The sequence below is a fragment of the Prevotella sp. E13-27 genome (genome assembly GCF_023217965.1).
Taxonomy (GTDB): domain Bacteria; phylum Bacteroidota; class Bacteroidia; order Bacteroidales; family Bacteroidaceae; genus Prevotella.
The window spans coordinates 1384119-1614804 of the sequence record NZ_JALPSC010000001.1; the positions used below are offsets into that span (position 1 = coordinate 1384119).

At 46.9% G+C, this 230686-nt stretch carries 165 protein-coding genes, 2 tRNA genes, 3 rRNA genes and 5 pseudogenes (1 of these 175 running past the window's edge); 74 read left to right on the top strand and 101 right to left on the bottom strand.

The window, feature by feature from the left end; translation table 11 throughout:
• Positions 1-44: 44 nt before the first annotated feature.
• The 18 genes from M1L52_RS05675 to M1L52_RS05760 form a co-directional block, all read right to left on the bottom strand.
• Positions 45-1244, bottom strand: coding sequence for a hypothetical protein (locus M1L52_RS05675; protein WP_248613969.1), 1200 nt, complete (start codon positions 1242-1244; stop codon positions 45-47).
• A complete protein-coding gene (locus M1L52_RS05680; protein ID WP_248613970.1) occupies positions 1241-2623 on the bottom strand; it encodes a DUF3575 domain-containing protein in 1383 nt (460 codons plus the stop codon). The genes M1L52_RS05675 and M1L52_RS05680 overlap by 4 nt, the downstream gene beginning before the upstream one ends.
• A 122-nt stretch (positions 2624-2745) precedes the next feature.
• On the bottom strand, positions 2746-5916 hold the full coding sequence (locus tag M1L52_RS05685) for a C10 family peptidase (RefSeq protein ID WP_248613971.1): 3171 nt from the start codon (positions 5914-5916) through the stop codon (positions 2746-2748).
• 68 nt (positions 5917-5984) lie between these two features.
• Complete coding sequence (locus M1L52_RS05690) at positions 5985-6995, bottom strand: fimbrillin family protein (RefSeq protein ID WP_248613972.1); 1011 nt, start codon at positions 6993-6995, stop codon at positions 5985-5987.
• Between the two features lie 181 nt (positions 6996-7176).
• On the bottom strand, positions 7177-8649 hold the full coding sequence (locus tag M1L52_RS05695; protein ID WP_248613973.1) for a UDP-N-acetylmuramoyl-tripeptide--D-alanyl-D-alanine ligase: 1473 nt from the start codon (positions 8647-8649) through the stop codon (positions 7177-7179).
• A 32-nt stretch (positions 8650-8681) separates the two neighbouring features.
• Entirely contained in the window at positions 8682-10007 is a 1326-nt protein-coding gene (gene ftsZ / locus M1L52_RS05700; RefSeq protein ID WP_248613975.1) for a cell division protein FtsZ, read from the bottom strand.
• Between the two features lie 71 nt (positions 10008-10078).
• Positions 10079-11554, bottom strand: coding sequence for a cell division protein FtsA (ftsA, locus tag M1L52_RS05705; protein WP_248614578.1), 1476 nt, complete (start codon positions 11552-11554; stop codon positions 10079-10081).
• 7 nt (positions 11555-11561) lie between these two features.
• Positions 11562-12302, bottom strand: a complete 741-nt coding sequence (locus M1L52_RS05710) for a cell division protein FtsQ/DivIB (protein ID WP_248613977.1) — start codon at positions 12300-12302, stop codon at positions 11562-11564.
• Positions 12303-12306: 4 nt separating this feature from the next.
• Positions 12307-13686, bottom strand: a complete 1380-nt coding sequence (gene murC, locus M1L52_RS05715) for a UDP-N-acetylmuramate--L-alanine ligase (RefSeq protein ID WP_248613978.1) — start codon at positions 13684-13686, stop codon at positions 12307-12309.
• On the bottom strand, positions 13676-14803 hold the full coding sequence (gene murG, locus M1L52_RS05720; protein ID WP_248613979.1) for an undecaprenyldiphospho-muramoylpentapeptide beta-N-acetylglucosaminyltransferase: 1128 nt from the start codon (positions 14801-14803) through the stop codon (positions 13676-13678). Before murG ends, murC begins: the two co-directional genes overlap by 11 nt.
• 19 nt (positions 14804-14822) lie before the next feature.
• Entirely contained in the window at positions 14823-16076 is a 1254-nt protein-coding gene (locus M1L52_RS05725) for an FtsW/RodA/SpoVE family cell cycle protein (protein WP_248613980.1), read from the bottom strand.
• Positions 16077-16177: 101 nt separating this feature from the next.
• The gene (gene murD, locus M1L52_RS05730; protein WP_248613981.1) at positions 16178-17569 is read right to left on the bottom strand and encodes a UDP-N-acetylmuramoyl-L-alanine--D-glutamate ligase; all 1392 of its coding nucleotides are present in this window, start codon (positions 17567-17569) and stop codon (positions 16178-16180) included.
• A gap of 128 nt (positions 17570-17697) precedes the next feature.
• Positions 17698-18969 (bottom strand): phospho-N-acetylmuramoyl-pentapeptide-transferase, encoded by a 1272-nt coding sequence (gene mraY, locus M1L52_RS05735; protein WP_248613982.1) that lies wholly within the window; start codon positions 18967-18969, stop codon positions 17698-17700.
• An 80-nt stretch (positions 18970-19049) separates the two neighbouring features.
• Positions 19050-20510 carry a UDP-N-acetylmuramoyl-L-alanyl-D-glutamate--2,6-diaminopimelate ligase gene (locus M1L52_RS05740; RefSeq protein WP_248614579.1) on the bottom strand — a complete coding sequence of 487 codons (1461 nt, stop codon included), beginning with the start codon at positions 20508-20510 and terminating at the stop codon, positions 19050-19052.
• Between the two features lie 44 nt (positions 20511-20554).
• Positions 20555-22765, bottom strand: coding sequence for a penicillin-binding protein (locus tag M1L52_RS05745; RefSeq protein ID WP_248613983.1), 2211 nt, complete (start codon positions 22763-22765; stop codon positions 20555-20557).
• Positions 22766-22798: 33 nt separating this feature from the next.
• Positions 22799-23290 carry an FtsL-like putative cell division protein gene (locus M1L52_RS05750; RefSeq protein ID WP_248613984.1) on the bottom strand — a complete coding sequence of 164 codons (492 nt, stop codon included), beginning with the start codon at positions 23288-23290 and terminating at the stop codon, positions 22799-22801.
• Positions 23291-23341: 51 nt separating this feature from the next.
• Positions 23342-24256: a 16S rRNA (cytosine(1402)-N(4))-methyltransferase RsmH gene (rsmH, locus tag M1L52_RS05755; protein WP_248613985.1), complete on the bottom strand. Its 915-nt coding sequence runs from the start codon at positions 24254-24256 to the stop codon at positions 23342-23344.
• Between the two features lie 7 nt (positions 24257-24263).
• Positions 24264-24713, bottom strand: coding sequence for a division/cell wall cluster transcriptional repressor MraZ (locus M1L52_RS05760; protein WP_248613986.1), 450 nt, complete (start codon positions 24711-24713; stop codon positions 24264-24266).
• A 597-nt stretch (positions 24714-25310) separates the two neighbouring features.
• Here M1L52_RS05760 and M1L52_RS05765 point away from each other — a divergent pair.
• Together M1L52_RS05765 and M1L52_RS05770 are read left to right on the top strand one after the other, a co-directional pair.
• Positions 25311-26138: a 1-acyl-sn-glycerol-3-phosphate acyltransferase gene (locus M1L52_RS05765; RefSeq protein ID WP_248613987.1), complete on the top strand. Its 828-nt coding sequence runs from the start codon at positions 25311-25313 to the stop codon at positions 26136-26138.
• 28 nt (positions 26139-26166) lie between these two features.
• A complete protein-coding gene (locus M1L52_RS05770; protein WP_248613988.1) occupies positions 26167-27156 on the top strand; it encodes a GNAT family N-acetyltransferase in 990 nt (329 codons plus the stop codon).
• A gap of 102 nt (positions 27157-27258) precedes the next feature.
• On the opposite strand, the gene M1L52_RS05775 is transcribed toward M1L52_RS05770, so the two are convergent.
• The 3 genes from M1L52_RS05775 to M1L52_RS05785 form a co-directional block, all read right to left on the bottom strand.
• Positions 27259-33936, bottom strand: coding sequence for a fibronectin type III domain-containing protein (locus M1L52_RS05775; protein WP_248613990.1), 6678 nt, complete (start codon positions 33934-33936; stop codon positions 27259-27261).
• A gap of 36 nt (positions 33937-33972) precedes the next feature.
• Positions 33973-36288 (bottom strand): PKD domain-containing protein, encoded by a 2316-nt coding sequence (locus M1L52_RS05780; protein ID WP_248613991.1) that lies wholly within the window; start codon positions 36286-36288, stop codon positions 33973-33975.
• Positions 36289-36453: 165 nt separating this feature from the next.
• Positions 36454-37836 carry a hypothetical protein gene (locus tag M1L52_RS05785; RefSeq protein WP_248613992.1) on the bottom strand — a complete coding sequence of 461 codons (1383 nt, stop codon included), beginning with the start codon at positions 37834-37836 and terminating at the stop codon, positions 36454-36456.
• Between the two features lie 337 nt (positions 37837-38173).
• On the opposite strand from M1L52_RS05785, the gene M1L52_RS05790 reads away from it, so the two are divergent.
• The 5 genes from M1L52_RS05790 (at position 38174) to M1L52_RS05810 (ending at position 42959) form a co-directional block, all read left to right on the top strand.
• Positions 38174-38827, top strand: a complete 654-nt coding sequence (locus M1L52_RS05790; protein ID WP_248613993.1) for a PASTA domain-containing protein — start codon at positions 38174-38176, stop codon at positions 38825-38827.
• Between the two features lie 79 nt (positions 38828-38906).
• Complete coding sequence (locus M1L52_RS05795; protein ID WP_248614580.1) at positions 38907-39971, top strand: RluA family pseudouridine synthase; 1065 nt, start codon at positions 38907-38909, stop codon at positions 39969-39971.
• Positions 39972-40069: 98 nt separating this feature from the next.
• A complete protein-coding gene (locus M1L52_RS05800; protein WP_248613994.1) occupies positions 40070-41059 on the top strand; it encodes a D-alanine--D-alanine ligase in 990 nt (329 codons plus the stop codon).
• Positions 41060-41103: 44 nt separating this feature from the next.
• Positions 41104-42294 carry a 1-acyl-sn-glycerol-3-phosphate acyltransferase gene (locus M1L52_RS05805; RefSeq protein ID WP_248613996.1) on the top strand — a complete coding sequence of 397 codons (1191 nt, stop codon included), beginning with the start codon at positions 41104-41106 and terminating at the stop codon, positions 42292-42294.
• Positions 42291-42959, top strand: coding sequence for a hypothetical protein (locus tag M1L52_RS05810; protein ID WP_248613997.1), 669 nt, complete (start codon positions 42291-42293; stop codon positions 42957-42959). The genes M1L52_RS05805 and M1L52_RS05810 overlap by 4 nt, the downstream gene beginning before the upstream one ends.
• Before the next feature lie 30 nt (positions 42960-42989).
• Here the strand turns inward: M1L52_RS05810 and M1L52_RS05815 are convergent, their stop codons facing one another.
• From M1L52_RS05815 to M1L52_RS05825, 3 genes are all read right to left on the bottom strand, one after another.
• Positions 42990-43637 (bottom strand): DUF3109 family protein, encoded by a 648-nt coding sequence (locus M1L52_RS05815; RefSeq protein WP_248613998.1) that lies wholly within the window; start codon positions 43635-43637, stop codon positions 42990-42992.
• Positions 43638-43774: 137 nt separating this feature from the next.
• Positions 43775-44443, bottom strand: coding sequence for a uracil-DNA glycosylase (ung, locus tag M1L52_RS05820; protein ID WP_248613999.1), 669 nt, complete (start codon positions 44441-44443; stop codon positions 43775-43777).
• Positions 44444-44633: 190 nt separating this feature from the next.
• Positions 44634-50039 (bottom strand): hypothetical protein, encoded by a 5406-nt coding sequence (locus M1L52_RS05825; protein WP_248614000.1) that lies wholly within the window; start codon positions 50037-50039, stop codon positions 44634-44636.
• A 1064-nt stretch (positions 50040-51103) separates the two neighbouring features.
• On the opposite strand from M1L52_RS05825, the gene M1L52_RS05830 reads away from it, so the two are divergent.
• From M1L52_RS05830 to rrf, 4 genes are all read left to right on the top strand, one after another.
• A 16S ribosomal RNA gene (locus M1L52_RS05830) occupies positions 51104-52633 on the top strand.
• 160 nt (positions 52634-52793) lie between these two features.
• A tRNA-Ala gene (locus M1L52_RS05835) sits at positions 52794-52867 on the top strand.
• A gap of 183 nt (positions 52868-53050) precedes the next feature.
• Positions 53051-55948: ribosomal RNA gene (locus M1L52_RS05840) — 23S ribosomal RNA — on the top strand.
• An 80-nt stretch (positions 55949-56028) separates the two neighbouring features.
• Positions 56029-56141, top strand: a 5S ribosomal RNA gene (rrf, locus tag M1L52_RS05845).
• The 16S, 23S and 5S rRNA genes sit together here with 1 tRNA gene alongside, the layout of an rRNA operon.
• Positions 56142-56351: 210 nt before the next feature.
• Here the strand turns inward: rrf and M1L52_RS05850 are convergent.
• Both M1L52_RS05850 and M1L52_RS05855 read right to left on the bottom strand, forming a co-directional pair.
• On the bottom strand, positions 56352-56921 hold the full coding sequence (locus M1L52_RS05850; RefSeq protein ID WP_248614001.1) for a phosphoribosylglycinamide formyltransferase: 570 nt from the start codon (positions 56919-56921) through the stop codon (positions 56352-56354).
• A gap of 56 nt (positions 56922-56977) precedes the next feature.
• Positions 56978-58081, bottom strand: coding sequence for an AraC family transcriptional regulator (locus tag M1L52_RS05855; protein WP_248614002.1), 1104 nt, complete (start codon positions 58079-58081; stop codon positions 56978-56980).
• A 186-nt stretch (positions 58082-58267) separates the two neighbouring features.
• Between M1L52_RS05855 and M1L52_RS05860 the strand changes: the two genes are divergently transcribed.
• The 11 genes from M1L52_RS05860 to M1L52_RS05905 all read left to right on the top strand — a co-directional run bounded on the left by M1L52_RS05860 (position 58268) and on the right by M1L52_RS05905 (position 65733).
• Positions 58268-58600, top strand: coding sequence for a hypothetical protein (locus M1L52_RS05860; protein ID WP_248614003.1), 333 nt, complete (start codon positions 58268-58270; stop codon positions 58598-58600).
• A gap of 69 nt (positions 58601-58669) precedes the next feature.
• On the top strand, positions 58670-59191 hold the full coding sequence (locus tag M1L52_RS05865; protein ID WP_248614004.1) for a hypothetical protein: 522 nt from the start codon (positions 58670-58672) through the stop codon (positions 59189-59191).
• Positions 59192-59239: 48 nt separating this feature from the next.
• Positions 59240-59803 carry a cob(I)yrinic acid a,c-diamide adenosyltransferase gene (locus M1L52_RS05870; protein WP_248614005.1) on the top strand — a complete coding sequence of 188 codons (564 nt, stop codon included), beginning with the start codon at positions 59240-59242 and terminating at the stop codon, positions 59801-59803.
• A 60-nt stretch (positions 59804-59863) separates the two neighbouring features.
• A complete protein-coding gene (locus M1L52_RS05875; RefSeq protein WP_021852076.1) occupies positions 59864-60085 on the top strand; it encodes a DUF2795 domain-containing protein in 222 nt (73 codons plus the stop codon).
• A gap of 330 nt (positions 60086-60415) precedes the next feature.
• Entirely contained in the window at positions 60416-60958 is a 543-nt protein-coding gene (locus tag M1L52_RS05880; RefSeq protein WP_248614006.1) for a PP2C family protein-serine/threonine phosphatase, read from the top strand.
• A gap of 103 nt (positions 60959-61061) precedes the next feature.
• A complete protein-coding gene (locus M1L52_RS16365; protein ID WP_262917943.1) occupies positions 61062-61190 on the top strand; it encodes a hypothetical protein in 129 nt (42 codons plus the stop codon).
• A 58-nt stretch (positions 61191-61248) separates the two neighbouring features.
• On the top strand, positions 61249-61749 hold the full coding sequence (locus tag M1L52_RS05885; RefSeq protein ID WP_248614007.1) for an RNA 2'-phosphotransferase: 501 nt from the start codon (positions 61249-61251) through the stop codon (positions 61747-61749).
• 116 nt (positions 61750-61865) lie between these two features.
• Complete coding sequence (locus tag M1L52_RS05890; protein WP_248614008.1) at positions 61866-62075, top strand: hypothetical protein; 210 nt, start codon at positions 61866-61868, stop codon at positions 62073-62075.
• Positions 62076-62540: 465 nt separating this feature from the next.
• On the top strand, positions 62541-63551 hold the full coding sequence (trpS, locus tag M1L52_RS05895) for a tryptophan--tRNA ligase (protein WP_248614009.1): 1011 nt from the start codon (positions 62541-62543) through the stop codon (positions 63549-63551).
• Positions 63552-63557: 6 nt separating this feature from the next.
• Positions 63558-64565 (top strand): radical SAM protein, encoded by a 1008-nt coding sequence (locus M1L52_RS05900; RefSeq protein ID WP_248614010.1) that lies wholly within the window; start codon positions 63558-63560, stop codon positions 64563-64565.
• On the top strand, positions 64558-65733 hold the full coding sequence (locus M1L52_RS05905) for a radical SAM protein (protein ID WP_248614011.1): 1176 nt from the start codon (positions 64558-64560) through the stop codon (positions 65731-65733). Before M1L52_RS05900 ends, M1L52_RS05905 begins: the two co-directional genes overlap by 8 nt.
• Positions 65734-65735: 2 nt before the next feature.
• Here M1L52_RS05905 and M1L52_RS05910 read toward each other — a convergent pair whose 3' ends face one another.
• Genes M1L52_RS05910 through M1L52_RS05925 form a run of 4 tightly spaced genes read right to left on the bottom strand, consistent with a single transcriptional unit; the run spans position 65736 to position 69283 of the window.
• On the bottom strand, positions 65736-66422 hold the full coding sequence (locus M1L52_RS05910; RefSeq protein WP_248614012.1) for an SDR family oxidoreductase: 687 nt from the start codon (positions 66420-66422) through the stop codon (positions 65736-65738).
• A complete protein-coding gene (locus M1L52_RS05915; protein WP_248614013.1) occupies positions 66419-67612 on the bottom strand; it encodes a hypothetical protein in 1194 nt (397 codons plus the stop codon). The genes M1L52_RS05910 and M1L52_RS05915 overlap by 4 nt, the downstream gene beginning before the upstream one ends.
• A gap of 19 nt (positions 67613-67631) precedes the next feature.
• On the bottom strand, positions 67632-68540 hold the full coding sequence (locus M1L52_RS05920; RefSeq protein ID WP_248614014.1) for a radical SAM/SPASM domain-containing protein: 909 nt from the start codon (positions 68538-68540) through the stop codon (positions 67632-67634).
• A complete protein-coding gene (locus M1L52_RS05925) occupies positions 68537-69283 on the bottom strand; it encodes a hypothetical protein (protein WP_248614015.1) in 747 nt (248 codons plus the stop codon). Before M1L52_RS05925 ends, M1L52_RS05920 begins: the two co-directional genes overlap by 4 nt.
• Positions 69284-69510: 227 nt before the next feature.
• Here M1L52_RS05925 and M1L52_RS05930 point away from each other — a divergent pair.
• From M1L52_RS05930 to M1L52_RS06035, 23 genes and pseudogenes are all read left to right on the top strand, one after another.
• A pseudogene (locus M1L52_RS05930) lies at positions 69511-70645 on the top strand (IS110 family transposase).
• A gap of 1784 nt (positions 70646-72429) precedes the next feature.
• Positions 72430-73368 carry a hypothetical protein gene (locus tag M1L52_RS05935; RefSeq protein WP_248614016.1) on the top strand — a complete coding sequence of 313 codons (939 nt, stop codon included), beginning with the start codon at positions 72430-72432 and terminating at the stop codon, positions 73366-73368.
• 96 nt (positions 73369-73464) lie between these two features.
• Positions 73465-74568, top strand: coding sequence for a hypothetical protein (locus M1L52_RS05940; RefSeq protein ID WP_248614017.1), 1104 nt, complete (start codon positions 73465-73467; stop codon positions 74566-74568).
• Complete coding sequence (locus M1L52_RS05945; RefSeq protein ID WP_248614018.1) at positions 74546-75886, top strand: radical SAM/SPASM domain-containing protein; 1341 nt, start codon at positions 74546-74548, stop codon at positions 75884-75886. The genes M1L52_RS05940 and M1L52_RS05945 overlap by 23 nt, the downstream gene beginning before the upstream one ends.
• Before the next feature lie 315 nt (positions 75887-76201).
• The gene (locus tag M1L52_RS05950) at positions 76202-77011 is read left to right on the top strand and encodes a hypothetical protein (protein WP_248614019.1); all 810 of its coding nucleotides are present in this window, start codon (positions 76202-76204) and stop codon (positions 77009-77011) included.
• Positions 77012-77041: 30 nt separating this feature from the next.
• The gene (locus tag M1L52_RS05955; protein ID WP_248614020.1) at positions 77042-78544 is read left to right on the top strand and encodes an ATP-binding protein; all 1503 of its coding nucleotides are present in this window, start codon (positions 77042-77044) and stop codon (positions 78542-78544) included.
• A 58-nt stretch (positions 78545-78602) separates the two neighbouring features.
• A complete protein-coding gene (locus M1L52_RS05960; RefSeq protein ID WP_248614021.1) occupies positions 78603-79340 on the top strand; it encodes a hypothetical protein in 738 nt (245 codons plus the stop codon).
• 33 nt (positions 79341-79373) lie between these two features.
• The gene (locus tag M1L52_RS05965; RefSeq protein ID WP_248614022.1) at positions 79374-80849 is read left to right on the top strand and encodes a hypothetical protein; all 1476 of its coding nucleotides are present in this window, start codon (positions 79374-79376) and stop codon (positions 80847-80849) included.
• Positions 80850-81041: 192 nt separating this feature from the next.
• A complete protein-coding gene (locus M1L52_RS05970; RefSeq protein ID WP_248614023.1) occupies positions 81042-81848 on the top strand; it encodes an ADP-ribosylglycohydrolase family protein in 807 nt (268 codons plus the stop codon).
• A gap of 191 nt (positions 81849-82039) precedes the next feature.
• Complete coding sequence (locus M1L52_RS05975; RefSeq protein ID WP_248614581.1) at positions 82040-82870, top strand: Abi family protein; 831 nt, start codon at positions 82040-82042, stop codon at positions 82868-82870.
• Positions 82871-83148: 278 nt separating this feature from the next.
• Positions 83149-83331, top strand: a pseudogene (locus tag M1L52_RS05980) (recombinase); the annotation flags it as partial.
• Between the two features lie 51 nt (positions 83332-83382).
• The gene (locus M1L52_RS05985; RefSeq protein ID WP_410896768.1) at positions 83383-84303 is read left to right on the top strand and encodes a virulence RhuM family protein; all 921 of its coding nucleotides are present in this window, start codon (positions 83383-83385) and stop codon (positions 84301-84303) included.
• Between the two features lie 291 nt (positions 84304-84594).
• Positions 84595-84897 (top strand): PH domain-containing protein, encoded by a 303-nt coding sequence (locus M1L52_RS05990; RefSeq protein ID WP_248614024.1) that lies wholly within the window; start codon positions 84595-84597, stop codon positions 84895-84897.
• 14 nt (positions 84898-84911) lie between these two features.
• The gene (locus tag M1L52_RS16525; protein ID WP_410896776.1) at positions 84912-85109 is read left to right on the top strand and encodes a PH domain-containing protein; all 198 of its coding nucleotides are present in this window, start codon (positions 84912-84914) and stop codon (positions 85107-85109) included.
• On the top strand, positions 85106-85447 hold the full coding sequence (locus M1L52_RS05995) for a helix-turn-helix domain-containing protein (RefSeq protein WP_248614025.1): 342 nt from the start codon (positions 85106-85108) through the stop codon (positions 85445-85447). The genes M1L52_RS16525 and M1L52_RS05995 overlap by 4 nt, the downstream gene beginning before the upstream one ends.
• Before the next feature lie 571 nt (positions 85448-86018).
• Positions 86019-88265 carry a S8 family serine peptidase gene (locus M1L52_RS06000; protein ID WP_248614026.1) on the top strand — a complete coding sequence of 749 codons (2247 nt, stop codon included), beginning with the start codon at positions 86019-86021 and terminating at the stop codon, positions 88263-88265.
• Between the two features lie 9 nt (positions 88266-88274).
• The gene (locus M1L52_RS06005) at positions 88275-89861 is read left to right on the top strand and encodes a clostripain-related cysteine peptidase (protein ID WP_248614027.1); all 1587 of its coding nucleotides are present in this window, start codon (positions 88275-88277) and stop codon (positions 89859-89861) included.
• Positions 89862-89870: 9 nt separating this feature from the next.
• The gene (locus M1L52_RS06010; RefSeq protein ID WP_248614028.1) at positions 89871-91733 is read left to right on the top strand and encodes a hypothetical protein; all 1863 of its coding nucleotides are present in this window, start codon (positions 89871-89873) and stop codon (positions 91731-91733) included.
• 61 nt (positions 91734-91794) lie between these two features.
• A complete protein-coding gene (locus tag M1L52_RS06015) occupies positions 91795-92436 on the top strand; it encodes an ATP-binding protein (RefSeq protein ID WP_248614029.1) in 642 nt (213 codons plus the stop codon).
• Positions 92437-93224: 788 nt separating this feature from the next.
• Entirely contained in the window at positions 93225-93719 is a 495-nt protein-coding gene (locus M1L52_RS06020; RefSeq protein ID WP_248614030.1) for an alpha/beta hydrolase-fold protein, read from the top strand.
• Complete coding sequence (locus M1L52_RS06025) at positions 93701-94030, top strand: hypothetical protein (RefSeq protein ID WP_248614031.1); 330 nt, start codon at positions 93701-93703, stop codon at positions 94028-94030. Before M1L52_RS06020 ends, M1L52_RS06025 begins: the two co-directional genes overlap by 19 nt.
• On the top strand, positions 94023-94259 hold the full coding sequence (locus M1L52_RS06030) for a hypothetical protein (RefSeq protein ID WP_248614032.1): 237 nt from the start codon (positions 94023-94025) through the stop codon (positions 94257-94259). Before M1L52_RS06025 ends, M1L52_RS06030 begins: the two co-directional genes overlap by 8 nt.
• Before the next feature lie 212 nt (positions 94260-94471).
• Positions 94472-94921 (top strand): GatB/YqeY domain-containing protein, encoded by a 450-nt coding sequence (locus tag M1L52_RS06035; protein ID WP_248614033.1) that lies wholly within the window; start codon positions 94472-94474, stop codon positions 94919-94921.
• 186 nt (positions 94922-95107) lie between these two features.
• On the opposite strand, the gene M1L52_RS06040 is transcribed toward M1L52_RS06035, so the two are convergent.
• From M1L52_RS06040 to M1L52_RS06055, 3 genes and pseudogenes are all read right to left on the bottom strand, one after another.
• On the bottom strand, positions 95108-95524 hold the full coding sequence (locus M1L52_RS06040) for a DUF2442 domain-containing protein (protein WP_248614034.1): 417 nt from the start codon (positions 95522-95524) through the stop codon (positions 95108-95110).
• A 529-nt stretch (positions 95525-96053) separates the two neighbouring features.
• A complete protein-coding gene (locus M1L52_RS06050; protein ID WP_410896777.1) occupies positions 96054-96317 on the bottom strand; it encodes a winged helix-turn-helix domain-containing protein in 264 nt (87 codons plus the stop codon).
• 24 nt (positions 96318-96341) lie between these two features.
• Positions 96342-98012: pseudogene (locus M1L52_RS06055) on the bottom strand (Na/Pi cotransporter family protein); the annotation flags it as partial.
• A gap of 217 nt (positions 98013-98229) precedes the next feature.
• Between M1L52_RS06055 and M1L52_RS06060 the strand changes: the two are divergent.
• The 4 genes from M1L52_RS06060 (at position 98230) to M1L52_RS06075 (ending at position 101441) form a co-directional block, all read left to right on the top strand.
• Positions 98230-98544, top strand: coding sequence for a nucleotidyltransferase domain-containing protein (locus tag M1L52_RS06060; RefSeq protein WP_248614036.1), 315 nt, complete (start codon positions 98230-98232; stop codon positions 98542-98544).
• A gap of 35 nt (positions 98545-98579) precedes the next feature.
• Positions 98580-100496 (top strand): leucine-rich repeat domain-containing protein, encoded by a 1917-nt coding sequence (locus tag M1L52_RS06065; protein WP_248614037.1) that lies wholly within the window; start codon positions 98580-98582, stop codon positions 100494-100496.
• A 264-nt stretch (positions 100497-100760) separates the two neighbouring features.
• On the top strand, positions 100761-101084 hold the full coding sequence (locus tag M1L52_RS06070; protein ID WP_248614038.1) for a type II toxin-antitoxin system RelE/ParE family toxin: 324 nt from the start codon (positions 100761-100763) through the stop codon (positions 101082-101084).
• 12 nt (positions 101085-101096) lie between these two features.
• On the top strand, positions 101097-101441 hold the full coding sequence (locus tag M1L52_RS06075) for a HigA family addiction module antitoxin (protein ID WP_248614039.1): 345 nt from the start codon (positions 101097-101099) through the stop codon (positions 101439-101441).
• Between the two features lie 270 nt (positions 101442-101711).
• On the opposite strand, the gene M1L52_RS06080 is transcribed toward M1L52_RS06075, so the two are convergent.
• The gene (locus M1L52_RS06080; protein ID WP_248614040.1) at positions 101712-102698 is read right to left on the bottom strand and encodes a malate dehydrogenase; all 987 of its coding nucleotides are present in this window, start codon (positions 102696-102698) and stop codon (positions 101712-101714) included.
• A 153-nt stretch (positions 102699-102851) separates the two neighbouring features.
• On the opposite strand from M1L52_RS06080, the gene M1L52_RS06085 reads away from it, so the two are divergent.
• Complete coding sequence (locus M1L52_RS06085; protein WP_248614041.1) at positions 102852-104672, top strand: aminopeptidase P family protein; 1821 nt, start codon at positions 102852-102854, stop codon at positions 104670-104672.
• A 9-nt stretch (positions 104673-104681) separates the two neighbouring features.
• On the opposite strand, the gene M1L52_RS06090 is transcribed toward M1L52_RS06085, so the two are convergent.
• From M1L52_RS06090 to M1L52_RS06105, 5 genes are all read right to left on the bottom strand, one after another.
• On the bottom strand, positions 104682-105188 hold the full coding sequence (locus tag M1L52_RS06090) for a gamma carbonic anhydrase family protein (RefSeq protein WP_248614042.1): 507 nt from the start codon (positions 105186-105188) through the stop codon (positions 104682-104684).
• Between the two features lie 321 nt (positions 105189-105509).
• Positions 105510-106442: a hypothetical protein gene (locus M1L52_RS06095; protein ID WP_248614043.1), complete on the bottom strand. Its 933-nt coding sequence runs from the start codon at positions 106440-106442 to the stop codon at positions 105510-105512.
• A 25-nt stretch (positions 106443-106467) separates the two neighbouring features.
• Complete coding sequence (locus M1L52_RS16370; RefSeq protein ID WP_262917944.1) at positions 106468-106602, bottom strand: hypothetical protein; 135 nt, start codon at positions 106600-106602, stop codon at positions 106468-106470.
• A 30-nt stretch (positions 106603-106632) separates the two neighbouring features.
• A complete protein-coding gene (locus tag M1L52_RS06100; RefSeq protein WP_248614044.1) occupies positions 106633-106890 on the bottom strand; it encodes a hypothetical protein in 258 nt (85 codons plus the stop codon).
• Positions 106891-107022: 132 nt separating this feature from the next.
• Complete coding sequence (locus tag M1L52_RS06105) at positions 107023-107457, bottom strand: hypothetical protein (RefSeq protein WP_248614045.1); 435 nt, start codon at positions 107455-107457, stop codon at positions 107023-107025.
• Positions 107458-107658: 201 nt separating this feature from the next.
• On the opposite strand from M1L52_RS06105, the gene M1L52_RS06110 reads away from it, so the two are divergent.
• The 3 genes from M1L52_RS06110 (at position 107659) to M1L52_RS06120 (ending at position 115331) form a co-directional block, all read left to right on the top strand.
• Positions 107659-109041 carry an NAD(P)-dependent oxidoreductase gene (locus M1L52_RS06110; RefSeq protein WP_248614046.1) on the top strand — a complete coding sequence of 461 codons (1383 nt, stop codon included), beginning with the start codon at positions 107659-107661 and terminating at the stop codon, positions 109039-109041.
• Between the two features lie 475 nt (positions 109042-109516).
• The gene (locus M1L52_RS16455) at positions 109517-110263 is read left to right on the top strand and encodes a helix-turn-helix transcriptional regulator (protein WP_248614047.1); all 747 of its coding nucleotides are present in this window, start codon (positions 109517-109519) and stop codon (positions 110261-110263) included.
• Between the two features lie 151 nt (positions 110264-110414).
• The gene (locus tag M1L52_RS06120) at positions 110415-115331 is read left to right on the top strand and encodes a right-handed parallel beta-helix repeat-containing protein (protein ID WP_248614048.1); all 4917 of its coding nucleotides are present in this window, start codon (positions 110415-110417) and stop codon (positions 115329-115331) included.
• A gap of 156 nt (positions 115332-115487) precedes the next feature.
• Here the strand turns inward: M1L52_RS06120 and M1L52_RS06125 are convergent, their stop codons facing one another.
• The 4 genes from M1L52_RS06125 to M1L52_RS06140 all read right to left on the bottom strand — a co-directional run bounded on the left by M1L52_RS06125 (position 115488) and on the right by M1L52_RS06140 (position 120048).
• On the bottom strand, positions 115488-116972 hold the full coding sequence (locus M1L52_RS06125; protein WP_248614049.1) for a CCA tRNA nucleotidyltransferase: 1485 nt from the start codon (positions 116970-116972) through the stop codon (positions 115488-115490).
• A gap of 105 nt (positions 116973-117077) precedes the next feature.
• On the bottom strand, positions 117078-118019 hold the full coding sequence (locus tag M1L52_RS06130; RefSeq protein WP_248614050.1) for a transporter: 942 nt from the start codon (positions 118017-118019) through the stop codon (positions 117078-117080).
• Positions 118020-118054: 35 nt separating this feature from the next.
• A complete protein-coding gene (locus M1L52_RS06135) occupies positions 118055-118612 on the bottom strand; it encodes a 4'-phosphopantetheinyl transferase family protein (protein ID WP_248614051.1) in 558 nt (185 codons plus the stop codon).
• A complete protein-coding gene (locus M1L52_RS06140) occupies positions 118609-120048 on the bottom strand; it encodes an ATP-dependent RecD-like DNA helicase (protein WP_248614052.1) in 1440 nt (479 codons plus the stop codon). Before M1L52_RS06140 ends, M1L52_RS06135 begins: the two co-directional genes overlap by 4 nt.
• Before the next feature lie 171 nt (positions 120049-120219).
• Here M1L52_RS06140 and M1L52_RS06145 point away from each other — a divergent pair, with 171 nt between their 5' ends.
• Positions 120220-121050 (top strand): DUF3822 family protein, encoded by an 831-nt coding sequence (locus M1L52_RS06145; protein ID WP_262917945.1) that lies wholly within the window; start codon positions 120220-120222, stop codon positions 121048-121050.
• A gap of 40 nt (positions 121051-121090) precedes the next feature.
• On the top strand, positions 121091-121651 hold the full coding sequence (locus M1L52_RS06150; RefSeq protein WP_248614054.1) for an RsmD family RNA methyltransferase: 561 nt from the start codon (positions 121091-121093) through the stop codon (positions 121649-121651).
• A 31-nt stretch (positions 121652-121682) separates the two neighbouring features.
• Here the strand turns inward: M1L52_RS06150 and cls are convergent, their stop codons facing one another.
• From cls to M1L52_RS06195, 9 genes are all read right to left on the bottom strand, one after another.
• A complete protein-coding gene (gene cls, locus M1L52_RS06155) occupies positions 121683-123113 on the bottom strand; it encodes a cardiolipin synthase (protein WP_248614055.1) in 1431 nt (476 codons plus the stop codon).
• A 4-nt stretch (positions 123114-123117) separates the two neighbouring features.
• Complete coding sequence (locus M1L52_RS06160) at positions 123118-123720, bottom strand: 7-carboxy-7-deazaguanine synthase QueE (RefSeq protein ID WP_248614056.1); 603 nt, start codon at positions 123718-123720, stop codon at positions 123118-123120.
• Between the two features lie 6 nt (positions 123721-123726).
• Complete coding sequence (locus M1L52_RS06165; protein ID WP_248614057.1) at positions 123727-124062, bottom strand: 6-pyruvoyl trahydropterin synthase family protein; 336 nt, start codon at positions 124060-124062, stop codon at positions 123727-123729.
• Positions 124063-124090: 28 nt separating this feature from the next.
• Positions 124091-126052: a DNA primase gene (gene dnaG / locus M1L52_RS06170; protein ID WP_248614058.1), complete on the bottom strand. Its 1962-nt coding sequence runs from the start codon at positions 126050-126052 to the stop codon at positions 124091-124093.
• A gap of 70 nt (positions 126053-126122) precedes the next feature.
• A complete protein-coding gene (locus M1L52_RS06175; RefSeq protein WP_248614059.1) occupies positions 126123-129038 on the bottom strand; it encodes a DUF4450 domain-containing protein in 2916 nt (971 codons plus the stop codon).
• Positions 129039-129118: 80 nt separating this feature from the next.
• A complete protein-coding gene (gene lpxA / locus M1L52_RS06180) occupies positions 129119-129895 on the bottom strand; it encodes an acyl-ACP--UDP-N-acetylglucosamine O-acyltransferase (RefSeq protein ID WP_248614060.1) in 777 nt (258 codons plus the stop codon).
• 140 nt (positions 129896-130035) lie between these two features.
• Positions 130036-131499, bottom strand: a complete 1464-nt coding sequence (locus M1L52_RS06185) for an efflux transporter outer membrane subunit (protein WP_248614061.1) — start codon at positions 131497-131499, stop codon at positions 130036-130038.
• Between the two features lie 70 nt (positions 131500-131569).
• Entirely contained in the window at positions 131570-134827 is a 3258-nt protein-coding gene (locus tag M1L52_RS06190) for an efflux RND transporter permease subunit (RefSeq protein WP_248614062.1), read from the bottom strand.
• Between the two features lie 61 nt (positions 134828-134888).
• Positions 134889-136064, bottom strand: a complete 1176-nt coding sequence (locus M1L52_RS06195; RefSeq protein WP_248614063.1) for an efflux RND transporter periplasmic adaptor subunit — start codon at positions 136062-136064, stop codon at positions 134889-134891.
• A 254-nt stretch (positions 136065-136318) separates the two neighbouring features.
• Between M1L52_RS06195 and fucP the strand changes: the two genes are divergently transcribed.
• Entirely contained in the window at positions 136319-137656 is a 1338-nt protein-coding gene (fucP, locus tag M1L52_RS06200; RefSeq protein ID WP_248614064.1) for an L-fucose:H+ symporter permease, read from the top strand.
• Here the strand turns inward: fucP and M1L52_RS06205 are convergent.
• Positions 137646-140153 (bottom strand): YfhO family protein, encoded by a 2508-nt coding sequence (locus M1L52_RS06205; protein ID WP_248614065.1) that lies wholly within the window; start codon positions 140151-140153, stop codon positions 137646-137648. The two genes, fucP and M1L52_RS06205, sit on opposite strands and share 11 nt — an antisense overlap.
• Positions 140154-140257: 104 nt before the next feature.
• On the opposite strand from M1L52_RS06205, the gene mtnN reads away from it, so the two are divergent.
• The gene (gene mtnN, locus M1L52_RS06210; protein WP_248614066.1) at positions 140258-140899 is read left to right on the top strand and encodes a 5'-methylthioadenosine/S-adenosylhomocysteine nucleosidase; all 642 of its coding nucleotides are present in this window, start codon (positions 140258-140260) and stop codon (positions 140897-140899) included.
• Positions 140900-140938: 39 nt separating this feature from the next.
• Here the strand turns inward: mtnN and M1L52_RS06215 are convergent, their stop codons facing one another.
• The 21 genes from M1L52_RS06215 to M1L52_RS06315 all read right to left on the bottom strand — a co-directional run bounded on the left by M1L52_RS06215 (position 140939) and on the right by M1L52_RS06315 (position 164534).
• Positions 140939-141997, bottom strand: coding sequence for a S41 family peptidase (locus M1L52_RS06215; RefSeq protein ID WP_248614067.1), 1059 nt, complete (start codon positions 141995-141997; stop codon positions 140939-140941).
• A gap of 9 nt (positions 141998-142006) precedes the next feature.
• Positions 142007-143044 (bottom strand): hypothetical protein, encoded by a 1038-nt coding sequence (locus M1L52_RS06220; RefSeq protein ID WP_248614068.1) that lies wholly within the window; start codon positions 143042-143044, stop codon positions 142007-142009.
• A gap of 29 nt (positions 143045-143073) precedes the next feature.
• Positions 143074-143736 carry a porin family protein gene (locus M1L52_RS06225; protein WP_248614069.1) on the bottom strand — a complete coding sequence of 221 codons (663 nt, stop codon included), beginning with the start codon at positions 143734-143736 and terminating at the stop codon, positions 143074-143076.
• A 42-nt stretch (positions 143737-143778) separates the two neighbouring features.
• Positions 143779-145332 (bottom strand): WG repeat-containing protein, encoded by a 1554-nt coding sequence (locus M1L52_RS06230; RefSeq protein ID WP_248614070.1) that lies wholly within the window; start codon positions 145330-145332, stop codon positions 143779-143781.
• Between the two features lie 27 nt (positions 145333-145359).
• Positions 145360-146880 (bottom strand): serine/threonine-protein kinase, encoded by a 1521-nt coding sequence (locus M1L52_RS06235; protein ID WP_248614071.1) that lies wholly within the window; start codon positions 146878-146880, stop codon positions 145360-145362.
• A gap of 31 nt (positions 146881-146911) precedes the next feature.
• Positions 146912-148354, bottom strand: coding sequence for a PP2C family protein-serine/threonine phosphatase (locus M1L52_RS06240; protein WP_248614072.1), 1443 nt, complete (start codon positions 148352-148354; stop codon positions 146912-146914).
• A gap of 23 nt (positions 148355-148377) precedes the next feature.
• Positions 148378-148989: an FHA domain-containing protein gene (locus M1L52_RS06245; RefSeq protein WP_248614073.1), complete on the bottom strand. Its 612-nt coding sequence runs from the start codon at positions 148987-148989 to the stop codon at positions 148378-148380.
• 20 nt (positions 148990-149009) lie between these two features.
• Positions 149010-150251: a hypothetical protein gene (locus M1L52_RS06250; RefSeq protein WP_248614074.1), complete on the bottom strand. Its 1242-nt coding sequence runs from the start codon at positions 150249-150251 to the stop codon at positions 149010-149012.
• Positions 150252-150253: 2 nt separating this feature from the next.
• Positions 150254-151867: an FHA domain-containing protein gene (locus tag M1L52_RS06255; protein ID WP_248614075.1), complete on the bottom strand. Its 1614-nt coding sequence runs from the start codon at positions 151865-151867 to the stop codon at positions 150254-150256.
• A gap of 38 nt (positions 151868-151905) precedes the next feature.
• Positions 151906-152514 carry an FHA domain-containing protein gene (locus M1L52_RS06260; protein WP_248614076.1) on the bottom strand — a complete coding sequence of 203 codons (609 nt, stop codon included), beginning with the start codon at positions 152512-152514 and terminating at the stop codon, positions 151906-151908.
• Positions 152511-153530, bottom strand: coding sequence for a PP2C family protein-serine/threonine phosphatase (locus tag M1L52_RS06265; protein ID WP_248614077.1), 1020 nt, complete (start codon positions 153528-153530; stop codon positions 152511-152513). The genes M1L52_RS06260 and M1L52_RS06265 overlap by 4 nt, the downstream gene beginning before the upstream one ends.
• Positions 153531-153543: 13 nt before the next feature.
• Entirely contained in the window at positions 153544-154533 is a 990-nt protein-coding gene (locus M1L52_RS06270) for a serine/threonine-protein kinase (RefSeq protein ID WP_248614078.1), read from the bottom strand.
• A gap of 30 nt (positions 154534-154563) precedes the next feature.
• Positions 154564-155325: an FHA domain-containing protein gene (locus M1L52_RS06275; protein ID WP_248614079.1), complete on the bottom strand. Its 762-nt coding sequence runs from the start codon at positions 155323-155325 to the stop codon at positions 154564-154566.
• Positions 155326-155938: 613 nt separating this feature from the next.
• A complete protein-coding gene (locus tag M1L52_RS06280; RefSeq protein ID WP_248614080.1) occupies positions 155939-156433 on the bottom strand; it encodes an S-ribosylhomocysteine lyase in 495 nt (164 codons plus the stop codon).
• Positions 156434-156436: 3 nt separating this feature from the next.
• The gene (gene typA, locus M1L52_RS06285; protein WP_248614081.1) at positions 156437-158239 is read right to left on the bottom strand and encodes a translational GTPase TypA; all 1803 of its coding nucleotides are present in this window, start codon (positions 158237-158239) and stop codon (positions 156437-156439) included.
• Positions 158240-158316: 77 nt separating this feature from the next.
• Positions 158317-158586 (bottom strand): 30S ribosomal protein S15, encoded by a 270-nt coding sequence (rpsO, locus tag M1L52_RS06290; protein ID WP_248614082.1) that lies wholly within the window; start codon positions 158584-158586, stop codon positions 158317-158319.
• Positions 158587-158801: 215 nt separating this feature from the next.
• Positions 158802-160769, bottom strand: a complete 1968-nt coding sequence (gyrB, locus tag M1L52_RS06295) for a DNA topoisomerase (ATP-hydrolyzing) subunit B (protein ID WP_248614083.1) — start codon at positions 160767-160769, stop codon at positions 158802-158804.
• A 114-nt stretch (positions 160770-160883) separates the two neighbouring features.
• Positions 160884-163010, bottom strand: coding sequence for a leucine-rich repeat domain-containing protein (locus tag M1L52_RS06300; RefSeq protein WP_248614084.1), 2127 nt, complete (start codon positions 163008-163010; stop codon positions 160884-160886).
• Between the two features lie 95 nt (positions 163011-163105).
• Positions 163106-163897 carry a TrmH family RNA methyltransferase gene (locus M1L52_RS06305; protein WP_248614085.1) on the bottom strand — a complete coding sequence of 264 codons (792 nt, stop codon included), beginning with the start codon at positions 163895-163897 and terminating at the stop codon, positions 163106-163108.
• Between the two features lie 140 nt (positions 163898-164037).
• Entirely contained in the window at positions 164038-164292 is a 255-nt protein-coding gene (rpsT, locus tag M1L52_RS06310) for a 30S ribosomal protein S20 (protein WP_248614086.1), read from the bottom strand.
• Between the two features lie 170 nt (positions 164293-164462).
• Positions 164463-164534 (bottom strand) — tRNA-Glu (locus M1L52_RS06315).
• A 106-nt stretch (positions 164535-164640) separates the two neighbouring features.
• On the opposite strand from M1L52_RS06315, the gene recO reads away from it, so the two are divergent.
• Positions 164641-165408, top strand: a complete 768-nt coding sequence (gene recO / locus M1L52_RS06320) for a DNA repair protein RecO (RefSeq protein ID WP_248614087.1) — start codon at positions 164641-164643, stop codon at positions 165406-165408.
• Here recO and M1L52_RS06325 read toward each other — a convergent pair.
• The 14 genes and pseudogenes from M1L52_RS06325 to M1L52_RS06385 all read right to left on the bottom strand — a co-directional run bounded on the left by M1L52_RS06325 (position 165348) and on the right by M1L52_RS06385 (position 184000).
• The gene (locus M1L52_RS06325) at positions 165348-166283 is read right to left on the bottom strand and encodes an ion transporter (RefSeq protein ID WP_248614088.1); all 936 of its coding nucleotides are present in this window, start codon (positions 166281-166283) and stop codon (positions 165348-165350) included. The genes recO and M1L52_RS06325 overlap by 61 nt on opposite strands.
• 908 nt (positions 166284-167191) lie before the next feature.
• Entirely contained in the window at positions 167192-167377 is a 186-nt protein-coding gene (locus M1L52_RS06330) for a hypothetical protein (protein WP_248614089.1), read from the bottom strand.
• Positions 167378-167533: 156 nt separating this feature from the next.
• Positions 167534-167719, bottom strand: a complete 186-nt coding sequence (locus tag M1L52_RS06335; protein WP_248614090.1) for a hypothetical protein — start codon at positions 167717-167719, stop codon at positions 167534-167536.
• 20 nt (positions 167720-167739) lie between these two features.
• Positions 167740-169665: a fibronectin type III domain-containing protein gene (locus M1L52_RS06340; RefSeq protein WP_248614585.1), complete on the bottom strand. Its 1926-nt coding sequence runs from the start codon at positions 169663-169665 to the stop codon at positions 167740-167742.
• Positions 169666-169673: 8 nt separating this feature from the next.
• Positions 169674-170213, bottom strand: a pseudogene (locus M1L52_RS16530) (hypothetical protein); the annotation flags it as partial.
• 280 nt (positions 170214-170493) lie between these two features.
• Positions 170494-170895, bottom strand: a complete 402-nt coding sequence (locus M1L52_RS06345; protein ID WP_248614091.1) for a DUF2442 domain-containing protein — start codon at positions 170893-170895, stop codon at positions 170494-170496.
• Between the two features lie 15 nt (positions 170896-170910).
• Positions 170911-171150 carry a DUF4160 domain-containing protein gene (locus M1L52_RS06350; RefSeq protein WP_248614092.1) on the bottom strand — a complete coding sequence of 80 codons (240 nt, stop codon included), beginning with the start codon at positions 171148-171150 and terminating at the stop codon, positions 170911-170913.
• Between the two features lie 351 nt (positions 171151-171501).
• The gene (locus tag M1L52_RS06355; protein ID WP_248614093.1) at positions 171502-173010 is read right to left on the bottom strand and encodes a hypothetical protein; all 1509 of its coding nucleotides are present in this window, start codon (positions 173008-173010) and stop codon (positions 171502-171504) included.
• Positions 173011-173236: 226 nt separating this feature from the next.
• Positions 173237-174550 carry a DUF4302 domain-containing protein gene (locus M1L52_RS06360; RefSeq protein WP_248614094.1) on the bottom strand — a complete coding sequence of 438 codons (1314 nt, stop codon included), beginning with the start codon at positions 174548-174550 and terminating at the stop codon, positions 173237-173239.
• 120 nt (positions 174551-174670) lie between these two features.
• Positions 174671-175570: a putative zinc-binding metallopeptidase gene (locus M1L52_RS06365; RefSeq protein ID WP_248614095.1), complete on the bottom strand. Its 900-nt coding sequence runs from the start codon at positions 175568-175570 to the stop codon at positions 174671-174673.
• Between the two features lie 67 nt (positions 175571-175637).
• On the bottom strand, positions 175638-177260 hold the full coding sequence (locus M1L52_RS06370) for a RagB/SusD family nutrient uptake outer membrane protein (protein WP_248614096.1): 1623 nt from the start codon (positions 177258-177260) through the stop codon (positions 175638-175640).
• A gap of 64 nt (positions 177261-177324) precedes the next feature.
• Positions 177325-180657 carry a SusC/RagA family TonB-linked outer membrane protein gene (locus M1L52_RS06375; RefSeq protein ID WP_248614097.1) on the bottom strand — a complete coding sequence of 1111 codons (3333 nt, stop codon included), beginning with the start codon at positions 180655-180657 and terminating at the stop codon, positions 177325-177327.
• Between the two features lie 91 nt (positions 180658-180748).
• Complete coding sequence (locus tag M1L52_RS06380; RefSeq protein WP_248614098.1) at positions 180749-181675, bottom strand: hypothetical protein; 927 nt, start codon at positions 181673-181675, stop codon at positions 180749-180751.
• 48 nt (positions 181676-181723) lie between these two features.
• Positions 181724-184000: a hypothetical protein gene (locus M1L52_RS06385; RefSeq protein ID WP_248614099.1), complete on the bottom strand. Its 2277-nt coding sequence runs from the start codon at positions 183998-184000 to the stop codon at positions 181724-181726.
• A 298-nt stretch (positions 184001-184298) separates the two neighbouring features.
• On the opposite strand from M1L52_RS06385, the gene M1L52_RS06390 reads away from it, so the two are divergent.
• Positions 184299-185297 (top strand): TerC family protein, encoded by a 999-nt coding sequence (locus M1L52_RS06390; protein ID WP_248614100.1) that lies wholly within the window; start codon positions 184299-184301, stop codon positions 185295-185297.
• 136 nt (positions 185298-185433) lie between these two features.
• Here M1L52_RS06390 and M1L52_RS06395 read toward each other — a convergent pair whose 3' ends face one another.
• Positions 185434-187983, bottom strand: a complete 2550-nt coding sequence (locus M1L52_RS06395; RefSeq protein WP_248614101.1) for a bifunctional UDP-N-acetylmuramoyl-tripeptide:D-alanyl-D-alanine ligase/alanine racemase — start codon at positions 187981-187983, stop codon at positions 185434-185436.
• 135 nt (positions 187984-188118) lie between these two features.
• Positions 188119-189732 carry a phosphoenolpyruvate carboxykinase (ATP) gene (gene pckA / locus M1L52_RS06400; protein WP_248614102.1) on the bottom strand — a complete coding sequence of 538 codons (1614 nt, stop codon included), beginning with the start codon at positions 189730-189732 and terminating at the stop codon, positions 188119-188121.
• A gap of 297 nt (positions 189733-190029) precedes the next feature.
• Between pckA and upp the strand changes: the two genes are divergently transcribed.
• Entirely contained in the window at positions 190030-190686 is a 657-nt protein-coding gene (upp, locus tag M1L52_RS06405) for a uracil phosphoribosyltransferase (RefSeq protein ID WP_248614103.1), read from the top strand.
• Positions 190687-190738: 52 nt separating this feature from the next.
• Positions 190739-192220, top strand: a complete 1482-nt coding sequence (locus tag M1L52_RS06410; protein WP_248614104.1) for a hypothetical protein — start codon at positions 190739-190741, stop codon at positions 192218-192220.
• A 56-nt stretch (positions 192221-192276) separates the two neighbouring features.
• Here the strand turns inward: M1L52_RS06410 and M1L52_RS06415 are convergent, their stop codons facing one another.
• From M1L52_RS06415 to M1L52_RS06430, 5 genes and pseudogenes are all read right to left on the bottom strand, one after another.
• Complete coding sequence (locus tag M1L52_RS06415; protein WP_248614105.1) at positions 192277-194130, bottom strand: hypothetical protein; 1854 nt, start codon at positions 194128-194130, stop codon at positions 192277-192279.
• A gap of 32 nt (positions 194131-194162) precedes the next feature.
• The gene (locus tag M1L52_RS06420) at positions 194163-202988 is read right to left on the bottom strand and encodes a chitobiase/beta-hexosaminidase C-terminal domain-containing protein (protein ID WP_248614106.1); all 8826 of its coding nucleotides are present in this window, start codon (positions 202986-202988) and stop codon (positions 194163-194165) included.
• A gap of 228 nt (positions 202989-203216) precedes the next feature.
• Positions 203217-207263, bottom strand: a pseudogene (locus M1L52_RS16535) (leucine-rich repeat protein); the annotation flags it as partial.
• Between the two features lie 19 nt (positions 207264-207282).
• Positions 207283-208524, bottom strand: coding sequence for a BACON domain-containing protein (locus tag M1L52_RS06425; RefSeq protein ID WP_248614107.1), 1242 nt, complete (start codon positions 208522-208524; stop codon positions 207283-207285).
• A 25-nt stretch (positions 208525-208549) separates the two neighbouring features.
• Positions 208550-210016: a hypothetical protein gene (locus tag M1L52_RS06430; RefSeq protein ID WP_248614108.1), complete on the bottom strand. Its 1467-nt coding sequence runs from the start codon at positions 210014-210016 to the stop codon at positions 208550-208552.
• Between the two features lie 258 nt (positions 210017-210274).
• On the opposite strand from M1L52_RS06430, the gene M1L52_RS06435 reads away from it, so the two are divergent.
• Both M1L52_RS06435 and M1L52_RS06440 read left to right on the top strand, forming a co-directional pair.
• Positions 210275-210904, top strand: coding sequence for a hypothetical protein (locus M1L52_RS06435; RefSeq protein WP_248614109.1), 630 nt, complete (start codon positions 210275-210277; stop codon positions 210902-210904).
• A 27-nt stretch (positions 210905-210931) separates the two neighbouring features.
• Complete coding sequence (locus M1L52_RS06440) at positions 210932-212401, top strand: hypothetical protein (protein WP_248614110.1); 1470 nt, start codon at positions 210932-210934, stop codon at positions 212399-212401.
• A 151-nt stretch (positions 212402-212552) separates the two neighbouring features.
• On the opposite strand, the gene M1L52_RS06445 is transcribed toward M1L52_RS06440, so the two are convergent.
• The 6 genes from M1L52_RS06445 to M1L52_RS06470 form a co-directional block, all read right to left on the bottom strand.
• Complete coding sequence (locus M1L52_RS06445; RefSeq protein ID WP_248614586.1) at positions 212553-213560, bottom strand: 2-oxoacid:ferredoxin oxidoreductase subunit beta; 1008 nt, start codon at positions 213558-213560, stop codon at positions 212553-212555.
• Positions 213561-213635: 75 nt separating this feature from the next.
• Complete coding sequence (locus M1L52_RS06450; protein WP_248614111.1) at positions 213636-214046, bottom strand: GxxExxY protein; 411 nt, start codon at positions 214044-214046, stop codon at positions 213636-213638.
• A gap of 93 nt (positions 214047-214139) precedes the next feature.
• The gene (locus M1L52_RS06455) at positions 214140-215987 is read right to left on the bottom strand and encodes a 2-oxoacid:acceptor oxidoreductase subunit alpha (protein ID WP_248614112.1); all 1848 of its coding nucleotides are present in this window, start codon (positions 215985-215987) and stop codon (positions 214140-214142) included.
• 277 nt (positions 215988-216264) lie between these two features.
• Entirely contained in the window at positions 216265-217455 is a 1191-nt protein-coding gene (locus tag M1L52_RS06460) for an acetate/propionate family kinase (RefSeq protein WP_248614113.1), read from the bottom strand.
• A gap of 134 nt (positions 217456-217589) precedes the next feature.
• The gene (pta, locus tag M1L52_RS06465) at positions 217590-218600 is read right to left on the bottom strand and encodes a phosphate acetyltransferase (protein ID WP_248614114.1); all 1011 of its coding nucleotides are present in this window, start codon (positions 218598-218600) and stop codon (positions 217590-217592) included.
• A gap of 214 nt (positions 218601-218814) precedes the next feature.
• Positions 218815-219354: a C-GCAxxG-C-C family protein gene (locus M1L52_RS06470; RefSeq protein WP_248614115.1), complete on the bottom strand. Its 540-nt coding sequence runs from the start codon at positions 219352-219354 to the stop codon at positions 218815-218817.
• 726 nt (positions 219355-220080) lie between these two features.
• Here M1L52_RS06470 and M1L52_RS06475 point away from each other — a divergent pair.
• The 11 genes from M1L52_RS06475 to M1L52_RS06525 all read left to right on the top strand — a co-directional run.
• The gene (locus tag M1L52_RS06475) at positions 220081-221475 is read left to right on the top strand and encodes an exopolysaccharide biosynthesis polyprenyl glycosylphosphotransferase (protein WP_248614116.1); all 1395 of its coding nucleotides are present in this window, start codon (positions 220081-220083) and stop codon (positions 221473-221475) included.
• 82 nt (positions 221476-221557) lie between these two features.
• On the top strand, positions 221558-222424 hold the full coding sequence (locus M1L52_RS06480; protein WP_248614117.1) for a YjbH domain-containing protein: 867 nt from the start codon (positions 221558-221560) through the stop codon (positions 222422-222424).
• Positions 222421-223170, top strand: a complete 750-nt coding sequence (locus M1L52_RS06485; protein ID WP_248614118.1) for a YjbH domain-containing protein — start codon at positions 222421-222423, stop codon at positions 223168-223170. The genes M1L52_RS06480 and M1L52_RS06485 overlap by 4 nt, the downstream gene beginning before the upstream one ends.
• Positions 223171-223325: 155 nt before the next feature.
• Positions 223326-224552: a hypothetical protein gene (locus M1L52_RS06490; protein ID WP_248614119.1), complete on the top strand. Its 1227-nt coding sequence runs from the start codon at positions 223326-223328 to the stop codon at positions 224550-224552.
• Positions 224553-224576: 24 nt separating this feature from the next.
• A complete protein-coding gene (locus M1L52_RS06495; protein ID WP_248614120.1) occupies positions 224577-225989 on the top strand; it encodes a radical SAM protein in 1413 nt (470 codons plus the stop codon).
• Between the two features lie 124 nt (positions 225990-226113).
• Positions 226114-227235, top strand: coding sequence for a hypothetical protein (locus tag M1L52_RS06500; RefSeq protein WP_248614121.1), 1122 nt, complete (start codon positions 226114-226116; stop codon positions 227233-227235).
• Entirely contained in the window at positions 227232-227951 is a 720-nt protein-coding gene (locus tag M1L52_RS06505; protein WP_248614122.1) for a WbqC family protein, read from the top strand. Before M1L52_RS06500 ends, M1L52_RS06505 begins: the two co-directional genes overlap by 4 nt.
• Positions 227952-227971: 20 nt before the next feature.
• Complete coding sequence (locus M1L52_RS06510; RefSeq protein ID WP_248614123.1) at positions 227972-229105, top strand: DegT/DnrJ/EryC1/StrS family aminotransferase; 1134 nt, start codon at positions 227972-227974, stop codon at positions 229103-229105.
• A gap of 12 nt (positions 229106-229117) precedes the next feature.
• A complete protein-coding gene (locus M1L52_RS06515; RefSeq protein ID WP_248614124.1) occupies positions 229118-229585 on the top strand; it encodes a hypothetical protein in 468 nt (155 codons plus the stop codon).
• Positions 229516-230289 carry a sugar-transfer associated ATP-grasp domain-containing protein gene (locus M1L52_RS06520; RefSeq protein ID WP_248614125.1) on the top strand — a complete coding sequence of 258 codons (774 nt, stop codon included), beginning with the start codon at positions 229516-229518 and terminating at the stop codon, positions 230287-230289. The genes M1L52_RS06515 and M1L52_RS06520 overlap by 70 nt, the downstream gene beginning before the upstream one ends.
• Positions 230290-230348: 59 nt before the next feature.
• Positions 230349-230686 carry the beginning of a hypothetical protein gene (locus M1L52_RS06525; protein ID WP_248614126.1) on the top strand. It continues 610 nt past the right edge of the window, so only the first 338 of its 948 coding nucleotides appear in the window; it begins with the start codon at positions 230349-230351; the stop codon falls past the right edge of the window.

Genomic DNA, 230686 nt, shown 5'->3' on the forward strand with positions numbered 1-230686 from the left:
TCATCGTCGTTGGGACGGTTGACGGTTTCTATATCGATTATGTACTATATATGATATGGGTTCACTGATATACTGTCCATGCGCCATACATCGATACCGCCCTTGTCGTCTGTTGACTCCATGATACTCTCGCCGTTGACCTTCATGTCGGCCTTAATATCAAGCTTCAGCGACGGCTTTGTCTTCTTGGCGTGCTTGTTGTCTTCAGCAACATCAAGGGATGGGGTTGCAGCCAGAGTGTTAAAGAGGTTAATCTTTCCTTGTATCTTTTTACCCCTTCGCTCTTTAGTGCCATCAGGATTAATTTTCCCATCAGGATCCTCGACACTACAGAATATCATTACCTGCATGATACCAGCTCCCATATAGATGGTTGGTAAACGGCTGGGCAGAATGCCGGGGATGTGAATCTCGGCATGGCAGCGCACCGACTTGGCCTTCTCATCGTCATTAATTTTGTCGGTGGGGAACATCATCTTATTGGTCTTCTCAAGTTCAACATATCCTGTGGCGATGTTGAAGGCGCTGGGAATGCCCGATATCTCGCCGAACACTGAATCTACTGTGAAATATTGGAGTGTATTGTTCTTGGTCTTAAACTCCTTGGCGATATTGAAGTAGATGTCTATCTTCTGCGTGAGATCGTGTGGACGGAAACGCAGGGCGTATGTTTTACCCTCATCAATCTCCATGTTTGACAGTGAATCGAAGTAGATTGGTGACGTGGCATATTGGATGTACTCTGAGTAGTAGTTGTGGTCTGTCCAGCTTGGAATGCGGAACTTCAGTAGCGTGTCGTTGCGCTCGTAGGTGCGGTAGTGAATGATAATGTCCTCCTTGGGCATCTCTGGCTTCTCTACGTATTCTCGCACACTGCTGTTAATCAATTCATCGTTCTCCATATTGAACGTGAAGAACTTATATGTGCCTTTAGGAATCCAGAAACTGTCCATCAAAGAGTCAGCAGGGGTGAATGCGGGCGTGCCAGCGGGGTTTGGGGCTACGAAATAGCCTTTGCCGTTGTATGAGTTGACGGATATCGGTGTCTTCTTCATGTTGACGATACGGTTGGCAATGACTAGCATATTGTTCGGTATTGATGCTTTGGTGCCTCCCCAGTCATACTTGAAAGACACGCCAACCGTGTGTGGATGCTCGTCTCTGTCGCATAGCTCCACGTCAGTCTGACAGGCAATGACCAGCAGCAGGCATGAGAATAAGAATAGTGATGTGAAACGCTTCATTCGTCACCTCCTTTCTCCTCGCCTTCTGTGGCAGGGGTCTCTGTCGGCTGCTCCTCAGGGGATTCCTTTGTTTCCTCAGGAGCTTCGGGGTCAGTGGGGGTGACGGGTTCAGTGGGCTCAGTAGACTCAGCTGGGTCTATGGGCTTATTGGGTTCAGTGGATTCTATGGGGGTAGTGGGCTCAGTGGGAGTGGGGGGGGCAAGATTGGTTGGTGTTGCACCCTCTGAGGTTTCTGCGCCTTTTCCCTTTTTAGCCGCTTTCTTGGCAGCTGCCTTTTGCTTTTTCTGCTCTTTCTCTTGCTGAGCCTTCAGCTTTTCCTCTTCTTTGGCTTTCAGCTTGCTTGCTTGCTCTGCCTCAGCTTTCTTCCTTGCCTTCTCGTCTTCGGCGGCCTTCTTCTCCTGGCTCTGCTTCAGGAACTCAGGATATACCTTTTGGAATACCTTGTCGAAGTAATTCTGGATAGAGTCTATACGTTCCTGCTCCTTGCGGACATCCTCTGCCTTTTCTTCCCAGCTCTTAAGGCTGTCGTCAAGAGCTTCACGATACTTCTTATCGACATCGTAGCGCCAGCGATAGCGTTCAGGCAGCTGGTGCTTAGCGTCCTTGGTGAAGCGATAGACAAGTGCGAGGCGCAATTCGTTGATCATTGGTATTGGAGACAGATGCCATGAGCCCGTTGAAAGGCGATGGTAACAATTGCTCTCGCGGTTGTGTTCAAATTTGTCGTAGCGGGTGAAGTAGAGACCTCCGCTGATGCCGAGATCCATGTCAAGAGCATTGCCGTTCTTGAACTGATAAAGAGGTTTCACTATGCCATAGAGGAAGCCTGCACCAACAGACGAACCCTGCTTGCCCTCTTTTGCGAGGAGCAGAGAGAAGTTGTTGTATGCCACGTATGCACCCCTATAATAAGTGGTGTTGGGATGCTTTAACGTGTCTCTTCTACATGAAAATAGCTTCTTCAATATGTTGGTGTTCTTAGGAAAAGGAAGATATTGCTTCCTGTTCGGTTCCTCTTTTTTCTTTTGGGCGTCCTCTTTGCTATATAAGCGCGTGCGCCAATAATAGCGCACCTCGCCACGGATCTCCGAGAAGTTATAGACCATTGATGGCTTATAGGTGTGAGAGTTTTGCCAGTTTCCTCTGACTTTCAGTCCAACCGACCAACGGTTCCATGTAACGCTCGACAGGTCGTACTCCACGCTAATGTTTGGCAGCAATAGCGTCCAGTCTACCACGTTGGTGCTCACCGATAAGCGCTCCAACACGCCTAACGTGTCGGGCTTGTCGAGAACTTCGTGGTTTATCTGCGCCTTTGCGTGATTAGCAGTAAGGAGCATGACTATGATGAAAGCTATATGCTTTATGTACTGTCTCACGAGAATCGTTGTCTATATTTCTCAAATCAAAGTGCGAAATTAGTCAAATTTGTTTTTTTTGCCAAAACCGCACTTCTTTTAATATTAATATTTATTTTCTTTAACTAACAGGTGGAAAATGGTTAAGGAGTGTTATGCTCTATAAACTTCTTCCCATCTCTTATATATAGTGTGCCCTTGGTGGGCGTTGATACTTTCTGTCCCTTGAGATTGTATATGGCTGTCGCGTTGCCGGCAGTGGGCTGTAGTTCATTTATGCCGGTGACTTGAGTCCATTGATGTATGGCCAGCTGGCGTGAAGGAGCAATATTTCCGCCATTGCTCTCTATGTAAGCGCGGAAAGCTGGTTTGGTTACTAACGTTGTGTTCAGTTCGAAGGTTATACCCTCATCGTTAAGCATGTAAATATTGCTGTGCTCCTCTCTGTAGGTGGATCCCATGAGATTGTATTCCGTACCATTATCGGCGAAAGGACTGCTGCTTTGGAACGTGGTGGGCGTGCCTACGAAAGTGATATACTTACCAGTGAGATCCCAAGCACTGCCCCATCTGTTTCCGGGAACTGCCACTATATAAGGCTTGTTGGCGCGTATTTCATTAGCGTAGTCGAAATAGAGGGTGTTGTTATAGTCGCCCTCGAAGCTCTTCACCCAGAAATCCTTACCACTGTCTGTAGCAGATGTGAACCACTGTATGTGGTTGCCTTCACACTCTACGTAGTCCACGTCGAAAGGCACGAAGAGCGTGCTCCATCCACCGGTACCATCAGCGCCGGTATGGAAGACGCGTGTATATCTAACTGCGTTGGCATTGAAGGTTAGCGGACTTACGAAATCATAACCATCGATTAGCTCAAGGGATTCGCAGACTCCATTGCGGATGATATTGCAATACTCCAATCCTGTGGGGAGTTCTGTGTCGGGGTTGACGATATAGAGGGTGTTGGGATTAATGTTTGGCGTGACGCTGGTGAATTCGAAACCACTCAAATCTACCGCAGTTACCTCATCGGTTACGGTGATATGGTCAGAGGCATCGACGACCTCAGAAGTGCCGTCAGCATGATAGAGCGTAATAGTACGGTCGGGTATAGCGACTGTATAGTCATAGAAGGCCTCGTAGTCGTGATCTCTGTCGTATGTTCCCTCATTCTTGTAAAAGACAATGAACCAGTAATTACCATTGGTGAGGTCAGGCACGTCAACATCTACTGTCTTAGTCTCGCCTGCAAAGACACGAATATTGGCGAAGTAACTATCCTTGTAATACCAACTTTTCTTTAAATTGTCAACCGGGTTCAGCGTGTACACTAGTAACTGGTCGAGGTAGTCGTTGGCGCCGTTGTTGGTTACGGTGAGACGTAGATGAGCTGTACCGCTGTGGATAACCTTGTTGGCATCGGCATTGGTGATAACACCGCTAATGGCGAGATCGTACGCCTTTGGAGACTCAATGGTGATGTTCTTCTCAGCTATGACTAACTCTTTCACTACGCGCAGGCCATTTTCGAAAGAATAATAGCGGTGTACAAGAGAGAGGGTCTTGCTTCCGGCAGACTCCGGCTGATAGTACATACTCAGCGTCTGACTCGAACCGGCATTACTCTCATAGACACGAGCACCAACATCCTCACCGTTCTCTCTGAGGTATAATGTTCCATTGAAGAAGGGACCATTGTTCTGAATCCAGCTGATAACTTCCACATTGCCGCCCACCTCAAGATTGCCGGTAACCTCAATAAAGCCTGTGAGATTGACAGTTGGCGACGTGAGCGTCATCTTGTTGTCTGCTATGACGGCATCGATATAATAACGGTCATAACCATGGTTGAGCATCCACTCACCATTGTCGGACTCGCGACTGATGTTGTAGATGGTGTAATGACCATCAGGCAACGTCAAATTGTAGCTAAGATGCCTGACTGCATAGCCCCAACCGGATTTAATATTATCCTGACCATAGTTCACGATAACACTGTTCTCGCCATCGTGGCTCTTGTCATCAACATAGATTCCTATGTTGAATTTATGATCACTACCCGTCTGGTTGTAAATGCTAGTGTAATAACTTAGAAGATAGCTGTCGCCACTCTTCTCAACGACCGACTGCTCGGCTTCCATGGCAACAGTACTGAGTGCGAAAGACTCTGTTGCTATTTCGCCAGTATTGGGCTGCATGCCTATGATTGCTGCTTGTCCGAAACTGTAGCCGTCGGTGCTGGAGCTGGCACCTATGCCGCTGTTGCTTTGTGGATCGAGAATTGAGAGGAGGAAATAGTTGTTGCAACTGCCACCCCATCCCCAGTTGACGTGGAAGAGACCGTCGTGGCCGTATCCGTCTATGACGAAGGCATGACCACCGCCAGTGCTGCTTCCGCTGTAGAAGACCGGGCGATTGGCGGCCAGTTCTTGGTAGATAATAGCATCCCAGTTGCCCGCAGTGTAGTCATCACGATTGGCCAATACAGTGGCATCATCATAGTCAAAGAAAAGCTTGGCTGCCGAAACAACATCGTCGGAGTATGCACCACTCTCATTTGGAGTGTAGTCCATCATCACGGAGGCACCGCATAGCTTCATGAGTGTAGCTACGGCGTTCTTCTCCGCTGCACTCTCACTGCCGTTGTAGCTGTCTTTCATGTTTGCCCAGTCAATAGAGGTCGGCACGATGGAATCGACGTTTATACCGAGTTTCCGGGTCGTGTAGCCTGGAATAGTTGCGGTAGTGCTGGCAGGATAGCGATGATAATATAGCACCTGTGCCATGGCGGTAGCCACACAACCTGTTACGGAACGCTTGTCGTTATAAATGGGACACAAGTCGTTATAGGGCGAACCTTGATTCCATGTGCATGTAAGCAGCGGCGCAATGGAGGCAAGGGTGACCTTTTTCTTCACGGCACGAGCGTTGGGATGGCGCTCCAAAAAGGTCAGCTGTCGGTCATACTCCTTCAGCCATTGCCGCATATTAGAAGGCATGTTGTCTTCGTCGAAAGAACCGCCGTCGGCATAGCCGAGAATAGACGGCGTCTCGTCGTTGCCACTGACGATGACAAAGCCCTCTTCACTGCCGATATTGAAGACATAGTAGTTTGCATAAGCATCAATACCCGGCTGCGATGGTTGCTGTGGAGCATGCTTGCGTGGTGCAAGGCGGACGGCAGCCTGACGGCTCAAGCCTTTCTGTGCGGCAAACTCAGTAGCTTTCTGCTGAGCCTGACGCATGCTCACGGGGCCGGCAAAGGTTACCGCGCATACGAGTAATAATATGTATAGCAATATATTGCGTTTCATGTTCATATCGACCAATCTCATAAAGTCATTATCCAAAGTGGCAGAGTTGCATCATCGATAGCAGCTCATTACTCCTCTTCAAAGCGAAGAATGCAGCTGCGGGTGTCGCTGATGTTGGGATCCTGCTGGTCCCCACCGACGATGGCACCATCATTACTGAACGTAGCTTGGCATATGTAACGATGTCCTTGTTGGAGGGTTATGGAGTTCTTGAGTTTCAGTGTATAGTTCTTGTCGCCTTTCTTTACCACGCCAAGGGGTACTGACGACGAGAGAGTCTGCGCTGGGATGATGACACGGCAGATGCGTCTATCTGCGTAGTAGAAGTTCTCGTTGTAGCATACAACAGAATCGGCTTCGTCAGTTGTAATAGCTCTTACTTGGTCGGCGCTGTTGAGATTGATACTTACACCACGATGGATATTCTTCAGTGTCGTTTTAAGTTCCGTCAGTAATGAAGTGCCTGTACCACGATTAAAGATAATGATTATCTCACTCATCTTGTGGTAGAACTTCAGATTTACAATGGTGGAGTCGTTGATGGAGTCGGCGATAGCAAAATCGCTGAAGTAAAAATCGCTCTGGCTGCTCTGATCCGCCTTTACATAAAAGGTGCCTCCATCTGCCTGCAAACCGGAAATATAGGGATAGACTGCTGTGTAGCGATAGCTCTGGCGCGTGGTAGGCTTTTTGTACTGATATACAATGTTACCGTCGATAGAGATTAGCTCGTTGCTGTTGTTGAACTGATAGTGGTTGTTATAGGCTGCGCTGACCGATGTGGAGAGTGTGCCGTCCGGTACAGTATTTGTGTTGGTGACAAACAAACCTATCTCGTCGTTCTCGATGAAAGCAGTCTTGTCACTACCTGCACGAGTCTGCTGTGACTTCCATCCTCGTGCAGACTGTTCTTCTACATCGACAGCAATGTTATATCCGAAAAATCTTACTGGCACCATTTCCAGCTTGCCATCACCGTTTTCTCCAAGGTCATTGGCAGCCGACGAAAGACTAACATCGTCGGTAGTACAAGAGAGAAGTAGCAAGAAAGCAAAAAGTGATAGTATATTAGCCTTCATATAGTTGTTCTGTCCTTTTTTTTAGTCATTTAATCTATACTGGCGTGCAAAATTAGACAAAAAAGTTTACATAGAGTCGAGAAATGTATGTGTAGTAACATTCTTTAAAATAATTTACGATATATGTTAATAAATAAAAACGGCCGCCTTTGCGAGGCGGCTGTTTGTGTTTACAAGAATGTCAGAGTAGTTCTGGCAACTGGTATAGTCGTGTGCCGTTGGACCCTTTTATGAGTATGGTGTTGCCTGACGGCTGTTCGGCAGCAATGGCTGCCTTTACCTGTTCTACATCAGTGAACTTGCGATAGGAGGCGGGGCAAGTCGTGGAGCCGAACTCCTCTCCTACGAGCCACACAGTGTCAACACCAGTGTTTGCTATGAGGTCAACGATATGCTGGTGCTCCTCATGGCTTGTGGGACCAAGCTCGCGCATGTCGCCAAGTATTACCATCTTGCGTTGTGCCTCTACGAGGCGGAAGTTCTCAAGGGCAGCCTCCATGCTTGACGGGTTGGCATTGTAAGCATCTACGATGAGACGGTTATGTGCTGTTTCCATGAGCTGTGAGCGCTTGTTGGTAGGTTCATAGTTCTCAAGGGCGTGGCAGATGGCTTTACGGTCAACGCCGAAGTTGATGCCTACGGCGATGGCTGCCAGTAGGTTGTCAATGTTGTAGGCTCCTATGAGATGGGTCTGCACCTTGTGCCACTTCTGTGATGCTCCTTCCTCCTCAAGCTCCATGACGGGCTTGCGCCAACGGAACTTTAGCAGTGGGTCGCAGGCAACGACCTCGCCTGAGATGCATGTATATTGCTTCTCGGGGTCGGTAGAGTAGGGGGTGACCCACAGTGAGTCTTCGTCCTCTAACTGATCTACAAGGTTGTCGTTGTCGGCATCAAGGAAAATGTGACCATCCTTTTGTGTGCGCAGGAAGTCATAGAGCTCACATTTGGTCTTGACTACTCCTTCAAAAGAGCCGAAACCCTGCAGGTGAGCGCGTCCTACATTGGTGATGAGTCCACAGGTGGGCTCTGCTGTCTCTGCCAGTGTCTTTATGTCGCCAGGATGGCTGGCTCCCATCTCTATGATAGCTATCTCATGACTGCTGTTCAGACGGAACAGAGTCTTGGGCACACCAACATCGTTATTGAAGTTGCCTTCGGTAGCGAGGACATTGTATTTCTCTGAGAGCACGGCACGTATGAGCTCCTTCGTTGTGGTCTTGCCGTTGGTGCCTGTTATGGCTATGACGGGGATGTTGAACTGACGGCGGTGCTCGCGGGCAAGGTCTTTGTAGGTCTGAAGACAGTCGTCGACTAGTATGAGACCTCCCCCGGCCTCTCCGAGGGAGGGGAGTTCCTTGCGGATTAAGGAAGAATCGTCACTTGCAGAAGAGGGATAATTTTTATCACTGACGTTGTTGCGGAGGTCGTAGACTTGGTAGCCGTTAGGCCACTCCCCTCCTTCGGGGGGGCAGGTGGGGGTATCCACTATTGCATAGGAGCAGCCTTTCTCCAGTGCCTGAAGGGCATAGTCGTTGCCGTTGAACGACGCGCCTTTCAGCGCCAGGAAGATGCTACCCTTGGGACAGTCGCGGCTGTCAGTGGTTATACATGGGTGCTGCTGGTAGAGTTGATAGAGTTCTTTGATGGTCATGGGTCTAACTAAAGCTGATGTTGAGAGACGGTCTATACGAAGCTGATGGTACCCGGTGTTACTTCCTGTGATGCAGCGTCGGCAGCATAGCTATTGTCCTGTCTTGTCTCTGACTGACCTATGCTCTCAAGAATCTCACGAGTGCGCTTATAGGTAGGAGTTGACTCTACGGCAGAGATGATGTCATCATTGTCAAGGTCCTCAGGACGGAAGATATAGATGTTGGGACGACGCTTCACACGGCGGCTGGTGTTGTCGCCACCGTAGAACTTCTCACGACGATCCATGTTGCGTGCCTCGCGCTCTTGTTCCTCAGCGAGCTTCGTAGCATCTTCGCGCGAGAACTTCGTCATACGCTCCTGCATACCATCGACATTGCTTATTCCGAAGCCTGTTGCGAGGATGGTCACCTTAACCTTCTTACCGAGCTCGGGGTCGTTGGCAACACCCCACTTGATTTCGAAGTCGCCGAAGTTGGCGAGGAAGTCATGAACATAGTTTATCTCGTCCATCATGAAGTTGTCCTTCGAATCTTTCTGATCGCAGAACGAGATGTTGAGCAGAATCTTCTTTGAGTTGAAGATGTCGTTGTCGTTGAGCAGAGGTGAGTTGAGGGCATCGTCGATAGCCTTCTTAACACGCTCCTCGCCTTCACCATAGCCTGTTGACATGATGGCGACGCCACCATTCTCGAGTACGGTCTTAACATCATTGAAGTCGAGGTTCATAACTCCGTGAACAGTGATGATTTCTGCTATTGACTTTGCTGCTATTGACAGAGTGTCGTCAGCCTTTCCGAAGGCTGCCATGAACGACAGGTCGGGATAGATGCTGCGCAGGCGCTCGTTGTTGATGACGAGCAGAGCATCGACATGCTTTGACATCTCTTCCACACCGTCAAGAGCCTGGTCAATCTTGCGGTTGCCCTCAAAACGGAACGGAATGGTGACGATACCCACGGTGAGGATACCCATCTCCTTGGATACCTGAGCGATGACAGGAGCAGCACCAGTGCCGGTGCCTCCACCCATGCCAGCGGTGATGAACGCCATGCGTGTGCCGTCGCTGAGCATGCGCTTGATGTCTTCTATGCTCTCTTCAGCAGCAGCCTTAGCCTTGGCAGGACGGTTACCTGCACCCAGGCCCTCGTGACCGAGCTGGAGCTTGATGGGTACAGGCGAGTCGTTTAGCGCCTGATTGTCGGTGTTACAAACTACGAAGGTTACGTCGTGTATGCCTTCGCGATACATGTGGTTTACTGCATTGCCGCCACCGCCACCTACGCCGATGACCTTTATTATGCTGTGTTTCTCTTCGGGAACGCCGAAATCGAGAATATCGTTATTGAAGTCTGACATTGCTTTTCTTTTTTTATTGAATGAGTAATTAGTAATGAGTAATTAGTAATTATGATTACTTTTGTTATTCATTATTCATCGCTTACCATCTTTTCTCCGAAGTCGGTGAGACCTCTGCGTAGCTTGTTCCACCAGCTGTTCTCCTTACGCTTGCGTTCGGCTTCTTCGCGCTCTAAGCGTTCTGCTTTTTCACGCTCCAAGCGTTCTTGCTCTTCCTGGCGCTCTTGTTCCTCACGTTTGCGGCGAGCTTCCTCTTCGGCAAGTTTCTCTTCCTGCTCGGTGAGTATGACGCCTGGGCCTACTTCATGTGCCTGACGAGGTGTGCGCTCAGTCTGACCATTAGCCTGATAGACGTTGTTGTCATCTTCGAAGAGGTCGCGGTTTGGATCAATCTCGTTACCGGCACAGTTGATGTATCCCTTGGCCAGAAGTCCGAGCAAGGTGTTCATCATGCCATTATGGTTCTTGATGAGTTCGTTGTTTGAGCTGATGCTAAGAGTGACGAACTTCGCAATGCGAATCTTATCGAAGTGAGTGTGGATGGCAAAGGCACGCTCAATGTTCTTCAGGTTAGAACCGCCGCCAGTGAGGATTATGCCGCCAAGGAGTTTGTCGCAGTATTCATTGGGAATCTGTTCGCGAACATTGAGGATAATCTCCTCAAGGCGGCCTTCAACGATGTCGATGAACTTGCGGCTTTCCACCTGGCGCTCCTGGTCGATGGAGTACTTCAGAGTGTCGTCAATCTCATTGTTGTCAGTATAGGCAGAGGCATATTTGAGTTTCATCTTCTCAGCCTCGCTCTCCTCCATCTGAAGTGGCTGAGCTATATCCTTAGTGATGTTGTTGGCACCGAGGGGTATGACAGCCAGATGACGGAGAACGTTTCTGTAGAAGACGCTGACGGTGGTTGTGTCGGCACCGAGGTCTATGAGGGCACATCCTGAACGTTTCTCAGCTTCGGTAAGCACAGCGTTGGCAAGTGCCAGTGGGGCAAGATACATCTCCACAACTTTTATGCCTGCTGTTTCAAAGCATTTGTTCAGGTTCTGGAAGAACGACTTGCGCTCAAGAATGTTCAGGTAGTTGCCTTCAAGGTGAGAGGCGCGTATGCCTACAGGGTCGAGCTGCATGACGGTATCAACCTTGTATTCTTGTTCTGCCACATCCAGGATCTTCTGGTCAGGATAATCCAAGTTGCGGTTCTCTTCCATGAGTTCTGCCACCATCTCCTGAGTGATGATGGTGTCATCGGGCATGTCTTTTGCAACGACATTACGCACACCGCGTATTGACTGACCTCCCACACCCACGAACACCTGAGTGATGCGGGTCTTGAGCTGTGTTTCCATCTTCTTGATGATGTTGGTAAGACACTGGGCTGTCTTGTCAATGTTGTACACTACACCCTTGCGGATGAACTGAGAAGAATCTTCTTTCACCAGCGCCAGAACGTTGATGCTGCCATCGGGCTTCTTCTGTCCTGCGATGCCCGTCACTTTCGATGAACCGAGCTCAATCGCTACAATAAACTCTTTTTCTGCCATCATGTTATTATTTCTTTTTTTTACATATTATCTGATTTTCAAACTCAACGCTGATGCGTGAATAACGGTTCCACCCAGCCTTGGTGAGACCGTATCTGTAGAACTTCCGCAGTCGGTCGAGCTTCTCGGAGATATGGGTGGGTTGTCCGAGATAAGCTATGTGGTCGCCAACACGCGGTACTATCTCTATGGAACAGTCGTTGAGCACGTTGAGCTGCACTATCTGGTTCTTCCAGAATGGGCTCTCGTTAATCTCGCAAACCGTTGGTGCCAGCACCTTCGAGGCGAACTGTTTGCTGATATAGCCTGTTGCCACAAGCAGATTACAGCTGTAGTTGTTGTGCGGCATGATGATGCCGTGGTTATCTACATAATAGTCCTCACCTGTCATGGAGATGACTCTCACTACTGGCGTGCGCTGGCTTATCTTAATGCAGAGTAGTCCGTTAATGGACTTGTAGCACTCAACGTTATCAATGAGATCGTTGCCTTCAAGCAGTTCTTCTATCTGGCGCGTGTTAATGTTCCTCATCGGTCTTGAGATGAGGGATATGCCCGACTTGCGCAGCAGATGCTCTATGTCAGGAACGCTAAGAAATCCCTCGGCGGTGTCCTGCGTGATGCTGATACTCACGTCATGGCACGTGTTGTCAGCATCGTCGGGCTTGTTGAAAGCCGTAACGGCTAAAATAAGGTAGCCACCGATGACGATGTCGAGAGCAATAAGGGATATTTTCTTCCAGTCCATAGGTCTATTTTATTCTTTCTTCCAGTATCTTGGTAATCTGAGGAACCTGATTGTCCAGATCGCCTGCTCCAAGGATGATGAGCACGTCGAAGTCGCGACTCTTTACGAGCGAAAGGACGTCGGCCTTGTTGATCATCTGTTTCTTTACGCCATCTTTCAGGTTGTCATAGATGAGTTGTGACGTTACGCCTTCAATGGGCAGCTCACGTGCTGGGTATATCTCAGTGAGAATAACCTCATCGACCTGACTAAGCGCGTCGGCGAAGTCCTTGTAGAAGTCGCGCGTGCGAGTATAGAGATGAGGCTGGAATATTGCCGTGATGTGACGGTCGTGATATAGTTCGCGAATGCTCTTCGCACTCTGATAGATCTCTTTCGGATGGTGGGCATAGTCGCTGAGGAAGACCAGCTTGTCGCTCTTTATCTTAAAGTCGAAACGGCGATCCACACCTCCGTAAGTCTTCATGCCATAGCGAAGCTCTTCGGCTGTGCAGCCTGCCAGCTGAGCCATAGCCATAGCAGCTATACCGTTTTCTATATTAATGGGCACAGGCTGTCCGAGCTCAATGTTCTTAACACTTTCAATAGGTGATATGAAGTCGAACGTGATGCCACCGTTCTCTATGCGTATGTTCTCTGCATGGAAATCGCCCTCGTCGCGACTGTAGTCATAACGGCGCACGTCATCCTGCAGATTCTCTTTCATCTCGAGGTCGCGGTGTATGATGAGTGCACCACCGGGGAGTATGAGCTCTGAGTAGTGTCGGAAGCTTTCCAGATAGGCCTCTTTTGTTCCATAGATGTCAAGATGGTCTGGGTCTGTAGATGTGATGACTGTCATCCATGGTGATAGCCAATGGAACGAACGGTCGAACTCGTCAGCTTCAATGACTACATAGTCTGACTGACTGAGTATATAGTTGGTGCCATAGTTCTTTGATATGCCGCCAAGGAAAGCGTTGCAGTCAAGATGACTTTGGTGCATGATGTGGGCACACATGGTAGATGTGGTGGTCTTGCCGTGGGTACCAGCAACGCATAGACCTTTCATGTGGCGTGTCAGAGTGCCGAGCACCTGTGCACGCTTCTGTATCTCAAATCCGTTCTGTTGGAAGAACAGCAGCTCCTTGTGGTCGGCAGGGATGGCAGGAGTGTAAATGACAAGACATGAATTCTTCTGTTTGCAGGCGAAAGGAATCTCCTCAAGATTCTCCTCATAGTGAATCATCATACCCTCTTTTTCAAGACGGCGTGTAAGCTCCGAAGGGGTTTTGTCGTAGCCTGCAACAACAAGCCCACGGCGTATGAAGTAGCGTGCTATGGCACTCATTCCTATGCCACCGGCACCTATGAAGTAAACGGCTTTTAAGTCTTTAATTTCCATTATATGCTAATTTTATCACTTCTTTTGCAATTATCTCGGCAGAGTTAGGTAGTGCCATCTTAAGGGCATTCTCGCTGAGCGATTTCAGTTTTTCCTCGTCGTCAACAGTGGCTATGGCAAGGCTGATGAGCTTCTCTGGAGCATCGGCGTCGCTGACGAAGAGTGCTGCGCCGCGGTTCACGAGTGCCATGGCATTTTTCGTCTGGTGATCTTCAGCCACGTTGGGGCTTGGCACCAAGATAACAGGCTTGCCGATGAGGCAGAACTCAGATATGCTACTTGCTCCGGCACGGCTGATGACGAGGTCGGCAGCTTTATATGCAGCTCCCATGTCGCTTACGAAATCGGTGACAACAATATTTTGGGGTTGTCCAAGTTCCTGGAGCTTCTTGGCAATCTCGGCACTGTAGTATTTTCCTGTCTGCCAGATGAACTGCAGGTCTGTTGTCTCGATTTCTTTCAGATGGCTTAGTACGCTCTCGTTGATGGTGCGCGCTCCAAGACTTCCTCCAACGAGAAGCACTGTCTTACGTGTTGGATCCAAGCCGAACGATTTCAATGCTTCTTCCTTAGTGATTGTTGTCTCAAGCAGGGCCTGGCGCACTGGGTTGCCCGTCAGCATAATCTTCTCAGCGGGGAAGAATCGTTCCATGCCTTCATAGGCAACACATATCTTCTGAGCCTTCTTTGCCAAAAGTTTGTTTGTCACACCAGCGTATGAGTTCTGCTCTTGAATGAGACACGGAATACCCATTGAGGCTGCCTTGTTCAGCGTAGGGCCGCTGGCATAGCCGCCTACTCCCACTACAGCCATGGGCTTGAACTCTTTTATTATCTTGGCTGCCATGCGCTGGCTTTTCCATATCTTGTAGAGAACGATGATGTTTTTCAGAAGATTCTTACGGTCGAAGCCACAGATGGGCAGACCTTTTATCTCGTAGCCAGCAGCAGGTACTCGTTGCATCTCCATGCGTCCCTCAGCGCCGACAAACAGAATCTCTGCTTCTGGATGTTCGGCCTTTATCGCGTTGGCGATGGAAATGGCAGGGAAGATGTGACCGCCAGTGCCGCCGCCGCTGACGATAATACGTAAACCGTTGTTCTCTTTGTTATTCATAGCAGTAATTTATTGTGTTTTATTCTTTTTTCGGTTCAGTGGCAAGGGTCGTAGTCTTTGCACTCCTGCTTACACTGAGTATGGCACCAATGTAAGCACAGTTGATGATGGTCGATGTTCCGCCTTTTGATATCAACGGCAGTGGCTGTCCTGTTACGGGCATAAGACCTACGGCTACCATCATGTTGATGGTTGCCTGTATGACAAGCAGCAATGCCAGTCCCATGACGAGGAACGCCGGGAAATTATTTTCACAGCGGTTGGCAATCTTTGCGGCACGGATAAGAAGTATGATATATAGGAACACCACCACGGCAGCACCTATGAAGCCTGTCTCTTCTATGATGATGGCATAGATGAAGTCACTGAAAGCCTGTGGCAGGTAATCGCGCTCAGTGGAGTTGCCCGGTCCTTTGCCAATACCGCCCGATGATGCGATGGCAATATTAGCGTGTCCCACTTGGAAGTTCTTGTTTATGTCGTAGTCCTCTGGACGCACGTCATCGTCTTCTGAATGTTTCAGTATTCGGTTACGCCATGTGGCAAAGCGGTGGAAGATACCGCCTCCGGAAATCTCATCTTTGCTACCATGGGTGGCTGCAGCGGTAGGCGCTTGGTCTTCATCAACCTTCTCTATGCTTCCAAGCGTGAGCACCAGTGTAAGGAAAACGCCAACAAGAAGCGCTCCGGCACCCATAAGCTTGCCCATTTGAATCATTGGCACACGTGCAAGATACATCATCAGGAAGATGACCATGAACAGCAGACAGGCCGTTGACAGGTTCTCAATGCCGATAAGTGCTACGCAGGGTACCACCAGTATCAGCACGTATTTCATAGCATTGTCGTCGGCTCCCTTGCCGTCGGGGCGTTGCATTGCGCTGAGAATCTGTGCTGTAGCCAGCACCATAGTACCTTTGGCTATCTCTGAAGGCTGGAAAGTGAAACCGGCAATACCAATCACACGGTTGGCGCCATTGATACTCTCTCCTCCGACAAGCACCCACAGCAGCGTGATAAACGTGATGACGAGCAACATGGGTGTCATAATCTTGAAATAACGGCATGGGATGTTCAGCGTGACAATTGCCACGAACACACCGAAGATAATCATGCCGGTGTGATAGATGAGCGGGCTCAGATAGTTCTGTGACTTGTAGGTCAGCGTGCTTGAGGCAGAGAAGACCTCGACCACGCTAATCAGACAAAGAAACAGAAAGACCATCCAGATGCCTTTGTCGCCTTTGAAGAGATTGCCAATTTTATGGTTCATTTTTTGACTTCAGATGTTTTTGAATTTAGACTATAGCTTTTTTGACTTCAGACTATAGACTTTAGACTACAGATTATAGGGTTTTGACTTTAGACTACAGATTATAGGTTTCTGACAAGTTCCTTGAACTGTTCGCCACGGTCCTCCATGTTCTTGAAGAGGTCGAAGGATGCACAGCAGGGGCTCAAGAGTACTGTTTCGCCTGGCTGAGCCAGCTCGTAGCATGCAGCAACACACTCTTTCATTGAGTGGGTGTCGCGTACAGGGATGCCGAGAGAGTCGAAATTATCGTGTAGCTTCTTATTGTCGGCACCAAGATAGACGAGTGCTGAGCACTTCTCCTTAATGAGAGGCTTGATAGGCTCGTAGTCGTTGCCTTTATCTTTGCCACCAACGATGAGTACCACCTTGGTCTTCATGGAGTCGAGGGCATACCAGCATGCATCGACATTGGTAGCCTTGGAGTCGTTGACATAGTTGACGCCACGAACTGTGGTTACTTTCTCCAAACGGTGTTCCACTCCAGGGAAGTCGCTAAGTGACTGACGTATAACATCTTTCTTGATTCCTGCGATGTTACCTGCTATACCAGCAGCGAGCGAGTTGTAGATGTTGTGGCGTCCGGTGAGGCTGAGCTGTTCCTGCTCCATGTTGAATGGCTCAGGCTTCTCAATGACATACTTGCCTTCCTCAATATAACCTATGCTGCCTTTCTCGCGAAGCTCAGAGAACGGATACTGCACAGCCTTGATGTCATACTTCTCCAGTTCACGCTTCACTACAGGATCGTCGTTCCAATAGATGAAAGCATCGTCAGCGGTCTGGTTCTGCAGAATTCGCATCTTCGAGTCAACATAGTTCTGCATCTCAAAGTTATAACGGTCGAGATGGTCGGGGGTGATGTTGAGTAGGATGGCAATGTTTGCACGGAAGTCATACATATTGTCCAACTGGAACGAACTGAGCTCAATGATGTAGTATTCATGTGGCTCCTCTGCAACTTGCAGCGCCAGTGAGTTGCCGATGTTGCCAGCAAGTCCGCAGTCGTAGCCTGCTTCCTTGAAGATGTGATAGATGAGGCTGGTTGTGGTGGTCTTGCCGTTAGAACCAGTGATGCATATCATCTTTGAGTTGGTATAGCGTCCGGCGAACTCTATTTCACTGATGATGTGTATGCCCTTGGCAATGGCTTTCTGAACCATGGGTGCTGTCTCGGGAATGCCTGGGCTCTTGATGATTTCATCGGCATTGAGGATCTTCTCCTCTGTATGCTGTCCCTCTTCCCATGCTATCTTGTGCTTGTCAAGCATCTCCTTATAGCGTGGGGCAATCTTAGACATGTCGGAAACGAACACATCGAAACCTTCTTTCTTTGCCAGTACGGCAGCACCTGTACCGCTCTCACCGGCACCGAGGATAACTATGGACCTACCTCCAGCCCCTCCCGAGGGGAGGGATGTCTGAATAGTCCCGTCATTTGATATTTTATTCATATTCTTATTATTCTAATTTCTTTTCCTTTTTATTTCTATCTTAACTCCCCTTCACCTCCTTGTTTTATTTCTATCTAAATTCCCCTCCCCTCGGGAGGGGTTGGGGGTGGGTTTCTGGGGTTGGTCTTTTATCTCATCTTTAGTGTTATAATTGTTATCGCCGCCAGAATGATCGTTGTAATCCAAAAGCGGACGGTTATCTTTGACTCATGGAATGGACGACGTGGCCATCCTTTCAGAATATATGTCGATGTCTGGTCGAGCTGATTGTCAAGCTTACGGAAGTTGTCGTGAATAGGTGTTGCACGGAACACACGAACGCGACGGCCCTTGCGCTTCTGGAACTTGAACCATTGTGTCTGTATGATGACGCTGAGGCTCTCAACGAAGAAGATGCCGCAGAGTATTGGGAGAAGCAGTTCCTTGTGGATGATGACTGCACAGACGCCAATTATACCGCCGATGGTCAGCGAGCCAGTGTCGCCCATGAAGATCTGTGCAGGATAGGCGTTGTACCACAGGAAACCAATCATTGCACCCACGAAAGCACAGAGGAACACTACCAACTCCTCAGAGTGAGGTATGTACATGATGTCGAAATAGCTGGCATAGCCTATGTGTGACGACACATAGGCAAGTATGCCCAGCGCCACACCTATTATGGCTGAGTTGCCGGCACACATGCCGTCCATGCCATCGTTGAGGTTTGCTCCATTTGACACGGCTGTTACTACTATGATTGTCATGATGACAAACAGCACCCATCCTGCTGCAACCTTGTTCTTGCCCATGAAGCTCATAACCTCTGAATAGTTGAGGTTGTGGTTCTTTATGAATGGGATGGTGGTATGCAGCGATTTTACTGCCGTTTTATTATGCTTCACTACAATCTCGTTGTTGGGCTGTACCACGTTGACGTTCTCGCGAACGACTGCATCGGGGCTGAGCCAGATGGTGAGACCAACGATAAAACCGATGGAAACCTGTCCGATAATCTTATATTTGCCTTTCAGACCTTCTTTGTTCTGGCGGAAAATCTTGATGTAGTCGTCCATGAAGCCGAGGAATCCCAGCCACAGTGTAGTAACGATCATCAGTATAAGATAGATGTTACGCAGACGGCCGAAGAGCAGGATAGGCACGAGGATAGCTACGATGATGATGACACCACCCATGGTGGGAACACCCTTCTTTTCTACTCCGAATGGGTCGATAGCCGGGTCGCGCTCGGTCTCGAAGATCTTGCGACGCTTCATCCATTTGATGAAGTACTCACCGAACCATGCTGATATGCACAATGACAGGATGAGTGCCAGCAGTGAGCGGAACGAGATGTAGCTCCACATGTGTGAACCAGGGATATTCAGGTTCTCAAGAAGACGGAAGATATAGTATAGCATTGCTTTGTTGTTGTTTCGTTATTTTGCTTTTTCGTTTTAACGTTAACGTTATAACGTTTTAACGATGTTTCGATTTTCCTTTATTTTGCTACTCCGAAGATTTCGCGAACAACTTCGCGGTCGTCGAAGTGATGTTTCACACCTTTTACTTCCTGATAGTCTTCGTGACCTTTGCCGGCTATGAGGATGACATCACCCTTCTCAGCCAGCATACAAGCAGTCTTGATGGCTTCACGACGGTCAATGATGCTTACCACCTTCTTCATCTGTTTCTGGTCGAGACCGCTGAGCATATCGTTGATAATGTCCTGTGGCTCCTCGAAGCGGGGGTTGTCGCTGGTTATGATTACGCGGTCGCTCTGCTTGACAGCTTCCTGAGCCATGAGAGGACGCTTGCCTTTGTCGCGGTTGCCGCCTGCGCCACATACGGTGATGACTTTTCCATCGGTTCCATCGAGCACCTCGTGTATGGCTTTCAGTACGTTGTCCAGTGCGTCGGGGGTGTGGGCATAGTCCACGACTGCTGTCACGCCTTCTTCAGAACGAATTGGTTCCAAACGGCCGGCAACGCTCTTCAGTGTGCTCATAACAACGAGTATGTCCTCTGGCTGCTTGCCGAGCATGATGGCTGCGCCATATACGGCAAGGAGATTGCTGACATTGAACTTTCCAATGAACTGTACACCTACTTCATGTCCATCAATCTCAAGGTACATGCCCTCAAAATGACACTCTACAATACGCGCACGGAAGTCGGCCATGGCGCGAGTGGAATAGGTCTTGACGGTAGCTTTGGTGTTCTGTACCATGTACATGCCGTTTTTGTCATCGATGTTGATGATGGCAAAGGCATCTTTTGGAAGCATGTCGAAGAATGCCTTCTTGGCGTTGCGATAGTTCTCTACTGTCTTGTGGTAATCGAGGTGGTCGCGGGTGAGGTTGGTGAAGATTCCGCCAGCGAACTTCAGACCGCCGATGCGCTTCTGTGCTATAGCGTGGCTTGAGCATTCCATGAATACATATTCACAACCAGCGTCAACCATGCGGCGCAGCAGGCGGTTCAGCTCTATAGGGTCGGGCGTGGTATGATCGGCAGGTATGGCTTCGCCCTCAATATAGTTGCAGACTGTTGAAAGCAGACCGCACTTGTGACCCATGGCACGGAACATGTTGTAGAGCAGTGTGGCAATAGTCGTCTTACCGTTGGTGCCTGTGACTCCTACCAGCTTCAGCTTCGTTGATGGGTTACCCTGGAATGTAGTGGCGATGATGCCTGTCACGTCTTCTGTTGATGGCACTTGAACGTATGTGACACCATCAGCAAGTGACTCTGGCATGTCTTCGCACACAATGGCTGTTGCACCCAGTTCTATTGCTTTACCTATGTATTTATGACCATCGGTCTGTGTGCCTTTGATGGCAAGGAACAGATGGCCCTTGGCTATGCGGCGTGAGTCAATGTTTACATCGGCAATGTCAATGTCAGTATTGCCTACAACTGACACAGTCTTGATGTTCTTCAGTAGTTCAGAAAGTTTCATCATATCGCGTACCTTATATTATATATATGTTGTTTTGTGAATTGTTATTCTAATACCAGACTGCATGTCATGCCATTGTGAACCATTGCTCCATAAGGAACACTTTGGCTCTTGACACGTCCGATGCCTTTAATCTGTACCTTCATGCCGTTTGATTCAAGAAGATATACGGCATCACTGGCTCCCATTCCTGTCACGTCGGGCATGGTCTTGTAGCTTTGCTTCTCTTCAGCGAGCTTTACTTCTTTGTCGTCACTTGATGCCTTGCCCCAGATAGGGTCACCAGCGCTGTATGTTCCGCCCCATCCTCCTGTCGTCTTGACACCAAGCTGGCGCAGTACATAGTCGGCTGCGAGAACATTGCCGTTCTTTACGTCGGGCACGAATACTGAGGAGGCATCGCGGGCATCATCGACACGTGTCTTCAGATACTTGGACATGACACCTTCTGAGATCTTGTGGAATACAGCACCGGCCATACCACCGCCAGATGCAGGAAGACCAGGCTTCTTCAGGCATACTATGCATGAGTATTTGGGACTGTCGGCAGGGAAGAATCCTACGAACGACAGCCAGTACCACATAGTTCCGTTCTTATAGCCGGCTCCACCTTGTGACACCTGAGCCGTTCCTGTCTTGCCTGCCACTTTGAATGAGCGTGAGCCCGCCTTCTTTCCCAAGCCTTGGCTGACGACATGTTCCAAAATCGTCTGCATGGTCTTTATCGTCTGTGGCTTTGCTATCTGGTCTTTGATAACTTCGGGCTGTGTCTCATATACCACCTCACCGTTGCGCATAATCTGCTTAACGAAACGTGGACGCATCATCTTGCCGTCGTTGGCAATGGCGTTGTAGAACGTTACAGTATTGATTGGCGCAATCTGTGTCTCATAGCCGATAGACATCCAGGGAAGGGTGGTCTTACTCCAGTATTCAGCCTTGTTGGTTGTCTTGGTGTTCGGCATGCGGATCTTTGGAGGCAGATAGCCAACGATGGGCAGTTCAAGGTCTGCACCAATGCCTACGCGATACAAGCCTTTGACATAGCGTTCAGGATGTTCGTGGTAGAACTTGTCTATGACGTAGCTCACACCGATGTTTGAACTGACCTCAAGTGTGCGTGCCACGTTGATGTCGCCATATCCGCCACGATACCAGTTGTGGTCCTTCATGTTGCTGCCGTGCATGTTCATGATGCCGTTGCCAGTATGTATGATATAGCTGGTGTCGCCAGGTATGACGCCATCGTCGAGCGCCACGAGGAACGAGGCTGTCTTGAACACTGAGCCAGGCTCACAGCGGTAGCTTATGGCATGGTTCACAGTCTCGTAGTATTCGCCATCATCACATCTTGTCAGGTTGACAATGGCTTTCACGTCACCCGTCTTCACTTCCATGAGTATTGCAACACCCATTGTGGCATTGTCTTTTTTCAGCTCGTCTCTGAGAGCACGTTCGGCAAGGTCTTGCATGCCTACGTCGATGGTTGTGACAATATCTGAACCGTTGACGGGTGGGGCGACGGTAATCTTAAGCTGTTTGTCACGCACCTTCTGCTTATAGTAAAAGCCGTTGGTGCCGCGAAGTATGGAGTCGTAGGATAGCTCGATGCCGCACTTTGCTGAGTCGAGAGCTCCGAACATCTCGCCTACTGTGCGCTGCGCCAACGAACCGAATGGGCGCTGACGTGCGTTCTTGTTTGCTTCTGCATGGAAACCGCCGCGACCTTGCGACATACATAGAATGGGCAGAGTAGCCACTTCGCGGAACGTGCCATAATCTACTCGGCGCGGCCACAGAGGCCAGTGACGGTGGCCCAAAGAGCCGTCTGACAGTTTCTTATTCTTTCCTTCGAGAATCTTCTTTTTGAAGTCTTCAGCTGAACGCTCTGGGAAAATACGGTGTAGTCCATTGCAGATGGTGTCTATGTTTTCTGTCCACAGCGTGTCGAGCTTGTGCATCTTGGCGGTGTCAACAGGCTGGTCTTTCATACGTCCAGGCTGGAAGTCGATGAACAGCTTGTATTCGGGTATGCTTGATGCCATGAGCTGACCGTCGCAGCTGAGGATATTGCCACGTGCCGGCTGCTCTATGATGCTGTCTTTCTTTGCCTGCTTGGCTACAGCATCCCAGAAGTCTTTCTTGGCAGTCATAATGTAGCCTGCCTTTCCTAAGATGGAAAGGCCGATGAGTGTGAGGACTATTGCGATACTCCAATAGCGCGGAAGAACTTTCTTGCTTTCAAACTTGCTCATGTCTTGTGGCTACTTTTTAACTGTCTGTCTTTTTTATTTTTCTTCTGGAATGTAAACTTTATATGGCGGCTGGACGCTTGGGTGGATGCCTTTCACCCGTTCCAGACTGTCCATGTTTTGCTGGAGAGCTTTCAGTAGCTTACTTTCGCGGCAACGCTCGGTGAGTTGACTCGAACTTGAGAGTGCCTTGTACTTCGCATCGGTAAGGTCTTTCTCAAGTTGTGCAATGTCGATCATATCCTGCTGGCACTGGTAACGGAAAGCTACGTAGAATGTGAGGAACAGAGCTATGAGAAGACACAGCCACACCTGTCGGATGACGCCTCTTCTTGAAAGGACGTCGCCACCGAGAATCTTCATTAGCGACAGCGATGAAGCCGGTGCGTCATCGTCTTCGGTGACGCTGTCTTTCAGTTGCTGCAGAGTAGATTGTACGTCTTCTTCTTTCTTGGTCTGAAGATTGTCTTCTGCTGCCTGCTTCAGCGTTTCCTGTATGTCGAGAGCCTCGTCAGTATCTTTTTTCATGCTAATGTCTGTCTCTTTTTGTTTTCCTTGTAATGTCTGTTCTCACATTGATTAGAGCTTCTCTGCAATCCTGAGCTTTGCGCTTCTGCTGCGAGGGTTTCGATCTATCTCTTCGTCGGAAGGTACTATAACCTTGTTGTTGACGACCTTCAACGGTGCATTGGAGCGTCCGAAGAAGTCCTGTTCGACCTTACCTTCTATGTTGCCAGAGCGCATCATGTTCTTTACCATGCGGTCTTCAAGCGAGTGATAGGTGATGACGCTCAGACGTCCACCCTTGGCGAGCAGTTCCTGTGCTCCGTAAAGCATCTCCTGTAGGGCCTGCATCTCGTGGTTCACTTCTATTCGCAGTGCTTGGAACATCTGTGCCTGCTCTTTCTTCTCGTGTTTGGGAGAGAAAAGCTTTGCGGTGGCATTAATCAGGTCCTGTGTCGTCTGCAATGGTTGCTGCTGGCGGGCTTTCACAATGGCTGCTGCCATGCGGCGTGCCTGTTTCAGTTCACCATAGAGGTAGAAGATGTCCGACAGCTGCTCTTCGCTGTAGCTATTGAGTATGTCGGCTGCTGTGGTGTCGGCGCGTCGGTTCATCCTCATGTCGAGAGGAGCATCGAAACGGAACGAGAATCCGCGTGTCTCGTCGTCGAAATGGTGACTGGATACACCCAAGTCTGCAAGCAGTCCGTTGATCTCCTCTATGCCATAGTAGCGCATCCAGTTCTTCAGGTATCGGAAGTTGCTGCGCACGAATGTGAAACGGCTGTCACTGACGATGTTTTTCTCTGCATCAGCATCCTGATCGAAGCTGAAAAGATGACCTTTCGGACCCAGACGACGAAGGATTTCGCGTGAATGGCCGCCTCCGCCAAAGGTTACGTCAACATAAACACCGTCGGGCTGGATGTCCAGCCCGTCGACGCTCTCCTGTAAAAGCACAGGAATATGATATGTCTCTGCAGTCTTTATCATCGTCGTGCTATTGTTGTTTACCCATTATGGCTTTCAGTCGGGATGCAAACTCTTCCTGTGGCAGGAACGGCTTCTCGGTCTTTTCAGCTGCCCATATCTCTATAGTGTCTTTTATGCCTATGAATCTAACAGCTTGCTCTATGCCCGCTGCTTGGAGCAGTCGTTTTGATATTAGGAAGCGCCCGTTACCGTCAAGGGTCAGCATCTCTGCCTCTGCCATGAATTCCCTGAGCACCATCTGCTCGTCTTCATCCCATTCAGATACTTTTGCAGAAATCTCGTCCAGTCGGCGGTTCCATGCACTCTCCGGGTAGAGAACCAGACACTTCCCGTGTATGTCGGTGCGGAGAATAAGCTGCTCCTCGCCAGCAACCTGCAGTTGCTTGCGGAAAGTGGCGGGAAGGAACACGCGTCCCTTGGCGTCAGTTCTGGCTTCTATGTTACCTAAAAATCGCATGCGTACTTATATAAAAATCCACGCGTGGGGACTTCGGTGCAAAAGTAGTAATTTTCCTCCACAATTCCCCACAATTCCCCACATTTTTTTTGTTAAAACGGAAAAAAATATTTTTGTGGCTTTTCGGGGTGCCTTTTTTTACACAAATCTTGAATTTTGTGCATTAATTTAACTGTCGTAATGCGTAGATAAGTATTCTGTTTTGAGTTGAAATTGTTGATTGCTCATACAGACAAAGAAACCAAAACTGTTGCAAAAAGAAATAAAAACAGACTGAAATATTTAAATCTGCGACACAGATTTAATAAACTGCGTCGTGGATTATATAATCTGCGTCACAGATTTAATAATCTGCGTCACAGATTTAATAATTTCCGTCAGTTCTGCTCTCTTTATATGACAGAACAGCCAGGCATTTCCGCCGTATTAGTATTGTATTCCTGTTTGGTGCGCTAACTGATATATGATGTAAGCATAGTGGATATGGAAAAAAACATTAAATGAAGCCTTGTTTTTGCACATTTTATTTAGAAAAAGTGCAAAAATTAAAAGAATTGTTGTAATTTTGCCAATTCAAAGCGCAATATGTAAGCAAATATGGAACCTGATTTCGAAAAGACAGTTGATATTGAAAAGGTGCTTCAGAGTAAGATGGGAGCGAAGGCAAAATGGGTGCCTGGCTTCATGGTCAAATGGCTGAAGCACATTATTCATGAAGATGAGATGAATGGTTTCCTATGGAGGTCGCGTGAACTGCGTGGCACACCATGGCTTGAGGCTTGCGTTGAATATCTGGAATGTAAGATAGAGGTAGAGGGAATGGAGAATCTTCCGTCGAAAGACGACGGACGCCTTTATACCTTTGTGTCAAACCATCCGATGGGTGGGATTGACGGAGTGGCACTTGGCTCGGTGATAGGCCGTCACTATGACGACCGCTTCCGTTATCTGGTCAACGACCTGTTGATGAACCTTCCCGGACTGGCTCCGCTCTGCATACCTATTAACAAGACTGGACATCAGGGAAGAAACTTCCCACAGATGGTAGAAGACGGATTCCGCAGCGACTATCACATGCTTATGTTTCCTGCAGGTCTGTGCTCGCGTCGTCGCAATGGCGTGATACGCGATTTGCCATGGAAAAAGACGTTTATCGTGAAGAGCGTGGAGTACCAGCGCGACGTGGTGCCCATCTTCTTCGGAGGACGCAACAGCGATTTCTTCTACCGCCTGTCGAATATCAGCGACCGTTATGTCAAGAAAGTTAACATAGCGATGCTCTTCCTTGTTGACGAGATGTACAAGAACGTGGGCAAGACCTTCCACGTGAAGATTGGTAAGCCCATACCCTGGCAGACATTCGATAAGTCGAAGACGCCGGCAGAGTGGGCAGAGTATGTAAAGGAGCAAGTGTATTTATTATAGGAACAGATTGATTCATTATATAGAGAACATGGAACAACCTATCATTCAGCCAGTTTCGCGCGAACTGCTTAAGAGTGAACTGACACTCGACAAGCAACTGCGAATGACTAACAGGAGTAACAACGAGATATACATCATTACAGCGCATAACGCGCCAAACGCGATGCTCGAGATTGGACGTCTGCGTGAGATTGCTTTCCGCGAAGCTGGTGGAGGAACAGGAAAAGAAGCTGATATTGACGAGTTCGATACATGCGAGAACTGCTACAAGCAGCTCATAGTGTGGAATCCGGAAGAGGAGGAGATTATCGGTGGCTACCGTTATCTCGAAGGAACGAAATGGGAGATGGATGCTCACGGACAGCCAAAGCTGGCAACGAGCCACATGTTTCATTTCTCAGAGAAGTTCCTGAGGGAATACATGCCTTATACCATTGAGCTGGGCCGCTCATTCGTCTCGCTGCCTTACCAGTCATCGAAGATGGGCGCAAAGAGCCTCTTTGCCCTCGATAATCTGTGGGATGGTCTGGGCGCACTGACTGTCATCATGCCCAACGTGCGTTATTTCTTTGGAAAGATGACCATGTATCCGAGCTATATTCGCGAGGGACGCGACATGATTCTCTATTTCCTGAAGAAACATTTCGATGACAAGGATAAGCTTGTCATACCGATGAAACCGCTTAAGATTGAAACCGACGAGAAAGAACTGGCAAAGCTGTTCTGTGAGGAAGACTTCCGCGAAGACTACCGCATACTGAACCGCGAGATACGTAAGCTGGGCTATAACATTCCTCCGTTGGTGAATGCATACATGAACCTGTCGCCAACTATGAAGCTCTTCGGCACAGCCATCAACTATGGCTTCGGCGATGTGGAAGAGACTGGCATACTTATCGCTATGGACGAGGTCCTTGAGGAGAAGCGTGTGCGTCATATCGACTCCTTCATTAAGGAACATCCTGAGGCTCTTAAGATTACAAGCGGAGCCAACAAGATTATCTATCGCGATAAATAGTTATTGCTGGTAAGCTAAAAGTCGGAAAATAAAAATTGATAATAAAAAATTCGGGCGTGTCATTGCGACACGCCCGAGTTTTATGTTTGGGATAACTTGTCTTTATTTGGCGAGTTTCTTCTTGCCATCAATGATGTAAAGGTTACCCTTCTTCATTGTCTCAACACGCTGACCCTTCAGGTTGTAAGCCTTGCCAGAAACCTTGTCGGCATTGAGGCTGCTGATGCTTGTCACCTGACCGTTTGCATTGGTGAAGGTCAGATAGCTAACCTGCTCCTCGCCTTCTGCCACCTCGAAGAATGCACGGAAGCCATTGAGAGAAACGCCCTCTGTTGCCTCGTTGAGATAGCCACCAGCGTTCATCCACAGCTTGCCGTTCAGCTCTTCGCTGTTCATAGGAGCGAATGTTCCCTGGAACTTAGCGCTGTTATTAACAGATGTGTTCTGGTTATTATACGCGTCATTCTTTGCAGTAGCCGTGATTTCAACATTCTGCTTATAAAGCTTGTTGTTGGTTGGCGCAGTGGTATAGACAATGTAAGGATATCCTTTATAGAACGTTGTGGCAGGTCCGAAGTTCAGAGCTCTGTTCTTATAGCTCTTGAACTCGTATGCCTCGTAGTTCGGACCAAAGATTTCCTTCATATCATCGTCGGTGAGAGCGAATGGCATGCAGATGGTATTGTAGCCATTGTGAGCAGTATATGTCACCACAACTGAAGCGTAGGTGCCGTCTGTGAGCTCAGGAGCCTCGGTCTCGGCAAGCTGTGTGGCAGCGCTGATCACTACTGCCTGCTTCTCTGAGCTGAGGTTTATCTCTGTACCTGTGATGGTGAAGAATGCGTCACCGCTTACTGCCTCGGTTGGTGTGAACTCAACGGTGAACACCTTGGTGCCGTTAGCACTTACGGTCTCAACTACATCCTCGCCAAACTGTGTCTCGCCAATGAAGAACTTAGCAGTCACCTCCTCTTCCTTGCCAAGAAGCTCCTTAACGGTGACAGTAGCTGTGTACTTCACATACTGTGCACCGGTAGCAGGAATTCTCTTTTCAGTGATGTTAACATCGTGTTGTGGCAAGTTGAGTTTGAAGCCTTCGAGGTTGTCAAGGTAGGTATAGTAACCTGTGAAGCGCAGATAGTAGTTACCATCGGCAGGAGCGGTGAACTCCTTAACACCGGCATCGGTATAGTTGTCGATGAGCGTCCATTCTGACTTGTCGTTAGAATACTCAGCCTTCATGAAGTAGGTCTCGCTCTCGGCATATACATAATACTTAAGAACCTGTCCTTCAGTAGCCTGCAGGCGTGGCGTGATGAGCGTTGCAGTCTTAGAAGATGATGGACCTGCCATCTTGGTTCCGTTGCCACCCATGTAAGATGTGGGCTGAGAAACAGACCATCCGTTGTTAGTCCAGAATGCTGGCATGCCGTTCTCGAAGTCTTCCTCCCAAATGTTAGGATCCTTCGTTGTGGCAGATGCGTTGATGACGATATCCTCAAGACCCTCGTTAGTTGGGTGGATAGTCACAACTGATGCCTTCTCACCATAGTTCTCGTCGAAGACAAGAGCGAGGTCGAAGTTGAGAGTCTCGTCCTGAGCCAGAGAGAACTCAGCCTGTGAAACGGTGAAGTGTGCAGGAACAGAAGAAGTGATAGTACCTGTCAGAGTGCCAGTACCTGTATTCTTAATAGTATAGGTATGGCTCATAGCCTCCTTCACCTTCAGACCGAAGTTGTCGTTATAGCCTGTTGTAATGATTGTACCAGCAGCCAGCGTTACACCGAGTGCAGGAGCCTCCTGGTTGTAGCTGTAGCCGTTGATGACGCTGATGTTCACATTGTCAGCTTCAAACTTCAGGATGTAGTCACCTGCAGGAATATTATCAACAATTAATGCTGCATAGTCGGTGGTATTCTTGCGAAGCTCTGTGGTGAAATTCTTTGCAGTTGTCCAGGTCTCGCCGTTGTCAGCAGAGTACTTCACTGTGATGGCAGCATTTGCGGTAGCACGTGAGCGAGCATATACCAACAGTGACTGACCTTCTGCAACGGTAATCGCTGGTGAGGTGAGAGTACCTCCGAAGCCTTGGACGTAGATTTCGTTGTTAACGATGTACATGTTGCTCTTTGTCCATCCGTCAGGCAGTTTGTTGCCTGCGAAGTCAACGAGCATTGCGTCGTTGTCAAGTACATAGCCGCTGACGTTGAACTCAACAGGATCGATACCGTCAGCACTGATAGTAATCTTGCCTGTCTGTCCGCCCTTCGCGTCGGCCTTCATTGTAACAGTGAATGTAGCCTGACTCTTTGCCGCAATAGTTGTTGCATTGTCAGCCACAGCAACAATGAAGTTCTCGTTGTCAGAGGTAATGCTCAGACCAGTCATCTCTGCACGACCAGTATTCTTAACTGTGAAGGCTGTAGAAGTGCTGTCGGCAGCGATAACGCCAAAGCTGAAGCTTCCGGGGTTCTCAAATGCCATTACAGGAATCTGTGCAATCTGTCCGCCATAGATGTCATCGATGGCAACACCACAGCCTACGAAGCGTACACGCTTAGCTGTTGCAGGAATAGTTGCAGAGCCGTCCTGCCACTCGCTTGTAAATGATGTGTTGGTGATGGCATCCTCTGCTGTCTGTGTCCAAGTGCTGCCGTCAGTAGTATATTCTACACGCAGATTAGAGAGATAACTTGCATATTGAGTCTCTTTCTTATACTTGAAGGTAAGCTGCTCTCCTTCAGTGAAGGTCATGTAAGGAGTTACGAGTGAGTGCTCGTAGTTTGTCAGAGAAGCAGTAGTGCTGCCTGATTGCTTATAGCTTGCAAATCCTTCGGTGAATGTCCACTTATATGACGAGCTGTATGAACCTGTAGTGTAGCTACCTACACCGGCAGTCTCCCAATCCTCTGGCAGAGCGTTGCCAGCAAAGTTCTCAAACATCTTGTTTGCATCGAGAACTGTACCGCTAACTGCTATTTCTGCATTTGTCTGACCATCGGCGCTTACGGTGATGGTACCGCTGTAGTTGCCTGGAGTCTCGGTGTTAATGGTTACAGTAACAGTGATGTCATCGCCGTTAGCAGCTATAGTAGCGTTCTCAACGGCGCTTGTGCTGAATGCATCATCGCCAGTGTAGCTCACGTTGATGTTTGTAAGATTTGCCTTACCCTTATTCTTAATGGTAAAGGTCTGCTGCTTAGCCTCGTCAGAGAATGAAGGATGAACCTTTCCGAAGTTGATGCTTTCGGTAGATACGGCCATCTTTGCGGCATCAGAGACAGGCTCATACTCGAACGAAATCTTTGGCAGGAACTTATAGCGTGTCACTGTAGTATTATAACCACCCAGTGAAGCGTAGCCTTCAGTTTCTACTCCATAGAAGCTCGAACTCTTGTAGGTGCCCTTCGTCTTAAGATTGATACCGAACAGAAGATTGCCACCTTCGTAAGTGATAGGTTCAGACAGTTGGATAACCATCTTGTTGTCGACAATAGCCAATTTGCCACTGTAAATCTGTGTCATTGACTCCCAATCAACGAGTGTAGCGCTCTCAAATGTCGTATTTTCCACTTTACTCATATAAACATCGAATACGGCATTACCCCAGTTTACAGATGCGTTGGTAGCGTGGAAAATGATATTCTGAATCTCTGAGTTCTCTAATCCTGTTAGTGAAGCAGCAGGAATGATGAACTGGCTCTTAGTAGAGGTGTCAACATAATATCCGTAGATTGGTACGTACTGGTTCGTCTCAGTTCCGTTGTTGACAGTGAAAATACCAGGTGTGAACTCGCATACTTCGCTCCACTGGCTCTTGTCGGTGTCGCTGCACTTTGCGCGTACATATACATAATAGGTAGTCTTTGGAGTAAGGTTCTCCAGCAGATAGGACTTTGAGTTAACGGTTACAATGTTACCGTCGTTAGGAGCACCGCTTGTGGTGCTGTAGCTCAGTTCCCATGTATCCTGCTCTTCTACATCGTCAGTCCAGATTATTGTTGCATTATTGTAGCCAACAGCAGCCATAACGTTAGTCGGCTTGATGCAAGAGGGTTCGGTTGTGAAGTTTGCACCTGCCCATTCTGACCTGTTGCTGCCGCTTACAGAGCGTACCCAAACGTAGTATTTGGTCTCACCAACCAGGTTCGTGAATGTATAAGAGTTTGTGGTAATGTCGCCGGCAGTTACTGTCACGTCGGCAGCAGGAACCTCTGAACTTGTAGAGCAATAAACCTCCCATGTGATATTTTCAGCATTTGCCCATGTCAGTGTTGCTGTGTGGGCAGTGATGTCTGAAACGGCAAGTTCGGTAGGTGTAGGACATGCCAGGATAGCTACTTTGAAGTTGTCGATAGCTGCTGCAGGGTTCTCACCATACATATTGTCGTTGCGCCAGATGAATACTACGTTATAGTCACCTTCGGTGAGAGCTATCTCGGCAGTATGGTGCTGCCAGCTGTCCTTTAAGTTGAGCTTACCACCTCCGTCGAGTGCAATCCAACCCTCGGGGAGAGCAGATGCTGAGAAGCCAGATGGTACAGACTCGGTGCTAAGGTTTGCTGTGGTAGGAACCAAGGCAACTCTCATGTAGTCGAATGCTCCTTCACCATAGCCCTTCCAGTCGAATGAGAATCCATAGGTCTTTTCCTCGAAGCTGAACAGTTTCTTTGCATAGGCAATGGTTGTAGAAGAGTTGGCGTATTCGTTTGTTGTGCCGCCATCGTTAGAGATGTAAATGCCTTTTTCGCCACCATTGCTTGCACCGTTGCCCCATGCCCATGCGTTGGTCTGTCCGCCATTTACGAACACCCAGTTGCATGCAGTCTCGAAGTCATCGGTATAGTCCTCAGCACTTACAGGAACCTGTAGAGTGGTGAAACTGATGGCGTTGCTCCACTTACTGAAGTCGCCGCCACCGCAGTTAGCGCGTACACGTGCATAGTATGTGGTAGCTGAGGTGAGCTCTGTCAGTGTCTTTGTGGCATTCTCCGTAACATCGAGAATTGTTGGACTGTCAGCATCAACGTCGAAGTTCGCCTTTGTGCTGTAGGCAATCTGCCATGCATCTTGACCTTCGGCTGGTGTCCAAGTGAGTGTTGCTGCGCTTGATGTTATCTCAGAAGCGGCAAAAGCTGTTGGTACATGGCATGAGATGCCTGTGGTGAAGTTTGTACCAGCCCATTCAGATTTGTCGCTTCCGTTGATGGCACGAACCCATGCATAGTACTTTGTCTCACTGTTAAGACCAGTGAAGGTATAAGAATTCGTAGCAATGTCGCTTGCTGTGACGGTTACGTCAGCAGCGGGTGCCTCTTCGCTTGTAGAGATATAAACTTCCCATGTGTTGCTGCTTGTAGCCCATGTCAGTGTTGCAGTATGAGCTGTGATGTCACTAATCTCCAGTCCGGCAGGACGTGGGCATGCCTGTGCTGCAATGCTAATGTTGTCTATTGCTCCTGCAGGATTGGTGCCTGTAGAGTTGTCATTTCGCCACATGGCAACAAGATAGTAGTTGCCAGCGGGAACAGCAGCGTCAGTGGACATGTGTTGCCACTCTGTGACGTTGCATAGTCCGCTTCCATTGTCCAGGGCAATCCATCCAGTCGGGAGAGCTGTCTCGGTAAGACCGTTAGGAAGAGCTGTAGCAGCATTTAGTTCTGTGGATGAGGGTACTAAGAAGACTCGCAGGAAGTCATACATCTTTGAACTGTTACCCTCACCTTTGCATAGCCAGTCGTATGCTACTGTATATGTACCTCCCTCGAATGAGAGGAGTTTGGTGGCATAGATCGTTGATGGCGAAGATGGGAAATAAGCATTTGTTGTACCATTGTCATTAGTGACATAAAGGCTCTTCTCTCCGCCATTGGCAGTGGCTGTGCCCCATGCCCACTTATTGTTCATAGTGCCATTGATGATTGTCCATGTGAAATCACCTTCAAAGTCTTCGGTAAACCCATCAGCCGCTACCGGAACTTGTGTCGTAGAGAAGCTAACGGTGTTTGTCGGTATACTGATGTCGCCCCCACCGCAGTTGGTGAGAACGCGAACCTCATAGCTTGAACTTGCAGAGAGTCCTGTAAGTGTGTATGGATTGGTAGTAACGTTCTCTACTGTAGTCCATTCGCTTTCCGATGCCTTTTTGTACTGTACATTCCAGGCATCAGCATCTGAAGTCCATGACAGTGTAACTTGACTTTCTGTTGGGTCTGTAGCTGTCAAACCTGTAGGCTTGATACAAGTAGGCGTAGATTCTATTGCGAAATTGTCTATGTATAGATAATACTGGTCATTTGCAGTATATGCAATACATACGTACTTTGTTCCTGCAGGTAAAGTGACATTATAATCAGTCCAGGAAGAGACTTTCGTCTTTATCTCGTCTCCCCATGTGAACGATTCAATAGAATTGTCTGTTGTAGAGTAGCCAACCTTGAATGACTCTTCATATGTGCCACCGGCCATGTATTTGAAAGACACATCAACGGTTTTGTTTGATGTACTGAATTCAGGAGATACCAAATACTGGGGAGGCGCGGTGTTATAACGAAAACGGAATATAAAACTACCTTCATATGAGCTTGTTGAGCCAATCTGATAGTTGTTTGTCATAGAATGACAGTTTTGCATTGTCCACCCCTCATCTGCGAGTGCGGTTTCGAATCCATACTCGTAGGGTAGGGCTTTCTGTGCCCATGCAGGACTTGCTCCTGTCAAGAGGGCGAGCAGTACTAATAGCGATAGCCTGCTTTTCCATAGGTTAAAATGATTTCTCATAAGCAATTGCTTTTAGTTAATATAATATGTGAGTTATTATCTCTTCATTACTTTGCGAACAGTGTTGCCACGGCGCTCGAGATAGATGCCACGAGCCTGACGGGCATTCTCTATGCGACGGCCTTGCATGTCGAAACGCTCAACAGTGGCGCTCTTCGTCTCTACAGGAAGGAGTTGTATGGCATCAACAACGCTGCGGTCTTGACGAACAACGAGGTTCAGCGTCTGAATGCTGTCGGTAACAGAGATGACAGCCTCGCGCCACTGAACACCTGCTGGCAGCTCATCGAACTCTACGCTGACTGAGTCAACGGTATATTCGCCTGGCTTACCAGTGACCCGGCACCAGTCGGCATCTGAACCTAAATACTTATATATGCCTTGGTTGGCAAATACAAGGATGTTGCGCTTGCCAGCTGTGGCAGGAACGAGTGTCGTGTCGTTGGCCATGGTGATGCCGCCCTTTTCGTCAACCTTTGCAGGGATGAGCACGGAGTGAGAGAAGTAGGGAATCACAGCGAGTGATGTCTGACCGCCAGGAGCTGGCTGGAAGTAGCCGGTGAACGGACGCCACTGACCTTTGTTCAGCATGAATGCAGTGTTGCCGTAGTTGCGCATAGGTGCCATGGCGATAGCACACTCCATAGAGTCGTTCTTCTCGGGAATGCCATCGATGACGAGGAATACCTCCTTGTCAATGACAACTCGGCGACCAAGCTCGATGGTCACCACACCATTGTTGGTGTTCATGGCATAGTTGAGCTCGCTGAGGTTCCATGAATCGAGAAGCTCGATGGGCTGTCCAGGGAGACCGTTTTCGCTGGTATAGAGAGTAAACGATACTGGCGATATCTGGTCGGTAAGAGCCGCAGCAGACGCTTTGGTGAAGTTTACATACATTGCTTCGAGCACTACTGGCACAGATGGCTTTGATATGCGCTCTGCCCAAGCAGTGATACCCATCTTGTTGGCACCAGGAAGGGTGAGGTCGCCATCAACGAAGTTTGTCTGATAGCCGTCCTTTGGCTGGAAGTTTGACACAAAGCCTGCAAACTGCACTTGTACAGAGTCGTCAACGAAGTCATAGCCTTCAGCATTCTGGGCGATATGCATGACATAGGTCTTATCCAACTTGTTGTGGCAATAGGTCACGTCTTTTGTAGTATAGATGGTGTCTGGCTGGAACAGGAAACTGCCTGATTGCTTTGCAAGGTCGTATGGAGTGTAGAGTGCCCAAGAAAAACTTGTTGGGAAACCTGTAGAGTCGTCTCCGTAATTTACTGGTGCCAGAGGTGCAACCATGCGCATGCGGGGCTGTGCTAAAGTGCGGAAGTCAGCAGGGAATTGCACACCTGCAACAGGTGCTTCACCCTCTACCTCTACAAACGCTGTCTTAACGACTTCATCGCTGCCCTCTGCATCGAAGGCCTTCAGCACAACGTCGTAGAGACCGCTCTGCTCGTAATATACTACAGGGTTCTGCTCGTTTGATGTCTCAGGTGTTCCGCCAGGGAACTGCCACTGCCATCTTGTTGGCTGCTTGCCAGTGGTAAGGTCAACGAACTGTATTGGGTCGCCAGCCTTTACTTTTATCTGGTCAACATTGCCGACACCTGTTATGGACAGACCGTCAACGCAGAAGTCGCCCATGTATCCACCTGTATTGAAGGTGTCGTTAGTGCCGGGCCCCCAGTAGATGCGAATCTTTATCTGTTTGCCTGCATAGGCTGAGAGGTCAGCAGTAATGGGCACCCACTGTGCTTTTCCTTCAGTTACGGTCTTGCTGTTCCATACCTCTTCCGTAGTAGTGAAGTCGTCAGCAGAAATCTGAAGAGCCAGTGTCACATAGCTGTTCCATGTGGGGTTCATCTTTATGTATGCATGCAGCTGTCCGTTTGCAGGAACACTTATTGCTGTGCTTGTGGCTGAGGCTTTGGTTCGCTTGAACGCCTGGTAAGGTCCTTCAATAAAGAGAGAATAAACGTCGTTCTCATCAATGGTGTTGAAAGTGTCCTGCTTCTTTTTGAAAGTGATGGCATCGCCTTCACCCTTGTCAATTGTCCATCCTGTGATTATCAAGTTACCTTTTGCGTCTTTGTCATCGCTGTCGAAATTCTCATTCCATACAGTCACGTAGGCAGACTCTGTCTGCACACTGAAGTTGGCTGTAAGTCCGTTGGCTGCAGCACGGCGAATAGTACCTGGCAGGCGAAGAGAGCCTTTGGTTGCCTGATAACTCATAGCAGTTGGCTTAGTGGGCTTTGACTTAGCCACACGCTGCACTTTTACTATGTCACGAGCAGTGGCATTGAGAGCAAAAAAAGTAAGAAGAGAGAGTAAAAGAATCTTCATTTTATTGTTTTTGATTAAATAGGTTTTATGGTATTTATTATGAGTGTATTTTTGCCTTTTAATGTAAGATTCATTAAAACGATTTTGCCAAAAGCCGCCTAAGCAGCTTTTGGCATCTTTCGTGTTTTATAATTATACTATATATGTAATCGCATGAATACTGTTTTACATCATTACCTTGCGTGTCTTGTCACCATCCTTCACTATATAGAGACCGTGACCCTTGCTCTTCACCTGCTGTCCCTGCAAGTTGTAGATAGCCTTGCTACCTGTAGCCTGCTGAGCCTTGGTTTTGTCTATGCCGAGAGCAACAAAGCCTGAGCCGTCGCTGGGGTCATCGCCGTCAACCCATAAAGCTGAGAAAATCCAGCGGTCGCTAATCTTCGACAGGCGAGTAGCCTTACCTGTTGTGATATCTACCTGATAGAGAGCAGTGTCATATTTTCCGTTTGTCTTCCATGACTTTGTGCGTCCACCGTCTTCGCTGTCGGGGAGTGTTGTCCAAGAACCGCCTGCGCCAATGCCCTTACCACTGTTGTAGTAGCCGTTCCAGTACATTATGTTAGGATTGCTCTTTGAGAAGCAAGCGCTCTGACGGCGATACTGTGAGCTGTAGCCTGTAGCACCTACAGGGTACTTGTAGGCTGTGTAGGGCTGACTTGCCTCGTCATAAGCTGTATATGGAGTCATAATCATCTTACCCGTCTCAAGGTCAAACTCGCAAAGCTGAGCACCGGTGAGCTTGTTGTCTATGTCATACTGACGACCGTCTTCTGCCACAGGTGCGCTGCTGCCACCACTGGTAAGTGCAAAAGCACGACCCTCGCTGTTGATAGCGAATGTGATGAAGTTATGATAGTACAGACCCTTTGTTATAGGAGTTACCTTGAATGTGTTCAGGTCAATCGTGCAGATAGCATAGCCAGCATCCTGACCTTCGCGGTCAAAGTCCTTGTCGTCCTCGTCGGTGAAGTACTCTGGATCTTCAGTTATCTCTTTTGGAAGAGCCGACTCAGAGATGTAGAAAAGTCCATACACCTTACCGTCCTTTGGGTTATATGACATACCGGCAGACTCAAGGAACATGTTCTTTGGTAAAGTGTATGTTGCAAGCATGTTGCCTGTCTTGGCATCCCACAGGCGAACGTTGAACAACTCTTCGTCAACTGTTGACTGCTCGTCGCGCGACATTACGGTTACAAGAAGACCGTCAACATACACAGCACCTGAGTTTCCATACATGAGATTGAAGTTGTTTGCCCAAAGAGCCTTCTCATCGCTGCTCAGTACTTCCGACTTAATGACTTTTGGGTCTCTTGTAGGAGTAGTGAGCTCCATGCCGTCCCATGTCATTTTGTAAATACCATTTTCTACAAGGAAAATAGCTTTTTGTAACTGAGTGTTCCATCCAAGATATTCTGAGGTCATCTGTTCGCCATCGTCGTGGCGGTTGTTATGACCAATACCTTTTAGGTTGAGCTCTTGAGCACTTGTTGGAAGGCACAATAGTACCATCAAACCGAAAATCGTGAGTAGTGATTTCTTCATAAAATATTTTTTTAATTTGTTTTTTTGTTCTTTGACCAAATTTTCCGTATTTTTGACGAATTGTTATGCAAAGGTCTATAAAAATTAAAGAATATGCAAATATTTATCGTTAAAAGCACCTTTTTATTTATAAATCTTAACTAAAAAGGGAGGTTTCTGTTATAATTTGTTCGTTTCTGCTTGTAAATGCAATAAATTGAAAGTTCAATATGCGAACAATTTCACTTGTCCATTATTCCCTTTTAACACATATTAAACTGCAATAATAAAAAGAACTGTGCTTTGGTTTGTGAAAAATTATTACCTTTGTACCAATTTATACGAAATAATACTTACGATGAGTATAAAAGAGTTTTTTAGTAAGTTTGTAAGCCGCTTCGTAATGTGGCATCTCTTAGCCATGGTGTTGGTGATAGTCGCACTGTGTTTTGGCGTCAGCTATTCGCTTCAGGTATATACGCATCATGGAGAAGGAATAGAAATTCCCGATCTTTATGGAATGGATTGTGACGATGCAGCCGACATGTTGAAGAAGCAAGGTATATTAGTTGTCATTAATGATACAGGCTATAACAAGAAGATGGATGCCGACTGTATCCTTGCCCAGACACCGGGCGCTGGTACTAAGGTTAAGGAAGGTCGTACAGTCTATTTGACTATTAATTCCACATCATCGCCAAGGGTGAAGATTCCTGATATTATTGATAACAGCAGCTACCGCGAAGCACAGGCACGTCTGTCTGCCATTGGTTTCACTCTCGTTGAGCCAAAGGTTATTGATGGCGAGCGTGACTGGGTATATGGCGTTATGGCAGGTGCAAAGAATCTTCAGTCAGGCGACATGGTGTCTATAGAGACTCCGCTTATGCTGGTCATCGGCAATGGCAAGGCTGTAATCGAGAATAGCGAAGATGCCTTGCTTGATACTCTTGACACAACGGATGGCGGTGTCGAAAAGGATGAGTTTGAGGAAATAGTTGGTGTAGAGTGATAGGATGATTCAAGACGATATCTATTTCGGACAAGACGAGCAAGATGTCCTGATTGAACAGGAAGAACAGAATGCGCTTATGGACTCTTTGGAACAGGGCGGTTCTGAAGAGCTCTACGAACATTTCCGTATGGAGGTGGATCGTGGCCAGGTGCCATTGCGCATTGACAAGTATCTTTCTGAGCACATGCAGCATCAGACGCGCAACCGCATTCAAGCCGCAGCCGAAGCTGGTTTCATACATGTGTGTTCTGCCGATGATGCCCGTCAGGGGAAGAGCGGACATCCTGTTAAGAGCAACTACAAGGTTCGTCCGGGCGACATTATCACTCTTATGCTTGACCGTCCGCATTTCGACACAACCATAGAGCCTGAGGATATTCCACTTGATGTACGCTATGAGGACGATGCCCTGATGATAGTATATAAGCCCGCAGGAATGGTGGTGCATCCTGGATGTGGTAACTTCCACGGAACTCTTGTGCATGCAATAGCCTGGCACCTGCGTAATCTTCCTACTTATGACCCTAATGACCCACAGGTGGGACTCGTCCATCGTATAGACAAAGACACCAGCGGACTGCTTGTCGTTGCAAAGACACCCGAGGCGAAGTCGCATCTTGGAAAGCAGTTCTTCCATCATGATACTCATCGGAGCTATGTGGCTCTTGTGTGGGGAAACTTCGTTGAAGACGAAGGACGCATTGAGGGAAACATCGGCCGTGATGTTCGTGACCGTCTGCGCATGGATGTTTTCCCGCCTGACTCAGGCATAGGCAAGCCTGCCGTTACTCATTACCGTGTTCTGGAGCGCTATGGCTATACCACTCTCGTGGAATGTAGGCTTGAGACAGGACGAACACACCAGATACGTGCCCACATGAAGCATATAGGCCATCCGCTCTTTGCTGATGAACGCTATGGCGGATGTGAAATCCTTCGCGGAGAGCGTAGCGCCTCTTATAAGGCATATATACAAAACTGTTTCAAGCTCTGTCCCCGACAGGTGCTCCATGCCAAGACACTTGGCTTCATACATCCTGTTACTGGCGAGCAGATGGATTTCACCAGTGAACTGCCCGAAGACATGCAGGCACTCATAGAGAAGTGGCGCAATTATACTCGAAATATCGAGGAATCGTGATGTCGTTTTATCGTTTAACCGATTTAACGAATAATCGAAAACATCGAAAAATCGAGATATCGTAACATCGAAACATCGAATTAAAAATAAAATAAAAAATGAAACAACAAAAGAGAACCATTGCCATCGTCTGTGGTGGCGACTCATCAGAGCACGACGTGTCTTTGCGCTCGGCTCAGGGAATCTATTCGTTCATCGACAAGGAACGTTACAATGTCTATGTGGTAGATATGCGTGGCACCGACTGGAACGTACAGTTGCCTGACGGAACTGCTGCACCAATCAACATGAACGATTTCTCGTTCAAGGAGAATGGTAAGACCGTGTTCTTTGACTATGCCTATATCACCATACACGGCACCCCAGGCGAGAACGGCATCCTTCAGGGATACTTTGATCTTATCCGTCTGCCTTATTCTACAAGCAATGTGCTCGTTGAGGCTATGACATTCGATAAGTTCGTGCTCAATAACTACCTTCGCGGTTATGGTGTGCGTGTGGCAGAGAGTGTGCTCGTGCGTTGTGGTCAGGAGAATAAGGTGAGCAAGAAAGACATCATCGATAAGGTAGGCATGCCCTGCTTCGTGAAGCCTGCCAACGATGGTTCAAGCTTCGGCGTGTCAAAGGTTAACAAGCCCGACCAGCTCGCTGCTGCTCTTCGCGTAGCAATGATGGAGAGCGACGAGGTTATGATTGAGTCGTTCCTTGCCGGCACAGAGATCACCGTTGGCTGCTATAAGACGAAGGACAAGCAGGTAGTGTTCCCTGTTACTGAGGTTGTAACAAAGAATGAGTTCTTCGACTACGATGCAAAATACAACGGTCAGGTTGAGGAGATTACTCCTGCACGTATTCCTGCAGAACAGGCTGAGCGTGCCCAGAAGCTTACTTCTGCCATCTATGACATCCTTCATTGCAATGGCATCATCCGAATAGACTATATCATTTCTCCTGAGGGTGACATCACAATGCTTGAGATCAATACAACTCCAGGAATGACAGCTACCAGCTTCATTCCTCAGCAGGTGCGTGCTGCAGGACTGTCTATGACCGACGTGCTGACCGACATCATTGAAAACCAATTCTGAGTTAGTTGAGAGTGTAGAGTTTAGAGTTACAGTTTGCTGCCACTATGGAAAAGTTTGACGAGATAAGACCTTATGAGGCTGGTGAGATGAAAGAGGCGTTCGAAGCGTTGCTTTCCGACCGTCAGTTCAATGCTATAATGAAAGGCTTTGCACCATGGCTTCCGAAAGGAATACGCAATGGCTTGCTAAAGCTAGCGTTCATTGGCATTAACACCCCTCTCGATTTTCAGAAGCGTTTCATGAAGCCAGTGGTGAACTACATCATCCGTAAGCATACCGATGGCTGCACTTTCGATGATGAAGCCTTGAGGGTAACTAATCATACCTCTCACCTCTCACCTCTCACCTCTCAGTCAGAGCGTTTCACTTTTGTCTCTAACCATCGTGACATCGTGCTCGACTCTGCCTTTCTCGACGTAATGCTCTTCAATAGTGGTTATCATACAACCGTTGAGATAGGCATTGGCGACAATCTTCTCATCTATCCTTGGATAAAGCGCCTTGTGCGTATGAACAAGGCGTTCACCGTTCATCGTGGACTCACAGCCCATGAGATGATGCGCTCTTCGCAACTCATGAGTGAGTATATTCATTATGCTGTGACGCAAAAGCATGAGAATATATGGATTGCACAGCGCGAAGGACGTGCCAAGGATAGCGATGACCGCACTCAGGAGTCGGTGTTGAAGATGCTGGCCATGGGCGGCACAGGCGATAACTTCGTAGATAAGCTTAAAGATCTAAACATCGTGCCGCTAACCATCAGCTATGAGTTTGATCCTTGCGACTACCTCAAGGCGCAGGAGTTCCAGCAGAAACGTGACAATCCATCGTTCAAGAAGAGTAAGCAGGATGACCTCGACAACATGAAAACGGGCATCTTCGGATATAAGGGACGTGTCATCTACCGCTGCGGAAAGCCTGTTAATAACTGGATAGAAGAACTGAGAGACCTGCCCAAGAACGAGTTCTTCAAGGAGATGGCCAGCCGTATGGATAAGGAGATTCATGCTGGCTATGAGCCTATGTATCTCAATTATGTCGCTCTTGACATGCTGAACGGCAATCAGAACTATGCTGACAAGTATTCTGCCGAAGAGAAGAAAAGGTTCATGGACTATATTGAAAGCCAGCTCTCAAAGATTCAGCTTCCTAACAAGGATGAGGCTTTCCTTCGCGAACGTATCCTTACAATGTATGCTAATCCATTAAAGAATTATCTGGCTGCACAATGAAGAAAGGTCTTTTGTTCTTACTACTGTCTATAGCTGTTGTGGCTTGCACCATTGAGACCTATGAGAAGGGCGATGGTGAAAATTCCTATCTGCAAGCTGACTTCGTTGATGCCCATGCCGACGCCAACCTGAAGATTGACTATGTGGATACCGATGGCGGTGAGCGCCTCAACATCTCAGTGCCTTTCACGAAGTCGTTTGTAAAGAAGGCTGAGTCTTCCTATCGTGGCATCCTCTATTATAATAAGAAAGGTGACAACGTGGCTGAGATGGTTAGCTTCGCTGAGGTCGGCGTGGCAGGCATCACGCCTATTGACTCCTTGACTAAGAAAACGTCTATGAAGACCGACCCTCTAACGCTTGAAGGCTTGTGGGTTAGTAAGAACAAACGCTATCTTAACGCAACATTATATGTTAAGATTGGCTCTACCGATGATAATTCAGCCATGCATCGTCTCGCTGTAATCAGCGACACCCTTATGAGTCATACCGATGGAAAGAAGACACTCCACCTGCGTCTTTATCACGATCAGGGTGGCATGCCTGAGTACTATTCCCAGCGTACCTATTTCAGTATCCCCATTCAAAAGTTAGGTGTTGACAGCATTCAGTTCACCATCAACACCTATAAAGGTCTTGTCACAAAGACATTGTCTCTAAAGTAATCTCACCTCTCACCTCTAACCTCTAACCTCTCATCTCTCAATATATCCTTGCTCTCTCAGTTCGTGAGCCATGTCGCAGAGCTCGTCATACCACTCCTGTCCGAAGCGTCTCACCAGTGGCCCCTCAAGGAACTTATATACAGGTAGCGACAGCTCACGTCCTTTCTTCACGGCATCTTTGCATACATCCCATCGGTGGTAGTTCAGTGCCACCGTGCCGTCGCTGAAGCGTTTCTCACGGATAGGGTAGAGGGCACAGCTTATGGGTTTGCAGAATCTAGATTTCCCTGCACGGAAAGCCTTCTCCAATGCACAGAGACAGCATCCTTTTATCGGTTCGTGAGTGTTGAAGTCCTCAATGTCGTCGTAATAAGTGAACACACAGTCCTTGCCGTTCACTATGCTTGTTACTAGGTCACCCTCCTGGTCTGTGTATGCCACACCCTGCTTGTCTATCACGGCCTGAGCTGTTGCTGATAGGTCGCTCCATGTCTCGTCGAGCGCATCTTCTATTTCCTCGATTTCATCGAGCGTCACAGGTGCTCCTGCGTCGCCCTCTATGCAGCACTGTCCCTTACAGGCGCTGAGGTCGCAACAGAACATCTCCGTCAGTATGTCCGACGATATAAGTATGTCTCCTATCTGAAGTATTGGCGGTATCTGTTTCTTATTATCCATTCTATTTCATTCTACATATTATCTAATTCAACCTTCTCGTTTTTTAAAACCACGAATTTAGCGAATTAAACGAATTTTCTTTACAAAACAGCATTTTCGTTAAATTCGTATAATTCGTGGTTTCTTTCACCTCCAACCTACCATTCTATAGGTTCTTCTCCTACGCTTTCGAGGTAGGCGTTTGCTTTCGAGAACTGATGTTGTCCGAACCATCCGCCGCGGTTTGCCGACAGTGGTGATGGGTGTACCGACTCCAGCACGAGGTTCCTCTGCCTGTCAATCATTGACGCCTTGCTTCTTGCGAAACCGCCCCATAGCATATATACTATATGTTCGCGCTCGCGTGCGAGAGCCTGTATGGCGGCATCGGTGAAGTACTGCCATCCCAGTGAAGCATGGCTGTTTGCCACATGGGCACGCACAGTCAGCGTGGCGTTGAGCAGCAGCACACCTTGTCTTGCCCATCGTGAGAGGTCTCCGTTCTGTGGCATAGGCGTGCCCAGATCGTCGCTTATCTCCTTGAAGATGTTCTGCAACGACGGTGGAAAGACTGTTCCTTCTTTTACTGAGAAACTCAGCCCGTGGGCTTGTCCTGGCTCATGATATGGGTCTTGTCCTATTATCACCACCTTCACTTTGTCAAAAGGACACAGGTTGAAGGCGTTAAAAATCTCTTTACCTGGCGGATAGCATGCCCCAGCCATATATTCCTGTCTCACTCGTTCTGTGAGTTGTGCGAAGTAAGGTTTTTCAAACTCACCGCTCAGTCTCTCCTTCCATGAAGGCTCTATCTGAATCTCTCTCATCGTTTCTCTTATTTTCTGCAAAGGTAACTACTATCTTCAAATTAGCGAAATAAAATCCCATAAAACACAAATGTTAAAGACTAAAAAGAGTCCCGCCGCATTGTTGCAGCAGGACTCCTTGTTTTTTTCTAATCCATCTCCCCTCCCCTCGGGAGGGGTAGGGGGTGGGTCTTAGGGTAGGGGGTGGGTCTTACTTAACTACCACCTTCTTGCCATTTACGATGTAGAGGCCACGCTGTGCCTTCTCCACCTTCTGACCATTCAGGTTGTAAACAGTGCCGTCGAGCTTGTTCTCGCTCTTCACGTTAGTGATACCAACGGTCTCACTGAGACGTGTGTACTTAACGTTCTTGAACGACAGCCAGCTGATAGTGTTGTCAGCAGCTATGTTGAACTTGAACTTCAAGTCGTCACCTGCGAATACATCACCAACTGCGGTGAACTCCTTGGCGTATAATGGAGAAGTACCAATCTGGTCACCAGCGCAAACGTCAACAGCAGTTTCATCGTTAACGCTCATTGTGATGCCTGCAGGAGCCTCAGCACCGTTCTTCATGCGAACGCGTACCCAAGCCTTAACCTCGTAGTTACCTGCCTCAAGACCAGTCAATGTAGCGGTAATGGTGTTAGCAGCAAGGCTGTTGCCATCGCCAGTCCAATACTCGTAGAATGGAACCTTGAACTCTGAACCATCGTTGTCACCTTCAACAGACCAGGTGTTGATGTAAGGAGTTCCTTCAACATCTGAAGTGTAAGCAGAGAGCAGCAGAGTTGGCAGCAAACCTTCCAGACGTGAGCCATAGTTGAATGCAGCAGCATCAGCATCGCCCATTGTGCCTTCGTCATATCCCTTCTGTGCAGTTGCTATGCTCTCGTCGAATGTAGCCTTTGCAGCAGCAGTGTACATGTTAGTCTTTGCTACTTCCTCAGCAATGAAGTCAAGTACGCTCTTCATCTTGGCGTAAGCCTCTATGCTGGCCTTAGCAGCTGCGATAGCCTTCTGAGCAGCCTCGTAATTGTCGAGATTGATTTCCTGACGCAGAGTAGCGATAGCATTATCAGCAGCAGTCTTGATTTCTGCATTCATCTTGCCCTCAGGCATAGTAGCAGCGAGTCCGTTAACAGCAGCTTCGTCGATGGCAGCACCTACGTAAGCCACACGGCAATTCTTGAAGGCCATCCAGTTGAAGTTTGCTTCAGCCGATATCTTGATGCCGAAACGGAACACGCCGTCTTCGCCAACCTCAGCAGACATTGCGTAGTTGTCGTAGATACCCTTCATATTGTTATACTCAAAGCTCTTGCCTGTAGCAAACTCCTTCTCGCGATCCTGTGCGAAGAGTGATGCACCGGTAGGAGCATTACCTGATTCACTATAAGCGCGGATAAGAGCTGTGAATGAATAAATACCAGGATCAAGGCCAGGTAATGTGTAGTAGATCTCACCTGTACCAAGTACGTTGTCACGATATACCCAGTTCTCGATGAACGGAGTGGTCATGTTTGAACCATCGCTGTTGCCTTCGCCAGACCATGTGTTGATATGGAATGTGTTCGTGTTCGTGCAAGTCCAGCCTTCAAGGCTATTGTCAGGAATGATGCCTGTCTCCAGAATCTTGTAGCTATTGATACTTGCTTTAGCGTTAGCGAGGGCTTCTTTGAGCGTATTCAGCTTTTCATCGTTAGCCTCAGCCTTATAAGCTTCGTATGCAGTTTCGAGTGCATTCTTGGTCTTCACCGACTGTTTAGCAGCCAGAGCTGCGTCTATTTCTGCATAGAAAGCAGCTGCCTTAACCTGCTCAATAGTACACTCTGTACCATAGTAGGTCAGAGAGATGTTGTCGATACCCATCCAGTTGGCAGTAGCAGTGGTCTGCTCCAGACCGAACTCCATGGTGTTGTTCTCAACCTTAGTGTAAACCTCATACATAGTGGGTTCACCTGTGGTGAGGAACTCCTTGTCGTTGTTAGCATATACATACTGACTCTCGTTGGGGGTAGCCAGAGTGTTCACAAAGGCAGCGATGTTCAGTTTGTAGATACCGTTGGGGATGCACTCAGCAATCTGATACATCTTGTTGGCCTTGGGGTCGGGATTCCAGTTCTCCCAGAATTTGCCTGTGAAGGCACCTGCCTGGTTGGTTGCAGTACCCCTGTTCTGGAATTCACCTGTAGAAGTCCAACCATTGGTGTCCTCATCGAATGTACCGTTTACTACGAATGGAGCAGCAACGGGATTCTCAAGGCTTGCACCAGCAACAAGAGCTTCGTTGGCAGCAATCTCATTGACCTTGGTGAATGCTTTCACTGCTGCAATCAGGTTGGTGATAGCAGTATTGATAGCGCTGAAATCAGAATCCTCGGCAGCCAGTGCCAGCTCAGCAGCATTAATAGCTGTGTTCAGGTCTTCAACACCTTCTTTGCCTTCAGTAGGAATTGCCTTGACTTTTGTAACATAAGCTTTTGCAGCAGCAATCAGCTTAGCATACAGAGCCTTGGCAGTGGTAATCATAGTGATATAGTTGCCACCTCTCAGGACTGCCTGTGCTTCAGTCACATCTTCCTCGAATCCATCGTAGTTCTGGGCATATCCGACTAATTGTGTCAAGATGTTAGTAGCAAGCGGTGTAGCAGCTTCTCTTACAGCTGTCATTGTAGCGATGATCTTCGATACATTGCCTTCATTGATAGCTACCAGAGCGCTGTCAACGAGTGCAGCAGTTCCTTCCTGACCATATTTCAGAGCATATGCGCGAAGGTTCTGTAAGTGAGCAGGAGCCACAGCCTTTGCAGCTACGATAATCTTCTGCATGGCAGCACCCAGCTCCTCTGGAGTAATGCTTTCCTTAGCAAGTAATGTATCGGCTTCTGCATATGCTACATTCAGTGTGCTGTCATTGAGTCCCTCAGCGATGATGGCAAGTTTTGGTAGATAGTCCTTAGCAGCAGCAATCAGGTGATTGAAGAGTGCCTTGGCAACAGTAATCATGGTGACATAGTTGTCACTTTCCAGAGCTGCTTGTGCCTGAGCGGCCTGCTCTGTTAAGCCAAATGCCTTAACATATTCAATGATTCCGCCTAATACCTGCTTGGCAAGCGGTGTAGCTGCTTCTTTTACAGCTGCCATAGTAGCAATAATCTTAGCAACATTGCCTTCATTGATAGCTACCAGAGCGCTATCCACGAGTGCAACAGCTTGTTCAGCACCGTATTTTACAGCATATCCTTTAAGGTTATTCAAGTGCTCAGGAGCCACGGCCTGTGCAACAACAATGATCTTCTGCATGGCAGCGGCAAGCTCCTGTGGGGTTACATCCTCTTTGGCAAGTGCAGCCTGAGCATCTGCGTATGCAGCATTCAAAGTACTGTCATTGAGGCCTCCAACGATAGCGCCAAGTCTTGGCAATACAGCTTCAAAGTAAGACTTTATTGCTGTTTCCAATGCTTGAGTAGCCTGGATTATTTGCTGGAGAGTGGCATCCTCATTTGTCAGAACAGCCTGGGCTGCTGCAATAGCTTCAGCAAGTCCCTCTGGATTAATGTTGCTTGCAATAGCAATTGCTGTTTGCAGGGCTTCCTTAGCTGCAGCAATTGCTGCTGGGTCAACAGCACCCTCAACGAGTTCAACCTTCTTCAGTGTGAGGTTATTATAAACGAACTTCAATGAACCAGCCTCTGCGATAGCTGCGAGGTCTTCATTGTCAAGAGCGATGTCCAGCTTTGATTCGCCAACAGGAATGTTTGCTGCTTCGTAGATTGGGTTCATACCAGCAAATACAGACAGATTGCCTGTAGCAATGATGCGAGCAGGACCGGCTGCGCGAGCAGGAGCTGCAACCACCACTGTAGCGCGGATGGTATCATTGGCCTTTGCAAAATTGTTGAAGTAAGCAGCAGCTATCTCAGCGTTAGTGTTCTCGTTCTCATCGGTAGTGGTCTCACCATTCTCCCAGATTGTGCCGTAAGCAGGAGTGATAATTTCTTCCTTTTTTATAAGACTATAGCCATCAAAACCATAGAGATAGTCCATCTCATTAGCGGAAGGCTTGATAAGAGCAAACTCAGCATTGCCGTCGGCATCAATAGTGTAGGCGTGTTTAGTGCCGAAACTATACTTTTCAGCATAGGTGGCGTTCACGGCTTCGGCGGGGGCAAATGTTGCATCGACAACTACAATGTTACCAGCCTTGGTATCCTTGACAAGGATCCATGAGTTAGCCGTGTTGCTATTGATGTACCAGTTTCCACTGGCACGAAGACCCCATGCGCCGTTAGTTTGGAAGAGAATACTCTCGCTCCATGCAGCCCCGTCGAGCAGCAGGGTGGCGTATGTGCGTTCCGAGGCGGTGATGGTATCGCTGAAAGCGTTTGCCGACCATCCATTGGTTGCGGCAGCAGCGCTGAAGAGTGAGCTCGCGTTCTCTGGGAACAGAGCTACGGCGCGAGTAGCATCTGCAGATTTTGCGTAGCCATCAGCCTCAGCATAGGCAGTGATAGTGGCATCGGCAGCCACAGTCAGTTCCTTAGAGCCTGTGAATGAACCATTCTCCTCACCGTATGTGTAATAAATTGTAGCAGTAGGAGAGAGTAGCAGCTTGCTTTGGTCGGCAGAGATGGTAACGGTGCCGTTGGCATTGCGTACGATTACAGGAGCATTGAGTACAATCTCTACGCCAGCCTCAGCTGCAAAAGTCAAAACGTCAGACTCAGACGAGCCCTTAACAGCTTTGAAATAGACATTGCCGCTTGTGCTGACGGTCACGCTGGCACCTTCAGTCCAGTTCTCGTTGTCGAGAGAATAGTAGAGTGTAGCACCCTCGGTGTCACAAGTAGCGGTGATAGTGCGATTGATGCCATCCACCTTTGTGTAGGCTGCCATTGGGGTCTGGATGACCTCACCTGCCACATAGTAGGTCAGCGACAGCTCGTCAATGCCGATGGCACCTCCGCAGCAAGGCTCGATAACCAAACCAGTGGGGTTGACATTCGTTTCCGACAGAACCATATCGGTCACGATGGCAGTGCCAGTGCTGGAGTTGGTGATGGTCAGCTTTACACCATCACTGCTACCAGTGACAACGATGTGATGCCAGTAGGCGGTTGTATTCATTTGGTCACCGGTATTGGCTGTGAAACGTTTGTTCTTGTCGCAGCCTGGCACGGGGAGTGTTGTTCCCGTGGCAGCACCTGCGACGCTCAGCGTAACAGTTGTGTTCCAGTTGGAATTACCGCTAAGGTCAAAGAGGTTCGTGTCGCCTGCCTTCAGCGTGGTATGGTCAGCCTTACTGTTACAGCCGCCAACGGCAGCCCATTCAAAAGATAGCGTCCATGTCTCTGCCGACAAGTCGGTGCTTCCCAATGAGATCGTTGAAGATGCTGGGTCGCCGTTGGTATTATTCCAGGCATTGAGGAACTTAGTGCTTGTAATGACCGATGTCCTCGTGTAGTCGAGAGAGACTCGGTTACCAGCGGTCACTTCAGGTGATGAGGCGTCGTCAAAGCTGTATTTCACTACAGTTTTGTCACCTGCCCAAGCACTTCCGCTCACCATGACCATAAGGGCCACGAGCATAGACTTTAGTAAGTTCTTTTTCATTTGATTACTTTATTAGTAGTTGATTATTGCGCCTTCTGGTCCGTTAGCGCATGTTGTTTTGATTTTAGGGTTTTGGTGGTTGTGCCTGTCTGCGGACCTCTTCAGCTTCCCAGTCTTAGTGGTGAAGTCAGACGTGACACTTCTTTGTACTGTTTAGTGCTTAGTTTTTTTAGATTACTTGTTTTAAAGAGTTTGTAAATAAGTTATTATTGTTTTAAGTTTTGCTATTTTATAATTAGGTGTATATAGCAACTGCAAAAATAATAAAAAAATTCGAACGACAATGAATATTAGCGCCTATTTATCATTTTTTTGCATTTATGCTGTGCTCTTGTTCTGTCTGTTTTGCATTGTGGCTTAGAATATCTTGTGTTCCTGTTCTTACAGTCTTGATGACCAAACTCGTCGACTTTGGTCACCAAACTCGTCGACTTTGGTCACCAAACTCGTCGAGTTTGTAAAAATGTTTATTAAGAACACCATCAGAGTTCTTACTAAACGCTGCTGCCGTTCTGCCTAAACACTATTGCGAATCTTACTGGATGAGGTTTAACTTTGCTCACAAAGAAGTTAAACATCTCTCTGAGTAAAGTTAAACTTCTCTCCGAGTAAAGTTAAACATCTCTCCCTGCAAAGTTAAACTTCTCGCTCGCGTGTATATAATATAATGTGTAAAAATCCCACATGCTTGACAAACATCAAGAGTGGGGTAAAAATTGCACTTTTTCTTTAATTTTTTCTTGAAAAGTTTTGGCGGTTTGGGAAAAAGTAGTACCTTTGCATCCGCTAACGAGGAAACAACCTCTGAAGCGCTGAAGAAAGAGTTCTTTGAAAGATTTACATAGACAGTGAAGTAGTACAAGAAGCGCGGTGCTTTTATTATTTTATAGTATTAGCGCCGTGGGTAATATGAAGTCAGCCGTCAATGCTGTCCTTCGGGACGGTTTTTGAGAATGAGAAGCTTTACCAGAGATACTATTCGGATATGGCGTCCTTGAGTACAGAACAATCAGCATGGTTCGCTGCGTTTTTGCAGTGTCCTTGCTATTAAAGAAATAACTTTTACAGTGAAGAGTTTGATCCTGGCTCAGGATGAACGCTAGCTACAGGCTTAACACATGCAAGTCGAGGGGCAGCATGATCTTAGCTTGCTAAGATTGATGGCGACCGGCGCACGGGTGAGTAACGCGTATCCAACCTTCCCCTTAGTAGGGCATAGCCCGGCGAAAGTCGAATTAATACCCTATGTTTTCCTTGGATGGCATCTGATGAGGAACAAAGATTTATCGCTAAGGGATGGGGATGCGTCTGATTAGGCAGTCGGCGGGGTAACGGCCCACCGAGCCAACGATCAGTAGGGGTTCTGAGAGGAAGGTCCCCCACATTGGAACTGAGACACGGTCCAAACTCCTACGGGAGGCAGCAGTGAGGAATATTGGTCAATGGACGAGAGTCTGAACCAGCCAAGTAGCGTGCAGGATGACGGCCCTATGGGTTGTAAACTGCTTTTGTCGGGGAATAAAGTTCACTACGTGTAGTGTTTTGTATGTACCCGAAGAATAAGGACCGGCTAATTCCGTGCCAGCAGCCGCGGTAATACGGAAGGTCCGGGCGTTATCCGGATTTATTGGGTTTAAAGGGAGCGCAGGCTGTTTTTTAAGCGTGACGTGAAATGTAGGGGCTCAACCTGTGCAGTGCGTCGCGAACTGGAGAACTTGAGTGCACTCGAGGAAGGCGGAATTTGTGGTGTAGCGGTGAAATGCTTAGATATCACGAAGAACTCCGATTGCGAAGGCAGCCTTCCAGCGTGTAACTGACGCTAAAGCTCGAAAGTGCGGGTATCGAACAGGATTAGATACCCTGGTAGTCCGCACGGTAAACGATGGATGCCCGCTGTTGGCGATACAATGTCAGCGGCCAAGCGAAAGCGTTAAGCATCCCACCTGGGGAGTACGCCGGCAACGGTGAAACTCAAAGGAATTGACGGGGGCCCGCACAAGCGGAGGAACATGTGGTTTAATTCGATGATACGCGAGGAACCTTACCCGGGCTTGAACTGCAGGAGAACGATTCAGAGATGATGAGGTCCTTCGGGACTCCTGTGGAGGTGCTGCATGGTTGTCGTCAGCTCGTGCCGTGAGGTGTCGGCTTAAGTGCCATAACGAGCGCAACCCTTTCTGGTAGTTGCCATCAGGTAATGCTGGGCACTCTGCCAGTACTGCCACCGTAAGGTGTGAGGAAGGTGGGGATGACGTCAAATCAGCACGGCCCTTACGTCCGGGGCTACACACGTGTTACAATGGGTGGTACAGAGAGTTGGTTGCAGGCAATTGCGATCTAATCCTTAAAGCCATCCTCAGTTCGGATTGGGGTCTGCAACCCGACCCCATGAAGCTGGATTCGCTAGTAATCGCGCATCAGCCATGGCGCGGTGAATACGTTCCCGGGCCTTGTACACACCGCCCGTCAAGCCATGAAAGCCGGGGGCACCTGAAGTCCGTGACCGCAAGGGTCGGCCTAGGGTGAAACTGGTAATTGGGGCTAAGTCGTAACAAGGTAGCCGTACCGGAAGGTGCGGCTGGAACACCTCCTTTCTGGAGTGTGTGGACGAGACGCAAGTCAAGTCAACACGCTAATAAAGAGGACGCTGAATAGTTAGGTAAGCAAGGTTGATTGTCAACCCTTCAGCTTTCTTGTATACTTCTTCTGTTTATTTAGAGAATAAATGATCTGAGCATAGGTATATCTTTGAAAGGGGGATTAGCTCAGTTGGCTAGAGCGCTTGCATGGCATGCAAGAGGTCATCGGTTCGACCCCGATATTCTCCACTAAGCCCCTTGGGGCAAGAGATCTTTGACATATTGAGACACAAGACTGTAAGTAAAGACTTTTTATTAAGTCAGACTGAAGATTAGATAATAAATCTCAACAATTTACAGCTGAAAGTATGAGCATTCTCTCTGTGGTAGCTATGGTTTATATAGTTACTATAGATTAAAAGAGAAGTTATGGCGAAAGAAAGTTAGGGCGTCTGGTGGATGCCTTGGCTCTCGGAGGCGATGAAGGACGTGATAAGCTGCGATAAGCCGTGTGTAGGTGCAAATGACCTTTGATGCGCGGATTTCCGAATGGGACAACCCAGCTGTCTGAAGGACAGTTATCACCATCTCTGATATGGTGAGGCGAACGCGGGGAACTGAAACATCTTAGTACCCGCAGGAAGAGAAAATAACAATGATTCCCCCAGTAGTGGCGAGCGACCGGGGAAGAGCCTAAACCGTCTGTGTAGCAATGCACAGCCGGGGTTGTAGGACCACGCCGTGGATTACTTGTTGTGAGGAGAACGTTCTGGAAAGAACGATCGTAGAAGGTGACAATCCTGTATCCGAAGCGACCTTAGTCCTAGTGGTATCCTGAGTAACGCGGAGCACGAGTAATTCTGCGCGAATCCGCCGGGCCCATCCGGCAAGGCTAAATACTCCCGAGAGACCGATAGTGTACCAGTACCGTGAGGGAAAGGTGAAAAGCACCCCTAGCAGGGGAGTGAAATAGTACCTGAAACCAGTCGCCTACAAGCGGTCGGAGCTGCTTTTGCAGTGACGGCGTGCCTTTTGCATAATGAACCTACGAGTTACCATCACCGGCGAGGTTAAGTCACTCTGTGACGCAACCGCAGTGAAAGCGAGGCTGAATAGGCCGTTTAGTCGGTGGGGGTAGACGCGAAACCGAGTGATCTACACATGTCCAGGATGAAGTCCCGGTAACACGGGATGGAGGTCCGCACTGATAAGCGTTGAAAAGCTTCCGGATGAGGTGTGTGTAGGAGTGAAAGGCCAATCAAACTCGGAGATAGCTCGTACTCCCCGAAAGGCATTTAGGTGCCGCGTGTGGTTATCAGCATGAGAGGTAGAGCGACCGATAGGTCAAGAGGGCTTCACCGCCTATCGAGACCTGACGAACTCCGAATGCTCATGCTCCGCAGCCATGCAGTAAGGGGGCGGGTGCTAAGGTCCGTCCCCGAGAGGAGAAGAATCCAGACCGCCGTCTAAGGTCCCGGAATCCTGTCTGAGTTAGTCTAACGAAGTCTGGCCTCGATGACAGCTAGGATGTTGGCTTGGAAGCAGCCATTCATTCAAAGAGTGCGTAACAGCTCACTAGTCGAGAGGCCGGGCGTGGATAATAATCGGGTATAAGACAGGTACCGAAGGCGCGGGATAGCAATAATAAAAGTATCGGTAGGGGAGCATTCCAGTTGCCTTGAAGGTGTGTTGACGATGCACGCTGGAGCGTCTGGAAAAGCAAATGTAGGTATAAGTAACGATAAGAGGGGTGAGATTCCCCTCCGCCGTAAGACTAAGGTTTCCCGGGCTATGTCATTCAGCCCGGGGTTAGTCGGGTCCTAAGTCTCAGCCGAACGGCGATGGCGATGGCCGACACGGTTAATATTCCGTGACTTCCCTTTGGAGCGATTGTGGAGACGGAGGAGTGACACTGCCGCGCACCGACGGATGTGTGCGTTGACGGCATTAGGCAATGAGACTGGCAGGCAAATCCACCAGTTGAGCTGAGTGCCTAGAGTACGGCGGCCCTTTCGGGGGCAGCCGAGTGCAGGTAACCCTACTCCCTAGAAAATCCGCTAAGCTTATCCACTGGGAACCCGTACCGCAAACGGACACACGTAGTCGGGTAGAACATACTAAGGCGTTGAGAGAGTCGTGGCTAAGGAACTAGGCAAACTGACCCTGTAACTTCGGGATAAAGGGTCCTCACTTTGGTGAGGCGCAGAGAATAGGTCCAGGCAACTGTTTAACAAAAACACAGGGCTGTGCAAACTCGCAAGATGAGGTATACAGCCTGACACCTGCCCGGTGCTGGAAGGTTAAGAGGAGAAGTCAACCTTTTTGGCGAAGCTTTGAATTGAAGCCCCAGTAAACGGCGGCCGTAACTATAACGGTCCTAAGGTAGCGAAATTCCTTGTCGGGTAAGTTCCGACCTGCACGAATGGTGTAATGATCCGGACGCTGTCTCGGCCACGATCTCAGTGAAATTGTAGTATCGGTGAAGATGCCGATTACCCGCGATGGGACGAAAAGACCCCGTGAACCTTTACTACAGCTTAGCACTGACCTTGGTCATCGGATGTGTAGGATAGGCCGGAGGCTTTGAATCGGGTGCGCCAGCATTCGTGGAGCCATCCTTGAAATACGGCCCTTCTGCTGCCTGAGGTCTAACGGGTTGATATCCGGACACTGCTTGGTGGGTAGTTTGACTGGGGTGGTCGCCTCCAAAAGCGTAACGGAGGCTTCCAAAGGTGCCCTCGGGCCGATTGGTAACCGGCCTTACAGAGTGCAATGGCATAAGGGCGCTTGACTGGGAGGCAGACATGCCGAGCAGGCAGGAAACTGGGGCATAGTGATCCGGCGGAGCCGTGTGGAAGGTCCGTCGCTCAAAGGATAAAAGGTACTCCGGGGATAACAGGCTGATCCCCCCCAAGAGCTCATATCGACGGGGTGGTTTGGCACCTCGATGTCGGCTCGTCACATCCTGGGGCTGGAGAAGGTCCCAAGGGTTGGGCTGTTCGCCCATTAAAGTGGCACGCGAGCTGGGTTCAGAACGTCGTGAGACAGTTCGGTCTCTATCTATCGTGGGCGCAGGAGTCTTGAGTGGATCGGTCACTAGTACGAGAGGACCGTGATTGACCGACCTCCGGTCTGCCAGTTGTACCGCCAGGTGCACCGCTGGGTATCCGCGTCGGGTTCGGATAAGCGCTGAAAGCATCTAAGTGCGAAGCCGGCCACAAGATTAGGGCTCCATTGAGGGTCGTCGTAGACTACGACGTTGATAGGGTGCAGGTGTAAAGACAGTGATGTCAAAGCCGAGCACTACTAATTGCCCGAGATCTTTCGCCTCTGGCGCATATTTTCTGCTGTAAGTCAGTCGCGCTTTAGCGCTGCTTATTGTTCTTGTGTTGATATGTCAACCCCTATTTTCAGGTGGTTATTGCGGCGGGGTCCCACCTCTTCCCATTCCGAACAGAGAAGTTAAGCCCGCTTGCGCCGATGGTACTGCAATGCAATGCGGGAGAGTAGGAAGCCGCCATCTTTTTCCAGAGAGACTATAGTCACAGCGACTGTAGTCTCTCTTTTTTGTTTCCGACTGTAGAGGGTGTAAGACTATAGACTTTAGACTTCAGAATTTGGACTAAAGACTATAGACTATAGTATTTAAAGACAACTGAGACAACTATAACAACTTATATAAAGTGTTGTCTTTGTTGTTAAAGTTGTCTTTTAAAACATCAAGAGGTTGTCTTTAAAGACTCTTGATGATGGTCTCTATAACTTGTGGGAAGTGTTGCATCTCGAGTTGATGCTCCTTGGAGGCGATGTCGTCAACGGTGTCGTTGGGAGATAGCGCTACGCTGAACTGGGCAATGATCTCGCCAGAGTCGCATACTGGCGTGACCCAATGGACTGTCATGCCTGTTTCTGTCTCTCCTGCGGCTTTTACTGCCTCGTGGACATGATGGCCCCACATGCCCTTGCCGCCATACTTTGGTAACAGGGCGGGATGGAGGTTCACTATGCGGCGCGGAAAGGCGTTTATGAGGAATTCTGGAATGAGTGGCAGGAAACCGGCAAGAACGATGAAATCGATATTTTTTAGCAATTCTAGCATCACAGAGGCATCGTTAAGTTCTGCCTTTGTTATGACTGCTGAAGGCACGTTTAAGCGCTTGGCGCGTTCGAGAACGTAGGCATCAGGCTTGTTACTCACCACAAGGCTTACGTTGACAAGCGATGATCCACTGAAGTAACGTATGATGTTCTCGCAGTTGCTGCCACTGCCAGAAGCAAAGATTGCTATGTTAATCTGTTTCATGTCTTTAGTCGTTGTCGTTAGTTGAGTCGTTGTGTTTAAGTTTTTTGATTTGCTCTTTAGCTTTTATCTTTCATGCGCTCGCGTACCTTATAATAAGATTGGTAGCTGGTGAAGCCTGATTCTTGAGCTGCTGCCTCCTTAGTGATGTTAGGATGGAGCTTTACATATTCATTATAGTGGTTCAAGCGCTGGCAGTTTACATAATTGAAGAATCCACCGAAGCGCTCTTTGAATACTGCTGAGACGTATGTGCGGTTATAGCCACATTCGTTGACCACCTGCTCTATTCTGAGGTGTGGGTTTAGATAGCCTTTTTCCTTTTCGATGAAGATCTCTATACGTTCAGCTATCTGCCTCAAACGTTCCTCCTTCACGCTTGGTTCTTCGTTTTGGTCTTCATTGCTCAGACATTCTTTTTCCTCTTCCTCTGCGTCGGCAAGTATGGCAGCGCGTCGCCATGCCGGCAGTACGTTGATGAGCAGCACAATATTAAGTATGGCCTGTATGATGTTCATCCATGCCATGATGTCGGGGCTGTCGAAAATGAGGGCAGGCCATAGTATAGGTGTAAAGATGATGGGTGCCAGCCACACTCGCCGTGCGTAGGCGATAGGAAAATCATCGGGGTTTGAGTAGTTGTCATCGCGAGCCTCGTTCATCCAGCGGTGAACCTGCCACATGGCATAAGCTGAATAGAACATCATGACTATTCCAGTTGCTGCTGCCGCTTTTGTGAGAATGTCTGTCTGTTCTGTGGTGAGTATTCCGCCAGGTATCCACGCGTTAATAACAAGTGGTGACATTATTATTGCAGTTATGGCTGCAGCGGTGCGACTTACTATGACACGTTTTTCATATTGTTTCACCGTTCCGAAGAAACATAGCAACAATATGCCGCAATAAGTGTAGTATGTGGCAGGGAAATATGTTTTCTCGAGAATCCATGCTGCTTCGCTGTTAGGATTAAGAATGTATGGCAGCAGGAGGGTGGCATGTGTATAAATAACGCACTGTAGCTTGCGGTCTGGCCATATATATGCCTGTCTCTCCCTCGGCGTGCGACAGGTATGAAACCATCGTATCGCAGAGAAACACAGGCATGTTACCATATAGACGGTTGCTGCCAGTCCGTACCAATAGAAGTTTTCTGTTTGTATCATAATTATGTGATGCAAAATTACGAAAACTATTCATTATTGCAAATTTTACAATCTGTTTTTTATATTTTTACACACCCAGTTGTATGTTTTACACTCGTTTTGTGTCGTTTATACACTAAGAAATTGTAACTTCTTTTACCTTTGCAACAGAAAAATAGAGAGCAACCATAATATCAACCATTATATATGAGTAAATTAATCAACCATTCAAACCTTAATTTTCGACTGCTTTCAGTCTGCATGCTACTGCTATGTGTATGCATGCAGACGAAAGCTTGGGATTCAGAAGCCGATGAATCCGGCAAATTTGACGATTATTATGATCGTCCTACCTATTTCCCTGATTTTGTTCAGCCTACACAGTGGGCAAATGCCGAGTACTATCTTGTTAAAGTTGTGGGCGGCGAAGGTGGTCCTGTGCCAGCAGGTCTTAAGTCTTATATTCCTAACTATCCTATTGGCAATCCGAAATATGCCTATACTCTGTCTGGCTGCCGTGTTTTGTCGAGAGCAGAATAATGTTTTCGGAGACTTTTTATTTGCTATTATTTTTTCGTTTGTCGTTTTTTGTTTATCTTTGCGCTTGCTATGATGAACAGATTGCGCCATGTCTTCGTATGGCTCAGCCGCATAAACTGCTGCAGGGGCTTCGGCATACAGTCGCCTACGGACTATGCCTTCGTTCGTTATGTCATTAACGAGCATTGGCCTTACTATGCCTACGAGACCATGGGACGCGGCGACAGCTGGCTGAAGCGTAAGCTGGGGCGACTCTATTTCCGCATGGCAAACTCGCGTCAGGCAAAGACCGTCATTGACAGGGTAGGAGCATCGGAATATCTGTCTCAGGGATGCCGCCACTCGCTGATGGCCGATGATGCGGAAAAGGTGGAACTTGCCGTCTTGGGTATCAACGATGGCGTGAAGGAGCTTTTCAGCCGTTGTGATGACCAGTCTGTCATAGCTGTGCAAGATATATGGCTTAACAAACCGTTATGGAAAGAACTTGTGGCAGACAATCGTGTCACGATATCTTTCGACCTCTACTATTGCGGCATATTGATGTTTGACCACAACCGAGTGAAACAACATTATAAGATAAACTTTTAACCTGTTGATAATAGTAATTATTTCGAAAACCTAAAATCTATAACATTTATGAAGATATCTAAAGTATATACCCGTACTGGTGACAAGGGAATGACAAGCCTTGTCGGTGGTAAGCGCGTGCTGAAATCGTCTTTGAGGCTCGAAGCCTATGGCACCGTCGATGAGCTTAGTTCGCACCTCGGTCTGCTGGCCGCCATGATTGGTGAAGGTGACGACCATGAGATGATACAGCGCATACAGAACAACCTTTTTGTAGTGGGTACTCATCTTGCTACCGACCAGAGCGAGACGGCTCTCCCTGCTTCAGCTCAGCTGCCAGCGGGCGAAGTGGAGCGTATAGAGCAAGCCATTGACGCCATCAACGCCATTCTCCCTGAACCGCAGGGCTTTATATTGCCTGGCGGCTCTGTGGCAGCTGCTCAGGCACACGTCTGTCGCACAGTCTGTCGTCGTGCTGAGCGTTGCATCATTGCCTTGACGGAAACTGCCGTTGTGGGTGCCGAGATTCAGCAGTATATAAATCGTTTGAGTGATTATCTGTTCGTTTTGGCAAAAAAAATAAACTTTAACAGCGGCATAAGTGAAATAATGTGGCAAAATACTTGTAAATAAAAAATTAATTATTACTTTTGCGCTCCAAAATAACTCAAACCATAATAACACTATTAAACTATGTATTGGACACTTGAATTAGCTTCAAAATTGGAAGATGCTCCTTGGCCTGCTACCAAGGATGAACTCATAGATTATGCGATTCGTTCTGGTGCACCTCTCGAGGTGTTAGAGAACTTGCAGGAGATAGAAGATGAAGGCGATGTTTATGAAAGCATTGAGGACATTTGGCCCGACTATCCTACCAAAGAAGATTTCCTTTTCAACGAGGATGAGTATTGATCATTTAATTCGGCTTAGAAAAGCGTAACCAATTGAAAATAAGCAGCATGGATAAATCACCAAGATTTTCCATGTTGCTTTTTTCGGTCTTTTAAGTCCAAATAAACCGATCAAAAAAGGCATTTTTAGCCTTAAAATGAAAATAAAATGATCAATAATTTGTATCTTTGCAGAAACTTTCTTTTCTGATCATTTTATTTTTTAAAAGTCAAAAAGATATAATATGGTTCTTGGAAAAAAACAAGTATAAAGCCTTTGCTTAACTGCAAGGACTTTTTACTAACTGCTCGTGATATTCTAGTTCCAATTATCAATGCCAATAATGAAATAATGCGTTACAAGGAAGTTGTACCTAAGTACAATCATATGGGATGTGTATTGACTGCAGTCTTGATAGAACTTGACAATAGTATAATCAATGTTGTTCACGTAGGAGATACGCGACTTTATCAATACCATAATGGACAAATACAGAAACTAACTCAAGACCATTCCTATGTTGGTTCTTTAGAGGAAAAGGGAGAATTGACAGAGGAAGAGGCAATGCATCATCCTTATAGAAATTACATCTTCCGCTTTTTAGGAGATACTATCCATACATTTGACGATCAAAAATTTTTGGATACGGCAATCTTCCCTTTGTATTCTGGCTCCCAATTGCTACTTTGCTCGGATGGATTATACGACATGGTCACTTCTGCTGAAATATGTCAGATTATGCAGCAGGCAATTTCCACTGAGCAAAAAGTAAAAATGCTGATTACCAAAGCTAATGAGAATGGAGGTAAAGATAATATAACAACCATCATCATTGAGTTCAATTCGATAGTCCAGAATACTCAATCCAAGAAAGATGAGTCTAAAGAAAATTGATTCTTCAAGGTTGCAAGCTTTGGAGAATTCGTAAATAGTCTATACTTTTGTACCAGAATTAATTTTGAACCGATGACCGACGGTATATCAGGGTCAGAATATTATGGGGACAAAATCAAAAGAAGAACTCTTGAAAGAATATGAAGAGGCAAAACAAAAGGTGGAGAACATCAAAAGTAGTTGGATTAGCGAACAGGTGCAGGATAAGAAATTTAACCATCATAGTTCGTAACTAGGTTCTTGGCAGTCCTGTGAATAATCGCAGTACTGCCATAAAGAAAATGTCAATAATGGGAACATCTAAAAAACTTTCATACCTGCTCAGGCATTCTGATTTGCCAGACGAACAGGGTTGGATTTCTGTTGAAGACTTGGTCAGTAGATTTGGTTATACCGAACAAGGGCTGAAGCAGATTGTCGCCAACGATGCAAAACGTCGCTATGAGTTCTCGGAAGACTTAAAGAGAGTACGTGCGCTCTACGGGCATTCTAACCAAGTCCGTATTCAGTGGGAAGCTGCAGAACCACCAGCAATCCTTTATCACGGAACAGCTAAAAGATTCTTGGATTTTATCTTAAAGGATGGCTTGAAAGAGATTGATAGAAATTATGTACATCTGTCAGAAACCATAGAAGAAGCCGTCCAAGTGGGTAAGCGTCATGGAGAGCCTGTAGTTTTGGCCATTGATACAAAAGTGGCCATTCAAGATGGAGGATGCTTTTATAGAGTTCCCAATGGAGTTTGGCTAACGAAAAGCGTTAAAGTTAAGTGCATGGCTGTAATAAAATAAGTACGTAATGTTAAAATATATCAAAGTTAAGCCTGTTGACACTAATTAGTTTGGCTAAATAAATATTTTATCGTATATTTGCGGTAATTTATATATAGAGTTCTAACCTAAAACCGATGGGCCGATGGGATATAACTGGCAAAAATAATATGAGTTTTTTTGTAGAAGAGCCATTAAACGATGCAGGCATGATAGCAAAATGTGCTTGGTGTGGTGGTCCCGTGGTTGGCAAAGGACAAGGGAGAATTTGGTTAGGAAGTAGACGAACTTATTGTAGCCCAAAATGTCAATATGAGGCAGAACAAGCAGAAAAAGCAGGGAAATAGAGTTGCGTAAACACTATTATTTATGGGAAAAGGACTTGGTCTTTTTCCATTATACAAGTCGGTATTCATACGTTGTCTGTTCATTTTACATCGTAAGGCAATATGAACAATGGCAAAAGTGAAACAATCTATCATAGAAGAATCTGGTTCCATCGATGAAAAGTGTCTTCAAAATTATGTGCATCTGTTAGAAAGTGTTGAAGATTCCATCATCCATCATAGCTGGCAGTTGCCATGGAGACGCTGTAGCATTGACCATTTACACAAAAAGGTCATTCAAAAACGGTGGAAACTTTCTCGAGTTCCCTTAGAATTTGGTTAACTTGGGGAGTTGTGATCTTGTGTTTAAGCGCGAATTGTGTAAAATTATTATAACTTAATAAAAATATTATAGAGGATTTGATCGAAATTTTGTTTTTTGAAAAAAAAAGTAATTTCGCATTATATAATTTTGAATAACAGAAAATGGGTAAAGATATTACAGTAACCGGCGATAGACCAACAGGAAAACTTCACATCGGACATTATGTTGGCTCATTGGTAACAAGACTTGATTTGCAGGAAAAATATGGAAATAACCTTGTTTTCATTGCAGATATGCAAGCGTTAACAGACAATTTTAATGACCCTCTAAAAGTTAGGACGAACACTCTTGAGGTTTGCCTTGACTGGTTAGCTGTTGGTTTAAAGCCTGAACGCAACACTTTCTTCATACAGTCATTGGTGCCAGAACTTACAGAATTTACGGTACTCTATATGAATTTAGTTTCTCTTGGACGGCTTGAGCGCAATCCCACAGTCAAGACAGAGATGAAACAGAAAGGGTTTGGCGTAGATGGCAATCCCGTTCCAATGGGTTTCCTTTGTTACCCTATTAGCCAAGCTGCCGATATTACTGCTTTCAAAGCCAATATTGTGCCCACTGGTGAGGACCAAAACCCAATGATTGAGCAAACCAACGAGATTGTCCGCCGATTCAACAATATTTACAACTGTGATGTTCTCGTTGAGTGCCACACGCTTTTGTCGCACACTCAACGCTTACCAGGCATAGATGGGAGCTCCAAGATGGGCAAGTCGATGAATAACGCTATCTACCTCTGTGAGGAATCAAGCTCTTTGACTGAAAAAATCAATAGGATGTACACCGATCCCAATCATCTGCATGTTAGTGACCCTGGCACAGTTGAAGGGAATATGGTGTTCACCTACCTTGATGCCTTCGACCCCAGCAAAGAAGAGTTGGAAGAACTGAAAGCCCATTATAGAAGGGGGGGATTGGGCGATATGGTGCTTAAGAAACGACTCAACGGCATCATGCAGGACTTCATCCGTCCTATTAGGGAACGCCGTAATGAGTTCGAGAAAGACAAGGGAGAGGTACTCAACATCCTGCTCAAAGGAAGCCAAGTGGCTAGGGAAATCGCAGCAAACACACTCTCCGAAGTTAAGAAAGCTATGTATATGGACTATTGATACACCATGAAAGAAAGAATCGTCCCATGTTTTTTTAGCGTACATTACGACGATGCTTCATATCAAGTATCGTACGAAATTACCAATGTTTGCAACCTTAAGTGCAAGCATTGTTGCAATAAGTCGACCCTTGACGACTTCGTCGGTATGCCTTTGGAGCTCGTAAAGCTCCTCATTGATGACTTGAGCGATATCAACGTCAATAGCATATACATGTCGGGGGGCGAGCCTACACGCTATTCAGGATTTATGGAGATTGTCGACTACATACACATTAAGGGTATTGACCTTGCCTTGGCTACTAACGGCACTGAGATTGAACATGTTATACCTGCATTGCGGACTTTCGGCAGCACACGGGAAGGTGTCTTTATCAGTCTCGATGGTCTAGGATCAATTCATGACAGCTTGCGAGGTGTAGAAGGAGCTTTCGACAAGACGGTTGCCTCCATCCGACGCTTGCTTGCTGAGCAGATTCCTGTTAGAGTCAGCAGTGTGGTTTGGAAAGGCAATGTCAATCAATTGGAAGACATAGTGAAATTCGTAGGAAGCCTAGGCGTTTATAAGTTGCATTTCTCTATGCTTTTCAACACTGGTCGGGCTTCCAACAACGACATCGCCATTTCGCCTAAACAGTATGCTTCGGCGTGTCGAAGGATTCAGGAGCTTTCCGAGAGGTATTCCACCACGGGTTTTTCCATCTCAATGAAACGAAATCATCCTCTGTCTGTAGGCTGCGATTTCTGTCATGGAGCCGAAAAAATTATCCATATCAATAGCAAAGGCTATGTTTTCCCCTGTTCTTGGATTGCTAAAACGGAGTTAGGCAAGTACTATTCCTTTAAATGGGAGCCTGGTAAACTGAAGGAAGGCTTGCAAAGATTGACCTTATTCCAAGAATATGTTAGCCAGCGTATAGAAAAATTTGGCTTCAGCGGTTGCCCAGCCGTTGCATTTGAGCATACAAGAGATTTTGTGGGCGAAGACCCTCTAAATGAATGGCTGAATGTATAGAGAAAACTTGTATTTCGATCCCGCATCACTCGATTTGGTTTGGGTGTCAAAAGAAGGTAAGCCTATTAGGGTAAATAATCATGTTGATATTACATCTTCGCCCGGTTCCATTTTCAAGGTCAACCGTTTTCGGCTGGAGATTTCGTTGCAGTGCGACTTACAATGCGACTATTGTATTGTGTTCATGAACAACATTGACAAAAAGGTAAAGCTGATGGACATGAACACCGCCGACAGGATTGTGAACGAGTTCAACCGCACCGTTGGCAATCAGGGCGACATCGTTATCATTGGTGGCGAGCCTCTGCTCAACTGGGAGGTGGTGAAACATGTGATTAAGAAATGTGAGGGACGCACGATTCTCTTCACCAACGCTTTGAAACTGACAAACGACAAACAGCGTTTCTTGAAGCAGCATGGTACCCGCATCCTTACTTCACTTGACGGTTATAATGAACAACATAACCGCTATAGGTTCCATCGTCCTGAAAGGAGAGAATTTGAGATTACATGCCATAACATTCGTGAAGCCGCAGATGAAGGTTGCGACCTAGGTATAGCTTGCCTCGTGTCCGACCTTAATGTGGCCTATCTCAACGGCATTGCAGACTTCTTCCTAGATGAGTTACATTGCAGGTCGTATAGTTTCGCCTATTCCCACCATTTGCTGGACACATCCCATGTAGGTAACTATTCTTTCCAGGACTATGTAGACGCTATATGCAAGCTTTTTGACTATTCAAAACAACGAGGCTTCTATATTGATCAGATTGGTCGCATCCTGCGCGGACTCTTATTGAAGCAAAAATGTCTTGTGGGGTGCAAAGCTGGTAGTAGCCAACGTACTTTCTATCCCGATGGCACCGAAACCATTTGCACAAAACTCGACCTTATCGGCAAGACTGATATGGAGCAAATCAAAAGTATTTTCCCAGTCTACAACGCCCGTTGCAAGAATTGTGTCGCTTATCAGTTGTGTGGTGGAGGTTGTCTTTGGGATGCCTTGCAGAGCCCCAACTTCTATCAAGCTGATGACAAGTTGTGTGTCTCAAAGCAAGCCTTTGTCAATCACTTGCTGCACGACATTGCCACTGAACTGAGGGGCGTCGTTAGTGGCGAACAAGTTCAGACCATTATTCACGAGAAATACGATAGCTTGATGTGTTGAAGCTATAGGCTGAACACCTTACCTGTGGTCTTGCATTGGTCTGAGATTAGGAAGCAAATCAAGTCGGTCACCTGGAATGGCTTCAATATGTTGTCGCCTTCTGTTTCATAGATTTTTTTGATGACCTTATCGGGAAACAGCGAAGTAAGGAAATTTGTCTTTACTGCTCCAGGAGCAATCGCATTCACTCTGATGCCATCGCCATAAAACTCGTCGGCTGCTATTTGAGTCAACATATTGATGCCTACTTTGCTTACTCCATAGGCGCAAAATCCTTGTTGGCCTTTCAGTGACTGGTCTGATGACAGACTGACCACAGCTGCACCGTGAGAGGCTTTGAGCAACGGGAAAGTGTGACGTAGCATCATGAAAACGCTTGTCAGGTTGTTACTGAGTATCTGGTTCCAATCAATTGTTTCCATGTCTTTGATATAGCGTTTTCCATTCACGGTGAGTACACCCGCCACATTTATGAGATAATCAATATGGTCAGTTTCTTCACGGATGGCATTGAGAGTCTGGATTATGTCGTTTTCGCAACTCACATCGCAAATGAATTGATGGAAGTTGGCGCTTGGGTAAGGTTTTAGATCGAGGCCAAAGACTCGAATTCCCATATCACTTAAACGTGTTGCTACATCAAGACCAATTCCCGATGCTGCACCTGTCACAATTGCATATTTTTTCATTTACTGTAGATATTATCGTGTATGTCAATATTAGGGTCTGCTGAGGCATCCCAAATTTGCTTTATGCCGATGAAAAACTCGGTGTATTCCGCTTTTTGTTTCCGCCAAAACTCGTCGCGACCTGTGGTAATATATTCTTCGTATGCTGCTCTACAAGCAATTTTGGTCTGGGGATTCCAATCAGAAGCTAAGTTCATCATGTCGAGGATAACATGCTCGTTGCGGCTGCCGCAGTTCATGATCTTGTTTCGGATAGTGTCTTCGCTGTCGCCAATGTTGATGGACGATTCGGGGATGCTCTTCGACATCTTTACATAGGGAAATAAACCTTCAATCAATCTGCCAAACAGCGAGCATATCTGAGGATTGTCTGACACGAAAGCCGATAGCCCTTTATCGCTTTCTTTCATCCTTTCGATAACGAGCCGTGCTATGGTTGTGAAATAGAATTCCTCGATTCCAGACATGACCAGCACCATTTTCTTCTTGTCCCTTAGAATGGGCATTAATATATCGGCCACGCAGATAACATAATGTACCAATGTGGAAAAGTCCTTGCCTTGAAGGTTAAGGTTATTGTATAGCTTCGTAGTGGCTTCCATGTTGTCAATAAAATCCGAGAGCGACAATACACTAGAGGACATGGCGAAAGTACGGTAGAGGTCGAGCGAATTTTGGCTGCGCAAAGAACCTTTCGTTTCATCGAAGCCAAGTGCTTTTATGAAACGTAGGAATTTTTGGGTTGTATTGATAATGTTTTGTACCTTAGCTTCCCTAAAATTTATGAACCCCAAGTCGGCAATGACGGCATGGACGGTGATATTGGTACGTCGTTGTATGTCGAGCATCCTGAAAATCATCGAAAGGGTGCCTGCCGTCGGGGCATTGGAGGGACCGAATCCGGTTACCAAAGCTATCTCCTCTTCCTTGTAGTCCTTCAGCCAATTGGCATTGTAATGGCAGAGAAAATATTGCGAGAGACTATCTTCCTCATCATATCCACGGAGTTTTACTTGGTTATCGGGAAATAGATGGAAAGCGTTGCGGTGAATATCGTCTAGGATGCCTGCCTGTGTTTGTTGGAGGTCGTTGAAGATTTTAGTGATGAGTTCCTTGGTTGCTTCATATGTACTATGGTTACTTTCCGCGATGAACATTAGCTCTTCATCGGTTGGAAATGCTGTAAGCAAATGTTTAAAAATGGTGTTTTCAGACATGTTTTGTCGGATATATTCTAACAAATGTGTTAATCTCTTTGTCTATATCTGGATGCTCGTAAACCCAATCGCAACAATCTTTGCATGCGCCCTTAAAATGGAGGCTGTTGTGTTCGGCACGTATGCGTTGGTATGTCTCGCTATTCCATACTTCAAGAATAGAATAGTCATAATCTCGGAGGTTACATAAAATATTCCTTGTAGCCAAGTCGAAATAGCAGGTGGTGACACTACAGTCGCTAAGAATGATTATGTCATTGAAGACCCATTTGCAAGGCAACCTTTTCGAAACAATCGGTTTCTTCATATCAGGATTATATCTCGATTGGTTTATCCTGTCGGAGAATCGGTGAATGGCAACTTCCACTCCCAAATTGTTGTAGTGTTTAACAAATGCTTCAATTTTGGATACTCCTTGTCCGTAGTTTAGCCCCATCACTTGTATTTTCGTGTGGCTACCTAAAGCCTGATGTGCTAAAATGAGATTGTCCACATGAGCTCTCACAGTTTCATACTTGTCAGAGCCACGAAGTTGCTTGTACATTTCAGCATCATCAGTTATGACAGAGACCACAAGACCCTCTAACGGAGAATGGAGAAGCATATCTATTTTTTGAGGTGTAAGAAGGACTCCGTTTGTAGAAAGCCTTGTACGTACATGGTAAGTCTCAAACATGTCAAGCGCTATATCAAGTTGCGGATATAATAAGGGATCTCCTCGATAATGGAGCCATATAGATTGACCTTCAAATACCTCCTTGTTTTTCGAAAGTATGGTCTCGAGTAATTCAAGGCTGAGATGTTCGCGTTTCCATGTCTTTTCTACGCAGATTGGACAATTGAGGTTGCAATACGAAGTCAGCTCTAGGTTTTTAATATAAGGTATAATGGGGGTAGTCATAAGCTTGATATTATTGCTTCAATGTCAATATTAATGGGGTTGAATTTGTAGAATGGCGAAATGAGTGGCATGTCGGAAACAACCGAAATCGTTTTTAGTGACATTTTGGGCAGTTGTTCCTTCAGGAAAAAAGACTCCATATCAACGAAGTCAACGCCAACTTTTTCCAGCTGTTTATAGAAATTATCGGTTTGAACTAAGCCATCAACCTGACAGACACAAAGGCCTGTGTTGCAATTTTGATTGAGTACTGTTTTTTGCATGGGATCATTGCTGTTTGTTACAAATTGAGGGACAACAATAGTTGCTACAGGATAGTTTGGATTAAGGGAACCGCACAATCCTAATAATGTCACATCGGTGGCAATATTGGCTATTAGTTTAAGTACATCAATAATAACATTGCCAGGTGTAAGGAGTGTCATTACAAAAGATCCGCCTTTCAGATGGATATAAACCGAGTGGTAAAATCCCCAATAGTCTTGTTTTACGCTCCCTGCTGCAATTAGGGCATCGAATAAAGGCTTAATGTTAGTGACAATGAAGCTGCTTGCACCAATGCTATTAGCATCAAATCCCAAGATCGTCTCAGACATTTTTTTCCTTTTCTCCTGTTTGTTATGGCAATGGTTATGTCTTTGGGAAGCTGAGACCGAATTCATATTTGAATCGATTGAAGTTTGTTGCCTCTGAAATAGAATTCTTTGTGAGCTGATGCCCGTGGACTGTGATATTTTTTCCATTTTTCAAATAACTCTAAATATATTTCTATTGTTTAATACGCTACAAATGTATATAAAAATCTCGAATTATAAGCCAGTCAAGATAAAAAACTGAAATAAATTCTCTCGAATCGGGTGAAAATCAAGGCACACATGCAATTCTTTGTCCTAATTGAGTGCTCGAAGCACAATTATTCTTATCTTTGAAGAGGTATTATTATTGTTTAATCCTCAAATTGTACCGGCTTATGAGAATCGTATGTGGCCTTAACGTGCACAAAGATAGTGTATATCTTTGTATTTTGAGCAGCACGGGCGAGATTGTTGAGAAAGTTTTTGGTGTATTAACATTCCAACTGGCGAAAATGCGTGATGCTCAAACATCACGTTCAGGAGGTTGGTATGGAGAGCACAAGTGTCTATTGGATTCCTATTTGGAGAGTCCTTGAGCCTCATTTCAAGTTGAAACTTGTTAATCCCTACTTTATTAAACAGCTGCCTGGTCATAAGAGTGACGTTAAAGATGCTCAATGGATTGCAGAGTGCATGCTCAAAGATTTGGTTCGGGGTAGCTATGTGCCGCCTGAGCGTATCCAGCAACTTAGGCAGTATGATCGCCGTATTTACGACCTTGATGACGAGATAAACCGCAAGCTTTCCAAATTGGATGCAGTCATGCAGCGGTGTAACATCCGACTTAGTAATTATGTATCGAACACTGACAGCAAGAGCTATAAAGAAGTCGTTGCTCGTATATCTGAGGGCATAACCGACCCCAAGGTACTTGTGGAGGAAATCCACGGGCGTATCATTAATAGTCATGGGCGGAAGACAATCATTGCAGCTCTGACAGGCGTCATCACACAAGCGGACTCCGATATGATGAGACAGATTCGTGAAGAAATTGACGTTGCCGAAAAGCATAAGCAGGAATGCATGGACAAAATGCAAGAGATATGTGAGCAGGAATACACAGATCAATTAAGGAACCTACAGACAATACCTGGAGTCAAACTTAGGGCTGCCACATCGTTGATTGCGGAAATCGGCACGGATATGAGCATATTTGAGATAGCAAACCATCTCGCCTCGTGGAGCGGCTTGAAACCGAGAAATGACGAGTCAAACAAAGTCGTCAAGTCTAAACGAATCACACATGGGAACAGATATCTCAGAAGAACTATTGTTGAATGCTCATGGGCAGCAAGTCGGACTAAAGGCTGTTTCTTCAGCCGTTTCTCCTATCATCAGACACAAGTCAGAAAGAAAGGAAAGATGAAAGTGCAGATTGCTATTGCAAGAAAACTGCTTGTCTGCGCATGGCATATTCTTAGTAAAAATGTCATCTATCAAGACTTTTCTGAATGTAATGTTGCAAAATAGATATTGACACGAATACCAGCTATGGCAAGGCTATTACCTTTGTGGTGGCGCTAAGACCCCGTCTACAAATTAACCAACGGCATGGCTGGCGATGGAACCCAGCCTGAGTAGAACTCGCAGAGGAAAGTATCACTTTGATACACAGGTCAGATAACGGCTTGTGGCGTAATCTCGTGTGTTCTTATTGACAATATCCCTGATTTTAGTTACTCTGGCGAGATAATTTATTTCGGTTTTATAGAGGAAAGGTACTAATTTTTCTCTAAAATCTGCATTCTCCTATAGATTTTTCCAAATTTGCTGCTGTGAATCGCTTTGACTCGCTTTGAGGGCTTTGACTGTGCACCACTGATGGAGTGATTCACGATGCTCAAGTGAGACCTCTCGTCATTGTAGGAGGCTATGATGTAGGGCTATTCCATTATGGGCAAAGAAATGATTTAAGAGTTGTTGAATTTCAGTTAAATTGATTGCTTGTGTTAATAATTTTTCGTACCTTTATAGCTTTAATTCAATTACATGAATTTAGCTATATCAAAGAGAAAATACACCGTAAAACTCACATAAAAGGAGCGTAAGAAACTCAAGTCTAACATTTCCAAAGGCAAAAGTGCATTATAATCCATAAAACATGCTTATTTTTAATGCGTCTCAATATTAACGCCAATGTAAACTGTGCCATCATTGAGTTGTACGAGTGTAAATGATAACGTAAAAGTATAAAAAATTATTGCTGTCCGATAAAAAATAAATACCAATGAGTCAGAAATTTAGAATCCCCATCGTGGGGCTTGAATCTATCAAATTTGGCTCTAAAATGCTGATTTTCGAGCTTAAATTCTTGTATTTGAGACATAAAATGCTTCGAAGAGGAGATTTTGCGTCTATAACGTTGAATTGGCACATAGGGGGCTTACTTTTTAAATTTTGCCTGTCCAGGTACTGATTATCAGTTACTTATAAGCCGATTTCAGCGTTTTTTCAGTTTTTATCGGACAGCAATAAAAAAAATATTCAAAACCATTTCTTTATTTTATTGATTAATGTTTCGGTAGTTTAACAAATGCCTAAATAACACCTCTTCTGATGTCCTGGCTCTGCGAGCCTTCGTGCTGAAGTCAGAGTTTTGTGCTTAAGAGCTTGCTCTTGCACAAACCCTGGCATCACCAATCGTTGCTTCGCAACTCAAGACATCACAAGAGGCAAAAACACCGTACCGCTTCGCTTTCCTGTTGTTCGTCATTCTTCATGTCCTAATCATCCAAGACCACGCTCAAATCCTATAGGAATAGATATGGTGTCGCTCCAAGAAGACGTACAAGCAATAGCTGGCGATGAGCCATACTCGTTCTCACTATATTCATATACCAACAATTTTCAAATTGAGTATAAAAGCCTATTGATTTTGATTTGGATGAAGAAAATGGAGGTACGAATAAGCTATACTATCAATAAGCAGGAATATACCGCTATTTACGGAATGATTGATGTTGAGAAAGTGAAGAAAGTTTTAAGAGTAAAAACATACAAGGGTATAGAGAGTTCTTTATGTCGTTATTGTAATAAAACTCCCAAAGAACAATTAGACCTTTTCTGGCTTGTACGTTGGCTTGATAATCATGGGATAAAGTATGTTTGTGCTGAAGACTGTTCTATAATCGTATAGCATCTTTCAAGGTTGCAAATCTTGTACGAACTAAAAAATTTTCGTTCCTTTGCACAAGTTTTAATGATTAAGCCACTATAAGGCATAAGAAAATAACTCAAACAAAAGCAAGGAGAATATGAAAATAGGATTTGTCACGCCAAATTTTCCATTCGAAAAACGAGTAGCAATATTGCCCCAACAGGTATTAGAAAGCCCTAATGATATTATTATAGAACGTGGATTTGGTACAACGATGGATATTTCTGATGAAGAATACGAAGCAGCTGGTGCAACTCTTATGAGCAGGAATGAAATTTTTTCAAAGTGCGATATCATATTCTCTTTGAAACTCATACAACCATGCGACTATGATAAAATTCGAGAAGGACAGATTATTGCAGGTTGGACTCATCCGACTGGCTCTGGACGAGAATTTATGAAAAATATAGCAGAGCCAAAAGGATTGGTGATGATAGATTTAGATAATATTTATCCATCTGTATATTATAATGGAAAGGCATATAAGATTCCATTTATCCGTCCGAACTTTATTCGTGATAATAGCGTTTATGCTGGCAGGGCTGCAGTTACGCATGCACTGATGAGTTATGGTTTGTACCCAAACGCTAATACTCGAGTCGCCATACTGTCTTCAGGAAATGTAGCGCAAGGTGCTTTTGAAATGATAGCGAAATGGGGTGCAGATATAAGAATGTTCTACCGCAAGACTATGTCAGAGTTCTATGAGAGCATCGATGATTACGATATTATTATTAATGGTATTGAAGTAGATGAACCAAATCAACATATTCTGACAACATCCCATTTGATGCAGGTAAAACCAGGATGCCTCATCATTGATGCTGCAGCTGATGCTGGTGGGGCCATAGAAGGTTCTTACTATGTGACTCAAAATGAACCATTGTATAAGTTAGGCAATGCTATTATCTATTGTGTTAATAATGCACCTTCTCTCTTCTATCGCACAGTAAGTAAGTCAATCAGTGAAGACTTTGCAAAGGTTTTCTACAATAAAGATATTGACCCTTTCTTGGATTTGATAGAACAATGTTAAGAAAAAATAGGCATTTCAAGGTAGAAATTAAAAAATTAGTTCATAAATTAAAAAAATCATCTATCTTTGCACCAGAAACTTTTAAATATTACAATTATGGAACCTCATTTTTCAAGAATCTCATGTTGGATTTTTAATCGCCCCGTGCCTCCTATGCCCATTGATGCCATTGTCTACTACGAGAGTAGTTGGGATATTCAAACTAATGAGTACATCAAGGAGAATCAAAAGAAAATCAATGCTGCATTAAGCACCTATCCTAGTGGATATTGCCGTTTTCAATTGTTTTATGTTCCTCAGCCCAAGTTGCAGACGTTCGAATCTGAGGAAGAGGCTCAAAAAGAATTGGAGCGTAAAGCTGCAATGTATCATGAAGCCACATCACCTTTCGAAGGTGTCATCTCTTGTGCTCTGTTACAAGATAGCGGGCACGAAGAATACACTAGCCAGAGGATTATGACCTTCAATATTGAAGATTGTACCCCACAAGCAATCTTGACTGCGATTCGCTATATGGCGAAATTGGCAGATGACTTTAAAGATGAGGTTACAGAGAGGTCAGGTTCTATTCCCGCCATATATCGTCAAATGTGGCAAGTGGATCTGGCCGTTGAGTGCAAAGAATTCTATGAAACCAATGAAAAATGGTTATCAGGAAAATATGAGATGTTCTTCACGGAACCAATACTCAAATATGACGAGGATTCTCATCGTTTGTGGTTTATTGACAAAAATGGTAATTTGGAAGAGGAATTCGTTCCACACAGTCTGCAGGCTCAGGCTTTTTATATCTTGGTATGGAACCATAGAGAAGGTGTAAAAGATAGAGATTTATGTAGTGCTCCCAATGACGAACAGGCACAAGCTCGTGAAAAGCTATTAAAAGAAGAATTAGTAAGGTATTACAAGATACTTAGCCCTAATAAAGATACTCAACTGTTAGAGCCACATTATTATGAAGATAAAGTAGAGGCATTTTGTTCGCCTCTTTGTAATCGTGATTCGGTAAGATCAAAGATAAAGAAGGCCTTCATTAATCACGAGACAAAACGCGTTCATGAATTATATGCAAAAAAAGTTGCCTCTTATTATGCTTTTGACGGAAAAGAGGGAATCATTAAGGTCGCAAATCGAAATACAATAATACTTCCAGACTGTCTGAAAGAAACACTATTACATGAAGAAAATACAGATAATTAATCCGAACATCTCATTATCTGGATATAAATTATCCTATTATAATTATTTCCAGACTTACGACACGGGGAGGACGGTCGTATATAATACCTTGTATAAAAGCCTCTTGGTCTTCGAAGAAAAGGAAATGAAGACCATAGAGAATGGGCAAATGTCGGACATTTGTAAAAAGGAATTAATAGACAATCACATTCTAGTGCCCGCAAATTTGGATGAACTAACATGTTATGAAGAAGCATATCTGAAAGCAAATTCACAATCTGAAGTATTGTCATTGACAATAATACCGACTTTGTCGTGTAACTGTGCATGTCCATACTGCTTTGAACGGAAGTCCAAAGTAAAGATGTCTCGTCAAACAGAGATAGATATCTTAAAATGGATAGGGAAACAGTTGCCGAATTATAAGGCATTATCCGTTGATTGGTTTGGGGGGGAGCCCTTGCTGTATCAAGACATTATAAAGCGGATGTCTGAGCAGATGATTACCAAGTGTAAGGAACTTGGAGTAAAATATGCAGCTTCAATCACAACAAACGGAGTCTTAATGAATAGTCCTAAGGTGATAGAATTGTTACAGCAATGTGAAATCTACAATGTTCAAATCACCTTTGATGGTGACAAGAAAGCACATGACGCACAGAAATTCCTTCGTAGTGGTAGGGGAACCTATGATCAGTTGCTGGAAAATGTTTCTCTATTCTGCGATTCCAATCCACAATCTCTGCTTCGCATAAGAGTTAATGTGTCAGACAACAACTATCATACAATAGACTCTCTACTAAATGATTTATGGCCATACCGGAACTATATTTCAGTGTTCTTCCGTTGGGTCTATGCAAATGGAGCAAGTAACTGGCAGAACTATTCACAAAAGGAAAAAGGTGAGAATCCATACAAGGGTATATATCAGCTTCAAATGAAAGCAATTGAGAAAGGATTCATGGTAGATGACCAGTATGACAAGCACCAATTCAGATTCTCACATTGCGAAGCTGATTCCCAAGGTTATTACAACATTGACCCATTGGGAAATATATACATGTGCGTACACGAATACGCCCCTCAATATGCAGTGGGAAATGTAATCGATGGTATTCTTGATGAGAAAAAAGTAGAATATGAGAATTACCGCAAAACGAGTATACTAAACGACTCGGAATGTAGAACATGCAAAGTCCTTCCAATGTGCAATGGAGGCTGTAGACGCTATCGGATCAATCATGGTAAACATCTATGTATTGATGAAAAACAAAGCATGGATTTCTATATTGACATGCTATATCATAAATCATCATTATCTATAACTCAAATTTTTTAATTATGCAGGTATTACAAAAATCTAATTTACAGATGACACCAGTGAATAATGGTTTTGCTTTGATTGCAGAATCTAACTGGTCGACAACATCGGCACTTAATGACCGTTATGTTTGTCAATGCTCAGCAGAATAAGTTAAAGCAGAGTTAAAAGAAACAGGCTTGGGAGATAATCTCAAGCCTGCTTTGTTTCTTCAACCTTGAAAACTAACTATTTCAAGGTTGCAGGAGAGTAAGCTATAAAAGAAATCATCATATATTTGCACCGGAAATTATACAATAATCCGAACAGTGTTTAATTAAAAGATTTACAAAAATGGAAACGCAAGACAAAACCTCCTCAGAGGTACAGGAGAATGAATTTGAGCAAGTTCATGAAACAGAGCAAGAAAATTCAGAGAAAGGAGCACAAGATTGGTTTGACATTGTAAAAGATGCAACCTTCGGCTTCTTTTATGCAGTGGGAGGTCTTCTCCTCGTTATTTTATTTCTCTATTGTGCATATTACTGGATGACAATGGGATATGACCGCTGGTTAAGTACAGAGGGCCTGATTGAAGTCGGCGAACGTGGTTATTATTATGATCCAGAAAACGACTGTTTTGTTAAGCCTATGCCCAATCGTCGAATATTAGAAGGATGCTTGACTCTCGAATGTGAAGATGGTGATACTATAGGAATTGTGAAAGTACATAGAGGCAAATATCGTTATGTAAATTTGAATACTCTCACATTTATTAATGAGCATTCATATGAGCATGCTGGACAGTTTAGATGTGGTATTGCAATGGCCATATCTAATGATACAATATATCATGTGTCTGCTAATGGAAGGATAATCTCATCTGAACCCTCAACATGGATCTATGGCTCAGTGGAGAATATTACCTATTTTCAAGAAGAGACGGATAGTGACGGAGACACTTTCACTGAAGAAGTATCTACAGATTTGTTAAAGTATGAAGATGTGAATGGAAATTACGGATTGATGTCTTCCGACTTCGTGAGATTGACTCCCGCCCTTTATTCTGATATTACGGCTAAATCAAAAGAGGTGTTCTTCTGTGAATATATAGATTCAAGAATGGGGTGTCTAATTGACAAGAACGGGAATTTTATAAAGTAAGTCAGTTTAAATTTAATGGAGGGAAAGGTTATGGTACGCTTAAGTCAACTTTTAAAGGAATTTCCTTATTTGCCCAAAGAGCATTCACTACAGTTTTTGGGGCAAATAGCACAGCTCTGTTTAAAGGAAACAGAAGAAGAAAATATGCTATTAGAAGGTATTTCTCCTAACAGGATATCTATTAACGACAATTGGTATAGCGGAATAACAGATGTAAATATAGAAAGTTCTGATACACAATCTACATCGTATGCATACTATCCAATCGAATACCTTGAGGGAGAAAAGTGGAATACCGCATGCTCATCTTATGCAATATTTGCTATTACCTACAGACTTATGACAGGAGAATTACCATACATAGGAAGAGTTCCTGAAGAACTGCTCACTTCTAAAGAAGGCTTGAATTATATTATTAATAAGCTTAAGGAAAGAAAAAATCTAGATATTGAAAAAATACATCCAGCTTTTCAGGGCTTTTTCGAAAAAGGATTAGCATTAGACCAAAATGTCCGTTATCAGGCGATTGGAGATACTGCGGAGGAATATGAAAAACTTACAGATACTTTTTGTGAGGGACATCAGGAAGAAGAAACACAGGACTCTTTAGACGATTTAAACGATTTTATTCCAGATTTTAATGGACTTTTTCCTCAAAATAATACAGTAGAGTTTAGACTAGATGTTCATACTGCGGAAGAAGGTGGACTAGATGATATTGTTGGCTTGGATGAGCAGAAAAAATATTTTCGTGAGCATTTTCTTGCTATTGTTCAGAATCCAGAAAAAGCCCGGAGATATAATCTCTTTATTCCGAATGGTTGTTTGTTTTATGGGCCTCCTGGATGTGGAAAAACTTACTGTGCAAAAATGTGCGCTGCAGAGGCAAAATTAAATCACGCTATAGTTAATGCACCAGATCTCGCTTCTACTTTGGTTCATGGAAGTCAAAGCTTGATACGCCAAATGTTTGAGCAAGCGGAATATTATGCTCCTATCGTATTGATCCTTGATGAGATCGAAACAATGGTCCCAAACCGTAACGATAGAGATAACACGAAAGTAGCAGAAGAAACAAATGCATTTCTGTCGGAATTGAATGATTGCGGCCGTCGTGGAATCTTTGTAATTGGAACTACCAATAGGCCTCATATGATGGATAGTGCCATTTTGCGCAGTGGACGGTTCGACAAAAGAATTTATTTTCCTTTGCCAGACGAGCAAACTAGAGCTGAGATTTTTAAGAAATATCTTAAAGATAGACCTTTAGAAGAACCTGTTGACTATGCCAAATTAAGTAAACTAACCTCTGCTGGATACATTTCATCAGATATAAAACAAATTTGTGATGAGGTTGCATGCCGCGCATTTTGCGAAGACTCAATTATTACCCAGGAACTTATAGAACAGACTATAAAGGAGGAAGGACCATCAGTAAACCCAAAAGAATTAAGACTATATGAAGAAAGTCGAAAATATATGGAACCAGCCTCAAGACAAACTCAATACATGAATCATATAGGCTTTAGATAGTTTTTATGAGATCATTAAACAAAAGTGGAAAATTAGTAAACATTAAAAAACAACAATTATGAAAAAGTATCTACTGATAACAAAGGTTATGATGTTTATAACTATAATACATAGTTGTAATTCACCATTAAAAGAGTCACATGATGTCATTCAGGATGACAAACATTACAATATCTGTTTGGTTCTTGATGGTACAGACCGCCTAACGGAAGAAAATTGTGTACCAAAACTCTCTGCGGATGAAATATTGAGCTTCGCAAGAGCAATTTCTGAAAATGGAAAGGGCTTCCTTTATGTAACTTATATTGACAAAGATTGTGACAACAATCACATAGCTGCTTTTGAGTGGATGGAAGATAAGCCCATTACTCATGGTGAAAAACCTGGTTACATGAAGATGGTCGACTATAAAAAACAGGAAAAAGCAGATATTGACAAAAAAGAAGCTTATGATTGTCGTTTGATGGATGCTCTTGGAGATTTTTCGTCTGAGTGTATGACTATTGTCGAATCCGCATACTCCGATGCTGTTGCATTACAAAAGAATGGATCAGATGTTACAGGAGCCATCAATCAAGCAAACAAATTACTGAGAGCCAGTACACAAGAGGGAATAAAATCATACATAATCCTTATATCCGATGGTTGCGATAATGTTAGCAAAGAGCTGGACAAGTTAGATACTAACACTGAACTGATTATTGTAAACTCAAACACTGCAAAACATCATTATCAAGAATATGTGTCTAAGGAGTACGTCACTCTAAAACAAGTATATAATTACATTTTCAGTTAAGAACAATTCTCACTATTTTAAACAATAAATGCTATGAATGCTACAGTTTATACCCTGTCACGCAGGAAAAGTATTGAGGAATATGATGCAATTCTCAATAAACGCAAAGAACAACAGGCCCAAAATGAGGCCATTGAAGAGGAACGAAGAAATAGAGATAATAATAAAATGAAAACAGAATCTCAGAAGAACATAAATGCGTTATGCAATGAAGTGCAAAAATTATATATGATGATGATCAAAGATGGTCAGGAATTGCAACGTAGCCAAATTAAGTTAGAAAAAGAGTTACCTCAAAAAATGAAAGAGGCAGAACTTTTTTATGCTACAGCAGATGAAATATATCCATATAAAAAGATGGACGAATCAATATCACGTAAAATGAAGCTTCGCCGCTTTGCATATTATCTGTTACCAGTTTTAGACTGCTTTTTTGCGTATCTTGCTCTATTTCCGATAGTTACGTCAAAAATAGTAAATCTGTCTCCTGCGCTTTCTGGTACAGCTGAAATAATAGGCGTGTTTTTTTCAATCGCAGTAGGTCTTGGTGTTAGTCTTATAAGCCGTTTAGGCGTTTCTTCTCTAGAAGAAAATGACAGCTGGGATATTTCGAAATTGATAAAAATTGTAGCCATCATAGGCTCCGTGTTTGCACTACCTTCGATGTATATAATAAGTGAAGTTGCTTTCAATGGCGGCGAACAGTGGGCTTTTTCAGGCACTTTTGCTTTTATATCATTTACGATTCAATTGCTAATTGTTTCGGGGTACAAACGGCAAATAGAAGCAATGTCTTATTTCCATGAAAGAAAAGAGAACGAATCCATCAGTGGTATCAAAGAGACAGATGAGAATGCACTTCGTAAAGAAATTGACACAATCAAAAACAGTACACAGGACATCATTTCTTCTTTTACACAAAAGTATGTTAGCTTTACAGAGAAATTCATAAAATTAGCTGAAGCAAGTGATGAACATATTCAAAGGTTTGGAAAAGCTGCAAAACTATATCTTAGTCAAATGATAATTTACTTTGGAGACCTTGTGTGTTTCAACCAGGGTGTAATTCCCCTCTTAAATCATGAAAGAGGATCTGTATCGATAATCCCTTTTACAGACTTTCCTCGTATATATGGATGTAGAGCAGCTTTGGCATTGAATGATTATAAGAAACTAGACTACATTATGCAGAAGGCTCAAACAGGTATATCTCTTTCGGAAACAATTCGTGAAATAGAATCTTATCGTAGTGAGGTAAATACATCTATTATCGACGAAAACAACATGACAAATTCTTATCAACAGGTCGATGCATTGGATGTTGATGACGATGAAGAAAAGTATGTTGCCAATACAGATTATGAACAACCATATTATAATGATGAAGATGATGATGATTGCTATGAAGAAGATAATAATCAAAACGATTATAACGAAACTTCCTCTGAAAACAGTATATATAACTCAATTGTCAAATTTGTAAATAAAATGTTTGAGGAAGAAGATTAAGCATAATCATTACGTTAAAGATTAGGTGGTATGGAGAAAGTTCTATATCTTTGCATAGTACTTTGCTTTTACGCTATGCAATTACACGCAGAACATAATCAGTGCGAAAAATTCGTACAGGAATAAAGAGGCATCAATATGGATTGCTGCATTGGCTATGATGATTAATTAAAGTAAAAAATTATAATTATTATGCTTGGAGCTGTATTTGGAGATATCGTAGGTAGTACTTATGAATGGAATAATGTAAAAACGAAAGATTTTCGATTGGAGAAGTCTGGAACTCGTTATACGGATGATAGTGTGATGACACTGGCGGTAGCAAAGTGGCTTCTCGAAGACTCATCACATTCCGAGAAGTATTTAGTTCAGTGTATGCAGGAACTGGGTAAAAATGACCTCGGTGCTGGTTACGGCGAGAGATTCAGGGAATGGCTGTTGTCTAAGAGCCCTCAACCGTACAATAGTTGGGGCAATGGATCTGCCATGCGCGTTAGTCCGGTAGCACTATATGCTAGTACTTTAGAGGACGCTTTGGAACTGGCAAGGATTACGGCAAGTGTCACCCATAACCACCCTGAGGGCGTAAAAGGTGCATTAGCTGTAGCTGAATGTGTGTTTATCCGGCGAGAGGCAGCAGACTTGGAAACTGCAAAACGTGAGATTCAGCGCACAATTCCTATGAAGTATGGTTACAACTTGGGTAGAACATTGGACGAAATACGTCCCAGCTATTCATTTGATGTCAGTTGCCAAGGAAGTGTGCCAGAAGCTATTATTGCCTTCCTCGAAAGCACATCGTTGGAGGATTGTGTTCGTAATGCTATCTCCATCGGAGGTGACTCCGACACCATTGCCGCCATTGCATGCTCAATCTATGCGGCCAAGACTACATCTGAAGATGAAGAATTGATGAATCGCTTTGAATATTATCTTCCGCAGGATCTCATGCAAATCATGGAGAGGTTTGAGAAACAAGTCGGGAAATGTCGTTTTTGATGCTCGAAATGCACTTTAAACTATAAAAGTTTGGATAATTGGAAATAAATGTCTACCTTTGCAACAACAGTTCCCGCCACGCCTCTTAACAATGCGTACCACGGCGGGACTTCGTCATTTTTATAGTTATGAGATACAGCAAACAGCCCATAGACATACCAGACCAGTTGGCTTTACTGAAGCAGCGTGGGATGATTGTCAATAACGAAAATGCCGCTCTTAGACAATTAGAGTCTATCAGCTATTTCCGTTTGGCAAACTATTGGAAAGTTTTTGAAACTGATGATGTTACACACCGACTTGTTCCTGGAACTCAACTCGAAGATGTAATTTCGTTATACGCATTTGACAAAGAACTTCGTTCCATCATTTTTACAGCCATACAAGATATAGAAGTCGCACTTCGGACAAGAATTATACACTTTTTTTCTTTGGCTCATGGGGCATTCTGGTTTATGGATGCAACTAAGTTTAATAACTATAGTATCTATCAGACTTGTCTTGACAACATTCAGGTAGAATTGGATCGCTCAAAAGAAGAGTTCCTGCAAGAGCATTTTATCAAATACGACACTCCGTCTATGCCACCAGTATGGAAAACTTTGGAAGTTGTATCGTTTGGTACGCTCTCTAAGTTGTATGGTAACATGAAGGATGTGGAGGTAAAGAAGATGGTTGCCAAGAGTTTCGGACTTCCCCAATACCGTTATATGGAAAGTTGGATGCGTAGTATCACCGTACTTAGAAACTGTTGTGCTCATCATGCTCGTACATGGAATCGCCGTTACCCTGCAATGCCACAAATGCCGCAAAGACTTCCCCTTAATTGGGTAGATGTGCAGTATGTCCGTCCAATGAAACTATATGCCCAACTATGTACGCTATTATATTTGGAGCAAAGCATCACACCCAATAGTCAAATCAAAGAGAAGTTGTTGAGACTTATCGATGCTTATCCAAGTGTAAGTCTAAAGCAGATGGGCTTTCCAAGAGACTGGAGACAGCAACCACTTTGGCTGTGATAATGGTATTACCTAGCCTTTTACGGACTTTTTAGTCCAAATAAAACGCTCAATAAATGAAGCGGTTAGTACAACTGCTTGGTTTTCAACAACGTCGCTACATATCAACGAGGATGAGTATTAATAGGCTCTGGGCCTAAACTGCTAAGCACCAGCGAGATAAACAAGAACTGTTTGTCTCGCTGGTGCTTTATGGTCTAAAATAGTCCGATTTGTTTGCCTAAATTGCAAAAATAACATCAAAGATATAGTTTGTTTGTCTAAAAGTTAGTACTTTTGCGAGGCATTCTTTTGCGGTTTTAGCCTTGAACAAAGGACTGTCAATGTCTGTTGTTAGCCGCCTATTAGGTCATAGCAGTACTGATATAACGGAGAAGGTGTATGCGCACTTCCTGCCGGAAACCCTTTCTTATGAATTGAACAAGTTGAGTGGCGATTTGACGAAATTGGAACTTTTCTGACCCAATATCAGAAATAATGTGTAATTTTGCATGCTCAAAACGATTGATAAGATGGCAAACGAAATAGTACCTGTTAATGAAATGCAAGGCGAGGTAATCTTTTATCAGCCAGATAGCACCATGCGCCTTGAAGTTAGGTTGGAGGACGAAACTGTTTGGTTAACTCAGCAGCAGATGGTTGACCTATTTCAATCAAGTAAGGCTAACGTGAGTGAGCATATTAGAAATATATATGACCAAGGGGAACTTGAACAGAAAGCAACCGTTCGGAATTTCCGAACAGTTCGAAAAGAAGGTAATAGAATGGTCAATAGAACGTTGACCTATTACAATTTGGACGCGATTATATCTGTGGGCTTTCGTGTCAATACCAAAAGGGGTATCATGTTTCGTCAGTGGGCTAATAGAACTCTGAAAGAATACTTGCTCCGAGGATATGCCTTCCACCAACAGATGGTAGCCATGCAGCGTCAGATAGATGTACGTATGGAGGAACAGAATGAACGCCTTTCTGCTGTAGAGTCCCATCTTCAGGAGCATGACCAGAAATTTGACATGATTGTTAAGACACCAGGATTGCCGAATGAAGGAGTGTTCTTTGACGGTCAGGTTTTCGATGCTTTTAAATTGGTGATGCAACTCGTAAAGCGTGCAGAGCATAGAATCATCCTTATTGATAACTACATCAACGAGGAAATTTTGACGATGCTTGACCAGCGAGCACATGGGGTTACGGCATGTATCTATACTGCGAGGATTGACGCTGCAATGCAATTGGCTATTCAGCGTCATGATGCGCAATATGATCCAATCCCTGTTAATGTGTTCCGAATGAGCCATGACAGATGGCTGATAATTGATGATAAGGTCTATCATTTTGGTGCATCGCTCAAAGATTTGGGGAAGAAATGGTTTGGCGTTTCTTTGTATCAGGACATAACCCCAGAAGAATTGTTGTCCAAAATTAGTTGAGCATGCTACAAATTACTTTTTAGCATTAGGGTTGTCGGGCTTATTGTTTGCAATCGCTTACTTCTTTAAGAAGTATCAGCGTGGAATCTTATGGGCTGCTGCTTTGATATTATTTATAGGAACGTCTTTGATGCTTGGACTCGGACTAATAAAGATTGTAGAGAATGGAGAAGCAAATCACTTAGCGTATTATCAGCAAAACTGATAAATCTTATCAGCAAAACTGATAGGGATATTGAGAATTGACTAGTAACTTTGCAACCGATTTATAAACATCTAAACATAATAGGTATGAAAACAATTTATGAATGTTCGCAAAGTAAATCGGTGAAGTGGATTACCGCCATTTTCATCTTGGCGATGGTTCTCGGTGTATTAACCGAAATGTACTATGTCTCTAAGGGAATAAACGTCACAGGTGCAATTATCGTATCTACAGTTTTAATTGCTGCTTGTCTCTCGTGTTTCCTCATCTTCCCTATGTATATCATTGCTGATGATGAGGGGATAGGTATTCGTACTCTTCTCAGAACTATACGAATCCCTTACGAAAACATAGACCATATAGAGCGAGTGAGGATAAACCACTATTAGGTGCTACCAATACCATCCGCTTGTTGGGCGTGGGAGGCGTATTTGGATATATTGGGTGGTTCCGTACAAAAGGAATTGGCACATATCGCTCTTATGTAACAAATGCAAAGAAGTCATTCCTTATTTATCGCACAAAGGGTATGCCTATAGCAATCAGTGTAAACGAACCGGATGAGTTTATGCCCTATTATCTGAAAGGAGGCGCAAAATGAATATGCTATATGATTTCTCTTCCGCACTTTTGCAAGCCCGGCAGCGAAAAGGTGTAACACAAGAACAGATTGCTTTTTCCCTTGACATATCGCAGGCTACATACAACGCCTGGGAGTGTGGACATCGCCTTTGTCCTTACAAGCATATCGTTGCACTCATCAGTTATTTTGATGACGAACAGTTTACCCGCAGCATGCTTCGAATTCTCCTGTCTTTACAGCATAATATGGCAGGACTGAATAAGAAGACAACAGCAGAGTTGAATACATACTACATGAAACTTATTGCTGTTCTTGCGGATGAATGTGCCGAATGGTTAAAGACATTGGATAAATAGATAGACAAATCCCAAATTATTGGAATAAAGACGGCATCATCATGAAATGATTGTAGATAAATATGTGCATAATTTGTTTGTCCAGCCACCCAACCAATCGCCTTTCATCGCCTCAGATAGTGCGTTTTGCTTGGCTAAAAATAGTTAATTTGAGCGTAAGTTGCTGATAATCAATAGAAGACCAAGTTTTCGACGAGGATGAGTATTGATCATTTAATCACGCGCTGATTTAGCGTAACTAATTGAAAATAAGCAGCATGGATAAATCGTTAAGATTTTCCATGTTGCTTTTTTCGGCCTTTTAAGTCCAAATAAACCGATCAAAAAAGGCATTTTTAGCCTTAAAATGAAAATAAAATGATCAATAATATGCTTATTACACAAAAACCGGGAAAAACCCCTCTGATGATGTTTTAGCTCTTCGAGTTTTGACCTTCGGTTGAAATATCGTCCAAGAATTTCAGAAAGTTGAATTAAATCTCATTTTTTTTATTACCTTTGCACCCAGTCAATAGCCAAGCTAAACTATAGTTTTCGATATATTATTAACAACAATGTAATAAATAAAGGTATGAAGAAAATGTTGAAATGGGTGTTGGTTGCTACCATTATGTTCGTGTATGCACTGGGAATTGAGGCACAAGGTGTGCTGACTACCGACGCAATGATTCGCGTGGCGGAGCAGAAAACCAAGGTTGAGCGTATGGCGGTGGACGGGAAGAGACTGTCGCCCGCACAGCAGCCCGTGATGACGCTCGTCGTCAAAGTGGCAGACGAGCATGCTGCTGACACCTACGCCCGTATGAGAGAACAGGGCGTGACCATCAGGGGACGCATCGGGCAGCAGGCCATCGTGCAGGTACCACTCGACAAGGTAGAGGCCATCGCTCAGATGGACGGCATACTCCGCGTGGACGTAGGCCATAAGGGGGAGCTGAAGACCGATGTGTCACGCGAGGTGACGGGCGTCAACCTCCTCAACGGCAGTCATCCCACGGTGCCCTCGCCCTTTACGGGTAAAGGCGTGACGGTGTGCGTGATGGACATGGGCATTGACTTCAACCACCCAGCCTACAAGGATGCCCAGGGGCGCTCCCGCATCAAGTGCGTTTACAATACGATATCGGATAAAGGCCGCAAGTTCGTGTACGACGACCCCGTGGCCGGCACCATTGAGTTTCCGGGCAGCGTGTTCGACACGCCTGAGCTTATCTCCAAACTGGTCTATGACACCAAGCTCGCGGCCCACGGCGGTCATACCACAGGCATCGCTGCCGGCTCGCTTTCGCCGCAGGGCTTTGGTGGCATGGCTCCCAATGCCGACATTGTATATCTGGCCTTGGGCACTCTCTTCACTGAGGACGACGTGGACACCGATACAGGCATTACTGCAGAGAGCGAAACACTACAGGACCCCGACCTCACTCAGGATGCCCAAACCCATCAGATTTTAGAACAACATCTGGCTTTTGCCAATGCCTACGCCCAACAGAGCGACCAGCCCATGGTGCTGAGTGCCAGCCTTGGCAGTCACATGGGACCTCACGACGGAACCGGCACCGTGCCCGAAGCCGTCTCAGCCCTCTCCAAGACCGCCATTCCTGTGTTTGCCAGTAGTAACGAGGGTGGAAGCGGCTGTCATGTCTACTATCAGTTTGCTGAGGACAAGCCGTCGTTCAGCGTCGGTCTGTTGGCATTTCCTACCACGTACGAACCAGAAGATGCCGACCCCGACTATCCCTTCTACACGAAATTCTCCAACGAGGTCAGAGGCTACACCCGTCCCGGACAGGGTGGTGAGATAAGCCTGCGCTTAAACATGGTGGCTACCGACAGCAAGAAGGCAATCCTGGATTACATCTGGTCATCGCCGGCCGTCACAGGCACCCTGGGCGGACCCGACCAGATGGTGACCATCAACTCGGCCGACTACCCTGAAGTGGAGAAATATTTCAGAGGGAAGGTGTACCTGGCCATCCGCACGCTGGATAGTGGCCGACAGGAGCTGACCATCATTCCCTACGGTTACTGCGCGAAGGCCAAGGATGGTGCATATTATGCCCTGACCATCACCGTGGCAGGCTCATCCGGCACTGCCGTTGACCTGTGGCAGGACACCTACAAGTTCGTCCCATACGTGGGTGAGGGCTATATCACCGGCGACGATGTCATTTCTGCCAATGACTGGGCCAGCACTCCCGATGTCATCAGCGTGGGAGCATGGTGCGCCAATACCACCAATCGTGCTAACGAACAAGGTAACGAGGATCAAGACCAGTCAGAAACGTACACCCTGGGCGACATCGCCTATTTCAGCAGCTATGGCAAGATGTTCAACGGTGTCACACAGCCAACCGTCTGCGCCCCGGGCGTCAATGTGGTGTCGGCGGGAAACCAGTACAGCGATGTCGTGAATGGCGTCGCTCCTACCTACATCGAAACGATGACGTGGCAGGGCTACCCCTACGTAAGCATGAGTGGCACGTCGATGGCCTGTCCTGCTGCGGCGGGCATCATAGCCCTGTGGCTGCAAGCCAATCCAAAGCTCACACTGGCCGACGTTAAGGACGTCCTAGCAAATTCGTGTGACAACGATGAGTTCACTGAAAAGAATCCTGCCCGCTGGGGCTACGGCAAGATCAATGCCAAGAAGGGGCTGGACTATATTCAGGATCAGGTTACAGGAATCGTCCTGATGTCTGATGGAAGAAGTATGATGGAAGATGTGTGGTACACGCTGGACGGCCGTCGCCTTATGGGCCAGCCTACGCAGCGCGGCATCTATATCTACCAGGGTGAAAAGATAATTATAAATTAATAACGTGATATGAATAGAATGTATCAATGGATAATAGCCGTTACACTGCTGTTCTGCGGTGCGAGTGTTTTCATGGCATGCAACAGCGATGACAATGCCGTCGATTCAATCGATCCTAACGAGTCTGAGATGGCCGACTATGCTATTCTGTTTTATGGATACGGTGGCGGAAATCTGGACTACGACATTTTGAATAACATCAAGCAGTTCTATGCTGCCGACCCTGCCAGCTACGACAAGGTGAAGATTGCCGTACAGTATAAGTTCAGCAGTCAGGAAGAATTCGAGCAGCTGTTGATGGTTTATGACCCGGATAACTTTGACGACCCGCAAGAGAAGGCCGAGGCCGTGGAATATCTGGAGGAAATGAAGTCCTGGATTGCGAAATGGCAGAACAGATGCTGTTACACCTTCCGATTCACCGTCGATCCCGAGAAAACTGTGGAGCAGCAGATGGTAGCCGACAACGTACACGGCTGCAACAACGACCATATCGCCACTGCCGACTCTCTGCTTGATTTCATCGACTGGGCGGCCAAGGCTTGTCCTGCCAAACACTATATACTGTTGCTGAGCGATCATGGCGCAGGCTATATGCCCAATGAAGACTTGCCCTATACCCCCAAAAACACTACTCGGTCGTTCTTTATCGACAACAACAAGAAAGAGCAGCTCACCGTCAACGCGCTGAAATACGCCATCGCCAACGCCAGCATCAAGCCCCAGGTTGTATATTTCGATGCCTGCCTGATGAACTGCTTTGAGTATCAGTTTGAACTGAAGGACTACACCGACTATATCGTAGCCTCGTCGTTTCTGGTGCCCGGATGGGGTGGCGACTATACGGTGCTCACCAACAAGCTTGCGGGCTGCAACGAGGATACCGAGAGCGCACTGAAGGAATACAACAAGGCGTGCGTTGAGCAATGGGACAAGAACTTTGGCGACGAGACTGTAGAGTCGTTTACCGACATGACGGTCGTTCGCACCCGTGGTCTCGACGCTTTCGGTCAGAAGGTCCGTTCGTTCACCGACAAACTCCTGCAGGTTTACCAGAGCAGCGACGAGAAACGCAGCGCTGTCAATACAGCCACTGCAAACGCCCTGAAGGTTTACAGGGACATGCCTTTCTACGACCTGTTCATCTATGGCGTCATGCTGGCAGCCAAGGCACCGGAATTGGAAGCTCCGTATTTCGAGATGAAGAATTGCTACGACAACGAATGCCTCGTGGCTCATCAAACCTGTGCCTACCTGAGAGCCCAGGGCATCAACGGCTCGATACTGCTCGGCTGGGAAGGCCAGTATGAAGAGATTAACTGGCAGTACGACAAGGGCAGCTGGGTCTTCAGCGAGTCAGCCGTGTTCAAACCCGACGGCAAGGTTGAACTATATATTGAAGAAGCGGAAACAGAGGTAAATGACGTGCAGCGTTGGGCCAGCACCTTTGCCGACACCTACGAGCAGACGGCTTTCGACAAAGCCACAGGCTGGAGTCGCTGGATTAAGACCAACAAGCAGCGTCCGCCCACAATGAGCGTCTTTACCGAAGGCTATAATGCCAACGAACCCAGAAAGAAACCAAGAACTAAATAAGTATATGCCATGAAAAGAATGATTCAAGGAGTGCTTACCCTACTTAGTATATTGCCAGTCTTCACATCCTGTTCCGACTCGGATAGCCTGGCGACACCATCAGAGTCCACACAGGGAAAGTTAGTGACGCTCCCGCAGGGCGTGGTGAGCAAGGGCTGCACTATGCAAACGGTCAGAATCGTGACCATGACAGACCGGGAGCAGACGTCCTATGAAAAGAAAAACGTACAGGTGGCCTTCGACGGACAGGATGTCTATGTCACAGGCTTCTCCTCGTCATTCCCCGAGAGTTTCGTGAAAGGTACGTTGACCAGTGCAGGCACCTGCCTGTTCAAGAGCGGTCAGTATGTCGGCGAGGACAAGACGGGCGAGAAGTATGTTGTCGGCATCATGGACACAAGCGACAAGGCGAAACAGCTGACCGACTTTGAGTGCACTTACGATCCGGAGATGCGCATCCTGACCATTCCTGAGGATGCGAAATTCGCTGTAGCAGAGTCTGATGCGCCCAGCCATACCCAAGTGTCAAACATCATGAAGAACATCACCGTGATGCCGGGCACCTTCAAGGAAGCATCCGTCGTGACGCTGCCGGAAGGAGTGACCACCGAGCAGTGGTATATCACGGGCAGAGACAATTATGACTATTGCCTCAACTACGGCGCGACAATAGGATTCGACGGGGAGGATGTCTATATACAGGGACTCTTCAAGGAGATGCCTCTGGCGTGGTTACATGGTCATCTGAAGGATGGTGTCATCACAATTGAGAAAGAACAGTCCCTGGGCTATTACTGGAAATGGCGTGAAACGCTTTTCTTGGGTCTTGATGAAAAAGATGAAATCTGTGACATAAAACTGACCTACGATGCCGGGAAGGGAACCATGGAGAGCGACTATGCGATTTCTCTGTATGACATCGACAAACATTCCGTTGACTATGGTTTCGCCGCTTGCTACATCACCAAGGAGCGCTATGTCGTTCCCGACCCCATTCTCCTTCCTTCCGGCGTGACAGCCAGCCCGTACCGTTTCGAATATGAGATACTTGACATTGATGATGATGGCTATTTGATAAAAGCTGGTGATGCCTTGGAGGAGGTCTTGATAGGTTTCGACGGCAATGACGTCTATTTCAAATTCCCTCATGTCGATGCCAATGGATGGGCCAAAGGCACGCTCAGCCCCGACCATCAGACCATCACCATCCCATCCCTCCAGTATGTCGGCTCATGGCAAGAAGAAGATAACCCTCGTCAAGACTATTATCTGACAGGTTTTGTGGACAAAGGCAATACGGAATACGAGCTGACAGACATCGTATTTGACTACGACGCCCAGCAGGACATCATCAGTTCCAGTAAGACGATGTGCATCAACAGTTCATATCGCATATTGGATTACTACGGGTACTTAGTATTCCGAAACAACAAGTTCACGAAGAAGGAGGAGGTAGCGGCAACACCCGCAGCACCTGAGGTTAAAATGGATTATAACACTGTTGAAACCGTTATCAGGCTTTCGGTCGAGATTCCCCTCATCGCTGACGACAATTCCGACCTGCTGACCGATAAGCTGAGCTACATCGTCTATTACGAGAAAGACGGCCAACAGCACGAAATGGTATTCCGTGCCACCGACTATAAGGGTTTGGAGAACGACATTGTGGAAATACCCTACAACCTCAATATAAGCTCCGGTATTATCCGTGGAGGCAAGACTATCATGCTGGACTTGGCCCTCGACGGGCTTTTAACCTGGACCAAAGTCGGTGCAAAGGTCATCTATCGTGGCGGCGGCGAAGAGCATGCCTCGCCCATCACATGGTTTGATGCCAAGACTTTCTATGAGGAAAATGAATTAATTAAATAGTGATCAGGGGACTGTCCCTCGATCACTATTGAGTTGCAATCTGTTGAAAGCCTATCCAATAATGATGGACTTTATCAAGAAGCATCTGCCAGAACAGCCCTACATTGAGGGAATACAGAGATTCAGTCTGCGTGACAGGATACTGAGAGAGCTTGCCCTAAACCTCATCATCCATCGCGAGTACAGTAGTGCTTATCCAACAACGTTTACCATCTATCGTGACCGCATCGTTACCGAGAACTGGAATATCCCGTATGTCTATGGTCACATCGACCTCCAGACAATGCGTCCGCATCGTAAGAACCCCAAGATAGCTAACGTATTCTCTCAAATGGGTATCGTTGAGGAACTTGGCAGTGGAATAAGGAAGATGTTCAAGTATACGCCGCTCTATGCTAATGGCAAGGAACCAATTATAGAAGAACAGGATGTATACCGCATAGAGATTCCTTATGTTCCCACTTTACTTCCCACTATAGATGAGAGTGGGAAGAAAACTGGGAAGAAAACTGGGAAGGAACTCGAAGATGTTATTAAAGAGGCAATAATGAAAGATTCTTCAATAACTATTCAAGAGTTTCAGAAATTAACAGGGCTCTCTAAAAATGGCATCTGGAATGTGCTGAACAGGATGAAAGAACAAAACAAGATTAAACGTATTGGGCCTGATAAAGGCGGGCATTGGGAAGTGGTAGGGGATTGAGCAGTGATAAAAATCCAATTATACAAATTTGCGTAACGCATTTTTGTATAATAGGCGTAGTATCTGCCTGTCACAACTGTTCGTGTTTTCCGAACGGTTCTCTATCTGTCTATCTTCCTAAACTGCTAAGAGGTGCTGTTAAGGCTGTTGTTGATTATATTCAGTCTGGCTACCGCAATTTCACCTATCGTCAGGAATGCGATGTTAAACGCTATATGAATAGTCTGGCTGACAAGGAGGACGCTGCTGGCACTGTACTTAATGCCTCACAACCTTTCTTGAAATCTGATGAGTGCGAGCGGGCAATTCCGCTGTGGCTTTTGGGTCTGCTTTACTAAGGACGATAAGATTGGGGACATTGGGAAATAATTGAGAAATAGGAACACATCATCAATGACTATCGGGAGCGGCAGTCTTTTTCTTTCCACACGCTGCCAAAGCAATGATGACTGCAAAAGCTATCAGAACTTTCTTCATATCACAAAACTTATTAAAACCACGGGCAAGGTTACGGATAATTCCCCACTTTTTCGTATTTTTGCACTCACTATTACGATACTTTATGAATTAAGACTGAATAATGAAAGTAAAAATACAGACTATGCTTGGCGTGAGTGATGAAGGGTACTGGTGTTGACATATCAGGAAGAGAATGCTATCTATACAAAGATCCCAATGCTGAATTCTTGTTGGTTCAGCCTATAGATGAACATGACTTGGAAGTATTAGATCAGGAAGTAGAGATAATAAAAAAACTATCCGAAAAGCCATTTTCCCTTGTTGCATTTATGATTAAGAACTGGAATAAGGAACTCACCCCTTGGCCAGCACCTCCAGTATTCGGTAAGATTCCTTTTGGCAATGGGGCTACTGATACTTTGAATTTTATCGTAAGCCAACTGTTGCCCTTGGTTCAAGAGGAAATACCTCATGTAATACTTGGGGGTTATTCCCTGGCAGGACTATTCGCACTATGGGCATCCTATCAGACAGAAAAGTTTGAGGGGATAGTTGCTGCTTCTCCATCGGTCTGGTTCCCCAAGTGGATTGAATATGCTACAGACAACAAACCTTTTGCTAAATCCATCTATCTCAGTCTTGGGGATAAGGAGGAAAAGACAAAGAATCCTGTGATGGCCCAAGTAGGCAATGCTATACGTAAGTTAAATGAGCTGTTAGCAGAGCAGATTGGCAACACAATACTAGAATGGAATCCTGGCAACCATTTCATCGATTCAGAAAAGAGAACGGCGAAGGGTTTTGCATGGGTAATGAACAAATGATGATGGCACTACCGAAGTTCATAATAACAATGGATGGTTACTTCCGCCTTGGCATGGTCAACCAGCATAAACATCTGCTGAAGCCGGGTGACCAGTGCATCGGTGGTGGGTATTACCACTTTGACTTCGTTTCCAACCGCATCCTCCTCGACAGGGAATCATACGACTTTGGCCGTCCCAAATGGCATCTATTGGAATCATTGAAGGTTCCTTCTACCTATCGTGGCATGCGAATCGTCTATTCGTATGATGACGGGTTCCATGATGATTTCAACGTCAGCGAGGAACTGAATATTGAGTATTATGACTGACTTCGATTCCATATGGCGCACACAGGATGAAATCAGAACGGTTGTGAATGCTGTTCTGGGAGAGTGCATCTGGAATTTTAGTTATTGCGAGAAACGGATGGCCATCGAACTGGAGCTGACTGTCACCCTCGATGATGATGCCGTCAGCAATCTCTGTTGCCAGTTCCCCATTACTGCCGACTACGACGGCATCGGCGCAAAAGGCTCGAAATTCGCATTCTATCTCTGATACTCTTCTTCAAATAAGAAGATGATACTCATCTTCCTAAGAAAAGATGATATTCATCATCCTTGGCGAAGATTTCTTCGGATTCTACCACATTTTATAGTAATGTACGCGAGTATGTAATCGCTAAAAAAGACTAAGACTTCACGTAAAAGGGGATAAATAAGAAAAAATACTGTATCTTTGTATCATGTTAAAGTTAAAAAAATAGCATTATGACTTTATTCGATCAGATTAGCGAGGACATCAAGTCTGCGATGAAGGCTCGCGACAAGGTGCGTCTGGAGACGCTCCGCAACATTAAGAAAGTATTTCTGGAAGCAAAAACCGCTCCTGGAGCCAACGACACATTGGCTGATGCTGATGCATTGAAGATTATCTCAAAACTGGCCAAGCAGGGCAAGGAAACGGCAACGACCTACACACAGGCAGGGCGTCAGGACTTAGCTGATGCAGAGTTGGCTCAGGTAGAAGTATTGGAGAGTTATCTGCCGAAGCAACTTTCCCAAGAGGAGATTGAGGCAGAGGTGAAGAAGATTATTTCTGAAGTGGGAGCCACAAGCATGAAGGAGATGGGAAAGGTAATGGGCACAGCCAGCAAGCAGTTGGCAGGAAAGGCTGATGGCCGAGTCATCTCTGAGATTGTAAAGAAGCTCCTGGCATAATCTTTGATCTTATGTCTAGAATTCGTGGCACAATAATGGCACAGAGCATTGTAACCCGTTGGTACTCAGTATGTGCTTTAAACTTCAACGAAGATGAGTATTAAGGCCTGAACATTGGCTTAAACAATTGAATGCCAGCGAGATAAACAAGAATGATTTGTTTGTCTCGCTGGTGTTTTTAGAGTATCAAATGGCAATCAATTCCTGCCCCATCAGATGAAATGCTTGCTTGATTTCCTGCATTCGTTTACTACTGGGTTTTTTGATACCATAAATATATTTGGCCAGTAGACTTTTGTTAATACCGATATACTTGGCCATTTCTGATACATTAATCTGAGGGAATCGGCCAAAAATTCTTGCGACCTCATTGTCAGGATTAGGTTCAACGACATCATAAAAACTAGATAAATGTATGTCTTCATCCAACTTCTCCCAACGTATGTCATCACCAAATCGTCCAATTTTGAAATCAAGTCGCTCTGATTCGGAAGCTTCTTTCAAAACAGGGAATGCTTCCAGCGGACGACTTAAAGTCTCGCCTCCATCTGTCAACAAATAAATGCGATTGGCGTCAAACCATAATTTTTCAATCTTTGCCATAATTATTCATCGTTATCATCCATGTGTTCGTGCCATTTCTCTATGAACTCTTCTTGAAAAGTCTCGCACAGAGCCTTGGCCTTCTTTAAATCTTTTGGCTTCATCCCTTCATTCTTGATAGATGCAAATATAGGGATAAATTTTTATCCCACCAAATAAATCCTCCTTTTTTACGATATCTTTGAATAACTGGCTAGTGGTATGAAAAGATGTTCAAGTACACCCCTCTATACGCTAACGGCAAAGAGCCCGTCATTGAGGAGCAAGACGTATACCGCATAGAGATTCCATACATGCCGACTTTACAGGGTAGTACTTTTTTATCTTAGCTATCTTTCTTATTATTCATTTATTTGTTGATTACCTATGCATTTGTCGGATGAACCTAATTTTAACAGGGGTTTACCCCTGTATATTTTTATATAAATTTAATATTTAAATAATTGATAATCAGATGGTTAAATGTTGTTAGAGAAGTACGGTTATTTGGTCTGAAAATTTAGTTTATGCTTGTTATTCCGTGAATGTATCATTCCACTTCAAACACATAGCCGAAGCCTTGGCGGCTGACAATGTGTCGAGCATATGTGCCGATTTTCTTACGGAGGCGGGTGATATGGACGTTGAGGGTGCGGTCGGTGACGATGACGCCAGCCCAGACAGCGTCCATGAGCTGTTGGCGGGAGAGGACATTTCCACGATTCTTCAACAAGAGGACGAGCAGGTCGAACTCAGTACGTGTGAGGTTGACGGGCTGGCCGTCGATGCTGACGGTCTTGCGGTCGAGGTTGATTTGGAGACTGCGGAAGGTGAGAAAACGCTTGCCGAGGCGGGCTTCGACTACGTTCATCACATAGTCGCCGAGACGTTCGCAGTCGGTGATGATGTCGGTGTAAAGCGAGCCTATGGCGTAGGAGTAGGCATGGCTGTTGATGTCGCTCAGGCTCTCTGCCTTGATGCGGTCTCGCAGGTTGTTGATGTCGCGCTCGATATCCTGTGAAGCATCAATGCTGAGGTCTTCGCGTCGTCCGCTTACGATGACCATCATTTGTGTGAGGGCTTCGTTCACCAGTTGCATCATTTCGTGTAGCCGGGAATACTGCTGGGTATTGAAGTCGCTGCGTCCATCGCGCAAGTGTTGGATGGTGCGGGCGGTCTTATAGCAAACGTCTCCGATGGACTCCAGTTCGCCAATCTGACGGAGCATGTCGCGTATTTTGTGCTTCGTGTCGTCCGAAAGGTGCTCGTTGCCGACCTGTTCCAGATAGTGAGCTATCTCAAATTCCATGTTGTCGGCAATGATCTCGTACTTTGCTATGCGCTCGTACTGGTGTTCAAAGTCCTTCTTGTTCTTCTCGTCAAGCAGGGCGCGTGTCATTCCAAACATGCGCTGCATTCGTTCGGCGAAGAGCACAATCTCCTTTTGTGCCTGTAGAACGGAGATTTCTGGCGTGGCCATGAGTCCGCCAGTGATGAAGTGAAGTGATGTCTCGTTATTCTTCTGCTTCCCGTCAGGTATCAGCATACAGACCAGCCTTTCCATCTGCGGAATGAAGCCGATGAGCAGGGCGGTGTTAAGTACGTTAAAGCAGGTGTGGAACAGGGCAAGCACGACAGGCAATCGCTCCGTCTGTCCTGCCATTGCAGGGTTGTAGCCCGCCATTCCGCACACCATATCGACGAAGGGATAGAACACGCAGAGCACCCAGAGGACACCGAACACGTTGAACAGCAGATGGGCTAATGCAGCCCGCCGCGCCGCTGTGCCAGCACCGAGGGCAGCGAGGTTGGCCGTAGCCGTTGTGCCGATGTTCTCACCCATCACCAGTGCTATGCCCATGTAGATAGGAAGCACGCCCGTTGAGCAGAGCAGTATGGTTATGGCCATGACCGCAGCCGATGACTGGACGATGCAGGTGATGAGTGTGCCGACGGCAAGGAAAGCGATGATGGTCAAGTAACTGCCCGTGTCAAATGAGGCGAAGAACGCCACCACGTCTGCATTGTGCTCCAAGTCCATGTCATGGCCCACCGTACTCAGCATCACCAGCGACCAGAACAAGAACGCCAGTCCGAACAGCAAATCGCCCACCACACGATGACGTTTCTTGTATATGAGTGTCATACCGATGATGAATGCGGGGAACACAACAACGGTCAGGTCGACGCTGTAGCCCAGCGACATGATCCACGCTGTCAGCGTCGTGCCGATATTCGCGCCCATGATGACTGAAATGGCCTGACCCAGTGTCAGCAGTCCTGCCGAAACGAACGAGACGGTCATTACCGTCGTGGCCGATGAAGACTGTACGGCACACGTCACAAAGGTTCCCGTAAGCATCCCGCTTAGGCGGTTCGATGTCATCTTGGCCAGCACGTGGCGCAGTCCCGGGCCCGCCAGTTTCTGTAGGGCGTCGCTCATCGTCTTCATGCCGTAGATGAGCAATGCCAGTGAGCCGAGGAGCCTGAATAGAATTTCAATCGTCATAATTCCGTAGTTTGAGATTTCTGCTGCAAAGTTACTAAATAATCCGCTTATTCGGGTGGAATAGTGGTTACGATTTGGCTACGATTGCGATTTCCTTGAATTGTTCACTTGAATTGTTCATGTGAAAGTAAAAGTTGTTCTTTTCTCTGCATTCGCTGCTCCAAAATTTGGTCGTTTCGGAAATAATGCTTAAATTTGCAGAGGATACAAGGTAATTATGAAGAGACCGGAAATAGTTAATCAGATTCGTCAGACCATTCAAAGTACGGAGCCAACGGCAACCGCCATACTATATGGTTCAGAAGCACGGGGTGATGCTCGTGCTGATAGCGATGTCGATGTGCTGATTCTATTAGATGGTGACAAGCGAGACTTTCGTCGCGAAGAGGCCGTTTCTGGAGCTTTGTATGATATAGAACTGGCTACAGGAGTTATTATAAGTCCTATGATTATGTTGCGCAAGCAATGGGAAAACCGCCCATTTAAGACCCCGTTCTATGTGAATGTTATGAATGAAGGAGTTGTTTTATGAAAGAGACATTAGACGATTAAAGTCGTGCATCATTGGTGCAATATCGATTAGAAAGGGCCAAAGAAGCATTAGAAGAGGCAGACATTCTTAAGAAAGAGTCTCATCTTGATACAAGGCGCTTGGCGGTGCCCGTGAGGTGGAAAAGCAAAGAGCAGTTCCGTCCTTTTTTATTTTTCAAAATGAAACAAATAAAATTAATAATCTTACTTGCAACTCTATTTAATATTGTAGGGCAAAAAGCAAGTGCATATGATTGTAAAATAGATGGCATTTATTATGACCTGACTGAAACTGAAGCGACCGTGACTTCGGGAAAAATCAAGTATTCAGGCGCGTTGGTAATACCATCTGCCATAGAGTATGAGTCGATTAGCTATAATGTGACAGCCATCGGTGAAAACGCATTCAGGGAATGTAGCGGCTTGACAACCGTCACAATACCTTATAGTGTGAAAACACTTGGTGACCAAGCGTTTTATCATTGCTCGAATCTTCATTCTGTCACTATTGGCAGCGGTGTGACAAGTATTGGCAGAAGTGCATTTATTGAATGCTGTAATCTGTCTGAGATAAAGTGCTTTGCCACTACTCCCCCACAATGTGGAAATTATGCATTTTATCATGTTGACAAAAGTAAGTGCATACTTAAAGTTCCCTTGGCAAGTATTAGTCTCTATAGGAAAAATGATTTGTGGAATGAGTGGAAAGATTTTACTACTGTTGTAAGTTTGCATCAATCTTATAATGTAAATGAATATCTTGACTGTAATGTACATTGGAATGGCGGTTCGTCTGTTGTATTACCATCGGGCAATTATTATGTTCGTAAAGTTGAGGCCGTTGTGAATAACCATAGCAAGCACAAAATTATCTTACAAGGAGTAGATGCTTATGATGCAGGTGGTAATCCTGTTAATTCTATTACATTTGGAAATAACATCATTGACGGCAACCGTCCAAACAATCCTATAATAACCTTTACATTAAGCGGCACTGGTACAGAGCCGACAGAATTGCCTTGGATGAAAATATACTATCGTACTGATAAAGGCGAGTATTATTTGAAAGATTCAAGAGAACCTGCTTTTTATCAATCGGATAACACGGTAAGCTATTTCTATTATACTCCTATCTCGTGGAAATCATTTGATAACGGATATGATTCGTCAACAAATCCGATAACTATTATAAAAGGCTCTACCATACGTGTAATCCCTCATAGAGAAAACAACCAAAGTTCGGAAGGCTTTGCTATAAAATACACATTAGATGGATCATTCCCTGATTCAGAATACTCTGATAACGTTTGTTATACTGTTTATCATGATGGAGGGGCTCCCATATATATAGACGAGAATTGTACTCTAAAAATGATTGCCACAGAGGCCCCTTATTCAGGCAGTGAAACAAACGGTGCTTGGCAGGTAAGTCCTATACAATATACTGTCAAAGTTGTTGATGGTGGTACGGCAGAAAAGCCATTTACAACTTCTGAGGTTAAGACCCTTTTTGCTACGCTCATGCCAGATTCTGTTACCAGCACAGACTGGTATGTAAAGGGTAAGGTGGTGTCTATCAAAGAGCAATTTGGCACAAAATATGGTAATGCGACGTTCTATATTTCTGAGGATGGCACAGAGGATAACCAGTTCTATATATATCGCGCATACTATCTTGGAAACACGCGATATGCTGGTCAGGAAACAGTATTAAACGTAGGCGACGATGTGGTGGTTTGCGGAAAAATCACAAACTATAAAGGCAACTTGTTAGAAACAAAGCAATTTCAAGCCTATACGGTGTCTATCAACGGTGAGACATCTCTTGGCATTGTTGATATTCAGACTGCCTCAATTAAAGATGACTCCATTTACGACCTTTTCGGCCGACGCCAAACTAACCCCAATAAGGGCCTTTATATTAAAAATGGCAAGAAGGTAATAGTAAAATAAACGAGACTGTTAGTACAACAGCCTCGTTCTCAACTATTCCTTATGGACTTTTTAGTCCAAATAAAACGATCAACAAACATCTTCTGTTCATAAGACAACAACGATCAATAAAAATTAAACGGCAGGCTCCCATTTCAGAAGCCTGCCGTTAGTATGTGAAACAGGTATCAGTCGCTGCTGCTTCATGGAAGTTTTTATCGTTCAAAGATAAAAAGTGTTCTAAAATTTGCGAACAATGGAAATAATTCTTATCTTTGCACTCAAATGATAGTAACATTCGAAGAGACATATCTAGAGGAACTTTATTCGCAGGGCAAAGCCAATGATAAGAAGCATCGGTTTCAGCCTCAGATTGTCGACAAGTATATCAAGGTGGTTAACCTGATGAAACAACAGGAAAATGTACTTGGACTCACAAAATACGGTTCTCTGCACTACGAGAAGCTGGTTGGTGACAAGAAAGGCATTTCTTCAGTAAAGGTGAATGACCAGTATCGGATAGAGTTCATAGAAGAAACTGAGGCTGGCAAGCAGATTGCAGCCATTTGTAGTATAACAGAGTTGTCAAATCACTATAAAAAGAAATAGGAGAACAGAAATATGATTACATTAGAAGGTAAAGACCCTATGATGATAGCTAATAACTTGAAGCCATACAAGCCTACGCATCCTGGCGAGGTGTTGAAGGACGAACTTGAGTTTCGTGGCATTTCTCAGCGAGGACTGGCTAAGAAGATGGGCATCTCGTATTCTGCATTGAATGAGGTGTTGAATGGGAAGCGTGCACTCAACCACGAACTGGCGATGATGATGGAGGCTGCGTTAGGCGTTGAAGCAGCTCCACTCTTGGCCATGCAGAACGAGTATGACATGCTGATGGCAGAGCGTAATGAGTCATTTATGGAGAAGATTAAGAATATTCGCCGTATTGCTGCTATTTTTTAATCATTCATTTTGTGTCAAGGTGTGTTATTTACTGATGCATGACACACCTTGATTCTCTTCACAGAGATTCTCTTTCGATCAATAAAAATTAAACGGCAGGTTTCTGAATTCCCATATCTTGTTTGGATTTTGGGCAAAGATAGTAATAATTCTCTTTTTCTTTAGTGCTTTGCCACTTACTTTTACAATACTTTATGAAAAATGAAACGGATTGCACTAACAATAGCGCAATCCGTAATGTGTTTTTATATAGATTTAGAAATCTAATGTTTAAAGGTTGGCGTTGTCCTTTGACCAGTCCTCAACAGCAGGGATGATGCCGAGAGAGATGATCTCGTCGCGCATCTTCTGCAGATGCTCGTAAGATGCCTGAAGTGCAGCCATCTCCTCTGCAGTGCCCTTGGGCTCTGTGTAGTGAACGCCGTCCTTGTCGATAACGGTAGGCATAGCCATCATCACGTTCTTGAAGCCGAATGCGTTAACATAGCAACCTGCAGGCCACTTGAAAGGCTCGCCGCCCATAGCACCCTCAATCATCTTAACAGCCTGATATGCTGGGCTCTGGAATGAAGAACGGCCACGGAGCTTGATGATGATGCTGCCACCCTGTGTAGTCATGTGCTTGATCTCAGCCCAACGCTCGGCAGAGAGAGGAAGCTCAGAGAGGGGCTTGCCATCGATGAGAGCCTTGCTTGCGAATACTGCCATCTGCTCACCGTGACCACCGTATGTGAAGGCGTTGGTAACCTTGTCCTGACGAACGCCGAACTCCTGAGCCAGCTGCTGCTGCAGACGGGTAGAGTCGAGAGCTGCCAGAGAGGTGAGCTGGTTGGGCTTCAAACCTGAGTGAATCAGAGCAGTCAGAGCGGTAACGTCAGCTGGGTTGAAGATAACTACCACGTGCTTCACGTCGGGGCAGTACTTCTTGATGTTCTCACCGAAGTCGGCTGCAATCTGACAGTTGCCCTTCAGCAGGTCCTCACGTGTCATGCCTTCCTTACGGGGAGCACCACCTGAAGAGATGATGTACTTTGCACCGGTGAATGCTTCCTTAGCATCAACGGTGTAAGAGATGTTCGCTTCAGGGAATGCGCAGTGGCACATCTCGTCGTAAACGCCATGAACGCCTGGCTCATAGATATCATACAAACAAATGTTGGGGGTCAGACCCAGCATAAGAACACTCTGCACCATGTTAGAACCGATCATACCACCGGCACCAACAATCACAAGTTTCTCGTCAGTTAAAAATGCCATAATTTGTTATTTGTTTATTTGTTTAATGTTTATTTGATTGGTACAAAAGTAAAAAAAAATTGCGTAACTTGCTAACTATTGCTTGAATAAATATGTTATTTATTTTAAAAAGGTGTATCTTTGCAAAGTGGAAATTGCAAATAAACTAATGATATGGACATCAATCAGCGATTATCAGCTTTGCGCGAGGTGATGCAGCGCGAACATCTGTCGGCATTTATCTTTCCGAGTACCGATGCTCATCAAAGCGAATATGTGGCCGACCACTGGAAAAGTCGTGAGTGGATAAGTGGCTTCAACGGCTCGGCAGGAACGGCTGTAGTTACTATGACGAGCGCTGCCTTGTGGACAGACTCGCGCTATTTCCTTGCTGCCGAAGAGCAGCTGCGCGGCACGGAGTATAAGCTGATGAAGCTGAAGATTGAGGGCACGCCGACCATTGCCGAGTGGCTGGGACAGGAACTGAAAGAGGTGAGAAGTCCCGAGGTGGGCATTGACGGCATGGTCTGTTCAACCTCCGAGGTGGAACAGCTTGTCAGCGACCTTCGCCATCAGGGCGGCATCACGCTGCGCACCAACTTCGACCCGCTGCAACAGGTGTGGCGCGACCGTCCAGCCTTGCCACTGAACAAGATAGAGGTTCATCCATTGGAGTATGCTGGAGAGGGCTGCACCCAGAAGATTGCCCGCATACGCCGTGCTCTTCGCGAAAAACATGCCGACGGAATGCTCGTCAGCGCCCTCGATGATATCGCCTGGACACTCAATCTTCGCGGCACCGATGTCCATTGTACACCAGTGTTCATAGCCTATCTGCTCATATCAACCACTAAGGTGACGCTGTTTACAGACAAGCGTAAACTTTCGAGAGAGGTTGAGGCCTATCTTAAAGAGAACAATGTAGAGACTGATGACTACACAAATATAAAGAATGGGCTGAAGAGCTATTTCGAAGAGAATATACTTCTCGACCCCGACGAGACGAGCTATGTGCTCATGAAAGCCGTTACTCGTAAGGTTATCCGCGAGAGCTCTCCTATACCTGCGATGAAGATTGTGAAAAACGATGCCGAAGTTGCCGGCTATCGTCGTGCTATGATTCGCGATGGCGTGGCAATGGTGCGCTTCCTGAAGTGGTTGGAAGAGAGTCTGCTTTCTCCTTCTTCATTAGAAGCTCCTCTTTCCGAACTCTCCATAGACCGCAAGCTCACCGCCCTGCGTGCTGAACAGCCTCTCTACCGCGATCTGTCGTTTGATACCATTGCCGGTTACGAGGCTCATGGCGCTATAGTCCACTACGAGGCTACTCCAGAAACCGATGCGGAGATAGAGCCTAAAGGACTGCTGCTGCTCGATAGTGGCGCACAGTATCAGGATGGCACTACCGACATCACCCGTACCATAGCTCTTGGACCTGTCACCGATGAGCAGCGCCATGTATATACGCTTGTGTTGAAAGGTCATATCGCCCTGGCACGTGCCGTGTTCCCTAATCGCACCAAGGGCACGCAGCTCGATGTGCTGGCACGTCAGTTCATGTGGCGCGAAGGACTGAACTATCTCCACGGCACCGGTCACGGCGTGGGCAGCTACCTCAGCGTTCATGAAGGTCCTCAGCAGATACGAATGGAATGGAAACCGCAACCTCTCGTTGCCAATATGACCATTACCAACGAGCCAGGCATCTACCTCGCAGGGCGTTTCGGCGTGCGCATCGAGAACACCATGATTGTGGTGCCTGCCGACACGTCAAAGTTCTTCTCTGTAGATGATGAGGCTGAGCGTGGCAGCTATCTCCAACTGGAGCCTCTGACTCTCTGTCCGATAGACACGACGCCGATAGTCCCCGGCATGCTTACCGACGATGAGCGCAAATGGCTCAACGACTATCATGCCTTGGTATATGAGCGTCTTGCACCGCTGCTCAGCAGTGAAGAACGGGCTTGGCTGAGAGAAAAGACATCAGAATTATAATTTCGTGTCCTATTCTTCCTTAAGGTACTCTTTTGAATAGGCTACGTAGTGCTCTGCATTGTCGGTCTGACCGGGGCGTGTAGGCTTGATATACTTTGCCGGCACTCCGCCCCATATCTCGTGAGGGCCCACCTTTGTGTTCTGTAGCACCAGAGCACCGGCAGCCACGATGGCACCTTCGCCAATCTCACATCCGTCTAACAGCGTAGAGCCCATGCCAATGAGGGCGTGGTCGTGGATGGTGCAGGCATGCACTGTCACATTATGTCCTATCGTCACATAGTTGCCGATATGGGTGGGACCAGTCTCGTGGGTAACATGAATGCACGAGCCATCCTGCACATTGGTACAGTTGCCAATGGTTATGGGAGCCACGTCGCCGCGTACCACGGCATTGAACCACACCGAGCATTCGTCACCCATAGTCACGTCGCCCACAATCGTTGCATTCTCGCTGAAATAGCATTCCTTACCCCACTTGGGGCTCATGCCTTTGTATGATTTTATAAGTGCCATAAATCAGATTGTTTCGTTATTCTTTTGCAAAGATACGACTTTTCCGTTATAGCAGCTTAACATAGTCGCAAATATTTTCAGATACTGACAGTTATTGATTCGGATGCAGTCAGAAATTCTCATCAAGACAGACTATTATTTTTAAATCTGCGTCACAGATTTATAAAACCATGACGTAGATTATTAAATCTGCGACGCAGATTATGTAATCCGTGTCGCAGATTTAACTATTTTAATCCGGCTAAGAATAATTATTTACCGCAACTCTGCTCTATTTCTGATAGTCTAAGTGGATAATCGGAACCCCGTTTTTCAGGTGCTTCATTTCATCATTACTTTCTTACTAGTTCCATCAGAATACAAAATCAGATTCACACCAGGCTGTGGCGAAGACAACTGCTTACCATTAAGATCAAATACGGCAATTTCTTTTTTGTCTTCTTTTGATGATGTGAAAGTCTTAATGTGTCTAACTTCGTTAGTCTCTTTCACGTATTCAAAAACAAAGTGATGATACACATCAGGCTCTACTTCCCTGTCTTCAATGTTGTACTCTGTTCCACTATGTAACTCCCAATCTTCTGGAATATTCTTTTTGTAGATTTTGTTTGCACCTATTACAATGTATGACTTGTCCTCGACATTGACAAATTGTGGGCTTGCATAATCCACATAATATGGCAATATGATTGTCTGGATTTTATTCCCATCCCAATCAATAAATTCAAAGTCTGTTACAAATGCCTGATAATAATTGGATGTGCTACTTATCTCACCCTCAATGCCCTTGTAGTTGTCTCCATATTTGTAAACCGAATGGCTTGATATAAACATTTTGTGAGTCTGTTTGATATAATACAGTTTGCTTTCATCGCCTTGCCAGAACTCATTGAAGTTTGTTGTTGAAAAGGAGTATCTTTTATTTTGCCTAAATGACGCTTCTCTATCTTCCCATTCCTTAAGCTGGTATTTCGAAAGTTCTGAATTGTATTTTGAACCTTGTGATGCTGATTGCGAGTATTTCGCATTATATGTTTCCTGGTGTGCATCATGAGTTTCCAACAGATGCCATTCTTTATCGTATTTCCTTACGATAGCATCCGCATAATCTAAGCCATAGATATTGGAGTTAATTGTATAGAACGACATTGAATTATTTGGCTTTAAAGTAGCAAATACTTCATCAATGGTAGACTGTGCTGAAGTTTCAGTGATGGCTAAACATGCCATGAATAACAAAAGAGCCTTTTTCATATTATCTTTTTATTTAATACCGAAGTTACAAGGGTACCAACTCCGTCAAAAATTCATTGGCTGTCATCAGTGGCATGTCGCAGAACTCAGTGAAATGACGTTTGTTGCCGGTGATGATGGCGTCACATCCGGCAACCTTCGCACGCTTGAATGTAGTCAATCAGAATGTTGGTGTCAAGAAATACGCGTTTCATCGGCTTAGGATTGCTTTTAACCGTGGATCACTGTCTATCTCTTCTTGGGTGAATGTGGCGCAACCGCTCCATTTCTCAATTTCAGGCGACACGTTTTGCATCTTGTAGCCTTTCTTCTGTGCAGCCTCCTGCTCCATTTGCTGAGCTGCAAACAGAGACCTTACGAATGCGAGCATCTTACTGAGCATTACATTGTTGTCAAGCAATGGATTCATTTCGCGGAATAGTTCCGCACGTAGTTGCATTGTCTCCATAATCGTACCTTAATTAACTTTTTCCGCTGCAAATATACAACTTTTTGGGAAAAGCGATGCTTTTGTCCTTGGAAATTTCGTTGCTTTGCGGTGTGTAAAACTGTGAAAGAGGCGCTTTGAGTCCCCATGCGGTTATCTCTTGGTATATGTCTCGGAGTAGTCTTTGCCAACGTCGTAGCCGTCGTTGATTGTGAGCTGATTGCCACTGACGGAGTATGCCCAAACTTTATCTACAGCTTTAGTGTATAATTCGCCTACTTCAAAATGAACTTGGAGCAGCCTGTCGGATAGTATGTTATAGGTGAAACTTTGACTGTAGCTGTAAGACTCTCGCTTTTTGTTTGCTGTGGCATATCCTGATATACTCAGTGTGCCAGTGCCATTGCTGTTGAAGACAATGGTTTCCGTACTTGACCAGTCGTCACCAGACTCAGAGATTATCCATGTGCCTACAATAGGACTTTTAACTGTTTTGTTGTCATCGTCGTCGTCTCCGCATGAGGTGAATGTGGTACATACAAGTGCCATCAGGACGATGGTCATCATAGAAAGAAGTTTCTTTTCCATAGTTTTGTTGTTTTTAGTTTGATAATGATTGCTTTAATTGGATGCAAAGGTAGAAAAGAAAATTAATAAAGTACAAGAAAAAGTGAATTATTTGGTAAAAAATTGGAACAGTTCCGATTATTCACTTTTTTAGCAAAACATTTTGACGATTCAAAGGTTTATCGTATTTTTGCCGATGAAAACAATCTATTGTACTAAAATATGAATCAGAAAACAGCTTTTCAAGAAGTAAACGAGAGCTATACGATGGCCGAGGCCATCCACGAAGCACAACGCTGTCTGCATTGTAAGGTGCCACAGTGTCAGAAGGGATGCCCCATAAGCAACGATATACCCGACTGGGTGCACGAGCTGTCAATGGGCAATCTTGGCAACGCCATCAGTATTATCCGCAGCAAGAGCAATCTGCCGGCCGTGTGCGGTCGCGTGTGTGCCCACGAGAAACAATGTGAGGGCAACTGTGTGCTGGGCAAGAAAGGACAGGCGCTGAACATTGGTAAGCTGGAGCGCTTCGTGGCCGACTTCGACTCAGAAAACGAGCTTACACACGAGAATATCGTGGAGAAGAAGCGTGGTCGCGTGGCAGTTATTGGTGCCGGTCCCTCGGGCATCACCGTGGCTGGCGACCTGTCGCGCATGGGCTTTTCGGTAGAGATATTTGAGATGGAGGCCCAGTGTGGTGGTGTGCTGCGCTATGGCATCCCTGAATACCGACTGCCCAAGGAAGTTGTGGCACGCGAGATACGCTATATCGAGAAGATGGGCGTAGTTATTCATCGCAACACCCATGTGGGCTTCGACATCACCATTGACAGCCTCTTCGGTCAGGGCTTTGATGCCATCTTCATAGGCACGGGGCTGGGCAAACCCAAGACGCTCGAGATACCCATCTACCGCAATGGGCGCTGTCTCTCTGAAGGTGAGGGCGCAATCAAGTGTGAAGACCTGCAGGGTGTTCGCAAGGCAGCCCATTTCCTGCGTCGCGTAGAGCTTATACAGGAAGGCTTCATGAGTCCCGATGAGACCCATGTCAAGCCTGGTGCCCATGTGTGGGTGATAGGTGGCGGCAACACGGCTATGGATGCCTCGCGCACGGCGTTGCGCGTTGCTGCGAAGCGAGTGGACGTGGTCTATAGAAAAGGATTGGAAACGATGTCAGCCCTGCGTGCAGAGTATGACGACGCGGTGAAAGAGGGTGTCAACTTCAACTTCTGGAGCAACATAACCGAGATTCATGTTGACGATAACCTTGACATCACAGAGATTGTGCTGGAGACGAAGGAACCCGACAAAGAGCCTGTGCGCCAGACGCTGCCTGCCGAGAATGTTATCATGGCAATCGGAGCTGAACCTAAGACAAAGATTGTGCGCACCACACCAGGGCTGGAGAACGACGAAAGGAAATTCCTCATCACCCGTGATATTCCTTACGGCATGACTACTCGCAAGGGCGTGTTTGCTGGTGGTGATGTGGCCAACGCACAAGCCACTGTGGTTCATGCCATGCAGAACGCGAAACGCGTGGCTGAGGGCATAGCCCAGTATGTCGATGCCGTCAAGCTGATGGAAGCAATAAATTTATAAAATAGTGTCGGTTCCGCTGATCCAAAGTGGATCAGCGGAACCGTCCCCAGTTTTTATGCAGAGCAATATATTAAAGCGTCTATGGTATGATTATAGATTGGAAGCGGACTTCGGTTTGGCAGTAACAGCGGTGCTGGCGCTCAGTTATTGGGCAACGGGTGTCATCATACCGGCTGAACTGTCAGAACGCTGGTTGTGGCCGTTGCTAAACGCCTGCATTGCAACACTTTGCTTCTTTGGCGTGTGGCTGTGTCTCAAGCACAACGGCGGCAACCGAATACGCGTTGCATGGGCGGTGGCGTTGTTTCTGTGGGGACTGTTAGAGGCGGTGTTGGTGACAGGTGTTATCCTATACGATATACCTATCGTCAAACCAGGTACGGAAACCTTGACAGGCAATGCGATGATCGTGGGCTGTTTGTTCGCGTGGATATTGTTTATCTATCCCCGTGAGGCGCTGCAACCGGACCATTTCGTGTGGTGGCGAAGTTTGCTGCAACTGCTACCCTTGCCTGTGATGGCGATACTCGATTATTTCTTGTCTATCGACCTTCGATTAGTGATTGCGCTCTATCCGCTGTGGCTGTTGGGCATACTGGTCGTGCAGATTCGCAAATACCGTCAATGGTGTGAGGACAACTTCTCCACGATGGATAACATTGACGCACAGTGGCTGATGCGCTATATTGTGATGCTGGTTATTGCCGGTGGGTCTTTTTTCTGGCTATGCGTATCGAACGACCCCTCACGTGTGGTCACACAAGACCTCTATTTATTATATATGATCGCGTACACGACCGAGCGCGTACTTTATCGGCCAGACCCGTGGAAACAGCTGCGCAGTACCGTTTCAGAGGAGCCGGAAGAGGTCAATCCTGCCAATGTAGCCTATCGTGCTACCTTGGAAGCTTGGCTCGACAAGGAGAAGCCGTACCTTAATCCTGATTTCCAGTTGACGGACTTGCGTCAGGTATTGCCACTCAACCGCACTTACCTCAGCCATCTTATCAACACCGAGTATGGTTGTACGTTCTATCAGTTTGTCAACCGCCGCCGTATCGACGAGGCTAAACGGATGAAGACTGAACACCCCGAGTGGACCATGCAAGACATATCCCAACGTTGCGGCTTTTCTTCTCCACGTGTTTTCTATCGAACTTTCGCCCGTGAAACAGGTATGACTCCAAAGGAGTGGTGGCTCAATCGTGGTGACAATTCGTAAAAATTGTACCTTTTTTTAGGGACAATTCGTAAGAAATAGCACGTACCGTATTGTGTACGTGCTTTTGTTTTTGTATTTTTGTAGGCGTGTTCGTTTGTCTTGACATTAAAACCAAACCACAATAATTATTAATAACTAACCTAAAATGCAAATGAAAAAGTTTTATTTCATGATCGTCCTCATGCTGATGACAGCTATGGGCGTATGGGCACAGACAGATGTGTCGACCTTTGCACAACTGCAAAGTGCACTGAATGCGGGTAACGATGTAAGGCTGACGGCTAACATCCAGTTCACTTCGGCCATTACCATTAGCGGTTCAAAAAAGATTACTATAAATGGTAACGGCAAGACGCTGAGTGGTCCTTCTACTCGTGCCTTTACTATTTCTTCTGGCAATACGCTTTTCATTAAGAATGTGACGCTGAACAATTTTGACTTGAATGCAGGCGGTGGTGCCATCCGTAATAACGGCACATTGGTGCTCGACGGCTGCACTGTGAGCAACAACCACACTGACGGCAGCAACCAGGGCGGCGGCGCCATAGAGAATCAGGGAACATTGTACGCCAGTAACACGACGTTCAGCGGCAACTATTCGAGCGAAATCGGTGGAGCTATCAATAACTACATGGGCAAACTCTACTTGAGCAACTGTACGTTTACCAATAACTACACCACTTCTTCGAACGCAAAGTTTGGTGGCGCGATAGGCAACAACTCAAGCAATACTGTAGTCATTGTGAACTGTACCTTCTCAGGTAACAAATACAATGGCAAAAATGGCTCGGCAAGTGACCTGGGCGTATATAGAACCCCGAACGATTACACTATCGCAGGCTGCACAGGTATCACTATTACGGGTGGAACGTTGACCACATATCCTGAAGGAAGCGTAAGCTTGGACTTCTCTGATTTGAACAATATCAAGTTTGTCCCCAGCACTACTGCAGCTTCATATGACATCACATTGTCGGATGAGAGTACCTCTCACGGTACAGTGGCGTTTACCGTAGGCGGTAAGTCAGCGGCAAAGGCTAAGAAAAACGACGTAGTTACCATTAGCGTAACGCCCAATAGCGGCTATTCGACAAAGGACGTGACCGTTCGCGCCTACACCTCGTGGGGTGGAGCCGCTGCACGTGGTAACCGTGCTCCAGCCCTGCAGGATGAGATTGACGTGACTGCAGGACAGACTGCCGGCACATGGACATTCACCATGCCAGGAGCTAACGTTTGGGTGGTGGTTACCTATGCCAAGAACCTGCAGGATTCATGGATTCAGGCCATTGCCAATCAGTATTACACGGGTTCGGCCATTGAGCCTGCCGTCATAGTAAAGGACGACAATACCACGTTGACCAAAGGTACAGACTACACAGTGAGCTACGCGAACAATGTTAACGTAGGTACAGCTAATGTGACTGTAACTGCCATCAACGGTTCTGACTACTGCGGCACAGCCAATGCAACGTTTATCATTGAAAGGGCAGAAAACAAACTGCTGAAAGAACTCTATGATGCCCTCGGTGAAGATGTCTGGACGGGTTATGGCGAAATGACGGGTGTCATCAGCTACAGCCGTGGCGATGACCCAGAAGAGTTCCGCGCAACGTTCATGGGCGGAACATTCACAATAGATTTGCCATTTAGCGATTTCACAACGGTAACGAAAAATGACAACGGCGACGGTTCTTACACCTATACGCTTGTGGTAAACCTTCCGGCACAGACTGGTATGTCGCAAGAGACATTGCATGTCACCACGAAGAACGGAGAAATTACCGAGATGGATAGCGAGAACGCAGGCCTTGATTTGAGCAAGGAGAATAGCGGCATTGACAGCTGGGCTACACTGCAGACAGCTATGACTAACGGTGGTGTCATCAAACTTACACAGACAATCACGGCAACAAGTACAGACGCTGCACTGACCGTTCCTGAAGGCAAGACCGTCATCCTTGAACTGAACGGACAGACCATCAACCGCGCATTGATAAGTGCAACAGCCAACGGTAGCGTCATCATCAACAACGGTATTCTGGCCATCACTGATTCTGAGGGTGGTAAGATTATCGGTGGTAACACAACAGGCAATGGTGGTGGTATTCTGAACAACGGAACGTTAACCCTCTATGGCGGTGAGATTACGGGCAACAAGGCTGAAGGCCAGGGCGGTGGTGTCTATAACACTATAACGAATACTGCTACTACTGGCTTCTGGATGACTGGCGGTCTGATTGACGGCAATACGGCAAATGCTTATCCTGCTATCGGCGGCGATGTTACATTCAATAATTTGGTAGTTGTACAGATTGACGCTGACGGCACAACACGAAGCGCAAAGACTGCTAAGGCGAACATGGCTGAATACAGCTACATCAAGCCTGTAATGCCTGATCCTGCAATGTACGCAATCTTAACAGAGTTGTACGAAGCTCTTGGTACAGACGTATGGACCGGTTACGGCGCACTCACAGGTGTCATCAGCTACAGCCGAGGCGACGAGCCAAACGAGTTCCGCGCAACATTCATGGGTGGTACCTATGTCATTGACGTGCCTTTTGGCGACGTTACATTCGCTCAAAAAGCCGATAATGGCGACGGTTCATTTACTTACACGCTCAAGCTTGCGCTTCCTGCACAGACAGGTATGTCTTCTGAGACAGTACATGTTACCCTGAAGAACGGCGAGATTACTGAAATGGATAGCGAGAACGCTGGCATAGAGTTGAACAAAGAGGAAGATCCTGTTTCCGGTTGGGCCGGATTGCAGGCTGCCATAAACAACGGTGGTGTCATCAAGCTGGCTGATGATGTCATAGCAGAGAATACAGACGCTGCATTGACCGTTCCTGCTGATAAGACTGTCATCCTCGAACTTAACGGACATACCATCAACCGTGCTCTTACAAGTGCCGTGGCCAATGGTAGCGTTATCATCAACAATGGTATTCTTGCCATCATGGATACCAATGGCGGTAAGATTATTGGTGGTAACACAACTGGTAATGGAGGCGGTGTCCTCAATAACGGTACACTGACGCTCTATGGCGGCGAGATTACTGGTAACAAGGCAGCAGGCCTGGGCGGTGGTGTCTATAACACTGTCACAAATACCGCGACGACCGGCTTCTGGATGACAGGCGGTCTGATTGATGGCAATACCGCTAGTAGCTATCCCGCTATCGGTGGTGACGTCACCTTCAATAATCTTGCTGTAGTCCAGATTGACGCTGACGGTACAACGCTCAGTGCAAAGACAGTAAAAGCAAATATGGCTGAATACAGCTACATCAAGCCTGTAATGCCCGACCCGGAGAAGTTTGCAATCTTGGCAGAGCTCTACGAAGCTCTTGGCGATGATGTCTGGACAGGCTACGGCGCACTGACGGGTGTCATCAGCTACAGCCGTGGTGACGAGCCAAACGAGTTCCGCGCAACATTCATGGGTGGTACATATTCCATTGATGTGCCCTTTGGCGATGTTATATTTGTCTCCAAAGTCGATAATGGTGACGGTTCATATACATACACGATGACGCTTGCGCTACCTGCGCTGACGGGTATGACTTCTGAGACTGTGCATGTCACAGTGAAGAACGGTGAGATTACCGAACTCGATAGTGAGAACGCCGGCATTGAGATGAATAAAGAAGAAGGTCCTGTAACGGGATGGGCTGCTTTACAGGCGGCAATGAACCAAGGCGGTGTTATTAAGCTGGCAGACGATGTCATTGCAGAGAACACCGACGTAGCCCTGACCATACCGGAAGGCAAGACCGTAGTCCTCGAACTGAACGGACACGCTATCAACCGTAACCTCACAAGCGCAGTAGTCAACGGTAGCGTTATTATCAACAATGGTACACTGGCTATCACTGGTGAAGGTATTATCACTGGTGGCAACACGACAGGTAACGGCGGTGGTATCGTCAATAACGGTGCATTCACAATGTACAGTGGCGAAATCACAGGCAACAAGGCAGCAGGCCAGGGCGGTGGCGTTTATAACACCGTTACGAATACAGCTACGGAAGGCTTCTGGATGACAGGCGGTCTGATTGATGGCAACACAGCAAGTAGCTATCCCGCTATTGGTGGTGATGTAGCGTTTAATAACCTGGCTGTCGTGCAGATCAATGCTGAAGGCGCTAAAGTTAGTGTGTCAGAAGCTCTTGCAGGTATGGCTGACTACAGTTACATCAAGCCTGTAATGCCCGCCCCCGAGAATTACTATCTCGTTGTTGCTCCGACTCCAAAGGCCGGACTGTATTACATTGGCGTAGCGCAGGAATTGGTAGAGGCTGGCAGCACTACGTTTGGCGAGATGGAGTATTCGCTTGATGGTGTGAACTATGCCACAACCCTTCCTATGGCTACAGAAGCAGGCATCTATACCGTGTACTACCGCGTAATGGGCGATGCAACCCATAATGACTATGCACCGCAGACTGTGACCGCGAAGATTGCATTGGCCTCGCTGACCATTCCAGCCGGAGCATATGCCAGCTACTATGGCGGTAAGGGCCTGAATCTCGCTGAGGGTACTGCCGACGGCATCGTGCTGAGCTCCGTTGTCATTGTGGATACCAATGAGGGTATCGTGGTACTTGCAGACGGACTGGAATCAGCCGCTGCCAACACACCGCTGATTATTTATAATGGTACGGACGAGAACCAGCAGGTACTGTTAGACCTCAATGAGCAAGCCGCTACAGTCAACTACGATGCGGAGCATTTCTTTGGAACACTAGAGCCCAAGACCTTCACCGCAACAGACATGGCCGAGGCTGACAACTACGTGCTCGACGGCGAGAACTTTACATGGGTGAAGGATGCCGGCATACTGCCAGCCAACCGCTGCTGGTTGAAGATTATCCCCAGTTCTCCCAACCATGCCCGTACTATGAATATTGTATTCGAGAGCGATGCGACAGGTATCAGTACTGTTAACATCAACGCTACCAACGATGGTTCTATATTTGACCTTACCGGACGAAAGTTGTCAAAGAAGCCCGCAAGCGGCTACTACATTCAAGGTGGTAAGAAGTACGTTGTTAAGTGAAGAACCACAAATAACTTCGTGCAATAACAAATGAACAAAGCGCCTGCAGAATTTCTGTAGGCGCTTGTTGTTTTGTGAAACTGTGAATGAGGTGCTTTAAGGAGTGCTAATTAGTATTCGAATCAGCAGAACCGTGTTCTGAAAAACTGGACAGCGCTATTTCGTGAGCCCCATCTCGCGAGCTTTCTGGAGCAGAAGCTGCATGAGCGGTTCGCGCTCGTTCTCTACACGGTTGTCAAGCACGGCATCCTTCAGATATTGTTTCAGTGTGCCAACCTCGCGTGAAGGCTGCAGGTGGAACATCTCCATTATCTCATTGCCGTCGATGACTGGCTGCAACAGTCGTTTGTAGTCTTTCTCCTTCAGGTCGGTGAGCTTCTCGCGGACTATGCGGAAGTTCTCAAGGAACATTTTCTTCTTTACCTCGTTCTTCGACGTGATGTCGGCCTCGCAGAGCGTCATCAGGTCATCGATGTCGTCACCAGCATCGTTGAGCAGACGGCGTACGGCAGAGTCGGTCACCTCATTGTCGGCAATGACCTGTGGACGCATGTGCATGTCAACAAGTTTTTGCACATATTTCATCTCTGCTCCCATGGGCAGCTTCATGCGGCGGAAAATCTGCTGCACCATCTTCGCTCCCACGATGTTGTGGTTGTGGAAGGTCCAGCCAATGGCAGGGTCCCAGCGCTTTGTCTTTGTCTTGCCAATGTCGTGGAGCAGGGCAGCCCAACGTAGCCAAAGTAGCCCACCCCCAACCCCTCCCGAAGGGAGTGGAGCTTGGTTACTGTCACTTTTCACCCTTTGTGTAGTGGGTTTTATATTCTCCAGCACTTCCAGCGTGTGGTAGAAGTTGTTCTTGTGGGCGCGTCCGTTCTTTTGTTCCACTATATCGAGGGCAGCCACCTCAGGGAGTATGAGCTGCAATAAGCCGGAGCGTTGCAGGTACTCAAAGCCTATGCTGGGGTGGGGCGCCATCATTATCTTGTTCATCTCAACCTCAATGCGCTCGCCACTGACAATCTTTATGCGGTCTGCCATGCGTTGCAGCGCCTCGAAGGTTTCGTCTTCTATCTGGAAGTTCAGCTGAGTGGCGAAACGTATGCAGCGCATCATGCGCAGCGGATCGTCGCTGAACGTTATCTCAGGGTCGAGTGGCGTGGCTATGATGCCGTCTTCCAGGTCGGCAAGTCCGTTGAATGGATCGACAAGCTCGCCGAAGCGTTCGCGGTTCAGGCATATCGCCATGGCGTTGATGGTGAAGTCGCGACGGTTCTGGTCGTCTTCGAGTGTGCCGTCCTCAACTATAGGCTTGCGCGAGTCGTGACTATAGCTCTCGCGGCGGGCACCCACGAACTCCACTTCCGTCTTGCCTATCTTCACCTGAGCCGTTCCGAAATTGCGGAACACGCTGAGGTGTGCTTTCTTGCCAAGCGTCTGCTTCAGCTCCGTGGCAAGGGCTATGCCGCTGCCAACGACCACTACGTCGATGTCGCTCGACGGGCGCTCGAGGAAGATGTCGCGCACATAACCACCAACCACATAGCACTCTAAGCCTAAGCGGTCGGCAGCGTCGCTGATAAGATGGAATATGGGTTTATCGAGGATTTCGGCAAGTTCGTCGTCGGAATACAATTTCATGTCTTTTTCAATTTGCCTGCAAAGGTACGAATAAATGAGTGAAAAGCCAAACTTGTTTGAGCTTTTCCACGTGTGAGCACTTTCGAGCGACAGCTCAAAGTACGATTACTCTTTCCTCTTCTGCCATATCTCTATGGAGTTGATTATGTTCTGCCAGAGGATGTAACAGCCAGGACCTACGCTGGATAGCGGATTAAGATAGGCATTGGAGAGCCAGATGGCAAAGGCGGTGTTCTTCTGTCCGAGTGCCTGTCCTGACTCCTGAGCGTGACCGAAGAAACGGCCGATGTAGCGGCCTACAGCAAACTGTATGATGCAGACCACAAGGCCGAGCAGGGCAATGGCCATAAGAAGGAAAATGCCTGCTTCGGCATGAACAATGTTCTTGACGGTGGTGCCAGTGACAATCATCAGTGAACAGGCCCAGAGATAGTAGCTAAGGTCGCGCACGGCCACTATGCGGCGATGGAGCGACTTCATATAATGCTTAACGAAATATGCCAGAATCATCGGCACTACCAATACGCAGAACACCTCGTTGAGAATCTTCAGAAACGCAGGCCAGAACTCCATGTTGGCCGAGGGCTCGATGAGCGGAAAACACACGGGGACGAGCAGCACGGTGATGAAATTGGAGAGAAACGTGTAGGTTGTCATCTGCTCCAGACTGCCTCCCAGCTTCTGTGTCACTACGGCTGCAGCTGTGGCACAGGGCGAGATGACACACATCATGATTGCCTCAAGCAGTATGCGGTCCTCTTGCTCCAAATCGAGGATCAGCACCATCAGGATGCCGATGAACAACACCTGGAAGATGCCTATCCATAGATGCCATGCTACTGGGCGCAGCTGTCGGAAGTCCACTTTGCAGAAGGTGACAAAGAGAATGAGGAACATGAACAGCGGCAGTATGGTCGTCATGATGGGGGAGAAGAACATGGCGGCCTCGTTGAGCTGAGGCGTGAAGCCAAAAACAAGGTAAATCAGAGTGCCCAGCCCCATGGCGATAGGGAGCGTCCAGTCTTTGATAAAGCGTATTATATTCATATTTCTGTTATCCTTTAACAATCGTATTATGTGACTTACTCACACACCGTGTAGATATAGCCCTTGGAAAGACATTCCACGGTGTTGTATTTCTTTTGTGAACGCACGAGTACCTGCTTCAAGTTGTTGCTGATACCCTCACCAGTAAGCTTCAGATGAGCCTCCTTCATGGTCCATAGACGAATGAATGCCACATCAGGACGCTCGGCTTCAAGAATCTCCTGCACCTCAACGGCGTTCATCGTATAGTTTATCAGAGATGGAGAGAACTTGCGTATTGACTCTATGTCTATACCCACAGGATGGTTGCTAACCACACATGCCACCGCTTCACGGCAGTGGCTGAGGTTGAAGAATATCTCCGGATGGCCTACGATGGATGGCTTGCCGTGTTCTCCGTACTCGAAGATGGGGCTCTCGTCGATGCCGTACTCTTCATGAAGGGCACGCTTGAGCAGCAGATAGGCAAGGACGCAGGTACGCTGTCCAAGCTCATGCTTGAACTTCAGTGCCTGTTCGCGGCGCTGAGGCGACAGCTCCTGTAGAGCAAACTGAAGGTCGAAATCGTAGATGTTGTCGTCAATATAAATCATGAGTTCTCTAATTGTGTCTTGGGCCAGTTTACAAGGAACACTTTCTCTGTGGCACGTGTCAGCGCTGTGTATAGCCAATGGATATAGTCAGGCGTGAGCATGTCATCAGTCATATAGCCCTGATCAATATATACGTGTGCCCACTGTCCGCCCTGTGCCTTGTGACAAGTGACGGCATAGCTGAACTTTATCTGAAGGGCGTTATAGTAGGCATCGCTCTTAAGCTTCTTTACCCTGTCGGGCTTAAGCGGTATGTCGGCATAGTCTTCCATGACGTTGTTGAAGAGCTGTTCCTGTTGTTCGCGAGTCAACGATGGCGCTTCGGTGCTTAGTGTGTCGATAATTGTAGTGGCAGTGAGCTCGTAGTCATCGTAGTCGGGCATGACAAGGGTTATGTCGGCAAAACGGAAGCCATAGAGCTCACGGGTGTTCCTTACCCGCTGTATTACGCCTCGGTCGCCGTTGGCAAGGAATGACAGGTTACGTTGTGTCTTCTCCTCACCTTCTGCTTCAGGTATCCAGAAATAGTTGTTCTTTACAATCATTATCTGGTCACCGCGACATAGCTCGTCTTCACGATCAAGGACCGTGCGGCGTATGCCCTCGTTGTAGATGTTTGCCCGTTTGTTGCTGCGTGTGACGACTATGGTCTCGTCAATGCCCACATGGCTGTAGCTCGTAGCGAGCGACTCGATGAGCTCATCACCAGGAACAACACAGATGTCTGCAAAGCCGTTAAGCCTCATGCGGGGCAACTGTGTCAGCTCATCGTGGGTGATGAGTGAGCGAATCATAGTGGCATTCCAGAGTATGCCCGACGACTGGCTCTGGCGCAGCACCTCGCTGAGGTCACACTCATAGACCTTTAACCCATAGCCGCTAAGAACATCGCCGATAAGTGCTGGGGCCTCGTCTTCGCCTACAGGAGGCAGCTGGGCGGTGTCGCCAATGAGTATCATACGGCAGTTGTTGCCGCTATAAACGAACTTAATGAGGTCATCGAGCAGAGAACCGGAGCCGAAGGTGTCATCCATGGAATAGCTGGAAATCATAGATGACTCATCGACCATAAACAGCGTGTCTCTCGAATTGTTCATGTTCAGATTGAATGCCGACAGGTCACCGGCGGTCTTCTGACGGTATATGCGACGATGAATGGTATATGCAGCATGCTGTGAATAGAGCGAGAATACCTTTGCAGCACGTCCCGTGGGCGCCATGAGAGTGAGCTTCTGCTTCAGTGTAGTCATGGTCTTCACAATGGCAGCAGCAAGCGTAGTCTTACCTGTGCCGGCAGAACCACGGAGCACCATGACAGACTGAGGAAAACGGTCGGTGAGGAACATGGCAAAGGTCTCTATTGCATGTTCCTGATCGGCTGTTGGCACATGGGCAAACGCCTCCCTGATGCTGTGTTTCAGTTCGTCATGAAGCATTTTTGTGATGTTATATTTGCATTTTCGCTCTGTTTGCACTAACTTTGCAGGCACAAAGCTATAATCTGTTGGCGCTGTGGCACTCTTTCGTTGCGCAAAGGTAGTGCAAACAGAGCGCAATACAAAGGATTTTATGCTTTTTTGCTTTAAAAACGACATTTTTAATTGAACATGCCAGATACAGTCAACAAAATTAGACACCGCATGACGATAAGAGTAGGACACTCTACATTGTCTTTCGCAAAGCCCAACGATGAAGGTAACGTGTTGTTTGAGCCTTATGTCGTGAAGAGCGGCATATCTATTGCTGCCAATCTTCGTGAGGCTTTCAAGACATCGGAGTTCCTGAAAGACTTGTCGGGAAGGGCGCGTGTGCTTGTTGACAGCGATACTTTGCTTGTACCGATGAGTCATTTCGATGAGATGAAAGCTGGCGATTTGTTCTTCCACTCCTTCCCACAGTACAGTCAGAATCATGTGTTCTTCAATGTGATGCAAGAGGTGAGCACGGTGGTGCTGTCGTCAATAAACAAAGACTTGAAACTCGTGCTCGATGATCATTTTGAGGATGTGAGACTGGTGCCAGCCATGACACCTGTGTGGGGACACCTCTATCAGCGCAATTTCACAGGTGGCAATCAGAAACTCTTTGCATATGTTCACGAACATAAGATAGACATCTTCTGTTTCCAGCAGAATAGGTTTAAGTTTTGTAACTCGTATGATGCTAAGCATGTGAAGGATGCTGTCTATTACCTCCTCTACGTGTGGAACTTGTTGCAGTTTGACGCTCAGAACGATGAACTGCATCTGGTAGGCGACATCTTCCAAAGCGATTCTGCCTCTATGCAAGAGGACCGCGAGACGCTGCTTGGCGAGCTGCGCCGCTTCTTGCAAAAGGTATATGTCGTCAACCCTTCTGCCGACTTCAACCGTGCACAGGTGACATCAATAAAGAACATGCCTTACGACATGCAGACCATCTTCGTGAAAGGAAGGTGAGAAGTTAGAGGTCAGAGGTGAGAGGTTAGAGGTTTGAATTATGAGAATTATTACAGGAATATATAAAGGTCGTCATTTTGAGATTCCGCGCTCGTTCAAGGCGCGTCCTACGACCGACTTCGCCAAGGAGAACATCTTCAATGTGATGGCAGGCTATATTGACTTTGAAGGTGCTGCAGCCCTTGACCTGTTTTCTGGCACAGGCAGCATCTCGCTTGAACTATTGTCGCGTGGCTGTCAGCAGGTGGTAAGTGTCGAGATGGATCGCGACCATCACCGTTTCATCTGTGACTGTCTGAAGAAGCTAAATCCCTCTCAGGCTGAGGGAACCGCTTCTTCAACGGGAAAGGTCCTTCCCATACGTGGCGATGTGTTCCGTTTTATAAAGAGCTGTCGTCAGCAGTTTGACTTTATCTTTGCCGATCCTCCCTATGCCTTAACAGAGCTGCCAAAGATTCCCGACCTTGTATTGGAAAAAGAACTGCTGAAGGACGGTGGCATATTCGTTTTCGAACACGGCAAAAATCACGACTTTAGCAGTCATCCACGCTTTGTAGAGCATCGCAGCTACGGAAGCGTGAACTTCACACTCTTCCGTTAAGACAATAGTCAAAGAATCTATAGTCGGAAAGCTATAGTAGTGGTGACAGTAGTCGGGTGAGGCTTTCCCACAGTCGGACACCGAGGGTGGGATTCATGCGCTCTGGGAAGTCGGAAAGCGGTATGGCATTCTTCTCATCGTCGAGGTAGATGTCGCGAAGACGTTCGGACACTTCTTCACCATAGAAGAATACGTTTGACTCGAAATTGTCTTCAAACGAACGGAAGTCCATGTTTGTGGAGCCGCAGGTGCATACAATGTCGTCGCTTACCATTATCTTTGAGTGAAGGAAGCCTTTGTCGTAGAGCATGACGTTAACTCCTGTCTCTACCATCTCACGTAGATAACTGCGGCTGGCCCAGCCTATGAGCCATGTGTCACCGTGGCGTGGCACGAGCAGTCGTACATCGACACCTGCCAGGGCAGCACTTATGAGCGCAAAGCGAATCACTCCTGTAGGAAGGAAATAGGGTGTCTCAATATATACATAACGCTTTGCGTTCATTATTATTCTTACGAAGCCCTGCATGATCTCGGGTACAGGCGATGTAGGTCCGCATGCCACGCCCTGAAGCAATATGTCGCCATAGTGCTTGTCGCTTGAGTCGCCGCCAAATCTGTAGTAAGTCCTGTCGTTGAGCAGTGTGCGGTTAGTGAAATACCAGTCTATGAGGAATATGCGCTGTAGCGATATGACACCTAATCCCTCTATTCGTGTCATGGTGTCGCGCCAGCTTGCCGTGCGACCTCCCTTCACATAGCGCAGGGCAATGTTCATGCCTCCCACATAGCCTATGTGGCCGTCGATGATGAACAGCTTACGGTGGTTGCGATAGTTGGCCTTACTGGTCAGTCGGGGAAACCTCACCTGCAAGAATGGCTCCACCATAACTCCAGCATCAATCATGCGCTGGAAGAAACGGTTCTTCACACTCCAACAGCCTACGTCATCGTAGATGATGCGCACCTCTACGCCTTCTCTCGCTTTGGCTATGAGTGCGTCGGCAATGAGATTGCCAAGTGGGTCGTCCTCGAAGATATAGATGTCTAAGTGTATGTGGTGGCGTGCTGCTGCGATGTCCCTTAATAGTGAAGGGAAAAACTCATAGCCGTTGAGAAGAAAATCTACGCGGTTGTTCTGGAAAGGTAGCGATAGACTCTGGTTTATGAACTGGTCGATGAGCAGTTTGTTGTTTTCAGGCAGGACAAGATCGCGCTGTTCCACAAACTCGAACATTGAACGGCGTGTCAGCTCGTCGAGAGAGCGTCGGCTGACAAGTCTCTCGCGGCGTGTGTTTACTCCGAAGAAAAGATAGGCTATGATGCCGATGACTGGCGCGAAGATGATGATGAGGGCCCATGCTATCGTCTTTGCAGGCTGACGGTTGTCGAGCACTACATGGATGACAGTTATGATAACTATCACTTGATAGACGAGGAAAGCAAGTTTAACGAGATCCATTCACCTATTTTATATTTATCAGCTTGTGGGTCTGCAGCGATAGCCTCCACTGTGGGTGGCGCTCAATATAGTCTATACAGTCACTCATTATCTTAGCGTTGCGGTCTGCATCGCCAGTGTCGCAGGGCTGTAGGAACAGTAAAGGTCCATCTGCGTTTCCATCAAGAGAAGGATACATGTCAGTTAGAATCCTGTTGAGTGACTCTTCGGATTCAAATACAATTTTAATCTCGTCTGGCTGTCGGACAGAGGAAATGCTTTTTCCTTTTGGCGATACTGTCAGCCAGTCGAGGTTCTTCGGAGCGGGGAGGGTGCCGTTGCTCTCCATAGCCACCTCATAATCATGAGCGTGGAGCAGATTTATGAAGTCCTCACCGACCTGGAGCGTAGGCTCGCCGCCTGTCAGCACCACGAAACGTGCAGGATAGTCGGCTATGGCTTTTACTATCTCATCGGCGGTCATCTCCGTGAAACTGTTAAACTCAGTGTCACAGAAGCTGCACTTCATATTACAGCCGGCAAAGCGGATGAACACCGCAGCACGTCCGGTGTTACGTCCCTCGCCCTGCAGCGAATAGAATATGTCGTTTACGCGAAATGCCTTCATACCTTTCTACTCGTCCTTCTCATACATGGCTATATTGCCTTCGCTCTCCTGAACAACAGCCTTATAGCATTGTGGAATCTGTTCGGTACACCAGCGAGCCATGTTTTCTGCTGTGGGGTTGAAAGGCAACACCTCATTTAGATTCTTGTGGTCAAGGGGAGTCTTTATCAGTCGTTTTATCTCACTGAAGTCTATTACCATGCCATTTTTGTTAAGCTCGCGAGACTTACAGTAGATGGTGATAATCCAGTTGTGGCCATGCAGCTGAGTGCACTTGCTCTCGTAGTCGAGGGTAAGGCGGTGGCATGCAGATATCTCTATTCTCTTTTCTATGTAGTACATATATATGTGATGTAATTAGTTGTTCTTATTAAAAGACAATCTCGGTGCCGAGCTTCTTTGCTATAGTGTTGCGAATCTCCTGCATCTCTTTAAGTTGCTTCATCAGCTCAATGATTTTCTCATTGTTGCCAGCTGCTTGTCGAATCTGTTGCTGCAGGTCCTTCATGCTTGCTTCAATGATCTCTCTGCGATAGTCGAGCACTATGTGTTCTACTCTTTGGCGAAGACTGCCTTCACGCTCTTGGATGACGAAGCGCCCGCCGAGCTGATGACGGTCTATGGCAAGATGAGTAGCCAACTTGCTCACCTCAATGTCCGGATGGCTGCAGAAGTAGGTCTCTGCCTTGAAGCCCGGTTCCTTGCCATGAGCCACCGCCTCAGCGAGAATCTGATTGTAGATAGGCATGGAGAACAGTATTCCGTCTAATGAGAAGTCGTAGTCTATGTATTCCGCTACGCTCATGGATAAGGTCTGTCCGTCTTCAGTCTCAATGTTGTCGTAGATAATCTCTTCACCATGACGGACAATCTCGCGGACAAGAAGAAGCTCAATGAGACCGCCAACAGTCGACACGCTGACAGAAGACGGCATGATGACGTTGTCTTCCTTTTCCTTGCCATTTTCCTTCTCATTCCCCTTCTCTTGTTCCTTCTCCTGCTCTTTGCCCTTGTCTTCTATATCCTTGCGTATGAATTTGTTCATCTCGGCAATGAGCGTCTCTTCTTTCATGCCGATACGCTGGGAGAAGTCAGTGATATAAGTGGAACGCAGTATCTGGTCGGGTATTACCGATATGCTCTTTATGATACCTGATATGGCCTCAGAACGCTTCACAGGGTCGCTGACGTTCTCTACAGTCAGTCGGCTCTTGAATGTGATGAAGTCTGTCTGATGCTCATCTATATACTTGCGTAGCTCGTTACTTGAGTGTTTGCGCGCGAACGAGTCAGGGTCATCGCCGTCGGGCAACAGCAGCACTTTGATGTTCATGCCTTCTGACAGTAGCATGTCAGTGCCACGCATGGCAGCATGTATGCCTGCTTCATCGCCGTCATAGAGGAGGGTGATGTTTGAGGTGAAGCGATGGAGAATGTGGATTTGATGCATGGAAAGAGCCGTTCCGCTGTTGGCAACGACATTCTCTATGCCTGCCTGATGCATGGCAATGACATCGGTATAGCCTTCGACCATGAACACACGGTCTTCTTTCACAATGGCCCGCTTTGCCTGGTAGATGCCGTACAGCTCCCGTTCCTTATGGTATATGTCGGAGTCGGGCGAGTTGACATATTTTTGTTGTACTCCCTTCGTTCTGGAGTCAAGCAGACGACCGCCGAAAGCAACGACCTTTCCGCTGATGTTGAACCAAGGAAAGATAACTCTGCCAGCGTAGCGGTCAACTAACTGTCCGTCGTTCTCCCGCTTGTAACATAAGCCTGTCTTAACAAGAAACTCTTCCTTGTAGCCTTTCTTCAACGCCGTTGATGATAGCGCATCGCGCTTTGGCAGAGCAAAGCCAAGCTGGAACTTCTCCACGATGTCGTCGCGTATGCCGCGGCTACGGAAATACTGCTTGCCTATAGCTATACCGTCAAGGTCGTTCTTAAGAATGTCGTGGAAATAGTCCTTTGCCCATTCGTTGACAACGAACATCGACTCGCGCTCGCCTTGTTGCTGGCGCTCCTCGTCGGTAAGCTCTTTCTCAACAATCTCAATGTTGTACTTCTTTGCTAACCAGCGCAGGGCTTCTGTGTAGCTAATCTGCTCGTGCTCCATTAGGAATCCGGCAGGTGTACCGCCCTTGCCGCATACGAAGCAGTGGCATATGTTCTTGGCAGGACTGACCATGAACGACGGGTTCTTGTCGTCGTGGAACGGACACAATCCTTTATAGTTCACACCGCTCTTGCGAAGCGTCACGAACTCTCCCACAACGTCAACAATACGTGCTGCGTCAATAATCCGGTCAACTGTTGCTCTGTCAATCATCGAGGGCAAAAGTACTCATTTTTTGCGATATAGCCTATTTTTCCTCGTTGTTTTTGCTATTTTGCACTATTTATTGCAGGGTGAGGCCCATGAGACCAATGACAACCTCATTGCTCAGAGCCTTAATCTTGAGGCTGCGGAGCTTCTTTTTCGGGTTCAACGGCATGTCGAGAAGTATTGCTGCACCTCCATCAATATTGCATACAGCTTTCTTTGGCTTTGCAGCGGAATCATGGAACAGACTACGGCTGACGATGCCTGTTGACAGTCCTACGCGATAGGGGCGGGGCTCAGGAATGGGGAAGGCTGGCGCATTCTCTAAATAGTCCTGTTCAATAGGGCACCAGTTGCTTGGCGATTGAAGCTCCATCTGATCCTCTGTGCCATCAGTGTATGTGGCTATGACAACGCCATTGGCAATATCGAACTGCATGGGGTTGGTGCTGCCTGCCATAAGGAGGTAGGCGTGAGCGGCTTTGCCTCTCAGTGATATGCTTATGCTGTCGGGGTAGTTGTCCCAAAGACTTACATAGGCAATGTTATTGCCTTCGCTTGTAGAACGGAATGGCAATGTGTTGTTACCAACAGGTAGAGCCAGTAAGCCGTTCTTTACCATAGAGCGCAGTTTCGTGTCATCGATGTTGGCAGTGCGCTTTGTTGAGCACCAGTCGCCAATGCCCTGAGTGGGTACGCAGAGTGTGGTATATGGAGAGCGTGGAGTGAGATACTTGTTCTTGAAGATATCTGTCACATTGCTGTTGAACAATCCGTCCATGTTAACAGTCCTGCATGCCTTGGTTTTTATGTCGTTGAAGGCTGTACCCATGGGCGCAGCAAATGGGGTGGGGCGGGCTGGCGCTTCTTCCTTGTAGTCAATGTGAGCAATCTCAATGTGCTGCGTAGTATCAGTAGAGAACGCTGTGTCTTTGTATTCTCCATTGCCAATGTTCTGGCGGATAGTTATGCGCAGTGGCTGCTTGAAATGCTGGACGATGTCATACACATCCTTGTTACCAACACGTTTGAAACTATAAGTGAGATAAGGAGTGTGTATGGAAGCACTGTCCCACGACTCTGGGAAGCCGGGACGGATGATACACTCACCATAGAGAGCGTTGGGCGTGATGCCGAACAGTCCTTCAATGATGGCGCGTGAAGAGATGCCTGTGACGTCGGCAAAGTCGCGGTAGCCCTCGCCGAGTGCTTCGTCCATGGCTGACAGCTGACCGAAGTTGCCAGGGCTCCTGCCCAGATACATGAAGTCCATAATGTTAGCCTTCAGCAGACGATAAGCCTCCTCTTTCCTGCCTGCCTGATAGTATGCCAAGATGGTGTGCATGACTTCTGCCATAGTCACATTGTTGATGCTCCACTCATAAGGAGACCAGTTGGATGTGCTTAGCGTATAATATTCCTTTCCGTCGGCAGCGAAGGGGATGTGCGGAATGGCACTGTCCACGTAGCGTGTGGCCTGATAGTATTGTTCGGGCGTTCCTGCTTCGCAGTCAATAGGTGTGTAGATGCTCCAAAGGGCTGCGTTCTTATGCACACGCTTCAGTCCCATGAAATCCTGATATTCGGCCCAGTGATTTGCTTCCGCATCACTGCTTATCCACAGCCGCTCATTCATAGCCTTAAGGATGGCGTCTGCCTCCTTCTTATACTGGATGCCATCTTCACCGATGAGCTCTGCTATGCGGGCTGCAAGAAGGTTGCCGCGATAGTTGTAGGCTGACGAATGGGTGACGGCTCCGCTGTTGTACTGCAGCGCGTCGCTTGCCCAGATGCAGCAATAGGCATCGTAGAGGCCGTCGCCATCAGGATCCCACGTCTTTTTCTCCCATGCCAGATGGCGCTTGATGACGGGCCACATCTTTCGCATGTAGGCCGTATCGGCATCGAACTGGAAATGCCAGAGCAACTCATCTATATATACGAGGTTCATGTCGTAATGGTGGAACTGGTTGTTCCTTTCGGGATTACGACAGATATAGCCGTCGCTATACATAGGTGTGCCCCAGATATATGCACCTCGGGCAAGGTTGTTTTCTTCGTCCATGACATGGGGCTGGGATACGGGGACGTCGGTCACCTGACTCTTAGCATAGGCGTCGAAATGGATGCGCTGACGGTCGGGCATACCGAGGAAATCGCCCATATAGGCAGCTCTCCATCCGGGGAGAGGCATGCGCCAGCCAACAGCCCCATGTAGCCATACCTGACCGCTCCATGCACCGTCGGCAGCAGCTACCAAGGCACATCCTACTGGGTTTATGTATGGGTCGGGAGTAGTGAAGGATACCGATGACGTTAACCTGTCGTAGTGTTCCTTTGTCTCATTGTATCTTCTGGCTGACGTTATCGACGCATCTGCTGAAATATGTTCACCGTCAAACATGAAGTATAAATCATGTGAAATACGCTGCTTGACGTACTTGAGCTTCTTTGGCTCTAGTGGCGCTTCGAAGGCATTAGGCTTCTCAAACGAGCCGATGTCACCTGAGCGGCTGAACTTGCTTTCTCTCGTTTCGCACATAAGCTGCTCTATCCAGAGATTGTCATCAAACCCTGTCGCAGTGAACTTCCAGATAGCACCTTCTGCGTCGGGATATGCGAGTACTGACAGTCGTAACGTGCCGTTGCCCCAGCGTTTGTCTCTCAGGAGATAGTCGCGTCGTGCATTGATATATCTTGCCTCACAATAGTCTGTGGAGTCGAGCTGAATACTTTTGCCTTTATAGCTTACGACAAAGCGGATGTTACGGTAGTCGTTTTTCTTGAATGTGGCAAATACAGGACGGTCGCTTGTCTCAAGTCGCCATTCTGCGATGCTGCCATAGAGCGCACGCGTGAAACGGTTGTTGCCGTTGATACAGGTGAAGGCATTACCGTCAGGATAGTATTGCGTTGTTCGTTGTCTGACAGACTGAGCCGATATGGTCAAGGCAAATAATAGTGCTGTCAGCGTCGTTAAGTGTTTAGGCAAAAGCGATTTCATTTTAGTAGATAATATCAGACCGCCGTTGGACTTTTGCCAGCGGCGGTCTGCAAGTGTAGTTGTTTTGTTTAAATCTTCGCTATCACGCCGAGCTTTGTACTGTTCAGGAACTCAATGATGTTGCGAATCTCTTCACTGTCGGGCACCTGATCTTTAATCTGGTTAACAGCGTCGAAGAGAGAGGTGTTACCTAAGTAAACAAGGCGGTAGGCATTGGCAATGTGCTTCAGCACCTTCTCATCTACTCCATATGTACGACCCATGGTGTAGTTCACACCGCCATACTCTGAACGCTTTGTGCAGATGATATATGGAGGCACATCCTTAGAGAATGTCGTACCAGCCTGTATCATAGCACCGCGGCCTACGCGTGTCTTAGCATTCTCGATGACCGATGAAGAGAAGATTACACCGTCCTGAATCTCACAGTCGCCGGCAATCTTTGTGCCATAGCCAAATACGCAGCGGTCGCCCACCTTTGTGTCATGTGAGATGTGGGAACCTTCCATCAGCACGTTGTCATTGCCTAAGACGGTCTGTCCGCTAGTGTGAGTAGCACGGTTGATGACCACGTTCTCACGGATGATATTGTTGTTGCCGATGATGCATTCCGACTTCTCACCACGGAAATCGAAGTCCTGAGGCAGTGCACCGATAACGCTTCCCTGATGGATCTTGTTGTTCTTTCCCATGCGAGTGCCTGAGCAGATACTCACGAAGGGGAAGATGATGCAGTTGTCGCCAATGACTACATCGTCTTCTATATATACGAATGGGAATATCTTACAGTTGTTGCCGATTTTTGCGCTTGGGCTAATCTCGGCCTTTGGACTAATATCTGACATATAACCTCCCCCAACCCCTCCCAAGGAGGGGAGTGCCTGACGGGTTTCAGGGGGATAATCAGGCTTGTTATATTATTAATAGAATACTAAATCACTTTTTCCGCAGATCACCTCTCCTTCGGGGAGGAAGGGAGGGGTTCTCACTTACTTCCGCCTCCCAGTGCCTGATAGAGGTTCACTACAGCCTGCATCTTGCTGAAGTCGTCGGTGACCTTGGAGATGCGTGCGTTGAGCAGGCTCGACTGAGCTTGGATGACCTCAAGATAGCTGCTGCCTTTAGATGCATACAGCTGCTTGGTGTCTTCTACATATTGTGTGTAGATATCTACCTGCTTCTCGTCAAGCTTACTCTTCTCGTCGCAAGTGTTATATGCTATGAGTGCATTGCTTACCTCGTTGCCGGCTTTCAGAATAGTGCTCTGGAAAGTGTTCAGCGCCTGCTCCTGCTGAGCTTTTGCAACTTTCAGACCTGCAACAATCTGTCCATGTTGGAAGATAGGCTGTGTGAGCTGGCCAACGGCTGAGAGGATCCACTTGCCTGGGTTGACAATCTGTCCGCCGAGAGAGTTAGTAAACATGGCCGTACCAGTGATGGTGATGTTCGGATAGAAACGTGAGCGTGCTGTCTCGGTGTCGTAGAAACACTGAGCAAGAGCCATCTCTGCGGCATGTACGTCGGCACGGTTAGAGAGCAACTGTATGCCCACGCCAGTAGAGAACTCTGATGGGAGTGACTGGTCGTAGAATGAGCCACGCGCAATCTGATGAGCAGGCTCGTTGAGCAACAGTGACATGGAGTTCTCCATCTCACGAATCTGCTGACGCAGTGCTGCTGCTTTTGCCTGAATGCTATAGTAGCTTGCCTCTGCACTCAGCACGCTGGTAGAACGTGCACGTCCCAGCTCCATCTGCAGTTTCATCATGTCCCATGTGTCCTTTGACAGGGCTTCCATATCGGTGACGATGCGTAGCTGTTCGTCAAGCATCATCAGTGTGTAGTAAAGGTTTGCCACACCGCAGATGATGTTGGTCTGAACTACAACCTGATAGTCTTTGGTCGCAAGCAGCTTCATCTGAGCTGAACGCTTTTGTGAAAGCAGGTTTCCGAAGAGGTCTATGCTCCACGATGCTGAGATGGGCAGCTGATAGGTTTTTGACACAGATGCGCCATCCATCTGCACCTGGCTTATTGTTCCCTGAGGAGCGATGGCTACTGAGGGGAGGAAAGCCAGCTTTGAAACGGTGAGCATGGTCTGCATCATCTTAACGTTGAGTGCTGCATTACGCAGGTCAACATTGTTTTCCAGAGCTTTCTCAATGAGCGACTGCAGCTGTGGGTCGGTGAATACTTCGCGCCAGGGCAGATTGCCGAAGTTGTCATCGCTGTTGGTGACAAGGGTGTCGGTATCGCTCGTAAGGTCACGAATGAGCCCTTTCGTGTTCACCTCGTCGGGACGCTCATATTTGTTGTAGAGTCCGCAGCTTGAAAGTAGGAGGACAGCAAAGACCCACCCCCAGCCCCTCCCGAGTGGAAGGGGAGTCTTAATAGACTTGCTGGTTGTAAACAGCGCGGTCATCATATATTTAAAAATATGTATCTTCATAATTCTTTGTTTTATTGTTTAAAAGTCTAACCAACCTCCCCTCCCACTCGGGAGGGGACGGGGGTGGGTCTTACTTTTGCAATTCATAATCAACAGGACGCTTTGCATACTGCTGCAGTTCTGTTGTTACGTCAGGATTCTCCTCGTCGCCCTCAAATTTCATTGGTGAGAACTTCTCCTGCAATGTCTGGAAGACTACGAACAGGCCTGGCACCACAATGATTTGGAACATCGTACCGATGAGCATACCACCTACAGCAGCGGCACCCAGTGTCTGGTTACCGTTCTTACCTACGCCTGATGCGAACATCATTGGCAGCAGACCGATAATCATGGCAAGTGATGTCATGAGGATAGGACGCAGACGTGCTGCGGCACCCAATGTAGCAGCCCAGGTGATAGCCATACCTGTCTGACGGCGCTCAAGGGCGAACTGCACAATAAGGATGGCGTTCTTAGCCAGCAGACCAATCAGCATGATGAGTGAGATCTGCATGTAGATATCGTTGGCGTGGCCGAAAATCATCGTGAAGAGGAAACAGCCAGCCAGACCGAACGGCACGGATAATACTACAGCCAATGGCAGGATGTATGACTCATACTGTGCTGACAGAATCAGGTAGATGAAGATGAAGCAGAGTATGAAGATGATGGCTGTTGAGTTAGAAGCTTTTGCCTCCTCACGTGTCAGACCCATATAGTCATATGAGTAACCCGTAGGCAGTACCTCTGCAGCTACCTCTTGAGCTGCCTTAATGGCAGCACCCGTAGAGTAGCCGTTGGCAACCGTTGCTGTTACATTAATAGAGGTGAACAGGTTGAAACGGTTGATGTTCGAAGGACCATAGACACGCTCCATGCGGCAGAACTCCTCAACGGGCGACATGCCCTTCGGAGTGCGTACATAGACGCTCTTCAGTGACTCTGGTGTCATGCGCGTCTCTGGCGAGCCCTGTATCATCACACGGTAGAGCTTACCATAGGCATTGAAGTTAGAGGCATAGAGACCGCCATAGTAACCCTGAAGTGTGGAAAGTACCGTAGATGGCGATATGCCACTCTGCTTACACTTTGCCACATCTACATGTATCATGTACTGTGGATAGTTCGGGTTGTATGAGGTCATAGCCATCTGGAACTCTGGACGCTTGTTGAGCTCAGTCAGATAGTCCTGTACAACGCCGAAGAAACGGTTCAGATCACCACCAGTACGGTCCTGCATCACCAGCGAGATACCGCTGTTTGCTGAGAAACCAGGAATCATTGGCGGAGCGAAGGCCAGAATCTTAGCATCCTTGATGTGCGCAGTCTTGATATAGATCTGTGCCAGTACGCCTGTAGATTCCAGTGGGTTCAGGAAGAAACGGTAGATGCCGTCGCCCTGCCATAGTCCGCTGAGCTTCCAGAAGAATCCTTTCTGACGCTCGCTGAATGGCTTAAGCTTCAGGATGAATGTTGCCTGGTCAGAACCGGCACCTGCAATGAAGTTGTAACCCTGAATCTGCTCACGGCTCTGGATGGCTGGGTCTGCAGCCAGGATAGAGTCAACCTCATTGATGACCTGACGGGTGCGTGCCACAGATGTAGCAGGAGGCATTGAGATGGTGCAGAAGATTGTACCAGTATCCTCATCGGGCACAAGACCTGTCTTGGTTGTATTAAATGTGATTACCAATATTACTATAGAGATGATGGCCGTAGTAATAATGGTGATAGGTTTGCGCACCAGCTTCTCAATGTTTGTCTTGTATTTGCCAAGAATCCTATCGTAAGAAGCATTGAAAGCTGCATGGAAACGGTCTATACGCGACATCTTTATCTCGTGGCCATTCTTGTCGTGAGGCTTCAGGAAGATAGCACATAGAGCCGGTGACAGCGTCAATGCGTTAAGAGCCGAGATGAAGATGCTGACAGCCATTGTCACACCGAACTCGCGGTAGAACGTACCTGTGGTGCCGCCCAAGAATGAAACAGGAATGAACACTGATGCCATCACCAGTGTGATAGAGATGATTGCGCCAGAGATTTCGTTCATGGCATCGATAGATGCCGTTAGCGTTGACTTGTAGCCCTGATCCAGCTTTGCGTGCACAGCCTCTACAACCACAATGGCATCATCGACCACGATGGCGATAGCCAACAGCAAAGCCGATAGCGTCAGCAGGTTTATAGAGAAACCGAACACCAACAGGAAGAAGAACGTACCAATCAGTGACACTGGAACGGCAATCAGCGGGATGAGCGTAGAGCGCCAGTCCTGAAGGAATACGTAGATCACGATGAACACCAGGATGAGGGTGAATATCAGCGTGAAGAGTACTTCCTCGATTGATGCATAGAGGAACTCGGTAACGTCGTAGTTGATCTTGTAGTACATGCCTGGAGGGAACAGCTTCGACTGTTCCTTGAGCTCAGCTTTCACCTGCTTTGCAATCTCGTTGGCGTTTGAACCTGCAATCTGCTGAACCATACCCATTACCGATGGAATGTTGTTGTTCTTCATCGATACAGAGTATTGCAGACCACCCAACTCAATCTTCGCTACGTCCTTCAGCTTCAGCGTCTGACCGTTGGCATCGCTTGAAATGATGATGTTGCCGAACTCCTCAGCCGTCTTGAAACGACCTGTATAGCGCATGGCATATTCATAGGCCACATCACTACGCTCACCAAACGTACCAGGAGCTGCCTCGATATTCTGCTCTGCCAGCACTCCACTGATGTCGCTTGGCATCAGGTTGTATTGCTTCATCACGTCTGGCTTCAGCCATATACGCATAGAGTAGGTCTTCACACCTGGACTCTGCACGTCGCCCACACCCTGAATACGCTTGATGGCTGGGATGATATTGATGTTGTTGTAGTTAGTCAGAAACTCATCATCGTAGCGGCCGTCAGATGTCAGGGTGAACATCATCACCTGTGAGGTCTGACGCTTCATTACTGTCACACCGATCTTCGTTACCTCGGCAGGCAGCAGTGCCTGAGCCTGAGAGACACGGTTCTGCACGTTCACTGCACACATATCAGGGTTCATGCCCTGACGGAACAGAATGGATATGCTAGCCGAGCCTGAAGAAGCCGTTGATGAGATATAGTCCATGCCTTCCACACCGTTGATGCTCTCTTCAAGCGGTGTGATAACTGAATTCTTCACCGTCTCGGCATCGGCACCAGGATAGCTGGTGTAAACAACAACCGTAGGCGGCGCTATGTCTGGATACTGCTCAATAGGCAGCGAAACAAGACCGATGGCACCTAACAGCACGATGAGAATAGATATCACCGTGGAGAGTACCGGACGTTTGATAAATGCTGTAAAAGTCATTGTCTTAAATGTTTTTCGTTATTACGTTATTTCATTATGACGTTATAACGATGTTTCGTTATTATTTCTTCATTTCTCCAACAATGTCACCGGCAGTCATTGCCTTAGCCTGCTCCTGGATCTTCTCCTGGTAGCGCTCAGGGGTGATGGGGACAATCTCCATCTGGTCGGTAAGCTTGGTGATACCGTTGGTCACATATTTGTCACCTATCTTCAATCCGCTGGTTACAACATAGTTGTTGCCATCGTTCTGTGGGTCAACAGTTATCTCTGTATAGACAACCTTGTTATCCTTGCCGAGAGTGTAAACGAACTTCTTGTTCTGAACCTCTGATACACATGACTGTGGGATAACGATTGCTGTATCCTGATCGCGGGGAATGATGACAACGCCTGAGCCGCCGCTCTTCAGCAGCTTGTCTGGGTTGGGGAATACGGCTATCATCTGTACAGTACCTGTTGACTGGTCAATGACGCCGCTCATCTTTGCTACCTTGCCTTCACTGGCGTAGATGGAACCGTCGGCCAACTGAAGTTTGACAGCAGGAAGGGCTGCAAGAGCAGCTTTCTGTCCACCTTCCGACTTTGACATAGCCAAGACGTCTTTCTCGTTCATAGAGAAATATACCTCCATTGAAGAGTTGTCGCTAACAGTTGTCAGCACGTTCTGTGCGCTAACCAATGCGCCAACCTTGAATGGCAGGGTGCCTACTACACCTGAAGCAGGACTCTTGACGAAGCAGAAGCTCAGCGCCTCCTTTGCATTGGCAAGTGCTGCCTCAGCCTGAGCCAGTGCAGCTTTTGCCTGTTCGTAAGAGTTCTGTGATGTCTGCATCTCATAATCGCCGATAACGCGATTATCGAACAGTTTCTTTGAGTTCTCGTATGTCAGTTTGGCTGTGTTCACGGCAGCCTGAGCAGTAGTTACTGAAGCCTGTGCCTGGCGCACCTGTGCCTGATAGGTCTGGTTGTCAATCTCGAACAGCACTTGTCCGGCACTAACGGTCTGACCTTCGTTGACGTAAATCTTTGTAAGGAAACCTCCAATTTTCGGACTGATTTGTACATCCTGAACGCCTTTGATTGAAGCAGGGTAGGTCTGCTTCATGGCAGCACTGCTAGCCTTTACCTCAGTGACGGGGTACTCGTTGTCGCCAAACGTTGGACGACCACCTCCGCTACATGCTGCAAAAAGCAGGGCAGAGGCTGCGAATAACAAAATCTTTTTCATTTTCATACCTTAAATATTAATATCTAGTTCTTGCTTTCTTTTTACGGAAAACTCACCTATAATTGTAAGTTTTCAGCTTGCAAAGGTAATAAAAAGATGTGTAACGCAAATTTTTGTTTACTTTTTTTTACGATTTATTAGTGTTGTTTTTATGTCCAAGTATGCTCTTCTTGCGATTTTATTTTAAAAAGTTTGGCGTTTTAATGGAAATGACCTACTTTTGTGGTCTGAAACACCATTTATCTATTAAACGCGACGTAATGAAACTTGTACTGAACTCTAATGAGATATTGACTAAGAACGGAGTGAGCTATCTCATTCCATTCATTCTTATTACTGCCTGCTTCACTATGTGGGGCTTTGCAAGTGATATGACGGGCCCTATCGTAAAGGCCTTTTCTAAGATTTTCCGTATGAGTGTCACCGAGGGCTCAATGGTTCAGGTGGCATATTATCTTGGCTATTTCACGATGACGTTTCCTGCCGCATTGTTCATCCAGCGCTATTCGTTCAAGGCAGGAGTGATGTTGGGCATGTCGCTGTTCGCTGTAGGTACGCTGATGTTTCTGCCAGCAAAGATGACTGGAATCTATTTCCCATTCCTCATAGCTTATTTTCTGCTGACATGTGGTGTGGCTTTCCTTGAGACGAGCAGTAACTCGTTTATCTATTGTATGGGAACTGAAGATACTGCTACTCAGCGACTTAACCTTGCCCAGGCATTCAATCCTATTGGTGCGCTGATGGGCATGGTCGTGGCAATGAACTATGTTCAGGCGAAGATGAATCCTATGACTTCTGCACAGCGTATTGAGCTGTCGGATGCGCAGTATGAATTGGTGAAGAACCACGACCTGAACATTCTCATCCAGCCTTATGTCTTCATCGGTGCTGTATGTATAGTGTTGCTGTTGCTCATAAAACTGACGAAGATGCCTATGGTGGGTGACAAGCGGTTGAAGAAAGGAATCGTCACTTCTGTTCGCGAGCTTTTGTCGCTGAAGAACTACCGTGAGGGTGTTGTTGCGCAGTTCTTCTATATGGGCGCCCAGGTGACATGCTGGACTTTCATCATTCAATATGGAACACGTGTGTTCATGGCAGAGGGAATGAGCGAGAAAGCAGCAGAGATGTTGTCGCAGAAGTTTAATATCGCTGCCCTCATATTTTTCACCGTGAGCCGTTTCGTCTTCACATTCTTCCTAAAATATATTAAGGCTGGGCGCCTGTTAAGCATCATTGCTATCTGTGCTGCCACTTTTGTCGGTGGAGCAATATTGTTCCCCGATCGTAATGGCATGTATTGCCTTGTTGCTGTGTCGGCTTGCATGTCGCTTATGTTCCCCACTATCTATGGTATTGCTCTGCGTGGAGTAGGTGAGAATGTGAAGATGGCAGGCGCCGGTCTTGTCATGGCGATAATAGGCGGTGCGGTGTTCCCGCCTATTCAAGCTCTTATCATTGACAGTAATGTTGCTGTACTTGGCATAGCATCAACGAACCTGTCATTCCTAATTCCTCTTATAAGCTTCGTTTACATAGCCCTCTACGGTCACCGCGCCTATGTACGACAGCATATCTGGAAGATTATGGAGTAGGCTGTTGCTTCCTGCGGCGGTATTCAAGGAATACCACGGCAGGAATGAGAAGTAACAGTATTGCCAGTGATATGTAGGCAATGGTCTCTGTACGATCTACTGACTTCGGGAAGAACGACAGTACAACTTCGTGTTCGCCTGGGGCAACCTTCAGTGCGCGCAATACATAGTTCACACGTCCCAGCTCTGCCTCTTCACCGTCAATGGTTGCTGTCCATCCAGGATAGTATATCTCTGAGAACACCACCACGCCGCCTTGTCCCGAGCGCACCTTGTATGTGAGCTGGTTCGGCTCATAATTCTCTATCGTGACAATGCTCACAGAGTCTTGTATCGTACTCTCTCCAAGCACATCGCTGAACTTCTTGTCAGCCACAGCCTCGTGGCGCAGTGGCAGTCGTCCTACTGCCTCCAGCTCCTCATTAGCGTTGTTAGCATAATGCACCTTGTCAACAAACCATGCATTGCCGTAGGTGTATGGGTTCTGCAATGGAACGTTCTGTCCTGACTGCAGCGGCAGAATGATGTAGCGCATGTTCAACATGTTCAGCACAGGATAGATGCTGTCGCCATTGACCTCGCGCATGTCGCCTCCTGCCTTTGATATAGCCGAGAAGAGACTCTGCATCTCTGGTGTAATGTGAGCGTCTATAAGCTCCTGATAACGGCGCAGCTTGGCTGCGTGGTAGCCACCTATTGACTTATGGTAGTAGCTTGTCTCGTTCTCGTTGAACGTGTTGCTTGCCAGGTTCAGCACGCGGTAGTCGAGTGTCTGGTCTTTCAGTATCAGCTGGTCTGTCTGTGTGAGTGGCTGCTTCTGCTCACGTTCGTATTTGGGCACGAACATTGAGTCGTTAAGATAGCGTTTGTTGATCTGCCACAGGTCGGCAAGCGACAAGATGACGAGAGCTCCCACGAGTGTTACAGGCTTCAGTTTCTTTGCCCTGTAGAGCAGCAGGAGAACAACGCCAGCAAGAATTATGAAGAATGAGCGCCAGCAGTCGGCTGTGAACACAGCCTCGCGCATGTTGCTCAGGTTTTCTGAAACGACTCCAAGATACTCATCTCCAACATATTTCTTAAGGCTTGTCAAGTCTGCTGAAGATATGAAATCGAAGAACATCGTTGGCATCAAGGCGAAAATCATCGCCATTCCACCGGTGAGACCGAACGAGATATACACATATTTCATCTTGTCCTTGAGTACTTCCGGTTCATCAACGATCTTCTTCAGTGCCATCATAGCCATAAGAGGTATGGTAAACTCAGCTACTACGAGTATCGAAGACACCGTGCGGAAGCTGGCATACATTGGTACGTAATCGATGAAAATGTTTGTCAGCCACATGAAGTTCTTACCCCATGACAGCATGACGGTGAGTATGGTGACACCCAAAAGTGCCCATTTCATCGGACCTTTTACGATGAACAGGCTCAATACGAAGAGGAACAGAATAAATGCTCCTACATAGACAGGACCGGCAGTGAACGGCTGCTCGCCCCAGTAGGAATACCATTGGGCACAGAACTCTTTCACGCCTTGCTGATTAGAGCTTGCCTCCATGGCGCTCTTCGAGTCACCAAGATGCTCGTTGTGTGAACCGCCCTTGGCGTTAGGTATAAGGAGTGTCCATGTCTCGCCTATGCCGTATGACCACTGGGTGATATAGTCGCGGTCGAGACCGCTTGATGTCTGGTTGGCAGTGTTCTTCTTTACCAGCTCACTCTTTCCGCGCATGGACTCCTGTCCATACTCCCAAGTGTGATAGAGGTTTGATATGTTAACCAGTATGCCGAGCAGTCCGCCGGCTATGCATGCACCTGTAGCTTTGAGGAAGTGAACATATTGTTTCTTCTGAATGGCTTCTGCGAGATATGCCAGTATCATGGCAGCAATGACGAACAGGTAGTAGTAGGTCATCTGCACATGGTTCGCATGCACCTCAAAGGCGGCGAAGATGCCTGTGACGATGAGTCCTCGCAGGTATTTGCCTCTATAGGCCAGTACTATACCGGCAATCATTGGCGGCAGGTAGGCAAGTGCCCACACCTTCCAGATGTGTCCTGCAGCGATTATTATGAGGAAATAGGTGCTGAATGCCCATACTATAGAGCCAAGCGCTGCCAGATGCTGACGGAAGTCGAAGGCACGGAGCAGTATGTAGAAACCTATAAGATATACAAACAGGTACCACACGTTCTCTGGCAGCCACAGGTGGTAGGCTTTCTCAAGTGTGTTCAGCGTCGATGTTGACTCATACGATGGTGACAGCTGATAGGTCGGCATGCCTGAGAAGAGAGAGTTTGTCCAGCGGGTCATCTCTCCTGTGCGCTGGTTATAAAGAGACTGTTCTTGTCCGGCGCCGACACCTGCTGATGCGTCGTGGCGATAGAGTATTCTGCCCTCTATGTCGGCTGGAAAGAAATAGGCGAATGCCAGAACGGCGAACAAAAGCACTGCCAGTAGGTCAGGCAGTATTTTCTTCAGTGTATTCATGTTTGTTCTTTCTGTTTTTAGTGCATGCTGTTAGAATTCTGCGCAAAGGTACAATATTTTAATTTAAAATAGTTACCTTTGTCGGCAAAACAAATTAAATAAAGATGAAAATAGGTATAATAGTAGCCATGGACAAGGAGCTGAAGCAGCTTCAGGCTCTTTTTGACAGCAGTGAGGTTAGGGTAGAGAAGTGCGGTATCGGTAAGGTTAATGCCGCCCTTGGTGCCCAGCGCATGATCAACGAGTTCCGTCCCGATGTCATTATCTCAAGTGGCTGTGCTGGAGGAAACGGTGATGATGTGAACATTCAGGATGTTGTGGTTAGCAGCGAGCTATGCTATCATGATGTCTATTGCGGAACAGCCATCGACAACTCTACAGTCTATGGACAGGTTCAGGGACTGCCTGCACGCTATAAGGCTGCTCCTGAGTTGTTGGCCAAGGCTGAGGCGCTTAACTGTGGAGTGAACGTCCACCCAGGACTTATCGTTACCGGCGACTGGTTCGTTGACTCTAAAGAAAAGATGCGCGAGATTATTGGTCACTTTCCTGAGGCAAAGGCCGTTGACATGGAGTCGTGCGCCATTGCTCAGACATGCTACATTAATAACGTGCCTTTCATCTCGTTTCGTGTTGTCAGCGACATTCCCCTGCGCGACACCGATGCCTCGCAGTATCATAACTTCTGGGATACAGTGGCAGAGAAATCTTTTCAGGTGACAAAAACATTTGTGGAGAGCCTTTGATGAGGCCCTCCACAAGATATTATCATTTCACAATTATTATCAATTTCCAATTAGTTCTAACGCGGCTTTCAACAACGGTTCGTCGGCATTGCCGATGGACTGTCTGGATGTTTCATACCCATCGGGTACAATGCTGTCGGGTATGATGCCATCATCAGGTGTGGACTGCATAAGACTGTTGTAGTAGCGCATGGTAATGGGGTGCAGTTCGTACTTACATTTAGAGTTGCGCAACGTGAACGAACCAACCCCTTTTCCTACGGTCTGCTCACCAATCACCACTACTTTCATGTACGGACGCAGGCAGACAATAAGTGCTTCACTGGCCGACGCTGTTCGTTTTGACGTAAGTACAAACACACGCTGCAATTTTAGAGGATATATAGGCGTACCAAGGATATGGTCAGTGTCTTGTGGTGGGAATTCGTATAAGTCTTTTTCTTTTTCTTCTCCTGTTTCCTGCATAAGTTCATTAGCCACAACGTCATTATATACTTTGTACTGAAATACATTGCCATAACCATTTTCGTTGATGATACAGTTGCACAGGTATTTGCATACTGAGACATATCCACCGGGATTGTAGCGCAAATCGACGACTAGTTCGTCAATGGACTCATCCATGAAGGTCTTCATAACAAACCCTACTTCTTTGACATTGCTGAACTCCTTGTAACAGAGGTAGCCTATCCGATGGTTGCCCATGGTGAAGACTTTGTCATAAATTACTGACGAGGCATTGTCGTCTGTTAATAGGCTAGCATGCAAATCGTCACCACCATTGTCAATAATTATTTCAGACGGTCCCTGATAGCTTTCGTTGCGTGCAGAGTACGAGAAGCGATCTTTCTTTGAGAGCAGACTTTTGAAGAAAGTCACCGGATCTGTAGCATAGTCGCATGAAGAAGAGTCAGGCATCTCTGTCCTCCACAGATAATAGTGGTTCATCTGCTGATAAATCCATTTGCACTCTTCTGTATATGCACCTTCAGACGACGATGAATGCTGTTCCGCCTCTTCTACAATAGTGTCGGAGGAGGAACAGCCCATAATTGACAGCAGCAGGCAGAATAGCCAGCTATACTGTTTCTTTTTCATGATAATCCTTTACTTCAGCAGGTCAATAATCCTTCGAGACTGGTTATCATCTTCAGAGCTCTGCATGGGAACAGATAAATACTTTTCTTCAGTATTAAATGGAGCGTATAGACGTGAAGAAGAATTGCCGTTGATCAAGAAGTAGTTGTAGGTGATATTATTGTTGTCGTTTTCGTCTTTTAAATCTAGTATAAATGCATACTCTTCACCTTTCTTAAGATTGACTGTCATATCAGGTGTTATGTTTACGTTTGTCTGCGACGCAGTGGAGTAGACAAATTTGAAGCTGATGTTGTTAATTGGGAAAATAAATGACCATCTGTATACAGTATTGTAGCTAATCATACTACTATCCTTGGGTTTGATATAAGAGATACGCCAGTTGTAGGTGTTGTTACGGTTTTCGGGGGTGGTAACATATTGGCCATAGCTATCGAACGTCAAATAGTCACACGACCTGTTGGTTAGAATCTTGTATTCAGTAACGTCAGAATACTTATGGATATCATCATAATAGATTAGCAGTAGTGCACCAGCTGGTTCAGGATTTAAAGTGATACTAGAACCTTTACCACTGACTGTGAGATTCTGAGAGGCAATACCGAGAATCTTGTTTTTACCACCGATATAGCCATTATCTGAAATCTTCACAGTGTTTAAGTCTTCTATATTTGTCATGTTCCAAAACGCGAGCTTTATCGTTTTGTTGTTGTTCAGTTCCACCACATCTGTCACGGCGATGATTTTATAGGAACCTTCCGACAGGTAGAGCGTAGAGTTCATGATGCTGGCATAATTGGTTAGGTAGCTTGTGTCGGCAGCTGCCAATAAGCCTTTATCGTTATATGCCAGTACTCTGATACGCAGCTTGTAGTTGGTGGTGAAGGACTCTAGTTCGCCGGCATTTATTTCAAAACTGAATGGTGAGATAACTCCTGAAGGGTTAACTTTTACTGCAACACCCTTTGCTACCTCAATCTCGTCGTTCGTGCAGGAAACCATGAAGGCTATTGCTGCCGCAAACAGTATTGATATATATTTTTTCATAGGTCGAATAAATGTGTAAAAGGTTATCGTTAGAATTTAAATACGTTGAATTTGTAACCCAACGTGAGATTGAAAGCACTCACTTTGCAAGCGAAGTTTTTGGCTAAGTCGCTTGTTCCGAGATTGTAGCGGAAACTACCATAGAGACCGCTCTTAAGCTCATAGCTGACGCCTACACATGCTTTTACATCGAAAGCCTTGAGCTTACCAGTGTTAATACGTGTGTCTTCAGCAATCACGTAGTCGGGACTACTTGAAAGCACTGCGCTGAAGTTGGGACCCACTTCAAGATTGAAGTTCGGCGTGAAATAGATTTTGAAGAGCACAGGCATTTCGAAGCAATTCAAATTGATATCTTCACTGCTAGTGCCGATGGTATGCTTGACGTAGCTGGGCTCTAACTGCACACCAAACATTCCTGTTCCTGCATCACTGCCCTGTGTACGTTTGCCGAAGTGTGCTGCTACGACAGCACCAGCCTCGAAGCCAATACCACTTTTCTCGCCAAGATCTGCATCCTTGTACTTGGTCAGGGAAGACATGTTACCACCCAACTTGAAGCCTATAGACACTACGTTCTGACGCTTGTCAAAGATACGAGTGACTTGGTCATCATCGTCGTCAGCAAAAAACTGTGCATTTGCAGACATTGTCATCATGGAGATGACTGTTAAAAGGAATAATTTCTTCATCACATAAATAGTTTTAATACAGATTGTTATTGATAAAAAATATTAATTAAAAGGCATGAAATGAATGTTCGATTCCTGAGAAGTACCATTTTTAAGCACTGCCTTGACTCTGGCATAACGTTCTTTCTTTATGCCGGGTATAGCAAAGACGGCATTGGCGATGCCATGACTGCGCACACCTACGCTCTTGCTGCCAACGAGTTGATCGTTGACATACAAGGTGACTGAGCCGTTACCGTAAGCATCACCGGAGTTGTTGACAGCTACAGCAATATAGAAATCGTTTTTGGGGTTGGCACGCTTACTCGTTGCTTTGGGTTGTGAGATGGAAAGTTTGGGTACTTTGTTCTCGGCAATGTAAGTAGTCACTTTGGTAGTTGCTGTTTTTTTCTTTATCGTGTAGTTTATTGCAATATCATCTTTACTCAACAGCAGACTCTCACTCCAGATCTCCAGTTCATAGAAGTTTGGACCGTCTTCCTTTGGCGTGGTGTTTGGAAGGAATGTATAGCTACGGTGCTGTCCTATAGCAACATTGGCTTGTACATTGACTTCTTTTCCATCGGAATCAATGACTTTTACAGTCAATGATGCATCTTCCATTTCTGCAGGAAGGTTTATCTGCACACATGCCTTGGCATTGGGCGTACCACCTTCATAAAGAATCTCATCGTTTTCCATCGCCGTTGTGACACTTCCCTCTACTATTCGTAGAAGTCCTTCCTTGCCCTTGTATCTCACTGCGGCTAACGTACCCTTTACTGGCTCAGCATTGTCAAATTGCGCAGGTAGCACTATGTGTCCTTCCTTCTTATATCCATAAAGACCGTTTCTCTCGTAAACCTCGTACTGGCTATTTACGCTCATCTGATTTGTTTGAGAGTTGATTTGTGCCGCCTTGTCACCCACAGAATGGTCTTTGTTCACCTTTAGCCTTTCAGGTTTCACCTTGTATTGGCTGATGATACGGCCATGTTTATTGATGACATAGCCTTTCGGCGTATAGCTGTTTCCGCTATAAACGACGGCTTGACTATTGACAAATGTAGAGGCGAAAACTAGATTTCCATAACCAGCCTCCACGGCCATGTAGTCCATGTTGCGGTCTATGTAGTAGGCTTTGTCATCAATCAAGACCGACGCGATACCTTCACTAAAGGGGTATGCTTTTTGGAACTGACATGGGATGGCCATGTTGCCGTCTGTGCCCAGATAGCCCCAACCTCCTTCGCCCTTGACTGGCATCTTGCCTTCACTGAACTGTAAGTAGCTTGTTGCATAGATTTTCTCCTGTACTGGCAGAATCTCGTAGTCGCCATCAGAGATAAGTGCGTCAATCATCAACTGTTTACCGTTGATGGTCATTGCGATAGCATAACCGTCGATGAATGGCGAGATGCTGTCGTATAGTACAGGTACTACAATCTGTTGATTGGGGTTCATCAGACCCGTCTTACCGTCTTTTCTGACTTTCAGCAGACTTCCGTAGTTTTCTATATGTGCCAAAGTGGGACGTACTACCCACTGCATGGTTTGCGCTGTAATAAGGCACCATGGTAGTATCAGCGCAAGTAAGAGGATGTTTGTCTTTTTCATTATTTAACATTTGTGATATACAGAGTTCTATAAGACGTCTTTTATGCTCTCTATCTGCTTTTCTATTCGTTCTATGTAGTCATAGTCTTGCTTTTCCTTTGCAAATTTGAGAGCACGCTGGAATAAATCGTTTGCCTTCACGAAGTCTTCTTGTTGAAGGTCAACGTCGTGCTGACGATTGTTCCCTGCGAGCACATCACGTCCTAGTTCATAGAGACCCTGATAGTTCATAGAGTCGAGTGCCACAGCCTTTTCTAACAGCTGATGGGCCTTCTCATAGTCGGCTTCAATGCAGTTTGCATTCTGAAGCATTAGATACATGTTGCGTGTGCTGTCGGGACAATACTCTTCAGGCATACGACCAAGATAAAGACGGCTGGCAAGATATGTTGCCTCTGCATCGTTGCTGTTCACCAGTTCGTTAAGTATCTGAAAACCATCTTTGGCTGTTTCAGAGCTACTCATAAGTTTAGTGGCCTTGGCGATACCTGTCAGTTCGGGATCTGGAGTAACCGGGTTGTCTGTCTTTTGCATAAGCAGCGCCACAGTGCCACCTACGATGACCGCAAATACTGCTGCAGCAATATATTGCATAGTCTTGTTGTTCGACGATACATTCATAGTTTCCAAAGCTACACGCATTTGAGCAGATGTTTGGAATCGCAGTTCCTGCCGTTTCTCACATGCCTTGGTGATAATTCTTCGGAGTGCTTTGTTCTTGATGGGCGATAGAGGTAGTTTAGCCTTGAGTTGGTTTTCCAGCACCTCATGGCGAGGACCTTCGAAGGGCGTGTGACCTGTAATGCACTGGTAGAGCAGAATGCCCATGGCATAGATGTCCGTCGTCTGGTTTTGATGTCTTACATCGCCCAGCACCAGCTCAGGTGAGGCATACTCGGCTTTACCCATGAACTCACCGACAGTAGTAAGCGACTTATCGCTGGTGGTCAGAGTGTTCATCTGCTTGGCAATACCAAAATCAATCAGCTTAATGTGACCTTGCTTGGTGACCATTATGTTAGATGGGTCAATGTCGCGGTGTATGAAACCTGCATCGTGTAGTGCCATTAGGCCTGAGAGCACCTGTAGCACAACGGTGCGCGCGAAATGTTCAGAGTCGTTCTTATAGTCTTGCACTAATTTTACGGCATATGCCACCTCTTCACCATTGCGGTCGGTTGTCTTACCTTCCATGATGTCTGACAATGACACACCTGTCAGCAGTTCACTGACGATGTGGTAGTGCTTACGGGTATCGCCAAGTGCAGTCTTTTCTTCAATCTCAATAAAACCTAGCATCTCTATGAGGTTATCATTGCGTAGCTGTATAGAAGCTTCGCGGCGGCCACGCTCGATGGCGTGAGCAGGAAGGTCATCATACATGAACTTGATGGCTACTTCACGCACAGCGTGTGTCTGTGTGTTCACGCAGATGCCTTTAAACACCTGCCCCATACCGCCAGCACCAATAGGCTCGTCGGCAGTGTCAAGTTGGAAATAGATACCTTTCCTCTTTTCTTCTTCTCCTTGTAGACGTATGATTGCCATTTTCTAAGTTTTCTATTATTATTTGATGTTGTTACAGTTCTTTCTTGATTTTCTCTATTTTGGTTACAAGCTTTTCTATGTCTTTTCTTGCTCCATTGGTGGTCGTAAACTCAATTTTTCCATTTTTTAATTTGACCTCCATCACGGTGATGATACGTTCGTCCTTCAACACACGCTTGATGCCCTCAATGGTTGATGAATATTTACTTTCGGTACGCCTGTCAAAGACAATCAGCTCTTCTTGAATATTATGACGAAGGTCTGTTTTTTTCTTTATTGCATCATTTACATCTTTGCCTTTCGCATCCATCAGTTGGCCAAGAAGGTTTAGAATCTTCTGCGCTGATTCTTTAGCTGATGGTTGGCTGTTTGGCGTTGTGGGCTTGAGCTTGGCTATGACCTTCTCTAAGGAGTCAATGGTGTTTATGTGCTTAGCCATGGCTTCTTCGAGTAAATCAATCTCGTATTTCAGCTGCTCTACCTGCACGATGAGGTCCTTGGTGTTGCTGTCCTTGATACCTGTGCTCATGGATAGCGATGACAACTTTTCCTGCTGTTCAGCGATGACGCGCTCCAACTCTTCGATTCTTGTTCTTTCCTCTGATTTGTTCATTGATGTCAGATTCATTGCAAGGCTGATGACCAGTATTATGGCCATAACAACAATTGTTATCTTTGACGTTTTACTCATTGTTTCTTTCAGTGTTGAGTCTGCATTTGTTTCTATGACCACGAGCGTGTGGTTGTCGTGATTGTTGCCTTTGGTAAGACCGATGCGGTCTACCTCTTGAGACAGTTTTTCTACCATGGAGTCAAGGGACTGCGGCGCTGTGAACCATTGTAGAAGTTGATCATGAGGCATTACTCCCCAAATACCGTCAGTGCACAATATGAAACGGTCACCTTTAAGAAACGGTTGTTCTTCTATTTGAGGTATGTGGTTTTGTGTTGCTCCAAGTGCTCTCTTGATAATATTCGACTGTGGCGACGTACGTGCCTGCTCTTCTGTCATTGCCTTGTTTTCCACTAGTTCACCCACTAACGAGTGGTCCTTTGTGCGGAACACCATACGTCCATGACTGATTCTATAGCAACGACTATCACCGAGGTGAGCAATGACAGCTGAATAGCTGGTGATGAGTACGGCAACCATTGTGGAACCCATTCCTACGAGTTGTGGTGTCATGCTCATCTGTTGCTCCATCACATCGTTAGCCTGGGCAATAGCCTTCTTCATGGACTCCGATGGCGAAGCCTGTGGACTACATCTCATCAGACAGTCAATAATGACAGTCTTTGCTATATGGGAAGCGGTCTTGCCACCAGGACCGCCTCCCATGCCATCGCATACCACGATGAGGAATCCCAATGGAGTGTTGGCGCCCCCCCAGTCATCTTGGTTCTCTGGTCGTCCGCCTTGTTGAGATATCCCGCAACCATGGACAATGTTGCTTTGTGATGTTATACTAGGCATGATACATGTCTTTGTAAAAATGTTTATCGAGATGCAATTAAAATAAATACCCACAGAACAGATAGGCAGGTGGCAATGATGCCCCAAATGGCCCAGCTGGATTGGGTCTCTTCAAAGTCGGCGGCGCTATTCCATGTGCGGTTCTGCCATGCCCACCGTGTTCCATATATGCCGAAAACGATATTGGGAATGATAGTCCATCCAAAGAAGATGCCAATTAGAAAGGCCCACCAACAGCCGTTGAAGAATCCCCAGATACTGTATAGACCGAATGCGCCCCAGTTCCATTTGTTGAGATTAGGCTCGGCTCCATAAGTGTTTATTGCTTCTTGTACTGGTGGATAATTCACGTTTCCGTTTTGTCGTGCCTGAGGAGGAAAGAAACTGTCTATTTGATTCCAGTTAATCTGGTATCTTCCTGCTACCATGATGATGTCTCCATGTTTAATGGGTACGGCTCGATGTTTCACCATGATGTTGTTGACCATAGTGCCGTTGCTGCTTGTGTCTTTGTACATAAGTTGCGTGCCGTCATAATAGATTGTGGCATGATCTGTGCTGGCATAGACGCAACGGTCATCCAGATAGATATCGCTATCCTTTGAACGGCCTACTGTAACCTCTCTCATTAACATATCCTATTCCTCCTATATATTTATTTTATGGTAAACGGAATTGCTGTTTTCGCCACTGGATCATAGAAAGCAAAGGTACCATGACCGCCAACAAGATATTCCACTTTTGTGGTGTGGTTGACGCTTGTCTCTATACTAATGGGACGATAGGGATTGTTGACAAGGTCTCGGAAAGTGAAACCATGGAATGTGTCTTTCTTCACAGTCTTTGTCTTCACTTTGACGAGCTGGTATATCTCGATGTTCGTGCCAGTGGGGTTAAAGTACTCTATGCAAACCTTCGTATTGTTGTGAGAATCCTTGGCGACGACCACCTTTTGCGGCAGACTGTCGAGGACAATATCGTCCTTAGTATCCTTTGTTTTTACAGTCATCACCTCTTTTCGGTTGATAACGACGTCGCCCTCCTTGAGGATAATATCGAACTTTGGGTCGTAAGCAGGATTTTTCTCCTTGCGGGTTTCAGCAATCTCTGTTAGTTTTATACTCTGAATGGCTCCTGACTCCTGCTGTACCAAGAAATAGTTCTCCACGTCTTTCTTGCTTGTGTAGTTCTGCTCAATTACTATACCCTTAGTCTCGTTGCCGTTCTTCGTTTTCACTACGTCGAGTAGTTCGCTCTGCTCAAAGATGGTTTGGTTTGGATTTATGGGACGGAATGTGTATTTGATCACATCGTCAATCTTGAATGACTGACGCACACCTTTAGCTAAGTAGAGCGTCAGCATGGAGTCGTTTTCCTCGGCATATTGTCCTTCATACTCCATGCCCGACTTTAACTGATAGATGCGGTTGATGCCTGAGAGGGCGGTTTTTGAACGCTTCTCGCCTTTTATGAAGTTCACCTGATTCCACGCCACAGTATAGATGTTTGGTGTCATCTCAAGGTATTTCACCACTTCGCCGCGCTCTAGAATCTTTACACGAGTCACTGACTTGTCTTTTGTCGTTACATCAGCAAGGAAGAGCGTACGGTTGTCTCCAATGCCTTCGAACTCCTCGTTTTTTTCTGCCCATTCCACCCATTCCTTTGTCAGTTCACGGACATTATAGTTCTTCTCGTTACTGATGGTGGCCTCGCTGCTCTTCAGACAGATGACTGCCTCGTCTGTGGTGAAGGTGAGGTTGCTCTTGCCGTCTTGCTTTTGGATATATCCGCTCAGTACTGAGCCGTTCTTTAGATATAGTCGCTGCACTACTACGGCTTTGGCCACTGACACGACTGTCAGTAGCATAATGATTGCTGTTATAGTCTTTTTCATGATTATTCTACTTTATGTGGTGAGTTAATTAATTCTTTGACATATTTGGCTTTGATACCGAAGTTATATCCCTGTGTCAGTGCAGCGCTCATTCCTGCATGATGTACGCCAATCAGCTTTCCGTACTTGTTGAACACCGGCGATCCACTGGCTCCACTAATAGTAGCAGCATTGTAGCTGAAATCAAACTCGCTATCTTGACGGGTGATGTCACCACCTTGGCCGTATACTTGTATACCTTTTTCATTGTTGCCTTCCTGAAATGCCATTCCTTTGGGGAAGCCTATCGTGTAAACATGTTCACCCACCTTGACGGCTTCATCAGAAATGTCGATAGATTCATTCATATTTATGTATATACAGTCACTTGTTGGAAGGCGCTTCGAGATGGTTTGTATCAAAGCAACATCTTTGTTGGGATCATTCCCTGCAGATAGGACATTGCATTTGATAGCATTGTCAAGATCAAAAGCGTCCCCTTGGGGTATTAGTGCGATATAGTCAAGTTGGCCTTCCACTTTCATCTGTGAGATATAAGCTGATAAACCTATGGGTATCTGGTTGGAAACCAAAAACTCGGCAAATTTACTGAGCTTGTATGTCAGTTCGCTCTTGTATTCTTGCACCAGATTGGCTTCATCGCCGAAAAGCCACGGCTTTACCACATGGAGGTTAGTAATCAGTTGTCCGTTCTCTGAGATAAAAAAACCTGTTGCAGAATAGAAACCGATATTTCCATTCTTGTTGAAGAAATCAGCAATTTCTTTTGATGAAGCCCCACTTGCATTTAAGAAAGGCTTAACTTTACCAGATTTAGAGTCACGGCCTAAGATGACTTTAGATGGAAAATAGTATCCCTGATTGATAAGCCCTAGCTTTTGTGAGATGGAGTTCAGAACGTTTAAATCCAAATCACCGACAGAGACATTATAGTGATAGACGCCAACAAGCATCACAACAGAACGGTTATATTTTTCATACAGTTCTCCATCGGTGTAAGTTTTTCGACCATTGAATAGTTCCCAAAGACCAAATCCTACGCCGCATAGTATGAGAACGGAGGCAGCTGCCATTAGTATGGTCTTCCAAACTTCACTGGGCCACTGGATGGGAGTTGTCTTCAGGTTTACAGGTACCCCACCACATGCTACAGCACTACTTTTCTTAATGCGGTATGGGTTATTAGGCTGAATCTTTTTTCCATCTACAGTAGTGCCATTCTTCGAGTGGTCAACGATGTACACCTTGCCGTCCTTGCCCACCTTGATAGTTGCATGATATCGGCTGACAGTGGAGCCGGATATTTGAATGTCATTGTTGAAATGGGTGCCTATGCCATATATTGCTCTATAGGCAGAGTTATCCTCCGGCATTGGTACCTGACTCCACTGTAGCTCCACGTCACCAAAACGAATTGCATCACCTCGGCGGATATTTACAGGCGATCCAGGCTTTATGGCCTGATTCTGCACGAAGGTGCCGTTGCGGCTTCCCTTGTCTTCCAACAGGATGTCACCACTGTTCATAAGTGTAATCTCTGCATGCAGTGAACTAACCTTTGCGCTGTTGATAACGATATCGCATGCGACGTCGCGTCCTATTTTCAATAGTCTCATAGTCTAATAGGCTTTTAGGTTATTATTATAATAAGGTGTTAACCTCTGATGCGCTTACGCTGTACAGAGTCTTTTGCCTCGTTCTTCTTGTTGTCTTTTTTGTTATCTTTGACACCATTCTTTTTGCCGTTTTTGCCATTATTCTCATTGGTAGGGACTTTCTTCTGTTTTGCATTTTTTAGTGAGTCCTGCACGTGTTTCTTGATAGAGTCGTTCTTTTGCTTCTCTTCCTCTTCCACTTTCTTTTTGTTCGCCAATGAGTCTGTCTGCACAGTGTTTGCATTGGGGTTCGGCGTTGGTTCGTTCGGTGTGCTGTTGAGAAACCATATGCTGCCACCGATGACAATAAGTGCAACGAGAGCGATAATACTCCACTTGATGATCATGCCACCGGTGTTTGGCACCAGGCTCCAGTCGAGGCGTGCCACATGTGCAAACGATACATTGTCCTTGCGTGTGACAGGCACAGGCACATTCTGTGCAATGCGTATGCCGTTGACATAAGTACCATTGTGGCTAAGATCAACGATGGTCATTTTTCCAGTAGGTGACACGTTCAGTGTGGCGTGCCTGCGGCTGATGACATCAGAGTTATCGTTTATAACAATGTCACAGCCAACTTCTCTTCCGATAGAATAAACTTTCATTTTTTATCTTTTTTAGTTATTTTCTCCAATGAGTCAACTCGATTTTTTAACTTCTCAATGGTTGTGTCTTTTTGTATTATTGATTCCTTAGACACTATGCTGTCTGTTGGTTGACATGCGGGCTGCTTAGAGTCGCTGAATGCCTGAATAAGATTGAAGGCGATGCTGATAGCCAACAGTGCTATCAGCGCGAACAGCATGTTTCTTGTGGTACTTGACATGGGCTGTTTCTTTTTTGAATTTACTTTTGGTTCAATAATTGCTAAAGTGAGGTTGTCGTGATTGCCGCCGCTTGAGCGTCCTATGTTATCCACCAGAGTGGCAATATCGTCAAGAACGGCACCCATAGATGACTTCCTGTTGCCAATCATTTTCACCAGTTCCTGTTCTGGCATACTGCCGTGTATACCATCTGTACATAGGGCAAAACGGTCGCCCTTCTCATAACTAACCTCCATAACATCAACCTGAACGTCGGGTTTAATGCCCAGTGCTCGTGTAATGATGTTCGACTGTGCTGAGAGACGAGCCTGTTCCTCAGTGATAACGTTCTGTTTTACAAGGTCAAAGACCATAGAGTGGTCGAACGTTCTAAACACTTTGTGCTTACCTCTTATCTGGTATATACGGCTGTCTCCCACATGTGCTACGTAGGCAGATTCTTGTGTCAATAGTAGTACTGTGGCTGTAGATCCCATACCTTGTAAGGCTGGCTCCTGTCTTCCTGCCTCTAAAATGGCCATATTGGCTCGGCGGATTGCCTTGATAAGCACATTGGCAGTCTCTTCTTCTTCACCGGCTTCTTCAACGCCAGTGATAATTTCCCTTACTGCAATGGTTGATGCTGTTTTTCCACCAGGACCGCCCCCCATACCGTCACAGACGGTGACGAGAAATCCAAGTTTCGTCTGGCGCGCACCATAAGAGTCCTGGTTTTCTGGCCGACCTCCGATTCGCGACTCGGCAAATCCTACGAAGAAATCGTCATCGCTCTGGTGTAACTTGTTTAATTCCATGATTCTGTAAGCTTCAGATTAACAAATGTATGATGCCTAAGATAGCCGTCATGACACAAACCATGATGACATAGAACGCTACTTGATGTTCCTCTATCCATTCTGAGAGTTGCTCCTTGAGTGAAGGGTCGGGAAGTAGTGAGTCCTGAATTGCCTGCTTAAACTCAAGGGCTGTCTGAAAGCGCTTCGTTTGTTCTTTTTCAGTAGCTTTCCATATGACCTTCATAAGTTTGTGAGGAATCTTGTCCGATGCTGGTAGCGACTCTTTCATCTGTTTGGTCAGTGTCTCTGCCTCCGACTTGCACGACATGGGGTTTGTACCTGTTAGCAGTTCGTAGAATGTGATGCCCAATTCGTAAATGTCTGTCGTTGCATTAATCTGTACATTAGCACCATTCTGTTCGCGAAGCATCTGCTCGGGAGCGGAATATTCCGGTGTCCCTATAAACCCGAATGACGAGAACTTATTACCCCCATTCAGGCGTGCTATACCTAAATCCATCAGGCGCACGTTAGAACCATTCTCAATCATTATGTTTGAGGGCTTTACATCGCGGTGTATTACACCACGAGAGTGTACATAGTCGAGGGCATCAAGTACGGCGCATATGGCAGAGCATAGTTTTTCTACTCGTTGTGGAGAGTTGTCGAAACTCTTGGCGTAGGTGTCTATATTCTCTCCCTGCACAAAATGACTCAAGATGAATATCGGCCCATGATCGGGAGCGTATTCACAATAACCTACCATCTCCACCAAGTTTGGATGGCGGAAAGCCAGCGAGGCCTCCTGTTTTGCACGCTCGCGAATCATTCTGTTGTTAGAAAAGGCTTCCTTGACTTTTTTGATAGCCACGGGTGCGCCATTTTTACAACGGAACCCTTTGTACACATCACCCATCGCACCGCTCCCCAAAGGTCTAGCTTTTGGATTATAGCAGTACCATTCGCCCATAACGAAGAGGTATATATACGGGTCGTCGGGTCGTTGATAGACTGTCTGCATATTCGTGTCGGATGGATATTTGCCCTTACCTTACATTCCCACGGTTCCTCCTTTGTCATTAAAGCCGCTTCCATCAAAGCCAACGGTTGCGTTGTTGTTGCCGAAATGTGGCGGCGTCGGACCATCGAAGGGGGAGAAATCGTCACCGGGACGAGTGTAGCCGTCGTGAATATTGTTATTTGGGTTGGGGCGCGCTTCTGTTGTGATGAATCCCTCTTTAACAGAAAGACCAAGCTCTGCTGGGTCAATCAGGATGAACAGACATTCGTAGTTGTCACCGAACGTTATTATGTCTCCGTTTTTACACTCCTCTGCTGAGAAGCCAAGGCTTCTATCGTTAATCATGGTGCCGTTAGTGGAGCGTGCATCACTTATTGAAGCAATCACCTTGTCAGGATTTTTCATCTTGCGTATGACAATCACCGCATGTTCAGACGAAACAGTCCCTTCCGATAATATTACGTCGCAAGATGGCTTTTGTCCAATAGTGTTTTGTCCGATGTGAAGAGGCCAATATTCTCCGGCTGCTGTGCGTGATACTGAATAAAGAAATCCAACCACGGGCTTTCCTGTGGCCTGTTGACGACGCTGCTGCTGGGGTTGCTGCGAACCGCCTCTGCCATGCTGAGCGTCTCCATAGTTCTGATCTCCAATGTTGTCTGACATTCCAGGGACAACAGTTCCATGGGATGAACTGCCCCAGCCGTCACGTGAATATGGACTGAAACTCTGATTAGAGTAATCTGTGTCTGCTGTTTCCAAACCTTGGATGACTGTCTTGTTCTGTGACATAATAGATTGTTTTATGCCTCTTGAACTCCCGAAATTCAGCGGTTAGTATTAAGGTTAGTGCCATTGGAAATAAAAAAGGCATGGGAGTTTCCTACTTCAGCCCATCCCTGACCTCAGGCCTTCGCATTGCCCCCTTCCAAGGATAAGCAACGCAGTTAGCCCACGCCAAGTGGTTATACTCATCAGTATTCCCAGCACCTGAAAGCGCTGTAGAATAAGGGTATAATACACCCACGTAGACGCTTCGTTGCATTATCTCTGTGAAAGGTTTCTAAGTTGCGAAGTTAGAGGCCACAGAATGATAACGTTCGTAAACGCCTTTCGAGACCTTGACCAAGCAGATCTTGGTCTCATTTCCTCAAAGTTTTATGACCAGTCCGCTCTTGAAAGACTGACTAAGTCAAACGCAAAGGTATAAATAAAAATTGTTCTTGCAAAAAAAAAGGTCATAAAATCTTAAAAAATAATACTATTCGGAAAAAAATTGATTGTTTTTCGTTTTATACATTGCTTAAATGGCATTGTTTTTAGTTCCTTCCAGGTGACAAAAACATTTGTGGAGAGCCTTTGATGAGGCCCTCCACAAATATTTTTTGACAATTTTCTTATTTCTTTATGCGTCTGCAAACTGACGTCCGTCGGCGAGCGTCACTTGCAGCTTTGTGTATTCCGAGTGGAAGTCGTTCTTCAGTCGGTCGAGATAGCGGCGGCACTCCCAGTGACACATAGGCAGGTCGTGTAACAGATAGTTGCCGCAAGTCTCTGGCGTGGTGGCAGGCACCTCGTTCTGAGTGAGGATCCACTCTAAGCACTCTATGGTGAGCTGACGCATATCCTCAGCGCTGTAGTCGCCTGTCATGATGATATACATGCCGGTGAGACAGCCCATCGGACCTACATATACCACATCCTCCTTTACCTGAGAGTTGCGGAACCATGTTGCCATGAGGTGCTCAATGCTGTGCATGGCAGCAGGAGCAACAGCAGGCTCCTTGTTGGGCTCGGTGATACGCAGGTCGAACGTGGTAAAACCTTTGTCAACGCGCGATACATAGATGCCCGGCTTCAGGTGCGTGTGGTCAATCGTAAAGCTTTGTATTACTTCCATGGCTTATGCTCTGTTAGCTTTCTTACGCTGGTCGTGGTCAAGGATAATCTTACGCATGCGCATAGACTTCGGTGTTACCTCTACGAGCTCGTCTTCCTTGATATACTCCAGACATTCTTCGAGCGACATAACTGTCTTTGGAATGATGCGGGCCTTATCGTCGGTACCTGAAGCACGCACGTTAGTGAGCTGCTTTGCCTTGCACACGTTGATGACAAGGTCGTTGTCGTGGACATGCTCGCCTACTACCTCGCCCATATACACGTCTTCGCCTGGATCGATGAAGAACTTACCGCGATCCTGCAGCTTGTCAATGGCATAGGCGTATGAGTTACCGGTCTCCAGAGCAATCATAGAACCGTTGACACGGCGCTCTATCTCTCCCTTGTAAGGCTGATACTCCTTGAAGCGGTGAGCCATGATGGCTTCGCCCTGTGATGCTGTGAGCACGTTGGTACGAAGACCGATGATGCCACGTGAAGGAATTATAAACTCAATGTTTGTACGCTCGCCCTGACTCTCCATTGATGTCATCTCGCCCTTACGGCGTGTCACCATGTCAATCATCTTTGAAGCGAACTCCTCAGGCACGTTGATGGTGAGCTCTTCAACAGGTTCGTGCTTCACTCCGTCAATCTCCTTATAGATAACCTGTGGCTGGCCAACCTGAAGCTCATAGCCCTCGCGGCGCATTGTCTCGATGAGCACAGAGAGGTGGAGCACACCGCGTCCTGATACAATCCACTTGTCGGTAGAGTCCTCGAAAGGCTCCACGCGCAGGGCGAGGTTCTTCTCAAGCTCCTTCTCCAGACGGTCGTTGATGTGACGTGAGGTAACGAACTTACCCTCCTTACCGAAGAAAGGTGAGTCGTTGATCATGAAGAGCATCGACATTGTGGGCTCATCGATAGCGATGGGGTCCAGAGGCTCCGGATTGTCTATGTCGCAGATAGAGTCGCCTATCTCAAACTTCTCCAGGCCTATTACTGCGCAGATGTCGCCACAGTCCACCTTGTCAACGTGCTGGTGTCCCATGCCGTCGAAGGTGTGCAGCTCCTTTATCTTTGTCCTCTCCTTTGTGCCGTCGCGATGGCATATTGTAACCTGCATGCCGTCTGTCAGCTGACCGCGGTGTACGCGTCCCACTGCTATACGACCTGTGTAGCTTGAGTAGTCAAGCGAGGTGATGAGCATCTGAGGAGTACCTTCCAACTGTGTAGGAGCGGGTATCACCTCTACAATCTTGTCAAGAAGATATGTTATGTCGGTTGTCGGCTTGTTGAAGTCTTCGCTCATCCAGCCGTTCTTTGCTGAACCATAGACTACAGGGAAGTCGAGCTGGTCCTCAGTAGCGTTCAGTGAGCACATGAGGTCAAACACCATCTCATACACCTCTTCCGGGCGACAGTTGGGTTTGTCCACCTTGTTTACAACTACGATGGGCTTCAGACCAATCTCCAGGGCTTTCTGCAGCACAAAGCGTGTCTGTGGCATAGGACCTTCGAAGGCGTCAACGAGCAGCAGACAGCCGTCGGCCATGTTGAGCACGCGCTCCACCTCGCCGCCGAAGTCAGAGTGTCCTGGAGTGTCAATAATATTGATTTTTGTTCCTTTCCAGTTTATTGATACGTTCTTTGAAAGGATGGTGATACCTCTTTCGCGTTCGAGGTCGTTAGCGTCAAGTACTTGATTGCTGAGGTTCTGTCCCTCACGGAAGAGATTGCCTGCCAGCATCATTTTGTCCACGAGTGTCGTCTTACCGTGGTCCACGTGTGCGATAATCGCAATGTTTCTAATATCCTGCATGTATTTTACGTAAAAATCAATAGAAACCCCGCTCTCTGTGTGAGAACGGGGCTTTCGTCTTTGTTTCTCTTCCGATATTACTTACGCAGACCGAGAGCCTTGATGATGGCACGGTAGCGGTTGATGTCGGTGTTGTAGAGGTACTTCAGGAGCTTACGACGGCGACCTACCATCATTGTCAGCGAGCGAGCAGTCACATGATCCTTGTGGTTGTTCTTCAGGTGCTCGGTGAGGTGCTTGATGCGATAGGTGAACAGAGCAATCTGGCTCTCTGCTGAACCAGTGTCCTTAGCGTCTTTGCCATACTGGCTGAAGATCTCTTCTTTTTTAGCTGAATCGAGATACATAATTAAATAGATGTGATTAAAATGTTAATGTGCTTATGACATCTTTCAGATGCTTGTCCTGCTAATCACTGCGGATACTTCGCTTCATCAGATGCTTCGGATTTTCCGAAAAGCGGCTGCAAAGGTATAAAAAAAATGTGAACGTTTGGCTTCGTTCACATTTTCTTTATAGTTTTGTGTTAAACTTTATGAATTATTAACTATTCTATACTGCTTTATGCGTCGATGTTTGCGTATGTAGCGTTCTTTTCTATGAACTCGCGGCGTGGCTCCACATCGTCGCCCATGAGCATTGAGAATATCTCGTCGGCCTCGGCAGCGTTCTCTATTGTCACCTGCTTCAGCAGACGGTTCTCTGGGTTCATTGTTGTCTCCCAAAGCTGCTCTGGGTTCATCTCACCAAGACCTTTGTATCGCTGTGTGTGTACGTTGCGCTCGTCGCCCTCAGCATAGCGGTCAATGAACATCTGGCGCTGCTGGTCGGTGTAGCAGTACTCCGACACCTTCTTGTATGTGCACTTGTAGAGTGGGGGAGTTGCGATATAGAGGTGTCCGCCCTGTATCACCTGTGGCATGAAGCGGTAGAACAGTGTCATTATGAGTGTGTCGATGTGAGAACCATCGACGTCGGCGTCGGTCATGATGATGATCTTGTCGTAGCGCAGCTTGTCGATGTTTGCCTCGCGGTCGCCTTCGCCCTCAACGCCGAAGCGCACGCCGATGCTCTGGATGATGTTCATCACAGACTCAGCCTCGAACACGCGGTGCCACTGTACCTTCTCTACGTTAAGAATCTTACCGCGCAGAGGCAGGATAGCCTGGAAGTGACGGTCGCGTCCTTGTTTTGCTGAACCGCCTGCAGAGTCACCCTCGACGAGGAATATCTCACAGGTCTTCGGGTCGCGGTTAGAGCAGTCAGCCAGCTTGCCTGGCAGTCCGCCGCCCGTCATCGGGTTCTTGCGCTGCACGCTCTCACGTGCCTTGCGGGCTGCTATACGTGCTGTTGCTGCCAGCACCACCTTGTCGCAGATGAGCTTTGCCTCCTTCGGATGCTCCTCTAAGTAGTTGCTGAGTGCTTCGCCTACAGCCTGCTGCACTGCGCCTGCCACCTCTGAGTTGCCGAGCTTTGTCTTTGTCTGGCCTTCGAATTGAGGCTCAGCCACCTTGATGGAGATTACTGCTGTGAGACCCTCGCGGAAGTCCTCACCGGCAATCTCTATCTTTGCCTTCTCAATCTGCTTTGATATCTGTGGGTCGGCATCTGCATAGGCTTTCAGTGTGCGGGTGAGCGCCATGCGGAAGCCAGTGAGGTGTGTACCACCCTCAATGGTGTTGATGTTGTTAACGTAAGAGTGGATGTTCTCAGAGTAGTCGGTATTGTACATCACAGCCACCTCGATGGGCACACCCTGCTTCTCGGTCTTCAGGTAGATGACATCGTCGAAGAGGTGGGTGCGGTGACGGTCAACGAAGCGCACGAACTCTTTCAGTCCTTCCTTAGCGTGGAATACCTCTGGTTCACGGAGGTTGCCCTCTTCGTCAGGACGAAGGTCGGTCAGCGTGATGGTTATGCCGGCGTTAAGATATGCCAGCTCACGCATGCGCTTAGCGATGATATCGTATTTGAATTCTGTAGTAGTGAAGATGCTTCCGTCGGGCCAGAACTGCTGACGTGTACCTGTCTTGTCGGTATCGCCAACAATCTTCACGTCGTACAGGGGCTTACCCTTCTCATATTCCTGCTGGTAGATGTGACCGTTGCGGAATACCTGTGACATCATGTGTGTTGACAGTGCGTTTACGCAGCTCACACCTACACCGTGCAGACCGCCGGAAACCTTGTAAGAGCCCTTGTCGAACTTACCACCGGCATGGAGCACGGTCATAACAACTTCGAGTGCGCTCTTGTGCATCTTCTCGTGCTCGTCAACGGGGATACCACGACCGTTATCCTGCACTGTGATGCTGTTATCTTCGTTTATCGTCACCTCGATGTGTGTGCAGAAGCCTGCCATTGCCTCGTCGATAGAGTTGTCGACAGTCTCGTTCACCAGGTGATGCAATCCTTTCTCACTAATGTCGCCGATGTACATAGCAGGACGCTTGCGCACGGCTTCCAATCCTTCGAGCACCTGAATATTGCTCGCGGAATAGTTTTGCTGTTCTTGCTGAATATCTTCCATTTCTGTTTAATAGTCCTTAATAGGCTGCAAAGGTACAAAAAATAAGGTAGAAACGCGAACGTTCCTACCTAAAAAGATGTTAATTAAAACACTCTGATTGCGTGTTTTTTACTACTATTCATCATCGCGTTTGCAGCCCCATACCACAATGTGCCTCCAGATGTGGCCTTCTATGTGTCCGAAGCGTGAGTCGTAGTAGTACTCGTGCCAGTTCTGAGGCCATCCTTCCGGCTGTTCTTTGTGTTCGCATCTGAACGTTGGGTAGCGGTATTCCGGACCGTTCTGGTCGCTCAGATGGCCTGTCACCTTAGTGACCGTCTTGGGGATGAACACTTCATCGAGGTTCTCGCAGTAGTCGAAGCATCCGTCGTTGAGTTCGCTGACGCCGTCGGCAAGATAGACCTTAGTCATCTGCTTACAGCCCCAGAATGCCTCTCGCTCTATGGCGGCGGGGCCGAGCACACGCACTTCCTTCAGGTTCTTGCATCCGTAGAATGCTTCTTCACCTATGCGTGTTACGCTTTCGTGTATGACTACCGTCTTCAGGTTCTCCAGCTCCTTAAATGTTCTGTTGCCTATCGAGCTGACGTCTTGCACCACGAGATTCTCTATCTTCAGCACGTCGATACCGTCCACGATGAAGCTCTTGCATTGCCCTTCCATTGCACCCACGCCGCTTTCTATCCATTGCTTCCATGTGCCGCGATATTCGCAGTCTATGTCGGGACGGTGGTTCTCGTAGCGGTAGTGGCTGACGGCACCCTCCGCGTCTTTTATCGATGCCGGCAGTGAGATGCGGCGCATGCGTGTGGCAGTGAGCAAAGCTTGGTAGTGAATCTTTTCTACACCGTCGGGCACCACCACCGTCTCGTCGTTGGCTGCCGATTCCATCACACCGTCTTTCACGATGGTCTTCAGTGGCTCTTTTGCCACGCATCTTATCCTTATGGTGCAGCGCTTCTTCCTTTCATCGGGCATATCGTCGTCCCAGGTGCGTTCCAGTGTCTCCAACTCCAAGGTCTCTCCCGCCTTGATCATACCCATGTACCGGCGACGGTATGGGGTCTGATGGCGCGACAAGTCGCCAATGAGCAGCTCGCCCTCCAGACATCCGCAGATGCTCAGTTTCTCCCAGCGTGTTCCGTCGGCCGACTCCTCAAACTCGAACCTTGTCTCTGTCTCCATCATTCGCTTGGTGATGGTTGCCTCGGGCTTTAGCGTTGAAAGGTCGGTGCCGAGCGGTGTCTTGGGATACCACTCTGCGGTAACTTCCCATTCAGTAGGCATTGGATCGCTGTTCACGTCGATGCTCTTCTTTTGTGGAATTTCGCGTCCTGTAAGCATTACCGACAAGTTTTTTGTCAGCTTCACTGTCTCCCCTATCCACAGCTCGTGTTCCTCTTTCTGCTTCAGTATCTGCACCGATATGTGGTCGTCGGCCGTACTTGTCACCTTTACGTGAGGCAGCCAGCTGAAGTCCAGAACGACTTTGCCAGCCTTGATCATGTCGTTACTGATATAGTAGCTTTTCTTGCTTCCGTCTTGCTCGATTTCGTAGAAATAGAGTCCCTGCCATGTGGGCTGCCATTCTTTCTTGTCGAAGAACACACCGGCATGGAACGTTGTGAAGGCACTCGCGATGCTCTGTTGCAGGCTCCTGCTTTCTTCCTTATGGCGGAATATCTCTTTTAATCTGGGCTGATAGACGTTTAGATACGTGCTGTCGCCGTCCCATCGTGCCAGTTGTGGCGACTCAAGATCGGTCACGATGATGCGCCCCAGCGGACTCTCCTCTTCGTTGAGGATTGTCTGTCCTATGTGTAGGTTGCAACGTTTCAGCGTGGCTTCTCTTATTACGCTTGTGCCTGTCTTCACTTGGAAGCGCAGCTCCTGCCATTTGGGCTCGATGTCGGCTTTATAAGAGATATAGGCAACCTTGTCTAAGCTGACGGTCTCCCCATCATCGGTTACTATTCCTGGGTATATAAGAATTCTCGACAGCAGCAGCTGACGCTCATGGGTGCCTATCTGGCTCTTTATCCAAGGAAGAATCTCTTTGGGTTGCAGATTGGTGTTTTCCTTGGGAAAAGAATGCCACTCGAAGTATAGCTCGACGTTGAAATAGCTCTGTTTCACCGTTTTGTCTTCTGCCTCGGCATGGTGCGAAGCATAGTCGAGGAGTGTCTGGAAGTCAGAGCGTTCCAGCTCTTCCATCACGCGTTTCAGTTCTTCCTTGATCATAGTGGTTTAGTAGTATTGGTGTTTATATGTTTGGTTTTGACCACAGATTAAACAGAGGTAGTTTTTATACTTGCGAAAGTTGAGTAAAAATATTGCTATGATTGTCGCTGACGTACAGCCTCGAAGAGCAGTATGGCAGCTGATACTGAGACGTTCAGGGAGTCGAGGCGTCCCAGCATAGGTATGCGTATGTGGGCGTCGGCAGCCTGTCGCCACTGGTTCGTGAGTCCTGTGCTCTCCGTTCCCATGACTATGGCGGTGCCTTGTGTCATCGGGGTGTCGTAGTAGAGGCGTGAGTCCTGCAGCTGTGCGGTGAGTATCTGTATGTTGTGCTGCTTTAGGAAGGCAATACATTCCTCGCTTGTGCATGCCACTGTGGGCACTGTGAAGATGGCGCCTATCGATGAGCGTATTAGGTTGGGATTGTAGAGGTCGGTCAGCGGGTCGCACACTATCACGGCATCGGCCTGTGCGGCATCGGCAGAGCGCAGTACAGCGCCGAGGTTGCCTGGCTTCTCCACACTCTCAAGCACCACTATGAGCGGGTTTTTCGGCAGCTGCAGGTCCTCCAGTCTGTGCTCCTTCGCCTTCATGATGGCTATCACGCCTTCTGTGGAACCACGATATGCTATGCGCTCATATACATTCTCAGAAACAGTGTAACAGTTCCCCTCGCCCTTCGGAGAGGGGTTAGGGGAGAGGCCAAAAACGCTCTCCGCCTCATATCCTGCTTCCAGACAGTGCTCCAGCTCGCGACGTCCTTCCACCACGAACAGACCTTCTTTCCTGCGCAGCTGTGACTTCTGCTGAAGCTCCAGCAGATGTTTTATCTTTGGGTTCTTTGCTGAGGTGATGACCTCGCTATATGGGGTGTTTGTATGATTCATGTGGCAAATATAGTGAAAATTACGGTAAACGCAAAAGGAAAGCCGCCTTTTCTTCGTTTAGGGCACAATAAAAGTGCCGCACTGACCTTTGCAGGTGTGTGCGGCACTTATTGTTTTCTCGTTTTTCTGTTTCTAAACGATTAGCCCAGCTTGTTGATGTGCATGCAGAGGCTTGACTTCAGGTTTGCGGCCTTGTTCTTGTGGATGATGTGGGTCTTAGCCAGCTTATCCAGCATCTTCTGTACCTTTGGATAGAGTGCTGAAGCCTCGTCCTTGTTAGTCATAGCGCGGAGCTTGCGAACAGCGTTACGCATGGTCTTTGCGTAGTACTTGTTGTGCAGAGCCTTTTTCTTGTCCTGGCGAATACGCTTCACCGATGATTTGTGGTTTGCCATTTTTTTGTTTTTTGTTTTGTTGTTAATAATTAAAGCTTATGGGTCTTGCACCGTTTGGCTGCCCTGGGCTGATTCAATTAAAGCGGCTCTTGCCGCTCTTCCTTGAACCCCTCGCCACCTTTTCCTCTTGCGAGTAGCGCACCACTGCGCTGATGACGAATTTAACCTTGTAGTCCCTAGGAGAGTCGAACTCCTCTTTAGAGAATGAAAATCTCTCGTCCTAACCGATAGACGAAGGGACCCCTTTTCGCTAAAAGTGGGTGCAAAGGTAAGGCTTTTTTCTCGTTCTGCAAAATTTTCTCAGGAAAAAATGTTATAATCAATTGATTTTTATGTATTTTTGCAGCTATGTTGACGAAAACGGAGGCTATAGTGCTTCATAATATTAAATATGGTGAGACGAAGATTATCGTCGATATGTTCACTCGCCAGCTTGGCAGACTGTCGTTCGCGGTGGCTCTGTCGCGCTCTCAGCGTGGTGCCATGAAGAAGCAGTATTTCCAGCCTCTGTCCATGCTCACCATCACCTTCGACTATCGTCCTCAACAGCAACTGCAGAAGCTCAGCGAGGTGGCCATCCTCCATCCGCTCTCCACAATGCTCTATGAGCCTTCTAAGCTGTCCATATCGCTGTTTCTTTCAGAGTTCCTCTATCATGCATTGAAGGGAGAACAGGAGAACGAGCCTCTTTTCGATTATGTGACCACAGCCTTGCAGTGGCTCGACAGTCGCGACAAGGGGTTTGTTAACTTCCACCTGGTGTTCCTTATGCATCTCTCGCGCTTCCTCGGTTTCGACTATAGGGGAGGGGACTATAGACTACAGACTGAAGACTACAGACTGAAGACTATAGACTTTAGACAGAATGAGTTTTTTGATTTGCGTGCTGCTGTGTTCTGTAGCGCGCCGCCTGTTCATCGTGACTTCCTTGGGTCGGAGGAGACTGCCATGTTGCGACTGATGATGCGCATGGACTATCATAACATGCACCTGTTTCGCATGACTCACCAGCAGCGAAACCGATGCGTAGAGGTGGCGCTACAGTTCTATCGCCTTCACTTGCCCGACTTCCCAGACTTGCGAGCCTTGGATGTCTTGCGAGATTTGTGGGAGTGAGAGTTCTGAGCTTTCTGATTACTCTGAGAATTCTGATTCCCCTGATTATTATAAGCCTTCTGTTCCCAGTTCTCGAGTGCTATCTGAAACTCGCGGAGCTGTTGTTTCATCTGTTCTATCTCCACGTTGATCTTGCTGCTGCGCTGTTCCAGCTCTCTGCGTCGGCGCACCTGTTGCAGCGAGTCGATGATGATACCCACGATGAGGTTCAGCAGCACGTAAGAGGCTATGAGTATGAAGGAGAAGAAATAGAACCATGCCCAGGGGTCGTGGTCAACAAGCGGATACATCACCTCGCTCCAGTCGTCGAGGGTCATCAGCTGGAAAAGGAACATGAACGCACGTCCCAGATTGCCGAAATGGTGTGGGTCTATCTGTGAGAAGAGGTTCACGCCTGCTATGGCATAGATGCTGTAGAGCATGGTGAAGTATATGCCCGTTCCCACTATCGACGGCATGGCCTTGATGATGGCTTCCGACACGTTCTGCATGCGCTTGTGGCGCGAGAACAGGCGCATGGCGTTAAGCAGTCGCAGCATGCGGAGCGTGCGCGCTCCTACGAAGGCGCCGAGGCCTGACAGCAGGCTTGCTGCTGCGAGCAGCGTCACGGTGAAGTCGAAGCAGTTCCAGTGTCTCCATTGGTGATCCTTGCGGAAGAAGCTCCACATGCTCCCATCCTTCTTCGCCCACCACATGCGCACGCCTATCTCCACTATGAAGCAAACGATGCTTATGTCAACAAACAGGTTCAGCTGCTTGCCGTAGGCCGATTGTATGTCGGGGTCGGTAAGCATGAATGCTGCCAGCAGGTTCAGCGCCAGCAGTGTGTTTATGAACAGGTCAATGACGTATCGTTTGTTTAGGTTCTTCTTCATGCTCTGCAAAAGTAATTAAAAAATATTACTCCACATCTTTTTCCCACCTTTTTTTATATAATAACGATAATATGATTTTACAAAAACATTCAATGAAGTATAAACATACTCAACTTTCGCAAGTATAAAAACTACCACAGATTTCGCAGATGACACGGATTTTTGCCTATTGCAGCGGCTAAAGCCGCGATTATGGATGATTTCACAGATTACAGTGACTATAGCCACGATTGATTTAGGATTCTACAGATTTAAACGAAGACAATCGCGGCTTCAGCCGCAGAAATCCAAACAAATCAGCGAAATATCAACTGCAACATGCAGCCATAATCTGTAAAATCTGTGAAATCTGCGGTCTTTAACAACTTGAGAAACTTTAGTAATATGATTTTACAAAAACCAGAAATACCCCATTAAAGAGATTGTACTCTTGCCAGAGTACTAACGGTATCAGCGCCAAACTTCCTTGAGAGCAAGCTCTCAGATAAGTTTTCCACTAATACCGTTACCCTTTCAGGGATTTAATCTCTTTAATGGCAAAAACATAAAAAACAATCTTAACGATAACTGTTTCAAATTTTTTGTTGAAGAAGCCTGTTTTTTAGCGTAAGCGTTGTTTTTTCTTTTTGATGTTTGTAATAACGACAGTTATCAGTCCTATCAGTGACTTAGAATCGAAATTCTTCTTTGTACTTACAGAGAAAGACACTGAGGTTGGCTGATAAAGGTACATGTTCTGATGGGAAAAACTAAATCTGCGACACAGATTTAATAATTTGCGTCACAGATTACTAAATCTGTGTCGTGGATTTAATAAACTGTGACGCGGATTTAATTATTTTAGTCTGTCCTTTTCTCTTTGCCTGACTAACATGACGCGTTCTTCTGGCGCTATAGAAAAGAAATACTTATTGGTATGCCAACTTTATGTAATCGTCAATGGCTCCCTCAAAATCCTTCTTTAACTCGTTTACATCTTTTCCTTCATAGGTGATGGCATTCTTGCTCATGCCTTGTACTTTCCCGTAAAGGCAATCATCTTCCTCGCTATATTCTACACTGCCTGTGTAGCCTTTGTACTTTAAGTATTTCATATTCTGTTTTTCGCAAAGATAACTATTATTAGTTACACACGCAAGTGTTTCTCTCTTTTTTATCAATTATTAAACCCTCATTCACGAACAATCCCTTCAACCGTGGTGGCTGAAGAGATTGTTGCTGTATTATGAGATAGGAATTAATAATTGTAGTTATTCGGCTTCTTCCTCTTCGTCGTCCCAGACGCTGTTACGACGAGAGCTGAACTCGCCATTATACTCTTTGTCACTTACATATACATCAGGTGTTGTTTCACCTGTTGGAAGCGTAGAGGTTGTCATCAAAACAGATTTTACTGCAAAGACATATATGCTTGGGGTCTGATAATTCTTTTTCATAATGCGTTTTCCTTTCTGTCTTACTTAATAACAACTTTACGTCCATTCACAATGTAGATGCCTTTCTTACCCTTCTGCACTTTTTGTCCGCTAAGGGTATATATGTGCTCTGCCTCAGGGTCAACCATCTTTACAAATCCCAAATCGGTTGTTGTTCCTTCTTCGTCTTCAAAGACTATGGTTATGCGTGCATCTCCTCCTGTGGGCGCACTCACACCTGTAAAGTATGCATGATAGCCTTTGACACTAGCTCCGCTTGCAGCCTTGCGTATCTGGCCTGCAGTCGTTACGCCGTACCAATCGTCATTATTATAAGTTTTTGTAGTCCATATTCCTTTGAAAACAGATTGTTGTGTCATGTTACCACTTGTGTAGTTGCTGGAGCCGATATAGCTCTGTTCCAAGAAAATATTGTCTTTGTCCACATTATTTGCATTCGTGGCATAAACTAGGTAAGGGGTGCTTATTCCTCTTGATGGCGCTTTCTGGAAAGTAAGAGTTCCGTTTTCATAACTCTTTATCTTGAAAATCTCATATCCTGTTCCAAAGATTCTTTCAAGGTGCTCGTCAGTTAGAACGAAAGGTATGCAGATTGTGTTCCATCCGTTCCGGGGAGTGTATTTTAGCCAAACGACACCTTTGCTTAGAGAACCACTTGGTGCGTTATCTGTAGCTCCTGTTTCGTCTAGAATGTGGGTTGTCTTTGACATGGTAACGTTCGTGGAAACTGTTGCTAACTCAGATTCTCCATTGTTATAAATAATTTTGATATACATCTTTTTTGATGCCTTTTCTTCTATTGGGGTAAACGAAAACTGTATCGTCATATCCCTATTGGCGCTTATAGATTGGCTTGTTTTCTCAGCAACTTTCTCATCATCGTAATACAACTCGGCATCGAAAGATTCATTGTTGCCGCCTAATTCTCTTACTTCAACTGATGCAGTATAAGTACCGCCAATTGTACCTGAAGTAGGCATATTTTTTGAACCCAGCTCTAATAAATTCTCGGTACTAGCAAGGCTAAAACCATAAATGTTATCGATAGCAACATTATATCCTGAAAAACCGAGCCAATAGTATCCCGTAGAAGGAGCTGTATATGAAGTGGATCCACCGGACAAAGATGTATAAGAACTGCGGCTGTTGTTTCTGTAAACTTTTATTGTAGGACTTCCTGTTACCTCAAAATTTATGGTCTGTCCTGCAGTGGCATATAGTCGAGGCGTGCGCAATTCGTAACCGCTAGATGATGAAAATGCCTTTCCCTCATAACCACTTTGGTTGGTTTTCCAATTGTTGTTCTGGTTGCACCATGAAGAAGGAATTCCATTTTCGAAGGTTTCCCATGCCTGAATCGGGGTGAAGGATACAAGACTCGTCCAGTTACTCTCGTTGCCGCCATCATAGCAAGCAAGAACAGACGCATAGTATAATTGTCCTGGTGTCAATCCGGTAAGAGTATATGAGTTGCTGTTGATGTCTTCCACTAGCGAACCTTCATTGTTTTCAGGGTTGAAGGTTGCAGTATGATAACGTAGTTTCCACGCTGTTGGAGTTGTGCCTGTCCCATTTGTCCAACTAAGTGTGGCTCGGTCGCCAACACCAGCATAGTTGGAGACAGTGAGATCTGTAGGTGTTGGATATTGCTCAAGAGTTGTAAATGATAATGGACCTGCCCAGTTACTTTGGGTATCTCCATTGATATAAGCACGAACGTAAGCGTAGTAGGTAGATGATTCTGACAATCCTGACAGAGTATAAGAATTGGATGCTATGGGGTCGTCATCCGCCATGGTACCTTCACTTTCTGGATTGAAATTGGAGCCTTTATTGTATTTAATTTGCCATGCGGTTTCTTCATCACCAGGAGTCCATGATAATGTGGCAGAATTTGAAGTATACGAGTCAACCGTAAGGTTTTTGGGACGCTTATATGTCTCGATATGCTAATGTCATCAATATATAATCTCCACTTACTAGCTGATGAATACTTTATTGCTACGTACTTTACATCTTTAGGAAATGAAGCTTCGTATTTGTGCCATTCTGTATCATTTGAAGTAACCTCATCATCCCAAGTGAATTTACTTGTATCATCTGTATCGGTTGAATATCCGACACTAAACTTTTCTACTGAAGAGGAACCCGTTCCATTGTTGTTGTAGTAAAAAGAAACATCAATTCCTGTAGCAGAATTCGCTAAAAGGGGAGATATTAGGTATTGGTCTTCTGTTGTTTTATAATAAAAACGAAAGCTATAAGAGCCATTTTTTGAAACAAATCCTGTGTTTCCTGTCGTTTGTATCGTACTCATAGATTGTGTTGACACACGAGTCCACCCTTCTCCTGCAAGATTGTTATTCTCAAATCCATAGCTATACGGCAGACTTTTCTGCGCCCACGCAGAACTACTTCCGCCGAGTAATAATATTAAGACGAGGACTGATTTTATATACAGCCCGAGATTACAGAAAAAAGTATTCCTTTCCATAATTATGAGTAATAATTTAAGTTTAGTTTTAGTTGGCTTCTCTAAAGAGGCCAGAAAGTGTCATTGCAAGTGCAAATATAAAGAAAAGGAAAGAAAATAACAAGAGTTTTCCAAAAAAAATGCAAAAAAAGCCTGTTTTATTGTCCTTTTTCCGCTTTTTGAACAATAAAAGCATGAAAAACAGCGCCAAAAGCGTTCTTACTAAACACAAAGAGCGTTCTTACTAAACGCGATGAGTGATTAATAAGAACGCTCTTAGGGAAGTAAATCTGTATGGTGACTATACAGCTATAAGCTCCTGTCCTATCTCGCGAACAGTATCAAGTATCATGGCTACCCTTACATCACTGGCTTTTTTCTTTCCGCTGATGTACTGGGCCATAAGACTTTGGGAGATGCCCAGTCGTCGGGCAATAGCTGAAACATTCAACTCAGGATGCGCCATGAAAACTTTGTAGAGGAGTGTCGTCTCTCGCTTTTCAAAGAAACCGTCAAAGCTTAGGTCTTCGTCAATATCGTTCCAATGAATGCCATAATCATCAGATTCATAGTTTTCCCGCTGCTCTTTTGTAGCATATCTCAGACGTGGATAGTCGTTGAATTTCTCACACGCTTCCTTCCCATCGATAGTCCTAATCCATACTGCATCGTCTGTAAGCCAAATCTTTTCGATTTTCTCCATAGTTGCCTCCTTTCTTTATTTTGCATTGTTAAAGAACATGTTCCAGTGCTGTGCAATAATCTCTTCGTTATCCTTTATTATCGTCTCAATCATCTTTAACTCCGAGGGCTTAAATCCATGATTATAGACTAAAGAAATTGGAAGTATATCGTATTTTGCGACAGCACCGCCCTTTTTCACATGAATGTGAATCGGTGAATGGTCATTACCATAAAACCAAAATCTGTATCCAAATAGATTAAATACTGTTGGCATATTATTCACATTTATGGCGCAAAGATAGGTAATTTTTTTATTACCTCAAAACTTTTGGGCTTTTTTCTTATTAATGGACGAAAATCTGCGAGAATTGGACAAAAATAGGGACACGAAAAAGATTTTCGTGAGATTTTTGAAGATTTTCGTTCAGATAAAAGAAGACAATTATTTTTTATTGAGAGGACGTGTCATAATTAACCACAACGGATTTCACGGATTTCACGGATTTTCTAAGTTACTGATTATCAGTAGGGCTTAAATCCGTAAAATCCGTGAAATCCGTTGTTTTTTAATTAAATCTTGTGTTTTGACACACCCTCTTAAAATAAATCTGTTGTCTAAAAAATCTTACTTGATCAGTACCTTTTTGCCACCGATGATGTTCAGGCCGCGCTGAGGCTTCTGCAGGCGCTGGCCAGAGAGACTGTAGATGGCGCTGTTAGTCTTGGCAGAGTCAGCATCGACAGTGACGACGCCCAGGGCCTGCCAGTCGAGGTCAACCCAGCAAATCTCTGACTTCTTCTCTGAGCTGGCACCACGATAGATGGTCTGCAGGCCCAGGCGCTGCCATGTCTTCAGTTCGCTCTCGCCGAACCTCTCGAAATAGACGGTGTGACGGCTTATGTCGAGACCATCGGTGAAGTCGTATGGAATCTCGGTCATGTCCTCCTTGAGCTTGTAGTATTTGCTTGAGGGGAAGGTGATGGGCTGAGGGTCGCCAGTGCCCTTGTCGCAGAGGAACACGTAGCTAAGCTTATCTGACAGCATAGGCTCGCCATCAACATCGCTGAGAGGCACATAGAGCTCTGCAAAGTACCAGTTAGTGCTGCCATAAGGAGACCTCTGAGAGTTGAAGGTCATCTCAGGCTTAGAAGGAGTGGCCTCGCGCTCCAGAATCTTCTTTATCGTCACACTGTTGAGGGTGTAGTATGAGTCGGCCTTTTCTCTGTCGCTCGTCACGGCAATGGTCTGCGAGGTAGAGAAGGTGTTGGTGGTGGCATCATAGCTGAGTGTGATGTCTGTGATGCCTCCCGTGCGCTTCGTTGCAGCGAGGAAGTAGTGCCATGTCTGGTTGTAGAGTGAGCTTGAACCGATATACTGGCCTACAGGGATGACATACTTGCCCTGAGCATTCTTCGTGGCCTTAGCCCATGCATAGTCCACGTTCTCAACGATGCCCTGGATATAGACATCCTCACCATCGAAGCCAATGTTTACTGGGAGATCGTATTTCTCAGTAACGAGCTCAAACTCTCCGCTTGAATTCTCCTCGTTGATGGTGCGCGTGCCATGGAGCAGGTAAGGCTCAACGGTCAGACCTTCAGGCACGGTGATGGGCACGAGTGGTGCCAGGCCGCCCAGTGTGTAGGTGGCTTGCTTGACATAGCAGAACATGGCTGCTTCAGGATCGTTAGGTGCACTTGTCTCTGAAGCATAGATGCTGGGATTATAGGTGATGGTGCGTGTCAAGGCATCGTAGGAGAAGAGGATGTCGGCAATAGTTACGTTCTTCTGATCATCAAGGGAATAGCCGGTGAGATACTCCTTGCCGTACTGATCTTCGCCAACGAACTGGCCTGAAGGAACGGTGATCTTGCCATCGGCAAGGGTGCCCTTGACATAAGAGTTGGGGAAATAGTAAGCGAGACCTTGCAGATAGACGTCGTTACCATCGAAGACGAGCTTCGCCGTCATCTTCTTGTCGGTGTCCTGCATGCCCGACTGCTGTGCCACGGAATGGGTGATGGCAAGGGTGAACTCCTCGGGCTCAACGCCTTGAGGGGGTGTTATCAGACTGTCGGCTTTCGCCACAATCGAAAGCAATAGCGTGATTGCTAAGAATGTTAGTTTTTTCATGTCTTTATCTTTTTGGTTGTTTTACTTCTTTGTTTCTGTATTCTTCTACCACAGATTACGCAGATTTCGCAGATATTTATTGCGCTTTACTCTTTATGTTTACAGATTTATTTGGATTTTTGCAGCTGAAGCAGCGATTAGCTTCGCATAAAATCTATAAAATCTTGTATTAATCGTGGGTTAAGCCACTGTAATCTGCTTAGAGTGGAATCTGTGGTAGTGCTCTTTATTTCTTTGTTAGTTTGAACCATTTCGTCGAGTCACGCTCGCTGGTCAGCGTGACGCTGGTGGGAGCCTCCTCGTTGTCGAAGGCGAGTATGTAGGGGTTGTTCTGTTCTATGAAGTCAACCATACTGATGCAGTAGTTGTGGTCGCCGAAACCATTGGCAGCCTCCAGAGGCTTGATGCTTATGAGGTTTCGGGCGGCATCGGTCATGTCCATGCTGACGGCATAGCCGAAGTAGGCGTTGGAGCTACCGCCATATTTCGATGTCCAGCCGAGGACCATGCGGTGAGGGTCGCTGTCGGCATTGAGAAGGTTGCCACCAAGATAGATGGCGTTGAGCACCTCATAGCCCCAGTTGGGCTTCTTTACTTTGGCAGCACAGTCGGCAACTATAGCTGCCAGCTCGTTGCACATGTCGGAGGCGCCGCTGTTCTTGTTGTAGCCGAAGTACCACTGGTCGGAGGTGCCGAGGAACTTCTCCGTCATCGTTGGCTTTGGCATGACGAAACGGCTGTCGGCAGACACCAGCTCCAAGGTCTCGGTATTGAAGGCGAGCTCCCTGACGCTGACATTGTTGATGGCTACCTGCTGATAGAAGCGCAGTCCGGTAGAGGTGTAGATGAACGGCATCGTGGTGGATGAAGAGCCGCTGTTGAAGGTAAGGTTGTTGTTGCTCATGGTCACGGCGATGGTGGTGCCGTCGATGATGGCACGCTTGCGCGTTATGGCGCTGAGCGTGGTATGGGTCTGCTCCACCTTTTTAATATATGTGGCGGCATCCTCGCTGAGAGGATAGAGCTTCATGAGGTTGCCGTGTTTCTTGCCGCGCAGGATGACGGAGTCGGCACAGGCAGAGATGAACGTGAACTCATAGTCGCTGTTGTAGCCCTTGGCATGACCAGGCGATGACTGTGACCAGTAGTGGAACAGCGGGTTGTAGGTGTCGAAGGTGAGCAGCACGCCTGTCTCGCTGACTATGCGGTAGAGCGAGCTTATCTCTGTGCCCACGGCATAGGTGGTGGAGGTGACGCTGTTCGTTATGGGCTGTTCGCATGTCATGGCTACCTCACCGTCATGGAAGCGTGCGGTATAAGCCACGCCACCCTGTGAGCGGTCGGAGGGGTAGAAATCGACGGCCCATCCCTGTTGTTGCGACTCAAGAATGGTGGTATATTCGCTCTGGCTCTTCGCCATGCGGTTGGCTGCCGACTCGCCAAAGACGTCGTCAGCGCCGTCGGCGCAGCTGAGGAGAAGGCATGTTGCTGTGACACAGCAACATACTAAACAGAGCAGGAGAGTTTTTGTTTTTATCATTGTTATGGGTTTTGTGGGTCTAATGGGTTTAATGGGCTTTTTCCATTTCCTTTCTATTTCAACTCCCCTCCCCTCGGGAGGGGTTGGGGGTGGGTTTTAAGTGGTGGGTTTTATGGGCCCTTAAATTTCATCCATCCTTCTTTGTATTACTGTGCGCAGCTTGTCTATGTCTATGTTCCATGCAGTCTGCATGTAGCTGCGTATCATCTGGAGCTTCTGCTGGATGATGACTGAGCCGTTGTGGGGCTTGCCCTCCTCGTCGTTGGTGTCGGCGGTCTTCATCTTTGCCTGCCATTCGGCATCGGTGTTTATGAGGTAGAAAGCGAGCGTCTCGGCAAAGTCCTCGTTATATTCGCTCATGGCATAGGTAGAGATGAAACCCTTCTGCAGGGCATAGCTCTCTGTCTTGCCGCTGGCATACCACTGAGCTGGCTCGTAGTCACCCTCGGATATCTTCTGGAAGTCGGTGTCGTAGTCCTTGTTCTGCGCCAGTATATGCACAAACTCGTGGTGCATGGACTGGAAATAGGAGTCGTTGAGGAAGGCGCGGTTCACCTTCAGGTAGTTGACACCGAAGAGGGTTATCTTCATGCCGTCCTCTGCCTGTCCCATCATGGCGCGGTTGTCGGTCTCCATGGCTGGCGAGCCAACGAACTGTATAACCTTCGGTGCAAGACGGCAGACGAAGCTGCGGCCTGCCACCTCCTCGTATGCCTGCAGCCATGTATGGAGAATGATCTGAGCAAGCTTCATCGAATTGTTATAGTCTGCTGGTGCGAGGGTATAGGTGAAATTGGTCTCGGCATCCTCGAGACGATACTTCAACACGATGTTATATGTCTTCAAATAGTTCTCGTCGAGCCATTCGTCGAAGGCGTTCTTCTGCTGTGTATCGTCCTTGATGACGCTGGTGCCGTCGAGGGAGTCCTCGCTGCAGCTAAGCCATGTTGCTGTGATACAGCAACATACTAAACAGAGCAGGATGCGGCTTCTGAGAAGGGGGATATTTGGTGTTGTCATTTTTTGTGGGTTTTATGGGTCTAATGGGTTTTATGGGGTTAATGGGTCTAATGGGCTTTATGGGTCCTTACCTCGGATTCGCTGTTATTCCGGCGGTGATGACGTACTGCGGGAGCTGGATGGCGCGGCGCGGGTCGTCTTTCTTCATCGTGTCGAGGACGGTGATGTTGCCGTCGCCGAGCGTGCCGTCAACGTCGCGGCGATAGATCTCTATGCCATAGCGCTTCACGTCGAACCAACGGAGGCCTTCGTGGAGAGTGGTGACACGACGCGCATGGAGCACAGCATGGATGAGATTCTCCTGCTCACCGGCAGTGATGGTGAAGTCGGGGTCGAGATGTTTCTTTGGCGTGGGAGCCAGAGGAGTATAGAAGTCCTTCATTGTGCCGTAGGCGGTGTTGAGCATTGCCGATGTCACGTCGCCCTGGTTTGAGGTGAAGGAGTTCATCCACACCTTCAGGTCGGCATAGGCATTGGTATAGTCGCCTTTCAACGCATAGGCCTCGGCACGGTCGAGGATGAGGGCTTCGGTGGTGAAGGCAGGCACTATCATGCGTGGAGAGCCGATGCCCTTCACTACATCTGTATATTCAAAGTACTGTCCCATCTTCAACATGTAGATCTTTGGCGATCCGCTCATCTGACCTGCCTTGAAGTAAGTGTTCTGAGAGCCCCAGAAGCCAGTGCTCTGGAGTGTCTCGGTAGTAGATATCTTAGTGTCGTGACAATAGCCTTTGGCTACAGCCGTAGGACCATATACCCACTCCCAGTAGGAGCTGGCGCTGATGATGAGCAGGTTTGCCTTGTCGCTGGCATCGATGAAGGCATTGTACTGCGGACTGCCTGTCGCCTTGTTGCCGAGGGTCTTCCAGTCGCGCATCATCTCTTCGGGCTTCGATGTAAGCACACGTGTGGCATACTCGATGCACTTGTCGAGGTTCGACTTGTCGTCCTTCATATAATAAAGGTAGAAACGCGAAGCAAAGGCATAGGCGGCACGACGGTTGAAATGATACTTCGGAACGGAGTAGATGTTATCGTCGATAAGTGGCAGGCCTTCTTCAATGTCGGCAGCGATGTCGCGATAGAGCTCTGCCATGGTGCCGCGGCTATAGGTGGGTGACACGGTAGATTCGGTGGTCTTCATGTAGGTGATACCCATAGCCGTGTCGCATGTCTTTGTGCTGTAGGGCATGCAGAAGATGTTACCCAGCACGAAGTGGCAGTAGGCACGGCAGAGCAAGGCCTCGCCGCGCTGGGCGTTGAGGCGCTTGGGGTTGCCCTGCTCGGCAATGGCGTTGAGCACATTGTTTGCAGCAGCGATGCTCTTATAGCAGTTCTCCCACAGTGCGGTGGGGCTGTCCTGGTTCTTGTCGGTGATGTCTTTCCATGTCGCTGCCTCTTCGTGGAGCGTGGTGCCGCTCTGTGCGAAGGCGGTATAGCTTGGGCTGCCTATGCAGTGGTCGGTATTATCGCTGTAGGACTCTGCAATTAGGAAGTAGCTGGTGCGCGGATAGGCATTGACAAGCAGCTCCGTAATCTTCGAGTCGGTGTTCAGCTCGGCGCGGTTGTCGGGCAGCTCGTCGAGGTAGTCGTCACAGCTGGAGAATAGGCATGTTGCTGTAACACAGCAACATACTAAACGGAGCAGGAGGCGGCTTCTGAGATGGGGGATATTTTGTGTTGTCATTTTTTTTGTTTTGTGGGGTTTGTGGGTCTAATGGGTTTAATGGGTTTAATGGGTCTAATGGGCCCTATATCCCCAACTTCAGCGTCATGGTGAACTGCTTCGGCATCTTCATTGCCACACCACCGGAGTTGACGAACTCAGGATCCTGTCCGTTGAGTTTCTTGTCATAGTAGATGAGGAAGAGGTTAGTAGCCTGAAGCTTCAGCGAGAGGTCGTTGATCTTCAGAGGTGCTATCCAACTCTTCGGGAAGTCGTAGGAGAGGGAGATCTCCTTCATGCGGATGAAGTCACCCTTGGCTGTGCGTGCCGTAGAGTAGTTGTAGGCACTGTAGAGACGGCTGAAGGCATCGTTCTCTGCCACCTGACGCTTGCTGAGGATGACAGGCACATCGGTCTTGGTCTCATCGCCAGGAGCCATCCAACGGTTCTGGAACTCACGCGACATGGCAAATAGGTCGGAGTAGGCGCTGCTGAAAGCAGGGTCGAGACGTACCACATTGCCATAAGAGTAGGTGACATAGAGGTTCAGTCGGAATCCCTTGTATTTGAAGATGTTGCCAAGGCTGCCATAGGTTGTAGGCTCGTTGGCTCCTTCATATACGAGGTTGGAGAGATCCTGTGACTGGAAGTTGATGCTTTTGCCATCGCTTGTCAGATTACCGTCCTGATCGGTGATAATCGGGAAGCCTTGTTCGTTGAGGCCGTTGAACTTAAACGAGAACAGCGCACGGTGAGGATAGCCAACAGTGGTAAAGCCGTTGTTATGAACCATGTCATTGATGTCGGCCTTTGCCTTAAGGTCGGTAACCTCTGTCGTAACGTGGGTAAAGATGAAGTTGGTCTCCCAGCTGAAGTCCTTCTTCCTGATGTTCTTAGTTGTGATGCTCAGCTCTACACCGCTCGACTTCATATCAGCAACGTTGGCCCACTTGGTGACGGCACCGCCAACACCTGATACATAGATAGGACCAATGAGGTCGTAGTTCTTGCGGCTGAACCAGTCGAACTCCACGTTGATGCGGTTGTCGAGGAAGCCGGTGCTGAGACCGATGTTCAGCTCATGCTTCTTCTCATAGGTAAGCTCTTCGTTGGCGATGCTTTCTATCTGCATGCCTGTCTCCTGTATGCTGGTGAACGGACGATAGGGCTTGTAGTTCTTCATGACGATGGTGGCATTGCTCACCCACTGAGGACCGACGTCGGCTGTCAGCGAGTAGCTGGCTCGCAATGACAGATGTGACAGCACCGGCTTCAGCGACTCGAAGAAGCTCTCTTCGTGGGCGTTCCATGCGCCAGAGACGTTCCATGTGGGCAGCCAGCGTGCCTTGCGACTGCGACCCAGGCGGTTGTTGCCTTCATAGCGGTAGGTGCCGTTGAAGACATACTTGCCTGCGAAAGAGTAGTTTGCATTAGCGAAGAATGCAGCTGAGCGACCGCGTGTCTTAGAGATAGAATAATAGTCGGTGTTGTCCTCAACGCTCTTCTTGAAGAACTGATATACATAGAAAGGTATCTCGCCTTTGTCATACTGCAGTCCCCAGCCATTGAAGAAGTTGTGCTGTCGGTCAATGGCACTCACCTCGCTACCTCCGAAGAGGTTGACGATATGGGTGTCGTTGAACACCTCGTTCCATGAGGCGGTGAAGCGGAAGTCGGTGCTGAGCATCTTGTTGTCGCTCTTCTGGTAGATGCCGCCTGAAGGGAGAATGGAGATGGGAAGGTCGTAAGGATTGTCTGGGTCTGTATAGAGCCAGGGGTTGTTCTGGCGTACTACAGCATCGGGCATGGCGCGATAGGCTTCTGCCTGGTTCGACGACTCCTTGACATTATGCTCACGTGTTACAGTCTTATAGGTGATGGCGGCAAGTGCTCCGAGTTCCAGAGTGCGAAGGGGCTTCCACTTCAGCTCAGTCTGGAACTTCATGCAGATGTCGTTGATGTCGATGAAGTTATTGTCAAGCTCGTTCTTGATGTTGAACGGAGCATAGTTGCGAGTATAGTATTCGTCGGGATCCATTGTTCGCGACGAGTTGAGGGCATAGCTATAGGGGTTGATGTCGAAGTCGCGGCGTGCCTCGCCATCGACAGCATCGATGGAGCGCTTCAGGGTGCCCGGCTCGCGCTGCTTACGGTAGTAGCCGTTTGCAAGGAGGTCGAGAGTCAGCTGCTTTGACATCTTTATCTGGGTGTTCATGTTGGCGGTGTAGCGCTCAACGAAGTTCTGACGATAGTAGCCAGGGTCTGCCAAGGCACTGAGTGAGCCGCGGAAGGTGACATCATCGTTACCACCGGAGATGCCTACAGAGTGGGTGTGCTGTATGCTGTTGGAGAAAAGCTCCTTGAACCAGTCGGTGTTACGGTATTCTGCCTGACGGAGGTAGGCGTTGCGACCGGCCTCGTCGTTGGTGATGGCAAATGTTCCTGTGGCCTCGTCGTATTCGTTCGTCAGCTGGTACAGCTTGCCGTAGATGCCACTTGAGGAGGCACGGTAGGTATCGGAGAAGTTGAACCATCCCTTGCTCTTCATCTCCTGATAGACACCCATCTGCTCCTGAGAGTTCATTATGTCGTAGTCATTATAGCTTGGACGCAGGCGGAGCGTGTATTCACCAGTATAGGTGACACGTGCCTGACCAGACTTGCCTTTCTTAGTTGTTACTACGATGACACCGCTCATGGCGCGCGCACCATAAATAGATGTTGCTGAGCCGTCCTTGAGAATGTCGAACGACTCTATATCGTCGGAGTTAAGACCCGCCACGGCTGAGGCTATAAGTGTCTCGGCATCACCGCTCGAGAGATCGTCGGCAGTGACATCGGTGACGTCTTCCATGATGACACCGTCGATGACCCAAAGGGGCTTTGAGTTACCATAGATGGAGGTGGCACCGCGAACACGAATCTTCGGTGCTGTGCCAAACGTGCCGCTGACGTTCTGCACGGAGACACCTGCAGCGCGGCCTTCAAGCGAACGGCTGATGTCGGCCAGACCGTCGATGTTGGTGTCAGAGGCTTTCAGCTTCGTCGTGGCACCGGTGAACATGCGCTTGTCCATCTTCTGCATGCCGGTGACAACAACTTCCTCAATCTGTTGGGACTTGTCGGGAAGCAGGCGCACAACCTTTGTCTTTGACAGCTTGTCGGCCGTCATTTGCAAAGAGGTGTAACCTATGTAAGATATGATTATCTGTTCGGAAAGTTCAGATACCGACAGCTTGAAGTTTCCATCGATATCGGTGACGGTTCCTTGTCCGCTCTTCTTCAGTTTCAACGATGCACCTATCAGCGGCTCGCCATTCTCATCAAGAATGGTACCACTGATGATGCTATTACTGGACTGTGCTGACGCAAAGAGCGTGAATAACAGAACTGTCAATAGACATTTAATCCTCAGCATAGTTTAGGTTTTTTGCCAAAAGTGTGTTATAAATCAAAAGGTAAGGGCATGCCACAAGACGGTGGCATACCCTATATATATTAAGGTGTAATTACTTAACTATAACTTTCTTGCCGTCCTTGATGAACACGCCCTTTGCGGCTTGTGACACGCGACGGCCCTGCAAGTCATAGATAACGCTGCTGTTGGCAGGGATGCTCTTTACAGACTGGATGGCATTAGGATTCCACTCCTTGTTGTCGTAGTCCCACTTGTTGGGATCGGTCTCGGTCTCTTTGAACTCAGCCTTGGTGGTTCTTACGAAATGAGCATAATAGGTCTCCATGCCAGTCACGGTGACGGTGAGGAAACGGTCGGTGCTGACATCCTGACCAGCGGCATTGCTCCAGTGGTCGAACTTATAATAGACGGTTCCATCGTCTGTGCTTTCAGAATCGCCATAGGCAGAGAATGTCACCTGGTCGCCAACCTCGTTATAGACCTTGCTTGAATAAACCTTGCCCCATGTCTCCTCGCCAACGGCGCGATGAGCAACAGCTCCCTGAGTGAAAACGGCGAAGAGCTGGTCGGTGGGCTTCTCCATTAGATCCAGCGCATCTTCTGCCATCTCCTGTGCTTCTCCAGATGAAGTCTGTGAGATGTAAGGTGTGTGGTCATAGTATGCCGTGAAGAAATGGTTTGCCCAGATGTGTACCTGTCTGTCGGTGTCCAGGTCGTACTGTCCGTTGTCATTGATATCGCGTACAACACCTGCGAAGAGGTATCCTTCTTTAGCCTTCGCATAGATGAATGCGTTGCTGGCAGCAATGTTGATGGAACGCTTGAACTCAGAATAGGTCTCGCTATAGGTTACCTCATCGACATTCCAGTCAATGAAAACCTTGCCTGAGCCAGCAGGATAGACATCGGCTCTTACCCAAACGTTGTTGTACTCCTGCTGAGCAAAGCCTTCTGTGGCGAATGCGAGCAGCATAGATGCTGCGACTAACAGTTTCTTGGTTGAAAATATTGTCTTCATAATGTGTTCAGTTATTTGTTCTTGTTTGTTGTGATAATGGTATTATTGTTATTTCATGATGACTTTCTTGCCGCCAACGATATAGAGACCCTGTGCGGGCTGAGCAACGCGACGTCCCTGCAAGTCATAGATGGCTTTGCTCTTCTGGTACTCTGTGGTGACATCGCTGATGCCCTCAGGGATATTGGGAAGAGCGTAGAGACGGAAGTTGTCGAAGTACCACTCCTTGTATGTTACCTCTTCCGACTCTTCCAAGCGAATGGTCAGACTATTGGCGTCAGCCTTTGTGAAGCTCACTACAACTTCTGCCCAGTTGTCGGTTGTCACGGTACCAGTACCTGTGAAGGTGGCTTTCTTGCTGTTGTTGATGCGGATGGCTACAGGCAGGTCTTTCTTTGCCATCATAGCGATGGAGAGAACATAATCGCCTGCGGGCAGTCCGCTGATGGTCTGCTCGATAGAAGCTGTTACAGAGGTGTTGGTTGAAGAATAGCTCTCAGCTGTTCCATAGACAACACGGTCTGTGGTACCGTCTTTATTGGGTCTTGCCTTATTCTTAGATATGTTGCGGATAGCCATGTTAGAGGCTGTCCATGCTCCGTTGATGGAAGACCCAGTAGCGTCGGCAGCAACAATATTTGTGGTGTAGTCGGTCTTGCCCTCAATACCGTCGCAGTAAGCATTCTCAATGACAACGCTCTTGCATGCAGCGACAAGCTGTGTGGCTTTCTCCTGAGCCATGGCACGTGTTACAGGAGTGCTGTTGACGAGTGACTGAATGAGCTCCAGTGTCTCGGCCTTTGCGTATGGGTAGTTCTCCTTTGTGAACGGAGCGGCAGCGGTCTTTGTCTTTACGAAGTCATTATAGGCATCTTTTGCCTTGAAGAAAGCATTGACCTTCTTGTTGATGACAGTGCCGTCAGTGCCATTGAGGGCTTCTTCCAGATCGGTGCGCTCATCGCCTGTGACGTTAACAAACTGGTTATCAGCAATGATAGCCTGTGCGTCAGCCTTGATGGCAGCAAGGTTGAGTGCCTGCAGTGATGCCTCGTCATTGGCATAGAACAGACGGAAGTCGTCGGCACGGAATGCAGCACTGCTCGATGCTCCTACCTCCATGTCACCGCCAACAAACTGCAATGGACTGTTGCAAGCGCGGATGAAGAGGGCGTCAGTACCGCCAGTGCAAGAATTGGTGGCATTGGCAATAATAACAGATGCGTTGCTATTGAGCTTGGCATCAAGAAGATAGTATCCTGATGGCAGGTGGGTAACGGTCTGGGTGAACTTGTTTGAACCCGACTGTGTGAACTCTACCACGTATTTTCCTACGATATATGGGAGAGAGAACTCATTAATAGGCTCTGTGACTGAACCTGTCTTAGTGCCCCATGCCCAAGGGGCGATGCTTCCGCTTTCGAAAGAGGCATTCTCAAGATAGGCGGCAGTGATGTTTACAGGAACAGTGGTTGCAGAAAGGGCGCTACCCATGGCAGAGTAGAGTGTCTCTATCTGTGTGGTGACAGCATCCTGGTCGGTGGGATTGTTGACAAAATCCTCGGCAGCAGCAATGGCTGTACCAAGGTCGCTGTTGTTAAGTTCTTTGTTCAGGGCCTTTGCCTTGGTGATAACGTTCTGCAATGCCGTGGTGATGACGCCGCCTGCATATTCCAGTTTCAGATTGTCGATAGTAACGAAATAGGATGAACCATAGGTGATCTGAAAGCGTCCTGTCGTTGGAGCTGTCAGTTCAATCTCAATGATGTCGGTATCCCAGTCACTGCTCTTGAACATCTTCTTCGTTGAAAGATATTCAGTTCCGCTGGTAGTAACAAATCCTGTGCCATTCTTTACATCAATCGTCGGTGAAGGATTTGTCGTACCTCCATTGTATGCCCATACATTTACTGTTAGTTTGTAGCTTCCGGCTGGCAGCGTTATCTCATCGGTCTGCTTATATAAAGCAGACTTGCTGCCAGTAAAACACATGGCTTTGGTGTTCGCTTCGGCTGTAGGACCAGTGGCGGGACCTTCGAGACCAGCAAGCCATTTGCTGTACTTTACCTTGATGGGATATTCAGCAACGCCTGCATTGAATGACGAAGATCCATCATATCCTTCCTTGAATGTCCAGCCTTTGTCGGCATAGTCAACTGGATTCTTGTCATTAGCAACAAGTTGTACTACACCATCAACGGTTGTGGCAATGGCGCACTCTTCAAAACCGGAATTAGAAATGTATTGTGCTGTAACATCTGACATCTGGGCGTTTGCCGTAGTAAAGAACATTGCAGCAATAGCAAAAAGTAAAGATATTTTTTTCATAAACATAGTTTTTGTTACATTTTGTCAGTTAATAGATGTAATTTAAGGTGAAAAGGAAGACGTTAGCTTGCTATTTGATAGTAGGTTGGCTCCGTTATTTCCTTTTTATTGTTCGATAAATCATTCGCAAAGATATTAATTTTTTCATTTTTTGTCATTATTTTTCTCTGTTTTTCTGTTAAAGAGGTTCGTTTTTTAACAATTTTAACTATATCGTAATCCTATTGTAACATTTTTCGTTTCGGAATTAAGTAATTTGTGCTTAACTTTGCACGCGATTTTAGAAAAAGTATTGTTTATGGTAACACTTCCCCTTTGGGTTTGGATTTTATTCTATATTTTAGTGTTTGTCATGCTCATCGTTGACCTTCGCATGTTTGGAAAAAAGGGTGAGCATGAAGTAAATGTTAAAGAGGCACTGAAGATGACCGCGATATGGATAGGCATATCGCTGGTGTTCTGTGTAGGCGTCTATTTTCTGTATCCGACAGATCCTCACGGAAAAGCAATGGAGTTCCTTGCGGGCTACTTGATAGAGAAATCGCTGTCAATGGACAACCTGTTCGTGTTCCTTATGCTGTTCTCGTTCTTCGGTGTTGAGCGTAAGTACCAGCATGAGGTGCTGTTCTGGGGTATCTTCGGCGCGTTGGTGCTACGAAGCATCTTCATTTTTGCTGGTGCAGCAATGGTGGAGCGCTTCGAGTGGGTGCTCGGACTGTTTGGACTGTTCCTGCTTTATACAGGCGGAAAGATGTTCAGCCATGACGACGAACAGGCCGCCGACCCTTCGAATAACATCATTGTGCGCTGGTTTAAGAAGGTGTTTCCTGTCACAGACAAGATGCATGGGGAGAAGTTCTTCATCAAAGGTGATAAGGGTGCTTGGGTGGCAACACCATTGTTTATAACCTTACTCGTTATCGAGACTACCGATGTGGCATTCGCTGTTGACTCTATCCCAGCTGTCTTCTCAGTGAGCCGCGATCCATTTATTGTTCTTACGAGTAACATCTTTGCGATACTTGGCCTGCGTGCCTTGTACTTCGCTCTGGCTGCCGTGGCACAGCTGTTCAGGTTCTTGAAATACGGACTTGGCGTTATTCTAATCTTCGTGGGAGTGAAGATGCTTCTTGCAATGAACGAGTATATCAACGGCTTCGCTTCGTTGCTTGGCATGGAGCTGAACATGCCGCATATAGAGGTGCCTACACCACTGAGCCTTGCCATCATCTTTGGAGTGCTGGCTCTGTCAATGGGAGCCTCGGTTCTTGTATCGAAAAAACACAACATTTCTTGATAAATACAACGGATTACACGGATTTTACGGAGGTAAGCTCTGCTGATAATCAGCATCTTTGAGAATCCGTTAAATCCGTGTAATCCGTTGTGATTAATTATGGCACGCCCTTTTTTCTTCTTTTATTTTTCTCGTTTTATTCGCTGAAATATACTCTCTTTACGCGGTTCGACACACTTGTGAGCACCTCGTAGGGTATTGTCTCAAGTATGCCAGACAGTGTGGTAACAGGAAGGTTTGTACCAAAGATTTCCACTTTGTCGCCCTCTTCGCAAGTGACATCGGTAACATCAATCATTGCTACGTCCATGCAGATGTTACCTACGTATTCAGCTTTCTGACCGTTCACAATGCAGTAGCCGTGACGATTGCCTAAACGGCGGTTGAGGCCGTCGGCATAGCCGATAGGTATGGCGGCGATGATGCTGTCGCGGTCGAGAATGGTACGGCGGCTGTAGCCTACTGAGTCGCCTGCCTTAACGTGGCGCTTCTGAAGTATGGTGGTCTTCAGTGTTGATACAGGCTTCAGACTACTTTCCTTCTGCTGCTCGTAAGGCTCAACACCATAGAGACCTATGCCGAGACGGCACATGTCCATCTGACGCTCAGGGAAGTGCTCTATGCCTGCCGAGTTGTCCATGTGACGCAGTATCTTGTGGCTGAAGGCTGCCTGCAGCTTACGGCTACCTTCGTCGAAGATGGCAAACTGCTTGGCAGAGAACTCGTTGAAGTCGTCGCTGTCGCTGCCTACGAAATGTGAGAAGACAGAGCGAGGTATGATGGCAGACTGGTTCTTCAGACGCATGATCATCTCGTCAACCTCGGATAGGTCGAAGCCTAAGCGGTGCATGCCGGTGTCGAGCTTCATGTGTACGGGCCATCCGGTGATACCCTCGCGGCGGGCTGCAAGGATGAGAGCGTCCATCAGACGGAACGAGTAAACCTCTGGCTCGAGGTCGTAGTCGAAGAGGGTCTTGAATGACGTCATCTCGGGGTTCATGACCATGATATTGGCTGTGATACCAGCCTTGCGCAGTGCCACACCTTCGTCAGCCACGGCAACAGCGAGATAATCCACACGATGGTCCTGCAGTGTCTTTGCCACTTCTATAGCTCCAGCTCCGTAGGCATCGGCCTTGATCATGCACACCATCTTTGTGTCGGGCTTGAGGAACGAACGGAAATGGTTGAGGTTATCTACTACAGCCTGCAGGTTCACTTCGAGAATGGTCTCGTGTACCTTCTGCTCCAGAAGTTCAGTGATACGCTCAAAGCCGAAACGACGAGAGCCCTTCAGAAGAATCACCTCGTCATGCAACTGACGGAACTCGTTGCTGGCAACGAACTGATCAACATCGTGGAAGAAATATTTCTCGGCAACGTTTATCTGGTCTTGCTGAGCCGTTATCTCGTCGCCGATACCGATAAACTTGTGTATGCCACGCTTGGTGCAGAGGTCTGACACCTGGCGATAAAGAGACAGCGATGTCTCACCGCTCTGATAGATGTCGCTGAGAATCAATACGTTCCTTGTCTCGGTAACAGGCTTGTCTGTATCATCAGACGAACCCTTCTCTCTTCTGTTCATGAAGTCGAGGGCAATGTCGAGTGAGTTTATGTCGCTGTTGTAAGAGTCGTTGATGAGTGTCAGCCCGCGCTGTCCCTGTTTCACTTCAAGACGCATGGCAACAGCTTCCAACAGTGGCATGCGCTCTGCTATCTGTTCGGGGGTGAGACCTAAATACAGGGCTGTGGCGGCACATGTGATGCTGTTCTCTATAGATGCGTCGTCAATGAACGGAATGTTATATGTGCCTCGCGTACCTCTATATATATAGCTGATGCTCAGGGTTGGGGTAGGGGCTCCTGCCGCTTCCTCAATGCTTGCTATATACATCTCTGCGCGGTCGTCTCGCTTTGACCATCCTATGCGCTCGCCTTTATAGTTTGAGCGGCGCATGCAACGGCTAACGATATCATCGTCGGAAGGATAGATAACAGCCTCGGTATCATGGAAGAGCTGAAGCTTCTCCAGACATTTCTCTTCCAACGAGCGGAAGTTCTCCTGATGGGCGTTACCTAATGATGTGAACACACCGATTGTAGGCTGTATGATATCGTGGAGGGCTTCCATCTCACCAGGCTGACTGATGCCGGCCTCAAACAGTGCCACCTCTGTCTGCTCGTTCAACAGCCAGACAGACAATGGCACACCTATCTGGGAGTTGTAGCTCTTTGGCGAACGGGTAACACGCATTGAAGGATGAAGCAGCTGGTAAAGCCATTCTTTGACGATGGTCTTGCCGTTTGAACCTGTTATGCCTACGATGGGGATGGCGTGTCCTGTCTTGCTGTCGGCAAACGACATCACCTCGTCGCGGTGACGCTCAGCAAGTCGTTGCAGGGCTGCCAGCGGCGATGTCACTCTAAGGAAATTGGCCAGTGGATAGAGTGTAGCATAGTTTTTGGGCACCTTCTCTACCACGAAATTCCTCACTCCGCGGTGATAAAGCTCGGGAATATACTTGTGACCGTCGTTACGCTGTGTGCGTAGGGCGAAAAACAGTGTCTGTTCAGGGAAACAAAGCGAGCGGCTGTCGGTGAGCAACCATCCTATTGATGATTCCGCCTCGCCATAACGGTGTGCACCGATGAGTGTGGTGACTTTCTCAATGCTGTATATCATAGTTGATTTAGTGTTTTTTCTGTTCTGCCTGCAAAATTAATATTAAGTGAGGAAACAGCCAAAACAATAGAATAAAAAATGACCAAAGTGTCGATAAATCGCACTTTGGCCATTATTATAATAAAGCTTATTGATTTAGAGCTTTGGACCTGCAGCTACAAGTGCCTTGCCAGCCTCGTTGCCCTCGTACTTCTTGAAGTTCTTGATGAAGCGAGCAGCGAGATCCTTTGCCTTCTCCTCCCACTGAGCAGCGTCAGCGTAGGTGTCGCGAGGATCGAGGATGTTGGTGTCAACACCTTCGAGCTGTGTTGGAACCTCGAAGTCGAAGTAAGGAATCTTCTTGGTAGGAGCCTTCAGGATAGCACCGCCCAGGATAGCGTCGATGATACCACGAGTGTCGCGGATAGAGATACGCTTGCCAGTACCGTTCCAACCAGTGTTTACGAGGTATGCCTTAGCACCGCTCTTCTCCATCTTCTTAACCAGCTCCTCAGCATACTTTGTTGGGTGCAGCTCGAGGAATGCCTGGCCGAAGCAGGCAGAGAATGTTGGAGTAGGCTCAGTGATACCACGCTCTGTACCAGCCAGCTTAGCTGTGAAACCAGAGAGGAAGTAGTACTTAGTCTGCTCTGGAGTCAGGATAGATACTGGGGGCAGTACACCGAATGCGTCAGCAGAGAGGAAGATAACGTTCTTAGCGTCAGGACCTGCGCTCTTGCCGTTTACCTTCTGGGCAATCTTCTCAATGTGGTTGATAGGATAGCTCACGCGAGTGTTCTCGGTCACGCTCTTGTCGGCGAAGTCAATCTTGCCGTCCTCAGCTACGGTTACGTTCTCGAGCAGAGCGTTGCGGCGGATAGCGTTGTAGATATCGGGCTCGCTCTCCTTGTCAAGGTTGATAACCTTAGCGTAGCAACCACCCTCGAGGTTGAATACACCCTCGTCGTCCCATCCGTGCTCGTCGTCACCAATCAGCAGACGCTTTGGATCGGTAGAAAGGGTGGTCTTACCTGTACCAGACAGGCCGAAGAAGATAGCTGTGTTCTTACCCTCCATGTCGGTGTTTGCAGAGCAGTGCATTGAAGCGATGCCCTGGAGAGGCAGATAGTAGTTCTGCATAGAGAACATACCCTTCTTCATCTCACCACCGTACCATGTGTTGATGATGCACTGCTCGCGGCTTGTAGTGTTGAATGCTACGCAAGTCTCTGAGTTCAGACCCAGCTCCTTGTAGTTCTCAACCTTTGCCTTAGAAGCGTTATAGATAACGAAGTTTGGCTCGAACTTCTCCAGCTCCTCAGCAGTAGGCTGGATGAACATGTTCTTTACGAAGTGTGCCTGCCAAGCTACCTCAACGATGAAGCGAACGCTCAGACGAGTAGCCTCGTTGGCACCGCAGAATGCGTCAACAACATAAAGCTCCTTGTTGCAAAGCTCCTTGATGGCAATCTCCTTAACCTTTGCCCATACCTCTTCGCTCATGGGGTGGTTGTCGTTCTTGTATTCCTCGCTTGTCCACCAAACGTTGTTGTGGCTCTTAGCGTCGTCAACGATGTACTTGTCCTTAGGTGAACGACCAGTGTAGATACCTGTCATAACGTTCACTGCGTCAAGCTCAGTGTTCTGGCCTTTGTCGAAACCTGTCAGACCAGCCTTGGTCTCCTCCTCAAAAAGGAACTCATACGAAGGGTTGTGTGCAATCACCTTTGAACCGGTGATACCGTACTTAGTAAGATCTAAATTTGCCATTTTTGATGTATTTTATATAGATAAATTGTTGATACTTAAATCTTTTCGCGTGCAAAAGTACAAAAATTAAGTGAAGAGCGAAGAATGAAGAGTGAATAAATGCTTTCTTTTTAATGTTTTTTAGATACAAATCAATACAGAAGAATGTATAAATGACACTTTTGTTAGGCTGACATGACAAAAGTAGAAGACTCTCATTATGGTAATTTGTTGTCTCAGTTTTTGCGCAATTCATGGAATTGTTGTACTTTTGCAGCGCTAAAACCAGATTACATAATCAATACAAAATAACAATCTATGAAAGTAATCAATTTCTCGGAACAGAACACTGTCATTAATCAGTACATGGCTGAACTGCGCGATAAGAGCTATCAGAAGAACCGTGCACTCTTCCGCAACAACATTGCACGCATTGGTGAGATGATGGCCTATGAGCTATCGAAAACGCTTACCTATAAGCCTAAGACAGTTACCACTCCATTGGGTACCATCGACATTCCCTTGGTGAAAGACGAACTGCTGCTTGCTACAGTGCTTCGTGCTGGACTGCCTTTCCATCAGGGCTTTCTGAATGTGTTCGACCATGCGGAGAATGCCTTTGTCTCAGCTTATCGTATGTACACAAATCGCGAACATACAGAGGTGGGAATACATACTGAGTATATGGCTTCACCTTCGGTAAAGGGTAAGACGCTTGTCGTCGTTGATCCTATGCTCGCTACTGGCGGAAGCATGGCAGCTGCCTATGAGGCTCTTGTCAAGACGGGAAAGCCTCACGCTGTTCACATCTGCTGTGTCATCGCTGCTCCTGAGGGCATAGAGTTCCTCAAAAAGTCATTGCCGGAAGAGTGCACCCTGTGGTGCGCTGCCATTGACCCAGGCATGAATGAGAATAAATATATCGTTCCTGGATTCGGCGACTGCGGCGACCTCTGCTTCGGAGAGAAGCTTTAATCATAGCTTTGTAGGACTGACACACGATTATTAACACACACACAAATAAGAAATGAAGAAAATCTTATCACTACTTGTTATCTTGTTGTGCTCGCTTGGAGCAACAATTCAGGCACAATCTGTTCCGCCGCTTGGAACAAATATTGAAACATGGTATCTGAAATATACAATGCACTATTTTGACCAAAGTGGCCAGGAGCAGACAGAAACAGACAGCGAGCCGATGAAGGTGTGCATCGATGGTACCGATGTCTATTTCAATCTGGCAAACCCATTGAATGGTAATGCTTGGGTGAAAGGAACACTTGACGGCTCTGTTGTGACATTTCCTAAGGGACAGAAGATGGGAACATACGCAGGCTCAGCATTCTATCTCTGTGGTCTTGACGAGACCTCGGTCTGCGACGTAAAGTTCTACTATGACAGCGCAAAGGGCGTGTTTACCCTTGGTGATATGTATCTGCTCGTTAATGGTAGTGAAACGATGAGTGAACCATGGTGCTACTTCTCTCTATATACCGTTTCTAAGGAAGAAGAGAAGAAACCTGAACTCGTCACTCCACCGAACGGCTTGCTTACAAGTGAGTTTGTGTTTACCGGTTCAAACGTGACCCGCGACGATGATGGCTTCCACACGGAACAGTTCCAGAGAAATGTACGTATAGGCACTCTTGGCGTCGATGTATATATCCAGGGCCTCTGCGACTATTTGCCTTTGGCGTGGATTAAGGGCAAGCGCGACAATGATGGTGATGTTACTTTTGCCTCTGGTCAGTATCTTGGCAAAAACTTCTACGACCTTTATTTCGCTGCAGCACGCTATCCGACGAGCAGTCCTGAATGGCGCAGCGACATAACCCTTTACTATGACAGCTCTACGAAGTCATATACAACTTCCGACCTCATCCTCATCAATACAAAGGCGGGCGAGCTGTCGCCTGTTGAGATGTATGCTAACGCAAAGTTTACGAGAATAAGTAATGTAGCGGCTACCCCAAAGGCTCCTTCCGTGACACGTTTCATTCCTTATGGCGATTATCAGGATGGTAGCTACGGCCTTGTTATGCTTGATGTTCCTGCAGTCTCTACGACCAATGAGGCTATTCTAACAAGCAAGTTGTCTTATAAGCTGTTCTTCGACAGTGAGACTCCATATGTGTTCATGCCTGCACGCTACACTAATCTTACTCAGGAGATGAGCCTGATACCTTATAACTTCGGCGATGGTAAGGACATCTACATGGCTGGCAGTGCAGTGTTCTTCTATGATGACGTAAATGATGCAAAGCGTATAGGCGTGCAGAGCGTATATACTGGTGGTGACGAGACTCGCGAGTCTGACATTACCTGGTTCGACGTGGAGGCTTATCTCAATGGCATCAAACCTACATCAAAGAACGAAGCATCTGTCATCAGCGAACAGTTCACAGACCTTCAGGGACGTAAGCTTGGTGGTAATGCTAAAGGCTTGGTTCTTAAGACTGTACGTATGAGCGACGGTACTCAGAAGACTATTAAGGTGTTGAGAAGGTAACAATTCCTTTATCATAAAAGTCAAACGGCGCACCGTTTGACTTTTATGATTTTTATCTAGAAATTTCCACCATAGAATAAACCATAGAACTTACTTCCACGTTCAAACTGTGCGTTTACGTTCGGGTCACGTTCTGGCTGCCATGTTCGTACCTTGATAATTGGCTGGTCAGGATTGTTCATATCTACCATTAAAAAGAGGTATCCTGTATCACTATAGTTAGAAGAGTAATAGTCTTGATGAATCTGAATTCCGAAAAGTTCGCCTCCCACGCCCATTTTACTAACCTCATTATCAGCAAAGCGAACGTTTACGAACTGATTGCTTTGGAACGTTTTCTCTAAGTTCTTGAGATAAGTCGTCTTGTCTTGTTTGTTATATTTAACATGCTTGTTCTCCAGATATTTTGTGTTTTCAGCAGTCTTTCGTGCTGATTTTACATACGATCCTGTAATGATAACGGCGTTATCGTCAAAGATACTTTCAATATAGTCTAATCGTTTCAGTGCAAACGCTGTCTTGTAATTCTCCAAAAAGGTGGCAATCACCATTCGTACATCGTCATTCCATTTTCCTACAGCCTTGTTGAATATATCGTTCTTGGCTGCCTGATCAAGTCCGAAGGCCAATGATTCGATTTTCTTGTCGCTGTCGAAAGTCAATGTAAGATCTTCTACAAAGGTGCGGTGGTTGTTACGGAAGGTAAACTTCATGGGAATGCTGCGACAAACAATCCTGTCTAAATATGTGTAGAACGATATAGTGGGGTTGCCTATGAGCGTCGCGTTGCCATAGTGTACGAGCTTGTCGAACATTTGGTAGCCTTCAGGAGTGAAATCTTCCCTTACCGAGGAATAGTTCTTTTTCTTGATGGCCTCCACGACTTTGTTTACTATCGCTAAGTATTCACTGTATTCGGTAACTTTACTTGTGTTTTCCACCGTGGCCTCTTCCTTGATAATTTCCGCCATCTGTTTCCCTGCCTTTTTAATGTCACCCTTACTGCCGACTTTGATTTTGCAGTTTGCTTCCGGCAGTGAAAAACCGTTGAAGATGTTCATTACCATTTCAAGTTCGGCATCTTGGCGTGCCTGTTTCCTATATGCATACTCATATTTTACCTGAATCACGGATTGTTGTGAGTTTGGTCGCATCTCTATCTGTGCCATGCCATCCTTGGCTGCAGTTGGATTACTCCATTGTGCACCGTCGAAATAAGTGAAGTCGAGGCTTGTAACGGGCTTCCCGTCATAGGTTGTCATCAACTCCACCTCACCGGTTTCATTGTCATACGATGCTACGTTCATTCTCAGCTTACTGAGTATCTCACGCATCTGTTCTGGTATCCAGTTCAGCAGGAAATGCTGCATGCCATCATTCTCAAATTTCACCGAGGCTGGCGATTGTATGCTTTTCAAAAGATTGTATGCCCAGAAATAGTATCGCAAAGCATTGTCAATTCTTCCCTTCTTTTCCGCACCTATAGCGCCGCGCACATAATCTTTTACACGTTCCTCGCGTTCGGTGAAAATCTGGTCAATCTCTGTCCGCTTGATATAGCGCATTACATGGTACTCTGGTTCTGTGGCAATACATATCTCATCTGTATTTCGTAGGGTTCCCTGTGTGTAAGTGCTTACGACATCGTTAACAACACTCTCCAAGTCCACTGTTCCATTGCTGTTTACTTCAGTAGTTTTCACGTCCAGGTTTGAACGCATGCTCATTGATATTTTGCTTAGAAGACTTCTGGTTGCATTCCCGCTCGCTTCTTCCATGGTAGCGCCAAACCCGTCTCCAGTTACATATGAGTCGTCATTTTTTATTTTTTCTGCCTTTTCTGTGTTAGTTTCCTGGGCATACAGGATGATGCCCAGGAACAAGAATGGTATTACAATTAGTCTTTTCATATTAATCATAGTTATAATTGCTTGTTTTAAACTTATTTTGTCAGTGTCTTCTTTCCATTGATAATATATACTCTCTGATGCTGCTTACGGTTCTTCTGCATTGATTCGTTGACAATGCGTCGTCCCGACAGATCAAAGACGCCCCGATTCTTGCCTATTTCCTTCAGCATACCCATCTCCAGTTGCTCAATGTCCGATGTCTCCTCCCAAAGATAGTCATTCAGCAGTATCGGTCTGGCTGATGCCCCTGTCAGTGCGAATGACTCAAACGGGTGTACCTCACGTAAGTCTGGCAGGAACGCGCTTCCGTTTGGATAGAATGTTTCGTCCTCAGCTGTATAGTCTTCAAGATTGATTACCAACACGCTGTTCCCCTTAGGCTGACGCTGCATTGCAGGAGCAAACTGTACGCTACCCTTCATGGAGATATGTGTTGTGTCGGCTTCCACATAAATGTTCTTTGCGGCAAATGTCACTTTACCCGACAGTATGTAGTCGTCTGCATAGTCTGGATTATTCGGCATTGAGATAATATAAGGTGTATATGCCTTGATGTCTGAAGTGCGTGTGAATCCAGTCTCTTTCAACTCATACAGCCAGAATGGCTTGTATTGTGTTATGTCCTCACCCTTGGCAAACGGTGCCAATGAACCTCGTTTCTCATGTGTAATCGTACCCACGTCGAACGGCAATGCCAGCGTCTCCCATCCACGAGTTGCTCCCTTTTCTGTTTGCTGGCTATAATTGTGTGTATAGCTGATCTGTTGCGTATAGAAGCGCTGTGGACAACAGAAATTTCCACCACTCTCTGTGTCATAGAGCGTTACACTTGTAGCCTGACCGCCAGAAATGAGATTGCCCTTATAGGATGATGGCGCATAGACCCGTGAATTAACGTAAAGCAGGAAGTTAGGATTCTGCTTCACATCCTCAACCATGGACTCTGGCACGGAAACGTTGGCATTCCACACCACCGCAGCCAACTGGTCGCACCCCTTGAACAGGTTCTTACCTGCCGATGTTATCTTCGTCGGTGACTGGAATGAGATAATCGACATTCCTGCAAAGGCCTCATCTGGCAGTACGTTTCCTTCAAACACAGCCTCAGTCAGATCGAGGTGGCGCAGGTTAGGCATACTCTTGATAAACAGCAGGTCCTTGCTGTCCATCTTGCCTTTGACAGGTAATGACTCTATGTTCTGTGCACCACCGGTACCATTGAGCAGCTCTTCCAGGTGACCAGCCTCTTCCATGATAACATCCTCACCGTTATAGACAAACGTTACATCGTAGGCCGTTATCGATGAGTTGCGCCAATAGTCACGCGTAGCCATGGCTTTTACGGTACATGTCATGTCTATGTCCACCGGATCGCTGTAAATCTCAGCCTCGGATGTAGGACTGCTTCCATCGAGCGTATAGTATATCAGTTGTCCTTCACCGGCTTGCATCTGCAGATAGCGTCCGTTATAGCTGAAGGTTACATCCTGACAGACGAAATTCGTCGGTGTGAACGAAGCCATCTCTGAGTTGTGATAGTTCTTCCTCATGGCAATCACCCTCACCTCGCGGTTGTCTGTCAGTTCTATCGGTCCGGTATAGAGCTTAGACAGTTCTGTGGGATCTTCCTCAAAGGCATAATAGAGTGTCGCATTAGCAGTGTTACAGTTAGCTGTCACTGTCGTTCCATCGATTGTTAATACAGGTGTTGCTACTTTGAACCAATCCACATCGAATGTTGCTATTCCAGAAGTGAAGAGCTTTTCGTTCATAGCCAAGGCTTTCACCGTCATGTTCTCATCCACAGTGATTTCTGTGGTGTAGCGCGTACTTTCGGTTGTAGGATCAGTGCCGTCAGTGGTGTAGTAAATCACCGTTCCTTCGGCTACCGTCTCCGTACTAATGGAGAGCTGGCTGCCGTTACGACGGATGCTTGGTGTACTCACCGTGTTTGCCTCGCGGTCGAAGAGCATTGTTGAGACTGTCGAATTGTGATAGTCTTCTTTTACTGCCAGTGCCTTCAGAGTACACGTCTGGCTCATTGTCAGCTGACCCATGTATCGTGGGCTCTCCTCAGTAGGCGTTGTCCCATCCGTAGTGTAGAATATGCGAGCATTCGGCGTCGCACAGCTGATGTTCGCTATGATGCCGTCAAACAAAATCTCAGGTGTCTCCACCTTGAACCATCCTACATTATAGTCGGCGGTCTCAGACTGGAATAGCTTCGGATTCTCTGCCATAGCCTTTATCGTACAGTTGCCGTTCAGCTTCAATGGCTCAGTATATGTAGCGCTGGCCACGGTCGGTTCCGTTCCGTCGGTGGTGTAGTATATGATTGTTCCCTCTGCCGGTGTCGCTGATATTGCCAGCGTGCTGTCCGTTCTCTGGAACATGGGCTTTCCTACCGTGTTGTCGTCCCTGCTGAACGCCATTGCAACGATAGCTGAGCTGTTATACTTTTCTTTCACTGCCACAGCCTTCACTGTGCATGATGCCGTCATGGTCAGTGTTCCGCTGTACTTCGTGCTTTCCTCCGTCGGTGTGCTTCCGTCGGTGGTGTAGTATATCCTTGCAGCGGGCGTAGTGCACCTGATCGTAGCGAATATTCCGTCGAATGCTATCTCCGGTGCCTCCACCTTGAACCAGTTCACCTCATAGTCCGCAGTCTCGGAGTCGAACATCTTCGGATTCATTGCCACCGCCTTCACGGTGCAGTTTCCTTCCAGCCTTACCGAGTCCGCATATACCGTGCTTGCCGAGTTAGGCTGTGTTCCGTCGGTGGTGTAGTATATTACCGTTCCCTCCGCCGGCGTTGCCGTAATCCTCAGCGTGCTGTCCGTCTTGTGGAATATCGGCTTCGTGACGGTGTTCTCTTCCTTGTTGAATGCTACCGATGCCACCGCCGAGTTGTTGTATCCGCTCCTTACTCCGACAGCCTTCACCGTGCATGTCGCCGTCATCTGTATGTTCCCGTTGTATCGCAGGCTCTCCTCTGTCGGCACTGTTCCGTCGAGAGTGTAGTATATTCGTGCGTTCGGTGTTCCGCAGTTCACTGCCGCCATTATTCCGTCGAATGTGATCTCCGGCGTCTCCACGTTGAACCAGTCTACGTCGTACGAAGCCTCCGGCGATGTGAACATCTTCGGGTTCGTCGCCATTGCCCTTACCGTGCAGTTGCTCTCGAACCTGATTCTCTCCGTATATACCTTGCTTGTCGTGTTCGGTTCCGTTCCGTCGGTGGTGTAGTATATGATGGTTCCCTCTGCCGGTGTCGCTGATATTGCCAGTGTGCTGTCCGTTCTCTGGAACATGGGCTTTCCTACCGTGTTGTCGTCCCTGCTGAACGCCATTGCAACGATAGCTGAGCTGTTATACTTTTCTTTCATCGCCACAGCCTTCACTGTGCATGATGTTGTCATTGTCAGCGTTCCGCTGTACTTCGTGCTTTCCTCCGTCGGTGTGCTTCCGTCGGTGGTGTAGTATATCCTTGCAGCGGGCGTAGTGCACCTGATCGTAGCGAATATTCCGTCGAATGCTATCTCCGGTGCCTCCACCTTGAACCAGTTCACCTCATAGTCCGCAGTCTCCGAGTCGAACATCTTCGGATTCATTGCCACCGCCTTCACCGTGCAGTTTCCTTCCAGCCTTACCGAGTCCGCATATACCGTGCTTGCCGAGTTAGGCTGTGTTCCGTCGGTGGTGTAGTATATTACCGTTCCCTCCGCCGGTGTTGCCGTAATCCTCAGCGTGCTGTCCGTCTTGTGGAATATCGGCTTCGTTACGGTGTTCTCTTCCTTGTTGAATGCTACCGATGCCACCGCCGAGTTGTTGTACCCGCTCCTTACTCCGACAGCCTTCACCGTACATGTCGCCGTCATCTGTATGTTTCCGTTGTATCGCAGGCTCTCCTCTGTCGGCACTGTTCCGTCGAGAGTGTAGTATATTCGTGCGTTCGGTGTTCCGCAGTTCACTGCCGCCATTATTCCGTCGAATGTGATCTCCGGCGTCTCCACGTTGAACCAGTCTACGTCGTATGAAGCCTCCGGCGATGTGAACATCTTCGGGTTCGTCGCCATTGCCCTTACCGTGCAGTTGCTCTCGAACCTGATTCTCTCCGTATATACCTTGCTTGTCGTGTTCGGTTCCGTTCCGTCGGTGGTGTAGTATATGATTGTTCCCTCTGCCGGTGTCGCTGATATTGCCAGCGTGCTGTCCGTTCTCTGGAACAATGGCTTTCCTACCGTGTTGTCGTCCCTGCTGAACGCCATTGCAACGATAGCTGAGCTGTTATACTTTTCTTTCACTGCCACAGCCTTCACTGTGCATGATGCCGTCATGGTCAGCGTTCCGCTGTACTTCGTGCTTTCCTCCGTCGGTGTGCTTCCGTCGGTGGTGTAGTATATCCTTGCAGCGGGCGTAGCGCACCTGATCGTAGCGAATATTCCGTCGAATGCTATCTCCGGTGCCTCCACCTTGAACCAGTTCACCTCATAGTCCGCAGTCTCGGAGTCGAACATCTTCGGATTCATTGCCACCGCCTTCACGGTGCAGTTTCCTTCCAGCCTTACCGAGTCCGCATATACCGTGCTTGCCGAGTTAGGCTGTGTTCCGTCGGTGGTGTAGTATATTACCGTTCCCTCCGCCGGTGTTGCCGTAATCCTCAGCGTGCTGTCCGTCTTGTGGAATATCGGCTTCGTTACGGTGTTCTCTTCCTTGTTGAATGCTACCGATGCCACCGCCGAGTTGTTGTACCCGCTCCTTACTCCGACAGCCTTCACCGTACATGTCGCCGTCATCTGTATGTTTCCGTTGTATCGCAGGCTCTCCTCTGTCGGCACTGTTCCGTCGAGAGTGTAGTATATTCGTGCGTTCGGTGTTCCGCAGTTCACTGCCGCCATTATTCCGTCGAATGTGATCTCCGGCGTCTCCACGTTGAACCAGTCTACGTCGTATGAAGCCTCCGGCGATGTGAACATCTTCGGGTTCGTCGCCATTGCCCTTACCGTGCAGTTGCTCTCGAACCTGATTCTCTCCGTATATACCTTGCTTGTCGTGTTCGGTTCCGTTCCGTCGGTGGTGTAGTATATGATTGTTCCCTCTGCCGGTGTCGCTGATATTGCCAGCGTGCTGTCCGTTCTCTGGAACAATGGCTTTCCTACCGTGTTGTCGTCCCTGCTGAACGCCATTGCAACGATAGCTGAGCTGTTATACTTTTCTTTCACTGCCACAGCCTTCACTGTGCATGATGCCGTCATGGTCAGCGTTCCGCTGTACTTCGTGCTTTCCTCCGTCGGTGTGCTTCCGTCGGTGGTGTAGTATATCCTTGCAGCGGGCGTAGCGCACCTGATCGTAGCGAATATTCCGTCGAATGCTATCTCCGGTGCCTCCACCTTGAACCAGTTCACCTCATAGTCCGCAGTCTCGGAGTCGAACATCTTCGGATTCATTGCCACCGCCTTCACGGTGCAGTTTCCTTCCAGCCTTACCGAGTCCGCATATACCGTGCTTGCCGAGTTAGGCTGTGTTCCGTCGGTGGTGTAGTATATTACCGTTCCCTCCGCCGGTGTTGCCGTAATCCTCAGCGTGCTGTCCGTCTTGTGGAATATCGGCTTCGTTACGGTGTTCTCTTCCTTGTTGAATGCTACCGATGCCACCGCCGAGTTGTTGTATCCGCTCCTTACTCCGACAGCCTTCACCGTGCATGTCGCCGTCATCTGTATGTTCCCGTTGTATCGCAGGCTCTCCTCTGTCGGCACTGTTCCGTCGAGAGTGTAGTATATTCGTGCGTTCGGTGTTCCGCAGTTCACTGCCGCCATTATTCCGTCGAATGTGATCTCCGGCGTCTCCACGTTGAACCAGTCTACGTCGTACGAAGCCTCCGGCGATGTGAACATCTTCGGGTTCGTCGCCATTGCCCTTACCGTGCAGTTGCTCTCGAACCTGATTCTCTCCGTATATACCTTGCTTGTCGTGTTCGGTTCCGTTCCGTCGGTGGTGTAGTATATGATGGTTCCCTCTGCCGGTGTCGCTGATATTGCCAGCGTGCTGTCCGTTCTCTGGAACATGGGCTTTCCTACCGTGTTGTCGTCCCTGCTGAACGCCATTGATACGATTGCTGAGTTGTTATAGTCGGAACGCATGGCAATTGCCTTCACTGTGCATGATGCCGTCATGGCAACCGCACCGGTGTATTTCAAGCTCTCCTCTGTTGGTGCGCTACCGTCAAGCGTATAGTAGATGCGGGCTTTCGGCGTTGCGCAGTTCATCACGGCCATTATTCCGTCGAAGGTGATTTCAGGCATCTCTACCTTGAACCAATTCACGTCAAGCGTGCCAATCTCTGACTGGAAGTACTTCGGATTTGTGGCCATCGCCTTTATCACACAATTACCATTCAATCTTATGGTGTCACGGAACACCTCGCTTGTGACGGTCGGCTCCGTTCCGTCGGTAGTATAATATATAATGGTGCCTTCCAATGGCGTAGCGCTTATTGTTATCGTACTGTCTGTACGCTGGAACTGTGGCTTGCCTACCATGTTCTGATTCTTGTCGAACGCCATGGTGACTACCGATGAGTTATTGAAATGTTCACGCATGGCTATTGCCTTGATGTTACATGAAGAACTCATCGTGAGCTGTCCTGTATAGAGAGGGCTCTCATCAGTCGGTGTCGTACCGTCAAGAGTGTAGTGAATCTTGCTGTTTGGCATAGCGCAAGTTATGGTGGCATAGATTCCGTCGAAGGAAATCACAGGCTCGTCCACCTTGAACCAGTTCACGTCATAGCTTCCCTGCTCTGACTGGAACAGCCTCGGATTTGAGGCGATGGCCTTGATGGTGCAGTTCTCCTGTACCTTTATAGGTTTGGTGTATATCTCGCTGCTTGTCGTTGGCTCTGTTCCATCTGTAGTATAATATATTGTGGTGTTCTCTACAGGAGTAGCCGCGATGCTGATGCTGTCACCCTGTCGTGTGAACTCAGGCACCGAACAAGCATGGTCGCTGGTACGGTACTCTAATTTCGCTATGGTAGATGTGTTGTAGTTCTCGTATGTCGCGATGGCCTTGACGGTGCACGTTCCCGTCATTGTGATACGGTCGCGATAGACGGCGTTCTCCTCCGTCGGGTCGCTGCCGTCGAGCGTATAATGTATTTCAGCCCCTTCCGTAGCACAAGTCATTGTCACCACTTTGTCCTCTACCGTTATCACCGGCTGTGCAGCCTTGTACCAGTTCACGTTGAACGACGTCACCTCCGAGTCATAATAGATAGGATTGGTGGCCATTGCTTTCAGCGTGCCATTATGAGGCAGGCAGAACGGTTTTGTATATACTGAATCGCTGACAGTGGGGTTCAGTCCGTTCAGCGTATAGTAAATGGTAGTGTTCTCGGTACGCGTACTCATCTGGATGGAGTCGGTACCCACCACTCTGGCAATCACAGGTGCCTCACAGGTGTTGCCGCCCGGATTGTAGGTGCGTGTACGTATCTCTGAATCGTGCCAGTCCTCCTTTACTGCCATTGCTTTCACGATGACCTGTTGGTTGGGCAAGGCGAAGCGACCCTTGTAGAACGTGCTGTGTGTCGTAGGTTCACTCTCATCAAGAGTGTAGTAGATGGTTGCCCCTTCACTGTCGGAGGTGATGGTGCAAAGCTTACCCTCGAATGCTATCTGCGGTGTCTCCACCTTGAACCAGTCTATTGCCAGTTCCGCTTCCTCCGAGTCCAGCAAGTCTGCCCGTACAGCAATTGCCTTTACCGTACAATTGCCTGTCAGCTTGATAAAGCCCTCGTATCTCAGGCTGCGCTCTGTCGGTTTGTCGCCGTTCAGGGTATAGTAGATGATGGCGTCCTCTGTCTCAGTAGTGATGAACAGTGAGTCCTCTGTCATGTGGAGGTTCCCTTCCTCGTCCTTGGCATAGCGGCTGAAGGCCGGCTTCTTGCACGTATGCTCTACCACACGATAGCGATAACTTGTTACTGGCGCATCGTTCCAGTTCTCTGCCACAGCGAAGGCCTTTATGTTGCAGTTGCTTGCCAAAACGATGGGACCGTCATACTTCTTGCTCTCACGTGACGGGTTTGAATTGTCAAGCGTGTAGTATATCTCAGCCTCAGCAGGCTCTTCACAGGTGATGGTGGCAATGTTCTTTGAGATTGTTACCTCTGGCTGTTTTGCGGTGAACCATTTATATTCCCGCCTGATGGTATCCGTATTGAAATAACGGTCCTTGGCAGCAACGGCAGTCACCACACTATTGTGCTCCAGATGGATTGTATCCTCATAGAGCGTGCTGGCCTTTGTAGGCTTAGTGCCATCAAGTGTATAGTATATCTTCGCATCTGGGTCTGAATGCTTCAGCACAACGACTTTTTTCTCTTGATTCTCTTCAAAGACAGGCTTGTCGAAAATATAACCATTGTAGAAGTTATACTGTCCCCACTCAGAGTTAATCCAGCCGTCACGTAGTGCTGTAGTACGCACATGTCCCGGTTCTGTTAGCTGTACAGGCCCTTCGTACAATATCCAGTTGCTGAATCCCTCGTAGTTGTTACTCTTCTTGTTTTTCTGATAGTATATCTTTGTCTCTGGGAATGTCTCCGGAGCGTTCTCTTCACATGTGATTGTCATCATCATGTCATCAGAAATAGTTGCCACTGGTGTGGCCACCTTAAGGTCACGCTTCGTGAAAGTAGTAACGGAAGAACTTCCCATGCCTTCTGCCACAGCGATGGCATAGATGGTGTCGTTCTTGACAAATGGTATAGGCTCTGTGTAGAGTATGCTTTGCTCTGTCGGTGTAGAACCATCATTGGTATAATAGATCTTCGCACCTTCTGTTTCAGAAGTCATGGAGAGAGTATAATTGTCTCTGGAAAACTCAAATGTTGGAGCCTTGCATGTTTCACCATCATAGCTTGCAATCGTAGAGAACCCACCCCAATAAACAGTGGTTTTATATTTATCTACAACGCTTCCTTTAACATATAGAGTGGCGTGAGAATAAAGGTCATCAAATGGATTATTGCCTAAGGAAGGCGGAGTTTGGGCTTTGCATATCACGCTGTCCAGACTTGTACAGCCAGAGAATGCTAAACTTTCAATTTTGGTGACATTTGAAGGTATTGTAATACTCGTAAGATTCTTGCAACTTTGGAAGCAATTGTAACCGACCGTTTTAAGTGTAGATGGTAATGTAATACTTTCAAGTAAAGAACAGCCTGAAAATGTACTATATCCAGAGTCTTCCATCCCCTCTGGAAGAACTATGGATTTCAGAGAATTACAATTCTCAAATGTGCATTCGTCAAATATTAATAGTCCTTTTGGTAGCTCTACATTCTTTAATTTTGTGCAGTTATAAAAAGCCCATCCACCAAGACTAATTAAAGTTGAAGGTAATTTGATTTCTGTAATATTATTAAGGCCAGCAAATGATTGAAGACCTAGTATTTCTTTCAGACCCTCTGAAAAATCAATGCTTGGAATTCCACCATTCCCTTGGAAAGCATATCCCTCAATGGTCTTCAGAGATGATGGGAAAATAATAGGACAAGAAAGAGCCCCTGTACTATGATTGTTGTTTCTATAATTCCATTCTGATTGATTAAATGTAGACGAGGCAAAAGCATGGTCACCAATTGAGACTAGTCCCTCATGAAATGTTACATTCTTAAGTGCAGAACGGCAAAAAGCATGTTCAGCGATGGTTTTTACACTGCCAGGAATGTCAATATCAAGTAAAGCACCACAGCTATAAAACGAACCTTTACCAATATATTTGACAGTATTAGGAATTATTACAGAAGTTATCAAGTCACAATCGTCAAAAGCTAAGTCGCCAATACCAACCACATTATATGTAATTCCATCATAATCTACTGTCTCAGGTATAACGATGTCTCCTGTGTAGGTTCCCTTAGTCACTTCCACATCATTTCCATTAGATGTCTCAGAAAGTTTATAATACAATCCATTTACATAGAATGTCGTTGTTGTAAAACCTGATACTGCATATTGTGAAACCACAGAATTCAAATAACCTTGTCTTACGGAAAAAGCTTTAACTGTGAGATTCCGGTCTAATGTGAATGGAGCTGTATAAAGGGTGCTGTTAATGGTTGGTTCGCTACCATCAAGTGTGTAATAAATCTTTTCATCACTATAAGAACTCGTAATGGTGATTTGGCAATTTTCCGTATTCCAGTTTATCTGAGGTTTATTTGTAATATAATCACCAATATAGACTCGAGTAAAATCTGATTCTTTCCAACCATCTCTTTTTGCTTTTGCAAATATATAACAGACTTCCTCGCTAGGCTGTGACAACGTGAATGGCTCTTCGTATGGCGTTAATGCTCCCCAACCATTATATTCGCTTTTGCCATATTGATAAGATAGTTCTACTTTCGGCAAATTTGGAAGGTTAAATTCCTCTAATTCTATTTTTACTGTATAATCATCAGTAATAGTGATTTTGGGAGATTCTACTTTTAGAGAACTTGTGTATTCGGATATTTGCGAATTGTCATAACCGTCACAGATAGCAATCGCTCTGAACGTGACCCCATCTCGTATGACGGGTATCGGATTAGTATATTTCTGACTAAGGTTTGAAGGCTCAGAACCATCGGTAGTATAATAAATGGTTGCGCCTTCAGTCTGTGATTGCATTACTAATGTATAGTCTTTCGTAAAAGAAAAAGTTGGTTGGGAACAAGGGAACTGTTCAATTGGTAGAATTGTTGAAAATTCAGCCCAATAGTTAGCTTGTCTATAATCATCAATTACAGAAGATTTCACAAATATACCAGTAGTTTCCTTAATATCATTAATTACATTGTCAGACAGCTTAGGTGGGGTCGTAGCTAAACAATATATTTTTTTAAGATTACCGCAGCCCTTAAATGCTTCGGTTTGAATTGTGTTCAAAGAAAAAGGAAGAAATATAGTATTTAATGATGAACAACCATAAAAAATCCCTTGTGGGATCTCTGTGATTCCTTCTGGAATAATTATAGAATATAGTTTCTTACAGTATAAAAATGTGTAATGGTCTAATGAAATTATATTATCTATAGAAATTGACTGTAAATTGCGACAAGCCCGAAAAGTAAAGCTATTCAAATGTTTTAACGAAGAAGGGAGATTAATTGTTTCTAAAGCATAACAACTTCCAAAAGCATAACTACCTAGAGAAGATAATCCTTCAGACAAATAAATATGCTTCAGCGATATATTTGCAAAAAAAGCTCCAGTTCCGATGGTTGTTACTGTGCTAGGGATAACAATCTCTTTTATTGATGAACTTACATTATAGTTGGGGTCTTGATAAACAACATGATGTGTACCATCAGCTTTTGCAAAAGCCAAATCACCTATAGACTGCAACCCTTCATGAAAAGTTACCTTTTGAAGTCCTGACAGCATAAATGCATAATTCTCAATAGTCTGAACATTTTCTGGAATGTTTATTTCTTTAATATTTGTACAGTTATAGAATGCATATTGTCTTATATGCATTACATCGTCTGGAATAACAAATGATGTAAGTGAAGTACAACCGTAAAACGCATTAGATGGTATTTCAGTAATTATGTTTGGAAGAGAAACAGTAACGATATTTTTATTGTTACTAAAGACATTAGATGTTAATTTAACAACCTTAAATGTTTGTCCTAAATGCGTTACATTATTAGGAATGACCACATTACCAGATGCATTTTTTCCGTCATCAACAGTCACTTCATCAATCATATTACCTGTCAACTGGTAATATATACCATTGACATAGAATCGGGTGACAATATCTGATACTTTATAGGAGGCTATGTCAGAATCGAACTTTCCACGCCTGACAGCAAATGCTTTTATCTCCGTATTCTTGGTAATAGTAATAGGTTCAGAGTAAAGAGATGATTCCACAGAGGGATCTGTACCATCAAGGGTATAATAGATGTCCACATCTGGATCATCATGAGTGATGCTCACCTTACCTTCTTCTTTATTCCATGTGATAGTTGGGGCTTTAATATAATAGTTAGTCCAGAAATCGAAGGTCTCTGAATTTGAGTCAACCCATCCATCTCTAGCGATGTATACTTCAATGTATCCTGGCCGTTTCAGTTGCACTGGGCCTACATATTCTTGCCATTCTTCTAATTCGTAGCTATACCACACTGTGACATCTGGAACATCAGGGATAGAAGGGGCGTCGTAGCTTATTGTCATTACTAAGTCATCGGAGAGCGTAGCACTGAATGTAGCCTCCACTTCAAAAAAGCCTCGCCAAAGGTTAAAACCTCTCACTGCGGAATTATCATAGCCTTCTTTTATTGCGATGGCACGAATGGGAAGATTTGATATATACTTAATAGCACCTGTATATTTTATTGAATTTTCATCAGGATCAGAGCCGTCGGTGGTATAATAGATGGTGGCTCCCTCAGTCTGGGTAGTCATCGTTAGACGATAGTTGTCATAGGTAATAACTGGGGCATAACACCTGTTATACCCAACTATATCTCCACTAATGACAGAGAATTCACTCCAATATGCAGCATATTTATATGCTTCTACATCAGATGACACAACATGGAGTGTTGTGCCCGTTCTTCCACGTAAGGTGGTTTCTTCAATAGTAGGAGGTGTACTTGCATAACAATAAATGGTGGCAAGATTTGTTCGGTTTGTTATGAAAGCCTGATATCCTATAGATGTTACGGTGCTTGGAATACGAATTTCTTTTAAAGGAAAAGCGTAGCCAAACGCATTTCGTCCAATGGTCTCAAGTCCTTCATTGAATTCTACTTCTTCCAAATAATAGTTGTCATAAAAAGCGTCATCACCGATAGTACGAACAGTTCCTGGAATTACAATTTTTTTTGTGTTTTTATAACTATAAAAAGCCCTTCCAATCTCCGCCACAGTGTAGGTAACACCATTATAAGTAACTTTTTCTGGAATAATTACTTCTGCCTGATTCAATCCTTTGGTTAGTCTTACCTCCGTGCTATTTATAGTCTGATAACTCATTCCATCTACCTCGAAAGCCCATGTGGTTGAAACACTTGTTATAATAAAGGCTATGACAGCCAGGAATCTTCTATATGTTGGGAAAGTCTTCATTTTCTATATATAATTAAGGTTATAGATTTGGTGTTGGATTCTCTTCTTCTCCAGGTACGGTGCCTTTTGTAGTGAAGGTGGCATCGGCACTATAGCCGATACCGTTGGCATTGCGTACCCATGCACGGACATAATAGGTCTTGCCAGAGGTGAGACCAGTGAACAGGGCGGTCAGTTCACCGCTTTGCCCAGATACGTTCTCTACGGTCACTGTCTTGTCGTTGATGGTAGGCGCAGGTGTCAGGGAATAGCAGAAGCCTCCTTCGGTAGCGTCAAGCGAACTGGTGAAGGTGCTCTGTAAGGATGCTTCATAGCGGGTGATGCCTGTAGCCACTGGCTGTGTGAGCGAAGGAACGGTGGCTCCTGCCTGGGTGATGACACAGGTTCGCTCTAAACGGCCAGACGAAGAGGTGACGCGGATGTTGGCAATGCGAGCCTCAGAGGTAACATTATCGCTTAGGGTGATGCGCACTGGCGCCTCGTTCTGTCCGCTACGAGTGTCGAGTGTGAGCCAAGTGGTGACATCTGCTGAAACAGACCAGTCAGCATTGCCCAGCACCTGGAACGAGTATTCACGGCCTTTGGCTACGGCATCAATACGTTCGGGCTCAATGGTCATAGTGACGTTCTTCGCAACCTGCGAAATATTTATCTGTGCTGCCGAACCACTATTGCCACTAACGGTAAAGACTGCATTACGCTCATACTCGGTGTTGTTGGCCTTGGCAACAATGGTGATGCTACCATTGTCGGTGCCTTTGTCTGTGCTGAGCGATAGCCAGTCGGCACCACCAGTGATGGTCCACTGGGTGTTGCTGCTAATGGTCAAAGTGAGCTCACCGCCACCTTCACCAAAGGAGAGAGTGCGGGTGCTGACATCCAGACTCTCGTTGTTACGGCCTTGTGTCAGGGTGATAACGCGCTTAACGCCACCGTCGGAGGTGATGGTAATCTGGCAGGAACGCTCATCAATGGAAGAGGGATTCGCCCCAGTGGTAAGTTCCACATCGGCAACACCATTGCCCTGAGTGGGATTAACTGTGAGCCATGTCTCTCCCTCGTTGATGTGCCAGCCGCAGTTGGCGTCAATATGAAGCGATGCCGACTCGTGGTTGCCACCCATTACCACGTCATGTACTTTCATGTAATCGGTACTGGCCAGTCCCTCATCATCGTTAGATGTACACGATGTGACAGAGGTGGCCATTGCACAAGCAAGCGTGACGCTTGCAATAAATTGTCTTCTTTTTAATAATATCATTTTCTGTCAGTAGTTTTCAAATATGTTAGAATGTTGCCATTAGGCCTATTGTAGCTGCGAAACCTCCATTACCGAAGCCTGCTTCAGAAGAAACAAGGTCAAAGCTAGTGTCCTTGCCTGTCGCAAATCCAAATTCTGGCGCTGCGAACAGAAGGACATGTTTCATTGGAACCATCAAGAACTTGCCACCAATGGTTACACATTTACAAGCCGCTCCGTCGCCAAAGGTCTGACTGCCGTCTTCAATCTGAGCTGCCAAAGAGTGTTGCACATAGCCCACTTGAGGGACAATAGCCATCTTACGTGTAAGCTCTATCTGATAACCGTATTTCACACCAATGGTGTTCATCTTGTAGTTCTGACGGCTAAGATAGTTTCCATTGGTGTCATAGATGTTGACAGCACTGGAGTTGGAGAGTCCGAAGGTGTAGTTGAATTGTAGATCATGCTTGCGGAATGTGACGCCTAAGATGCCTGTGACACCAGAAAGGGCGCGAACGGTATAGCCTCCCCCGAAATAGAAGGCAAACTTCTTGAAATACTCAATAGGCAGCAGCTCCACCGTGTCTTTTACCACCTGATTGCGTGCAATGGTGTATTCACGGCTCTGCGACACATAGCCTCGCTTCTGGAAGGTGAACTGATGAGAACCAATCAAAACGGGAGTGTGCTCTGACAGGTCTATGTACTTGCCACGTTCATCTATTGAAGAAACAGCCTGTGGACGGGTATAGACACTCAGATAACCAGTATAGGGCGTTGGCGCAATGGCGTTGACGGTGTGTTTCTTGCCACGCTCTACGGTAAATGATGTCTTGGAGTCTTCGTAGTCGGCCTTGCGGGTCTCCACTACATAGCTGCCTTCTTTAAGCTGCGTATCCCAAAGTCCGCTGGCTACGCGCTTGCCTTGAAAAAAGATGTCGGCATTGTTGTCAACAAGCACGCGTACGTCTCCGTAGAGATGACTCATGTCCTTCATCTCTATGTCGATGGAAAGCGATTTTTTGTCGGAAGTGACATACTGCTCAAGAGTGCCTTCAATCTTACCGTTTACTGCACGGATGACGTGTTTGCCATAGTTCAGATATTTGTTATAGACGGGTACGTGACCCACAAATTCGTTGTCTATATAGACCTCTGACTTTGCTACAGGGGCAGTAATAGTGGCATAGACACCCGTGCCAATGTCAAGCAGCATCTCGTAGGTCTTGGCTCCTTCAATGGGAACAGGATAAGCATAGTTGCGCAATACGCCGAAAGCTGAATGGCTGATGGTGAGACGCTGGGCGCGACGAGGTACGTAGAGCCATATCTCGCCAGGCTTCTGGTCAACGGCCACGATTCCCAGTGAGCCGCCATCGAAACTGAAGCCTGTTTCTGGCGTCACAATCTTTATAAGGGCTGCCGTCTCGCCATTCTCGTCGGTCTTGGAAGTTCCATAACGGTTAGCAGTAAGATCGTTGGTGAGTTCACCAAAATGAACGACCTTCATGTTCTGTGACCGTGAAATCCCCGCCATTACGAGGCAAAGGAATAGAAAGAATGTTCGCATAAATCGGAATAATAGTGTCTGTTTTAGGTATAATCTATATTGTCGTCGCAAAGATACAAATGTTTTTTAAGAATTGTGCACTAAAGTGTCAAAAAAATCAAAAACAACGTTAAAACTTCTTTTGGTTCATTTTTTTTCGTACATTTGCAGCACATAATCGAATTTTTTAATCAAGAACTAACCTCAAAAAATTGAATTATGAAGAAAATTATGATGTTATTGATGGCATTCTGCCTGATTGTTCCAACAATGAATGCCCAGAACAAAGCTTTGGAAAAAGCAAGAAAGAAGGAATTCCAAACAAAGATGAAGGAATTCAAGAAAGAAAAATGGCAGCTCTTTGGCACGACACGTACTTTTGAGGTGGCTTTGCTTTCCCACTACGACAAACTCAACAGCTTAGGTGACGACGGTGCAGAAATCATGGGAGTAGCCACTAAAGTGAAGTCGAAGAACTTGGGTCATCAGATGGCAGTTAACAATGCGTGTCTGACATATGCTCAGCAGGCTGGCAGCCATTTGAAGGGACGCGTGGTAAGCGACATGAGCGGCAATGCCACCGATACCGAGGGAGAATTTGACAAGTTCTATGCTGCTTACGAGCGACTGGTGGAAAAGGAAATCAGGGGCGAACTTAAGGAGTCGTTTACTATTATCCGTACTAATGATGACGGGACCTATGAAATGCAGAGCTATTTTATCGTGGATGAGAAGGCAGCCTCGTCAGCCCGCATTCGTGCATTGGAAGATGCTGCACGTGAATCGGAAATGGCGCAGAAGTACGCAAAGAAGGTAAGCGACTTTGTGAGAGAAGGTTTCAAGGAATAGTGAAATGACCTCACATAAGTTAAGGCGATGAGAAAAAAATGCCTGCTTCTATTCATATGGATTGGTTCTTGTGCCGCATTGGCACAGACCAATCCTTTTTTAAATGATTTCAATAAGTTCAAGAACGGTATCCAGTCGGATTACAGAAAGTTTCTGGATGAGGCCAATCGTAACTATGCGAAGTTGCTGAGGGGAGAATGGAAAGAACAAAGCTCAGAACAGCCCCTACAACGTCCAAAAGATAAAGGACCTGTTCCTGTTATCGCAGATGATGACCTTTCCACCAAGCCTGTTAAGAGCAATCCTATCGTCATAGAAGAGGCATTTAGCATGCCTGTCATTAAGGAACAGCCCAAGCCGATTATACCGATTGAAGAACAAAAGCACGATAGTGAACCTACGGTTACCTTCCAGTTCTTTGGAACGCCGATGAAGGTTCGCTTCAGTTCCTCGCAGACTGCAACCTTGGCAACCTGCTCAAAGGAAAGCGTTGCCAATGCGTGGGAACAGTTGACAAAATGTGATTATAACAACACACTGTTCGACTGTCTGCAACTCAGGGAAAAACACAGAATGAATGACTGGGCATACCTGATGATGCTGGACAGTTTGTCTGCGGCTTGTACAAAAAAGGGAAGTCATGAGGCTACTCTCACAATGAGCTATCTGTACCAGCAGTCTGGCTATAAGATGCGCCTGGGTATTGCTGAACGTAGGTTATATCTGTTGTTTGCCTCAAATCAGTTGCTTTATGATTGGATATATTATAATATAGGTGGAACGAATTATTTCGTCTATGGTAAGAAAAAAGACATTAGAAACTTGCAGATGTGCGATGCCGCCTTTCCACAAGAGCAAGAATTGTCACTTTGGATGCCCCAGCCACTTAAATTGGATTATCAGCCCACTCAGATGAGAAGGCTCGTCTCAGAAAAATATCCTGAGATGGCACTTGAGATACAGGTAAACAAGAACATGGTGGACTTCTTGAGCAAGTATCCCTCTTCAGCTGCTGATGGTAATGAGATGACACGATGGGCCATTTTGGCAAAGACACCTTTTGAACAAGAGGTAAGTAAGCCATTGCTGAGTGCTATCAAATATATCGTGAATGGACTAAGTGAGCAGGAAGCTGTAAGAAAACTTCTTAACTGGACACAGACGGCATTTGTCTATAAACTGGACAATGAGGTATGGGGATATGACCGTGCATTCTTTCCTGTGGAAACGCTTTTCTATCCTTATTGCGACTGCGAGGATCGTAGTATCTTGCTTTCAAGAATCATCGCCGATGTATTAGGACTGGAAAGTATTCTGGTATTATATCCAGGACATCTTGCCATAGCAGTTAATTTCCATGAGCATGCTGACGGCGACTATATTGAGTTTGAAGGAAAACGCTTCGTGGTGTGCGACCCTACATATATAGGCGCTCCGATAGGAATGACTATGCCTGGCATGGACAACGAAAAAGCAAAGGCCATTATAATCAAATAAGAATGTTGTGTCTTTTGCCAAGTGTTAGCGTTTAATAAGAATGCTCTGAGCGTTTAATAAGAACACTCAGAGCATTTAATTAGAATACTCATTGCATTTCAAGAGATGCTCATCGCATTTCATTGAGCTGCTCAGAGAAGACAGCTGTTTTCTATTTCACCTCCCAGATATCGTTGGTCTCGAGGAGTTCAGCGAAGTTGTGGTACTTCTTCTGAGCTGATACCTCTTCAAGCTGTGCATAGACAGCGTCGTTGTAGGTAGGAGCATCGACGTCACGGATGACACCGAGGGCGATGGGGAATCCATCTTCTGGAGTCATCATGGCGAGCTTCAGCTGCAGGGTGTTGTCCTCGCACTTCGCATCGTGAACGAGTACATCGTCGATGGTGTAGCCGTCCTTACCGATCTCAACCACCTTCAGTCCGAAGCCCTGCTGTACCAGTCCGAACTCATTGTTCTCGCCGAACACCAGCTTCTCACCGTGCTTCACATAGATGGCGTTCTTCTTACGGCCCTCGTTGTTGTAAACCACATCGTGGCAGTGGTCGTTGAAGATCACACAGTTCTGCAGAACCTCAGTTACGCTGGCACCTTTGTGCTCGTAAGCAGCCTTCAGTACCTCTACTGTACCCTTGGCATCGGTAGCCACGCAGCGTGCGAAGAAGTGTCCGCGTGCACCAAAGCAGAGCTCAGCTGGGCGGAATGGATCCTCTACAGTGCCGTAAGGGCTCGACTTAGATACGAAGCCACGAGGTGAGGTAGGTGAGTACTGACCCTTGGTAAGACCGTAGATACGGTTGTTGAGCAGGATCATGTTAAGGTCTATGTTACGACGATTTGCGTGGATAAAATGGTTACCACCGATAGCCAGTCCGTCGCCATCACCTGATACCTGCCATACGGTGAGGTTTGGGTTAGCCACCTTTACACCAGTAGCGATGGCAGCAGCACGACCGTGGATGGTGTTCATGCCGTAGGTAGCCATGTAGTGGGGCAGACGGCTGGAACAACCGATACCAGAGATAACTGCTACGTTCTCGGGAGCTACGCCAATCTCGGCCATAGCCTTATGGAGTGAAGCCAGGAAGAAGTGGTCGCCGCAACCAGGGCACCAACGAGGCTGGCCTTTCTTAAAATCTTGTGCTGTATAACTCATAATACTAATTATTATTTTACCACTTATTGATTTTTTTTCTACCACAGATTTCGCAGATGACACAGATTTTATTTTCGATTATTTTTGGATTTCACTGATTCCTCTATGTCTTGCAGAGATCGCAAAACGCTCAAATTCTAATGACGTGTTGCCAAAATTGATAAGCATAGCGACTTCATAACCTGCAACCTTTGCATAGTTAATGGCTTGTGAGCGATGTATATCATCCAATTCATTTACCGCTTTCAATTCAACTATAATCTTGTCGTAACAGATAAAATCGGGAACGAATTGTGTTTTCAACTGAACGTTGCGATAATTTGCATGTATTGGTTGCTCACGCACAAATGGAATTTTAAGTGCAAGCAATTCCTGCTCAAGTGCATCCTGATACACTTTCTCAGTAAACCCACATCCAAAATATCTATGTACAGCCATTGCTGCACCGATAATGTCATGTGTTTCCTGCTTATAAATAAAATTTTCCATTACTCTGCGTAATCCTATAAAATCGAAAAATAAAAATCTGTTTAATCAGCGTAATCTGTGGTTGTTTAAAAAATACGCGGTTGTTTTAAATTATTACTTGTTGATAATCTCTTCGAAGGCGTTGACAAGTTCTTCTACTACGAATGGCTGACCCTTGACCTGGTTGAACTGGTAAGGTACGAAGCCGTCGACCTTCATGCGGAGGTAAGCAGCGAGCTGACCCATGTTTTGCTCGGCTACAACTACTTTCTTGTACTTCTTCAGTACGTCGGCAGTGTTCTTTGGCAGTGGGTTCAGATACTTGAACTGAGCCTGAGCTACCTTGTAACCCTTAGCACGGAGTTCGTCCATAGCAGAGTGCAGGTGGCCGTAAGTAGAACCGAAGCCTACGATCAGCAGGTTGGCATCCTGTACGTCGCCGTCAACCTCGAGGTCGGGCACCTGGATGTTGTCAATCTTCTGCTGGCGCAGACGAGTCATCAGGTCGTGGTTCTCTGGGTTGGTAGAGATAGCACCTGTCTCAGAGTCCTTCTCAAGTCCGCCGAGGATGTGAGTGAATCCCTCACGACCAGGAACAGCCCAGTAGCGGGTGCCGTTCTCAGCACGCATATATGGAGTCCACTTACCCTTCAGCTCCTCAGGAACGTATGGAGGATTGATAGCATCGAGCTTTGCCATCTCTGGCAGGCGGAAAGCGCCTGAGCCGTTAGCGATGAAGGCATCGGTGAGCAGTACTACGGGAGTCATGTGCTCCAGTGCTATCTTTGCAGCCTGATAAGCAGCATCGAAGCAGTCTGTGGGACTTGTTGCTGCCATCACTGGCATTGGGCTCTCACCGTTACGGCCGAACAGTGCCTGCAGCAGGTCGGTCTGCTCACTCTTGGTTGGCAGACCAGTAGCTGGACCACCACGCTGTACATCGAGAACAACCAATGGAAGCTCCATGATAACAGCCAGGTTCATTGCCTCGCTCTTCAGACAGATGCCAGGACCAGAGGTTGAGGTAACACCGAGTGCACCTGCGAATGAAGCACCGAGTGCTGAGGCGCAACCAGAAATCTCATCCTCGCACTGTACGGTAATCACACCGCATGACTTGTGCTTAGAGAGCTCGTGGAGCACGTCGGTAGCAGGAGTGATAGGATAAGAACCCAGGTAGAGACGCAGGCCTGCTTTCTCGGCAGCTGCGATGAAACCATAGGCTGTAGCCTTGTTACCTGTGATGTCCATATAACGACCCGGCTTCTTCTCCTTTGACTCCACGCGGTAGCGGTTGATGGTAGAAGAGTGGGTGTTATGACCGTAGTCATAGCCAGCCTGGATTACCTTGATGTTTGCTTCGGCAATGGCAGGCTTCTTTGCGAACTTCTCGCGCAGGAAGTTGCCAACGAGCTCGAGGTCGCGGTCGAAGAGCCAGCAAACGAGTCCGAGGGCGAACATATTGCGGCACTTCAGCATTGACTTGTTGTCCATGCCGGTGTCAGCAAGACAGTCCTTAACCATTGTGGTGAGTGGACACTGGATTACGTGGTCGGGGTCTATGCCCATCTCGCCAAGATAGTCCTCACTGCTGAACTGAGCTTTCTCAAGGTCTTTCGGACCAAACGAGTCGGTGTCGATGATGATTGTTGCACCGGGCTTAGCATAGCGATACTGTGTTTTCAGTGCGGCAGCATTCATGGCTACCAGTACGTCGCACTTATCGCCAGGGGTATAGACCTTGCCTGCGCCGATGTGCACCTGGAAACCGCTGACACCCGTCAGTGAACCTTGCGGGGCGCGGATGTCTGCTGGATAGTCGGGGAATGTTGAGATACCGTTACCTACCGTAGCTGAGACGGTAGAAAAGATGTTTCCGGCAAGCTGCATGCCATCACCGGAGTCGCCTGAAAAACGCACAACCACCTGGTTGAGCTCTTTCACTTCCAAATTTTCAGCCATAACAAAATTGTGTTATAAAATAAAAAAGTAATGTCTGTCTATCCTGTGTTGAACCTTAAAAGTACTAACTTTTAGAGTTATCGGCTGCAAATTTCGGAAACTTTGTTGAGACTGCAAAACTTTTATCGTCTAAATTGCTTGATATATGATAAAAAATACCATAATCTGTTTGAAAACAGTGTGGAACGCCAACAAATAAAACAAAGTGGCCTGCCACAGTTGAGTCATGTGGCAGGCCATATAGAAGATTATTTGTAAACCTCTTAATAGCTGTGTTTTACAGGAGGTTCATAGTGTCGGTGGCAATCATCAGCTCCTCGTCGGTAGGAATGACTACAACCTTTACTTTTGAGTCGTCGGCAGAGATGATTGCCTCTTCGCCGCGAACCTGATTCTTTGCATCGTCGAACTTCACACCGAGGAACTCCAGACCTTCGCATACGGCAGAACGCATGCCTATCTGGTTCTCACCTACGCCGGCAGTGAACACGATAACGTCAACACCGCCCATAGCAGCAGCGTATGCACCGATGTATTTCTTTATGCGATAGAAATACATGTCCTGAGCCAGTACGGCACGTGGCTCACCAGCCTTGGCTGCATTTTCCACGTCGCGCATGTCGCTTGAGCCTCCTGTGATACCGGCAACACCACTCTTCTTGTTGAGCAGGTTGCTCATACCATCGGCATCGAGACCGAGCTTCTTCTGAAGGAAGGTGACTGCGCCACCGTCGATGTCGCCAGAGCGTGTACCCATGACAAGACCTTCAAGTGGGGTGAGACCCATTGACGTATCTATGCACTTTCCGTCAACGACAGCTGCGATAGAACCGCCATTACCGATGTGACAGGTGATGACCTTGGTACCTTCAGTCTTCATGCCGAGGAACTCTAACGCGCGTGCAGATACATAGCGGTGAGAGGTTCCGTGGAAGCCATAGCGGCGAACACCATACTTCTCGTAATACTCGTAAGGAATAGCATACATATATGCCTTGGCAGGCATGGTCTGATGGAAAGCAGTGTCGAACACGCCTACCTGTGGCAGACCAGGCATAAGCTCCTTAACAGCGTTGACACCCTTCAGGTTTGCAGGGTTGTGCAGTGGGGCCAAGTCGCTGACAGCCTCAAATGCAGCCAGCACCTCGTCGGTGAGGAGCACAGACTTGTTGAACTTCTCGCCGCCGTGCACCATGCGGTGACCTACGGCATCAATCTCCTTCAAATCCTTGATAACACCAATCTCTGGATCGGTGAGCAAAGAGAAGATGAACTTCACACCCTCTGTATGCTCGGGTATGTCGTGCATAATCTGCTTCTTCTCGCCGTTAGCGAGCTTCACCTTAACGAAAGCGCCGTCAAGACCTACGCGCTCTGCGCCACCGCTTGTCATCACACTCTTATCGTCCATGTTGTACAAAGCGTACTTGATTGACGATGAACCGCAATTCAATACTAATATTTTCATAATTATCGACCCCCTCCCAGCCTCCCCCTGTATGGGGAGGAGTATTTACCAATAGGAGTTATAGGGGCATTCTTTAAATGATTATTCTAATTGTATCCACTCCCCTCCATACAGGGAGGGGTTGGGGGTGGGTCTTACTTCTTGGCGTCCATTGCCTGACAAGCAGTGATGGCAACGAGGTAGTAGATGTCCTCTACAGAGCAACCACGGCTCAGGTCGTTGACAGGACGAGCGATACCCTGAAGGATAGGACCGATAGCAGTAGCACCAGCGAGACGCTGAACCAGCTTATAAGCGATGTTTCCTACCTCGAGGCAAGGCATAACCAGTACGTTAGCCTTACCGGCAATCTCTGAACCAGGAGCCTTCTTCGTGCCTACAGATGGAACGAGGGCGGCATCAGCCTGCAGCTCACCATCAATCTTCAGTGATGGGTCAAGCTCCTTAGCCAGCTTAGTAGCTTCTACCACCTTGTCAACAACCTCGTGAGAAGCGCTACCCTTTGTAGAGAAGCTGAGCATTGCTACGCGTGGGTCTGCAAAGCCTGCAACAGACTTTGCTGTCTGTGCTGTGCAAACGGCAATCTGACTAAGCTGGTTAGCATCGGGCATTGGAGTTACGGCAACGTCGCCAAATACCAATACACCATTCTCACCATACTCGGGTTTGTCGGTAATCATAAGCATTGCACCGCTGACGCATGTGATGCCAGGAGCGCACTTGATAATCTGCAGAGCAGGACGCAGTGTCTCACCTGTTGTAGAGAGCGCACCTGAGATCTGACCGTCGGCACCCTCGGTCTTGATGATCATACAACCAAGATAGAGAGGATCCTTTACCAACTCGCGAGCCTTCTCGATGGTCATACCCTTCTTCTCACGCAGTTTGGTGAGCAGCTGTGCCATCTCTTCGCTCTTCTCATAGTTCAGCGGGTCGATGAGTGTTGCCTTGTCAATGTTTGTCAGACCCTTCTCTTTTGCAAGAGCGTGAACCTTCTCTGGGTTACCGATAAGGATAAGGTCGGCAATGTCGTCTGCCAATACACGGTCGGCAGCACAAAGTGTGCGCTCCTCTTCTGCTTCGGGGAGTACGATGCGCTGCTTGTTGCTCTTAGCACGCGCAATAATCTGTTCAATTAATCCCATAGTTTGTTGATTTGTTAAAATATAGATTTGTATATACTGCTTGCAAAAGTAGTAAAAAAATATCTGAATAACATAGTGCCATTCAGATATTTAATAATATTTTAGTGTTATGACTGAATTGTTGACAGCATCAGGCGTATTTCGTCGAACGTTACATCCTCGGGGCACAGCGCTTTAATGGCGGTAGTCCCCTGGTCTGTGCCCACCATACGTATCACGCGGAGAATGGCCTGCTGCTACAGGCTTTGGCTCTTTCGGCTTCTTTGTCGTTTGCCTTACATGATTTCTCTTTCAGATAGTTGGCAAAGATGCGGGCTGCACTCTCTACCTTCGCAGCACAGGGACGTGACTTATAGTACTCGGCTGTGCGTTCAGAGGCGACATAGCTGCACGGGGCTTTCTCGTAGCCCTTTATGCCGAGAATCTCAGCACAAATGAGGCTGCCGTTATCCTCCTTCGACTTTGCCAGAAGGTCTTGCACCACCTTGTAACAGGCTGACTTCCCCTCTCGGTCGCTGCCTTCCGTCTGGCCGCAGTCAAGTCCCACGAGCATCACTATGCCTGATACTGCTCCGCACATCATACGTAGGCGACCAACGCCTCCGCCAAAACCAGCGGCAATCTTTTTTGCGAGGGTCTCGTCAAGTCCGTAAATATCTGAAAATGCGGCCACCACACTCTGGCAGCAGCCATATCCCTGCATGAAGTATTCCACCGCATGGGCTACTCTTTCGTCTAATTCGTTGTCTGTCATGCTGCAAAAGTACAACTTTTCTCCAAATTACTGAAATAAATCACTAAAGTTTTCCGGGTCCACCTGCAATCCCTTGTGTTTGCTTCTCTTATAGAGACATAATATTCTTTAGACTATACTGTAAAATGGCGGAGACAAAGTTGTGATGTAGCTCTGACTATACTTTTTTACAAACTCGTCGACTTTGGTCACCAAACTCGTCGACTTTGGTCACCAAACTCGACGAGTTTGGTTTTTGGCTTAGTCAGAATTAGATTACAGTATTGTCAGTGGTGCATTACAAAACAGCAAGAAGTCTTTAACAACTTAAGAACTTGTATTACTCAATACTAATTATAGTAATTAACGACAAATTAATGTATCAATTATATGGCAATTAATGTTCAGGAAACTGTCGTTAAGTTCAGTAAAACATAACAATAATAGTGAAAATGCAACATAAAATAGCTTTTTCTGGCATTAAACGCTTTTTATTTTCAAAAAAGTATTAATTTTGTAGTCGATTCTTGACATCATGAGCACATTGTCTAATGTGACTACTCGAAGAGGCGAGGCAAATCCTCTCAGTGTCGGGCTTACCCCTGATACCATCCCCGAAGCGAAAAGCTCTCAAACAGGGGTGTCGGTAAGATGTGCTTATGGCGCGCAAGAATATAGGTGATAAGCAGAAGAAGGTTCAGAGGCAACGTCTCCAGAACCTTCTTTTCGTATATATCGGATTGAGCAATGCAAATACGAATAAACAACAAAAATCGCACTAACAGACTGATTAAGGCAATAGTCATCGCGTTAGACTTCGTGGTGATGTGGATCTTGCTTTATTTTGTTGTGGAATCTATCCCTTCTTCAGAGAAATGGGCCCCGGAAAATGAAGGAACGTTCTGGATGGCATGTACTTTCGCAATGATTGTGGCCGAGTACTGTTTCTCATCTACCATTGGTGAGCGAGTTGTGGGTGCCAACAATATATTGCGTCGTAGCACCCTGCTGGTGGCCACGCAGACATTGCTTTCCTATCTGTTGCTCCGTGCTATTCACTTTATTAGCCGTTTCGGATGGAGGCTCTTCGCAATGGGCTTGGTCATGTTGTTGGTCATTCTCGTGCTGCGCTTTCTGGAGCGTTGGCTACTTAAGCAGATACGTAAATCGGGCTACAACACCCATACGGTGACCTTTGTTGGCTCCGACCCGGAATTACAGGGCCTTTTCCATAAGCTGGTAAGCAATCCTACTTTGGGCTATAAAGTTCAAAATATCTATGGTGACATAGAAGGTATGCCTCATCAAGGCAGCATCGGTGATTTCAAGACCTTGCTGTCCCATCCTGAGAATCTTCATCTTGGCAATGAGGTCTATATGTGTGTGCCGCGCAATGAACGTGATCTTATTGAGCGTACAGCCAACTTGTGCAACCACTTCGTTTCCAAGTTCTATTACTTGCCAACATCTGAGGAGAAGCTTAACCTTCACCCGGTGTCAATTGATGAAATCGGCGTTTTGACCACCTATACCAGTCCTTTGGAAGATTCGCTGAACAGGTTTGTCAAGCGTTTTGCTGATGTTGTCCTTTCTGTTCTCTTCCTGTTACCTACAGCACTTCTGTTTCCGTTCATTGTGTTGATAATAAAATGTCAGAGTCCAGGACCTGTTTTCTTCCGTCAGCGTCGTACTGGTCTCAACGGACATGAGTTCTATTGTTATAAGTTCCGCTCCATGCATGTGAACGCAGACAGCGATAGGGTACAGGCCACCAAGGACGACCCACGTAAGTTTCCGTTTGGTAACTTCATGCGTAAGACCAACATTGACGAACTGCCACAGTTCTGGAACGTGCTCATCGGTGATATGAGCATCGTGGGTCCCCGTCCCCACATGCTGGCCCATACAGAGCAATACGACAAGCTGATAGACAAGTACATGGTGCGCCACTTCGTTAAGCCAGGCATTACCGGCTGGGCTCAGGTGACAGGATTCCGTGGCGAGACCCGTGAGCTGTGGCAGATGGAAGGTCGCGTGGAGCGTGATATCTGGTATATCCAGCATTGGAGCATGTGGCTTGACATACGTATTATCTGGATGACCGTCAAGACAATATTTGTTAGAGACAAAAAAGCCTATTGAGACCCCTAATACAAATAGCATGCTACGTAAATTAATAATTATAGCCAGTTTGCTCTTGCCCCTGACCTGTTGCGTTCAGACGATGGCGCAGCAGGAAACGACTCCTGTCAGGCAGTTGGAACTGTTCTGCGGGGCCACCTTGGGCTATGCCGATACGAACTGGCTGCGCCTATACGACGTGCAGATTAATGCCACGCCCGGACTTCGCTGGCATCTGGGGCATGACTGGTCGATAGCAGCCCAGGGGCTTATTCCCGTTGTCAGCGATGGTTATACCTTTCGTGATATCACCAACAAATACTGGCGTTTCAATATGGCAACGGTGTCACGCCAGCTGCATTTCAATGGTGTCAATCAGCACTTCAGACTTACGGCAGGCTTGTTCGGCAACGAACGCTATGGCTTTGATGCAAGGTGGGCTTGGCCTGTTAATTCATGGCTCTTGTTGAATGCGCAGGCAGGATATACTGGGTCTTGGATCATGGGTACGGATCTCAAAGGACACTATGATTCCGACCTTAATAGTGACTACAAGGTGACAGGTCAGGTTGGAGCCGATGTGTATCTACAGCCCTACAATATAGAGTTCAGACTGTCAGGCGGTAGATATATTGATGGCGACTATGGTTCTCAGTTGGATGTAATGCGTCATTTCAAACATGTCACGTTGCTGGCTTTTGCTCAATTCCGTATAGGGGAGCTGGAGGTGAATACTTATGACCAAAAGCGGTACAACACCAACGGTGGCTTTAAGATAATATGGATGTTGCCCCCTTATAAGAAGAGCAGTCGTAAAGTGGTTGTACGCCCCGCATCTAACTTCCTGCTTTCTAACAGTTCTCGTGTCGATGGTCACTCCATGCAGACATACATGATTGATCCTGAAGAGAACAGTCGTGAACGGTTAGTTGATGTGGACTGGGGACTCGGAAAGGAGGTGGCGCGATGAAAAAAGGACTTGTTTTACTATTTCTGTTGCTGCTTCTGCCTGTAGGTGGCTGCGTTCTCTTTGCCCAGCAATATACTGGCATGACGGGACTACTGCATGTACCGTCGGCAGAGATGGATACCATTGAGAATCTGCGTTTCGGCGTACATGCACTTCCCAAAGACATGATGCCCGACCGCATGCGCTTTGATGGAGAAAAATATGCTTCATCCAACTGGTATATATCAGCCATGCCGCTGAAATGGCTTGAGGTGGGCTATAGCTTTACCCTGATGAAATTCCGCAAGAACTTAAATAAAAAGTCTAACGAGATAGGCTTCTATTCTAAAGATCGTTATTTCTCAGTTCGTGTTCGTCCACTAAGCGAAGGACGCTACTGGCCCTCGGTGGTGATAGGCGGCAACGATGTGATAGGTCAGCGCGACGGTGACTCCCAGAGCTTCTATTTCCGCAATTTCTATGTGGCAGCCTCCAAGCATATCGACTTGCCATTTGGCGAAGTGGGCGGACATCTGGCTTATCGGAAATGGACGAAATCATATAATAGTAGGTGGAATGGCGTGGTAGGAGGTATCACTCTGCGCCCATCAATATACACTCCTTTGCGTGCCATAGCTGAATACGACGGTGATGGAGTGAACATAGGTGCCGACTGCGTATTGTTCCGCTATGTGCAGCTGCAGGCCTCACTCATCAAGTGCCGCTATCCGTCTGCAGGAGCCGCAATTAGGATAGAATTGAGATAATCCATCACAACCAGACAGGCTTATTCCAGCATTGGAGCTTCTGACTCGACCTGCGCATCATCTGGCTGACGGCCAAGACCGTCTTCAAAAGAGACGAAAAAGCATATTGAAATAGAAAGAGTTATTAATTGTAATGCTAAATCATGACCATACAAATGAAAGGTAAGAGGCTCGCTGTATTCGGGGCCAACACCGTGGTGGACGAGGTGACGGCCTATGCCCGAAAGCATGGCATCGTGCTTGTCTCGGTGGGCAATGTGCCGGAGGCTCCGATGCATCAGGCATCCGATGAACAATATTATATGGACTGCACCGACGAGGCCGCGATGTTACGGTTCTTCAAGGAGAAGCACATCGATGCCCTGCTGTCGTGCTCTGGCGAGATGGTCATCCGGAAGACGGTAGGATTCATCGGCAAGACGGGATTTCACTATCATGTCACGCCCGAACAGTGGGATGTGCTGATGAACAAACAGCATTTCAAGGAAGTTTGCCCGCGCTACGGCATGCCTGCCATACCAGCCTTTCGCTCAGAGGACAAAGACATTCCCTTCCCCGTCATCGTGAAGCCTGTCGATAATGGCGGTTCATTCGGCATTACTGTCTGCCATAGCCAGACAGAGATGGAAGAAGCCATCGCCAAAGCCATCCGGCACTCTACTGTGGGCGAATACCTCTGCGAGAAGTTCATTGAGGGGCCTTATTTCCAGTTTGAGATATGGCGGCAAAACGGGAAGTCGTATTTTCCCTATACCAAAGGACGTGTGTTCTACGATGCCATCGGCACCTCTCCCCAACAGCCGTTCTTAGACCTTTACCCTTCGCCTGAGGCAGACATCATCAGCAGGCTCTACGAACCCATGTCGCGACTGTTTGACGACCTCGGCATCGACAATGGCTCCTGCATGTTCCAGGGCATCATCAGTGATGGTGTGCCTTATATCATGGACAATGCTTTCCGTCTGAGCGGGGGCATGGACTTTCGTGTGGTTCACGAGGACAATGGCATAGACCTTGTGGCCTGCTATATGCAACATGCGCTGACGGGGCAGTTTGGCGAGGACTTCTCTGCACTTGCAGAGCCTCTTCACAGTCGGTATGCCACTGTCTGCATCGGCCTGAAAAACGGTCAAATCACCCGCATCAAGGGAATAGATGAAGTGAGACAATTGCCCTTTGTCTATGGTCTATATCAATACTACCATGAGGGCGACACCATGCAGTACTCCGGCCTCTTCCTGCAAGTGCTATGCCGCATCTTTGTGCGAGCCGACAGCTGGCAGGAACTTCAATCGAACATCAACACCATTCTTGGCCACATTGAAGTGGAGGGAGCTGATGGTAACTCCCTGCTCCGCGATTATCCAAGCACATCCAGATAATCATATTATTATATAATCAGCAAAATGAAACAACCCATTGAGATGCGCAATCTCTACGAACATGAGACTGACGCCTACAACCTGAAGGACTTCAAGCCGCAGATAGTCGATGACGAGTATCTGAAGCAACTCGGTGTAACCATTGAACCTTCTGAGGAAACTCTGCAAGGACTTATCCGAGGGTCGAAACTGTTTATGAAACGCTTGGAGGAACACACCGTCATTCCCAAGTCGGTGCTCTATTTGGAGGACTGTGACCCCGACACCGTGGAGACTGAAATCCACAACTACACCGGCCGCTGCCCGACGCTGACCTTCGAGGTGAACCCTATCAAAGGCTGCCACGTGGGCTGTCAGTACTGCTTGGTGACCGATGGTGTACACGAGCAGAAGTTGGTGGCCTATGAGAACTACCACCTCTATGTGCGCAAACTCTTGGAAGAGATGAACGGTGCTTGCAGTGAAATGCCCAATGCCGTGACCAAAGAGGACATCCAGGAGCGTAGCCGTCTGCTGCAAGAACTGGCCAAAGCCATCGAAGAGGCACCGGAGAAGAAGAAGGAGATAGAGCGGAAGATTGTGGCCCTGAGCCGTGGCAAGAACTGGAACCACTACTATTACTTCACGCCCAAGACCGAGGCCCTGCAGGAGCCGACGCTCTACACCGGCATTGCCCACCGCATCCTGCGTGAGTTCATTGCCCACTTCAAGCGCTATCCCAACAGCAATACCCGCCTCTTCATTGCCTCGAAGGCCGGTACGAAACATCTGCTGGTAGAAAACGAGGGCGAGACCATCCTCGACCTCTTCGAGCAACTGAAGGACAAGATGCAGTTCAATACATCGGTGAGCATCATGCCCAAACCATTCCGCGACCTGTTGGAGCCTTATGCCGCCCCAATAGAAGAGCGCCTGGCTGCCGTCAAGATGTGTCAGGAGCGCGGTATCCAGGCTAACTCGGCTTTGGTGCAGCCCATCTTCGTGCCTTACCTCACCGACGAGCACATCAAGGAGTTTTTCGACATGCTCCACGATGCCGGCATCGTGAACTACAAGCCTGAGTTCCTCACCGCCTGCATGGAGAACCTGGCGCAGTTGGGACAATGGTTAGGCTATTTTGACAAAACCATGGAGCGCGACCTCTACATGGACTATATCAGTCCGAAGAACGCCGACCACCGCAAGCAGCGCGGACGCACTGCCCCCAACCGTGCGCTCTCCATTGAGAACATCCAGCGGCTGATGAAATATACCGACACCATCGGCATGTCCACCAGCATCTGCTTCTGGGTGCGCAACCAGTTGAAGGTGCCCACCAGCATCATCCCCATCATCAACCGCAACGGCTTCCAGTGCTTGGGCTACCAGTCGAAACTCTGGGAGCCTCACCCCCAACCCCTCTCCCAAAGAGAGGGGAGTATACAGACTTGCAAATGAATAATCCAGCTACAAAGGTAATCACTCCCTCTCCCCTCGGAGAGGGGTTGGGGGTGAGGCTTTTGAGGCTTTCTGTGACGAGGCTAAGTTAGCCTACTACCACCAGTGGTATCACGACCGCCCGATGCTGATTACATCGGAGCGGCGCGACGAACTGCGGCGCATGCAGGCCCTGCTCTATAAGTGCATCGTCTATATGGCGGAGCACTACCGCGAGTGGGTGCCACAGTACATGCCGTTGGACGACAAGGTGATGGAAATACTGGACAGGCAGAGCCGCTATCCCTTCCGGGCTGGTGCCTACCGTCCTGACTATCTCATCAGCGACGACGGACGGCTGCTGCTGGTGGAAATCACCTGCCGCTTCTTCGGTCACGGCATCTGGGCCAACTATCCATCGGTGGTCAAGGCAGAGCAGTTTATGGCTGAGCATCCCGGCACATCTTGGGAGAACCGCTACGACGAGCTGCTGACATGCATGCGCGACGCCATCCCCGCAAATAGTCCTGTCTATGTGCTGAAGAGCGGCGACCGGGGTAGCGAAAGTACCTTCTACACTAAGTTCTATGAGTACTACGGACATGAGGTGACCATCTATGAAGCGGCAGAAGTGGAAACGCACATCGACCAGTGGAGCCACGATGCCGTAGTGCTGAGCGCACTCAACCAGCACGACCTGCTGTCATTCCGCATGGAGACGTTACAAGCCATGATAGATGCGCGGATGCTTAACGACTTCCGCACCATCTTTCTCGCTCACGACAAGCGTTTCCTCAGTCTCATCTTCGTCGATGAGTTCACACAGCAATGCCTCACAGAGGATGAAACGGTGTTCCTGCGCCAGCACACTATCCCCACCTATATATATAATAATAGGTATAAGGAGGTGTGGGAGGATGCCCTGACGCATAAAGATGAATACATACTGAAGCCATACGACTTAGGCAAGAGTGTAGGGCTGTATGCCGGCGTGATGACCGATGTGCAGACCTGGAGGAGTGCGCTGGGCAATCCCGATTACATCCTCCAGCCATTTATCCACCAGCGTACCTATCCCTGCGTATGGGAGGGCAGGCATTACGACGAGTATGTGTGCGGCATGATGCTGTGTATGGACGACCGCTATTTCGACAGCGGCATGTTCCGCACCAGCAGTGCCCCCGTGACCAACAAAGTGGATGACCGCAAGATGTGCGTCATCCACAGCGACGATAACAAATTGAAAACAAAGTGTTTTGTGTTATGATTGAAGGAAAACATTATATCGCCTTTACGCAGCCATACTTCTTTCCGTACATCGGCTATTGGCAACTCATCCATGCTGCTGATTTATTCCTGATAGGAGACAATGTCCACTATATTAAACACCACTGGATTAACCGCAACCGCATCTTGGGCGAGGGTGGCCAGCCACAGTATTTCGGTATCGAAGTCTGCCACGCCTCCTGTAACCGCCTCATCTGCGAGACGAAACGTGTGGTCAGCCGCAAACAGGCTGAATACCTGTGCCGGGTGTTGAGGTTCTACTACAGCAAAGCGCCACATTACAACGAGGCTATGGAAGTCATCAGGCCCATCCTGCTGGACGAAGAACCCGACCTGACGCAATTCCTCTTGAAGCACATGAGAGCCGTGGCTGAGTATATAGGCATCAAGACGGAAATCAGGTTGCTGTCTGAGGTCACTGCACGCTGGGACTGCAAGGCGCCGGAACTGATCCGTCGTACTTGCGAGCATTTCGGTTATACCAACTTCATCAACTCTATCAACGGAACAAAGTATTACACAAAGGAGGCTTTCCGCGAGATGGGCATCAACCTCCACTTCCTGCGTCGCGACGATGACATCCGCTACAGGCAGTTCTCTGAGGAGTTTGTCTCCGATTTGAGCATCATCGACATGATGATGTTCTGTTCGCGCGATGAGATACACGATATGTTGGATCGTTACCATTTTGCATAACAATACAAAACAAGAATATTATGATTAATGTTTTTCAGCCATCACTAGGAAAAGAAGAGCTTGCCGCTCTTGAGAAAGTCTTTGAGTCCAATTGGATTGGGAGAGGCAAGAAAGTAGTGGAATTTGAAGAGAAGTATGCCGAGCATATCAAATCTTCAAAAGACCTGGTTCTGACGACTACCTGCTGCAGCGAGGGATTGTTTTCCTCCATGCACCTTATGGATATACAGCCAGGTGACGAAGTCATTCTCCCTACCATCAGCTTTATCGGAGCCGGCAATGCCATTTGTGCTCATGGTGCCAAGATGGTGCTCTGCGATGTGGACCCTCATACGCTGAATGCCCGTGCTGAAGATATTGAAAAGGTCATTACGCCCAAGACAAAAGCCCTTTTGCTTCTGCATTATGGAGGAATCCCTTGTGAAATGGATGAAATCATGGCACTTTGTAAGAAGCATCATATAAAAGTCATCGAAGATGCCAACGCGGGCGTATGTTCTTTCTACAAAGGGAAAGCTGTCGGCACTTTCGGCGACATGGGTATGTGGTCGTTTGATGCCATGAAGATTCTGGTTTGCGGAGATGGAGCCATGCTTCATTTCAACACCCCGGAACTCCGCCAAAAGGCTGACCGATGGCTTTATTTTGGCTTGGAAGCTAAGAGTGGCTATTCAAACACCGTAGCTCAGAAGTGGTGGGAGTTCGATATCTCCTGTTTTGGTCATCGTGCCATTATGAACAATATAACGGCTGCTATAGCATTGGAACAGCTGAAGAAGCTACCGGCATATATGAAAAGGCGTGCCGAGATACATCAATACTATAATGAGCATCTAAAACAATTCTCATGGATTGAACTTCCCCCCGTCCTGCCTGATTATGTAGAGACATCCTACTATTTCTATCACATCCAGATTAAGAACGGCAAGCGTGACGAGTTTGCGAGATTCCTGCGTGAGAATGGTATCTATACGACATATAGATATTATCCTCTTCATCGTGTGCCCGGCTATGGTGTGACAGGTGATTTCCCGAATGCAGATTATGCCGCGGACCACACACTGAACCTTCCAATTCATCAGTCCATTACCGATGATGACTTGGAACTCATTATAGAGAAAGTCCGCGAATTTGACAACCTGTTCTGCAAATAGAAAAGCGAATTTATGAAACTGTACGCAAGTGAAGACGAGGCCTATCAGATTCGCACAGGCCGTGAGATAGTAGAGGCTTATCCCGAAATCTACAATCAGTGGATCATCCAAGACATTAAGAAGAAATTGGAAACACATGCCAAAATCAGACCTGACATAGCGGGCGGCAGGAGCATAGAGGATATGTTTGCCATTGCTACTTACGACTACTGGCAATATGGTATCGGCACAACCGAGGAGTTCTTCAACGAACTGTTAGGAGCTTCGGACAAAAAGAAACGCGAGTATCTCACATATAGGGGGCGGTTCCTCTATATAGACTATCTGAACAAGAAGGAGGACTTGCATCTGCTCCGCAACAAGTGGCATGCCTACCAACTGCTGAAGGATGCCTACAAGCGCGAAGTGCTGTGCTACTCGAAAGCGAGCAGGACTTTCCGGCCTTTGCTGCCTTTTGTCAGCGTCATCCCTCGTTTGTAGTCAAGCCCGTCGGACTCGGACAGTCGATGGGAGTCCGCAAAGTGGAGGTTGGAAACGCAAATCTCCACACGCTCTTCAACCAACTGTTTTCAGAGATAGGGACCGAAAACAGCCATTATCATAGTGGTGTCGAAAAGGGTGTGCTGGTGGAGGAACTGATTGAGCAAGGCGAGGAAATGGCTGTGCTTCATCCTGCCAGTGTCAATAGCGTACGGATGTACACCATCAACTTTGGCGATGGCGATATACGTATGTGGTATCCTTGTATTCGCATCGGAACTGGGGGCAATTTTATTGCTGCGGGAGCAGTTGGTAGCATCTTGGCAGGCATCAACATCGGCACGGGCGTTGTTGATTCGCCGGGGGCAGACGAGTTTGGGAGAACCATCCTTGTCCATCCGGACACCCATATCCCCATCAAAGGTATCAGGATTCCGCGTTGGCGACAGCTCTGCCAGAAAGCCATCGAAATGGCTGAGCGCGTGCCTACCCTGCGCTACGTTGGCTGGGATTTCGTGTATGACAAGCACAAGGAATGGATTGTGATGGAAGGCAACGAAAATGCTGAATTCCTCACTCAGATCATTTATCATGTGGGTGAGCGTGAGGAGTTTGAACACTTCATCGGCTACCATCCTACCAAAGAATATTGGTGGCAAGGCAAATACCCTTCAAGATTTGAGAACATTAAATCGGAGGCATAGAGTATTAAAAGTAAACAAAGATGTACGTAGAGCCCGTAAATAGGCCAATCTTGACATTTATGTTGAAGGTTGCACGCAAGTTATATCATATCAGGCATCCGGAATATTTTACGGAGGCCTATTGCGAAGCTATGAATCAAGACGGCAACGACCTCATTCTGGAAATGCTTAACAGAAAGGGGACATCGGGCTTCATGCTGTCAAAGTGGGGCACGACAGAGTTCGATCAGGCTCTGAGGTCCTATCTGTGCAGAAACAAGGTTGGATGGAGGCTGTACATATCCATGATTCGCGGCGATGTGCCCATCCCTGAACGCGCAGCGAACCGCTGGCTGTACACTCTTTCCGGGGTGTTTCCTTTCGACGCAGAAACTGCCGACCGCTTCGGAATGCAGGC

Excerpts from the sequence above, each read along its gene's own strand:
- M1L52_RS05690 (WP_248613972.1), bottom strand. The coding sequence starts at position 6,995 with ATGAAGGCTAATATACTATCACTTTTTGCTTTCTTGCTACTTCTCTCT.
- M1L52_RS05725 (WP_248613980.1), bottom strand. The coding sequence starts at position 16,076 with ATGAACCATAAAATTGGCAATCTCTTCAAAGGCGACAAAGGCATCTGG.
- M1L52_RS05750 (WP_248613984.1), bottom strand. The coding sequence starts at position 23,290 with ATGAAAAAAGATACTGACGAGGCTCTCGACATACAGGAAACGCTGAAG.
- rpsO (WP_248614082.1), bottom strand. The coding sequence starts at position 158,586 with ATGTATCTCGATTCAGCTAAAAAAGAAGAGATCTTCAGCCAGTATGGC.
- M1L52_RS06355 (WP_248614093.1), bottom strand. The coding sequence starts at position 173,010 with ATGAAAAAACTAACATTCTTAGCAATCACGCTATTGCTTTCGATTGTG.
- M1L52_RS06025 (WP_248614031.1), top strand. The coding sequence starts at position 93,701 with ATGGGTAATGAACAAATGATGATGGCACTACCGAAGTTCATAATAACA.
- ftsA (WP_248614578.1), bottom strand. The coding sequence starts at position 11,554 with ATGGCAGAAAAAGAGTTTATTGTAGCGATTGAGCTCGGTTCATCGAAA.
- M1L52_RS06035 (WP_248614033.1), top strand. The coding sequence starts at position 94,472 with ATGACTTTATTCGATCAGATTAGCGAGGACATCAAGTCTGCGATGAAG.
- M1L52_RS06145 (WP_262917945.1), top strand. The coding sequence starts at position 120,220 with ATGCCAGATACAGTCAACAAAATTAGACACCGCATGACGATAAGAGTA.
- M1L52_RS05945 (WP_248614018.1), top strand. The coding sequence starts at position 74,546 with ATGAAGAAAATACAGATAATTAATCCGAACATCTCATTATCTGGATAT.
- M1L52_RS06500 (WP_248614121.1), top strand. The coding sequence starts at position 226,114 with ATGCTGATTACATCGGAGCGGCGCGACGAACTGCGGCGCATGCAGGCC.
- M1L52_RS06345 (WP_248614091.1), bottom strand. The coding sequence starts at position 170,895 with ATGGAGAAAATCGAAAAGATTTGGCTTACAGACGATGCAGTATGGATT.
- M1L52_RS06260 (WP_248614076.1), bottom strand. The coding sequence starts at position 152,514 with ATGAAAGTTTATTCTATCGGAAGAGAAGTTGGCTGTGACATTGTTATA.
- M1L52_RS05765 (WP_248613987.1), top strand. The coding sequence starts at position 25,311 with ATGGAACCTGATTTCGAAAAGACAGTTGATATTGAAAAGGTGCTTCAG.
- M1L52_RS05775 (WP_248613990.1), bottom strand. The coding sequence starts at position 33,936 with ATGAGAAATCATTTTAACCTATGGAAAAGCAGGCTATCGCTATTAGTA.
- M1L52_RS06085 (WP_248614041.1), top strand. The coding sequence starts at position 102,852 with ATGGACATCAATCAGCGATTATCAGCTTTGCGCGAGGTGATGCAGCGC.
- M1L52_RS06350 (WP_248614092.1), bottom strand. The coding sequence starts at position 171,150 with ATGCCAACAGTATTTAATCTATTTGGATACAGATTTTGGTTTTATGGT.
- rsmH (WP_248613985.1), bottom strand. The coding sequence starts at position 24,256 with ATGATAAAGACTGCAGAGACATATCATATTCCTGTGCTTTTACAGGAG.
- M1L52_RS05960 (WP_248614021.1), top strand. The coding sequence starts at position 78,603 with ATGAAAAAGTATCTACTGATAACAAAGGTTATGATGTTTATAACTATA.
- M1L52_RS06510 (WP_248614123.1), top strand. The coding sequence starts at position 227,972 with ATGATTAATGTTTTTCAGCCATCACTAGGAAAAGAAGAGCTTGCCGCT.
- M1L52_RS06165 (WP_248614057.1), bottom strand. The coding sequence starts at position 124,062 with ATGTACTACATAGAAAAGAGAATAGAGATATCTGCATGCCACCGCCTT.
- M1L52_RS06125 (WP_248614049.1), bottom strand. The coding sequence starts at position 116,972 with ATGAAATTGTATTCCGACGACGAACTTGCCGAAATCCTCGATAAACCC.
- M1L52_RS06300 (WP_248614084.1), bottom strand. The coding sequence starts at position 163,010 with ATGATCAAGGAAGAACTGAAACGCGTGATGGAAGAGCTGGAACGCTCT.
- M1L52_RS06220 (WP_248614068.1), bottom strand. The coding sequence starts at position 143,044 with ATGAAAAAATATATATCAATACTGTTTGCGGCAGCAATAGCCTTCATG.
- M1L52_RS06475 (WP_248614116.1), top strand. The coding sequence starts at position 220,081 with ATGCAAATACGAATAAACAACAAAAATCGCACTAACAGACTGATTAAG.
- M1L52_RS05675 (WP_248613969.1), bottom strand. The coding sequence starts at position 1,244 with ATGAAGCGTTTCACATCACTATTCTTATTCTCATGCCTGCTGCTGGTC.
- M1L52_RS05885 (WP_248614007.1), top strand. The coding sequence starts at position 61,249 with ATGGGAACATCTAAAAAACTTTCATACCTGCTCAGGCATTCTGATTTG.
- mtnN (WP_248614066.1), top strand. The coding sequence starts at position 140,258 with ATGAAAATAGGTATAATAGTAGCCATGGACAAGGAGCTGAAGCAGCTT.
- M1L52_RS05810 (WP_248613997.1), top strand. The coding sequence starts at position 42,291 with ATGAAGAAAGGTCTTTTGTTCTTACTACTGTCTATAGCTGTTGTGGCT.
- M1L52_RS05785 (WP_248613992.1), bottom strand. The coding sequence starts at position 37,836 with ATGAAGAAATCACTACTCACGATTTTCGGTTTGATGGTACTATTGTGC.
- M1L52_RS06395 (WP_248614101.1), bottom strand. The coding sequence starts at position 187,983 with ATGATATACAGCATTGAGAAAGTCACCACACTCATCGGTGCACACCGT.
- M1L52_RS06225 (WP_248614069.1), bottom strand. The coding sequence starts at position 143,736 with ATGAAGAAATTATTCCTTTTAACAGTCATCTCCATGATGACAATGTCT.
- rpsT (WP_248614086.1), bottom strand. The coding sequence starts at position 164,292 with ATGGCAAACCACAAATCATCGGTGAAGCGTATTCGCCAGGACAAGAAA.
- murG (WP_248613979.1), bottom strand. The coding sequence starts at position 14,803 with ATGAATAACAAAGAGAACAACGGTTTACGTATTATCGTCAGCGGCGGC.
- M1L52_RS06390 (WP_248614100.1), top strand. The coding sequence starts at position 184,299 with ATGGTAACACTTCCCCTTTGGGTTTGGATTTTATTCTATATTTTAGTG.
- M1L52_RS06080 (WP_248614040.1), bottom strand. The coding sequence starts at position 102,698 with ATGGCATTTTTAACTGACGAGAAACTTGTGATTGTTGGTGCCGGTGGT.
- M1L52_RS05875 (WP_021852076.1), top strand. The coding sequence starts at position 59,864 with ATGTATTGGACACTTGAATTAGCTTCAAAATTGGAAGATGCTCCTTGG.
- dnaG (WP_248614058.1), bottom strand. The coding sequence starts at position 126,052 with ATGATTGACAGAGCAACAGTTGACCGGATTATTGACGCAGCACGTATT.
- M1L52_RS05695 (WP_248613973.1), bottom strand. The coding sequence starts at position 8,649 with ATGACCATCAAAGAACTCTATCAACTCTACCAGCAGCACCCATGTATA.
- M1L52_RS05745 (WP_248613983.1), bottom strand. The coding sequence starts at position 22,765 with ATGAGCAAGTTTGAAAGCAAGAAAGTTCTTCCGCGCTATTGGAGTATC.
- M1L52_RS05925 (WP_248614015.1), bottom strand. The coding sequence starts at position 69,283 with ATGGAAAAAATATCACAGTCCACGGGCATCAGCTCACAAAGAATTCTA.
- M1L52_RS06425 (WP_248614107.1), bottom strand. The coding sequence starts at position 208,524 with ATGATATTATTAAAAAGAAGACAATTTATTGCAAGCGTCACGCTTGCT.
- M1L52_RS06455 (WP_248614112.1), bottom strand. The coding sequence starts at position 215,987 with ATGGCTGAAAATTTGGAAGTGAAAGAGCTCAACCAGGTGGTTGTGCGT.
- M1L52_RS05950 (WP_248614019.1), top strand. The coding sequence starts at position 76,202 with ATGGAAACGCAAGACAAAACCTCCTCAGAGGTACAGGAGAATGAATTT.
- lpxA (WP_248614060.1), bottom strand. The coding sequence starts at position 129,895 with ATGTCAGATATTAGTCCAAAGGCCGAGATTAGCCCAAGCGCAAAAATC.
- M1L52_RS06040 (WP_248614034.1), bottom strand. The coding sequence starts at position 95,524 with ATGGCAAAGATTGAAAAATTATGGTTTGACGCCAATCGCATTTATTTG.
- M1L52_RS06385 (WP_248614099.1), bottom strand. The coding sequence starts at position 184,000 with ATGAAAAAAATATCTTTACTTTTTGCTATTGCTGCAATGTTCTTTACT.
- M1L52_RS06380 (WP_248614098.1), bottom strand. The coding sequence starts at position 181,675 with ATGAAGACAATATTTTCAACCAAGAAACTGTTAGTCGCAGCATCTATG.
- M1L52_RS06330 (WP_248614089.1), bottom strand. The coding sequence starts at position 167,377 with ATGAAATACTTAAAGTACAAAGGCTACACAGGCAGTGTAGAATATAGC.
- M1L52_RS06105 (WP_248614045.1), bottom strand. The coding sequence starts at position 107,457 with ATGGAAAAGAAACTTCTTTCTATGATGACCATCGTCCTGATGGCACTT.
- M1L52_RS05905 (WP_248614011.1), top strand. The coding sequence starts at position 64,558 with ATGTATAGAGAAAACTTGTATTTCGATCCCGCATCACTCGATTTGGTT.
- M1L52_RS06215 (WP_248614067.1), bottom strand. The coding sequence starts at position 141,997 with ATGAAAAAGAAACAGTATAGCTGGCTATTCTGCCTGCTGCTGTCAATT.
- M1L52_RS06410 (WP_248614104.1), top strand. The coding sequence starts at position 190,739 with ATGAAGAAAATCTTATCACTACTTGTTATCTTGTTGTGCTCGCTTGGA.
- M1L52_RS06480 (WP_248614117.1), top strand. The coding sequence starts at position 221,558 with ATGGCGCAGCAGGAAACGACTCCTGTCAGGCAGTTGGAACTGTTCTGC.
- M1L52_RS06415 (WP_248614105.1), bottom strand. The coding sequence starts at position 194,130 with ATGAAAAGACTAATTGTAATACCATTCTTGTTCCTGGGCATCATCCTG.
- M1L52_RS06095 (WP_248614043.1), bottom strand. The coding sequence starts at position 106,442 with ATGAAAAAGGCTCTTTTGTTATTCATGGCATGTTTAGCCATCACTGAA.
- M1L52_RS06335 (WP_248614090.1), bottom strand. The coding sequence starts at position 167,719 with ATGAAAAAGAATTATCAGACCCCAAGCATATATGTCTTTGCAGTAAAA.
- M1L52_RS06010 (WP_248614028.1), top strand. The coding sequence starts at position 89,871 with ATGAAAAGAATGATTCAAGGAGTGCTTACCCTACTTAGTATATTGCCA.
- M1L52_RS06275 (WP_248614079.1), bottom strand. The coding sequence starts at position 155,325 with ATGTCACAGAACAAGACAGTCATCCAAGGTTTGGAAACAGCAGACACA.
- pckA (WP_248614102.1), bottom strand. The coding sequence starts at position 189,732 with ATGGCAAATTTAGATCTTACTAAGTACGGTATCACCGGTTCAAAGGTG.
- M1L52_RS06505 (WP_248614122.1), top strand. The coding sequence starts at position 227,232 with ATGATTGAAGGAAAACATTATATCGCCTTTACGCAGCCATACTTCTTT.
- M1L52_RS06230 (WP_248614070.1), bottom strand. The coding sequence starts at position 145,332 with ATGAAAAAGACAAACATCCTCTTACTTGCGCTGATACTACCATGGTGC.
- murD (WP_248613981.1), bottom strand. The coding sequence starts at position 17,569 with ATGAATAAAATATCAAATGACGGGACTATTCAGACATCCCTCCCCTCG.
- M1L52_RS06110 (WP_248614046.1), top strand. The coding sequence starts at position 107,659 with ATGAATCAGAAAACAGCTTTTCAAGAAGTAAACGAGAGCTATACGATG.
- M1L52_RS05870 (WP_248614005.1), top strand. The coding sequence starts at position 59,240 with ATGAAGATATCTAAAGTATATACCCGTACTGGTGACAAGGGAATGACA.
- M1L52_RS06470 (WP_248614115.1), bottom strand. The coding sequence starts at position 219,354 with ATGACAGACAACGAATTAGACGAAAGAGTAGCCCATGCGGTGGAATAC.
- upp (WP_248614103.1), top strand. The coding sequence starts at position 190,030 with ATGAAAGTAATCAATTTCTCGGAACAGAACACTGTCATTAATCAGTAC.
- M1L52_RS06365 (WP_248614095.1), bottom strand. The coding sequence starts at position 175,570 with ATGACAACACCAAATATCCCCCTTCTCAGAAGCCGCATCCTGCTCTGT.
- M1L52_RS05760 (WP_248613986.1), bottom strand. The coding sequence starts at position 24,713 with ATGCGATTTTTAGGTAACATAGAAGCCAGAACTGACGCCAAGGGACGC.
- M1L52_RS05970 (WP_248614023.1), top strand. The coding sequence starts at position 81,042 with ATGCTTGGAGCTGTATTTGGAGATATCGTAGGTAGTACTTATGAATGG.
- M1L52_RS06130 (WP_248614050.1), bottom strand. The coding sequence starts at position 118,019 with ATGAATATAATACGCTTTATCAAAGACTGGACGCTCCCTATCGCCATG.
- M1L52_RS05825 (WP_248614000.1), bottom strand. The coding sequence starts at position 50,039 with ATGAAAAAGAACTTACTAAAGTCTATGCTCGTGGCCCTTATGGTCATG.
- M1L52_RS06140 (WP_248614052.1), bottom strand. The coding sequence starts at position 120,048 with ATGCTTCATGACGAACTGAAACACAGCATCAGGGAGGCGTTTGCCCAT.
- M1L52_RS05770 (WP_248613988.1), top strand. The coding sequence starts at position 26,167 with ATGGAACAACCTATCATTCAGCCAGTTTCGCGCGAACTGCTTAAGAGT.
- M1L52_RS06015 (WP_248614029.1), top strand. The coding sequence starts at position 91,795 with ATGATGGACTTTATCAAGAAGCATCTGCCAGAACAGCCCTACATTGAG.
- ftsZ (WP_248613975.1), bottom strand. The coding sequence starts at position 10,007 with ATGTCAGACTTCAATAACGATATTCTCGATTTCGGCGTTCCCGAAGAG.
- recO (WP_248614087.1), top strand. The coding sequence starts at position 164,641 with ATGTTGACGAAAACGGAGGCTATAGTGCTTCATAATATTAAATATGGT.
- M1L52_RS06195 (WP_248614063.1), bottom strand. The coding sequence starts at position 136,064 with ATGAAAATGAAAAAGATTTTGTTATTCGCAGCCTCTGCCCTGCTTTTT.
- M1L52_RS05880 (WP_248614006.1), top strand. The coding sequence starts at position 60,416 with ATGCGTTACAAGGAAGTTGTACCTAAGTACAATCATATGGGATGTGTA.
- M1L52_RS06375 (WP_248614097.1), bottom strand. The coding sequence starts at position 180,657 with ATGCTGAGGATTAAATGTCTATTGACAGTTCTGTTATTCACGCTCTTT.
- M1L52_RS05740 (WP_248614579.1), bottom strand. The coding sequence starts at position 20,510 with ATGAAACTTTCTGAACTACTGAAGAACATCAAGACTGTGTCAGTTGTA.
- M1L52_RS06030 (WP_248614032.1), top strand. The coding sequence starts at position 94,023 with ATGACTGACTTCGATTCCATATGGCGCACACAGGATGAAATCAGAACG.
- M1L52_RS05965 (WP_248614022.1), top strand. The coding sequence starts at position 79,374 with ATGAATGCTACAGTTTATACCCTGTCACGCAGGAAAAGTATTGAGGAA.
- M1L52_RS05800 (WP_248613994.1), top strand. The coding sequence starts at position 40,070 with ATGAAACAACAAAAGAGAACCATTGCCATCGTCTGTGGTGGCGACTCA.
- M1L52_RS16365 (WP_262917943.1), top strand. The coding sequence starts at position 61,062 with ATGGGGACAAAATCAAAAGAAGAACTCTTGAAAGAATATGAAGAGGCA.
- M1L52_RS06190 (WP_248614062.1), bottom strand. The coding sequence starts at position 134,827 with ATGACTTTTACAGCATTTATCAAACGTCCGGTACTCTCCACGGTGATA.
- murC (WP_248613978.1), bottom strand. The coding sequence starts at position 13,686 with ATGGAAATTAAAGACTTAAAAGCCGTTTACTTCATAGGTGCCGGTGGC.
- M1L52_RS05815 (WP_248613998.1), bottom strand. The coding sequence starts at position 43,637 with ATGGATAATAAGAAACAGATACCGCCAATACTTCAGATAGGAGACATA.
- M1L52_RS05685 (WP_248613971.1), bottom strand. The coding sequence starts at position 5,916 with ATGAAACGCAATATATTGCTATACATATTATTACTCGTATGCGCGGTA.
- M1L52_RS05900 (WP_248614010.1), top strand. The coding sequence starts at position 63,558 with ATGAAAGAAAGAATCGTCCCATGTTTTTTTAGCGTACATTACGACGAT.
- M1L52_RS06245 (WP_248614073.1), bottom strand. The coding sequence starts at position 148,989 with ATGTTAATGAGAGAGGTTACAGTAGGCCGTTCAAAGGATAGCGATATC.
- M1L52_RS06420 (WP_248614106.1), bottom strand. The coding sequence starts at position 202,988 with ATGACTTCTGAAACAGAAGGTGCGAAGATCTATTATACCAATGATGGT.
- M1L52_RS06070 (WP_248614038.1), top strand. The coding sequence starts at position 100,761 with ATGATAGTAACATTCGAAGAGACATATCTAGAGGAACTTTATTCGCAG.
- M1L52_RS06250 (WP_248614074.1), bottom strand. The coding sequence starts at position 150,251 with ATGAAAAAGACTATAACAGCAATCATTATGCTACTGACAGTCGTGTCA.
- M1L52_RS06485 (WP_248614118.1), top strand. The coding sequence starts at position 222,421 with ATGAAAAAAGGACTTGTTTTACTATTTCTGTTGCTGCTTCTGCCTGTA.
- M1L52_RS06205 (WP_248614065.1), bottom strand. The coding sequence starts at position 140,153 with ATGAATACACTGAAGAAAATACTGCCTGACCTACTGGCAGTGCTTTTG.
- M1L52_RS06100 (WP_248614044.1), bottom strand. The coding sequence starts at position 106,890 with ATGGAGACAATGCAACTACGTGCGGAACTATTCCGCGAAATGAATCCA.
- M1L52_RS06135 (WP_248614051.1), bottom strand. The coding sequence starts at position 118,612 with ATGATTTATATTGACGACAACATCTACGATTTCGACCTTCAGTTTGCT.
- M1L52_RS06430 (WP_248614108.1), bottom strand. The coding sequence starts at position 210,016 with ATGAAGGTCGTTCATTTTGGTGAACTCACCAACGATCTTACTGCTAAC.
- M1L52_RS05955 (WP_248614020.1), top strand. The coding sequence starts at position 77,042 with ATGGTACGCTTAAGTCAACTTTTAAAGGAATTTCCTTATTTGCCCAAA.
- M1L52_RS06185 (WP_248614061.1), bottom strand. The coding sequence starts at position 131,499 with ATGAAGATACATATTTTTAAATATATGATGACCGCGCTGTTTACAACC.
- M1L52_RS06265 (WP_248614077.1), bottom strand. The coding sequence starts at position 153,530 with ATGGAATTAAACAAGTTACACCAGAGCGATGACGATTTCTTCGTAGGA.
- M1L52_RS06515 (WP_248614124.1), top strand. The coding sequence starts at position 229,118 with ATGAAACTGTACGCAAGTGAAGACGAGGCCTATCAGATTCGCACAGGC.
- M1L52_RS06075 (WP_248614039.1), top strand. The coding sequence starts at position 101,097 with ATGATTACATTAGAAGGTAAAGACCCTATGATGATAGCTAATAACTTG.
- M1L52_RS06060 (WP_248614036.1), top strand. The coding sequence starts at position 98,230 with ATGAAGAGACCGGAAATAGTTAATCAGATTCGTCAGACCATTCAAAGT.
- M1L52_RS06450 (WP_248614111.1), bottom strand. The coding sequence starts at position 214,046 with ATGGAAAATTTTATTTATAAGCAGGAAACACATGACATTATCGGTGCA.
- trpS (WP_248614009.1), top strand. The coding sequence starts at position 62,541 with ATGGGTAAAGATATTACAGTAACCGGCGATAGACCAACAGGAAAACTT.
- M1L52_RS06495 (WP_248614120.1), top strand. The coding sequence starts at position 224,577 with ATGAAACAACCCATTGAGATGCGCAATCTCTACGAACATGAGACTGAC.
- M1L52_RS05910 (WP_248614012.1), bottom strand. The coding sequence starts at position 66,422 with ATGAAAAAATATGCAATTGTGACAGGTGCAGCATCGGGAATTGGTCTT.
- M1L52_RS06360 (WP_248614094.1), bottom strand. The coding sequence starts at position 174,550 with ATGATAAAAACAAAAACTCTCCTGCTCTGTTTAGTATGTTGCTGTGTC.
- cls (WP_248614055.1), bottom strand. The coding sequence starts at position 123,113 with ATGGATCTCGTTAAACTTGCTTTCCTCGTCTATCAAGTGATAGTTATC.
- typA (WP_248614081.1), bottom strand. The coding sequence starts at position 158,239 with ATGCAGGATATTAGAAACATTGCGATTATCGCACACGTGGACCACGGT.
- M1L52_RS05850 (WP_248614001.1), bottom strand. The coding sequence starts at position 56,921 with ATGAAACAGATTAACATAGCAATCTTTGCTTCTGGCAGTGGCAGCAAC.
- M1L52_RS05975 (WP_248614581.1), top strand. The coding sequence starts at position 82,040 with ATGATTGTCAATAACGAAAATGCCGCTCTTAGACAATTAGAGTCTATC.
- pta (WP_248614114.1), bottom strand. The coding sequence starts at position 218,600 with ATGGGATTAATTGAACAGATTATTGCGCGTGCTAAGAGCAACAAGCAG.
- M1L52_RS06460 (WP_248614113.1), bottom strand. The coding sequence starts at position 217,455 with ATGAAAATATTAGTATTGAATTGCGGTTCATCGTCAATCAAGTACGCT.
- M1L52_RS05920 (WP_248614014.1), bottom strand. The coding sequence starts at position 68,540 with ATGACTACCCCCATTATACCTTATATTAAAAACCTAGAGCTGACTTCG.
- M1L52_RS05995 (WP_248614025.1), top strand. The coding sequence starts at position 85,106 with ATGAATATGCTATATGATTTCTCTTCCGCACTTTTGCAAGCCCGGCAG.
- M1L52_RS06240 (WP_248614072.1), bottom strand. The coding sequence starts at position 148,354 with ATGCCTAGTATAACATCACAAAGCAACATTGTCCATGGTTGCGGGATA.
- M1L52_RS06490 (WP_248614119.1), top strand. The coding sequence starts at position 223,326 with ATGAAAGGTAAGAGGCTCGCTGTATTCGGGGCCAACACCGTGGTGGAC.
- M1L52_RS05990 (WP_248614024.1), top strand. The coding sequence starts at position 84,595 with ATGAAAACAATTTATGAATGTTCGCAAAGTAAATCGGTGAAGTGGATT.
- M1L52_RS05780 (WP_248613991.1), bottom strand. The coding sequence starts at position 36,288 with ATGAAGATTCTTTTACTCTCTCTTCTTACTTTTTTTGCTCTCAATGCC.
- gyrB (WP_248614083.1), bottom strand. The coding sequence starts at position 160,769 with ATGGAAGATATTCAGCAAGAACAGCAAAACTATTCCGCGAGCAATATT.
- M1L52_RS05855 (WP_248614002.1), bottom strand. The coding sequence starts at position 58,081 with ATGATACAAACAGAAAACTTCTATTGGTACGGACTGGCAGCAACCGTC.
- M1L52_RS06270 (WP_248614078.1), bottom strand. The coding sequence starts at position 154,533 with ATGCAGACAGTCTATCAACGACCCGACGACCCGTATATATACCTCTTC.
- M1L52_RS05710 (WP_248613977.1), bottom strand. The coding sequence starts at position 12,302 with ATGGACTGGAAGAAAATATCCCTTATTGCTCTCGACATCGTCATCGGT.
- M1L52_RS05860 (WP_248614003.1), top strand. The coding sequence starts at position 58,268 with ATGAGTAAATTAATCAACCATTCAAACCTTAATTTTCGACTGCTTTCA.
- M1L52_RS06005 (WP_248614027.1), top strand. The coding sequence starts at position 88,275 with ATGAATAGAATGTATCAATGGATAATAGCCGTTACACTGCTGTTCTGC.
- M1L52_RS06280 (WP_248614080.1), bottom strand. The coding sequence starts at position 156,433 with ATGGAAGTAATACAAAGCTTTACGATTGACCACACGCACCTGAAGCCG.
- M1L52_RS06090 (WP_248614042.1), bottom strand. The coding sequence starts at position 105,188 with ATGGCACTTATAAAATCATACAAAGGCATGAGCCCCAAGTGGGGTAAG.
- M1L52_RS06160 (WP_248614056.1), bottom strand. The coding sequence starts at position 123,720 with ATGAAGGCATTTCGCGTAAACGACATATTCTATTCGCTGCAGGGCGAG.
- ung (WP_248613999.1), bottom strand. The coding sequence starts at position 44,443 with ATGAGAGAGATTCAGATAGAGCCTTCATGGAAGGAGAGACTGAGCGGT.
- M1L52_RS05790 (WP_248613993.1), top strand. The coding sequence starts at position 38,174 with ATGAGTATAAAAGAGTTTTTTAGTAAGTTTGTAAGCCGCTTCGTAATG.
- M1L52_RS06440 (WP_248614110.1), top strand. The coding sequence starts at position 210,932 with ATGAGAAAAAAATGCCTGCTTCTATTCATATGGATTGGTTCTTGTGCC.
- M1L52_RS05985 (WP_410896768.1), top strand. The coding sequence starts at position 83,383 with ATGGCAAACGAAATAGTACCTGTTAATGAAATGCAAGGCGAGGTAATC.
- M1L52_RS05795 (WP_248614580.1), top strand. The coding sequence starts at position 38,907 with ATGGACTCTTTGGAACAGGGCGGTTCTGAAGAGCTCTACGAACATTTC.
- M1L52_RS05805 (WP_248613996.1), top strand. The coding sequence starts at position 41,104 with ATGGAAAAGTTTGACGAGATAAGACCTTATGAGGCTGGTGAGATGAAA.
- M1L52_RS06325 (WP_248614088.1), bottom strand. The coding sequence starts at position 166,283 with ATGAAGAAGAACCTAAACAAACGATACGTCATTGACCTGTTCATAAAC.
- M1L52_RS06305 (WP_248614085.1), bottom strand. The coding sequence starts at position 163,897 with ATGAATCATACAAACACCCCATATAGCGAGGTCATCACCTCAGCAAAG.
- M1L52_RS06000 (WP_248614026.1), top strand. The coding sequence starts at position 86,019 with ATGAAGAAAATGTTGAAATGGGTGTTGGTTGCTACCATTATGTTCGTG.
- M1L52_RS06235 (WP_248614071.1), bottom strand. The coding sequence starts at position 146,880 with ATGGCAATCATACGTCTACAAGGAGAAGAAGAAAAGAGGAAAGGTATC.
- M1L52_RS06370 (WP_248614096.1), bottom strand. The coding sequence starts at position 177,260 with ATGACAACACAAAATATCCCCCATCTCAGAAGCCGCCTCCTGCTCCGT.
- M1L52_RS05865 (WP_248614004.1), top strand. The coding sequence starts at position 58,670 with ATGATGAACAGATTGCGCCATGTCTTCGTATGGCTCAGCCGCATAAAC.
- fucP (WP_248614064.1), top strand. The coding sequence starts at position 136,319 with ATGAAACTTGTACTGAACTCTAATGAGATATTGACTAAGAACGGAGTG.
- mraY (WP_248613982.1), bottom strand. The coding sequence starts at position 18,969 with ATGCTATACTATATCTTCCGTCTTCTTGAGAACCTGAATATCCCTGGT.
- M1L52_RS06255 (WP_248614075.1), bottom strand. The coding sequence starts at position 151,867 with ATGAGACTATTGAAAATAGGACGCGACGTCGCATGCGATATCGTTATC.
- M1L52_RS06120 (WP_248614048.1), top strand. The coding sequence starts at position 110,415 with ATGAAAAAGTTTTATTTCATGATCGTCCTCATGCTGATGACAGCTATG.
- M1L52_RS05890 (WP_248614008.1), top strand. The coding sequence starts at position 61,866 with ATGGGCCGATGGGATATAACTGGCAAAAATAATATGAGTTTTTTTGTA.
- M1L52_RS05935 (WP_248614016.1), top strand. The coding sequence starts at position 72,430 with ATGAAAATAGGATTTGTCACGCCAAATTTTCCATTCGAAAAACGAGTA.
- M1L52_RS06150 (WP_248614054.1), top strand. The coding sequence starts at position 121,091 with ATGAGAATTATTACAGGAATATATAAAGGTCGTCATTTTGAGATTCCG.
- M1L52_RS06435 (WP_248614109.1), top strand. The coding sequence starts at position 210,275 with ATGAAGAAAATTATGATGTTATTGATGGCATTCTGCCTGATTGTTCCA.
- M1L52_RS05940 (WP_248614017.1), top strand. The coding sequence starts at position 73,465 with ATGGAACCTCATTTTTCAAGAATCTCATGTTGGATTTTTAATCGCCCC.
- M1L52_RS06020 (WP_248614030.1), top strand. The coding sequence starts at position 93,225 with ATGATTAAGAACTGGAATAAGGAACTCACCCCTTGGCCAGCACCTCCA.